The 224,208-nt window shown below is 64.1% G+C and carries 216 protein-coding genes, 1 tRNA gene, 1 pseudogene and 1 riboswitch (1 of these 219 only partly in view); of the genes and pseudogenes, 96 read left to right on the top strand and 122 right to left on the bottom strand.

The features are described 5' to 3' along the window. From ccoN to JQ572_RS08915, 3 genes are all read right to left on the bottom strand, one after another. On the bottom strand, positions 1–1,625 hold the 5' portion of the coding sequence (gene ccoN / locus JQ572_RS08925; RefSeq protein WP_211382638.1) for a cytochrome-c oxidase, cbb3-type subunit I. Its footprint begins 25 nt before the window's first position; 1,625 of the gene's 1,650 nt are visible here — the first part of the coding sequence; it begins with the start codon at positions 1,623–1,625; its stop codon lies off the left edge, out of view. 210 nt (positions 1,626–1,835) lie between these two features. After that, the gene (locus JQ572_RS08920; protein WP_211382637.1) at positions 1,836–2,261 is read right to left on the bottom strand and encodes a CBS domain-containing protein; all 426 of its coding nucleotides are present in this window, start codon (positions 2,259–2,261) and stop codon (positions 1,836–1,838) included. 34 nt (positions 2,262–2,295) lie between these two features. Then, positions 2,296–3,129 (bottom strand): universal stress protein, encoded by an 834-nt coding sequence (locus tag JQ572_RS08915; RefSeq protein WP_211382636.1) that lies wholly within the window; start codon positions 3,127–3,129, stop codon positions 2,296–2,298. Between the two features lie 208 nt (positions 3,130–3,337). Between JQ572_RS08915 and fixL the strand changes: the two genes are divergently transcribed. The 4 genes from fixL (at position 3,338) to JQ572_RS08895 (ending at position 6,738) form a co-directional block, all read left to right on the top strand. Next, complete coding sequence (fixL, locus tag JQ572_RS08910) at positions 3,338–4,855, top strand: sensor protein FixL (protein WP_211382635.1); 1,518 nt, start codon at positions 3,338–3,340, stop codon at positions 4,853–4,855. A gap of 3 nt (positions 4,856–4,858) precedes the next feature. After that, positions 4,859–5,476, top strand: a complete 618-nt coding sequence (gene fixJ / locus JQ572_RS08905; RefSeq protein WP_211382634.1) for a response regulator FixJ — start codon at positions 4,859–4,861, stop codon at positions 5,474–5,476. A gap of 43 nt (positions 5,477–5,519) precedes the next feature. Continuing rightward, positions 5,520–5,936 (top strand): response regulator transcription factor, encoded by a 417-nt coding sequence (locus JQ572_RS08900; RefSeq protein WP_211382633.1) that lies wholly within the window; start codon positions 5,520–5,522, stop codon positions 5,934–5,936. A 103-nt stretch (positions 5,937–6,039) separates the two neighbouring features. Continuing rightward, positions 6,040–6,738, top strand: coding sequence for a helix-turn-helix domain-containing protein (locus JQ572_RS08895; RefSeq protein ID WP_211382632.1), 699 nt, complete (start codon positions 6,040–6,042; stop codon positions 6,736–6,738). Between the two features lie 39 nt (positions 6,739–6,777). Here the strand turns inward: JQ572_RS08895 and JQ572_RS08890 are convergent, their stop codons facing one another. From JQ572_RS08890 to JQ572_RS08875, 4 genes are read right to left on the bottom strand one after another with little or no spacing between them, the layout of a single operon-like run. Then, the gene (locus tag JQ572_RS08890) at positions 6,778–8,094 is read right to left on the bottom strand and encodes an MFS transporter (protein ID WP_211382631.1); all 1,317 of its coding nucleotides are present in this window, start codon (positions 8,092–8,094) and stop codon (positions 6,778–6,780) included. A 23-nt stretch (positions 8,095–8,117) separates the two neighbouring features. After that, positions 8,118–8,630, bottom strand: coding sequence for a PRC-barrel domain-containing protein (locus JQ572_RS08885; protein WP_211382630.1), 513 nt, complete (start codon positions 8,628–8,630; stop codon positions 8,118–8,120). A 22-nt stretch (positions 8,631–8,652) separates the two neighbouring features. Beyond that, complete coding sequence (locus JQ572_RS08880) at positions 8,653–10,857, bottom strand: amylo-alpha-1,6-glucosidase (protein WP_211382629.1); 2,205 nt, start codon at positions 10,855–10,857, stop codon at positions 8,653–8,655. Positions 10,858–10,913: 56 nt separating this feature from the next. After that, a complete protein-coding gene (locus tag JQ572_RS08875) occupies positions 10,914–12,677 on the bottom strand; it encodes an ABC transporter ATP-binding protein (RefSeq protein WP_211382628.1) in 1,764 nt (587 codons plus the stop codon). Positions 12,678–12,947: 270 nt separating this feature from the next. Between JQ572_RS08875 and JQ572_RS08870 the strand changes: the two genes are divergently transcribed. Next, complete coding sequence (locus tag JQ572_RS08870; RefSeq protein ID WP_211382627.1) at positions 12,948–14,018, top strand: glycosyltransferase family 4 protein; 1,071 nt, start codon at positions 12,948–12,950, stop codon at positions 14,016–14,018. A 164-nt stretch (positions 14,019–14,182) separates the two neighbouring features. Here JQ572_RS08870 and JQ572_RS08865 read toward each other — a convergent pair whose 3' ends face one another. The 6 genes and pseudogenes from JQ572_RS08865 to JQ572_RS08845 all read right to left on the bottom strand — a co-directional run bounded on the left by JQ572_RS08865 (position 14,183) and on the right by JQ572_RS08845 (position 21,637). Continuing rightward, positions 14,183–16,117 carry an alkyl/aryl-sulfatase gene (locus JQ572_RS08865; protein WP_211382626.1) on the bottom strand — a complete coding sequence of 645 codons (1,935 nt, stop codon included), beginning with the start codon at positions 16,115–16,117 and terminating at the stop codon, positions 14,183–14,185. A gap of 70 nt (positions 16,118–16,187) precedes the next feature. Next, complete coding sequence (locus tag JQ572_RS08860) at positions 16,188–17,351, bottom strand: GGDEF domain-containing protein (RefSeq protein ID WP_211382625.1); 1,164 nt, start codon at positions 17,349–17,351, stop codon at positions 16,188–16,190. 180 nt (positions 17,352–17,531) lie between these two features. Further along, a complete protein-coding gene (locus tag JQ572_RS35420) occupies positions 17,532–18,812 on the bottom strand; it encodes a TRAP transporter large permease (RefSeq protein ID WP_249128988.1) in 1,281 nt (426 codons plus the stop codon). 216 nt (positions 18,813–19,028) lie between these two features. Beyond that, positions 19,029–19,388 (bottom strand): annotated as a pseudogene (locus tag JQ572_RS35415) (TRAP transporter small permease); the annotation flags it as partial. A gap of 275 nt (positions 19,389–19,663) precedes the next feature. Next, on the bottom strand, positions 19,664–20,665 hold the full coding sequence (locus JQ572_RS08850) for a DctP family TRAP transporter solute-binding subunit (protein ID WP_211382623.1): 1,002 nt from the start codon (positions 20,663–20,665) through the stop codon (positions 19,664–19,666). Positions 20,666–20,866: 201 nt separating this feature from the next. Beyond that, positions 20,867–21,637 (bottom strand): methyltransferase domain-containing protein, encoded by a 771-nt coding sequence (locus JQ572_RS08845; protein WP_211382622.1) that lies wholly within the window; start codon positions 21,635–21,637, stop codon positions 20,867–20,869. Positions 21,638–21,795: 158 nt separating this feature from the next. On the opposite strand from JQ572_RS08845, the gene JQ572_RS08840 reads away from it, so the two are divergent. Then, positions 21,796–22,539 (top strand): SDR family NAD(P)-dependent oxidoreductase, encoded by a 744-nt coding sequence (locus JQ572_RS08840; protein WP_211382621.1) that lies wholly within the window; start codon positions 21,796–21,798, stop codon positions 22,537–22,539. A 294-nt stretch (positions 22,540–22,833) separates the two neighbouring features. On the opposite strand, the gene JQ572_RS08835 is transcribed toward JQ572_RS08840, so the two are convergent. Then, on the bottom strand, positions 22,834–23,316 hold the full coding sequence (locus JQ572_RS08835; protein ID WP_211382620.1) for a DUF6647 family protein: 483 nt from the start codon (positions 23,314–23,316) through the stop codon (positions 22,834–22,836). Positions 23,317–23,446: 130 nt separating this feature from the next. Between JQ572_RS08835 and JQ572_RS08830 the strand changes: the two genes are divergently transcribed. Beyond that, the gene (locus JQ572_RS08830; RefSeq protein ID WP_211382619.1) at positions 23,447–26,983 is read left to right on the top strand and encodes an AAA family ATPase; all 3,537 of its coding nucleotides are present in this window, start codon (positions 23,447–23,449) and stop codon (positions 26,981–26,983) included. Between the two features lie 666 nt (positions 26,984–27,649). On the opposite strand, the gene plsY is transcribed toward JQ572_RS08830, so the two are convergent. Together plsY and JQ572_RS08820 are read right to left on the bottom strand one after the other, a co-directional pair. Next, on the bottom strand, positions 27,650–28,330 hold the full coding sequence (plsY, locus tag JQ572_RS08825; RefSeq protein ID WP_211383522.1) for a glycerol-3-phosphate 1-O-acyltransferase PlsY: 681 nt from the start codon (positions 28,328–28,330) through the stop codon (positions 27,650–27,652). Positions 28,331–28,693: 363 nt separating this feature from the next. Then, on the bottom strand, positions 28,694–29,755 hold the full coding sequence (locus JQ572_RS08820; protein WP_211382618.1) for an isocitrate/isopropylmalate dehydrogenase family protein: 1,062 nt from the start codon (positions 29,753–29,755) through the stop codon (positions 28,694–28,696). Positions 29,756–29,939: 184 nt separating this feature from the next. Between JQ572_RS08820 and JQ572_RS08815 the strand changes: the two genes are divergently transcribed. Continuing rightward, entirely contained in the window at positions 29,940–31,328 is a 1,389-nt protein-coding gene (locus JQ572_RS08815) for an MFS transporter (protein WP_211382617.1), read from the top strand. Between the two features lie 5 nt (positions 31,329–31,333). Here the strand turns inward: JQ572_RS08815 and JQ572_RS08810 are convergent, their stop codons facing one another. Beyond that, the gene (locus tag JQ572_RS08810; protein ID WP_211382616.1) at positions 31,334–32,953 is read right to left on the bottom strand and encodes a B12-binding domain-containing radical SAM protein; all 1,620 of its coding nucleotides are present in this window, start codon (positions 32,951–32,953) and stop codon (positions 31,334–31,336) included. 354 nt (positions 32,954–33,307) lie between these two features. On the opposite strand from JQ572_RS08810, the gene JQ572_RS08805 reads away from it, so the two are divergent. The 10 genes from JQ572_RS08805 (at position 33,308) to JQ572_RS08760 (ending at position 42,474) form a co-directional block, all read left to right on the top strand. Then, positions 33,308–33,757 carry a (2Fe-2S)-binding protein gene (locus JQ572_RS08805; protein WP_211382615.1) on the top strand — a complete coding sequence of 150 codons (450 nt, stop codon included), beginning with the start codon at positions 33,308–33,310 and terminating at the stop codon, positions 33,755–33,757. An 11-nt stretch (positions 33,758–33,768) separates the two neighbouring features. Next, positions 33,769–35,955, top strand: a complete 2,187-nt coding sequence (locus JQ572_RS08800) for a xanthine dehydrogenase family protein molybdopterin-binding subunit (protein WP_211382614.1) — start codon at positions 33,769–33,771, stop codon at positions 35,953–35,955. 52 nt (positions 35,956–36,007) lie between these two features. Further along, on the top strand, positions 36,008–37,279 hold the full coding sequence (locus JQ572_RS08795) for an NAD(P)/FAD-dependent oxidoreductase (RefSeq protein WP_211382613.1): 1,272 nt from the start codon (positions 36,008–36,010) through the stop codon (positions 37,277–37,279). Then, positions 37,272–37,718 (top strand): sulfur oxidation c-type cytochrome SoxX, encoded by a 447-nt coding sequence (soxX, locus tag JQ572_RS08790; protein WP_211382612.1) that lies wholly within the window; start codon positions 37,272–37,274, stop codon positions 37,716–37,718. The genes JQ572_RS08795 and soxX (JQ572_RS08790) overlap by 8 nt, the downstream gene beginning before the upstream one ends. Positions 37,719–37,722: 4 nt before the next feature. After that, on the top strand, positions 37,723–38,190 hold the full coding sequence (locus JQ572_RS08785; RefSeq protein ID WP_211382611.1) for a SoxY-related AACIE arm protein: 468 nt from the start codon (positions 37,723–37,725) through the stop codon (positions 38,188–38,190). Next, the gene (gene soxZ / locus JQ572_RS08780; RefSeq protein WP_211382610.1) at positions 38,190–38,507 is read left to right on the top strand and encodes a thiosulfate oxidation carrier complex protein SoxZ; all 318 of its coding nucleotides are present in this window, start codon (positions 38,190–38,192) and stop codon (positions 38,505–38,507) included. Before JQ572_RS08785 ends, soxZ (JQ572_RS08780) begins: the two co-directional genes overlap by 1 nt. Further along, positions 38,504–39,283, top strand: coding sequence for a sulfur oxidation c-type cytochrome SoxA (gene soxA, locus JQ572_RS08775; protein WP_211382609.1), 780 nt, complete (start codon positions 38,504–38,506; stop codon positions 39,281–39,283). The genes soxZ (JQ572_RS08780) and soxA (JQ572_RS08775) overlap by 4 nt, the downstream gene beginning before the upstream one ends. 79 nt (positions 39,284–39,362) lie before the next feature. Next, entirely contained in the window at positions 39,363–40,688 is a 1,326-nt protein-coding gene (locus JQ572_RS08770) for an ABC transporter substrate-binding protein (protein WP_211382608.1), read from the top strand. Further along, on the top strand, positions 40,685–41,623 hold the full coding sequence (locus JQ572_RS08765; RefSeq protein WP_211382607.1) for a carbohydrate ABC transporter permease: 939 nt from the start codon (positions 40,685–40,687) through the stop codon (positions 41,621–41,623). The genes JQ572_RS08770 and JQ572_RS08765 overlap by 4 nt, the downstream gene beginning before the upstream one ends. Continuing rightward, positions 41,620–42,474 carry a carbohydrate ABC transporter permease gene (locus JQ572_RS08760; protein WP_249128933.1) on the top strand — a complete coding sequence of 285 codons (855 nt, stop codon included), beginning with the start codon at positions 41,620–41,622 and terminating at the stop codon, positions 42,472–42,474. Before JQ572_RS08765 ends, JQ572_RS08760 begins: the two co-directional genes overlap by 4 nt. Before the next feature lie 51 nt (positions 42,475–42,525). Here JQ572_RS08760 and JQ572_RS08755 read toward each other — a convergent pair whose 3' ends face one another. The 3 genes from JQ572_RS08755 to JQ572_RS08745 form a co-directional block, all read right to left on the bottom strand. Further along, positions 42,526–44,196 (bottom strand): regulator, encoded by a 1,671-nt coding sequence (locus tag JQ572_RS08755; RefSeq protein ID WP_211382606.1) that lies wholly within the window; start codon positions 44,194–44,196, stop codon positions 42,526–42,528. 10 nt (positions 44,197–44,206) lie between these two features. Next, positions 44,207–44,911: a cysteine hydrolase family protein gene (locus JQ572_RS08750; protein ID WP_211382605.1), complete on the bottom strand. Its 705-nt coding sequence runs from the start codon at positions 44,909–44,911 to the stop codon at positions 44,207–44,209. Between the two features lie 204 nt (positions 44,912–45,115). After that, positions 45,116–46,084 carry a hypothetical protein gene (locus JQ572_RS08745; protein ID WP_211382604.1) on the bottom strand — a complete coding sequence of 323 codons (969 nt, stop codon included), beginning with the start codon at positions 46,082–46,084 and terminating at the stop codon, positions 45,116–45,118. Between the two features lie 162 nt (positions 46,085–46,246). Here JQ572_RS08745 and JQ572_RS08740 point away from each other — a divergent pair, with 162 nt between their 5' ends. Then, complete coding sequence (locus tag JQ572_RS08740) at positions 46,247–49,723, top strand: indolepyruvate ferredoxin oxidoreductase family protein (RefSeq protein ID WP_211382603.1); 3,477 nt, start codon at positions 46,247–46,249, stop codon at positions 49,721–49,723. Positions 49,724–49,849: 126 nt separating this feature from the next. On the opposite strand, the gene JQ572_RS08735 is transcribed toward JQ572_RS08740, so the two are convergent. From JQ572_RS08735 to JQ572_RS08720, 4 genes are all read right to left on the bottom strand, one after another. Then, entirely contained in the window at positions 49,850–51,580 is a 1,731-nt protein-coding gene (locus tag JQ572_RS08735; RefSeq protein WP_211382602.1) for an FAD-dependent oxidoreductase, read from the bottom strand. Between the two features lie 59 nt (positions 51,581–51,639). Beyond that, on the bottom strand, positions 51,640–52,659 hold the full coding sequence (locus JQ572_RS08730) for a S1C family serine protease (protein ID WP_211382601.1): 1,020 nt from the start codon (positions 52,657–52,659) through the stop codon (positions 51,640–51,642). Between the two features lie 86 nt (positions 52,660–52,745). Beyond that, entirely contained in the window at positions 52,746–53,195 is a 450-nt protein-coding gene (locus JQ572_RS08725) for a hypothetical protein (RefSeq protein ID WP_211382600.1), read from the bottom strand. A gap of 195 nt (positions 53,196–53,390) precedes the next feature. Beyond that, positions 53,391–54,989 carry a GMC family oxidoreductase gene (locus JQ572_RS08720; RefSeq protein ID WP_211382599.1) on the bottom strand — a complete coding sequence of 533 codons (1,599 nt, stop codon included), beginning with the start codon at positions 54,987–54,989 and terminating at the stop codon, positions 53,391–53,393. Positions 54,990–55,191: 202 nt separating this feature from the next. Between JQ572_RS08720 and JQ572_RS08715 the strand changes: the two genes are divergently transcribed. After that, entirely contained in the window at positions 55,192–55,980 is a 789-nt protein-coding gene (locus tag JQ572_RS08715; protein WP_211382598.1) for a thermonuclease family protein, read from the top strand. A 214-nt stretch (positions 55,981–56,194) separates the two neighbouring features. On the opposite strand, the gene cyoD is transcribed toward JQ572_RS08715, so the two are convergent. From cyoD to JQ572_RS08695, 4 genes are read right to left on the bottom strand one after another with little or no spacing between them, the layout of a single operon-like run. Further along, the gene (cyoD, locus tag JQ572_RS08710; RefSeq protein ID WP_211382597.1) at positions 56,195–56,584 is read right to left on the bottom strand and encodes a cytochrome o ubiquinol oxidase subunit IV; all 390 of its coding nucleotides are present in this window, start codon (positions 56,582–56,584) and stop codon (positions 56,195–56,197) included. Beyond that, positions 56,581–57,222 (bottom strand): cytochrome (ubi)quinol oxidase subunit III, encoded by a 642-nt coding sequence (locus JQ572_RS08705; protein ID WP_211382596.1) that lies wholly within the window; start codon positions 57,220–57,222, stop codon positions 56,581–56,583. The genes cyoD and JQ572_RS08705 overlap by 4 nt, the downstream gene beginning before the upstream one ends. Further along, complete coding sequence (cyoB, locus tag JQ572_RS08700) at positions 57,222–59,222, bottom strand: cytochrome o ubiquinol oxidase subunit I (RefSeq protein ID WP_211383520.1); 2,001 nt, start codon at positions 59,220–59,222, stop codon at positions 57,222–57,224. The genes JQ572_RS08705 and cyoB overlap by 1 nt, the downstream gene beginning before the upstream one ends. Further along, positions 59,212–60,045: a cytochrome ubiquinol oxidase subunit II family protein gene (locus JQ572_RS08695; protein WP_211382595.1), complete on the bottom strand. Its 834-nt coding sequence runs from the start codon at positions 60,043–60,045 to the stop codon at positions 59,212–59,214. Before JQ572_RS08695 ends, cyoB begins: the two co-directional genes overlap by 11 nt. A gap of 229 nt (positions 60,046–60,274) precedes the next feature. Here JQ572_RS08695 and JQ572_RS08690 point away from each other — a divergent pair, with 229 nt between their 5' ends. The 3 genes from JQ572_RS08690 to JQ572_RS08680 are packed head-to-tail and all read left to right on the top strand — an operon-like array spanning position 60,275 to position 62,461. After that, positions 60,275–61,087 (top strand): SDR family NAD(P)-dependent oxidoreductase, encoded by an 813-nt coding sequence (locus JQ572_RS08690; protein WP_211382594.1) that lies wholly within the window; start codon positions 60,275–60,277, stop codon positions 61,085–61,087. Between the two features lie 17 nt (positions 61,088–61,104). Beyond that, the gene (locus JQ572_RS08685) at positions 61,105–61,659 is read left to right on the top strand and encodes a carboxymuconolactone decarboxylase family protein (protein WP_211382593.1); all 555 of its coding nucleotides are present in this window, start codon (positions 61,105–61,107) and stop codon (positions 61,657–61,659) included. Position 61,660: 1 nt separating this feature from the next. Continuing rightward, a complete protein-coding gene (locus tag JQ572_RS08680) occupies positions 61,661–62,461 on the top strand; it encodes an SDR family NAD(P)-dependent oxidoreductase (RefSeq protein WP_211382592.1) in 801 nt (266 codons plus the stop codon). A 186-nt stretch (positions 62,462–62,647) separates the two neighbouring features. On the opposite strand, the gene JQ572_RS08675 is transcribed toward JQ572_RS08680, so the two are convergent. Further along, positions 62,648–63,979 carry a PQQ-dependent sugar dehydrogenase gene (locus tag JQ572_RS08675; RefSeq protein WP_211382591.1) on the bottom strand — a complete coding sequence of 444 codons (1,332 nt, stop codon included), beginning with the start codon at positions 63,977–63,979 and terminating at the stop codon, positions 62,648–62,650. Positions 63,980–64,212: 233 nt separating this feature from the next. On the opposite strand from JQ572_RS08675, the gene JQ572_RS08670 reads away from it, so the two are divergent. The 3 genes from JQ572_RS08670 (at position 64,213) to JQ572_RS08660 (ending at position 66,767) form a co-directional block, all read left to right on the top strand. Beyond that, complete coding sequence (locus tag JQ572_RS08670; RefSeq protein WP_211382590.1) at positions 64,213–65,403, top strand: urate hydroxylase PuuD; 1,191 nt, start codon at positions 64,213–64,215, stop codon at positions 65,401–65,403. A gap of 151 nt (positions 65,404–65,554) precedes the next feature. Next, positions 65,555–66,412: a VOC family protein gene (locus JQ572_RS08665; protein ID WP_211382589.1), complete on the top strand. Its 858-nt coding sequence runs from the start codon at positions 65,555–65,557 to the stop codon at positions 66,410–66,412. A gap of 79 nt (positions 66,413–66,491) precedes the next feature. Further along, positions 66,492–66,767 (top strand): hypothetical protein, encoded by a 276-nt coding sequence (locus tag JQ572_RS08660; RefSeq protein ID WP_211382588.1) that lies wholly within the window; start codon positions 66,492–66,494, stop codon positions 66,765–66,767. Between the two features lie 13 nt (positions 66,768–66,780). On the opposite strand, the gene JQ572_RS08655 is transcribed toward JQ572_RS08660, so the two are convergent. Further along, a complete protein-coding gene (locus tag JQ572_RS08655) occupies positions 66,781–67,815 on the bottom strand; it encodes a L,D-transpeptidase family protein (RefSeq protein ID WP_211382587.1) in 1,035 nt (344 codons plus the stop codon). Between the two features lie 181 nt (positions 67,816–67,996). Here JQ572_RS08655 and JQ572_RS08650 point away from each other — a divergent pair, with 181 nt between their 5' ends. Further along, positions 67,997–68,944, top strand: coding sequence for a lytic transglycosylase domain-containing protein (locus JQ572_RS08650; protein ID WP_211382586.1), 948 nt, complete (start codon positions 67,997–67,999; stop codon positions 68,942–68,944). 4 nt (positions 68,945–68,948) lie between these two features. Here JQ572_RS08650 and JQ572_RS08645 read toward each other — a convergent pair whose 3' ends face one another. From JQ572_RS08645 to JQ572_RS08635, 3 genes are read right to left on the bottom strand one after another with little or no spacing between them, the layout of a single operon-like run. Continuing rightward, positions 68,949–69,332, bottom strand: a complete 384-nt coding sequence (locus JQ572_RS08645) for a cupin domain-containing protein (RefSeq protein ID WP_211382585.1) — start codon at positions 69,330–69,332, stop codon at positions 68,949–68,951. Between the two features lie 23 nt (positions 69,333–69,355). Then, the gene (locus tag JQ572_RS08640; RefSeq protein ID WP_211382584.1) at positions 69,356–70,060 is read right to left on the bottom strand and encodes an SDR family oxidoreductase; all 705 of its coding nucleotides are present in this window, start codon (positions 70,058–70,060) and stop codon (positions 69,356–69,358) included. A gap of 46 nt (positions 70,061–70,106) precedes the next feature. Further along, positions 70,107–71,906 carry a thiamine pyrophosphate-binding protein gene (locus JQ572_RS08635; RefSeq protein ID WP_211382583.1) on the bottom strand — a complete coding sequence of 600 codons (1,800 nt, stop codon included), beginning with the start codon at positions 71,904–71,906 and terminating at the stop codon, positions 70,107–70,109. 220 nt (positions 71,907–72,126) lie between these two features. Here JQ572_RS08635 and JQ572_RS08630 point away from each other — a divergent pair, with 220 nt between their 5' ends. The 4 genes from JQ572_RS08630 to JQ572_RS08615 all read left to right on the top strand — a co-directional run bounded on the left by JQ572_RS08630 (position 72,127) and on the right by JQ572_RS08615 (position 77,862). Continuing rightward, entirely contained in the window at positions 72,127–73,044 is a 918-nt protein-coding gene (locus JQ572_RS08630) for an IclR family transcriptional regulator (RefSeq protein ID WP_211382582.1), read from the top strand. A 141-nt stretch (positions 73,045–73,185) separates the two neighbouring features. After that, the gene (locus JQ572_RS08625) at positions 73,186–74,430 is read left to right on the top strand and encodes an ABC transporter substrate-binding protein (protein WP_211382581.1); all 1,245 of its coding nucleotides are present in this window, start codon (positions 73,186–73,188) and stop codon (positions 74,428–74,430) included. A gap of 19 nt (positions 74,431–74,449) precedes the next feature. Then, on the top strand, positions 74,450–75,325 hold the full coding sequence (locus tag JQ572_RS08620) for a branched-chain amino acid ABC transporter permease (RefSeq protein ID WP_211382580.1): 876 nt from the start codon (positions 74,450–74,452) through the stop codon (positions 75,323–75,325). Next, positions 75,322–77,862: a branched-chain amino acid ABC transporter ATP-binding protein/permease gene (locus tag JQ572_RS08615; RefSeq protein ID WP_211382579.1), complete on the top strand. Its 2,541-nt coding sequence runs from the start codon at positions 75,322–75,324 to the stop codon at positions 77,860–77,862. Before JQ572_RS08620 ends, JQ572_RS08615 begins: the two co-directional genes overlap by 4 nt. A gap of 78 nt (positions 77,863–77,940) precedes the next feature. On the opposite strand, the gene JQ572_RS08610 is transcribed toward JQ572_RS08615, so the two are convergent. Further along, a complete protein-coding gene (locus JQ572_RS08610) occupies positions 77,941–78,915 on the bottom strand; it encodes a Bug family tripartite tricarboxylate transporter substrate binding protein (RefSeq protein WP_211382578.1) in 975 nt (324 codons plus the stop codon). A gap of 445 nt (positions 78,916–79,360) precedes the next feature. On the opposite strand from JQ572_RS08610, the gene JQ572_RS08605 reads away from it, so the two are divergent. The 3 genes from JQ572_RS08605 (at position 79,361) to JQ572_RS08600 (ending at position 80,704) form a co-directional block, all read left to right on the top strand. Further along, positions 79,361–79,966, top strand: a complete 606-nt coding sequence (locus tag JQ572_RS08605; protein WP_211382577.1) for a hypothetical protein — start codon at positions 79,361–79,363, stop codon at positions 79,964–79,966. Continuing rightward, the gene (locus JQ572_RS35320; RefSeq protein ID WP_315986379.1) at positions 79,963–80,232 is read left to right on the top strand and encodes an HGGxSTG domain-containing protein; all 270 of its coding nucleotides are present in this window, start codon (positions 79,963–79,965) and stop codon (positions 80,230–80,232) included. The genes JQ572_RS08605 and JQ572_RS35320 overlap by 4 nt, the downstream gene beginning before the upstream one ends. 295 nt (positions 80,233–80,527) lie before the next feature. Next, entirely contained in the window at positions 80,528–80,704 is a 177-nt protein-coding gene (locus tag JQ572_RS08600) for a hypothetical protein (RefSeq protein WP_211382576.1), read from the top strand. 34 nt (positions 80,705–80,738) lie between these two features. Here JQ572_RS08600 and JQ572_RS08595 read toward each other — a convergent pair whose 3' ends face one another. Beyond that, on the bottom strand, positions 80,739–82,046 hold the full coding sequence (locus tag JQ572_RS08595) for a GAF domain-containing sensor histidine kinase (protein WP_349643089.1): 1,308 nt from the start codon (positions 82,044–82,046) through the stop codon (positions 80,739–80,741). A 39-nt stretch (positions 82,047–82,085) separates the two neighbouring features. Between JQ572_RS08595 and JQ572_RS08590 the strand changes: the two genes are divergently transcribed. The 6 genes from JQ572_RS08590 to JQ572_RS08565 all read left to right on the top strand — a co-directional run bounded on the left by JQ572_RS08590 (position 82,086) and on the right by JQ572_RS08565 (position 87,571). Further along, a complete protein-coding gene (locus tag JQ572_RS08590) occupies positions 82,086–82,535 on the top strand; it encodes a hypothetical protein (protein ID WP_211383566.1) in 450 nt (149 codons plus the stop codon). Between the two features lie 103 nt (positions 82,536–82,638). Continuing rightward, on the top strand, positions 82,639–82,983 hold the full coding sequence (locus JQ572_RS35025) for a response regulator (protein WP_249128931.1): 345 nt from the start codon (positions 82,639–82,641) through the stop codon (positions 82,981–82,983). A 137-nt stretch (positions 82,984–83,120) separates the two neighbouring features. After that, entirely contained in the window at positions 83,121–84,365 is a 1,245-nt protein-coding gene (locus tag JQ572_RS08580) for an MFS transporter (protein WP_211382574.1), read from the top strand. 221 nt (positions 84,366–84,586) lie between these two features. Continuing rightward, the gene (locus JQ572_RS08575; protein WP_211382573.1) at positions 84,587–85,051 is read left to right on the top strand and encodes a hypothetical protein; all 465 of its coding nucleotides are present in this window, start codon (positions 84,587–84,589) and stop codon (positions 85,049–85,051) included. A gap of 132 nt (positions 85,052–85,183) precedes the next feature. Then, entirely contained in the window at positions 85,184–86,377 is a 1,194-nt protein-coding gene (locus tag JQ572_RS08570; protein WP_211382572.1) for a M20/M25/M40 family metallo-hydrolase, read from the top strand. Between the two features lie 186 nt (positions 86,378–86,563). Continuing rightward, on the top strand, positions 86,564–87,571 hold the full coding sequence (locus JQ572_RS08565) for an alpha/beta hydrolase (protein WP_256806585.1): 1,008 nt from the start codon (positions 86,564–86,566) through the stop codon (positions 87,569–87,571). A gap of 44 nt (positions 87,572–87,615) precedes the next feature. Here the strand turns inward: JQ572_RS08565 and JQ572_RS08560 are convergent, their stop codons facing one another. Next, positions 87,616–87,879, bottom strand: coding sequence for a hypothetical protein (locus JQ572_RS08560; protein WP_211382571.1), 264 nt, complete (start codon positions 87,877–87,879; stop codon positions 87,616–87,618). A gap of 191 nt (positions 87,880–88,070) precedes the next feature. On the opposite strand from JQ572_RS08560, the gene JQ572_RS08555 reads away from it, so the two are divergent. Together JQ572_RS08555 and JQ572_RS08550 are read left to right on the top strand one after the other, a co-directional pair. Further along, the gene (locus JQ572_RS08555) at positions 88,071–89,159 is read left to right on the top strand and encodes a mandelate racemase/muconate lactonizing enzyme family protein (RefSeq protein ID WP_211382570.1); all 1,089 of its coding nucleotides are present in this window, start codon (positions 88,071–88,073) and stop codon (positions 89,157–89,159) included. Positions 89,160–89,258: 99 nt separating this feature from the next. Continuing rightward, entirely contained in the window at positions 89,259–90,407 is a 1,149-nt protein-coding gene (locus tag JQ572_RS08550; RefSeq protein ID WP_211382569.1) for an amidohydrolase, read from the top strand. A 15-nt stretch (positions 90,408–90,422) separates the two neighbouring features. Here JQ572_RS08550 and JQ572_RS08545 read toward each other — a convergent pair whose 3' ends face one another. Both JQ572_RS08545 and JQ572_RS08540 read right to left on the bottom strand, forming a co-directional pair. Then, positions 90,423–90,566 (bottom strand): hypothetical protein, encoded by a 144-nt coding sequence (locus tag JQ572_RS08545; RefSeq protein ID WP_211382568.1) that lies wholly within the window; start codon positions 90,564–90,566, stop codon positions 90,423–90,425. Then, the gene (locus JQ572_RS08540; RefSeq protein ID WP_372703041.1) at positions 90,563–90,790 is read right to left on the bottom strand and encodes a hypothetical protein; all 228 of its coding nucleotides are present in this window, start codon (positions 90,788–90,790) and stop codon (positions 90,563–90,565) included. Before JQ572_RS08540 ends, JQ572_RS08545 begins: the two co-directional genes overlap by 4 nt. Positions 90,791–91,132: 342 nt before the next feature. Between JQ572_RS08540 and JQ572_RS08535 the strand changes: the two genes are divergently transcribed. After that, positions 91,133–91,588: an Hsp20 family protein gene (locus JQ572_RS08535; protein ID WP_211382567.1), complete on the top strand. Its 456-nt coding sequence runs from the start codon at positions 91,133–91,135 to the stop codon at positions 91,586–91,588. 113 nt (positions 91,589–91,701) lie between these two features. Next, complete coding sequence (locus JQ572_RS08530; RefSeq protein ID WP_211382566.1) at positions 91,702–92,028, top strand: hypothetical protein; 327 nt, start codon at positions 91,702–91,704, stop codon at positions 92,026–92,028. 26 nt (positions 92,029–92,054) lie between these two features. Here JQ572_RS08530 and JQ572_RS08525 read toward each other — a convergent pair whose 3' ends face one another. After that, entirely contained in the window at positions 92,055–93,242 is a 1,188-nt protein-coding gene (locus JQ572_RS08525) for a CaiB/BaiF CoA transferase family protein (protein WP_211382565.1), read from the bottom strand. Positions 93,243–93,419: 177 nt separating this feature from the next. Here JQ572_RS08525 and JQ572_RS08520 point away from each other — a divergent pair, with 177 nt between their 5' ends. Together JQ572_RS08520 and JQ572_RS08515 are read left to right on the top strand one after the other, a co-directional pair. After that, a complete protein-coding gene (locus JQ572_RS08520; RefSeq protein ID WP_211382564.1) occupies positions 93,420–94,307 on the top strand; it encodes a hypothetical protein in 888 nt (295 codons plus the stop codon). Between the two features lie 157 nt (positions 94,308–94,464). Then, on the top strand, positions 94,465–94,692 hold the full coding sequence (locus tag JQ572_RS08515) for a hypothetical protein (protein WP_211382563.1): 228 nt from the start codon (positions 94,465–94,467) through the stop codon (positions 94,690–94,692). Positions 94,693–94,808: 116 nt separating this feature from the next. Here JQ572_RS08515 and JQ572_RS08510 read toward each other — a convergent pair whose 3' ends face one another. The 3 genes from JQ572_RS08510 to JQ572_RS08500 form a co-directional block, all read right to left on the bottom strand. Next, positions 94,809–97,622 (bottom strand): NHLP bacteriocin export ABC transporter permease/ATPase subunit, encoded by a 2,814-nt coding sequence (locus JQ572_RS08510; RefSeq protein ID WP_249128983.1) that lies wholly within the window; start codon positions 97,620–97,622, stop codon positions 94,809–94,811. A gap of 65 nt (positions 97,623–97,687) precedes the next feature. Next, positions 97,688–99,853: an NHLP family bacteriocin export ABC transporter peptidase/permease/ATPase subunit gene (locus JQ572_RS08505; RefSeq protein WP_211382562.1), complete on the bottom strand. Its 2,166-nt coding sequence runs from the start codon at positions 99,851–99,853 to the stop codon at positions 97,688–97,690. Beyond that, the gene (locus JQ572_RS08500) at positions 99,846–101,111 is read right to left on the bottom strand and encodes an NHLP bacteriocin system secretion protein (RefSeq protein ID WP_211382561.1); all 1,266 of its coding nucleotides are present in this window, start codon (positions 101,109–101,111) and stop codon (positions 99,846–99,848) included. The genes JQ572_RS08505 and JQ572_RS08500 overlap by 8 nt, the downstream gene beginning before the upstream one ends. Before the next feature lie 249 nt (positions 101,112–101,360). Here JQ572_RS08500 and JQ572_RS08495 point away from each other — a divergent pair, with 249 nt between their 5' ends. Beyond that, on the top strand, positions 101,361–101,888 hold the full coding sequence (locus JQ572_RS08495) for a hypothetical protein (protein WP_211382560.1): 528 nt from the start codon (positions 101,361–101,363) through the stop codon (positions 101,886–101,888). A 204-nt stretch (positions 101,889–102,092) separates the two neighbouring features. On the opposite strand, the gene JQ572_RS08490 is transcribed toward JQ572_RS08495, so the two are convergent. The 4 genes from JQ572_RS08490 to JQ572_RS08475 all read right to left on the bottom strand — a co-directional run bounded on the left by JQ572_RS08490 (position 102,093) and on the right by JQ572_RS08475 (position 104,552). Continuing rightward, on the bottom strand, positions 102,093–102,281 hold the full coding sequence (locus JQ572_RS08490; protein ID WP_211382559.1) for a hypothetical protein: 189 nt from the start codon (positions 102,279–102,281) through the stop codon (positions 102,093–102,095). A 212-nt stretch (positions 102,282–102,493) separates the two neighbouring features. Further along, on the bottom strand, positions 102,494–102,724 hold the full coding sequence (locus JQ572_RS08485; RefSeq protein WP_211382558.1) for a hypothetical protein: 231 nt from the start codon (positions 102,722–102,724) through the stop codon (positions 102,494–102,496). Between the two features lie 217 nt (positions 102,725–102,941). Continuing rightward, positions 102,942–103,643 carry a VIT1/CCC1 transporter family protein gene (locus tag JQ572_RS08480; protein ID WP_211382557.1) on the bottom strand — a complete coding sequence of 234 codons (702 nt, stop codon included), beginning with the start codon at positions 103,641–103,643 and terminating at the stop codon, positions 102,942–102,944. Between the two features lie 69 nt (positions 103,644–103,712). Beyond that, the gene (locus JQ572_RS08475; RefSeq protein WP_211382556.1) at positions 103,713–104,552 is read right to left on the bottom strand and encodes a universal stress protein; all 840 of its coding nucleotides are present in this window, start codon (positions 104,550–104,552) and stop codon (positions 103,713–103,715) included. A 345-nt stretch (positions 104,553–104,897) separates the two neighbouring features. Here JQ572_RS08475 and JQ572_RS08470 point away from each other — a divergent pair, with 345 nt between their 5' ends. Next, positions 104,898–105,293 (top strand): Spy/CpxP family protein refolding chaperone, encoded by a 396-nt coding sequence (locus JQ572_RS08470; RefSeq protein WP_211382555.1) that lies wholly within the window; start codon positions 104,898–104,900, stop codon positions 105,291–105,293. A gap of 119 nt (positions 105,294–105,412) precedes the next feature. On the opposite strand, the gene JQ572_RS08465 is transcribed toward JQ572_RS08470, so the two are convergent. Further along, the gene (locus tag JQ572_RS08465) at positions 105,413–105,754 is read right to left on the bottom strand and encodes a rhodanese-like domain-containing protein (RefSeq protein WP_211382554.1); all 342 of its coding nucleotides are present in this window, start codon (positions 105,752–105,754) and stop codon (positions 105,413–105,415) included. Positions 105,755–105,937: 183 nt separating this feature from the next. On the opposite strand from JQ572_RS08465, the gene JQ572_RS08460 reads away from it, so the two are divergent. Continuing rightward, positions 105,938–106,255, top strand: a complete 318-nt coding sequence (locus tag JQ572_RS08460) for an ArsR/SmtB family transcription factor (RefSeq protein ID WP_211382553.1) — start codon at positions 105,938–105,940, stop codon at positions 106,253–106,255. 24 nt (positions 106,256–106,279) lie between these two features. Here the strand turns inward: JQ572_RS08460 and JQ572_RS08455 are convergent, their stop codons facing one another. The 14 genes from JQ572_RS08455 to JQ572_RS08390 form a co-directional block, all read right to left on the bottom strand. Beyond that, positions 106,280–106,816, bottom strand: a complete 537-nt coding sequence (locus JQ572_RS08455) for a YeeE/YedE thiosulfate transporter family protein (protein WP_211382552.1) — start codon at positions 106,814–106,816, stop codon at positions 106,280–106,282. Between the two features lie 10 nt (positions 106,817–106,826). Then, the gene (locus JQ572_RS08450; protein ID WP_211382551.1) at positions 106,827–107,378 is read right to left on the bottom strand and encodes a YeeE/YedE thiosulfate transporter family protein; all 552 of its coding nucleotides are present in this window, start codon (positions 107,376–107,378) and stop codon (positions 106,827–106,829) included. Between the two features lie 105 nt (positions 107,379–107,483). After that, a complete protein-coding gene (locus tag JQ572_RS08445; RefSeq protein WP_211382550.1) occupies positions 107,484–108,569 on the bottom strand; it encodes a YeeE/YedE family protein in 1,086 nt (361 codons plus the stop codon). A gap of 115 nt (positions 108,570–108,684) precedes the next feature. Continuing rightward, positions 108,685–109,128, bottom strand: coding sequence for a DsrE family protein (locus JQ572_RS08440; protein WP_211382549.1), 444 nt, complete (start codon positions 109,126–109,128; stop codon positions 108,685–108,687). Between the two features lie 8 nt (positions 109,129–109,136). Then, the gene (locus JQ572_RS08435) at positions 109,137–110,036 is read right to left on the bottom strand and encodes an alpha/beta hydrolase (protein WP_211382548.1); all 900 of its coding nucleotides are present in this window, start codon (positions 110,034–110,036) and stop codon (positions 109,137–109,139) included. A gap of 15 nt (positions 110,037–110,051) precedes the next feature. After that, positions 110,052–110,441 (bottom strand): DsrE family protein, encoded by a 390-nt coding sequence (locus tag JQ572_RS08430; protein WP_211382547.1) that lies wholly within the window; start codon positions 110,439–110,441, stop codon positions 110,052–110,054. A gap of 71 nt (positions 110,442–110,512) precedes the next feature. Continuing rightward, positions 110,513–111,220, bottom strand: coding sequence for a c-type cytochrome (locus JQ572_RS08425; RefSeq protein ID WP_211382546.1), 708 nt, complete (start codon positions 111,218–111,220; stop codon positions 110,513–110,515). Then, on the bottom strand, positions 111,189–112,454 hold the full coding sequence (soxC, locus tag JQ572_RS08420) for a sulfite dehydrogenase (RefSeq protein ID WP_211382545.1): 1,266 nt from the start codon (positions 112,452–112,454) through the stop codon (positions 111,189–111,191). Before soxC ends, JQ572_RS08425 begins: the two co-directional genes overlap by 32 nt. Positions 112,455–112,459: 5 nt before the next feature. Continuing rightward, positions 112,460–114,151, bottom strand: a complete 1,692-nt coding sequence (gene soxB / locus JQ572_RS08415) for a thiosulfohydrolase SoxB (protein ID WP_211382544.1) — start codon at positions 114,149–114,151, stop codon at positions 112,460–112,462. Between the two features lie 33 nt (positions 114,152–114,184). Further along, positions 114,185–115,009: a sulfur oxidation c-type cytochrome SoxA gene (gene soxA, locus JQ572_RS08410; RefSeq protein WP_211382543.1), complete on the bottom strand. Its 825-nt coding sequence runs from the start codon at positions 115,007–115,009 to the stop codon at positions 114,185–114,187. Between the two features lie 32 nt (positions 115,010–115,041). Beyond that, positions 115,042–115,368, bottom strand: coding sequence for a thiosulfate oxidation carrier complex protein SoxZ (soxZ, locus tag JQ572_RS08405; protein WP_211382542.1), 327 nt, complete (start codon positions 115,366–115,368; stop codon positions 115,042–115,044). A 16-nt stretch (positions 115,369–115,384) separates the two neighbouring features. Continuing rightward, a complete protein-coding gene (gene soxY / locus JQ572_RS08400) occupies positions 115,385–115,837 on the bottom strand; it encodes a thiosulfate oxidation carrier protein SoxY (RefSeq protein WP_211382541.1) in 453 nt (150 codons plus the stop codon). Between the two features lie 19 nt (positions 115,838–115,856). After that, entirely contained in the window at positions 115,857–116,300 is a 444-nt protein-coding gene (gene soxX, locus JQ572_RS08395) for a sulfur oxidation c-type cytochrome SoxX (RefSeq protein ID WP_211382540.1), read from the bottom strand. A gap of 133 nt (positions 116,301–116,433) precedes the next feature. Continuing rightward, positions 116,434–116,958, bottom strand: coding sequence for a thioredoxin family protein (locus tag JQ572_RS08390; RefSeq protein WP_249128980.1), 525 nt, complete (start codon positions 116,956–116,958; stop codon positions 116,434–116,436). Positions 116,959–117,102: 144 nt separating this feature from the next. Between JQ572_RS08390 and JQ572_RS08385 the strand changes: the two genes are divergently transcribed. Continuing rightward, on the top strand, positions 117,103–117,816 hold the full coding sequence (locus JQ572_RS08385) for a hypothetical protein (RefSeq protein ID WP_211382538.1): 714 nt from the start codon (positions 117,103–117,105) through the stop codon (positions 117,814–117,816). On the opposite strand, the gene JQ572_RS08380 is transcribed toward JQ572_RS08385, so the two are convergent. Then, positions 117,817–118,548, bottom strand: a complete 732-nt coding sequence (locus JQ572_RS08380) for a cytochrome c biogenesis CcdA family protein (protein ID WP_211382537.1) — start codon at positions 118,546–118,548, stop codon at positions 117,817–117,819. A 77-nt stretch (positions 118,549–118,625) separates the two neighbouring features. Here JQ572_RS08380 and JQ572_RS08375 point away from each other — a divergent pair, with 77 nt between their 5' ends. The 3 genes from JQ572_RS08375 (at position 118,626) to JQ572_RS08365 (ending at position 120,544) form a co-directional block, all read left to right on the top strand. Further along, on the top strand, positions 118,626–119,006 hold the full coding sequence (locus tag JQ572_RS08375; RefSeq protein ID WP_211382536.1) for a thioredoxin domain-containing protein: 381 nt from the start codon (positions 118,626–118,628) through the stop codon (positions 119,004–119,006). Positions 119,007–119,030: 24 nt separating this feature from the next. Further along, positions 119,031–119,381, top strand: a complete 351-nt coding sequence (locus tag JQ572_RS08370) for an ArsR/SmtB family transcription factor (protein WP_211382535.1) — start codon at positions 119,031–119,033, stop codon at positions 119,379–119,381. A gap of 77 nt (positions 119,382–119,458) precedes the next feature. After that, on the top strand, positions 119,459–120,544 hold the full coding sequence (locus JQ572_RS08365) for a YeeE/YedE family protein (protein WP_211382534.1): 1,086 nt from the start codon (positions 119,459–119,461) through the stop codon (positions 120,542–120,544). Between the two features lie 207 nt (positions 120,545–120,751). Here JQ572_RS08365 and JQ572_RS08360 read toward each other — a convergent pair whose 3' ends face one another. The 10 genes from JQ572_RS08360 to JQ572_RS08315 all read right to left on the bottom strand — a co-directional run bounded on the left by JQ572_RS08360 (position 120,752) and on the right by JQ572_RS08315 (position 133,759). After that, positions 120,752–121,276, bottom strand: a complete 525-nt coding sequence (locus tag JQ572_RS08360; protein ID WP_349643095.1) for a DUF6789 family protein — start codon at positions 121,274–121,276, stop codon at positions 120,752–120,754. A gap of 179 nt (positions 121,277–121,455) precedes the next feature. Continuing rightward, positions 121,456–123,210, bottom strand: coding sequence for an arsenical pump-driving ATPase (arsA, locus tag JQ572_RS08355; RefSeq protein ID WP_211383515.1), 1,755 nt, complete (start codon positions 123,208–123,210; stop codon positions 121,456–121,458). A gap of 166 nt (positions 123,211–123,376) precedes the next feature. Next, the gene (locus JQ572_RS08350) at positions 123,377–124,438 is read right to left on the bottom strand and encodes an AI-2E family transporter (RefSeq protein ID WP_211382532.1); all 1,062 of its coding nucleotides are present in this window, start codon (positions 124,436–124,438) and stop codon (positions 123,377–123,379) included. Positions 124,439–124,504: 66 nt separating this feature from the next. Further along, positions 124,505–124,822, bottom strand: a complete 318-nt coding sequence (locus JQ572_RS08345) for a DUF3240 family protein (RefSeq protein ID WP_211382531.1) — start codon at positions 124,820–124,822, stop codon at positions 124,505–124,507. Then, positions 124,819–127,896, bottom strand: a complete 3,078-nt coding sequence (locus JQ572_RS08340; RefSeq protein WP_211382530.1) for an efflux RND transporter permease subunit — start codon at positions 127,894–127,896, stop codon at positions 124,819–124,821. The genes JQ572_RS08345 and JQ572_RS08340 overlap by 4 nt, the downstream gene beginning before the upstream one ends. Beyond that, entirely contained in the window at positions 127,896–129,032 is a 1,137-nt protein-coding gene (locus JQ572_RS08335; RefSeq protein ID WP_211382529.1) for an efflux RND transporter periplasmic adaptor subunit, read from the bottom strand. Before JQ572_RS08335 ends, JQ572_RS08340 begins: the two co-directional genes overlap by 1 nt. Positions 129,033–129,404: 372 nt before the next feature. After that, entirely contained in the window at positions 129,405–130,568 is a 1,164-nt protein-coding gene (locus JQ572_RS08330; protein WP_306235319.1) for an OpgC domain-containing protein, read from the bottom strand. Positions 130,569–130,665: 97 nt separating this feature from the next. Further along, positions 130,666–131,445, bottom strand: a complete 780-nt coding sequence (locus JQ572_RS08325; protein WP_211382528.1) for a sulfite exporter TauE/SafE family protein — start codon at positions 131,443–131,445, stop codon at positions 130,666–130,668. A gap of 317 nt (positions 131,446–131,762) precedes the next feature. After that, the gene (locus tag JQ572_RS08320; RefSeq protein WP_211382527.1) at positions 131,763–133,100 is read right to left on the bottom strand and encodes an ATP-binding protein; all 1,338 of its coding nucleotides are present in this window, start codon (positions 133,098–133,100) and stop codon (positions 131,763–131,765) included. Continuing rightward, positions 133,097–133,759 carry a response regulator gene (locus tag JQ572_RS08315; RefSeq protein ID WP_211382526.1) on the bottom strand — a complete coding sequence of 221 codons (663 nt, stop codon included), beginning with the start codon at positions 133,757–133,759 and terminating at the stop codon, positions 133,097–133,099. Before JQ572_RS08315 ends, JQ572_RS08320 begins: the two co-directional genes overlap by 4 nt. Positions 133,760–133,863: 104 nt before the next feature. Between JQ572_RS08315 and dsbD the strand changes: the two genes are divergently transcribed. Next, positions 133,864–135,690 (top strand): protein-disulfide reductase DsbD, encoded by a 1,827-nt coding sequence (dsbD, locus tag JQ572_RS08310; RefSeq protein WP_211382525.1) that lies wholly within the window; start codon positions 133,864–133,866, stop codon positions 135,688–135,690. Between the two features lie 40 nt (positions 135,691–135,730). Further along, a complete protein-coding gene (locus JQ572_RS08305) occupies positions 135,731–136,366 on the top strand; it encodes a DsbA family protein (RefSeq protein ID WP_211383513.1) in 636 nt (211 codons plus the stop codon). A gap of 114 nt (positions 136,367–136,480) precedes the next feature. Here the strand turns inward: JQ572_RS08305 and JQ572_RS08300 are convergent. Both JQ572_RS08300 and JQ572_RS08295 read right to left on the bottom strand, forming a co-directional pair. Beyond that, positions 136,481–136,555: transfer RNA gene (locus JQ572_RS08300), tRNA-Gln, on the bottom strand. A 289-nt stretch (positions 136,556–136,844) separates the two neighbouring features. Next, positions 136,845–137,072 (bottom strand): hypothetical protein, encoded by a 228-nt coding sequence (locus JQ572_RS08295; RefSeq protein WP_211382524.1) that lies wholly within the window; start codon positions 137,070–137,072, stop codon positions 136,845–136,847. Positions 137,073–137,417: 345 nt separating this feature from the next. Here JQ572_RS08295 and JQ572_RS08290 point away from each other — a divergent pair, with 345 nt between their 5' ends. The 11 genes from JQ572_RS08290 (at position 137,418) to JQ572_RS08240 (ending at position 150,275) form a co-directional block, all read left to right on the top strand. Continuing rightward, positions 137,418–139,196: an acyl-CoA dehydrogenase family protein gene (locus tag JQ572_RS08290; protein WP_211382523.1), complete on the top strand. Its 1,779-nt coding sequence runs from the start codon at positions 137,418–137,420 to the stop codon at positions 139,194–139,196. Positions 139,197–139,367: 171 nt separating this feature from the next. Then, complete coding sequence (locus tag JQ572_RS08285; RefSeq protein ID WP_211382522.1) at positions 139,368–140,126, top strand: enoyl-CoA hydratase-related protein; 759 nt, start codon at positions 139,368–139,370, stop codon at positions 140,124–140,126. Positions 140,127–140,223: 97 nt separating this feature from the next. Beyond that, complete coding sequence (locus JQ572_RS08280) at positions 140,224–141,882, top strand: bifunctional metallophosphatase/5'-nucleotidase (protein WP_211382521.1); 1,659 nt, start codon at positions 140,224–140,226, stop codon at positions 141,880–141,882. Positions 141,883–142,015: 133 nt separating this feature from the next. Next, complete coding sequence (locus JQ572_RS08275; RefSeq protein ID WP_211382520.1) at positions 142,016–142,945, top strand: histone deacetylase family protein; 930 nt, start codon at positions 142,016–142,018, stop codon at positions 142,943–142,945. Positions 142,946–143,019: 74 nt separating this feature from the next. Then, entirely contained in the window at positions 143,020–143,271 is a 252-nt protein-coding gene (locus tag JQ572_RS08270; protein ID WP_008132970.1) for an exodeoxyribonuclease VII small subunit, read from the top strand. Between the two features lie 589 nt (positions 143,272–143,860). After that, the gene (gene dxs, locus JQ572_RS08265; protein WP_211382519.1) at positions 143,861–145,789 is read left to right on the top strand and encodes a 1-deoxy-D-xylulose-5-phosphate synthase; all 1,929 of its coding nucleotides are present in this window, start codon (positions 143,861–143,863) and stop codon (positions 145,787–145,789) included. A 195-nt stretch (positions 145,790–145,984) separates the two neighbouring features. Beyond that, positions 145,985–146,719, top strand: a complete 735-nt coding sequence (locus tag JQ572_RS08260; RefSeq protein ID WP_211382518.1) for a TlyA family RNA methyltransferase — start codon at positions 145,985–145,987, stop codon at positions 146,717–146,719. Further along, positions 146,712–147,959: a class I SAM-dependent RNA methyltransferase gene (locus tag JQ572_RS08255; protein ID WP_211382517.1), complete on the top strand. Its 1,248-nt coding sequence runs from the start codon at positions 146,712–146,714 to the stop codon at positions 147,957–147,959. Before JQ572_RS08260 ends, JQ572_RS08255 begins: the two co-directional genes overlap by 8 nt. A gap of 88 nt (positions 147,960–148,047) precedes the next feature. Then, positions 148,048–149,127 (top strand): Acg family FMN-binding oxidoreductase, encoded by a 1,080-nt coding sequence (locus JQ572_RS08250; RefSeq protein WP_211382516.1) that lies wholly within the window; start codon positions 148,048–148,050, stop codon positions 149,125–149,127. Then, positions 149,127–149,528 (top strand): hypothetical protein, encoded by a 402-nt coding sequence (locus JQ572_RS08245; RefSeq protein ID WP_211382515.1) that lies wholly within the window; start codon positions 149,127–149,129, stop codon positions 149,526–149,528. Before JQ572_RS08250 ends, JQ572_RS08245 begins: the two co-directional genes overlap by 1 nt. Before the next feature lie 3 nt (positions 149,529–149,531). Further along, positions 149,532–150,275 (top strand): DUF6064 family protein, encoded by a 744-nt coding sequence (locus JQ572_RS08240; RefSeq protein WP_211382514.1) that lies wholly within the window; start codon positions 149,532–149,534, stop codon positions 150,273–150,275. Here JQ572_RS08240 and JQ572_RS08235 read toward each other — a convergent pair. Continuing rightward, entirely contained in the window at positions 150,272–150,871 is a 600-nt protein-coding gene (locus JQ572_RS08235) for a hypothetical protein (protein WP_211382513.1), read from the bottom strand. The two genes, JQ572_RS08240 and JQ572_RS08235, sit on opposite strands and share 4 nt — an antisense overlap. Before the next feature lie 257 nt (positions 150,872–151,128). Here JQ572_RS08235 and JQ572_RS08230 point away from each other — a divergent pair, with 257 nt between their 5' ends. Beyond that, a complete protein-coding gene (locus JQ572_RS08230) occupies positions 151,129–152,187 on the top strand; it encodes a class I SAM-dependent methyltransferase (protein WP_211382512.1) in 1,059 nt (352 codons plus the stop codon). A 134-nt stretch (positions 152,188–152,321) separates the two neighbouring features. Here JQ572_RS08230 and JQ572_RS08225 read toward each other — a convergent pair whose 3' ends face one another. Further along, positions 152,322–152,957 (bottom strand): hypothetical protein, encoded by a 636-nt coding sequence (locus JQ572_RS08225; RefSeq protein ID WP_211382511.1) that lies wholly within the window; start codon positions 152,955–152,957, stop codon positions 152,322–152,324. A 174-nt stretch (positions 152,958–153,131) separates the two neighbouring features. Beyond that, positions 153,132–154,016 carry a DUF1194 domain-containing protein gene (locus JQ572_RS08220; protein WP_211382510.1) on the bottom strand — a complete coding sequence of 295 codons (885 nt, stop codon included), beginning with the start codon at positions 154,014–154,016 and terminating at the stop codon, positions 153,132–153,134. A 305-nt stretch (positions 154,017–154,321) separates the two neighbouring features. After that, positions 154,322–154,399: riboswitch (Fluoride riboswitch) on the top strand. Positions 154,400–154,436: 37 nt separating this feature from the next. On the opposite strand from JQ572_RS08220, the gene JQ572_RS08215 reads away from it, so the two are divergent. From JQ572_RS08215 to JQ572_RS08190, 6 genes are all read left to right on the top strand, one after another. Then, on the top strand, positions 154,437–155,735 hold the full coding sequence (locus tag JQ572_RS08215; RefSeq protein ID WP_315986378.1) for an MFS transporter: 1,299 nt from the start codon (positions 154,437–154,439) through the stop codon (positions 155,733–155,735). A gap of 16 nt (positions 155,736–155,751) precedes the next feature. Continuing rightward, positions 155,752–156,141 carry a fluoride efflux transporter CrcB gene (gene crcB / locus JQ572_RS08210; RefSeq protein WP_372703047.1) on the top strand — a complete coding sequence of 130 codons (390 nt, stop codon included), beginning with the start codon at positions 155,752–155,754 and terminating at the stop codon, positions 156,139–156,141. A gap of 6 nt (positions 156,142–156,147) precedes the next feature. Then, the gene (crcB, locus tag JQ572_RS08205) at positions 156,148–156,576 is read left to right on the top strand and encodes a fluoride efflux transporter CrcB (RefSeq protein ID WP_211382509.1); all 429 of its coding nucleotides are present in this window, start codon (positions 156,148–156,150) and stop codon (positions 156,574–156,576) included. Positions 156,577–156,578: 2 nt separating this feature from the next. Continuing rightward, the gene (locus tag JQ572_RS08200) at positions 156,579–156,920 is read left to right on the top strand and encodes a DUF190 domain-containing protein (protein ID WP_211382508.1); all 342 of its coding nucleotides are present in this window, start codon (positions 156,579–156,581) and stop codon (positions 156,918–156,920) included. A gap of 43 nt (positions 156,921–156,963) precedes the next feature. Then, positions 156,964–157,269 (top strand): ATP-dependent Clp protease adapter ClpS, encoded by a 306-nt coding sequence (gene clpS / locus JQ572_RS08195; protein WP_211382507.1) that lies wholly within the window; start codon positions 156,964–156,966, stop codon positions 157,267–157,269. An 818-nt stretch (positions 157,270–158,087) separates the two neighbouring features. Continuing rightward, a complete protein-coding gene (locus tag JQ572_RS08190; RefSeq protein ID WP_349643094.1) occupies positions 158,088–159,278 on the top strand; it encodes a sensor histidine kinase in 1,191 nt (396 codons plus the stop codon). Between the two features lie 45 nt (positions 159,279–159,323). Here the strand turns inward: JQ572_RS08190 and JQ572_RS08185 are convergent, their stop codons facing one another. The 4 genes from JQ572_RS08185 to fabI all read right to left on the bottom strand — a co-directional run bounded on the left by JQ572_RS08185 (position 159,324) and on the right by fabI (position 163,253). Further along, a complete protein-coding gene (locus JQ572_RS08185) occupies positions 159,324–160,514 on the bottom strand; it encodes an adenylate/guanylate cyclase domain-containing protein (RefSeq protein WP_211382506.1) in 1,191 nt (396 codons plus the stop codon). Positions 160,515–160,593: 79 nt separating this feature from the next. Next, entirely contained in the window at positions 160,594–161,682 is a 1,089-nt protein-coding gene (aroC, locus tag JQ572_RS08180) for a chorismate synthase (protein ID WP_211382505.1), read from the bottom strand. Between the two features lie 86 nt (positions 161,683–161,768). Further along, a complete protein-coding gene (locus JQ572_RS08175; RefSeq protein WP_211382504.1) occupies positions 161,769–162,368 on the bottom strand; it encodes a histidine phosphatase family protein in 600 nt (199 codons plus the stop codon). 75 nt (positions 162,369–162,443) lie between these two features. Next, positions 162,444–163,253 (bottom strand): enoyl-ACP reductase FabI, encoded by an 810-nt coding sequence (fabI, locus tag JQ572_RS08170; protein WP_211382503.1) that lies wholly within the window; start codon positions 163,251–163,253, stop codon positions 162,444–162,446. Positions 163,254–163,423: 170 nt separating this feature from the next. Between fabI and JQ572_RS08165 the strand changes: the two genes are divergently transcribed. Next, positions 163,424–163,912, top strand: a complete 489-nt coding sequence (locus JQ572_RS08165) for a sigma-70 family RNA polymerase sigma factor (RefSeq protein WP_211382502.1) — start codon at positions 163,424–163,426, stop codon at positions 163,910–163,912. Positions 163,913–164,021: 109 nt separating this feature from the next. Continuing rightward, positions 164,022–164,792 carry an anti-sigma factor family protein gene (locus tag JQ572_RS08160; RefSeq protein ID WP_211382501.1) on the top strand — a complete coding sequence of 257 codons (771 nt, stop codon included), beginning with the start codon at positions 164,022–164,024 and terminating at the stop codon, positions 164,790–164,792. A 401-nt stretch (positions 164,793–165,193) separates the two neighbouring features. Here JQ572_RS08160 and JQ572_RS08155 read toward each other — a convergent pair whose 3' ends face one another. Both JQ572_RS08155 and JQ572_RS08150 read right to left on the bottom strand, forming a co-directional pair. Next, positions 165,194–166,156 (bottom strand): DnaJ C-terminal domain-containing protein, encoded by a 963-nt coding sequence (locus tag JQ572_RS08155; protein WP_211382500.1) that lies wholly within the window; start codon positions 166,154–166,156, stop codon positions 165,194–165,196. Positions 166,157–166,343: 187 nt separating this feature from the next. Next, positions 166,344–166,751, bottom strand: a complete 408-nt coding sequence (locus tag JQ572_RS08150; protein ID WP_211382499.1) for an RT0821/Lpp0805 family surface protein — start codon at positions 166,749–166,751, stop codon at positions 166,344–166,346. 113 nt (positions 166,752–166,864) lie between these two features. On the opposite strand from JQ572_RS08150, the gene pdxH reads away from it, so the two are divergent. Continuing rightward, positions 166,865–167,506 carry a pyridoxamine 5'-phosphate oxidase gene (gene pdxH / locus JQ572_RS08145; RefSeq protein ID WP_211382498.1) on the top strand — a complete coding sequence of 214 codons (642 nt, stop codon included), beginning with the start codon at positions 166,865–166,867 and terminating at the stop codon, positions 167,504–167,506. Between the two features lie 26 nt (positions 167,507–167,532). After that, positions 167,533–168,285 (top strand): SDR family NAD(P)-dependent oxidoreductase, encoded by a 753-nt coding sequence (locus JQ572_RS08140; RefSeq protein ID WP_211383509.1) that lies wholly within the window; start codon positions 167,533–167,535, stop codon positions 168,283–168,285. 206 nt (positions 168,286–168,491) lie between these two features. On the opposite strand, the gene JQ572_RS08135 is transcribed toward JQ572_RS08140, so the two are convergent. Together JQ572_RS08135 and JQ572_RS08130 are read right to left on the bottom strand one after the other, a co-directional pair. Beyond that, positions 168,492–168,710 carry a hypothetical protein gene (locus JQ572_RS08135; protein WP_211382497.1) on the bottom strand — a complete coding sequence of 73 codons (219 nt, stop codon included), beginning with the start codon at positions 168,708–168,710 and terminating at the stop codon, positions 168,492–168,494. Between the two features lie 207 nt (positions 168,711–168,917). Then, on the bottom strand, positions 168,918–169,895 hold the full coding sequence (locus tag JQ572_RS08130; protein WP_211382496.1) for a magnesium transporter CorA family protein: 978 nt from the start codon (positions 169,893–169,895) through the stop codon (positions 168,918–168,920). A gap of 338 nt (positions 169,896–170,233) precedes the next feature. Here JQ572_RS08130 and JQ572_RS08125 point away from each other — a divergent pair, with 338 nt between their 5' ends. Beyond that, positions 170,234–170,917 carry a L,D-transpeptidase gene (locus tag JQ572_RS08125; RefSeq protein WP_211382495.1) on the top strand — a complete coding sequence of 228 codons (684 nt, stop codon included), beginning with the start codon at positions 170,234–170,236 and terminating at the stop codon, positions 170,915–170,917. Between the two features lie 37 nt (positions 170,918–170,954). Here JQ572_RS08125 and JQ572_RS08120 read toward each other — a convergent pair whose 3' ends face one another. Beyond that, a complete protein-coding gene (locus JQ572_RS08120) occupies positions 170,955–172,067 on the bottom strand; it encodes an extensin family protein (protein ID WP_211382494.1) in 1,113 nt (370 codons plus the stop codon). A 64-nt stretch (positions 172,068–172,131) separates the two neighbouring features. Between JQ572_RS08120 and JQ572_RS08115 the strand changes: the two genes are divergently transcribed. Next, the gene (locus JQ572_RS08115) at positions 172,132–173,760 is read left to right on the top strand and encodes a fatty-acid--CoA ligase (protein WP_211382493.1); all 1,629 of its coding nucleotides are present in this window, start codon (positions 172,132–172,134) and stop codon (positions 173,758–173,760) included. 208 nt (positions 173,761–173,968) lie between these two features. Continuing rightward, positions 173,969–174,823 (top strand): DUF1499 domain-containing protein, encoded by an 855-nt coding sequence (locus JQ572_RS08110; protein WP_211382492.1) that lies wholly within the window; start codon positions 173,969–173,971, stop codon positions 174,821–174,823. A 7-nt stretch (positions 174,824–174,830) separates the two neighbouring features. Here the strand turns inward: JQ572_RS08110 and JQ572_RS08105 are convergent, their stop codons facing one another. From JQ572_RS08105 to JQ572_RS08090, 4 genes are all read right to left on the bottom strand, one after another. Next, positions 174,831–175,754, bottom strand: coding sequence for an MBL fold metallo-hydrolase (locus JQ572_RS08105; RefSeq protein WP_211382491.1), 924 nt, complete (start codon positions 175,752–175,754; stop codon positions 174,831–174,833). Positions 175,755–175,919: 165 nt separating this feature from the next. Further along, on the bottom strand, positions 175,920–177,134 hold the full coding sequence (locus JQ572_RS08100; RefSeq protein ID WP_135177394.1) for an acyl-CoA dehydrogenase: 1,215 nt from the start codon (positions 177,132–177,134) through the stop codon (positions 175,920–175,922). Between the two features lie 135 nt (positions 177,135–177,269). Then, positions 177,270–178,346, bottom strand: a complete 1,077-nt coding sequence (gene ribB, locus JQ572_RS08095; protein ID WP_211382490.1) for a 3,4-dihydroxy-2-butanone-4-phosphate synthase — start codon at positions 178,344–178,346, stop codon at positions 177,270–177,272. A gap of 192 nt (positions 178,347–178,538) precedes the next feature. Then, a complete protein-coding gene (locus JQ572_RS08090) occupies positions 178,539–180,269 on the bottom strand; it encodes a cation:proton antiporter (RefSeq protein ID WP_211382489.1) in 1,731 nt (576 codons plus the stop codon). 67 nt (positions 180,270–180,336) lie between these two features. Between JQ572_RS08090 and JQ572_RS08085 the strand changes: the two genes are divergently transcribed. Together JQ572_RS08085 and JQ572_RS08080 are read left to right on the top strand one after the other, a co-directional pair. Further along, on the top strand, positions 180,337–180,864 hold the full coding sequence (locus JQ572_RS08085) for a DUF3124 domain-containing protein (protein ID WP_211383508.1): 528 nt from the start codon (positions 180,337–180,339) through the stop codon (positions 180,862–180,864). 79 nt (positions 180,865–180,943) lie between these two features. Next, positions 180,944–182,179: an aminotransferase-like domain-containing protein gene (locus JQ572_RS08080; RefSeq protein WP_211382488.1), complete on the top strand. Its 1,236-nt coding sequence runs from the start codon at positions 180,944–180,946 to the stop codon at positions 182,177–182,179. 10 nt (positions 182,180–182,189) lie between these two features. Here JQ572_RS08080 and hpaD read toward each other — a convergent pair whose 3' ends face one another. Continuing rightward, complete coding sequence (hpaD, locus tag JQ572_RS08075) at positions 182,190–183,044, bottom strand: 3,4-dihydroxyphenylacetate 2,3-dioxygenase (protein ID WP_211382487.1); 855 nt, start codon at positions 183,042–183,044, stop codon at positions 182,190–182,192. Positions 183,045–183,062: 18 nt separating this feature from the next. Beyond that, positions 183,063–183,335: a helix-turn-helix domain-containing protein gene (locus JQ572_RS08070; RefSeq protein ID WP_211382486.1), complete on the bottom strand. Its 273-nt coding sequence runs from the start codon at positions 183,333–183,335 to the stop codon at positions 183,063–183,065. A gap of 157 nt (positions 183,336–183,492) precedes the next feature. Here JQ572_RS08070 and JQ572_RS08065 point away from each other — a divergent pair, with 157 nt between their 5' ends. Together JQ572_RS08065 and JQ572_RS08060 are read left to right on the top strand one after the other, a co-directional pair. Beyond that, positions 183,493–183,945 (top strand): hypothetical protein, encoded by a 453-nt coding sequence (locus JQ572_RS08065; RefSeq protein WP_211382485.1) that lies wholly within the window; start codon positions 183,493–183,495, stop codon positions 183,943–183,945. Positions 183,946–184,040: 95 nt separating this feature from the next. Continuing rightward, a complete protein-coding gene (locus tag JQ572_RS08060; RefSeq protein WP_211382484.1) occupies positions 184,041–184,259 on the top strand; it encodes a hypothetical protein in 219 nt (72 codons plus the stop codon). A gap of 70 nt (positions 184,260–184,329) precedes the next feature. Here the strand turns inward: JQ572_RS08060 and JQ572_RS08055 are convergent, their stop codons facing one another. Beyond that, positions 184,330–185,148, bottom strand: coding sequence for an aldo/keto reductase (locus JQ572_RS08055; RefSeq protein WP_211382483.1), 819 nt, complete (start codon positions 185,146–185,148; stop codon positions 184,330–184,332). Positions 185,149–185,393: 245 nt separating this feature from the next. Between JQ572_RS08055 and JQ572_RS08050 the strand changes: the two genes are divergently transcribed. Then, on the top strand, positions 185,394–185,615 hold the full coding sequence (locus tag JQ572_RS08050; RefSeq protein WP_211382482.1) for a hypothetical protein: 222 nt from the start codon (positions 185,394–185,396) through the stop codon (positions 185,613–185,615). On the opposite strand, the gene JQ572_RS08045 is transcribed toward JQ572_RS08050, so the two are convergent. The 4 genes from JQ572_RS08045 to JQ572_RS08030 all read right to left on the bottom strand — a co-directional run bounded on the left by JQ572_RS08045 (position 185,612) and on the right by JQ572_RS08030 (position 189,700). Next, positions 185,612–187,186, bottom strand: a complete 1,575-nt coding sequence (locus JQ572_RS08045) for an alkaline phosphatase D family protein (RefSeq protein ID WP_211382481.1) — start codon at positions 187,184–187,186, stop codon at positions 185,612–185,614. The two genes, JQ572_RS08050 and JQ572_RS08045, sit on opposite strands and share 4 nt — an antisense overlap. 185 nt (positions 187,187–187,371) lie before the next feature. Further along, on the bottom strand, positions 187,372–187,791 hold the full coding sequence (locus tag JQ572_RS08040; protein WP_211382480.1) for a hypothetical protein: 420 nt from the start codon (positions 187,789–187,791) through the stop codon (positions 187,372–187,374). Positions 187,792–187,897: 106 nt separating this feature from the next. Beyond that, entirely contained in the window at positions 187,898–188,899 is a 1,002-nt protein-coding gene (locus JQ572_RS08035) for an NAD(P)H-dependent flavin oxidoreductase (RefSeq protein ID WP_211382479.1), read from the bottom strand. Between the two features lie 63 nt (positions 188,900–188,962). Continuing rightward, positions 188,963–189,700 carry an SDR family oxidoreductase gene (locus JQ572_RS08030; protein ID WP_211382478.1) on the bottom strand — a complete coding sequence of 246 codons (738 nt, stop codon included), beginning with the start codon at positions 189,698–189,700 and terminating at the stop codon, positions 188,963–188,965. Between the two features lie 163 nt (positions 189,701–189,863). Between JQ572_RS08030 and JQ572_RS08025 the strand changes: the two genes are divergently transcribed. Continuing rightward, positions 189,864–190,331 carry a winged helix-turn-helix transcriptional regulator gene (locus tag JQ572_RS08025; protein ID WP_211382477.1) on the top strand — a complete coding sequence of 156 codons (468 nt, stop codon included), beginning with the start codon at positions 189,864–189,866 and terminating at the stop codon, positions 190,329–190,331. A 592-nt stretch (positions 190,332–190,923) separates the two neighbouring features. Here JQ572_RS08025 and JQ572_RS08020 read toward each other — a convergent pair. From JQ572_RS08020 to JQ572_RS08010, 3 genes are all read right to left on the bottom strand, one after another. Beyond that, the gene (locus JQ572_RS08020; protein WP_211382476.1) at positions 190,924–191,154 is read right to left on the bottom strand and encodes a hypothetical protein; all 231 of its coding nucleotides are present in this window, start codon (positions 191,152–191,154) and stop codon (positions 190,924–190,926) included. A gap of 392 nt (positions 191,155–191,546) precedes the next feature. Then, on the bottom strand, positions 191,547–191,921 hold the full coding sequence (locus JQ572_RS08015; RefSeq protein WP_211382475.1) for a PRC-barrel domain-containing protein: 375 nt from the start codon (positions 191,919–191,921) through the stop codon (positions 191,547–191,549). 348 nt (positions 191,922–192,269) lie between these two features. Further along, positions 192,270–192,437, bottom strand: a complete 168-nt coding sequence (locus tag JQ572_RS08010) for a hypothetical protein (protein WP_211382474.1) — start codon at positions 192,435–192,437, stop codon at positions 192,270–192,272. 176 nt (positions 192,438–192,613) lie between these two features. Between JQ572_RS08010 and JQ572_RS08005 the strand changes: the two genes are divergently transcribed. Then, positions 192,614–192,862, top strand: a complete 249-nt coding sequence (locus JQ572_RS08005) for a hypothetical protein (protein WP_211382473.1) — start codon at positions 192,614–192,616, stop codon at positions 192,860–192,862. A gap of 167 nt (positions 192,863–193,029) precedes the next feature. Here JQ572_RS08005 and JQ572_RS08000 read toward each other — a convergent pair whose 3' ends face one another. Then, the gene (locus JQ572_RS08000) at positions 193,030–193,245 is read right to left on the bottom strand and encodes a hypothetical protein (protein WP_211382472.1); all 216 of its coding nucleotides are present in this window, start codon (positions 193,243–193,245) and stop codon (positions 193,030–193,032) included. Between the two features lie 320 nt (positions 193,246–193,565). Beyond that, the gene (locus JQ572_RS35015) at positions 193,566–193,760 is read right to left on the bottom strand and encodes a hypothetical protein (protein WP_249128924.1); all 195 of its coding nucleotides are present in this window, start codon (positions 193,758–193,760) and stop codon (positions 193,566–193,568) included. Between the two features lie 96 nt (positions 193,761–193,856). On the opposite strand from JQ572_RS35015, the gene JQ572_RS07995 reads away from it, so the two are divergent. The 3 genes from JQ572_RS07995 to JQ572_RS07985 all read left to right on the top strand — a co-directional run bounded on the left by JQ572_RS07995 (position 193,857) and on the right by JQ572_RS07985 (position 202,569). Beyond that, the gene (locus tag JQ572_RS07995) at positions 193,857–194,366 is read left to right on the top strand and encodes a DUF305 domain-containing protein (protein WP_211382471.1); all 510 of its coding nucleotides are present in this window, start codon (positions 193,857–193,859) and stop codon (positions 194,364–194,366) included. Positions 194,367–194,770: 404 nt separating this feature from the next. Beyond that, entirely contained in the window at positions 194,771–201,064 is a 6,294-nt protein-coding gene (locus tag JQ572_RS07990; protein WP_211382470.1) for a HAMP domain-containing protein, read from the top strand. Positions 201,065–201,078: 14 nt separating this feature from the next. Next, positions 201,079–202,569 (top strand): HWE histidine kinase domain-containing protein, encoded by a 1,491-nt coding sequence (locus JQ572_RS07985; protein WP_211382469.1) that lies wholly within the window; start codon positions 201,079–201,081, stop codon positions 202,567–202,569. Here the strand turns inward: JQ572_RS07985 and JQ572_RS07980 are convergent. Further along, positions 202,566–202,787 carry a hypothetical protein gene (locus JQ572_RS07980; RefSeq protein WP_211382468.1) on the bottom strand — a complete coding sequence of 74 codons (222 nt, stop codon included), beginning with the start codon at positions 202,785–202,787 and terminating at the stop codon, positions 202,566–202,568. The genes JQ572_RS07985 and JQ572_RS07980 overlap by 4 nt on opposite strands. 141 nt (positions 202,788–202,928) lie before the next feature. On the opposite strand from JQ572_RS07980, the gene JQ572_RS07975 reads away from it, so the two are divergent. Both JQ572_RS07975 and JQ572_RS07970 read left to right on the top strand, forming a co-directional pair. Beyond that, positions 202,929–203,186, top strand: a complete 258-nt coding sequence (locus tag JQ572_RS07975; protein WP_211382467.1) for a hypothetical protein — start codon at positions 202,929–202,931, stop codon at positions 203,184–203,186. A gap of 95 nt (positions 203,187–203,281) precedes the next feature. Then, positions 203,282–203,518, top strand: coding sequence for a hypothetical protein (locus JQ572_RS07970; RefSeq protein WP_211382466.1), 237 nt, complete (start codon positions 203,282–203,284; stop codon positions 203,516–203,518). Positions 203,519–203,652: 134 nt separating this feature from the next. On the opposite strand, the gene JQ572_RS07965 is transcribed toward JQ572_RS07970, so the two are convergent. Further along, positions 203,653–203,835, bottom strand: coding sequence for a hypothetical protein (locus JQ572_RS07965; RefSeq protein WP_211382465.1), 183 nt, complete (start codon positions 203,833–203,835; stop codon positions 203,653–203,655). A gap of 18 nt (positions 203,836–203,853) precedes the next feature. Next, complete coding sequence (locus JQ572_RS07960) at positions 203,854–204,075, bottom strand: hypothetical protein (RefSeq protein ID WP_211382464.1); 222 nt, start codon at positions 204,073–204,075, stop codon at positions 203,854–203,856. Between the two features lie 115 nt (positions 204,076–204,190). On the opposite strand from JQ572_RS07960, the gene JQ572_RS07955 reads away from it, so the two are divergent. Then, positions 204,191–204,385: a DUF3072 domain-containing protein gene (locus tag JQ572_RS07955; protein WP_211382463.1), complete on the top strand. Its 195-nt coding sequence runs from the start codon at positions 204,191–204,193 to the stop codon at positions 204,383–204,385. Positions 204,386–204,474: 89 nt separating this feature from the next. Next, a complete protein-coding gene (locus JQ572_RS07950; protein WP_211382462.1) occupies positions 204,475–204,774 on the top strand; it encodes a DUF6496 domain-containing protein in 300 nt (99 codons plus the stop codon). A gap of 5 nt (positions 204,775–204,779) precedes the next feature. Here JQ572_RS07950 and JQ572_RS07945 read toward each other — a convergent pair whose 3' ends face one another. Continuing rightward, a complete protein-coding gene (locus JQ572_RS07945) occupies positions 204,780–205,142 on the bottom strand; it encodes a hypothetical protein (protein WP_249128923.1) in 363 nt (120 codons plus the stop codon). A 269-nt stretch (positions 205,143–205,411) separates the two neighbouring features. Next, on the bottom strand, positions 205,412–206,959 hold the full coding sequence (locus JQ572_RS07940; RefSeq protein ID WP_211382460.1) for a Do family serine endopeptidase: 1,548 nt from the start codon (positions 206,957–206,959) through the stop codon (positions 205,412–205,414). Between the two features lie 209 nt (positions 206,960–207,168). Here JQ572_RS07940 and JQ572_RS07935 point away from each other — a divergent pair, with 209 nt between their 5' ends. After that, positions 207,169–208,005 carry a universal stress protein gene (locus JQ572_RS07935; protein WP_211382459.1) on the top strand — a complete coding sequence of 279 codons (837 nt, stop codon included), beginning with the start codon at positions 207,169–207,171 and terminating at the stop codon, positions 208,003–208,005. 19 nt (positions 208,006–208,024) lie between these two features. Here the strand turns inward: JQ572_RS07935 and JQ572_RS07930 are convergent, their stop codons facing one another. The 10 genes from JQ572_RS07930 to JQ572_RS07885 all read right to left on the bottom strand — a co-directional run bounded on the left by JQ572_RS07930 (position 208,025) and on the right by JQ572_RS07885 (position 219,291). Continuing rightward, positions 208,025–208,237: a hypothetical protein gene (locus JQ572_RS07930; protein WP_211382458.1), complete on the bottom strand. Its 213-nt coding sequence runs from the start codon at positions 208,235–208,237 to the stop codon at positions 208,025–208,027. A 188-nt stretch (positions 208,238–208,425) separates the two neighbouring features. After that, positions 208,426–210,282 (bottom strand): putative bifunctional diguanylate cyclase/phosphodiesterase, encoded by a 1,857-nt coding sequence (locus JQ572_RS07925; protein ID WP_211382457.1) that lies wholly within the window; start codon positions 210,280–210,282, stop codon positions 208,426–208,428. 264 nt (positions 210,283–210,546) lie between these two features. After that, positions 210,547–211,284, bottom strand: coding sequence for a ribulose-phosphate 3-epimerase (gene rpe / locus JQ572_RS07920; RefSeq protein WP_211382456.1), 738 nt, complete (start codon positions 211,282–211,284; stop codon positions 210,547–210,549). Next, positions 211,281–212,213, bottom strand: coding sequence for a CbbX protein (gene cbbX / locus JQ572_RS07915; RefSeq protein WP_211382455.1), 933 nt, complete (start codon positions 212,211–212,213; stop codon positions 211,281–211,283). The genes rpe and cbbX overlap by 4 nt, the downstream gene beginning before the upstream one ends. Positions 212,214–212,311: 98 nt before the next feature. Beyond that, a complete protein-coding gene (locus tag JQ572_RS07910; protein ID WP_211382454.1) occupies positions 212,312–212,719 on the bottom strand; it encodes a ribulose bisphosphate carboxylase small subunit in 408 nt (135 codons plus the stop codon). Positions 212,720–212,730: 11 nt separating this feature from the next. Next, positions 212,731–214,191, bottom strand: coding sequence for a form I ribulose bisphosphate carboxylase large subunit (locus JQ572_RS07905; RefSeq protein ID WP_211382453.1), 1,461 nt, complete (start codon positions 214,189–214,191; stop codon positions 212,731–212,733). 41 nt (positions 214,192–214,232) lie between these two features. Continuing rightward, positions 214,233–215,318: a class II fructose-bisphosphate aldolase gene (gene fba / locus JQ572_RS07900; protein ID WP_211382452.1), complete on the bottom strand. Its 1,086-nt coding sequence runs from the start codon at positions 215,316–215,318 to the stop codon at positions 214,233–214,235. A 12-nt stretch (positions 215,319–215,330) separates the two neighbouring features. Beyond that, positions 215,331–217,349, bottom strand: coding sequence for a transketolase (gene tkt, locus JQ572_RS07895; protein WP_211382451.1), 2,019 nt, complete (start codon positions 217,347–217,349; stop codon positions 215,331–215,333). Between the two features lie 16 nt (positions 217,350–217,365). Then, positions 217,366–218,241: a phosphoribulokinase gene (locus JQ572_RS07890; RefSeq protein WP_211382450.1), complete on the bottom strand. Its 876-nt coding sequence runs from the start codon at positions 218,239–218,241 to the stop codon at positions 217,366–217,368. A gap of 12 nt (positions 218,242–218,253) precedes the next feature. Continuing rightward, positions 218,254–219,291, bottom strand: a complete 1,038-nt coding sequence (locus JQ572_RS07885; RefSeq protein ID WP_211382449.1) for a class 1 fructose-bisphosphatase — start codon at positions 219,289–219,291, stop codon at positions 218,254–218,256. A 120-nt stretch (positions 219,292–219,411) separates the two neighbouring features. Between JQ572_RS07885 and JQ572_RS07880 the strand changes: the two genes are divergently transcribed. Next, positions 219,412–220,389 carry a LysR family transcriptional regulator gene (locus JQ572_RS07880; RefSeq protein WP_211382448.1) on the top strand — a complete coding sequence of 326 codons (978 nt, stop codon included), beginning with the start codon at positions 219,412–219,414 and terminating at the stop codon, positions 220,387–220,389. An 11-nt stretch (positions 220,390–220,400) separates the two neighbouring features. Here the strand turns inward: JQ572_RS07880 and JQ572_RS07875 are convergent, their stop codons facing one another. The 5 genes from JQ572_RS07875 to JQ572_RS07855 form a co-directional block, all read right to left on the bottom strand. Continuing rightward, entirely contained in the window at positions 220,401–220,667 is a 267-nt protein-coding gene (locus JQ572_RS07875) for a hypothetical protein (RefSeq protein WP_211382447.1), read from the bottom strand. Between the two features lie 57 nt (positions 220,668–220,724). Then, positions 220,725–220,934, bottom strand: coding sequence for a hypothetical protein (locus tag JQ572_RS07870; RefSeq protein WP_211382446.1), 210 nt, complete (start codon positions 220,932–220,934; stop codon positions 220,725–220,727). Between the two features lie 138 nt (positions 220,935–221,072). Next, positions 221,073–221,492: a DUF4118 domain-containing protein gene (locus JQ572_RS07865; RefSeq protein ID WP_211382445.1), complete on the bottom strand. Its 420-nt coding sequence runs from the start codon at positions 221,490–221,492 to the stop codon at positions 221,073–221,075. 128 nt (positions 221,493–221,620) lie between these two features. Next, complete coding sequence (locus JQ572_RS07860) at positions 221,621–222,814, bottom strand: MFS transporter (protein WP_211382444.1); 1,194 nt, start codon at positions 222,812–222,814, stop codon at positions 221,621–221,623. A gap of 49 nt (positions 222,815–222,863) precedes the next feature. Next, positions 222,864–223,484, bottom strand: coding sequence for a TetR/AcrR family transcriptional regulator (locus JQ572_RS07855; RefSeq protein ID WP_211382443.1), 621 nt, complete (start codon positions 223,482–223,484; stop codon positions 222,864–222,866). Between the last annotated feature and the right edge of the window lie 724 nt (positions 223,485–224,208).

The following is a 224,208-nucleotide window of genomic DNA, read 5'->3' as shown; positions in this document are numbered from 1 at the left end:
GGCATCTGGACTTCCGCCTCGCCGACGCGAACGGTCATCCAGAGATTGTAGGCCATGATCAGCGCGCCGATCAGGAACAGCCCGCCGCCGGCGGCGCGGATGATGTAGAAGGGATGCATCGCCTCGACGGTCTCGATGAAGGAATATTCGAGGAAGCCGAGCGAGGTGTAGGCGCGCCACATCAGGCCCTGGAGGATGCCGGACACCCACATCGCGGAGATGTAGAGAACGATGCCGAGCGTGGCGATCCAGAAGTGCCAGTTGACGAGCTTGAGGCTGTAGAGACCCTTGCGATTCCAGATCCAGGGCACGAGGCAGTAGAGCGCGCCGAAGGAGACGAAGCCGACCCAGCCGAGCGCGCCGGAATGCACGTGGCCGATGGTCCAGTCGGTGTAGTGGCTGAGCGAGTTGACCACCTTGATCGACATCATCGGGCCTTCGAAGGTCGACATGCCGTAGAACGCGACGGAGACCACGAGCATGCGCAGCACGGGATCGGTGCGCAGCTTGTCCCAGGCACCGGACAGCGTCATCAGGCCGTTGATCATGCCGCCCCAGGAGGGCATCCACAGCATGATCGAGAAGGTCATGCCGAGCGTCTGCGTCCAGTCCGGCAGCGCGGTGTAGTGCAGATGGTGCGGACCTGCCCAGATGTAGAGGAAGATCAGCGCCCAGAAATGGATGATCGACAGCCGGTAGGAATAGATCGGCCGCTCCGCGCGCTTCGGAATGAAGTAGTACATGATGGCGAGGAAGCCGGCGGTCAGGAAGAATCCGACCGCGTTGTGGCCGTACCACCACTGGAACATGGCGTCCTGAATTCCGCCCCAGGCGACGTAGGATTTCGAGCCGAACACCGAAACCGGGAGCGCCGGGTTGTTGCCGAGATGCAGGACCGCGATCGTCACGATGAAGGCGAGATAGAACCAGTTCGCGACGAAGATGTGCGGCTCCTTGCGCTTGATGATCGTGGCGAGGAAGACCAGCAGATAGGCGACCCAGACGATGGTCAGCCACAGGTCGGCATACCATTCCGGCTCGGCATATTCCTTGGATTGGGTGACGCCGAGCAGATAGCCGGTGCCCGCGATCAGGATGAAGAAGTTGTAGCCGACCACGACGAACCAGGGCGCGAGATCGCCGGCAAGGCGTACGCGGCAGGACTTCTGCACGACATAGAAGGACGTCGCGATCAGCACGTTGCCGCCGAAGGCGAAGATCACCGCGGAGGTGTGCAGCGGCCGCAGCCGGCCGAAGCTGGTCCATGGCAGGTCGAAGTTCAGTGCGGGCCAGGCCAGCTGCGAGGCGATGATGAGGCCGACGAGGAAGCCGGCGATGCCCCAGAACATCGCCATCACGGAGGAGAACTTGATCGGTCCCATGTTGTAGTTGGGCCGGCCGTTGATCTCCGCCGGCGGCAGCGCCGCGGGACGATCGAAGTAGCGGTTGACGATGACGAACACCGCGGCCAGGCTCGCGGCCGCGCCGATCGCGGCGTGGAAGGCGAAGGGCGCATCGAGCGCCTTGGCCGAGGCGATCACGCAGAGGAAGGCGGTGACCGCGAACAGCGCCGCCAGGCCGCTTTCACCTGACGTCATGGACTTGGAGATGGAGGGCTGGCTCATGTGGATTCTCTTTCGAAAGAACACGGGCCAGAAACCACATTCACCCTCGCGGGGAATTGATTGAAATCAAGCTAGATGGATTTCTGTTAATGTGAGGCGCTTGCGCATCAAAGAGCGATATCAATCGCTTATGCTCTGCGGCGCGCGCGACGACGGCTCGCTCCCGTGAAACCACGGGAGCCCCGAAACGCAGGAATCAAAGGCAGGGCGTCAGTCGCGTGCAGTTGCCTTGAGCGCCGCGATGACGTCCTCGCGGGCGATGATTCCGACCAGCTTCTGTGCGCCGTCGAGCACGATGATGCTCCTGATGCGGTGCTCGACCATGATCTGGAGCACGCGCGTCAGCCGTGTGTCGGGGCTGACATAGATGAACTCGGGCGTCATGACGTCGCCGATCTTGCGGCTCATCAGGTCGTGATAGCGCGGCAGCATCTGGCTCGGCGTGAAGGCGAAGCATTTCAGGATGTCGAATTTGGTGACGATGCCGACCACCTGCCCGTCGTCCGCGACCGGATAGGAGTTGAAATCGTCGGCCTCGAACATCTCGCTGAGCGCGAGCAGATCCTGATCGCGCTTCACCGTCTTGACGTTGCGCGTCATGTAGCCGTCGACGGTCTCTTCAAGAAACTTGTACACGACCGGTCCTCCTCGAATCGCCCTTATGGGGGCCTCAGTGCGACAGCAGCACGCTGCGGACGGATTGCGTGACCAGGTACTCGGTGACCCCGCCAAGGATCAGTTCGCGAAATCGCGAATGGCCATAAGCGCCTGCAACGATCAGGCCGGCGCCGACGTCGCTGGCGATTTTCTCCAGTTGTGCGGCGGCGGTTTCGCCTCCCACGGCATCCGGGGCGCGCGCGGTCGCGGTGACGCCGTGACGGGCGAGCCAGGCAGCGACATCGGTGACGCCGGCCATCACCGCCGAACGGTCATCGTCGCGCTCCGGAATCCCGGCGATAGTGACGTCTCTCGCCTTGCGCAGCATCGGCAGCGCGTCGACCACCGCCCGCCGCGCCTCCGGCGTGTCCTTCCACGCCACCAGCACGCTGCGCAGGTCGAGCCAGTTGGCCCGGTCGGGGACGACGAGAAGCGGGCGGCCGGCCTGCATCACCAGATCCTTGGGGCTTGCGAGGGCGAACGCGTCGGAGAAGGCCGGGCTCCGCCCGCCGCTGACGATGATGTCGGCGCAGCGGGCCTGCGCCAGGACGAATCGCGCCGGAAAATCCATGGCGCTGCGCCACTCTGCGTGCCCGCCGCGATTCTTTGTGGCGGCGCGGAATTGCGCCTCCAGACCGTCAAGCCGCCGCTTGACGGAGGCTTCGCCCTCGTCGATGAGCGCTTGCGCCTCGACGCCGTCGGCGAAATAGAGCGGCGGTGCGAACTGCGCCGCGGCGACGCCGATGATGGCTGCCTCGAATCGTTCGGCGAGTTCGCCGGCGGCCTGAAGGCGCGCCTCGTTGGACTGATCGAGCGCCAGGCTGACCATCACGGTCGCATATGTCATCGGGATTCTCCGGGGCGATGGGCTTTCGTGAGACTGTAGGCCTGTCGCCGCTCCGCAGAATGAGATAGATCAAACGTGCCGGGCACGGCACCGCGGGGGCATCCGCCGATGGAATAAGACGTCCGAACTTGCCTCCGGCCCGGCCTTGGGCGACATTGCATCGGCGGTAGCGGCATCCGGGCTACCGCACGAAGATGGGAGCAATCGCTTGTCGCCGACCCGTGTTACGCATCCGCAAGATGACGGTCGGGGCGAGCACTTCCGCGTTCGAATCGAAGGGTTCGGCGTCGGCACCTGGGATCTCGATCTCAAATCGATGGAATTGGAATGGTCCGAGACGTCCAGAGCCTTGCTGGGCGTCGAGCCGGGCCAGCCAGAGAGCTACCAGCTCTTGCTGTCACGGCTCGAGCCAAAGGATCGCGAGCGCGTCGAGGATGCGATCCGGCGCGTCTCCGAACGCGGCGGCGGCTTTGACGTCTCCTTCCGGATCGCCGGAGCGTCCGGCAAGGGACAATGGATCAGGGCGCGTGCCGGCTTGATCCGCGATGATGCCGGCGCCGCGCGTCATCTCAGCGGAATCTTTCTCGACATCGGCGAGGAGAAGCAGGTCGAGGAGACGCTGCGCACGCGCGAGAGCCACCTGCGCTCCATCCTCCACACCATTCCAGATGCCATGATCGTCATCGACGGCCACGGCGTCATGCAGCTGTTCAGCACGGCCGCGGAGCGCCTGTTCGGCTGGTCCGAGCACGAGGCGATCGGACAGAACGTCAGCATCCTGATGCCGGAGCCCGACCGCTCCCGGCATGACGGCTACATCGCCCGCTATCGCAGCACCAGCGATCCGCACATCATCGGCCTCGGCCGCATCGTGACCGGCAGGCGCCGCGACGGCACCACCTTTCCGATGCACCTGTCGATTGGCGAAATGCAGTCCGGCGGCGAGCCCTATTTCACCGGTTTCGTCCGCGACCTCACCGAGCACCAGCAGACCCAGGCGCGGCTCCAGGAGCTGCAATCCGAGCTGGTCCATGTCTCGCGGCTGACCGCGATGGGCGAAATGGCTTCCGCGCTCGCCCACGAGCTCAACCAGCCGCTGGCCGCGATCAGCAATTACATGAAGGGATCGCGGCGCCTCCTGGCCGGCAGCATCGACCCGAACACGCCGAAGATCGAGAGCGCGCTGGACCGCGCGGCGGAGCAGGCCTTGCGCGCCGGCCAGATCATCCGGCGCCTGCGCGACTTCGTCTCCCGCGGCGAATCCGAGAAGCGGGTCGAGAGCCTGTCCAAGCTGATCGAGGAAGCCGGCGCGCTCGGGCTCGCCGGCGCACGCGAGCAGAACGTGCAGCTCCGCTTCAGCCTCGATCCCGGCGCCGATCTCGTCCTCGCCGACCGGGTGCAGATCCAGCAGGTGCTGGTCAATCTGTTTCGCAACTCGCTGGAGGCGATGGCACAATCCGAGCGGCGCGAGCTCGTCGTCGCCAACTCGAGCGTCGCCGACGACATGATCGAGGTCGAGGTCTCCGACACCGGCTCCGGCTTCCACGGCGATGTCATTCCGAACCTGTTTCAGACCTTCTTCACCACCAAGGAAACCGGCATGGGCGTTGGACTGTCCATCAGCCGCTCGATCATCGAAGCTCACGGCGGCCGGATGTGGGCCGAGAGCAACGCGTCGGGCGGCGCAACATTCCGATTCACCTTGCCGGCAGCCGATGAGAGCTGATCAATGACGACCAAGGGACATGTCTACGTCATCGACGACGACGCGGCGATGCGGGATTCGCTGAACTTCCTGCTGGATTCCGCCGGCTTCGGCGTCACCCTGTTCGACGACGCCCAGGCCTTCCTCGATTCCCTGCCCGGCCTCGCCTTCGGCTGCATCGTCTCCGACGTGCGCATGCCGGGCCTCGATGGAATCGAGCTTCTGAAGCGCCTGAAGGCGCAATCGAGCCCGTTTCCCATCCTGATCATGACCGGTCATGGCGATGTGCCACTGGCGGTCGAGGCGATGAAGCTCGGTGCCGTCGACTTCCTGGAGAAGCCGTTCGAGGACGACCGTCTTCTCACCATGATCGAGGCCGCGATTCGCCAGGCCGAGCCTGCGGCCAAGAACGAGGCCGTCGCCCAGGATATCGCCGCCCGCGTCGCCTCCTTGAGTCCGCGGGAGCGCCAGGTCATGGAAGGTCTGATCGCGGGCCTCTCCAACAAGCTGATCGCCCGCGAATACGACATCAGTCCGCGCACCATCGAGGTCTACCGGGCCAACGTGATGACCAAGATGCAGGCCAACAGCCTCTCGGAACTGGTGCGGCTGGCCATGCGCGCCGGGATGCTGAACGATTGAGGCAAGTCAACTCGTTTCCCGCGCCCTGTGCTAGCCAAGCATCATGATTGAGATCAGCTCGCACCATGAGCGGTTGCCGTCCCCCACACAGCCCACGGTCTTTGTGGTCGATGACGACGCCGCCGTCTTGGGATCCCTGCGGTTCCTGCTGGAAACCGACGGCTTCGCCGTGCGGACCTTCAGGAGCGGCACCGCGCTGCTCAATGCCAGCGGCGCGCACGGAGCGGACTGCTACGTGATCGACTACAAGATGCCTGATATCAACGGGATCGAGCTCGCCGGCCGGCTGCGCCAGTCCGACGAAGGCACGCCCGTGATCCTGATCACCGGCTATCCCGACGGGAATATCTCGGTCCGGGCGGCAGCCGTGGGCGTCAAGGACGTGATTTTGAAGCCGCTTCTCGACGAAAACCTGGTCAAGCGCATCCGCCACGCCATCCAGGCCAGGCGCGGAAACTGACCTACGGGATTCTACGTAAGGCCCCCCCCTTAAGATATCTCGCGAAATTTTCGAAGCCCCCGATACCGCGTACCAAGGCGTCATCACAACGGAGATGGCGCAGATGCTGACCCAGACGCTCAACACCCAGGCGATCAACACCCAGATCGGTGGCAAGATTGCCCCCGCCCTTCCCGTCACCGACCAGTTCGGCGCAATCGCGGGCCATGTCGGCATCGTCGCCACCGAGTTCTCCTACCGCAAGGAAGAAGAGATCTACGGCGAGGACGAACCGGCCGAATATGTCTACCAGGTCGTGTCAGGCGCCGTGCGCAGCTACAAGCTCCTCTCCGACGGCCGCCGCCAGATCGGCGCCTTCCACCTTGCCGGCGACGTGTTCGGCCTCGAATCCGGCCCCACCCATCGCCTCGCTGCCGAGGCCATCATCGACACCAATGTGCGCCTCGTGAAGCGCGCGAGCCTGGAAAAGGCGGCCGGCACCGACGTTCAGGTCGCCCGCAAGCTATGGACCATGACCGCCGGCGAGCTTCGCCACGCCGAAGACCACATGCTGCTCCTGGGCCGCAAGACCGCAATGGAGCGCGTTGCCACCTTCCTGCTCGAAATGGACCGCCGCCTCGCGGTTGCCGGCATGATGGCGCTGCCGATGTGCCGCCGCGACATCGGCGACTATCTCGGCCTCACGCTGGAGACCGTGTCGCGCGCGCTGTCGCAGCTTCACGCCCAAGGGATTCTGGGTTTCTCCGGCGCCCGCCAGATCGTGCTTCGCAACCGCCAGCGCCTGCACCATCTCGACGCCTGACGTCTTCTTCCCCGTCCACTCATGGCCGGCTGACCTGGTTCAGCCGGCCATTTCCTTTTTTGCCGCGATCATGCCCATGCGCCGCGTCTCCGGCATCACGAGGAGGATCAGCAGAAGCCCGGCGCCAGCCACGCCGGCCAGCCCGATGAAGGCGGTGGCGTTGCCGAACTTGTCGCTGACATAGCCGCCCAGCGCCGTGCTCAGCGACGCGCCAATGCCCGTTGCCGTGCCGACGATACCCTGAGCGAGGTTGAAATGGCCGCTGCCGAAGGCGACGTCGGCCACGATCAGCGGGATCATCACCGCGAACACCGCTGCGGTGATGCCGTCGAACACCTGCACCAGCACCAGCAGATAGGGGTCGCGGACCGTCGCGAACAGCAGACCGCGAATCGCCAGCGCGGCGAATCCGATCAGCAGCAGCGGCCGGCGGCCCCAGGCTTGCGCCTTGCGCCCGACGGTCGGCGACAGCAGCGCCACGATGGCCTGCGGTACGACGATGCAAAAGGCGACGAGCACCGTCGCCCACTGGCTCGACCGCGCCGTCACGGCGCTCGCCATCAGCGGCATCATCGCGGCGTTCGCGAGCTGCAGCAGCAGAACGCTCAACGCAAAGACGATGAGCGGACGCTGCCGGATCAGGTGCCAGATATTGGTGTCGCCGGGAACCGGCGCTTCGCGCGGCAGTTCGCCGTGACAGCGCGCGATGTCGACTTCCTCTTCACGGATGCGCGACAGCGAGATCAGGGTCGGGATCGCAAGCAGGAAGGTGACCAGGAACACCGAGCGGCTCGACAGCAGATAGCCGGCCGTGCCCATCACCGCGGCGGCGACGCCGTTGCCGAGCGAGGCAAAGCGCGCATTGCGGCCGAGACGTTCGCCGATCGCGAACGGGCCGACCAGGCCGAGGCTGATCGCCGCGATTGCCGGTCCAAGCACGCAGCTTGCCGCCGCGTGCAGCGTTGCGGCCGCCACCACCACCGGAAAGATGGGCATCGCCGCATAGGCGAGCGCGCAGCAGCCGATGGTCGCGATGGCGAGGCCTGCGACCAGCCGCTCGGATTTCGCGGCATCGATGATCGCGCCGCCCGGCATCTGGCCGATCAGGGCGACGATGCCGCCGATCGACAGCACGAGGCCGATCTCGACCTGGGTCCATTTCTGGGTCGTCAGATAGACCGCGATGAAAGGCCCGAATCCGGTCTGGACGTCGGCGAGAAAGAAGATGAACCAGTCGAGGCCGCGCAGGCTCTGGCGCGACGGCGCCGGAATGCCCGCAGGCCGCGGTGCCGAAACGTTGTCCTGCTCAACGCGGCCCTCGCGATCTGCATGTTTGGGCTTCCCCGACAACAGCACCGGCCGCCATCCCTCCCCGTGCCTCACTGTATCGCTTGCAGCGGCTGCAGGCTGCCGGACGCGCCGAGCACCACCATCGGCGCGTCTTCCTTGTATTCCGGCGCGGCCGCGACCTGCGCCTTGGTCAATTCCAGCGTAATGCTGTCCTTCTTGTTGACGATCTTGCCGAACCGCATCGCGTTCCAGTCCACCACGATCTTGCGGCTGCCGACGCCGAGGAAGCCGCCGAAGTCGATCACGGCGGCGCGCACGTGCCCGCTCCGATCGACGATGACGTCGACGATGCGGCCCATGCCCTCATTCGCCGCGCTGAGCACGTCACGGCCAAGCACGCCGTGCGCGTCGCTCGCGCCGATGATCGTCACCGACGGCGGTGGCGCGGCATCCTTCGGCGTGACGGGCACCGATGAGGCCGGCGGCTGTGCCGTCGGCGGCGCTTTCGCTTCGGTCGCGGGTGGCTCCTCCGCGGCCCGCGATACGGCGACCGTCAATCCCGCGACGATCGCCACGCTCAGGATCCAACTGGCCATACGCATGCACCCTCCTCCCGGCGCGCCGCTAGCGCGCCAGCACGATCGAGACCTGGATCCGGCCGCGCGTGCGCAACACCTCCAGCGCCACATCGTCGCCGTGGCGGCTGACGCGCAGATCCACGCTGGACTCGCCCAGACGCAGGTCGCGCAGGATCACCTCGTGCAGGAACGCCGGCAGATGCGGATTACGCAGGCGAATCTCGCCGCGCGCCACATCGAACTCGATGCCCAGCGCCGCCTCCAGCAGCGTGAACGGCGTCGCGCTGGCCCAGGCCTGCGGCGCGCAGGCGACCGGATAGAGCGTCGGGCCACGCCGCTTTTCACGCCGGAAGCCGCAGAACAGTTCGGGCAACCGGCGCAGGTCCATGTAGGTCGCGGCATCGAACAGCCCCTTGAAGACATGCGCGACCGAATGCTTGAGCCCGTAGCGCGCAAGCCCGAGCGCGATCAGCGCGTTGTCGTGCGGCCAGATCGAGCCGTCATGATAGGACATCGGATTGTAGCGTACCTCGCCGACAGCGACGGTGCGGATGCCCCAGCCCGAGAAGAAATGCGGCCGCATCAAATCGGCGGCGACGAGGCGCGCACGGTCCTCGCTGACCATGCCGCTGAACAGGACCTGACCGGCATTCGAGGTCCGCACCTTGCAGGGCCGCTTCTTGCCATCGAGCGCGAGCGCGTAGGTGCCGAGCTCCTCGCACCAGAACGCGGCCTCGAACCGCTCCGCCAGCGCCTTTGCCTCCGCCTCGAGCTTGCCGGCGAGATCGGGCTTGCCGAGCCACAGGGCGCAGCGCGCGGCGAGCTGCTTGGCGGCGAAGACGTACCCCTGCACCTCGGCCAGCGCGAGATTGCCCTCCGCAAGCTGGCCGTCGGCATGGAAGATCGCATCGAAGGAATCCTTCCAGCCCTGGTTGGCAAGCCCCTTTTCCGTGGCGCGCTGGTATTCGACGAAGCCATCCTTGTCAGGGTCGCCGGGACCGTCGATCCAGGCCAGCCCGGCCTCGATCGCCGGCCACAGCTCGGTCAGCGTCTTCTCGTCGCCGGTGCGTTCGAAATAGCTGCCGGCGAGCAGGACGAACAACGCGGTGGAATCCACGCTGCCGTAATATTGCGCGAACGGCACCTCGCGCAGCGCCGCCATCTCGCCGCCACGCATCTCGTGCAGAATCTTTCCGGGCGCGGCATCCGCGAGCGGATCGACCGCCTTCGCCTGGAAATGCGCGAGCCGCCGCAGCACGCCCTTGGCGATCCGCGGGTCGACCCACAGCATCTGCAACGCAGTGATCAGCCCGTCGCGGCCGAACGTCGTCGAGTACCAGGGAATCCCCGCATAGGGATAGCGCCCCTGCGGCGTCTCCGTCATCAGCATGTTGAGGTCGGCCATGGCCTGGCACAGCACCTCGTTGAAGATGTTGTTGGAGGTCTCGATGCTGGCCGCCCCCATCGTCGATTGCCGCATCTCGCGGCGATGGGCGAGCAACCCCCTGAAAAAGCGCGCCGGCTTCTCCGCGATCGGCCGGTTGCAGGAGACGGCGACGAACAGTGATTTCGACTGATGCGGGTCGAGTTCGAGCTGCCAGGTCGCGGCGTTCACCGACAGCTTGGTCGGGCGCGGGTCGAAGTGCAGGCCGGTGGTCCGCTCGGCGTCATCGAGACCGCGATAATCGAACAGCACGTCGGTCGGACCCAACAGCCGGCTCGAGCCGATGCCGCGGCGCGGACGGCGCTCGCCGCGGACCTCGAACAGATCGGCAAAGTCGTTGCCGAACAGCAGCGTCAGCTCGAAGCTGGCGCACCGGTCGCCATGGTTCTGCACGCCGATGCGCTGATAGGCCGTGCCGCGCCACAGGAAGATCGTGCGCACGATGTGCAGCAGGTCCTTCTGCAGCACCAGGCTGCCACCGCGGTAGATGTCTGGGTTGGTGAGATCGACGGTCAGCGCCGAATTGTCGTCGCGCAGGTTCGAGCCGAGCAGCAGCGGCTGGAGATCGTCGAGCACGAGTTCGAGCCTCGCCAGGTAGCGCGTGTCCTGGTTGAAAAGGCCGTCCGGCCCGCCCGCGGACGCGCCGATGTCGCCGTGGCTGTCGAGCACGATGAACGTATCGTCATGCTTGAGCGAGCGCCGCGGTCGCGCCGATGGCCCCGTCATCGGAATATAGAAAGGCTGCTCGGCGACCTGTTCCGAGGTCCGGGTCACCGAGACGAGTTGTGTTACGGCTTCGGCCGCCATGGGCTGCTCCCCTGCGCTTGTTTCAAGACGCAAACGACTCGAACGCGACTGTCGATTTACGCGGCCGCTTGCGCGAGCCGGCTCATTTCCTGCGTGACCAGCTCACGATAGGGCCCGTGGCCCTGCATCAGACGCTCGGGCGAGCCGTCCTCGATGATCTTACCACCCTTCAGCACGACCACGCGGTCGAAATTCCGCAGCGTTGCCAGCCGATGCGCGATCGCGATCACGGTCCGCCCGCGCATCAGGCGCGACAGCGCCTCGCGAATGGCTTCCTCCGATTCGCTGTCGAGAGCGGCGGTCGCCTCGTCCAGCAGCAGGATCGGCGCGTCCTTGAGGAAGGCGCGTGCGATCGCGATACGCTGGCGCTGGCCGCCGGACACCTTGACTCCGCGGTCGCCGACCATGGTGTCGAGGCCTTCCGGCAGGCTGTCGATGAAGTCGCAGCGCGCCGCGATCGCCGCGCGCAGCACCTCGTCGTCGGTCGCATTGGACCTGCCGTAGCGGATGTTCTCGCGGATCGAACGATGGAACAAGGAGATGTCCTGCGGCACCACGGAGATGGCATCCCGCAGGCTGAGCTGGGTCACCATGGAAATGTCCTGGCCGTCGACGGTGACACTGCCCTCGTCGACGTCGTAGAAGCGCTGCAGCAGGGTGAACAGCGTAGACTTGCCGCCGCCGGACTGGCCGACCAGGCCGACACGCTGGCCGGGCTGCAGCCGCAGGCTGAACCGTTCGAAGATCTTCTCGCCGCCGGGATAGCCGAAGGTGACGTTGTTGAACGCGATCGCGGCGCCGTTCTTGACCAACGGCTCTGCCTCGGGATGATCGCGCAGCTCATGCGGCACGAGCAGCGTCGCGATCGCCTCGGTCAGGCGCGCGACATGCTGGGTGACATCGACCAGCGCCACGGCGAGGTCGCGCGTCGCACTGAGGATCGAAATCCCGAGCGTACAGACCAGCACGACGTCGCCTGTGGTCGCCTCGCCCTGTTGCCAGAGCGTGACCGCCCACGCCATCAAGGCGACGGTCAGCAGCACGGTCACGGCGGCATGCAGCAGGCGCAGCTTCTCCAGATAACGCAGACTGCGGCTTCGCGCCGTAAGTTCCCGGTTCACAGTGGCGTCAAACCGCTCGTGCTCATGGCGGATGCCGCAGAAGGCGCGGACCAGAGGCATGTTGCTGATGACGTCGATCATCTCGCCGTCGACGACAGCGGCCTTGTCGGCGAAGTCGTCGTGGAGCGGCTTGCCGGCCGCGGCGAGACGGAACATGGCGGCCACCATGCCGCCCGCGATCACGATCAGGCCAAGCGCCATGTAGGGACTGACGGTTCCAATCAAGCCGATCGCCGCAACTGTGGCAATGCACGGCGGCAACACATTCCAGACGAACATGTTCTCGACCGTGAACACGGCATTGGATGTGGCCGTAATGCGGCTGGTCAGCATGCCCGGCATCCGGTCCGAGAAATAGCTCGGCGCATGCCCGGTCAGATGACGAAATATGTCACGACGCAAATCGCCCGTGACCCGAACGAAGGTAAAGCTCGCTGTCCAGCTCGCGATCCGCCAGAGGAAGTTGTCCGCGGCGATCAGCGACATGAGCAGAATGAATGCCAGCCATACGCTGCCACCATGCGATGGTCCCGCCGACAGAGCATCGACCAGTGATTTGACGCCATATTGCGTGCCCACGGAGCAGGCGACGGCTGCAACGACAGCGGTCAGGATAACCAGGTGTGAGGCCAGACGTCGCCGCAGATAGCGCAAGACAAAGGCAAATGGCCTGCGCGCGTATCCAGAAAGATGATCCATGTGACTGCAACCCCGTCGCGATGATTCCAATTGTTCTTAACTGTCGACCGAACATCGACCGCTTCGCCTCGGTTCCCGGGCAAGACCATCACGACATGCGGATGCGGACGATGTGAGAAGAGCTGATGGCATCATCGCGACCACGCCGCAGTGTGTCGAAGAAGTAACGTTCGCCAAGAGGAACTTCGCACATGCGAGAACGTTCCACTCTTGGCATGCCGGTGCCGAGGCTGGGGTTTCAATGATCATGATCGCAGAGGAGATCGCGAAATGCGCATCGCGCAGGTAGCTCCGTTGACGGAGGCTGTTCCACCCAAGCTCTATGGCGGCACCGAACGGGTGGTGCACTGGTTGACGGAAGAGCTGGTGGCCCTTGGACACGACGTGACGCTGTTCGCCAGCGGCGATTCGCAGACATCGGCGAAGCTGGATGCAACCTGGCCGCGGGCGCTTCGCCTCGACGGTTCCGTGCGCGATCCCAATGCGCTGCATATGGTGATGCTGGAGCGGGTGCGGCAGAAATGTGACGACGAGGAGTTCGACTTCCTCCACTTCCACCTCGATTACTATCCGTGGTCAATGTTCTACCGGCAGCCGACGCCGTTCCTGACGACGCTGCACGGCCGGCTCGATCTGCCGGAGCACCAGCCGGTCTTCAAAACCTTCTCGAAGGTCCCCGTCATCTCGATTTCCAACGCGCAGCGGCGGCCGGTACCGCAGGCGAATTGGGTGAGGACGATCCATCACGGCCTGCCGGAGAATCTGCTGACGCCGAAGCCCGCCAAGCAGGAATACCTCGCCGTGCTCGGCCGTATCGCGCCGGAAAAGGGCGTCGACCGCGCCATCAAGATCGCGACCCATTGCGGCATTCCGCTGAAGATCGCGGCCAAGGTCGATCGTGCCGACCAGGATTATTATGACGAGCTGATCCGGCCGATGATCGAGAATAATCCGCTGGTGGATTTCATCGGCGAGATCGGCGATCACGAGAAGTCCGACTTCCTGAGCGGCGCGCTCGGACTTCTGCTGCCGATCGACTGGCCGGAACCGTTTGGCCTGGTGATGATCGAAGCCATGGCCTGCGGAACGCCGGTGGTCGCCTTCAACCGCGGCTCGGTGCCCGAGATCATCGACGAGGGGCTGACCGGCTTCGTCGTCGAGGACGTCCTCAGCGCGGCCGGCGTCGTCGGCCGCCTCGCGCAACTCGACCGCTCCGCCATTCGCAAGCAGTTCGAGACGCGCTTCACGGCACGGCGCATGGCGCTCGACTATCTCGCGGCCTATCGCAGCCTGGCCGAGCAACAGGCGCCGCGGATCAAGCTGGTGAGCAGCGCCGAGTAGCGACAACTCCTATGGTAGACGTCATGGCCGGGCTCGCCCCGGCCATTGACGTTTGCAGGTAGTGCCCCACTCTATCAGCCGCCATTGCGAGTACAGCGAAGAATCCAGACCGCCTCCGTGGAAAGACTCTGGCTGCGCTCGCAATGACGGGAGAAAGCGGTGGCCTACGTTACTGCCGCCCGCTTCGGCTCGACGATCTCGAACATCCGCGGGAATTCGTCCATCAAGCCCATCAGCTCGGCGAGGCGCATCGGGTTGCCGGCGAGCTCGACCTTGCCGGCGGCCACCGCCTCCGGAAAGCTGGTGAGCTTGGCGATCACCTCGTCGAGCGTGGCCCGCGCGAGCGTGAAGCTGGCATCGGCGCCTTCCGCCTGCACGCCCTCGGTGTAGGTGAGCGCAGAGTTCTCCAGATTCAGCACGAACGTCTCGCCGGTATCGGTAAAACGCCAGTTCAGCACGATGTGCTTGCCGTCCGCCTTCGGCCCGTTGAGGCGGATGCCGAGCACGTCCCAGATCTGGGAGGTGCGCAGCGCGGCCAGCGTCTCACGCGGCATCGGCGGGCGCGGCGGCACCTTCGGCATGCCCTGTCGCAACTCCTGCGCGCCGAACAGATAAGCGTTGCGCCAGGTCGCGCTTTCGGCGGCGTAGCCGAGCTGCTCCAGCGTGTCCGCCAGCAGGTCACGCGCCGCCTGATTGCCGGGCTCGGCGAAGACGAGATGACCGAGCACCTGCGCCACGAAGCGGAATTCGCCCTTGGCAAAGTCCGCAGCCGCGCGCGCGAGGATCGCGTCGGCGCCGCCCATATACTCGACATATTTCTTGCCGGATTCCACCGGCGGCAGCGGATCGAGATTGACCGGATTGGCATCGTACCAGCCCAGATATTTCTGGTAGATCGCCTTCACATTGTGCCGGATGTGGCCGTAATAGCCGCGGCCGTGCCAGGCGCCCTCCAGGCTCCTCGGCAACTGGATCGTCTCGGCGATCTCGGCCGCGGTCAGCCCGTGGTTCATCAGGCGGATGGTCTGGTCGTGCGCGAACTTGTAGAGGTCGCGCTGCTGCCGGATCATCGTGCCGATGCGCTCGCGCCCCCACACCGGCCAGTGGTGCTGGCCGCACATCGCCTCCGCCTTGCCGTCCCAGAGCAGCAGGGCCTCGTTCAGATATTTCGACCAGGCCAGCGCGTCGCGCACATCGGCGCCGCGGAACGGCAGCAGATTGTGAAAATTGTGCGTGCAGTTCTCGGCGAGGTTCAGAAGCTTGTAGCGCGGGACGAAGAAGTGCATCTCCGCCGGCGCTTCGCTGTTCGGCGCCATCTGGAATTCGAAATCGACGCCGTCGATCACGCGCGTGTCGCCGGTCGCCATGATCAAATCGGTCGGCCGCAGCAGCGCGACCGAGCCCGTCGCCATCGACTTGCCGAGGCCGCAATCGACCTGCCCGCGCGCGCCCTTGGCGAGGAGCGGCCCGAACTGGTACTGCGCCCGCCGCAGCATCGCCGGTCCCGCGATGATGTTCTCGGAGACGGCATGCTCCATGAACAGGTTCGGCGCGATGATCGGCACCCGGCCGCTGGCGAGCGCATCCTCCTCCAGCACGCCGCGCGCCCCGCCCCAATGGTCGGTGTGGGTGTGGGTGAAGATCACGGCGGCGACGGGCCGCGCGCCGCGATGCCTGAAATAGAGATCGAGCGCGGCACGCGCGCCCTCGATCGAGGTCAGCGTGTCCACCACGATGACACCGCTGTCGCCTTCGATCAGCGTCATGTTGGCGATGTCGAGCCCGCGGACCTGGTAGATTCCGGGCACGACCTCGAACAAGCCGTGCTGCATGTTGAGCCGCGACTGCCGCCACAGGCTCGGATTGACCGTCGGCGGCGCCGCCTCAGTGGAGAGAAAGCCGTAAGGCTTGAGGCTCCAGACCGTCCTTCCCTGCGGATTGGTGATCTCCGCGTTCTCGATCGTGCCGAGGAAGCCGCGCGCGGCATCGTCGAAATCCCGGGTGTCGGAAAACGGCAGCGCATTCAGCATCGCCGTTTGCCGCGCGATGACGGACGGCGAGGCGTCCTTGGGCATATCAGCTGTCTCGAAGCTGCTCATAAGGCTCTCCCCGGCTTATCTTTGTTGGGGAGGCATCTAACCGCATCTCGATTGTGGTTCCAACTGCTCCTTATGCAGCCAGCCCTTCGGCGACCCTCTGGGCCGATGCGGTCGCGTCAGGCATCCGCAAGGCGCGAGCGAGCACATAGCCGCCGCGGTCCTGCTTGGCCCGGTACATCGCCCTGTCCGAGCGCGACAGCAGCGCTTCCGCGGTGCGCCCGTCGCCCGGCGCAACGGCGACGCCGACGCTGACGCCGAGCTCGATCGCCTGTCCGTCCACATCATACGGCATGCTGATCGATTGCAGGATCCGCTGTGCCATCGCTTCCGCTTCCGCATCAGCCGCCGCGCGCTGCACCAGGACGAACTCGTCGCCACCCATCCGGACCACGAGGTCGTCGGCTGTGGCAAGGATCTTCAATCGCCCCGCAACTTGCTTCAACAGCGCGTCGCCGACGGGGTGGCCGAACCTGTCGTTCGCTTCCTTGAAGCGGTCGAGATCGAGCGTATGGACCGCAACCATCCCCGCCGCCAGCATCGGCGGCAAGTCCGTGGCCAGCACCGAGCGATTGGACACGCCGGTCATGGGGTCCGAGCGCGCGAGCTGCTCGAACTGCCGCTTCAGCGTGATCTGGCTGATCGAGGCGTTGAAGCTCAGCCGCACCATCTCGAAGCTCGCGACCACATACATCAGGATGAGGAGCCCAAGCCCGACATGGCGGAGATCGGGCTGCATGAACGTCACGATCGCGGCCGGCGCGGCGATCGCGACGAGATCGAGCAACGCCGCGACGGGACGCAGCGCCAGCCGCGCCACCACGCCGGCGCCGAACCCGAAGCCGATGCCGATCGCCATCACGCAACAGAGCGCATCACCCAGCACGATGCTGCGCGCGGCAAACACACCAAGCACGAAGGCCGTCGCGACTGTGCCGGCAATATAGCACCGCTCCCAGATCGCAGCCTCGGCCCGACCGAGCTGCTGCGACCGCGCGAGGCGGCGCCGGAACGCAAAAATTTCGAACAGGCGAACGATGGCCACCGCGACACCGGCGACCGTCAAGACCGCCGTCACCTTGTCGCCGGTCTCGTAGGTCGTAATGGCGCCGACCATCGCCTGGCAGGCGGCCGCGAGAATGGTAGGCATCGTCGTGCCGTGCAGGCCCGCGATCACTTCCATATAGACGGCGTCGGAAATCGACGCCCGCCCTGTTTCCATTCTGTTGAACAACATGCCAGCCCCATCTGCTGGCATCGTCCTACCGCACATCGGTAAAAAGGCGTTCACCGCACGGCAGTTGCATTTGAGCGCGCGGGTTTACCGTGCGTTAGCCATCTGCCGCCCTTCGGGCGAGGCCGATGGAGACGCTTCCCTCGGCGTCCCCGCTGGCGCCGCCAATCGCGGCTGGTTCCGCTACATCCCCAACAAACGAGGCAGCCACAACGACAGACCTGGCCAATAGGTGACGACCACGAGGAACGCCAGCATGGTCAGGAGCCATGGCCAGACCGCCACCGTGAGCTCGGTGATGCCCATCTTGGCGATGCCGGACGCGACATAGAGATTCAGGCCGACCGGCGGATGGCACAGCCCGACCTCCATGTTGACCGTCATCAGGATGCCGAAATGGATCGGATCGATGCCGAGCTTGATCGCGACCGGAAACAGGATCGGCGCCATGATCAAGATGATCGAGGACGGCTCCATCACGTTGCCCGCGATCAGCAGCAGGAGGTTGACGACGAGGAGGAAGCCGATCCAGCCGAGGCCCTGGTCGATCATCCATTGCGCGAGCGCCTGCGGTACATTCTCGTAGGTCATCAGGAACGAGAACAGGACGGCGTTGGTGATGATGTAGAGCAGCATCGCCGACAGATTCGCCGATGACAGCAGCACCCGCGGCACGTCTCGCAGCTTCAAATCCTTGTAGATGAACACCGCGACGATGAAGGCGTACACCGCGCTGACGGCGGCAGCTTCGGTCGGCGTGAACAGCCCGCTGTAGATGCCGCCGATCACGATCACGATCAGCAGGATTCCCCAGATCGAATTCCTGAACGCGTCGAGGCGCTGCATGAACGTCGCCTTCGGCATCCGCGGATAGTCATTCTGCCAGGCGCGATAGAACGTCGTGGCGCCGAGCAGCATGGCGAGCACCAACCCCGGTACGATGCCGGCGATGAAGAGCTTGCCCACCGAAGTGTTGGTGGAGACCGCATAGAGAACCATCGGAATCGACGGCGGGATGAGAATCCCGAGCGAGCCGGAAGTCGTGATCACGCCGGCGCCGAACCGTTTCGGGAATCCCTGCGCGACCATGGCGGGCAGGATCACCGATCCGATCGCCACCACGGTGGCCGGCGACGAGCCGGAAATTGCGGCGAACAGCGCGCAGGCGACCACGCCCGAGAGGGCAAGACCACCATACCAATGACCGACCAGCGCGGTCGCGAACGCGATCATCCGTCGCGCCACGCCGCCATGGGTGAGGAAGTTGCCGGCAAGGATGAAGAACGGGATCGCCATGATCTCGAAGCTCTCGATACCGGTGAACAGCTTCAGCGCCACCGATTCCGTTCGCACGTCGGTCAGCGTGAACATGAAGCTGAGCACGGTCAGTCCGAGCGCGATCGAGATCGGCATGCCCGTGAGCATCAATGACAGCAGGAGACCGAAAACGATGGCGACCCGCAGGCCTTGCGGCAACGTGATCAAATGGGCCGCATGGGCGAAGCACACTGCGACGATCAGGACCGGCAGCAGCATCAGGATCCAGCCGAGCGGACTGCGCTCGTCCCGGACCACCTGACTGCGCGTGACCGGTGCCGGATGAACCGGGTCTGCCTCGACGCCCTCGACGCCGGCCATGTCGTGATGCGGCAGCTCGCCGGTGCGATAGAACGACCAGGCGACTTGCAGGAAGCGGAAGCACATCAGGCCGGAGCCGAGCGGAATCGTGAGATACACCAGCCACATCGGCGCTTCGAGATCGTTCGACTGCTGGCCGGTCTGCCACATCTGGCCGACGAACGCGGCGCCGAAATAGCACACGATGGAAGTGAAAAGGGCGCCGCACAACAGACCGAAGGTGATCACGCGGCGGCGCGACCCGCCGGGAAGGACATTGACCAGCACGTCGACGCCGACATGGATTCCGGTTCGCACGCCATAGGCCGCGCCGAACTTGGCCATCCAGATGAACATGTAGATGCAGAGCTCTTGCGCCCAGGACAGGTCGAGCGCGGCGAGCCAGACGAACGCCGCTCGCATGGGCACGGCGAGGAAAGCCAAGTTGCGGGCTTCCGCCCATTTAGCAATGTCGATCGACAGCCCCGCCCCGTAGCGGTGCAGCACGGCGACGAAGATGAGCAACGTCGCGGCCGCAATCAGCGTCGCGATCAGCCATTCCTCGAGATGATTGAGAAAACGATTCAGCACGCGCAGCAACTTGGTCCCCCCAGGATAGGCTGGTCGTTCAAGAGCGAAACGGCCGGGAGTGCGATCACCCCCGACCGTTCATGGTTGTTCTTGAAGGAGCGCCGCCGTCAGTTCATCTTGACGTCGAGTTCCTTGGCGACGAGATCGAGCACTTCCTGCCCGACCCGGCCCTTTGCCCATTTATAAGTCGGCTGCATCGCTTCCTGCCACGCCTTGCGGTCGGCATCGGAGAGATAATGCAGCGTGGTCTTGCCCGTCTTCTTGATCTCGGCCAGCGCGTCTTCGTTCTCCTTGCGCGCGATCGAGTTGGTGTAGTCGGTCGCATCCGCCATCGCCTTGTCGAGCTGGGTACGGATATCAGGCGGCAGGCCATTCCAGAATTTCGAATTGACGATGACCGCGTATTGCAGATGCGCGTGATAGGACACGGTGATGTCCTTCTGCACCTCGTAGAACTTCTGCGTCAGATAGTTGGACGCGGTGTTCTCGCAGCCGTCGACCACGCCGGTCTGCAGCGCCTGGTAGACTTCGGAGAACGCCATGATCTGCGGGATCGAGCCCATCAGGCGGAAATACTGGTCGGCAATCTTCGATCCGGAGATACGGAACTTGAGTCCCTGGAAATCCGTCGGCTTCATCAGCGGGCGATTCGAAGAGACCATGTGGAAGCCGTTGTCCCAATAGGCGAGCCCCGAGATGCCCTTGGCCTCGAGCTTCTGGAACAGCCACTTGCCGACCGTGCCCTTCATCGCGTGGGCATAGGTCTCGTCGTCCTTGAACAGCCAGGGCAGATCGAGCGCCTCGAATTCCTTGACGCCGAGCGGCGCGAATTTCGCGGTCGAGGGCGCGAGCATCTGCACCGAGCCGAGCTGGAGCGCCTCGATCTCCTCCTTGTCCTTGTAGAGCGTGGAGTTCGGATAGACCTCGACCTTGACCTTGCCGTCGGTGTATTTCTCGGCGAGTTCCTTGAACTTGAGCGCGCCCTTGCCCTTCGGCGTGTCGTTGGCGACGACGTGACTGAACTTGATGACGATCGGGCTCTGGGCCTGGACGACGGCAGGAGCCACGAGAATAGCAGCGGCAGCGACCGCAAGAAGCAGCTTGCGCATGAAGTAACCTCCCAACAACTTCTAAAACCGGGTTCTTTTCTTGTTTTGCGGTTTCAGTAGTGGCAGCAATCCGACAGCCAAACAACTAGACCTAAGCCCAATTTGCCGCTGCCAAGCTATCTTGACGGCCGTTGCAGACGCAACCCGGCGCTTGCTCCCCTCCTGTGGAGCGATCGCTTATGTCGCACTGCAGCAGTGCAATCAGCCTTTTCGCTGGGCGACCATGAACAGGCGCCGGAACGGGAACAGCGTCTGCCCCGCGGCATTCTTCGGATAGGCCTTCGCGACCCGCGTCCCGTAGGCGGCCTCGAACGCGGCTTTCTCGTCGCCCTGCAAGACATCGAGGTAGCGCGTCAGCCAGGTCCCCTTGGTCCATTCCTTCACGGGGTTATCGCCTTCGAGCACCTGCAGATATTCGGTCTCCCAGATGTCGATGTTTTGGGACAGGGGCAGAAGAAGATCATGATAGAAGGCCGGCCCCTCGACCGGCGGCGGGGTCACGAGATGCTCGACCTTGGAGCGCCAGGGACCGTCCAGGGCGGTCTCGCCGATCAGTACATGCGAGGGAGCCAGAAAGTTGCGCGGCATCTGCACCGCGAACATGCCGCCGGGCACGACCTTCTCCATCACCGAGGGGAAGAGTGCCGCATGATTAGGCAGCCAGTGCAGTGCGGCATTGGAATAGATCAGGTCATATGACTTGGCCGGACGCCACTGGCCGAGATCCTCATGGGACCATTGCACCTCCGGCGCCGCCTTGCGGCCGGCGGCTACCATCTCGGCCGAGCCCTCGACGCCGGTCACGGTCGCATCCGGCCAGCGCTCCTTGATCAGCTTGGTGACGTTGCCGGCGCCGGCGCCGAGATCGGCGATCGTGCTCGGACCAAATTCCGGAATCCGCATCAAGAGGTCGACCGCGGGCCGGAGCCGGTGGCCGGAGAATTTCAGATATTGCTGCGGGTCCCAGACCATCGTTCAGCGCCTTTTCTTTTTTCGTGTTTCCTTCAACGCGGCTCTTGGTTACCACTGCTCGTCCCGGTCGGGCAAATCACCCTGACGGGGACAGGGCAGGAAACGAACAGCAAAACCAACGGCAACAGGCAAAAAAGCAAACAAGAAAGCGTGCGACCATGGACCTCGGGCTCAAATCGAAAACCGCTGTCGTCACCGGCGCGAGCATCGGCATCGGCCGCGCCATCGCCAAGGGCCTGGCTGCCGAAGGCGTGCGCGTCGTCGGCGTGGCCCGGCGCGCCGAGCTGCTCGCCCAGCTGGTGCAGGAGGTCGGCGGTGGGCTGATCACGCCGCTCGAGCAGGACGTGATGGCCAAGGACGCGGCGGAGAAGATCGCGGCGTTCGCGCTGAAGGAGCTCGGCCATGTCGACATCCTCGTCAACAATGCCGGCGGCAGCCGCCCCCTGCCCGTCGATGCGCCCGACAGCAAATGGGACGAGGCGATCGCGCTGAACTTCACCAGCTACCGCCGCATCACGCATGCGCTGCTGCCGCAGATGATCGAACGCAAATGGGGCCGCATCGTCAACATCACCGGCAAGTCCGAGCCGGAGGGTCTGAACGCCGCGTTCGCCGCCAAGGCCGCCGTGCACGCCTGGGCCAAGGGCCTGTCGCGCGAGATCGGCGAGCACGGCATCACCATCAACTGCATCCCGCCCGGGCGCATCATGAGCGAGCAAATCCGCCGCAACTACCCGCCGGATTATCGCGAGCGCTTCGCGGAGGAAGAAATCCCGGTCGGCTATTGGGGCGAGCCGGAGGACCTCGCGGCACTCGCGGTGTTCCTGGCATCACCCGTGGCCCGCTACATCACGGGAACGGTGATCCCGGTGGATGGCGGCTTGCGGCGGTATCAGTTCTGAGGGCGGGCTGCGGATTCGGTCGGTTGGTGAAAGCGTGCGACGTCCGCTCTGCTCGCCTGAGCGGACAGAATCGGCTCCGTGGTCCAATGGCGACATCACTGCTTGGCCGGGTCAGATGCGATTTGCGCGTAGGAAGTCTCTTCTGAGAACGGCAAGAACTCTTCATTGCTTCGCTCGCACCTTTGCTCGAGATGATTGGCGTCTTCTGCTCAATCGCCCGCTTCAGCTCCAGCGCGCAGGGCGGCGGATAGGCCTTAAGTCGCATCGAGGCGGGCGCCGGAGCTGCCCGCGAACTCAGTACAGCCCCATGGCCATGGCGCAAGAGGTCGAAACCAGAAGTGCAAGGCCGTTGATTCCAAACTCGGCCTCGAGATCGCGGCCGAACAGGTGCAGCCACTTATCCTGCGCCTCGTAGGCGAGCTTCTCCCGCTCGGCCGGACATTCGTAAGCTGCGCCGGCCTGGTTCTGAAGATGATGCACCATCTCATGCACGAGAACGGACAATTCGGCAGGCGTCGTGCCGGTCCATTTATCCGAAAGGTAGATTGTCCTGGTCCGGTCATCATAGAAAGCGACCACGTCCCGCCTCTTTTCGAAGGATGATTCCTGCTCGTGGAGCGCGGTGGTCTCGTGCTGGAGCGCCGACAGCAGGCCCTTGGTGCGAAGCCCCGCCATCTCGACTGAGGCTACCCGCTCGATGTGCGGGTGATTGAGACTGGCGGGCAGGGCGTAATTGGCGGAGATCCAGATCGCGATTGCGGTCAAAAACACGTCCATGGCTGCCTCCTGTGCTCTTCGGGCTTCCTATAAGCGCTAGAGCAAGAGGGCGTCTTTGGGATATGCTTGGATTTGCCTTGGGAATTTGCTGGTTTTGTTTTTCGAAACGGCAGGCGCTGGCGGGATTGTAATGATCTACGCATTCAAGGAGTATCTACTCGATACGGACCGCCGGGAATTGTGGCGTGCGACTGCGCTGGTCGCCGCCGAGCCTCAGACCTTTGATCTCCTCCTCTATCTCGTTCAAAATCGCGAGCGCGTGGTCAGCAAGGATGACCTGTTGGCTGCGATTTGGAGCGGCCGTATCGTTTCGGAATCGACCCTCAGCAGCCAGGTTAACGCGGTTCGCCATGCCATAGGTGACGATGGAGAGCGGCAGATCCTGATCCGCACGCTGCCTCGCAAGGGGTTTCGCTTTGTGGGCGAGGTCGAGGAACGATGCGAGCGGGAACCGCTTCCTGGGGGCGAAGCGGCGGCCCCCCCGCAGCCGACGGATCGACCCGACGCGGCGCGCAAGATGGAGCGGCCGGAACGCCGGCAACTCTCGGTGATGATCTGCGACCTCATCGGCGCCCGCACTCATTTATCGGGCCGGGACCCTGAAGACCTCCTGTTTCTCATGTCCGCTTGTCAGGACCGCATCAAGGCAGTGATCGCCGGGCACGACGGCTTCATCGGCAAATCCTTGGGCGACAAGGTTGTCGTTTATTTCGGATACCCGTGCGCGCGCGAAGATGATGCGGAGCGCGCAGTGCGCGCCGGCCTTGCGGTCATCCAGGAAGTCGCAGGGTTGCGGCTCCACGCCAAAATGCCGTTGCAAGCGCGCGTTGCTATTGCGACCGGCCTCGTCATTGTCGGCGATCTGAACGAGATCGGCATTGCTGCCGACCATGCAGCAATAGGTGATGTGCTGCCGTTGGCGGCCGGTCTCTTGGCGGTTACCGAGCCGGGTGCGCTGGTGATTTCCGCAACTACACATCGCCTCGTTGGCGCGCTGTTCACCTATCGCGATCTCGGATCGCTTGGGTTGAAATCGAGCGTCGATCCGGTCAGGGCCTGGCAACTGCTTTCGGAAAGCACGGCAACCAGCCGCTTCGAAGCGCTGCATGCTGAGCCCGTGAGGCTGATCGGCCGCGAGGAAGAGCTCGCGCTGTTGCAACGACGCTGGAGCCAGATCAAGACTGGCGAGGGCCGGCTGGTCCTGATCTATGGCGAGCCCGGGATCGGCAAGTCGCGCTTGGTTTTCGCCCTGCGGGAGGAGATCAAGGCGGATCCGCACCATTGCCTGCGCCTGCAGTGCTCGCCCCATCGCGTCCAGACTGCGTTTTATCCGGTCATTAATCAGCTCGAACATGCGGCCGGTCTTTCGGCCGGTGACAGCGATGCTACCAAGCTCGATAAACTCAAAGCGTTGCTGGCGCCGTCGTCGCAAAATTTGGCGAGGGACACAGCGCTTTTCGGTGAGCTGCTCTCGATTCCGTGCCAGACTGGTTCGTCCGTGCTGTCGATCAGTCCGCAGCGACGCAAGGAATTGCTATTGGAGCAGTTGGTCGGCCAGATCGCTGGTCTTGCCGCCGAGAAGCCGGTGCTGATCGTGCTCGAAGACGCGCATTGGGTTGACCCGACCACGCAGGAACTGTTCGATATCCTGACCGAACGCATCCGCACGCTTCCAGTTCTGCTCATTATCACCTACCGGCCAGAATTCGTCCCGCCGTGGCTTGGCCAGTCCCACGTGACGGTCATGACGCTGAACAGGCTTGGCCGGCACGACAACATCGAAGTGATCCGACAGGTCGCGAACGGCAAGGATTTCCCGCCCATCCTGCTCGAACAGATCGTGGCGCGAACCGATGGCGTGCCGCTATTCATCGAGGAGATGACGAAGTCGGTTCTGGAAATCGACATCATGCGCGAGGAAAACGGCAGCTACGTGCTTACGCAGTCGTTGCCGTCTCTCGCCGTGCCAACGACGCTACAGGCTTCATTGGTCGCCCGGCTGGACCGGCTCGCCTCGCTGCGCGCGGTGGTGCAGGCCGGAGCGGCGTTCGGACGTGAATTCGCTTACCCGCAGATACGGGCGGTCTGCAATCTCGGCGATGCCGAGCTCGCGCCGCTGCTCAGGCAGCTGGTCGCTTCCGGGCTGGTGCACCAGCGCGGCGTCGTTCCGCACGCCGTTTACACGTTCAAGCACGCGCTGGTGCAGGATGCCGCTTACGGCACCATGCTCAAAAGCCAGCGCGCCGCGATTCACACCCGCATCGTCGAGATCTTCGAGCGCCAATTTCCCGAAATGCTGGAACGTAACCCGGACGTGCTTGCCTATCACTGCACCGAGGCGGGAAGCTCCGGCAAGGCCATCGATTACTGGCTCAAGTCCACCCGTAAGTCGCTTGCTCGTTCGGCCGGCATCGAGGCGGAGGCCCAATTGGAAAAGGCCATGACGCTGCTGCCGAACATTACGGATCAGACGGCCCGTCAGCAATTCGAGGCCCGCATCCAGGTCGAGCTTGGCAACACCTTTATCATGACCAGAGGATTTGCCTCGCCCGATGTCGCCACCGCGCTGACAAAGGCGCGGGCCCTGCTCGATGAAGCCGCCTATCCTATCGAAGCGCTTCGGGCGCTCGGTGCCCTGTGCAACTATCACTTGATCCGGTCGGAATCGCCAAAGCTCCTGCAGCTTGCAGAGCCATTCCTTCGTCGCCGCGTTGACCCGCCCGGCGTGATGGTTAGTCATTACGAGGCCGGCACCGCCTATCTGCACATCGGCAGGTTCGAGGACGCGAGACTTCACCTCGAAAAGGGGCTCTCGCTTTACGAAGAAGAAACACCGGTCGCATTTATGGCCGGCAATAATATCCGAACGTTTTCGCTGGTCTGGCTCAGCCTTACTTACCTTTATCTCGGCAAGCTGAAACTGGCGACGGAAACGAGAGAGGCCGCCGTGAGCGACGCGCGAAGCCGCCTCCATCCCTTTACCCTGGTATCGGCGCTGCTGGCCTCGGCACGCTTCTTCCTCCACACACGCGACCTGCAGGCCGCGATCGCCGCGACCGAAGAGGGATTTGCCATCGCCACCGAGCAGCGCAGCCCCTACCACATTTCCCGCGCCAATATCCTGAAGGCTGTCAATCTCGTCGCGGGCGGTCGGGCCACGGAAGGAATTTCACTGATGGACGCTGCGCTCATGGAACATCGCGACACCGGGGCGAATTTTCAGAGTTCGTTTAACCTGTCCTGTCTCGCGGAGGCCTATGCCCGCGCCGGCAATCATGCACGCGCACTCGATTTCGCCGAGCAGGCGATCGGCGAGGTCGAGCGGTCCGGCGAACACTGGTGGGCTGCCGAGGCCCAACGCCTCAAGGGAACGATCCTGCTCACCGCAAATCCCACCGATCGCCGGCGAGCCGAGGACTGCTTTGTCTCAGCGCTGAAATCCGCGCAGACTCAGAAGGCAACGTTTTGGCAGCTGCGCGCTGCGCATAGCTTGGCCAGCCTGTGGAGCGGGGAAGGCCGCGATACTGAAGCCCGAAAGTTGCTGGCGCCGATCTATCGTAAATTCACCGAAGGCATTGATTTGCCTGATCTCGACGATGCGCGAAGGTTGCTGGACCGTCTCAGGAAGCCGGTCTCCAGTCAGCAGCGGCAAGCGACCTGGCGCTGAGGAAACGGACTAACGGCATCGCCAGCGGAGCAGCCACGAGACATCCCAGACGCGATCGCGAACCTAACGAACATCCGTGCATCGGTGCCACGATAGCATCGTGACGGTGTTTTGCCCGACCTGTCAACGCCGTCGCGACGCGCAGGGTCGCGACGGCGCCGCCTGAAGATACCTTGTCGATCAAGGGGCGTTGGGCTCAGCTCTTTGACGCGCTCTGAGCCCAACCTAGAGACGCAGGTGCTGTACATAGATATCAATTTTCCGCCGGCGGCTTCGATGAGGTTCTTGGCCGCTTCGTACCGGTTGGTTTTTGGATTTTCCATGATGCTGTTGAGAGATTTTGGGGTGTATTGCCCTGTCATACAGAAATGCATAGTGACTTCCTCCTGTCGGGGAATGTTCGGAAAATTGGGGCGCAAGATTTACTTCGGGCTCAACAAAAACAGGCGGCTAAAGCCGCGTTGAGCGAAAGACCATAGACCCCGCAAGATACCGCTGAGAATAGACGGGCGTTCGGCACTACCCGTCGGCGGCTGAGCGATCAGGCTACATCAATTATGCGGCGTACGGAAAACATTCTGAGTCCATCACTCGGACGCCGACGGTCCAGGATGGGGTAACCGCGGTCAGAAGCGGTCCCTATCGAAGGCCCGCTACACGCGTGCGCTAGGCTTGCGCTTCCGCATCCGCGCTGCTCTGACCGAGGCGCGGCTCCGTCCCCGCCAATAGCCGTTGAATGTTGGCGCGGTGGCGAACGATCACGTATATGCCGCCTCCGATCACCAGCAGCCGATAGGGCCACGGTTGCTCAAACCCGCAGACCAGAACGATTGCCGTCAACGCCGCGAGGATCGAGCTCACGGAAACCATCCGGGTGATGCTCAGCGCGACGCCGAAGACTGTTGCAGCCCCCAATCCCACGGGCCATGAAATCGCCAGCAACACACCCAGCCCGGTCGCAGCGGATTTGCCGCCCGTAAAGTTCAGCCAGATCGAGCGGCTATGCCCAAACAGCGCTGCAATCCCGGCCAGGCAAACTGCCCATGACACCCATATCTGCAAATCAGACGCTGTCGGCGGGGTCGCAGACAGCTCGGTATAGAGCCAGGGACAGAAGGAGCGGGCAACGATGATGGCCGCCACGCCTTTCAACACATCGGCGACAAGCACCGCCAACGCCGGCCACTTGCCCAGGGTCCGCAATACGTTCGTCGCCCCGGTGGATCTGGAGCCATGCGCTCGAATATCAATGCCCTTGAGGAGTTTTCCCGCGAGATAGCCCGTGGGCGTAGAACCCAAGAGATAGGCGATCACCAATCCAACCGCGCCCGCTATCCAAAAAGCCATGATCGAAAAAGCCAAGGGTTCTAGTTCCGGTTTTACGCAACCAGCGCTTTATCGCCGACCTGTTTTGACCGCGACGAGTCGGAGGCGAAATGCCGGAGCCGGCTGCACAGGTCTGCCCCATCTGGGAGCGGGCACATCGCGCATTCATGCACACGCGGTCTGGTCTTCGCCCGGGCCTCTGTCACGATAGCATTCTGCCAGTGTTTTGCCCGACGGGTCAACTTGATCGCGGCAGCGAATGTCACCGCGGCGCGACTCGAAAAACCCTTAACCTTCAAGGGACCTTCTACTGTGCATGGGGTTGTTTTTCGACGTTTTAGTTTTGGACCCTGAGAAAAAAGCGCAAAGGCCCGCACGAACAACTCACTCCGCCTGCAGGATCTCCGCAATCGCGGCGCCCGCCGCGATGGTGCCGAGCTTGCCGCCGACGTCGCGCGTCGCCCTGCCCTCGCCGATCGCTTTCGCCACCGCCGCCTCGATCGCACGCGCGGCTTCCTCGTAGCGGACGGCGCCGCTCGTCTCGCCGTGCCAGGCGAGCAGCAAGGCCGTCGACAGGATCAGCGAGACCGGATTGGCGACGTCCTGCCCCGCGATATCAGGCGCCGAACCGTGCGCCGCCTGCGCCATAGCATGGCGGTCGCCGACATTGAGCGAGCCGCCGAGGCCGAGACTTCCCGACAGCTCCGCCGTGAGATCGGACAGGATATCGCCGAACATGTTGGTGGCGACGATGACGTCGAACCGATCCGGGTTGCGCACCACATGCGCCATCATGGCGTCGACGAGGATGTCATCGACCGCGAGGCCGGCATAAGCTTTCGCCGCCTCGCGGCAGATGTCGAGAAACATCCCGTCGCCGATCTTGAGCACGTTGGCCTTGTGCACGATGGTGAGATGCTTGCGCCGCTTCATCGCCAGACGGCAGGCGGCGTGCGCGATGCGTTCGCAGCATAGGCGCGTGATCCGGCGCAGCGAGATCACCACATCAGGCGTGACCAGCATTTCGCCATTGCCCTGCTCCATGTTGCGGTCGGCATAGAAGCCTTCGGTGTTCTCGCGCACCACGACGAGATCGAAATCCCCACACCGGCCGGGCCGCCCCGCATAGGTGCGTGCGGGCCTGACATTGGCGTAGAGGTCGAGGCTCTTGCGGAAGTGACGCGACGGATTGATCTCGCCATGCGCCTCGTCCTTGAAGTCGAAGGTCGCGGTCGGGCCGAGGATCAGGCCGTCGGCGGCGCGGACGATGTCGAGCAGTTCGGGGCGCACCGTCGTGCCGAACTGCTGCAGGCTCGCATGCCCGACCGCGTGCTCCTCCAGCCGCAGATTGAGCTGGAAGCGCTCGGAGGCCGCGCGCAGCACGCCCGATGTCGCGGTCGTGATCTCCGGTCCGATGCCGTCACCGGGCAAAACGACGAGTTGCATGGCGGTCCCCTCAAATTGCAGCAGCAGAACGATCATACGCCGGAGCACGGCGGCTTCGCCCAGCCTTCGCGCATACACAGCATGCAAGCATATGCCTGTGGAAGCGGCCTTTGGCGTAGTACATGCCGAAAGTCCCGTTCAGCCACGCCGCCGAAACAACGCGCAAGTCCATGATAACAAGGCAATGACAATCACGTTACCTGCCGCCGCGCGCGAGCCCGACCACACCGTGTCCGACGGCCTGCCCGCTGCGCAGCGGCGCTGGGCCATTGCCGCGATCTTCACCGCGCTGGCGATGGCTTCGCTCGACACCGCGATCGCCAACATCGCTCTGCCCGCCATTGCCGCCGATCTGCATGTCACGCCGGAGCAGTCGGTCTGGGTCGTCAACGTCTACCAGATCGCGCTGGTGGCGACGCTGCTGCCGCTCGGTGCGCTCGGCGAGATCGTCGGGCACCAGCGCATCTATCTCGGCGGCCTGATCCTCTTCACCATCGCCTCGCTGTTCTGCGCGGTGGCGTGGTCGCTGGACAGCCTGCTGGTCGCCCGTACCCTGCAAGGGCTCGGCGCCAGCGGCATCATGAGCGTGAACACCGCGCTGGTGCGTTTCGTCTATCCCGGCCGGATGCTGGGCCGCGGCTTCGGCCACAACGCGCTGGTGGTCGCGACCGCCTTCACCTTCGGTCCCTCGATCGCCTCGGCCATCCTGGCGCTCGGGCCGTGGCCGTGGCTGTTCGCCGTCAACATCCCGTTCGGCCTCGTCGCGATCGGCATCGGCTTTGCGATGCTGCCGAAGACGCCGCGCGCCGATCACGGCTTTGATTTTCTCGGCGCGGTGCTGGCGTCGGCCTGCCTCGGGCTGTTCATCACGGGCATCGGCAGCGCCGCGCACAATCTGTCGCCGGTGGTCGTCGGCGTCGAGCTGGTCACGGCCCTCGCGCTCGGCTTCATCCTGACGCGCCGGCACGCCGACCATCCCGCACCGATGCTGCCGATCGACCTGTTCAGCCGCCCGATGTTCGCGCTGTCGGCGGCGACGGCGGTGTGCTCCTTCGCCGTGCAGGGCCTCGCCTTCGTCTCGCTGCCGTTCTATTTCGAGGACGTGCTGGGACGCTCGCAGGTCGAGACCGGATTCTTCATGACGCCATGGCCGCTGGTGGTCGGCATCATGGCGCCGATCGCGGGGCGCCTCTCCGATCGCCATGCCGTCGGATTGCTGGGCGGCATCGGCCTTGTGCTGCTCGGCCTCGGCATGGCGCTGCTCGCGATGCTTCCGGCCAATCCCGCCATCCCCGACATCATCTGGCGGATGGTGATCTGCGGCATGGGGTTCGGCTTCTTCCAGGCGCCGAACATGAAGGCGGTGATGTCGAGCGCACCGCCGCACCGCAGCGGCAGCGCCTCCGGAATCGTCGCGACCGCGCGCCTGACCGGACAGACGACGGGAGCCGCGCTCGCCGCGGCCTGTTTTGCTCTCGCCGGACACCAGGGCGCAACGGTGGCACTGGCGCTCGGCGCCGGCTTTGCCGCGCTCGGCAGCGTCATGAGCTTGTTGCGGCTCGCGGTGAAGTAAGACCCTCAGGCCAGATGCCGCGCGGCTGTCGCGTCGACCGTCGCCGCTGCCGCGATGACCGTCTCGTCGTCGAGCGCAGCCAGGCGCACGTCGATGGCATCGATGACCTTGCGCGAGAACGGTCCGAGATGCGCATAGGCCGCGATCATCTGTACCGCGATCCGCGCCGATGACGTGTCGCGCTTGGCGCAGTTCATGAAGGTTTGCCAAAGCGGGCGCCCGTCGGGGATGGAGGTGACCACGCGATGAACGGTCTCCATCGCCCCGACCCTGGCGCGGATGTCGCCTTCGGCAAGCTCGTGGCGCTGCCTGGACCGGTCGAGCAGCGTCATCAACTTGTCGACGCGGCCCGCATAGGCGGCCGGGCTGTAGACACGCTCGAGCACGGTCTTGTAGTCCATCAGGATATCGCGGAGCGGCCGCACCGGATCGAAGTTGATGCCGCCGGTGCACTGATCGCCGCCCGTCGTCGATGCCAGATCGTGGTCCGCGTGCAATCGGCCTTCCTTTGCAAGGCGCCGCGTGAGCTGCGTGTTCGGCAACGCGTAGAGCAGCCCGATCATGGCAACCGGGATGGCGGCCTCCTCGATGAAATCGACCATGGCCTCCGCCATCGAGACCTTCTCGTTGTCGAAGCCGACGATGAAGCCCGCGGTGACAAGCATGCCGGCGGCGTAGATCTTGTGGATGCTCTCGGCGATGTTGCGCCGCGTGTTCTGTTTCTTGCGCATCGCGACCAGGGTTGCGGGATCCGGACTTTCGATGCCGACGAAGACAGCGAAGAAATTGGCCGCCCCCATCAGGTCGAGCAATTCAGGATCGTCGGCGAGATTGACCGAGGCCTCGGTGGACAATTCGAAGGGATAGCCGTGCGCGCGCTGCCATTCGGCGAGCTGGGGCAGGAACAGCCGGAGCGACTTCTTGTTGCCGATGAAATTGTCGTCGACGAAGTCGAGATGGCCGCGATAGCCCATATTGTAGAGCCTATCGAGCTCGATGAGCATCTGCTCATTCGTCTTGGTGCGCGGCACGCGCCCATAGAGCTCGATGATGTCGCAGAACTCGCAGGTGAAAGGGCAGCCGCGCGAATACTGCACACCGAGGTAGAGATAGTCCTCGAATTTGAGCAGGTCGAAGCGCGGCACCGGCGTCGAGGTGACGTCGGCCTGGAATTTCGGCGCGGTGAAGACGCCGGCGCGTGCGCCGCTGTCCCAGGCCGCGATGAATTCGTCGATGACGCTTTCGGCCTCGCCGAGCACCCGGAAGTCGGCTCGCTCGTAGACATGGGGGCTGGAGGTGGGATCAGGGCCGCCGACCACCACCGGCTTGCCCGCCGCGCGGCATACGTCGATCAGGCGCAACGTGTCGGCCTGCTGCGGCAACATTCCGCCGGTGAAGACGACGTCGGCCCAGGCGAGATCGTCGTCGCAGAAAGGCTGCGTGTTGCAATCGATGAGGCGCACCGTCCAGTTGGCCGGCAGCATCGCGGCAACAGTGATCAGGCCGAGAGGAGCAGCGGGGCGTTTCACGCCCATCAGTTCGCAGGATTCGCCAAAACTCCAGAAGGACTCCGCCGTGAAGAGCGGATAGAGCATCAGCACGTTGCAAGGCTTCGGTACGTTCATGGAACCCCTTCTGGCTTCGCCCCAGTGTAGCAGAGCATCTTGGTCTTGCATCCCGGCAAAAGGGACAAACTGTTGCCGATTGTTCCATGGTGGCTGGCGCGCCAAAGCAGGAGACGTCGTCCGAGGCTGTGCGCAGGCGTACAAGGGACGCGGCGAATGGCCTCGGGTGCGGACCCCGGGGCGGAGGTTTTCGCGCAAAACAGGCGGACGCAACACCGCCCGCCCCTTAATCATCCTGCGAGCGCGAAAATCATCGACGACACCCCGCGGACTCTTGATTTGAACAGTTCCAATTTGCCCGACACATTGCGCCCCTGAGTTCAATCGGTGGATTGGGCCAATCAGGGGACTGCGATGGCAAACCTAATAATCAACGGAAAAACCTTCACACTCGATGTCGAGCCAGATACGCCGCTGCTCTGGGCGATCCGCGAGAATGCCGGCCTGACCGGCACCAAATATGGCTGCGGCATCGCACAATGCGGCGCCTGCACCGTTCACATGGACGGTGTCGCCACGCGTTCCTGCGGGATCTCGGTCGCTGAGGCCGAGGGCAAGAAGATCACCACGATCGAGGGACTGGCGTCCGGCAGCTCGCTGCACAAGGTGCAAGAAGCCTGGATCGCCCAGGACGTTCCGCAATGCGGCTATTGCCAGAGCGGCATGATCATGGCGGTGGCGGCGCTGCTGATCGAAAGACCGAAACCGACCGACGCCGATATCGACGAGGCCATCACCAATATCTGCCGCTGCGGCACCTTCCAACAGGTGCGCGAAGCGATCCACATGATCGCAAGCGCGTAAGTAGCCGCCCCATGAACAAGCACGTCTCTCCCAAGATGAACCGCCGCGCCTTCGTCATCGGCACCGCCGCGGTCGGCACCGGCCTTGCGATCGGCCTCGATCTCCCGTTCGGCGGCCCCGCCGTGGTGCGCGCGGCCGACGGCTCGCCCGAGATCGGCGCCTGGGTCGTGGTCAGGCCCGACGATGCCGTCGTGATCCGCATCGCCCGCTCCGAGATGGGCCAGGGCTCGCTCACCGGCCTCGCCCAGCTCGTCGCCGAGGAACTCGAATGCGACTGGTCGAAGGTCTCGACCGAATATCCGACACCGGGCCAGAGCGTTGCCCGCAAGCGCGTCTGGGGCGATTTCTCGACCGGCGGCAGCCGCGGCATCCGCTCTTCGCACGACTATGTCCGCAAGGGCGGCGCCACCGCGCGCCTGATGCTGATCCAGGCCGCCGCCGATGCGTGGAAAGTCCCGGCGTCCGAATGCACCGCCGCGAACAGCGTCATCACCCATGCGCCATCCGGCAAGACCACCACCTACGGCAAGGTGGCCGAGGCCGCAGCCAAGCTGACGCCACCGTCCGACGTCAAGCTGAAGGATCCGAAGGACTGGAAGCTGATCGGCAAAGGCGTGAGGCGGCTCGACACCGCCGACAAGACCACCGGCGCCATGATCTACGGCATCGACGTCAAGCTGCCGGGCATGCTGAACGCCGCGATCAAGGACTGCCCGGTGTTCGGCGGCAAGCTGAAGAGCTTTGACGAAGCCAAGATCGCCGGCATGAAAGGCGTCAAGCAGGTCGTCAAGGTCGGCGATACCGCGGTCGCGGTCGTTGCCGACACCTGGTGGCACGCCAAGACCGCGCTGGAAGCGCTGCCGATCGTCTGGGACGAGGGCGACAACGCCAAGGTCTCGAGCGAGTCCATTGCAAAATGGCTGGCCGAGGGCCTCGACAACGGCCAGCCGGCCTATGTCGGCAACAAGAACGGCGACGCCAAGGCCGCGATTGCCGGCGCAGCCAGGAAGATCGACGCCGTCTACAGCTACCCCTACCAGAACCATGCCACGATGGAGCCGATGAACGCCACCGTGCTCTACACGGCAGACAAGTGCGAGGCCTGGTGCGGCACGCAGAATGGCGAGGCCGCCTTCGCGGCGGTGCTGGAGGCGTCCGGCCTGCCGGCCGAGAAGTGCGACGTGCACAAGGTGATGCCCGGCGGCGGCTTCGGCCGGCGCGGCCAGACCGACTATGTCCGCCAGGCGGTCATAATCGCCAAGCAGATGCCGGGCACGCCGATCAAGCTGTTGTGGTCACGCGAAGAGGACATGGCGCACGGCAGGTATCATCCGATCACCCAGTGCAAGATGACCGGCGCGTTCGATGCCGACAATAATCTGGTCGCGCTGCACTACCGCCTGTCCGGACAGTCGATCCTGTTCTCGCTCCGCCCCGAAGCGCTGCAGAACGGCATGGATCCGGCTGCATTCCAGGGCGTCGCCCAATCCGGCGAGGCCGCGTTCGGCTATTCGGTGCCGAACCTCCTGATCGAGCATGCGATGCGCAATCCGCACGTTCCGCCCGGCTTCTGGCGCGGCGTCAACGTCAATCACAACGCGATCTACATGGAATGCTTCATGGACGAACTGGCCCAGGCCGCAGGGCAGGACCCGCTCGAATTCCGCCGCAAGCTGATGGGCAAACATCCCAAGCATCTGGCGGTGCTCAATGCCGTGGCCGAAAAGATCGGCTGGACCACGCCGGCGCCGCAGGGCGTCTATCGCGGCATCGCGCAGGTCATGGGCTATGGAAGCTATGTCGCCGGTGCCGCCGAAATCTCGGTGACCGACGGCAACAAGATCAAGGTGCATCGCATCGTCGCCTCCACCGATCCAGGCTACGTCGTCAATCCGGCGCAGGTGGAGCGGCAGATCGCCGGCTCCTTCGTCTACGGCCTCTCCGCACTGTTCTACGGCGGCTGCACCGTCAAGGACGGCAAAATCGAGCAAACCAACTTCGACACCTACAACTCGATGCGCATCAACGAGATGCCGAAGGTGGAAGCGGTGATGGTGCCGAGCGGCGGGTTCTGGGGCGGTGTCGGCGAGCCGACCATTGGCGTCGCGGCGCCGGCGGTGCTCAATGCGTACTTCGCCGCGACCGGCAAGCGCATCCGCTCTGTGCCGTTGCGCGACCAGAACATCACCTTCGCCTAAGAGACGCCGCGGCGGCCACGACGGCCGCCGCGGCATTTTCCGGATGAGGCCCATGAATGCGCCGGTTACACGGCGGAATGCCGTCCTCGGCATCACCGCCGCGGCCACATCGTTCGCCGTACCTTCGATCCTGCGTGCGCAGTCCGCAGGCCGCGTCGTCGTGGTCGGCGGCGGCTTTGGCGGCGCGGCCTGCGCTCGCGCGCTGAAGCGTGCGCAGGGAAACCTGCAGGTCATCCTGATTGAGCCCAATGCAGTCTTCACTTCCTGCCCCTTCAGCAACGAGGTGATTGCGGGCCTGCGCGACATCGACGCGCAGCAGTTTGGCTACGACAAGCTCGCGGCCCAGGGCGTCACCGTGATCGGCCAGGCCGTGACCACGATCGAGACGCAGCGGCGCAGCATCTTGACGGCCGATGGTGTTGCGCTGCCCTACGACCGTCTTGTGCTCTCCCCCGGCATCGACTTCCACTTCGAAGCCCTGCCCGGCTACGACGAGGCCGCGGCGGAAAAGATGCCGCACGCCTGGAAGGCCGGCGCTCAGACGCTTTTACTGCGCAAGCAGTTGGAGGCAATGCCGGACGGCGGCACGGTTGCCATTACGATCCCCGCCAATCCCTCGCGCTGTCCGCCTGCGCCTTACGAGCGCGCCAGCCTGATCGCGCATTACCTGAAGATCAACAAGCCGCGCTCGAAGGTGCTGGTCTTGGATGCCAAGGACACTTTCTCCCAGCAGCGGCTATTCGAGAGGGCGTGGAAGGAGCTCTACGGCGACATGATCGAGCGCATCGCGCTGTCGCAAGGCGGCCGCGTGACTTCGGTTGACGCTTCGACCAAGACCATCGTCACCGAGTTCGGCAACTACACCCCTGACGTCGCCAACGTCATCCCGCCGCAGCGCGCCGGCCTCATCGCCGGGATCGCCGGCGCTGCGGATGCGACCGGCTGGTGCCCGATCGACCCTGCGACTTTCGAGTCGAAGCTCGTCCCAAACATCCATGTCGTCGGCGATGCCTGTCTCGGCGGCGGCATTCCCAAATCGGCGTCAGCCGCAAGCGCGCAGGGCAAGGCCTGCGCCGCTGCCATCGTCAGTCTGCTCGCGGGTCGCACGCCAGAGGCGCCGCGGCTGACCGGCGTCTGCTACAACACCGTCGCGCCCGGTTACGGCTTTTCGCTGGCCGGCAATTACCAGCCCAAAGGCGATATCTTTGCCGAGGTCGAGGGCGGCGCGACCAGCCCGGTCGACGCCCCGCGAGAACTGCGCGCCCGCGAGGCAGCCGAGGCCGAGCGCTGGTTTCAAACCATCACGGCGGATACCTTTGGCTAGGACATCTCTCCATATCGCAACGCTGGTCGCCGCCACTCTTGCCTCTGGTGCAGAAGCACAAGACCTCGTGCCCTACAGGATCACCGGCGACGGAATTGGCCAATCGCTCACCGGCGCGCCCGGCGATACCGCGCGCGGCCGCGCGCTGGTGCTCGCGCGCACCACGACCTGCATCCTCTGCCATTCCGGCCCCTTCCCGGAAACGCGGTTCCAGGGTGACCTCGCGCCCGACCTTAGGGGGACCGGGAACCGCTGGTCGGCGAGCCAGTTGCGGCTTCGGCTGGTCGATGCGGCGCGCTTCAACCCACAGACCATCATGCCGTCCTATTATCGCAATGGCGGGCTCGTGCGGGTCGGGCGCAATTTTGTCGGCAAACCGATATTGTCGGCCGCCGAGATCGAGGACATCGTGGCCTTTCTTGCAACGCTTCGGGACTAGGTTCATGCCGACCACGCGACGACGATTCCTGGGCCTTGCCGGAGGCGTGACGGCCGCCGGGGCGATTCCGATCGTCACGCTGCAGCCGCTTCAAGCGACACCAGCGATGCTCACCGCCGCGGTACGCAACATCGTCGGCGAAGCCGCTGTACGAACCGGCAAGGTGAAGCTCGACATTCCACCGCTGGTCGAGAACGGCAACACGGTGCCGATGACCGTGAGCGTCGCCAGCCCGATGACCGCGGATGATTACGTCAAGAGCATCCACGTTTTCAACGAGAAGAACCCGCAGCCGAACATCGGCAATTTCCATCTCGGCCTTTCGGCCGGCCGCGCCCAGGTTTCGACGAGGATCCGGCTCGCCGACACCCAGAGGGTGATCGCGATCGCACGCCTCTCCGATGACACTTTCTGGCAGGTTGCCGCCGACGTCGTCGTGACGCTCGCCGCCTGCACCGAGGAGATGAACTGATGACCGCGCTCATCAACGTTCCGGCGAAGGCCAGACGCGGCGACATCATCGAGATCCGCACGCTGACCTCCCACATCATGGAAACCGGCTTCCGTCACACCGCGGACGGCGCGCTGGTACCACGCGACATCGTCACGAGCTTCACCTGCCGCTACAACGGCACCGAGATCTTCAGCGCCGACCTCTTCCCGGCAATCGCGGCGAATCCATATCTGTCGTTCTTCACGGTTGCGAAAGAAAGCGGCAAGTTCGAGTTCGAGTGGACCGGCGACAACGGCTATTCGTCCAGCGCATCGGCATCGATCACGGTCGAATGATTTTCTGGCGCGCGATAGCGGCGGCGGCGCTTCTCGCCACGAACTCCGCCCTGCTCGCCGGCGAGATTCCGCCGGACGAGCGCCGCTCCGGCTATTCCTTCATGGGTCCGGACAGCCGCGCGATGCAGGATGACGACACGTCCAATCCGGGCATGTTGTTCGTGCTCGACGGCGAGGCGCTCTGGACGAAGAAGACCGGCAGCGCGGAGAAAGCCTGTGCGGATTGCCATGGCGATGCCCGGAGCAGCATGAAAGGCGTCGCAGCGCGCTATCCCGCCCTCGACAAGACGCTAGCGCGTCCCGTCACGCTAGACCAGCGCATCAACCTCTGCCGGGGCAATCATCAGAAAGCGACACCGCTGTCCTACGAGAGCCGCGACCTACTGGCGCTGTCCGCCTTTGTCGCCCACCAGTCCCGCGGCGTTCCGATCACGGCCGGCGGCGATCCGGAGCTCAAGCCCTTCCTCGAACAGGGCCGCGACCTTTTCATGCAGCGCGAGGGTCAGCTAAACCTCGCCTGCGCCAATTGCCACGACCACAATTTCGACAAGCGCCTCGCGGGCGCGCCGATCACGCAAGCGCAGCCGACCGGCTATCCGCTTTACCGCCTGGAGTGGCAGACACTGGGGTCGATCGAGCGCCGGTTGCGCAGTTGCATGACCGGCGTTCGCGCCCAGGCCTATGATTACGGCTCGCCCGAGCTGGTCGCGCTCGAGCTTTACCTGATGTCGCGGGCGCGCGGCCTGCCAATGGAGACACCGGCCGTTCGCCCCTGATCGTAGATTAGGACTAGGCAGACGCGGCACGGTCGCTAGTATCCCTCCCAAAGAGAATGAATCAAAGGGAGGATTTGAAGTGACCAACCACAACATATCACGTCGTACGCTCTTGAAGGGCACCGCGGCGGCGGGCGCACTCAGCCTGACCGGAATGCCGGCGCACGCCGAGGTCAATTGGAAGAAATACGCCGGGACCAAGCTGGAGGTCATCCTCGCCAAGGGCCCGCGCGGCGACAATCTGCAAAAGTACATCAAGGAATTTACCGAGCTCACCGGCATCCAGGTGGAATCCGAGCAGATTCCCGAGCAGCAGCAGCGCCAGAAGGTGGTGATCGAGCTGACCTCCGGCCGGCCGAGCTTCGACGTCATCCATCTCAGCTATCACGTGCAGAAGCGGCAGTTTGAAAAGGGCGGCTGGCTCGCCGACTTAACGCCCTACATGAAAGACCCGACGCTGACCGCGCCCGATCTCGTCGAGAGCGATTTCTCGGCCGCGGGCCTGCAATACGCCAAGAACGACAAGGGCCAGATGCTGTCGCTGCCCTGGTCGGTCGACTATTTCATCCTCTACTACAACAAGGAGCTGTTTCAGAAGAAGGGCGTCGCAATCCCCAAGACGCTCGACGAGATGGTTGCGGCCGCCGAGAAGCTCACGGATACCAAGGAAGGCACCTACGGCTTCGTCGGACGCGGCCTGCGCAACGCCAACATGACGTTGTGGACCAACTTCTTCCTCGACTATGGCGGCGAATTCCTCGACGCCAAGGGCAACATCCTGACCGACGGTCCGGAAGCGATTGCGGCAACGAAGCTCTATCAGACGCTGCTGACGAAAGTCGCTCCGCCCGGCGTGGCCGGCTTCAACTGGATGGAGTCGATGGCCTCGTTCACGCAAGGACGCTCGGCGATGTGGATCGACGGCGTCGGCTGGGCGCCGCCGCTGGAGGATCCGGCCGCCTCGCGCGTCGTCGGCAAGGTCGGATATACCGTCGTCCCGGCCGGACCGAAGGGACAATATTCGGCCACTTATGGCGACGGCCTCGGCATTGCGGCGGCGAGCAAGAACAAGGAAGCCGCCTATCTGCTCTGCCAGTGGGCGGTCTCGAAGCAGCAGGGCGCGCGGCTGTTGCAAGCCGGCGGCGGCGTGCCGTTCCGCAACTCGATCCTTGGCGATCCCGCAGTCCAGCAGGGCGTGAAAATGCCCAAGGAATGGCTGCAATCGGTGATCGATTCTGCCAAGATCAGCAAGCTCGGCCTGCCTGTCGTGATTCCGGTCGCCGAATTCCGCGATCTCGTCGGTGCTGCCATCACCGCGACACTGGCCGGCGCCGATCCTGCGACCGAGCTGAAGAAGGCGCACGAGCAGTACCGGCCGATCCTGGAGCGTAGCGAAAAGGCGTGAGCGCATTGACACAATCGGCTCCGGCCGCGGCACAGTCTGATGCCGCGCCGGAGAAGGAGTTGCGGCCGCCGTCCTACTGGCCGTTCGTGGTACCGGCGCTGGTCGTCGTGCTCACCATCATTATATTCCCGTGGGTCTTCACGATCTGGATGAGCCTGAACGAGTGGAAGGTCGGCTCGCCCACCACCTTCGTTGGACTCTCCAACTATCTGCGGCTGACGAGCGATCCGCGCTTCCTCGAGGCGGTGGGCCACACCATGGTTTACACCGTCCTGTCGGTGTTGCTGCCCCTGATCCTCGGCACGCTTGCCGCCGTGGTGTTTCACCAGAAATTCGCCGGCCGCGGCTTCCTGCGCGGCATCTTCATTATGCCGATGATGGCAACGCCCGTCGCGATCGCGCTGGTCTGGACCATGATGTTCCATCCCCAGCTCGGCATCCTGAATTACCTGCTGTCGCTGGTCGGAATCCCCGCACAGCTCTGGGTCTTCCACCCTGCAACCGTGATTCCCTCACTCGTGCTGGTCGAGACCTGGCAATGGACGCCGCTAGTCATGCTGATCGTGCTCGGCGGCCTCGCCGCAATTCCGACCGAGCCTTATGAGAGCGCGCAGATCGACGGCGCAAGCTTCTGGCAGGTCTTTCGTTTCATCACGTTGCCGCTGATCATGCCGTTCCTGTTCATCGCCGCCATGATCCGCATGATCGACGCGGTGAAAAGCTTCGACATCATCTTCGCGATCACGCAAGGAGGGCCGGGCTCGGCCTCGGAGACGATCAACATCTACCTCTACAGCGTCGCTTTCACTTATTATGACCTCGGCTACGGCTCGGCGATCGCGGTCGTGTTCTTCCTGCTGATTGTCCTGCTTGCGGCGGTGATGCTCTACGCCCGTCAGCGCATGCTGTGGACCGAGATCTCGAGCGGCGCATGAACCCAAGCCAGACCAATCTACGACAGATCAACCTGCGCCAGGTCATGGGCAGGATCGGCCTCTGGCTCTCGGTGTTCGTCATCGTGTCGCCGGCGATCCTGTTCTTCCTCTGGATGGCGTCGCTCTCGCTCAAATTCGAGGTCGACAATGCCGCCTACCCGCCGGTGTTCTTCCCGGAGCGCATCGCCTGGAAGAACTATGCCGACGTGCTGGCGTCCAACCGTTTCCTGACCTATTTCGTCAACAGCCTGATCGTGACCGGCAGCGCGACCGCGCTGGCGCTGCTGGTCGGCGTCCCCGCCGGCTACGGCATCGCGCGCATGGCCGCGCACAAATCCGCGATCGTGATCCTCATCGCCCGCATTACGCCCGGCCTGTCCTACCTGATTCCGCTGTTCCTGCTGTTTCAATGGCTGGGATTGCTCGGCACGCTGGTGCCGCAGATCATCATCCACCTCGTCGTGACGGTCCCGATCGTGATCTGGATCATGATCGGCTATTTCGAGACGACGCCGATGGAACTGGAGGAAGCCGCCCTCATCGACGGTGCCACGCGCTGGCAGGTGTTTCGCCATGTCGCGCTGCCGATCGCAAAGCCCGGCATCGCGGTCGCCTTCATCCTGGCCGTGATCTTCTCCTGGAACAACTTCGTGTTCGGCATCGTGCTGGCCGGGCGCGAGACGCGCACCCTGCCCGTCGCGGTCTACAACATGATCTCGTTCGACCAGCTGAGCTGGGGGCCGCTGGCGGCTGCGGCGCTGATCGTCACCCTGCCGGTGCTGCTGCTGACGGTATTTGCCCAGCGCCAGATCGTTGCCGGGCTCACGGCTGGAGCTGTGAAGGGCGGCTGAAATGAAACGGCCGGGCGTTACATGTCGCTCGGCCGCGTCGTTTTTGCCTGCCTACTCCGCCGGTGCCGCGTGCATCTCCGGATGCGCAACGTAGGGCTCGCTGGCGCCGAGCCTGCTGGCCGCGAACAGACCGGCGGCCATCACCGCGTAGGCGAACGCCACGGCCGGCGTCACGCCAAAGCCGCCACCGATGCCGACGGCTTCGCCGTGCATGAAGCCAAAGTAGGTGAGAACCGCACCAACCAGCGCAAACGCCGAAGCCTTCTCGAAATCGCGCTCGATGATGAAGACGCCGATCGCACCCAGGATGAGGCCGCCGAGAATGGAGCCTCCGCCCATCACCTCTAACCCGTGATAGAATACGCCCTGCTGCGGCAGCGCGGCGATCGCAGCCAGCTTGACCGCGTCGGCCTTGTCGGCGGCCATGCCGCCGACGGTCGCCGCCGCATTCATGGTCGAGCCCAGCATCGTGTCGATCTGGAGCTTGGCCCAGGCGGCCAGATGCGGCGTCAGCGCCAGCACGATCGCGGGCGCATGCTTGACCGGCGTGGTCTGGAACGCCTGCGCGCCGATCAGCATGCCGATATAGAGCAGGATCGGCGAGATCGCGACCACCGGCACCAGCGCCAGCAGCACCGAGATGATGCCGAACCAGGCCAGCACGACCACCATGATGCCGGTCGCAGCCGAATAGCCGATGCGGCCGCCCATCGCCTTCCAGCCGGGATGGCCGATATAGACCGCGTTGATGAAGGGGTTGCCCATCAGGCAGCCGATCAGGCTGACGATTCCGTCGGCAGTGAGCACGCGCGTGGTCGGATATTCGTCGCCGGCGGCTTCCGCGCTCTCGACATTGTCCATGGCCTCGACGAGGTCGTAGATGCCGAACGGAATGGCCGTGACCAGGATGACGCCGAGGAATTCGAAGCCGGAGAACACGTGGCCCACCGCCGGGATCGGCACCGAGAAGCCGAAATTGGCAAAAGCTGCGCCGACGCCGGCGATGCTCAATCCGCCGAGACCGAGGCCGAACAGGTTCGAGCCCCAAGCGATGATCATGCCGACCGCGATGGCGACGAGGCCCGCCGGAATGCCGCGCCAATATTTCACGCCGCCGAACCAGCTCACCAGAATGATGGCGAAGCAGACCAGACCGATCTGCGGCGTCATGTACATCTCCAGCGCCGGGCGCATCGAGATGAAGGTGACGGAGACGCCGGCGAGCGTGCCGAGCAGCGCCGCGCGCGGCGTGATCTTTCGGATGAACGGCGCGATGAAGCCGCCGATCATCAGGATAAAGCTCTGGAAGAACACCCAGACGAGGCCGGCGGACCAGCCCTTCAGCGGATCGCCGGTCTTGAGCGTGATCGGCAGCATGATCACGAAGGTGACGATGAACATGTGCGGCACGCTGACGCCCGAGGGCAGCGCGCAGACGTCGTTGCGGCCGGTCTTCTGCGCGAGACGATAAGCGAGAAAGGCATAATAGAAGGTGGAGAGGCACATCATCAGCCCGAGCGCGGGCAGGATGCGGCCGAACACCAGACTGTCCGGCATCTTCAACACAAAGCGCAACAGGCCCGTGAGCACCAGCATGTTGACGAGGATGTTGGTACCGAAGCCGAAAAACGCGTTCCAGTCGCCCGGTGTCCAAAGTGCCGGCTTGAACTCGGACTTGCTCAGATCAGATTTGCCTGCCGTCCCCGTCATACCTGTGCTCATGGTGATGCCCCTAAGCTGAAATGTCCGAAGTCTTCATCGCCTCCAGTACCGCAGCTGAGCTCGCGACCCAGCCGAAGATGCCGCCCTGGGCCTTGATCATCTTCAGGCCCATTTCGTGAAACTCGGGAAAGTAGGATGCGCAGCCGTCCGAGATGACGACGCAGCGGTAGCCGCGGTCATTGGCCTCGCGCACGGTGGTGTTGACGCACACTTCCGTTGTGACGCCGCACACCAGCAAATTCTCGATACCGTATTTCTCCAGCACGTCCGTCAGCTCGGTGGCGTAGAACGCACCCTTGCCGGGCTTGTCGATCACGACCTCGCTGTCGAGCGGATAAAGCTCCGGGATGATGTCGTGGCCGGCCTCGCCGCGAATGAGGATGCGGCCCATCGGGCCGGGATCACCGATGCGCAGGGACGGCGCACCGCGCTCGACTTTCGCCGGCGGCGCGTCCGACAGATCGGGCAGATGGCCCTCGCGGGTGTGGATCACCAGCATGCCGGCGTCGCGCGCCGCCTTCAGCACGGCACCGATCGGCTTGACCGCGCGCGCGAGCTGGCTGACGTCGTTGCCGAGCGTCTCGCCGAAGCCGCCGGGCTCCATGAAGTCGCGCTGCATGTCGATGATGAGAAGCGCGGTGGCGGGCCAGTCGAGCTTGATCGGCTCGGGCTCGGCGCTGATGACGCCCAGTGTCGGCTTGGCTGAGTTCAACATGACGCAGGCCCCGCGAGAACTCTCTTTGCCAGGAGTTCTGCAAGCGCCATGCCATTGTGTACAATAGCTGCGGAGCGAAATCTCCGAAGAAATTCGCTGTGCTGTCAGGAAGTTAGAAGGAGAACTACCGGCTGCTTATTCCCTGTGCGACGGCTGAGCGACGTGTAATTGCTCAAAGGATGAGCGGCGGTGGCGCTCGCTTTCCTAGCGGGCAGTACTTCCGTACAGGCGCCGATGCTCGTCCTCATAGGGTGCATACGAATCCTTCAGCGTCGCCATGTTGAGCAGCATGGTCGCCACCACCGTGCCCGCCTTGTCGAACACGCGCGTCCTCATCCAGGCGCTCTCGGTGCGTCGACTGCCGGACAGCGCGACCACCTCGCGCTCGACCTCGTATTCTTCGTCGACGAAGAGCGGCCCCTTGATGAGCCTGATCTCCTGATCCGCAAACAGGCCGACCGCCGGACCCTTGGCCGGGAGCGGATCCTCCTTGGAGCGGTACTGGAACAGCACGCTCAGCATCTCCATCGGGATGATGGCCTTGCGCCAAGGATTCGAAGAAGAATCGTTGGCGCTCGAATAGTATGGCGAGGCCTCGGTGATGACGGCGAGCTTCTGCTGCAGCGAGAATGGATAGAGATCGCCCATGGTCTGGTCGAACGCCATCCGCACCGCCCGCCGCTTGCTCGTTTGCGCCACCTTCACGTCGCGAAGGATCACGGGATCGGCGAGCGGCTTGAGTTCGGCCAGACGCGTCTCGAGGGCGGTCGGCACTGACGGATCACCGAGCGAGGCGGTGCCGCGCAGCACTTCGGTGCCGTCACGCTTGACCATCTGGATTTGACACTGGCTCGTGCCGGGCAGCGGCTTCGACAGGATCGCCTGCACCTCCTCGCCTTCGTAGCAGACGCTGCGATAGTGCGCGGAGAGGCAACCGCTCTCGAACCAGGCGCGTCCCCACAGGCGCTCGCCGAGCGGCGCGAACTGGCTGAAATGCGTCGGCCCCTCGATGGTGCCGCCCTTGAAGCCGAGCTTTTGCGCAGTCGCATCGTCATGGATGGACGCGTGCGCGTCGTAAGTTTGCGCCTGCAGCATCTGACGCGGCTGGCGCCACGGTCCGATCAGCGCCTCGGCCGTCTCTGTGATTTCGGTGTCGAATGCGTTTGCAGCCATGGTGCTCTCCACTGGAAGCCATGACTAGCAGGAGCGCCACGGATGCGGCCAGCGATATTGACTTCGCTGGCCCATGCTCTTGACTGTCACAATTCGCGTCGCGCAGCCGCTCCCCCTCCCGCAGCGCAACCCCACGCCGAACAAGAGACGAGGACTTCCGAAATGACGCTGTTGCAAGTCGAGCTGGACGATAAATACCGGCTCGAATCGAAGCGGATCTTCCTGTCCGGCACTCAGGCCCTGGTCCGCCTGCCCATGTTGCAGCGCGAACGCGACCGGCTCCAGGGCCTCAACACCGGTGGCTTCATCTCCGGCTACCGCGGTTCCCCGCTCGGCATGTACGACCATGCGCTGTGGCGTGCGAAGGAACACCTCCAGCAGCACGACATCGCCTTTGTCCCCGGCCTCAACGAGGACCTCGCGGCCACCGCCGTCTGGGGCAGCCAGCAGGTCGGCCTGTTTCCCGGCGCCAAGGTCGATGGCGTGTTCGGCATCTGGTACGGCAAGGGTCCCGGCGTCGACCGCTCGGTTGATGCGCTCAAGCACGCCAACGCAGCCGGCACCTCGCTGAACGGCGGCGTGCTGGCGCTGGCCGGCGACGACCACGGCTGCCAGTCCTCGACGCTGGCGCATCAGAGCGAACAGGTGTTCGCGGCGGCGCTGATCCCGGTGATCAATCCCGCGACGCTGCAGGACTATCTCGATCTCGGCCTCTATGGCTTTGCGCTGTCGCGCTTCTCCGGCTGCTGGGTCGGCTTCAAGGCGATCAGCGAGACCGTCGAAAGCTCGGCCTCCATCTACAGCGATCCCGAGCGGATCCAGATCAAGCTCCCCGACGATTTCGAGATGCCGCCCGGCGGGCTCAATATCCGCTGGCCCGATCCGCCGCTGGATGCGGAGAAGCGCCTGTTCGGCCCGAAGATGGCCGCGGTGCAGGCCTTTGCCCGCGCCAACCAGCTCGACCGCATCGTACTCGATTCAAAGCCGGCGCGGCTCGGCATCGTCGCGACCGGCAAGGCCTATCTCGATCTGCGCCAGGCGCTCGCCGACCTCGGTATTACCGACAAGGATGCGCAGGATCTCGGCTTGCGCATCTACAAGGTCGCGATGACCTGGCCGCTGGAAGAAAGCGGCGCCAAGCGCTTCGCGGAAGGTCTTCAGGACGTGCTGGTTGTCGAGGAGAAGCGCGGCTTCATCGAAGACCAGCTGATGCGCATCCTCTACAATATCGATGCGTCCAGGCGCCCGACCGTCACGGGAAAACGCGACGAACGTGGCGCGCCGCTGCTGCCGAGCGAAGGCGAGCTGACGCCGACCATCGTCGCGTCCGCACTCCTGGCGCGGCTGCGAAAGCTCGGTCATCACAGCCCGTTGCTGGAGCAGCGGCTGGCGCGGCTCGAGGCGTTCGACAATCCTGTTCCGGCCGCTGCGCAAATCAAGCTGGCGCGCACGCCGTTCTTCTGCTCGGGCTGCCCGCACAACACATCGACGCGCGTACCAGAAGGCAGCCGCGCCATGGCTGGCATCGGCTGCCACGGCATGGCCCTGAGCATGCCGACCCGTCGCACTGATCTGATCTCACATATGGGCGCCGAGGGCGTGAACTGGATCGGCCAGTCACCCTTCACCACCGAGCAGCACATCTTCCAGAATCTCGGCGACGGTACCTACACCCACTCCGGCCTGCTGGCGCTGCGCGCCGCCTCCGCCGCAGGCATCAACATCACCTACAAGATTCTCTATAACGACGCCGTCGCTATGACCGGCGGCCAGCCCGCTGAAGGCGCCTTCAACGTCGCCCAGATCGCGCACCAAGTCTGGGCAGAGGGAGTGAAGCGTCTGGCGATCGTCTCCGACGATCCCAGCAAATACCCTGACGGCAACTACTTCCCGCAAGGCGCGACCATCCATCACCGCCGCGAGCTCGATGCCGTGCAGCGCGAGCTGCGCGACATCAAGGGCCTCACGGTCGTCGTCTACGACCAGACCTGCGCCGCGGAAAAGCGCCGCCGCCGCAAGCGCGGCCTCTATCCCGATCCCGCCAAGCGCGCCTTCATCAACGAGCTGGTCTGCGAAGGCTGCGGCGATTGCTCGCAGGCCTCCAACTGCGTCTCGGTGCAACCTCTGGAGACCGAGTTCGGCCGCAAGCGCCAGATCGACCAGTCGAACTGCAACAAGGACTTTTCCTGCGTCGAGGGATTTTGTCCGAGTTTTGTCACCGTGCATGGCGGCAGCCTGAAGCGCATGAAGACGTCGGCGGTCGATTCCGGACAGTTGTTCGCCGATTTGCCGCTGCCGCCTGCCCGCGAGCTGGAGGTGCCGTACAACATCCTCGTCACCGGCATCGGCGGCACCGGTGTCATCACCATCGGAGCTCTGCTCGGCATGGCCGCCCATGTCGATGGCCGCGGCTGCTCGGCGCTGGATTTCACCGGCCTGTCACAGAAGAACGGCGCGGTGATGAGCCATGTCCGCATCGCGCAGAAGCCGGAGGATATTTCCGCAGTCCGTATCACAACCGGCGGCGCCGACGTCATCCTCGGCTGCGACATGATCGTCTCGGCAGGTCCCTCCGCGCTCAGCCGCGCCGAGCGTGGCGTGACCAAGGCCTATATCAATGCCGACCTGCAGCCGACCGCGAGCTTCGTGCAAAATCCCGATCTCGATTTCGAGATGGGCACGATGCAGACCGTGCTGCGCGACGCGATCGGCGAGAAGAACCTCGACATCATCGACGCCACAGGCATTGCCTCCGCATTGATGGGCGACAGCATCGCGACCAACCCCTTCATGCTCGGCTTCGCCTTCCAGAAGGGGGCGATCCCGCTGTCGCTGGAGGCTCTGCTCCGCGCCATCGAGATCAACGGCGCCGCAATCGAGATGAACAAGCTCGCCTTCACCTGGGGGCGCCTCGCCGCCCACGACATGTCGCGGGTGCGCAGCGTGCTGCAGTTCAAGAGCCGGGCATCCGCGCCGACGAAGTCGCTCGACGACATCATCGCGACCCGCGCGGAGTTTTTGACCGGCTATCAGGACAAGGCGTACGCCGACCGCTACCTCGCGGCCGTTGCCCAGGTGCGGAAGGCGGAGAATGCGGCCTCGCCGGCATCCACGGAGCTGACCGAAGCCGTGGCGAAGAACCTCTTCAAGCTGATGTCCTACAAGGACGAGTACGAGGTCGCACGGCTCTACACGGACGGCAGCTTTGCCACGAAGGTGTCCGAAAGATTCGACGGCGATTTCACGCTGAAATACCATCTCGCCCCGCCGATCTTCGCGCAGCGCGACAAGACGACCGGTCATCTCCAGAAACAGGAGTTTGGTGGCTGGATGATCCACGCTTTCCGCGTGCTCGCCAAGCTGAAGTTTTTGCGCGGAGGAGCATTCGATCCGTTCGGCCGAACCGAGGAGCGGCGGACCGAGCGGAAGCTGGTCGAGGACTATCATGCGATGATCGATCAGCGGATCGCCGGGCTGAATGCCGCACAGATCCCGTTGCTGACGAGGCTCGCGCGCGTGCCGGAGACCATCCGTGGCTTCGGCCACGTCAAGGAAGCCAACATCAAGCTGGCCGCCGCCGAGAAGGCGCGGCTGGAGGCGGAGCTGGAGAACAGCCGCTTTGCAGCGGCGGCGGAGTAGCGGTGAGAGGGCGGGCTCTCTCCCCGCGTCATTGCGAGGAGCCCTTGCGACGAAGCAATCCAGAATCTTTCCGCTGAGACAGTCTGGATTGCTTCGCTACGCTCGCAATGACCGTGATCGTGGAGACTACAACTCGACAGATGCCCTCGCTGCACTCGACGCTGTGGTCGTCCCCTCCGCCAGATGCCGCCCCGCAATGTACCCGAACGTCAGCGCCGGCCCGAGCGTGATCCCCGGCCCCGGATAATTGCCGTTCATGATCGAGCCCATGTCGTTGCCGCAGGCATAGAGCCCCGCGACCCGCGTACCGTCCTCGCGCAGCACGCGTCCTTGCGCATCCACCTTCATGCCGATCGCGGTGCCGAGGTCCGCCGGATAGATGCGCATGGCAAAGAACGGCGCGCGGAGGATCGGCGCGACGCAAGGATTCGGCCTGTGTGCAGCATCGCCGAGATGGCGCTGGTAGATCGTGCTGCCACGGCCGAATTCGGGATCGCGGCCCTCCTTCGCACCGATGTTGTAACTTGCGACCGTCGCCGAGAGCGTGGACGGCTTGACGCCGATCTTCTCTGCGAGCTGCGCGATGTCGGGCGCCTCGATCAACTCACGGCTTGCCACATAGCGCCGGACACCACGCGTTAAAGGCTTGATACGGCCGAGGCCATATGCCCACAGGAATTGGCGATCGCAGATCAGGTAGAACGGCCGGTCCGGCTCGCCATTGCCGTCGCGGAGCATTGCGAGCACGAACTCGTGGTAAGACAGCGCCTCGTTGACGAAGCGGCGGCCCGCGGCATTGACCGCGATCACGCCGGGCTTGGCGCGGTCCGTCACGGTATGCGGGAAGATGCCACGGCTGCCATCGGGACGCCGGAACAGCGAGGCCGGCACCCAATAGGCCGGGCTGGTCGCATCGGTGTTGAGCGCGGCGCCGGCGGCCGCCGCGAGCCGAATCCCGTCGCCGGTTCCGGCCGTGTTCGTCGCCGAGACCAAGCCCGCCGCAGACGGAAAGAACCGCTTGCGCAGGACGGCATCATGAGAAAAGCCGCCGGTCGCGAGCACCACCCCGCGACGCGCGGCAATCAGGCGGTCACGCGAGCCATGTCGGATGACTACGCCGCTGACGCGATCGCCCTGCATCGATATGTCCGCGACATCCGCACTGAAGAGCACCTCGACCTGCCGCGCCAATAGCGAAGCATAGAGCCGCGCAGCGAGCGCGTTGCCGAGATGCAGCGTCGTGCCGCGCGGGCTTCGCAGCCGTTGCAACGCGTATTCGGAGACCAGCCGCGCCGCGCGCAGGGTCGAACGCAGCGACTTTCCGACCCGGCGCAAATGGGGGATGTCGAGACGATTGACCATCATCCCGCCGAACAGCGTGAACTCCGGCAGCGGTGCGCGCAGCCGCGCAAAACCTGCACCCAGCCGCGTGCCGTCGAAGGCGACCGGCTCCAGCACACGCCCGCCTGGCATCGCGCCCAGCCGCTCCGGATAATAGTCCGGATAGGCCTTCACAGGCTGGAGGCGGACGTCCGTGTTGGCTTCGAGATAGGCCACCGCCTCCGGCCCGCGCGCAAGGAAGGCGGCGCGCAAGCCGGCATTGGCGGGCTCGGGGACCGTGCTCGAAAGATACTGGACGGCGTCCGTGACGCTGTCGGAAAGCCCGACCTCTTTCATTTTGGGATTGGCGGGAATCCAGACCATGCCGCCGGACCACGCGGTGGTGCCGCCGACGAACGCGGTCTTCTCGATCACCAGCACACGCAAGCCTTCGGCGGCGGCGACCGCTGCGGCCGTCATGCCGCCCGCACCGGCGCCGACCACAATGACGTCATAAGTCTCTTGCGCCGGCATCATGCGGCCAGTTTCCAGGGGCGAGGCATGACACCGTCATACCTCGCCCGGTGGCACCAATACTAGCGCGCCGGCTTTCGCTCGATCGGGTCGATATCGACCGCCCGCAGGCGGCCGAGCCGCAGCACGTCCATGACCAGCCGCCGGCCGATCCGGTCGCGATCGAGCACGCGGATCAGGTCATCGACGCCGTTGATCTCGGCACCATCGAGCTTGATGACGACGTCACCGGGCAACAGGCCCGCCTTCGCCGCCGGCCCGCCCGGCTCGATCTGCGCGAGCAGCGCGCCCATCTTGTTCTCGACACCGGCCAGCACCGCGTGCCGCCGCGGGATCGGCGCGGTCTGCCCGGCGACGCCGATATGGGCGCGGCGTACGTAGCCGTGGCGGATGATCTCCGACAGCACGAATTGCGCCGTGTTGCTGGCGACCGCGAAACAGATGCCTTGCGCGCCATTGATGATGGCAGTGTTGATGCCGATCACCTCGGCATTCGACGACACCAGCGGACCGCCGGAATTGCCCGGGTTGAGTGCGGCATCGGTCTGGATCACGTCCTCGATGGTACGTCCGCTGACCGAGCGGATCGAGCGCCCGAGCGCCGAAACCACGCCGGCGGTCACGGTCGATTCGAAGCCGAGCGGATTGCCGATCGCGATCACGAGCTGGCCGCGCTTCAGGCTCTGGGAGTTGCCGAGCGCGGCATAGGGCAAGTCGCGCACGCCGCTGGCACGCAGCAGTGCAAGGTCCGTGTCAGGGTCGACGCCCAGCACCCGGGCGTCGCCGACATGACCCTCGACATCGCGCAGCCGGATCTCCTTGGAAGAGCCGACCACATGGCTGTTGGTGAGGACGAGCCCGTCCGGCGAGATCACGATGCCGGAGCCGAGCCCGCCGCGCTCGCGGCCGTTCGGGACCTTTGGCCCGGTCTCGACCCGCACGACCGCAGGGCCGACGCGGTCGGTCACGTCGATCACGGCATTGGAATAGGCGTCCAGCAGGGCCCGGTCGTCGATCGGGGCAGACGCTGTCGTTCGCGATGACGAGGCGTCATCGACGATATCCGAGGTGAAATCCAGCATGGCAAGAGTCCTTGAGGCTCACACAGATGGTGGCCTATCTCCTCTCGCGCAAGTGACCCGCCTGGGGCGCAAGCCTGGACTGTTGGTTAGGGCGCCCGTCGCAGGGTGCCGGCTTTGGCCTTGACCGGATCGAGCAGCGACCAGTCACCGTCCGGAAGCACATAGCCCTTGGGGAACGGCGCGCGCAGCTCCAGCCCAAGCGAGCGCAGCACCCGGTCGTCCCGGTAATAGCATTGCAGCACCACCCGCACGAGAGCTGCGGCAGCCGCACCGCCGTGCTTGCGAAACTCCTGCGCCACCGCATCGCGCCTCTCGGCATCGAGCTCAGCGAGCGGCTGGTCCGCGAGCCGCGCCAGATGGTCCAGCGCCGCAGTCACCAATCCGGTGTCGCGGCCGAGCGTCGCCAGCATGTCGGCCTGGATCGCCGGATCGTCGGCGCCGGGCACCTTGTACTCGTCGCTGGCGGGAACGATCATCGCGGCGATGGTGCGGAGGTCGTCGCGTTGCCGCGAAGAGAGGGAGAGTTGATCAGGCATTGTGTCCTCTTCCAAAATTCGCGCCGCATCGAAGGTGTACTCCCTCCCCCGCCTGCGGGGGAGGGTCGGGGAGATGGTGCCTTCGCAAGGAGATTCTCCCAGAGGAGAGAGCCCTCATCCGGCGCTTCACGCCGACCTCTCCCGCAAGCGGGAGAGGTGCAGCGAAGTCGCGGCTCGCTTCGATCCACATCACAATCAATCGAACAGGTTTGCGAGGCGCTGCTTCATCTGGTCGGCGATGTAGAGCGCGAGGGCCTGGATGGTGGAGGTCGGGTTGACGCCGCCCGAGGTGACGAAGATGCTGCCGTCGATGATGAAGAGATTTTTCACGTCATGCGTGCGGCCCCATTCGTTGACGACGGAGCGCTCCGGATCGGTGCCCATCCGCGCGGTGCCGAGCAGATGCCAGCCGCCCCAGGGGATCGGTGAATTGACGCAGATGTCGGTCGCCCCTGCCGTCTCGAGAATTTCCCGGCCGCGCGCCAGCGCATGGTCCATCATCTTCCGGCTGTTCTCGCTGATGGTGTAGTCGATCTTCGGCGCGGGAATGCCGTGGCTGTCCTTCAACACCGGATCGAGCGTGACCTGGTTGTGCTCCTCCGGCAGGTCCTCGCAGATCGCGGAAAACCCGAGCCGATGGCCATTGAGCTTGCGGAAGACGCGGTGATGATCGGCGCCCCAGGGCAGAATGCCCTTCTGCTCGCTGACGACGGCTTCGAACACCGGGCCGGCACCGCGCACGAACTGCACGCCGTAGCCGCGCACGAAGCCACGCGAGAGATCCGTGTCGTACCACTCCTTGCTCCACAGGCAGGTCGGCGGCGCGCGGTTACTGTCGGTCGGCTCCTTCACATAGCCGTAGATCTGCGCATAGGGATGGAACATCAGGTTCTTGCCGACCAGGCCGGACGAATTGGCAAGACCGTTCGGAAAGCGGCTGGATGCCGAGTTCAGCAGCAGCCGCGGCGTGCCGACGCCGTTGCAGGCGATGATGACGACATGCGCCGGCTGGAACTGCTCGACGCCGTCATTATCGTAGTAGACCACGCCCGAGGCCATGCCGTTCTCGTCGGTGGTGATCTCGCGCACCCGGCAATGGGTGCGCAGCTCGACGCCGGCGCGGACCGCGTGCGGCCAATAGGTGATGTCGGTGGAGGATTTGGCGCCTTGCGCGCAGGCCGGCGTGCAATGGCCGAGATTGATGCAGCGCGCCCGGCCATCATAGTCCATGGTCGCGACCGTCGTATCCGACGGCCACCAGTGCCAGCCGAGCTTGTTCATGGCCTTGCCGATGATCGCGCCGGACAATCCAAGCGGCTGTTGCGGCATCGGCGGATGCGTCAGCGGCGAGAGCGGGTCGCCCGACAGGCCTGACGTGCCCATCATGCGGTCGTTCTCCTCGAAGAACGGCGTCAGCGCGTCATAGTCGATCGGCCAGTCGTCGGCGACGCCGTCGAGCGTCTTGACCTTGAAATCGGAGGGATGCAGCCGCGGCCAATGCGCGGTGTACATCACCGTCGAGCCACCGACCGCGTTGTAGTTGACGACCTTGATCGGCGAATTGTCGTCGTTGATCGGGTAGTCCTCGGGCCGGCCGCGGACGTTGGGGCTCGACGACCACTCGCCATAGAACTTGGCCTCCCAGTCGCGGCCCGTGCTGGGATATTCCGCCGGGTTCATCCAACCGCCCTGCTCCAGGCAGAGAATGTGCATCTTGGTCTCGGCCAGCGACCACGCCATCGCGGCGCCTGAAGCGCCGGCGCCGATGATCAGGACGTCCACGGGGTCTTTCATCGCAAATTTTTCCTCCCGCCCTCGCCGCTTTCCGGGCGATTCGGCCTGCACGGTCCTGCAAGGCCGGCGAACGATAGGATCAGAGCTACGGCTGAGTAAAGCCGCGAGGCCGGAATGTCGCACTTCGCAGGGCGCAGACCATTGGTATCGCCACATCCGGATGCTAGGAACAAGGCGAAAGAGCAATCGATAGCGAGACCGTATGTCCAGCGAGAATTCATTTGCCGCCGCCCGCGCTTTCGCGCTCGTTTTCTGTCTCGCTCTGTCCGGATTTCTGGGCACCTCCGGCCCCGCCTCCGCGCTGACCGCCGCCGCGACAGTCCGCGACGGCAACGCCGTCCAGCTCGGCGACGTCACCTACCGCCTCGACGGCGTCGACGCGCCCGAGCTGGACCAGGTCTGCATCGACGATCATGCCGATTCCTGGACCTGCGGCATCGAGGCCCGCGACCAGCTCGCCAAGCTGATCGACAAGCGATCCGTGCGTTGCGATGATGTCGGGCCGGAAAAGAGCTTCGGCAAGCGGCACCGCGCGATCTGCACGGCCGAGGGCGACAAGACCAGCTTGAACGAGCAGCTGGTCAGGCTCGGCTTTGCCGTGGCGCGCGAGCCGATCAAGGCCAACGTCAAGCCGGCCGCGACCGACGCCAGATCGGCCTCCGCCGGGATCTGGAAGGGCTGCTTTGTTGCACCGCAAGAATTCCGCACCGGCAAAAAGGACGGCACGCTCCTGGGTGCTGCCTGCCGCGCCGACCGCGACAAGGAAATCCGCGCGGTGCTGTTCCCGGAGGACCTGACGATGCCGCCGAGCTGCAGCATCAAGGGCAAGCTCGCGGTGCGCGCACGCGTCACCGGCAATATCGGCATCTATCATCTGCGGGGCTGCCCGAGCTACCCCGCGACCACCAAGCCGGACCGCTGGTTCTGTTCCGAGGACGACGCCCAGGCCGCCGGCTTCCGCAAGGCGTATAATTGCCGCCGGCCAAAGTGAACAAGGCGATCACGCAGCCGTGAGTGGTAGCCGGAGACAGTATTGATCCGGAATTGAACTCCGTCGCGAGTTGCTGCACTTATCAACGTGCGCACGCGCTTTGCGCGAGTGCTTCCTTGGCAGACGATCCTCATCGGGTTGTCTTTGCTCGGGCGTTTCCTCCCTAGACTTGGGCCGCTTGTCACAACAAGCGGCTCTTCTTTTTCGTACGCCGCTATCGGCGCATTTGCATGATCTGGTCCATCGGCGGCATGTTCTGGTTGAGGTGCGCCATGATCCAGACGGTTCCACCGACCACCAGAAACACGACCATCAGCCCGAAGGCGAGCGCCAGCACGTTGTTGGTGTTGTCCGGACCCGTGGTGATGTGCAGGAAGAACACCAGATGCACGCCCATCTGCGCGATCGCCAGCACGATCAGCGCGACGGGGATCGAGGGCTGCCAGACCAGATCGGTGCCGGCGATGAAGAACGACGTCGCCGTGAGCAGCAGCGCAAGCGCAAGGCCGACGACGTAACCGAGGATCCTGGCCCCAACGCCGTGTTGCTCCTCATCGCCCGGTGCGAGGTCATGTTCGGCCTGCATATGCGTCTGATCGCTCATACGCCGCTCCCAAGCAAATAGACGACGGAGAAAACGCCGACCCAGATGATGTCGAGCGCGTGCCAGAACAGCGCAAAGCACATCATCCGCCGCAATATGTCGGCGCGAAAGCCTTTTGCGAACACCTGGGCCATCATGGTGAGCAGCCACAAGACGCCGGCCGAGACATGCAGGCCATGGCAGCCGACCAGCGAGAAGAACGCGGTCAGGAAGGCGCTGCGCGACGGACCATAGCCACGTGCGACGAGATCGGCGAATTCGCGGAACTCTATGACCAGGAAGATCAGGCCGAGCAAACACGTCACGGCCATGCCGAGGTAGAACCAGAAGCGGTTGCGGACGTCGGCCGCGATACCGGCCATGCCGCAGGTGAAGCTCGACAACAGCAGGCAGACCGTCTCGATCGCGACATTTCTCTGCTCGAAAATCTCCGAGCCCCTGGGGCCGCCAGCGGTCTGGTCGACCAGCACCGCATAGGCCGCGAAGAAGCAGGAGAACATCACGATGTCGGAGAGCAGGAATACCCAGAAGCCATAGGCGGTGACGATGCGCTTCGGCGCCGGCCCCGGATGCTCGATGACGACGCCGATGTGATGGGGATCGGCGTGCGCACGGCCGGCGGTCGCGGTCATCGACATCAGACCGCCCCCGCCATGCTGACGAGGTTGCGCCGCTCCTCGATATTGACGCGGTCTATCGCTGCGACCTCCCCGGCCGGAATGACGTATTCGTCATGGTCGCGCCAGGCGAACACCACGAAGGTCGCGACCGCGCCGATACCGCCCAGGATCACCATCCACCAGATGTGCCAGATCAGGGCAAAGCCCATGATGGTGGCAAAGAAGGCGCAAACGAAACCGGTCGGCGAGTTCCTGGGCATCTCGATATCATGATACTCGGGCAGATCATGCTCGAGCGATTGCTGCTGGGCATGGGCCTTCATGTCCCAATAGGCGTCCTCACCACGGACGTCGGGATCGAAGGCGAAGTTGAACACCGGCGGCGGCGACGAGGTCGCCCATTCCAGCGAGCGACCGTCCCAAGGATCGCCGGTGCGGTCGCGCAGCGCCTCGCGATTGCGGATGCTGACGACGAGCTGCATGATCTGGCAGATCACCCCGATCGTCAACACGGCCATGCCGGCGGCCGCCACCAGCATCCAGGGCCGCCAGGCCGCGACATCGTAATGCTGCATGCGCCGCGTCATGCCGAGCATGCCGGCGACATAGAGCGGAACGAAGGTGACGTAGAAGCCGAGGAAGGTGAACCAGAAAGCCAGCTTGCCCCAGCGCTCGTCGAGGCGGAAGCCGAATGCCTTCGGAAACCAGTACTCGAAGCCGGCGAACGCGCCGAACAGCACGCCGCCGATGATGACGTTGTGGAAATGCGCCACCAGGAACATGCTGTTGTGGAGCATGAAGTCTGCCGGCGGCACCGCGACCAGAACGCCGGTCAATCCGCCGATGATGAAGGTGACCATGAAGCCGACCGCCCACAGCATCGGCGTCGCGAAGCGGATGCGACCGCCATACATCGTGAACAGCCAATTGTAGATCTTCACCCCCGTCGGCACCGCGATGATCATGCTGGCGATACCGAAGATGGCGTTGACGTCGGGCCCGGCCCCCATCGTGAAGAAATGATGCAGCCAGACCATGAAGGAGATGACGCAGATCGCCATGGTGGCGAGCACCATGGAGCGATAGCCGAACAGCGCCTTGCCGGAGAAGGTCGAGACTACCTCGGAGAAGATGCCGAAGGCCGGCAGCACTAGGATGTAGACCTCGGGATGCCCCCAGGCCCAGATCAGGTTCATGAACATCATGACGTTGCCGCCGGCCTCGTTGGTGAAGAAGTGGAAGCCGAGATAACGGTCGAGCAACAGCATCGCGAGCGTGGCGGTAAGGATCGGGAAGGCCGCGACGATCAGCAGATTCGAGGCCAGCGTGGTCCAGCAGAACATCGGCATGCGCAGATAGTTCATGCCCTTGGTGCGCAGCTTCAGCACCGTCGTGACCAGATTGATGCCGGCGACCAGCGTCCCGACGCCGGAGATCTGGAGCGACCAGGCGTAATAGTCGACGCCGACGCCCGGCGAGTAGGACAGTTCCGACAGCGGCGGAAACGCGAGCCAGCCGGTGCGCGCGAACTCGCCGATCACGAGCGAGAGATTGACCAGCAGTGCGCCGGTCGCGGTCAGCCAGAACCCGACGGAATTCAGCGTCGGGAATGCGACGTCGCGCACGCCCAATTGCAGCGGCACGATCAGGTTCATCAGCCCGATCACGAACGGCATCGCCACGAAGAAGATCATGATGGTGCCGTGGGCCGAAAAGATCTGGTTGTAGTGCTCGGGCGGCAGATAGCCCTGCGACTGGTAGGCGACCGCCTGCTGGATCCGCATCATGATGGCGTCGCTGCCGCCGCGCAACAGCATCACCGAAGCCAGCAGGATATACATCACGCCGATGCGCTTGTGATCGACGCTGGTGATCCACTCGTGCCAGAGGTAGGGCAGATGTCCCTTCACCACGACCCAGCCCAGCACGCCGAGGATGGCGACCAACACCACCGCGCCCGCGATCAGCGGGATCGGCTGATCGAGCGGAATGGCCGACCAATCGAGCTTACCGAGCATCATGGGCTCCACTGTGCGATCGGCCCGCTTCGGATGCGAGCTCCGGCCCCGGCCCAGGCGGAATGTGCTGGGTCGCGATCAGGTCGAACAGGCGGGGATCGTCGAGGCGATAGGTCGGCCTGCCCTTTTCGATGCCCTGCTGCATCAGCTTCTTGTAGCTGTCCTCGTTCAGCACGGCATCGGTCTTCGCCGTGGTCGCGACCCAGTCGGGAAAGGACAGCGGCGAGATCACGTTGACGTCGAACATCATGTCCGGGAAGCCATCGCCGGAGAAATGCGCCGACAGGCCTTGCAGCTTGCCCTCATTGTCGGCGCGCAGGTTGAGCTTCGTCACCATGCCGTTCATGGTGTAGATCATGCTGCCGAGCTGCGGGATGAAGAGCGTGTTCATCACGCTCGACGATGTTAGCTGGAAATTCAGCTCCGCGCCGGCCGGCACCGTCAGCGTGTTGACCGTGGCGATACGCTGGTCCGGATAGATGAACAGCCATTTCCAGTCGAGCGAGACAGCCTGTATCCTCACCGGGCTGCCGGTGCCCGGCACGGGCGCCGCGGGATCGAGCCGATGCGAGCCGATCCAGGCAACACCGCCGAGCAGGATGACGGTGAGCGCGGGGATCGCCCACACCACCATCTCGACGCGCCCGGAATAGACGAAGTCGGGCTGGAATTTTGCTTTCGGATTCGAGGCGCGAAACCAGAATGCAAAGGCCAGGATCGCGAAAATGGTCGGCACCACGATCGCGAGCATGATGAAGACGGAATCGACCAGGATGGTGCTGTTGGCGGCAGCCACCGGCCCTTGTGGGTCGAGCAAATTCATCGGCGAGCCACTGGCGATTGGGAAACCCCGAGAGGAGCCTAACGCGGAAAAGCCCGCGCAACAAACGCGGTTGTGTGAAGAGGGTTCCGGACCATCGCGGCTCAACCGCCGGTCATCTCGCGGGGCGGCATGCAATTCCGTGCGATGTCAATGACATCTGCGCGGGACAGTTGGCCTTCTCACCTCGGCACTCCATTGCTAGTTTGCACGAAAAAAGGGATGGAACGAGATGCAGGGCCCTGAGGACGATGCCGGCCTCGCCGGCAAGGTGGCGCTGATCAGCGGCGGTGGCGCCGCGGGCGACGGCATCGGCAACGGCCGCGCTGCAGCAATGTTGCTGGCCCGCGCCGGCGCCAAGGTGCTGGTCGGCGACCGCGACCCCAAGCTCGCCCAAAGCACCGTCGAGATGATCACGGCGGAGGGCGGCACTGCTTCTGCCCATGGCGGCGACGTCACCAGTGAGGGCAATTGCAAGCAGCTGGTCGAAGCCGCGCTCGACCGCTGGGGCCGGCTCGATTTCCTCGACAACAATGTCGGCATCGGCAGCCGTGGCAGCGTGGTCGACGAGGCGCCCGAGCAATATCGCCGCGTCATGCAGGTCAATGTGGAGACCATGTTCCTGCTCTCGAAACACGCGATCCCCGCCATGATCAAGACCGCGCAGGGCGGCGCGATCGTCAACATCTCCTCGATCTCGGCGCTGCGGCCGCGCGGGCTCACGACCTACACGACGTCGAAGGCCGCGATCATCGGTCTCACCCGCGCGATGGCGGTCGATCACGGCCGCGACAACATTCGCGTCAATTGCATCTGCCCCGGACCAATGTACACACCGATGGTCTATGCCCGCGGCATGAGCGAGCAGGCCCGCGCCCAGCGGGCAAAGGCCTCCGTTCTGCAAACCGAAGGCACCGGCTGGGATGTCGGCCACGCCGTCAAGTTCCTGCTCAGCAATTTCGCGCGCTACATCACCGGCCAGGTGCTGGTTGTCGACGGCGGCGTGACGCTGCAAGCGCCAGAACGCGAGTCACAGGAACACTAGTAGAAGGAAACAAAGGGATGGCCCGCCTGCCCTATCTCGAGGCCGACCAGGTCGCGCCCGAATATCGCGACATGCTCAAGCGCAACACCAATCTGCACAAGCTGCTGGTCAACTCGCCGGAGATGGCGCGCGCCTTCAACGGCATCGGCAGCTATATACGCTTCAAGAGCAAGCTCGACCCGCGGCTGCGGGAGCTTGCGATCCTCCAGGTCGGCTGGATCGAGAAGTCGGAATACGAGTTCACCCACCATGTGAAGATCGGCAAGGAATTCGGCGTCACCGACGAGGACATCGCCGGCCTGATTGCGGAGACCGAGGGCAAGCCCTCGAAGCTCGAGCCGCTTGCCAGGTCGATCCTGAAAGGCGCCCGCGAGATGGTCCGCGCGCTCGCGATGTCGGAAGCGACCTTCGCCGAGATCAAGCAGCATCTCTCCGACGAGCACATGGTCGATCTCGTCCTGACTATCGCATTCTATTGCGGCGTGGTGCGCGTGCTCGCCACCATGGAGATCGACAACGAGCCATATTACAAAGAGGTACTTCAGCAGTACCCGATCCCGGGAGTGAACTGACATGCGCCTGAACGACAAGATCGCCATCGTGGTCGGAGCCGGGCAAAGCCCCGGCGAAGGCATGGGCAACGGCCGCGCCACCGCAATCACCTTTGCGCGCGAGGGCGCCAAGGTGCTTTGCGTCGATCATCATCTGGAATCGGCGCAGGAAACTGCCGCCATGATCGCCGCCAAGCACGGCACCGCGGCGGCCTTCAAGGCCGACGTCACGAAATCCGCCGACATCAAGGCGATGGTGGCGGACGCGCAGACGCGCTGGGGCCGGATCGACGTGCTGCACAACAATGTCGGCGTCAGCCTGTCCGGCGGCGATTCCGAGCTGTTGCAACTCACCGAGGAAGCTTTCGACCGCGTCGTCGCCATCAACCTCAAGAGCTGCATTTTCGCGGCGAAAGAGGTGATCCCGATCATGCGCGCGCAGAACAGCGGCGCGATCATCAACATCTCCTCGATGGCGGCGATCACGACGTATCCTTATGTCGCCTACAAGGCGACGAAATCGGCGATGATCGCCTTCACCGAGCAGCTCGCCTACCAGAACGCCGAATATGGCATCCGCGCCAACGTCATCCTGCCCGGCTTGATGAATACCCCGATGGCAGTCGATACCCGCGCCCGCGAATGGCACAAGACCCGCGCCGAGGTCGAAGCCGAACGCGACAGCAAGGTGCCGCTGCGCAGGAAGATGGGCACCGGCTGGGACGTCGCGAACGCCGCGCTGTTCCTGGCGTCTGACGAGGCGAACTTCATCACCGGTGTGACGCTTCCGGTGGATGGCGGGGCGAGTGTGAGACGGGGGTAGAAGTGAGCACAGTGCCGCTTCCCTTCGCCTCTTGTGGGAGAAGGTGGCGCCAAGCGCCGGATGAGTGGTTCGCTCCGCAAATTCAACAAGCGAAGGGACCGCGGATAGAACCCCTCACCCGGATTCGCTTTGCGAAGGCACCTTCTCCCACAAGGGGCGAGGGTGCACCTATCGCGCGGCACGACTCTAATGCGTCACCCGCCAGATCGTGCCGTTGCCATCTTCCGACACCAGCAGCGATCCATCCTTCGCTACCGCAACGCCCACCGGCCTCCCCCACACCTCGGTGTCACTCACCACGAACCCCGTGACGAAATCCTCGTACTCGCCCGTCGGCTTGCCGTCCTTCATCCGGATGCGGATGACCTTGTAGCCGGTGCGCTTCGAACGGTTCCAGGAGCCGTGCTCGGCGGCGAAGGCGTCGCCCTGGTACTCGGACGGAAACTGCGTGCCCTGATAGAAGGTCATGCCGAGCGAGGCCGAATGCGGCTGCACCAGCACATCTGGCACTGTCACCTTGTCCTTGATATCCGGCCGCGCACCGGCGTGGCGCGGGTCTTCGTTGCCGCCGATATAGAACCACGGCCAGCCGTAGAACGCGCCTTCCTTCACGCTCGTCACATAGTCGGGCACGAGATCGTCGCCGAGGCCGTCGCGCTCGTTGGTCGAGCACCAGGGCAGACCGGTCTGCGGCTGCACCGCAAGTCCGACGCAATTGCGGATGCCAGTGGCATAGATCTTCCGCTCCTTGCCGTCGGGATTGAAGGCGAGCACCGTGGCGCGCTCGGTCTCGCTGGCCCAGCCCGCGCCGAGCGGCTGCGCTTTCGACCATGCTTCCAATCCGCCCGGCGGCGTGCCAATGCCTTCCGCGACATTGCTGAGCGAGCCGACCGAGACCAGCATGCGCTTGTTGTCAGGCGTGAAGACGATGTCGCGGGTGGAATGGCCGCCGTCATGCGGTAGGCTCGCCACGATCGTTTCGGCCTTGCCGCGCGCCTTGAGGTCACCGGCCTGATACGGAATGCGGACGACGCTGTCGGTGTTGGCGACATAGACCCATTGCGGATTGTCGCCGTTCGGGAAGAAAGCAATGCCGAACGGCTGCCTCAAGCCACTGGCGAACAATTCGTTGCTGGCGACCTTGCCGCCCTCGCCGGCGCGAAGCACGCGGATGGTCCCGCCCCGCGTCTCCGCGACGAAGACATCGCCGTTCGGCGCCACGCGTATAGTGCGCGGCGCGCGCAGGCCTTCGGCGAACAGCTCGATCTTGAAGCCGGCCGGCACCTCAAGCGCAGCCTCGGACGGACGCGGCACCACGCGCGAGAAGCTCGCGACCGACCGCGTGGCACCGGGCCTGACCAGATCTTGCGGCCGGATCAACCTGACCGTGCCGGGCTTGTCGGCCTGCCAATCGCCGTAGGCATCCTTGCCCTGCAGCACCGGCTCGGCGCGCACACCGGTCATAGCGGCGACCAGCAATCCCGCGGACAGCGCCGCGGCCGAAATCCTGCTCTTCACGTCTTCCTCCCGGCCTTCACCTGTCGCGCGTCTACGCCGATCGACCCGCAATCGTTCTGCGACAGGTCAAACGCCTGCCGAATCGCACGTCAGCTCATGCCCGCACGATGTGCATCAGCCGCAGCCCATCGTACTGGAAAATGCGGCTGATCGGTGCGACACATTGTAAGGGCGGGGCCGCGGATTGCGGTCATCAAAGCTGCGGCATTGGTGTCGCACCTGTCGGGGTGATCATGTGGGGATCCATCGTATCGGAATGGGCGAGCCTGCTGCTCCGCTGGCTGCATGTGGTGGCGGCGATCGCCTGGATCGGCAGTTCCTTCTACTTCATCGCCCTCGACCTCAGCCTCAAGCCTGACAGCGAGCTGCCGGACGGCGTGCAGGGCGAAGCCTGGCAGGTCCATGGTGGCGGCTTCTACCGGATCATGAAATATCTGGTCGCGCCCGCCCGGATGCCGGACGAGCTGACCTGGTTCAAATGGGAAGCCTACACCACCTGGCTGTCCGGCTTCGCGCTGATGGTGGTGGTGTACTATCTCGAGGCCGGCCTGTTCCTGGTCGACAAGTCGATCCTCGACCTCACGCCGTTCCAGGCCGGCCTGTTCAGCTTCTGCAGCCTTGCTCTGGCGTGGCTGCTCTATGAAGGCGCCTGCCGCACCGGGCTGGCGCAGCGCGAACTGCCCTTTGCCATCGGCGGCTATCTGTTCCTGGTCGCGCTGACCTACGCCTTCACTCATGTGCTAAGCGGCCGCGGCGCCTTCAACCAGATCGGCGCGATCATCGGCACCATCATGGTCGCCAACGTCTTCACGCTGATCATCCCGAACCAGAAGAAGATCGTGGCCGCCCTGATCGCAGGGCAAGCGCCCGATCCGAAGCTCGGCAAGACCAGCAAGGAGCGTTCGGTTCACAACAACTACCTGACGCTCCCCGTGGTCGTTCTGATGATCAGCAACCACTATCCCCTGCTCTACGCCACCCGCTTCAACTGGATCATCGTTGCGATCATCCTGGCGCTCGGTCCCGTGATCCGCCACTTCTTCAACGAGGGTCATGCGGGGCGCAAATCGCCTTGGTGGGTGTGGGGAGTCGCCGCTGCCGGCGTGATCGCGATCCTGTTCCTGTCCGCCGCCGGACCGCGCGAGGTCAAGACCGGCGCGCTGTCGGCGCCCGTCACGGTCGCCAATGTCGAGGAGATCGTGATGTCCCGCTGCAGCATGTGCCACGCCGCCGAGCCGGTCTGGGAGGGCATCGTGACGGCGCCGAAGGGCATCCTGCTCGACGCGCCCGAGCACATCCATCGCAACATCCGCCTGATCGGCCGCGTCGCCGCCTGGTCCAATGCGATGCCGCCGGGCAATATCACCGAGATGACGAGCGAGGAGCGCGCCATCCTCGCGGCCTATATCGAGCAGGCGCGCTGATGCCATTACGCATCCATGCCGCATTTTGCGGAATGAAATTCTGCATGTCCCGCCGATTTGAAAATGACTTGACCGCCCATCCGGCGTAGACAGGATCAGCTGGCGCGGTCCAGATTCAGCTCAAGTCCAGTTTGCATTCGGGGAAAGAACAGTGACCCTCAAGAACGTCATCGGTATCGACCACGCCGTGGTCATGGTTCAGGACCTCGACAAGGCCGCCGAGAATTATCGGCAGCTCGGCTTCACACTCTCGCCGCGCGGCACCCACAGCGCCCATATGGGCACCGGCAACTACACCATCATGTTCGATCCTGATTACATGGAACTGCTCGGCGTGCTGGCGGCGACCGAGCACAACGCGCCCGCACGCGCCTTTCTCGACAAGCGCGGCGAAGGCATCGAGCGTATCGCCTTCACCGCGGTCGATGCCGCCGCCGGCGCGGAGGAGATTCACGCACGCGGCCTGGAGCCAATCGGTCCCACCGATTTCGAACGACCTGTCACGCTGCCTGATGGCACGGTGTCGGCGGCAAAATTCCGCACCTTCATGTGGCCGACCGCGGAAGCGCCCGGCGGCGTGCGTATCTTCGCCTGCCAGCACAAGACGCGCGAGACCGTGTGGATTCCCGAGTTGATGAAGCACGCCAATGCGGCGAGGCACATCAAGCAGACGCTGATCGCAACGCCGGAGCCCGCGAAGGAAGCCGCGCACCTCGCGCACCTGATCGACCGCGCGCCGAAGACGGAGGCGGACGGCGCGGTGGCCGTGCCCTCCGGCGGCGATCGTGCCGACTTCGTCTATCTGACCCTGGAGCAGCTCGGCAACCGCTATCCCGGCGTGCCGCTCGCAGGTCTCTCCGAGCGCGGCGGCGCGGCGCTGGTGCTCGTCAGCAGCGATCTGGCGGCAACCCAGAAGGCGCTTGGCTCGGCAGCTGTGCGCAGCGGGGCTGCGATCTGCGTGCCGCCCGCCAAGGCCAACGGCACCCTGCTCGCCTTCGTTGCCGGCTGATTTGAACTAATTCTTTAACAAGCGTTAGCCGGGCAACCCTAGGATTTTTGGGCTATCCACGCCTTCAGGGGCCAAGCGCATGTTCAAAGAGGAATCGCCGATCGCCTATGACGCGCCGGCCGAGCTGAAGAAGTGGCCGTCGCTGAAGGGCGAGAGGCAGAAGAACCGCGGCCCGCCCTATCTCGTCTATAACGGCACGCTCGCCGACTGCGTCCGCGAACTCATGGGCAAGCCCATCAAGGGCATCTCGCTCTACGACATCATGGCGAGGCCGCAAGCAGCGTTCGACCAGACGGTGCTGTCGCCCGGCGATGCCGCCGAGATCGCGATGCGCAAGGACTTTCCCAAGGACTAGTTCAAGGACTAGACTAGCGCGAGGCGCGCTTGCCGCGGGACTTCCCCTGCTGCCTGGAGGAGGAGTCCGTCGGCGCATCCAGGAAAACGACCGGCGTGCCGCGCTTGACGTTGTCGCCAAGCCGGCGCACGTCCCAATTGGTCAGCCTGATGCAGCCGTGCGAAGCGGACTTGCTGACCTTGTCGGGCTCCGCCGTTCCGTGAATGCCGTAACCCTGCGCGGAGAGACCGATCCAGTACGCTCCGACGGGATTGTTCGGCCCCGGCTTGACGTCGAACGGCTTCTTCGACTTGACGCTGTGGAACTTGTACTCGGGATTGTAGTGATAGGTCGGCTTCTCGTCGGTAGCGGTCACCTTGAGCGCGCCGCTCGGCGTGGGGCGGTCCGGACTGCCGATTGACGCCGGGTAGAACGCGACGAGGCGGTCGCTCCCGTCGAAGGCCTTCAAGGTCTCGCCCGTCTTGTCGACCTCGAGCCGCGCGATACGCGGCAGCTCGCGCTGTGCCGAGACATTCGCGACGACGACGGTCTCGCCCGCCTTGTCGAACGACTTGCCGGGATTGAGCGTCCGCAGCAAATCCTCGCTCATATGGAATTTCTCGGCGAGCCCTTCGCGCGGGCTGGTGTAGCTCAGCGCCTGCAGTGACTTCATGTCCTCCAGCTTGCTGGGCAGCTCTTTCAGGAACGGCCCCTTCACGTCGGAGTCGGTGATCTTGTAGTCGACGATCATGGCACCTTCGCTTGCCGCGCTCAGCCTGTCCCACAGCTCCGGCGCGATAGTCTTGTCGGATGCGAACCCGTTCTGCTCGGCAAATGCCTTCAGCGCCTTCTGCGCGTTCTCACCGAACTTGCCGTCGATTTCGCCGGGTGAGAACTGCGCCCGATCGAGCAGGACCTGGAGCTTCACGACCGATGCGGTGACCTTGTCGGTCGCAGGCTGCTTCGCAGGACGCGCAGCGTCGTTCACCGCGGCAGCATCGAGATTGTTCGCGAGCGCCGGACAGGTCACCCACAGCGAGATCACCGCGCCAATTACCCATCGCATCATGTCGCTCGTCCCAATTCGCCAATGCCCCGTAAGAACCGCGGAAAGTTTCTCTGCGGGAACACCGTAGTAACACCGACGGAACCGACGAGACCGCAGCTTTGCCGCAATCGGACGGTTAAGAACTTCTTATCGCCGGCGCAGCGCTGGCCCGTTCATCCCACAGTTCGAGGGTGTCCACGCAATGCGATTTGTCATCGCGGCTTGCGCCGCGTTTCTGATTCTGATGTGCGACCTCGATCCGTCGGCGTCCCGGCAAACATCGGCCTTCGATCGCGCCGTTCTTCAAAACACCCAAGCCTCGCCACTTGTTCCGGTGGTCGAGCTGTTCCTCGCAAGCGTGCACGCGATCGAGCTCGCCAATGCACGCGCGGCCTATGAGGAGACACCCGAGCCGCTGCCTGCGGCCGAACCGGTCGCACAAGCGCCGGTGTCGCCGACTGAACGCTTTTGCCACGCGCTTCGTGAAGCCGCCGAGGCCAGCGGCATTCCGGTGCCGTTCTTCGCGCGCCTGATCTGGCAGGAGAGCCGCTTCAAGTCCAACGAGGTCAGCCAGGCCGGCGCGCAGGGCGTTGCACAGTTCATGCCGGAAACGGCAGCCGAGGTCGGGCTGGATGATCCCTTCGATGCGATGAAGGCGCTGCCGGCATCGGCCAAGTTCCTGCGCAAGCTCCGCGACGATTTCGGCAATCTCGGCCTCGCCGCGGCCGCATATAATGCGGGCCCCGGCCGGATCCAGAAATGGCTTGCCAAAGAGAGCGAGTTGCCGCGCGAGACGCGCGACTATGTCCGCATCATCACCGGCACCAAGGCCGAGGACTGGACCGAACGCACCGAAGCGCTCGCGATCCGGATCGATCTGCCGCGCGAAGCGCCGTGCGAAGGCATCGGCAGCCTGTCCAAGACGAAGGACGTCGCCTGGGTTCCGGTCAACCTGACGCCCTCGGTCACAACCATCATTCGCAAGGCAGAGCAGCTGGCGGCGCGATTGGCGACCGACCGGCTGCGCAAGCGGCTTGCATCCGTGATCCGTAAGGGCACCCATGGCAAGGCGCGCAGCATGATTGCGGCACGTGCGGCCGGAAAGAGCGCGAAGGCCCGCGCTATCCGCCTCGCATCGAGCGAGCGCTGACCAGTCACACCGGCTTCTCGTCGTCGGTCACCGGCGACGTCACCACCAGGAAAACGAGGTCGGTCAGGCCCGAATTCGAGATCGCGTGCTCGACGCCGGGCGGCAGGAAGATCACGTCGTGCTTGCGCACGATGTGGTTCTTGCCGGCGATCTCCATCAGCCCCTCGCCGTCGAGGACGTGATAAACCTGTTCCTGCACCTTGTGGCGGTGCCGCGCGACATAAGCCATCGGCTGGTACATCGAGATGCGGTAGTCGATCCGGCGCGAGCCCGCGGTCTCCGGCATCACCAGCGGCTTTGACAGCGCGCCGCCGAAGTGATTGGGGAATTCGCGCCAGGGCACCTCGGCAATGTTGCGGATGAAGGCGCCGTTGCTCTCCTCGGCCATGATCATGCTCCCTTTCGCGCGTCTCAATTCACCAGCGCTCCGCCATCGACATAGACGATCGATCCGGTCGCAAAACCGTTCGCCATGAAGCTCGCGATCTGCCGGGCGATGTCCTCGGCCATGCCGACACGGCCGACCGGCAGCGCGGCCGCCGTCCTGGCCAGCATCTCCTGGCGCGCCGCTTCCGGCATCGCAGCCCGGATCGGCGTGTCGATCACGCCGGGCGAGACCGCATTGACGCGCACCGGTGCCAGCTCCAGCGCGAGCGCGCGGGCCAGCGATTCCAGCGCGCCGTTTGCGGCGCTGATGATCGCCGAGTTCGGCCGCGGCCGAACGCTGAGGAAGCCGGTCACGAACGTAAGCGAGCCGCCAGGCCTGATCTCGGCTTCGCGCGCGACGCGCCAGGCGCCCCAGAACTTGCCTTCCATGGTGGCGCGGACATCGTCCATCGCCACAGTCTTGAACGGGCCGGTGCGAAGCTGGGCGGCCGTCAGCACGACGTGATCGACCGGGCCGGTGCGGCGGAACAGCTCGGCGACGCTCTGGTCGCTGGTGACGTCGGCGGGGATCGCAGTCACCTTCAACCGCTCCGCGACCGGATCGAGCTTTGCGGCGCTGCGCGAGGCGATGATGACCTGCGCGCCCTCTCTCGTCGCAAGCTCCGCCGTGGCAAGTCCGATGCCTGAGGAGCCGCCGACCACGACGACCTTTTTGCCTGCGAACGTCATTCCGATCTCCCCGACATGTTCTTGATGGGCGATTTGCGACCCTCGGTCAGCCCGGCTGGAACCGGGTGCCGATGCCGGCCTTGCTCTGGCCGAGGCCCGGCAGCTCCCAGACGCCGGCGCCCGACGGATTGACGTCGGCGGCGATGTCGACGTCGATCAGATACGGCTTGTTGGCGGCGATGCCCTTGCGGATCGCCTCGCCAAGATCGCCGGCGCGATCGACCCGCACGCCCTCGACGCCGCAGGAGCGCGCCATCGCCGCGAAATCCGGATTGTAGCGTTGGCCTGTGTCCGGATGCTTGAAGTCGGTCGCAAGCTCGCGCCCGCCGAGATAGCCGCGCTGAAGTCCGCGGATCGAGGCATAAGCGTAATTGTTCCAGACCACCCAGACCACGGGCAGATTGTACTCGACCGCGGTGCCGAGCACGTGGGCATGCATGAAGAAGGCGCCGTCGCCGCAGACGGACACGCAGGGACGATCGGGCGCCGCGAATTTCGCGCCCATCACGCCGGCGACGCCAAAGCCCATCGGACCGAATCCCATCGAGCCAATCAGCGAGTCCGGCCGCTTCGGCTTGCAGAAGCCGAGCAGCCAGTTGTGGTGCACGCCAATGTCGGAGACGAGGATGGCGTCTTCCGGCAGCGCCTTGTCGATCTCGGCGGCCGCGCGCTGCGGGTTGATCGGCGTGGTGTCGTCGGAGAAGCCGGGCGCGACGAATTTGTCCCACTCCTTTCGGTAGGTGTCGATCTGCGCCAGCCATTTCTTGCGGGCGTCTGACTTCTTGAATAGGTTGTCGCGGCGGTCGAGCTCCGCATGCACCTGGCGCAGGAAGGTGCGAACATCGGCCATCAGTCCCAGCGCGACGGGATAGTTGCGGCCGATCTCCTCGGGATCGATGTCGACGTGGATCAGCCGCGTCGGCGGAATCGTGAAGGAATAGCCTGGAATCCACGAACTCGAGGTGCGATCGTCGAAGCGGACGCCAAGTGCGAGCAGCACGTCGGCCTGCCGCGTCGCGTGATTGGCCTGATAGTGCCCGGCGCGCGCGACGAGGCCGAGCGCAAGCGGATGATTGACGTCGAGCGCGCCGAGACCGCTCGCGGACGCGGCGACCGGAATCTGAAGCCGTTCGGCCAGCTTGCGCAGCTCGTCCGCCGCACCGCCATAGCGCACGCCCTGCCCGACCAGCATGACCGGCCGCTCGGCCGCGAGCAGCATGTCGACCGCCTTCTCCACGCCCTCAGGATCGGCACCGCAGCGGCTGGAAATGTTGGCGTTCCACTCGATCGCCTTCGGCGCCTCTTCCGCGGCTGATTCCATGAAGACGTCGAAGGGGACGTCGACCACTACCGGCCCCGGCCGGCCCGTGATCATCGTCTTCCAGGCCTGCCGTATCGCAAGCGGAACCATCTCGCCGCGCGTCGGCTGAAACACCTTCTTGCACATCGTGCGCACGGTCGAGGGGAAGTCGGCCTGATAGTGCCGGTACATCTCCTGGAACGCGCCGCGGTTGAACTGGCTGGTCGGCACGTTGCCGGTGATCGCCATGAACGGCACGGAATCGAGGAAGGCGTTGGCGAGCGAGATCGGAAGATTGGCCGAGCCGGGCCCGCACGAGGTGAAGGTCGCGGTTGGCCTGCCGGAGACGCGATAATAGACGTCCGCCATGAAGCCGGCGACGCTCTCGTGATGCACGGAGATCGTCTTGATCTCGGAAGAACGTTCGTACAGAGCATCGATGAACTGGATGTTGCCGTGGCCGCAGAGCCCGAACACCTGCGGCACCTTCTCCTGGATCAGATAGTCGACAATGACCTGGGCGCCATTGAGCATGTTTCTCGACATCAACCCGTCTCCCTCTCGGCCCACGACTTCTTGTGGACCGGGGCGGAAAACACGGCGCGGTCGTCGTTAGGCCGCGGGCACCCTATTTCTCATAATGCTGTACGTCAATTTATATTGTGGTAGGCTCGTGCCGGCGGAAAATGCGAAGCTCGAGTCCGACGCCGGCACGAATTGGCGTGCTACTGTCGCAGCATCGAGTCACGACGGATTTGCCGGAGGGGTGTCCTTGAGATCGCGTACCAAGCCCAGCACAAGCGAGAAGCCCGCCAGCCCGCGCAAGGCCGCGATTGCCAAACTGGTCTCCGCCCCCAAGGCTGAGGGCGACGATGATGCCGAAGACAAGCAGCGCGGCGGCGGGGTTCAGTCGCTCGGGCGCGCCTTCTCGATCCTCGAAGAAGTGGCGCGCCACCGCGAGGGAATCGGGCTTGCGGAACTGAGCAAGCTGGTCGGCCTGCACAACTCGACGACCTTTCATCTCGCCAAGACCATGGTCTCGCTCGGCTACCTCCGCCAGGAGAAGGACAACAAGCGCTACCGCATCGGGCGCCCCTTGTTCGCGCTCGCGGCAAGCGCGCTGGACGAGATCGAGATGGTCAATGTCGCAACGCCCGTACTGGAGGAGCTGTCGCGCCAGACCGGCGAAAGCGGCCATTTTGCCGTGCGTATGGGCGATGCAGTGATCGTCGTCGCCCGCACCAGCGGTCCCGGCGCGTTTCAGCTGACCGACCGTGTCGGTGTGGTGCGGCCCGCCCATTGCACCGCGCTCGGCAAGATCATCCTGGCCTCGCTCCGCCCGGAACAGTTCAAGCGTTTCATCGATCGCGTGGAGCTCAAGCCCTCGACGCCCAAATCCATCAGCAATCCCGGCGCGCTGATGCGCGAGATCGCCGAGGTGCAGCGCACCGGGGTTGCCTTCGACGACGGCGAGTTCAATCCGGAAGTGCGCTGCGTCGCCGTGCCCGTGACCGACTTCACCGGACAGGTGATCGGCGCGCTCGGCATTTCCGGGCCGATCTGGCGGCTCTCCAACCAGGCGCTGCATGACGGCGCGCAGATCGTGCAGGCCGCCGCCGACCGCCTGTCGGCCGAATTCGGCGCCAAGGATCGGGCGCACAAGGCGTTCACGCCGAAAGTCTAGGACGCGCATCAACGGCGATTTTGCCGGTTGACACCGGCGACGGCGTTCGGGATTATCCTCCAGCATTAGAAGAACGTCTCTCACATTGTCGGATGGCCGATTTTGAAGGGAGGCACGCGGTGCACCCGGGAGGAGACAGACATGATCCGCTACCCGCGACGGACGTTGTTACGCGCGGGCGCAGCCTTCGTCGGCGCGTCCGCATTTGGGTTTCCGGCGATCGTGAAGGCCCAGGCCGAGCGGATCCGGATCGGACACCTGACACCGCTGACCGGCTTCCTCGGAGTGATCGGCAGCTACGCCCAACTGGGCGTCAAGCTCGCCGCCGAGGAGATCAACGCGTCCGGCGGCATCCTCGGCAAGCGGATCGACCTGTTATCGGAAGACTCGATCAACCCCGCCACCGCCGCAACCAAGGCGCAGCGCATGCTGGAGCAGGACGGCGCAGTGGTGCTGCTTGGCGAGATCTCGTCGGCCTCATCGCTCACCATCATGCAGGTCGCCGAGCGCAACAAGAAGGTGTTCTTCTCGACCGGCGCGCGCTCGGACGCGCTACGCGGCAAGAACTGCAACAAATACGCCTTCCACTGCGACATCCCCAACACCGTGATGGTCAACGCGGTCGGTACCGCGCTGTCGCAGCAGGGCATGGTGAAGGGCAAGAAGTTCTTCACGCTCACGGCCGACTACATCTTCGGCCACGACCTGCTGAAGGCCGCCAAGGCGTTCTTCGGCACGCACGAGGCGAACCTGATTGGCGACGAGCTGATCGCAACCGACGCCACCGATTTCAGCCCGTATCTGCTGAAAGTGCGCCAGGCCAAGCCCGACGTGGTCTGCTGCAATCTCGCCGGCAACCAGGTGACCAACCTCGTCAAGCAATATGCCGAGTTCGGCCTGCCCTACCCGCTGGTCGGCTTCAATCTCAACACCGGCGATGCATGGGCCGCGGGCGCGGGCAATCTCGGCGGTACCTGGCCGACGGTCTGGTATCACACGCTGAACAATCCGACGTCGCAGGCCTTCGTCGCGGCCTTCAGCAAGAAGTACGGCAAGCCGCCGGAGAACCACGCCTGGATCGATTACGTCACGCTGAAGCTGCTGGCGGAAGCGATCAACACGACGAAGTCGACCGAGAGCAACGAACTGATCGCCTATTTCGAGAAGCAGGCCCAGTTCGACATCGGCAAGGCGCGAAAGGCCTATTTCCGCTCCTGGGACCATCAGCTCGTGCAGGAGGCCTATCCCTTCACCGTGAAGCCGAAGGACCAGATGAAGGACCAGTGGGACATGCTGGTGCTGGGCGATGCGGTTCCGGGGGCGGGCGATCCGCTGGAGACGATCTATCCGACCAAGGAACAGAACCCTTGCGAGATGAAGGCCTGAGGCGCGGCTTGGACGCAACATGCAGTTCGAGTTCTTGCTGGAACAGGTGGTGAATGGCCTCGTGCTCGGAGGCTATTACCTTCTCATTGCGCTCGGGCTGTCGCTGATCTTCTCGGTCGGCGGCATCGTCAATCTGGCGCATGGCGCCTTCTATGCGCTCGGCGCCTATGTCAGCGTCGAGCTGACCAGGCGTCTCGGCTTCGGCGCTTCGGTGGCGATCTCGCCTTTCGCGGTCGCGCTGCTCGGAATCCTCTTCGAGCGCTTCATCCTGCGGCGCTTCTACTCCGCCGATCCGATCCTCAGCCTGCTCGTGACCTTCGGGCTTGCGATGGTCGCAGAGCAGGCGATCCGCATGATCTGGGGCGCGGCGCCGGTCTCGACCGAGATCCCGCAAAGCTTTCGCGGCTCGGTCATCGTCGGCGATTTCCTGTTCTCGCGCTATCGCCTGCTGATCCTCGCTGTCGTCGCCGCCATACTGCTCGGGATCTGGCTGCTGCTGCAAAAGACCTCGTTCGGCCGCGTGGTGCGCGCCGGCATCCAGCGGCCCGACATGGTCGCGGCGCTCGGCATCCGGCTGCAGCCCTACATGACGGGGATCGTAATGCTCGGCGTCGGCATGGCCGCGCTCGGCGGCGCCTTCTTCGCGCCGATCACCACCGTGCATCCGGCGATGGGCGCCGAGATCATGACCATTGCCTTCGTCGTCGTCGTGATCGGCGGCCTCGGCAGCTTCTGGGGCGTCGTCATCTCCGCCCTGCTCGTCGGCGTGGTGCGCGGCATCGCCATTCATTTCGAGCCGGCCGCCGGTGAAGCCTCGATCTACATCCTGATGTTCCTGGTGCTGCTGGTGCGCCCACGCGGCCTGCTCGGCGAACGCATCGAGAAGTTCGAATGAGGAGCGCCTCGCCCATCCACAGGCTGAAGCCGCTGCTGATTGCGACCGTGGCCATCGTCGCGCTGCCCTTCCTGCTGAAGGCGTTCGGCTTGTCCTTGAACACCGGCACCTGGATCGTCGGGCTCGCGATCGCGACCAAGGGGCTCAACCTCTGCATCGGCTATACCGGCCTCGTCTCGTTCGGCCACAGCGCCTGGTTCGGCATCGGCGCCTATGCCGCGGGCCTGATCCAGCTGCGTTTCTTCCCCGGCGAGATCTGGCTGCCGCTACTGGGATCGATGATCGTCGTCGCGATCGCATCGGGCGTCATCGGCATGCTGATCCTGCGCCGGCGCGGAGTCTACTTCTCACTGCTGACACTGGCGCTGGCCGCGCTGGTCTACACCACCGCCTTCCGCTGGACGAGTCTCACCGGCGGCGAGGACGGGCTCGGCGGACTGAAGCGCGGCAGCATCGGCTCCATGAGCTTCGACAATGCGCTCAACTATTACATCGTGGTCTCTGTCGTCGGGCTCGCCGTCCTCTACATGCTGATGCGCCTCGTGCGCTCGCCGTTCGGCCATGTCCTGGTGGCGATCCGCGAGAACCAGCTGCGCGCGAGCTTCCAGGGCTATCCGGTCGAGCGCTACAAGCTCGCGGTGTTCGTGATCTCCGCCGTGGTCACCGGGCTTGCCGGCGCGCTGATCGCATTCCTGAACTATCTGGTCTCGGCGGAGGCCGTCTCGGTGCCGTTCGCCGGCGAGCTTCTGGCCATGGTCGTCATCGGCGGCATGCGCAGTCTGCTCGGCCCCGCACTCGGCGCGCTGTTCTTCATCCTGTTCAGAGAGCTGTTCTCGATCTGGACGTCGGACTGGCTGTTCTGGTTCGGACTCATCTTCGTGGCCTTCGTGATGTATTCGCCCGGCGGCCTCGTCGGCATCGGCGCGCTGGTCATGCGGCGCCTTCGTCCACCCGCGGAAGAAACAGCCGCGATGAGCCGGCGCAAGATCTATGACGGCCTGCCGCTGCCTGATTTCCTCCAACCGGAATCGCTCCAGGGCACTGTGCTCGAGGTGACCGGCGTCTCCAAAAAATTCGGCGGCATCCGCGCGGTCGAGAATGCGAGCATCAGCGTCGCCGCCGGCGATATCCACGCCCTGATCGGGCCGAACGGGGCCGGCAAGACCACGTTGTTCAATCTGGTCTCCGGCCTCTACGCGCCGGATCAAGGCACCATCCGCCTGCGGGGCCGCGACATCGCCGGCGTGCCCGCGAATGCCATCTGCCACCAGGGGCTGGCGCGCTCGTTCCAGATCACCAATTTGTTCCGCGGACTGAGCATCTACGAGAATTTGCGCCTGTCGCTGCAGGCGCGGCGGCCGATGCGCTTCAACATCTGGAACGACATCGACGCGTACGAGGACATCCACGCCGAGACCGCCGCGCTGACAAAATTCCTCGGGCTCGAAGGCATCGAGCAGATCGAGGGCGGCGAACTTTCCTATGGCGGGCAGCGGCTGGTCGATCTCGGCATCGCGCTCGGCTCAAGGCCGCAGGTGCTGCTGCTCGACGAGCCGCTCGCCGGCCTTGCGGCGGCCGAGCGCGAGCGCGTGTCCAACCTCGTCCAGAACATCGCGACCAACATTCCCGTGCTGATCGTCGAGCACGACATCGACCGCGTGCTCGGCTTCTCGCAAGTGGTGACCGTGATGAACCAGGGCGAGGTCCTGATGTCGGACTGCCCCAAGGCGGTGCGCGCCGATCTGCGGGTGCAGGAGATCTACACCGGCAAGGGCATTCCCGCGGTCGCGCACCGGCGCAGCATTGAGGATGCAAGCGAGCGCGCCGCCGTCCTGCTCCTCGATGGCGTCAACACCTTTTACGGCAAGAGCCACATCCTGAGCGACGCCGCGCTCGACGTTCGCGAGGGCGAGATCGTCGCGCTGCTGGGCCGCAACGGCGCCGGCAAATCGACGCTGCTGAAGACGATCGCCGGCCTCGTGCCGGCGGCGTCGGGCAGCATCACATACCGTGGCGCCGACATCGCCCGCCTCCCGGCCCCCGACATCGCGCGCCGCGGCGTCGGTTATGTGCCGCAGGGCCGCGGGCTGTTCGCGGGCATGACCGTGCGCGAAAACCTCGCGCTCGGCCGCCTCGCCCGCAAGACCGACGGCAGCGACGGCGTGGTCTGGAACGAGGAGCAGATCCTGCAGTATTTTCCGCGCCTGAAGGAGCGCATGAACGTTGCCGCCGACTATCTCTCCGGCGGCGAGCAGCAGATGGTCGCGGTGGCCCGCGCGATGTCGGGCAATGTGAGCCTGTTGCTGCTCGACGAGCCGTTCGAGGGTCTCGCACCGGCGGTGACGCTCGAACTGTTCGGGGTGTTCGACCAGCTCCGCCGGCACATGTCGATCGTGATCGTCGAGCACAACCTCGACCTCGTGCTCGCGCTCGCCGATCGCGTCTTCGCGCTGGAGCGCGGCGCCGTGTTCCACCAGGGACCGGCCGCGCCGCTGCTCAACGATCTCAGCTATCGCAAGCAGATCCTGTGGCTGTGATGGAAACCGATGCGCTCCCTCTCCCGCAAGCGGGAGAGGTACAGCGGAGCGCACGACCACGCACAAGCGCAGCAGCCCCTACTCCGCCTTGATGTTCGCGGCCACGACGACCTCGGAAAGCTCCTTGGTCTCCTTCGCGATCGTGGCGGCGTAGTCGGCGGGGCTGAGCACGCTCACGACGCCTTGCGAGCCGAGCCGCTCCACGACCGCCGGATCCTCAGCAGCGGCGACGATCTCACGATGCAGCGTTTCCAGGATCGGCGCGGGCGTCGCCTTCGGCATGAAGAAGCCGACCCAGAACGAGATGTCGAAGCCGGGATAGCCGGCTTCGGCGACGGTCGGCACGTCCGGCAGCGACGGCAACCGCTCGGCCGACGACACCGCGAGCGCGCGCAGCTTTCCGGCCTTGACCAGCGGCACGGCCGACAAGGGATCGAACACCGCCAGCACCTCCTGCGCGAGAATACCGACCTCGGACGCAGCGCCGCCGCGATAGGGCACGTGGATCAGCTTGATGCCGGCCTTCCGGCTGAGCAACTCCATGGCGAGATGGGCAAGGTTGCCGTTGCCGCCAGAGCCGTAGGCGAGCGCGCCCGGTGCAGCCTTTGCCGCGGCGACGAGATCGGCAACGGTGCTGACGTTGGCCGTCTTGGGATTCTCGGGATTGACCACGAGGACGAGCGGCGCCGACACGACGCTGGTCAGCGGCGCGAAGTCTCTTTGCGGGTCGTAGCGGATGTCCTTGAACAGCGTCTTGTTGAGCGTGATGGTGGACGAGTTGCAGGCGAGGATCGTGTAGCCGTCGCCTTCCGCATGCGCGACGCCCTCGGCGGCGATCATGCCGTTGGCGCCGGCGCGATTCTCGACGACGAAGGGCTGGCCGAGCTTGTTGCTCAAGCGATCGCCAATGATCCGCGCGACGACATCGACCGGACCGCCCGCGCTGAATCCGACCATGATCCTGACCGGCCGCACCGGATATTTCTGCGCGAGAGCCTCGCTCGTCACGCACAACCCGGCGACGATCGCCAGCAGGCGAAGCGTTCGTTGCATTCGTTCTCTCCCCGGACGCTAGCTGCCGCTTTGCATGTATTGATGCGGCGCATTCGAGGGACATGATGAGCGGCCGCGCCGGATTTCGCAATCGCGTTTCCGCGCACGCATTCCGCCGCGCGGCACGTCAGAGCGGCATCCAAACAAAAATTGAGAAAACAACCCCATGCACAGTAGCCGGTCCCGGTCGGCCCAAGGACTTTGCATGCTCCGCAAGGACTTGCATGCCCCGCAAGGGCTTGGTGCCCCGCAATGTCGTTTGACACGTCGGGCAAAACACCTTCATGATGCCATCATCGCAACAATCGCCAGCGTCCACGCCGCCCGACCACGGGCCGCCTCGACGCGATTGTGCGTAAGCCCTTCATCGATATCTCAAAATTCGTAATCGCGCGCAGCGAGCGAACGGTCGCTCGCGCGTCTGCGCCAGCACAGGACACAGCACATGACGACAGTACCGAACCGCCCCATCACCTCGCCGGTTGCGGCAAACGATCGCGGCGGCCCCGCCGCGAGCCCCCGGATCAGACTCTACAAGCGCCGCATTGCGATCAGTCATCCCGACCCGCAAGCCGGTGAGCAATTGCTGGCCGAGGCGCTCGGCGCGGCGGACCGCGACGCGCTGCATGGCATCGTCAAGCAATTGGTCAAGGCGAGCGCGATCGGTCAGAAGCCCGACGAGGCCAATCTGGCCTTCATGGTCTCGATGATCAGGAGCATTGCACCGAAGGATTCCATCGAAGCCATGCTGGTGTCTCAGATGGTGTCCGTTCACATGGCGACGATGCGCTGCGCCTGTCGTCTCGCCATCACCGACAATCTTCCACAGCAGGAGAGCGTCACACGCGCATTGACCCGGCTGACCCGCACCTTCGCCGCTCAGGTCGAGGCCCTGAGCCGCCATCGCAACAGCGACGCGCGCACGATCACGGTTCGGAATCTGTCGGTGCAGGACGGAGGACGAGCGATCGTGGGGAATGTCACGCAGCATGCGAACGTGATCGTGGCGGAGGCGGGCCCGAGCGACGCAAGGCAAGGCGCCAACCCATGACCGACGGTCACCCCCGCAATACCGTCCCGATGCGGGCCAGTCCCCGCTGCGGCGCCAGGACCCGCGATGGCGGCACCTGCCGCGCACCTGCCGCGCACGGCAAGGCGCGCTGCCGCATGCACGGCGGGGCGCGGGGAACCGGGGCGCCGAGAGGGAACGGGAATGCGCGGACGCATGGCCTGTTCACTGGAGAAGCCATTGCAGAGTTGAGGGCGGCTCGGGTGCTGCTGGATGAGGCCCGCAAAATGCTCGGTGAACTGACGTGATCGTCCTGGGGACTTCGGCCCAGCGCGAGTGCAGCCAGTCGTCAGCCCCTCAGGAAATTTCCCATACCACCGCCAGGAGGACGATGGACAAGGCAAGACTGGCGGCGAGCAGCACGAGCACGGTGGGTCCCCGCTCGCCCCGGCGCGCTTCCGTAGGTGTCTCGACGGCCGTCTTCAAGCCGCGCCATCACATTTCCCTTCACAATGGGATTCAAGCAGGCACAGGACCAATCGTTCCCGGTTCTGGAACAGGGCTGTCACCCCCCGCGTTGGCTGAACAACGAAGGAGCGTGAGATGACCGAAAAGTACGATCCGGCCCGTGCCGACAAGCATGCCGAACCAGCCGGAAAAGCCCGCCGCCCGGACAAGGCCGACCGCGAACTCGAGAAGAGCTTGAAGGACAGCTTTCCGGCATCCGATCCGCCGAGCAGCACGCAGCCTGCGAAGGCGACACCAGATGGCAAGCGCTGAGCGGCGCGGAGGATGGATGCGCGAGACCGGCGGTCTACGAGATCACCGGCCCGGCCGCCAGCCGAGCCCTCTCGTCGAGGACGACCAGCGGCATTTGAAAGGTGAAGCGTGTCACATCGTCGGTCGAGGTCACATCGATGGTGCCACCGTGGGCCGATGCAATCTGTGACACGATAAACAGGCCAAGGCCCAGGCCTTGTTGGTTGCCCGTGTCCTGTCCGCGAACGAAGGGCACGAACAACTTGCCCAGAGTGGCCGGCGGAATGGCCGGGCCGTGATTGGTGACCGAAAGCGAAAAACTTCCATAGGTCTGGGCGCGCACGAAGACGAGGCTCTCAGCCGGGCTGTAGCTGAGCGCGTTGCCGAGGAGATTGGAAAGCAGCCGGGCTATCCGCTGGCGGTCGGCGAAGACCGGCTTCGTGACGGCAAACTCGGCTTCGATTCGGCGCTGGGGATGCGTGGCGCGCATTTCATCGACCACCTGCCTGAGCAAAGGCTCAAGCGGCTCCATCGATGGCGCCAGCGATATTTTGCCCCCGAGACGGCTGCGCGCAAGATCGATGACGTCTTCGATCAGCGAAGACATGCGGACGGTGCTCGTCGCCATCATGGCGACCAGAGAGATCGCCCTTTCATCGAGCGGCGTGCTTGCAAGAAGGCGCGTGCCGGCCGCGATCGCAGCCAGCGGATTGCGCAGATCATGCCCGAGCACCGCCATGAACTGCTCCTGCAATTCGGCCGCGGCCTTGGCATCGAGCAGCTTCGCCTCCGCGGTCGCGAGGCGCCTTGCCGCATCGAGATGGATGCCGATCAGGTCGGCGAACAGCCGAAACATGCCAGTGATGCCCGGATCCTTCAGCTTTGCCGGCTTCGGATCGAGCGCGCAGAGCGTTCCGAAGAAGCTCCCGTCGGCAAGAAAGATCGGCATCGAGATGTAGGACTGAAAGCCGTACATCGCCGGCGTATGATGTTTCGCGTAGCGCTCGTCCCGGGCGACGTGATCGATGACGACGGCCTCGCGCGCCTGGTGCACTTCGTGACAGATGGTCGTTTCGACCTTCAACTCCCCACCCGCCCCGAGGCCGAGCCCGACCTGGTCGTTGGCCGCGAGGCAGATCCAGCGATCACCGGTGACGCGCGCGATGGCCGAAAATCCCAGTCCTGTAACCTGGGACACGACTGCGAGAATGGTCGGGACCGCCGCAATCGCCTCGATGGCATCGATGTCGGCTTTAAAGTCGTGTTCCATAGAACTCCGTTCGCACCAGCCGGCGCGGTCATAAGCCTTATTCGCGCAGGTATATTCGAAGTCAAAGGAAATTGGTGACTGGCCGGCGTCCAACTACCGCGTCAGTTAAGGAACAGAAGCCGAGCCCAAGCCTTGGTCTGCATCAAATCCATGGATGGAACCAGGAAGATGATCTTCCTGGCTGCGGCACACGCCGCAATGGCAAGCGGTGCAGCACTGAAAGGTTTCAATGCTGTCGGCTTCGACCGCATTTCCCGACTGCGACCGATGTTCGCTTTGGCACATATCGGCATCGCTGCGATCGCGGTGGCGAACGGGAACATGGGCCGTTGGCGCGGGTTGGTGCGTCATGAACGAAGTGGCCTCTTACCCCTCATCCACAGCTCCCTTGCCATCGCTTGTGACTGTCTCGTGCGAACGGACCGGCTCGGAAATCCCGGACTGGCGAGCCGGTTGATCGTCCAGAGCATCCATGCGCGGGTTCGAATGGGCGAACGCCGGCCCACCATGCTGGCAAACCGAGCCATCGAAAATCACCAGCGAAATTGTCCCGAGCCGGACGGCCTGGGCAGCCTCAGGTGATGCCGCACTTCCGCGCTTCCGTCCCACGCGCGCACAGCAACGAAGATCCGAGCAACCAGCCTGGTCTTCATCACTTGAGCCGCGAGCAGATAGGAGACCCGGATTGAAGATACTTCTTGTAGAGGACGAGCCGTTGATCCTTCTGGACGTCGAAGATGGATTGCAGCAGGCGGATCATACCGTGATTTCGGTTTGCAACGCGGACAGGGCGATCGATGTTCTGCGCACGCAAGCCGTGGATCTCATTCTGACCGACATCGACATGCCCGGTTCCATGGATGGCCTGAAGCTGGCCGCTGCGGTGCGCGACCGCTGGCCGCCGGTCAAGATCGTCATCATGTCGGGGAAGAGGCGTCCCACCGACGAGGAACTGCCAACCCACGCTCGCTTCATCCCCAAGCCCTTCAGTCAGGCGCAGCTGCTGAGCGCCGTCGGCGTCTGGTCGTAGAGCGTCCCGGTCGATCTCGCCGGCGCGCACGAACGGGATCGGTGCAGTCTGGCAAGGCTGTTGCGCGGCGCGCCCCCATTGGCACCGTCGCCTCAATCATGTACCCCACCCCAAAACCTTCTCGGGACGGGGCACTCATGGAGACCGCAGCCACTGACGACGCGGGAGGCGCCACCCGCGCGCTGATCCTTGCGCTGCTTGCGCTGGCCTGTGGGCACATGCTCTCGACCCTGCTGCGCACCATTCCGGCTGTCAGCCTCGACCTGATGGCGGCGGATTTCCACATGGAGCCGCAGGCGCTGGCGAGCCTCACCTCGGTCTATCCCTTTGCTTTTGCCGCGGCGCAGATCCCGGTCGGTGCCGCGATGGACCGTTTCGGCGTGCGGCCGGTATCGCTGAGCCTGCTCGCGGGAACCGTGGTCGGCGCCATCGCGTCGGGGTTCGCGACCGGGCCCGAAAGCTTCGCGGTCGGGCAGGTGCTGCTGGGCATCGCGACCTCGGGCATGCTGATGTGTCCGATGACGCTGGCGGCCAAGCAATTGTCTGCGGCCCGGTTCGGCCTGTGGTCGGGCGCGATCCTCTCGATCGGCAATATCGGCATGCTGCTGTCGTCGAGCCCGCTCGCCTTCGTGGTCGATCATTACGGCTGGCGTGCCGGGTTCTGGATCTCGGCGCTCGGCGGCGTCTTCGTCGCGCTTGCGGTGTTCCTGCTGGTGCCGAGACAGCCAGCCGAGCACAAGGACGATTCCTCGCCGCTGTCGCAGATGATCGAGGTGCTGCGGCTGGGCTTCTCACGACCGCTGCGCGGCCTGATCGCGCTGGCGCTGGTGTCGCTGGCGACCTCGCTGGTGCTGCGCGGCCTGTGGGGCGGGCCGTGGCTGATGGACATCAAGGGATTGTCGCGGGTCGAGGCCGGCAACCAGCTCGGCGCGTTCACGCTGGCGATGATCGCGGGGCCCCTGTGCATCGGCATGATCGATCGCAGGCTCGGTCGTCGCCGCGAGCTGGTGGCGGGCACGCATCTGATCGGGGCGCTGCTGCTGGCGTTGATGGCGCTGGGCGCGCCGCATTATGCGGTCTCTGCGCTGTTCGGCGTGCCCGTGATGCCGCCGCAATATGACCTGGTGCTGTTCGTGCTGATCGGCCTTGCCACCTCCGCCCAGCCGCTGCTGTTCGGCATGTCGCGGCAGCTGGTCGACGCGCAGATGGCGGGCAAGGCGCTCGCGGCGATCAACCTCGCCTTCTTCCTCGGCGCGGCGCTGATGCAATCGGTCACCGGCGCGGTAGCCGCGTTGGCCGGGCTGCCGGCGGTGTTGCTGTTCATGGCGGGGGCGCTCCTTCTGGGCGCGCTGGTCTTCATGGCATACACGCGGAGCGTCTGACCTCGCAGGATGGGTAGAGCCATCATCAGCGCGCGTGCGGCATGCGAACGAAATGGCGGCGCGTCCGGAAGGGATTGTGAGCCATTTCACAAGACCTCCATTATGCACGCGCTAGTTTCTTTTCTCGCAAAGTGCATCTTCATCGCCCGTACCCAGCGTCGACTGGCTCGGCTTTCGACGGTCCCCCGCTGGTGCGGCAAACCTTTCGCGAGGATGGTCCCATGGCCCCGAACACGGACTCGAGCCTGCTCAATCTCAACACGCTGATATCGGTCACTCTTGCGGCGCAATTTGCCTTGTTCCAGCTGCGCATCAAACGCGAGATCGACGTGGGAGACAACAACAACCAAACGTGGTTTCCCGTTCCGGATATCATCAATATCCTGATGATGCTGATCGTGGTCGTATTCTGCGTCGTATTGCCTCTAGCCCACCATCAAAAATACGACAACACCTCGATTCTCGTGTTCACGGTCGCTGCCGTTCTGCTTGCTTTCCATCCCATCTGCATGATCGGGCACTATCGATTGTTCAGCAAGAAGGAACGCGAGCAGGGTCGACGGACTCCTATAATGGGCAAATCGGGCGTCCATACGCGTTACTGCACCGGGCAGGAAGCATTTCTGATTGGGCTCGCCCTTGTGTGCGCCCTGGCAGCCGGCGGATACGTGATGCGGTCGATGTGACGCCAGCACGCAGGATGGCTTTCGCTTCGCGCTCTACCCATCCTGCAAGCTCGCCGCACCGTTTCAGGCCCTTGCACAACGGCGCGCCTCAGGGGATGCTGATGCGCACATTGCATCAAGGGAATGAACTCCATGCCTGTCGACACCAAAGCCGCCACCGACCGCCTCATGCGCTTCCTCGCGATCGAGGGCGTCACCGGACAGGAGGCGGCGATCGGGCGTGAGCTCACCACCGCGCTGAAGGAGAGCGGCGTGCCGGCCAAGGCGATCCGGCTCGACGACGCCAATACCCGCATTCCGGTGCCGACCGAGACCGGCAACCTGATCGTCGACCTGCCCGGCCGCGGCGCGCTGCACAACCAGCCGCGCATCATGTTCATGACCCACATGGACACCGTGCCGCTGTGCGCCGGCGCCAAGCCGAAGAAATCCGGCCGCAAGATCGTCAACGAGGCCAGGACCGCACTCGGCGGCGACAATCGCTGCGGCTGCGGCGTGCTGGTGACGCTGGCCGCCGAGCTCGCCAAGCAGAAGCTCGATCATCCGCCGATCACGCTGCTGTTCTGCGTGCGCGAGGAGAGCGGGCTCTACGGCGCGCGCCACGTCAAGCTGGACGAGCTCGGCTCGCCGGTGATGGCGTTCAACTATGACGGCGGCTCGGCCTCCAACGTCGTGATCGGCGCCGTCGGCGCGGACCGCTGGAACGTCGAGATATTCGGCCGCGCTTCGCATGCCGGCGTCGCACCAGAGCGCGGCATCTCCTCCACCATGATCATGGCGCTCGCGCTCGCCGAGGTGAAGGCCGGCGGCTGGTTCGGCAAGGTGGTGAAGGGCAAGCAGCAAGGCACCAGCAATGTCGGTCCCGTCACCGGCGGCGAGGGCCGGCCCGCGGGCGACGCCACCAATGTCGTCACCGACTACGTGCATGTGCGCGGCGAGAGCCGCAGTCATGACGGAAAGTTCTTCAAGGAAATCACCAAAGCCTACAAGGCCGCGTTCGAGAAGGCGGCCAAGAAAGTCACCAACGCGCAAGGCAAATCCGGCAAGGTCAAGTTCAAGGCCGAGACCGACTATTATCCGTTTCGGATGAAGGAGACCCTCCCCGTCGTGAAACGCGCGATCGAGGCGGTCTCTGCCGTTGGCGGAACCCCGAACGTGCGCGCCGCCAATGGCGGCCTCGATGCCAACTGGATGGTGCGCCACGGCGTCCCGACCGTCACCTTCGGCGCGGGCCAGAACGAGGCGCACACCATCGACGAATGGATCAATCTCGACGAATACGACCGGGCGTGTGCGCTGGCCGTGCAGCTTGCGACGATGCGGTGAGCTGCCCAGCCAAAACACCACCGGCCTGCTACGCTTGATCTAAATCAAGCGTCGAGGCACGGAACCGTTGCCATGCTTCGCCGCAGCATGAGTTCCCAGGCCACCTTCCGCAATTGCCGGCGTGTGACAGCCGCCTTGATCCTGTCTCTGGCTTGCGCCTCCTGTGCGGGACGGCCCTTGCAGGGCGTGCTCGTTCCGGTCGAGGCCGCGGAGAGCACCTCGCGTGTCCCGGTCCTTGTCGCGACGACTCGCGAGCGCGCAGCCACCGACACCGGCGACATGTTCAGCCGCGAGCGCGCGGCCGCGATGTCCTACGCGATGGTCTCGGTCTCGATTCCGCCTGACGAGGCCCGTGTGGTCGGAGCGATCCAGTGGCCGGTGGTGCCGCCCGGCGATCCGCGCCGCGAGTTCGTCACGGTGTCGGCCGACTACCTCGACAAGGTCGCCTTCAACACCACCGTCAACAGCGTCGCCAGGACGACCCGCCGCAGCAAGGCGATGATCTTCATCCACGGCTTCAACAACCGCTTCGACGATGCGGTCTATCGCTTCGCACAGATCGTCCAGGACTCGAAGGCCCCAGTGATTCCGATCCTGTTCTCGTGGCCCTCGCAAGGTCTGGTCGGACTGCGCGCCTACGAGCGCGACGGCGAGGTCGCCCGCGACTCCGCCGGATCGCTCGACGGGCTGATCGACCAGGTCGCACTCAATCCCGCAATCCGCGAGATCACCGTGCTCTGCCATTCCATGGGCTGCCTGATCACGCTGGATGCGCTCCAGGCCAGGGCACGACGGACCGGGAAGATCGGCGGCAAGATCAAGAACGTGGCGATGGTGGCCCCCGACGTCGCGTTCGCGGCGTTTCGCGAACAGATGCAGGGCATGGGGACGTCGCGGCCGCGCTTCGCGCTGTTCCTGTCGCAGGATGACGGCGCGCTGAAACTGTCGAAGTCGATCGCGGGCGGCCTCGCCCGGCTCGGCGATGTCAATCCCGAAGAAGAGCCTTACAAGGGCGAGCTGGCGCGGGCCAATATTCTGGTGTTCGACATCACCCGCCTGCAGGGACAGGCGCATTCGCGCGCATTCGAAGACGCGAGCACCGTCATGGGCTTGATCGAGCGCAGGCTCGCCCAGGGTCAGCAGCTGGCCGAGGACGCTTCGCGGCGGCCGGCGGCGGGGGCGGCGTCACAGTAGCCCGGCTCAGGCTTGCATCTGCAAGCGGTCAGTCGACACGCGACTCATTTCGGGACGCATTCCACATTGAAAGCGATGATAATCTGCGCCGGGTCGGCCTTGCCCAGAGCCTTCAAATCCTCCAGGCCGCTTCTCAACCTCGCGCCGGCATCCTTCAAGCTGTCCTCGAGTTTCGATTTGGCCGTCTTGCATCGCTTTTCGTTGGAGAACTCCTGGAATACGACATTCGGAAGCAGTCTCCATTCGGCCCTGTCATTCGTGGCGGCCGGACTGACGGAGTAGGAGAATACATACATCAGGATCCACATCGGGTGCTCCTTCTGATCGAAAGCCGTACGGCATGTCTCCACCCCGGCGATGGTCCTCCTTGATCTACATCAACCCGCTAGCCTCGACCGACGCCGGGGGCCCTCGCAAGGTGCGCCAGGATTTTCACCACGACTGCATTGCCTGGCGGTGCCTGCCGGCCTAGCCTGCAAAGAAAACGCAGGGAGGCCCAATGCCGCGCATTTCAACCATCGAGTCCGGATTCTACCGGATCCCCCTCCCCGTCACGCTCTCCGACTCGACCCATGGCGAGATCACGGCGTTCGAGCTGATCACCTGCCGGGTGCGCGATTCAGATGGCGCCGAAGGGGTCGGCTACACCTATACGGTCGGACGCAATGGTGGCGCCGTCGCCGACATCCTCAAGCGCGAGATCCCGCCGCTCGTCGAGGGCCGCGAGGCCGACGACACCGAAGCGATCTGGCATCAGGTCTGGTGGGCGCTGCATTATGGCGGGCGCGGCGGGCCGGCGGTGCTGGCGCTCTCCGCGCTCGACATCGCGCTGTGGGATTTGAAGGCGCGGCGCGCGAAGCTGCCGCTGTTCCGGCTGCTCGGCGGCTTCGATGCGCGTGTGCCGTGCTATGCCGGCGGCATCGACCTCGATCTCTCCGTCGAGGCGCTGCTCAAGCAGACCGACGGCAATCTGGCCAAGGGCTTTCGCGCCATCAAGATGAAGGTCGGCCGGCCCGACCTCAAATCCGACGTCGCGCGGGTCGCGGCGATGCGCAGGCATCTCGGCGACGGTTTTCCGCTGATGGCGGATGCCAACATGAAATGGACGGTCGAGGAAGCGATCCGCGCCGCCCGCGCCTTCGTCCCCCATGACCTCACCTGGCTCGAGGAGCCGATCATTCCCGACGATGTCGCGGGCCACGCGCGTATCATGCAAGCCGGCGGCGTGCCGATCGCGGCGGGCGAGAATTTGCGCTCGCTGTGGGAGTTCAAGAACTACATCGTCGCCGGGGCGGTGTCCTATCCCGAGCCCGACGTGACCAATTGCGGCGGCGTGAGTGCCTTCGTGAAGATCGCGCGATTGGCCGAGGCATTCAACCTGCCCGTCACCAGCCACGGCGCGCACGACATCACCGTCCACCTGCTCGCGGCCTGCCCGAACCGGTCATACCTCGAAGCTCACGGGTTCGGGCTGGACAAATATATCGAGCACCCGCTGGTGCTTCAGGACGGCATGGCGCTCGCGCCGGACCGGCCGGGCCACGGCATCAGTTTCGACTGGAGCGGGCTGGCGAAGCTCGCGCCATAGTACGCGTGTTGCTGCACGCGAGCTATTCCCCCGCGCTGGATGCGGCGGGCGAATAATCGGTTATGGTGGCGGCAGCCGTCATCATCCGAAAGACCCACCTTGACACCCGAGCTGCACCAGAAACTGACCGCGTGGCGCCGGCATTTGCATGCGCATCCCGAGCTGTCCCTGCAGGAAGAGGCCACTTCCGCCTTCGTGCGGGAAAAACTCGCCGAGCTCGGCATTCCCTTCGAGGCCGGAATCGGCGGCCACGGCATCGTTGCGACCTTGACGCGCGGCCATGCGCAGAGCCGCGTCGGCCTGCGCGCCGACATGGACGCGCTGCCGATCACCGAGGACACGGGCCTGCCCTACGCCTCGACAACTGCCGGCGTGATGCATGCCTGCGGGCATGACGGGCACACCGCCTCGCTGCTCGGCGCCGCCGCGCTACTCGCCTCCGACACCAGCTGGAGCGGGACGGTCGACTTCATCTTCCAGCCGGCCGAGGAAGGCTTTGGCGGCTCGCGCGCGATGGTCGCCGCCGGGCTGTTCGAGCGCTTTCCGATGCAGCGGGTGTTCGGCTTTCACAACTGGCCGGGCCTTGCCGCCGGCACCATCGCGGTGCATGACGGCGTCGTCATGGCCTCCGGCGGGCGCATCACCATCACCATCGAGGGCCATGCCGGGCACGCCGGCATGCCGCATCTGACGCGCGATCCGGTGATGGCGGCGGGCCATTTGATCGTGGCGCTGCAATCGATCGTGTCGCGCAGTGTCGATCCGCTCGACACCGCCGTGCTCTCGCTGTGCACGCTCGAGGGCGGCACGGCGCGCAACCAGATCGCCGGACGCGTCGCGATCGGCGGCACGCTGCGGTATCATCGCGATGCGGTGAAGGACACCATCCTGGCGCGGATCGATCAGATCTGCGCCGGCATTGCCACGAGCTTCGGCGTCAAGGTGACGCCGGAGATCGTCATGGGCGTCGGCGTCGTGATCAACGCGCCGACCGAGGCGGGTCTCGCGCGCCTCGCCGCGGACAAGGTCCAGGCCGAGCTGCGGCGCGACCTCGCGCCCAGCATGGCCGGCGAGGATTTCGCCCACTATCTTCAGCAGCGGCCGGGCGCCTTCGTCTGGATCGGCAATGGCGAATTGCGCGAGGGCGCCGAGCTGCACGGCCCGCGCTACGATTTCAACGACGCAATCCTTCCCGTCGCCTCCGGCTGGATGGCGGAAGTCGCCAAGAAAGCGCTGGCATCGAACTAGCGCAGCCGAAACCGGTCACGGGATTTCGCGCGGCAGCTTCCAGTCAGGCCGCGGCTCGAGTTTGCGTTCGCTCTCGGTCCTGGCGCCGGCCAGCAGCAGGCGATAGTGCCAGATCACCTTCCCGCTGCCCCGGATGAGGAGATCGCGGACGTTGCTCATCGTTCCGCTCCCGTGGCAGCGGCGCCCGATGGCGTGTTCGGAAGGATGAATGTGAGTGGGAAGGTACCGGCGGCGAGAGCGTCCAGCGCGGCCTGCTCCTCGGCGAGACGTCGTTCGATGAACTGGCGTTCGATGTCCGACAGCTTGGTCTTCAGCAAGCGCCGGTAGCGGGAGAGATTGTTTCGGTGCGCGCGAATGCGGGCCAGATCTTGATCGAGCATCATCGTCACTCCAGACGGTCTTTCAAAGTCCTTTTCGAATAGCGTGTTGGAAGAGGAATCTTCCGGCGTAAAAAATATTCGGACTGCCGTCCTTGTCAAGACGTCCCCTCGCCGCTCCCCGGCCCGTTGGAGGGCGTCGCCCACCGGCGCCGGCGCTGGCTGAAAATTTTTTGGAGTTCCCCTCTTGCAACGTCCTTGCGCCATTCTAAGTCGTCTTTCGCCGCGAGAGCGGTGTGCCGGATGCCCGATCGGGTCCGGCGCGGGCGCCGGCCGGGGTCTTCGGACCTGCTCCGATTCCCTGTCTTGCGCTCCTTCGTATCCATCTTGCTCTTTGGAGGACTTGGTATGAGGACCAATTTTGACTTCGCGCCCCTGTGGCGCTCCACCATCGGCTTCGACCACCTGGCCGACCTCGTCGACAGCACGCTGCGCCAGGCGAGCGAGGACAACTATCCCCCCTACAACATCGAACGCTCCGGCGAAGACCACTACCGGATCACGCTGGCGGTGGCGGGCTTCGGCGCCAGCGACATCATCGTGACCGCCGAACAGAACGCGCTCACCGTCGAGGGCAGGAAGCCCGACGGCGCCGCGCGCGAATATCTCTACCAGGGCATCGCGGCACGCCCGTTCCGCCGCGTGTTCAATCTCGCCGACTACGTCCAGGTCAAGCAGGCCGCCTTTCAGGACGGTCTCTTGATCATCGATCTCGTGCGCGAGATTCCGGACGCGATGAAGCCGCGCCGGATCCCGATCGCGGGCGCCTCGTCACCGCAGATCGAGCAGAAGAAGGCGGCTTAGCCTCGCCAAAACGAGTTCGGCACTGCCCGCAACCAGCATGGCGGATGGCGACCTTGGTCGCCGTCCGCCGAGCAGGAACCATCCCTTTGAAAGGAGTGTAGAGGGAGACAACCATGACCAAGGCCAATGCTACCACCGGCGGTCTCGACCCGCTGTTTTATCCCGCCGCACATTACGAATCGCCGACCGCCGTCCTGAACGACCGCGCCCTCTCGACAGCGGAGAAGCGGATCATCCTGTCTTCGTGGGCTTCGGACATGTACGCGGTCGAATCCCATCCTGCATTGCGCGAGATTCCCGGCCTGGACCACGTCGTCCGGCTCGCGGACATCCTCGCCGCGCTGCGCAGGCTGGATGACGACGACGATCCGCCGCCCCGCGGCGGCGCTTCGATGCGGCTGCGGCGGTCTCCGACCGCCGCCACGCAGCCTCATTCGTAATCGGGCAAATTCGTGATGCGCATTGACTAGACGATGCCGCCTTGCCGAAGCGCCGCGATCGCGGCCTTGTCGTAGCCGAGCTCGGTCAGGACAAGATCGGTATGCTCGCCGAGCGTCGGCGGCCGGCTCACGATTTCGCCCGGCGTCTCCGACAGGCGGACGGCGGCGCGCGTCACCGGCGCGGGCTTCGGCAAGCCGGGATAGTCGATGTCCTGCATGAAGCCGGCGGCCCGGATGTGGGGATGATCCAGCGCCTGTTGCGGGCTCAGCACCGGCCCGGTCGGGATCATCGCCTTTCCGAGCGTGTCGACGGCCTCCTGCGTGGTGCGCTCGGCGCACCAGCGCGCCATCCGCTCGCTGATGACGGGGCCTTTGTTGCCGCGGCTGATGTCGTCGGCAAAGCGCGGATCGTTCAGCCACTGCTCTTCCTCGCCCATCAGCCTGGCCCAGCGCTTGAACAGCGGATGCCCCGTGACCTGGCACAGCACCCAGCCGTCCTGGGTGCGATAGATGTCCGCCGGCGCCGCGGTCTGGCCGAGATTGCCTGTCGGCACGCGATTGACGTTGATCACGGCCTGCTCGATCAGCGTCGCATTGGTGAAGGACAGCGCGGTTGCCAGCAATGCGCCCTCGACGACCTGCCCGCGCCCGGATTTGCCGCGCTCGATCAGCGCGGCGAGCGTGCCGAACGCGCAATGCAGCGCCGTTCCGAAATCGACCCAGTTGACCGCCGCCCGGTAAGGCGGATCGCCGGCGCCGGTCATGTACACCGCACCCGACATGACCTGGCCGACGCCGTCGAAACCGACGCGGTCGGACCAGGGCCCCGGCCCGCCGAACGCGGTTGCCGTCGTCAGGATGATGTCGGGCTTGATCGCCTTGAGTGAGTCATAATCGAGCTTCATGGCGCGGAGGGTCTGCGGCGGCAGATTGGCGACGACCACGTCGGCGGTCGCGATCAGTCGGCGCATCACCTCCTGCCCTTCCGGCTTCATCGGATCGAGCGTGATGCACTTCTTGTTGCGGTTGACCTGGAGAAACAGCGCGCCTTCGCCGCCCTCGCCGACCGGCGCGACGAAACGGTCCTCGCTGCCGTCGCGCTTTTCCACGCGGATGACCTCGGCGCCGAATTCGGCCAGCAAGGTCGCGCAATAGGGCCCCGCGATATAGCGCCCGAAATCGAGGACGCGCACGCCCTCCAGAACTCCTCCCATCGACCTCTTTCCTTATGTGTCTTTCGTCAGCTTACAGGGATTGGCTTTTGCGGCAAGGTGGCAACGGACGCCATGCCGTTCCCTGCCCCGCCTTCAAGATGCGACCGGCAAATCATTTCGACTGGCGGAAATTGTGCTCTATTATGCTTCCATCCGTCCCCCACCAGAGCCCCGTCCATGCCGCAACAATTCGATCGATCCAAAGAAGATCTCGGCAACGCGATCCATTTCGAGCACGTCAACATCCAGGTCCCGGACCAGCGCCTCGCCACTCTGTTCTACGTCACCGGGCTCGGGCTGACCCGCGATCCCTATCTGATGGTGTCCGACACCAACATGTGGATCAACGCCGGACGGAGCCAGTTTCATTTGCCGAGCGGCAGGCCGCAGGTGCTGCGTGGCCATACCGGGCTGGTCATCGAAGGCCGCGAGGCGCTGCTGACGCGATTGGCGTCGGTGGCGAAGAAGCTCGAGGGCACGGCGTTCGCGTTCGCCGAGCGCAACGACCATGTCGAAGCGACCTGTCCGTGGGGCAACCGCCTGCGCTGCTACGAGCCCGACGCCGCGCGCTTCGGGCGCATTGCGCTCGGCATTCCCTATGTCGAGTTCGACGTGCCGGTGGGATCCGCGGCCCGCATCTGCGCCTTCTACCCTGAAATCATGGGCATGCCATCCGAGCTGTGGAACGGCGACGGCACGGTCGCCGCCGTGAAGACGGGCCGCGACCAGCATCTGTTGTTTCGCGAGACTGACCGGCCGCAAGGCGATTATGACGGCCACCATGTGCAGATGTACATCACCGATTTCTCCGGCCCTTACCGCAAGCTGCTGGCCCGCGACCTGGTCTCGCGCGAGGACAATCAGTACCAGTACCGCTTCTGCGACATCGTCGATCTCGACAGCGGCAAGCATCTTTTCACTGTCGAGCACGAAGTGCGCAGCGCGACCCATCCAATGTTCATGCGGCCGATGGTCAATCGCAATCCGGCAATCAATAATCGCAACTACGCGAACGGACATGATCAAGCGTCATGGGCGATGGGCCCGGATCAATACGAGGGATAAGCGCTGCCTGGACAATCCTGCCAAGACTGGCACGCCAGCGACAAAATCATCGCTCGCCGCAATAGCGTGACTCCGGTCACGGCGATCGTCGGACGCATGCGGCATCCTGTCCACAGTTGCGGGGATGATCCCGCAGCATCCAGACAGGAGAGACAACATGGCCCATCTGATCAAGCAAGACAGCGCGAACTTCGAACTCTCGATCGACCAGCTCGATGAAGTCGCCGGCGGCGGCTGGTTCAGCAGCGTGACCCACTTCATCCACGACGCGGGTCAAGCCATCGGCAAGTTCCTCTCGAGCACGCCGGTTGCCGTCCTTGCCGGCATTTTCGTCGGTGGTGGCGCGATCGTCGTCGGTGGTCAGGCTGCGATGAAGCAGAACTGAGCCTCAAGCGCGAAGCAAGACGCTCCAAGTCAACTCACAGCGAAGCTCCCGGACCCTGTCCGGGAGCTTCTGCTTTCAACCGCCGGCCGACGCGCGAACGATGTCGCCGGCATATCTCAAAGCATCTGCCGCTGCGCAAATGCCGCGAACGTTCCCGAAGCGGCGCTGAGTTCCTCGAACGTCCCGGTTTCGACGATCTTGCCGTCGACAAGCACGATGATCCGGTCGGCGCGCTGGACGGTGCTCAGCCGGTGCGCGATCACGATCCGGGTGACGTTCAGGTTTTCCAGTGCGTCGCTGACGACGGCCTGGGACCGGTTGTCGAGCGAGCTCGTCGCCTCGTCGAACAGCAGGACGCGGGGACGCCGCGCGATGGCCCGCGCAATCATGATGCGCTGCCGCTGCCCACCGGAAAGCGTGCTGACGCCCTCGGACACCTGGGTCAGCATGCCCATCGGCATCGCCTTGATGTCGTCTTCCATTCCTGCGAGCCGCGCGGCTTCCCAGACCTGATCTAGCGGCAGCCGGAGCCCGCCGCAGATATTCTCGTAGATGCTTCCGTTCGCGAGCTTCGCGTTCTGCAGGACGACGCCGAGCTGGCGACGCAACGCGCTGACATCCAGCGTCTCGATCGATTTGCCGTCGTAGAACACCGCACCCGATTCCGATCGCTCGAAACCCAGCAGCAGCCGGAACAAGGACGATTTTCCGCTCCCGGACGGCCCAACGATCGCGACATATTCTCCCGGCGCGATCTTCAGCGTGACGTCGTCGAGCACCAGGGGGCCGCTCGCAAGATACCGGAACGACACGCGCGCAAGCTCGATCGCTCCCGTCAATTCACCCGGCGACTTCCGCTCGTCGGAGATCTCCGTCGGACTGACGATGAGAGGCCGCAGCCGGAACAGCGGCGGAATGGCGATGAGCGCCTCGCTCACGCCGCCGGCCCAGGCCCCGACGGCTCCCATCGATTGACCAAAGGCCGAAAAGAAGGCGAAGAACGTGCCGATGTCCTTCAGCAGATTGCTGTCCGAATAGGACGCGTAGGCGAAGATGATCAGCGTTGCGATCAAGGGAAATGCGGTCTCGAACGCGCCGAGGCCGTTGCTCGCGACTTGCGACGAGACGAAATACTGCTTCTGTGTCGCAAACTGCTTCGACCAGATTCCGAGCGCACGTTGCGTTGCCCCCGACACGCGCAGTTTTCCGACGCCGGTCAGCAATTGGAGCACGAATCCGCTGACCTTGCCCTGCTGATTGAAGTGCTTGTTCTCGAAATGCAGCCGCAGCAGATTGGTGGAGATGATGGCGGCGCCCCTCACGAAGGTCAGCGCAATCGCGATCAACGCCAGCCTGGGACTGTAGTAGAGCATCAAGCCGAGGCTGAACACGCAGAACAGGCCGGCGATCATTCCCCGCAACGCGTGGCCTGTCAAAGCACGCCGCGCGGCATCAATGCCCATGGCGCGGTCCACCAGCTCGCCGGCCGTGAACTCCCGGAAGATGGCGGTCGGCAGCCTGAGCAGGCGATCGATCATCGCCGCCTGCAACCGCCAATCGATCGTTGCCTCCATGCGAAGCATGACGAGCCCCTGCATGACCTGCACGCCGGCCACCGCCAACGCCGTCAGGCCAAGCGCCAACGCACAGAAGACGAGCTGGTCGAGCTCCGATCTCGGGATGATCGAGCTGATGAGCAGATTGGTGACGAAGGGCGTCACCAAGGACAGCAGGCCGATCACCACCACCGCCGCTGCAATACGCAGGCCGCTGCCGCGCGCATAACGCAGTGCAAACTGAAGAAGGTCGGAGAACTTGAGCGATCGTGACGGCAGCGGGGGATAGAACATCGCCGCTTCCGGCGCGAATTGGGTTGCAAGGGAGCGATCGACCAACCGGCGCGCTTTCGTGAGCGGGTCGATCATGACATATCCGCGGCCCGGCTCATAAACCAGGGCGACCGGCTTGCGTTGCTCGCCAACCCAGCCGACAAGGGGGCCGGCATCGGTTCTCCACCAATCCGACCGAAGCAGCACCTGGCGCAGCCGCAAGCGGGCATCCTGCGCGATTTGAGCGAGGCTCGGGAAGTCCTGCGGGCTGCCGTCGATCCGGCCGGAGATCGCAATCGGCGTACGCATCGCGTTGCCGACGATCTGGCAGGCACCGGCCAGCCTGTCCGAATAGGATGCATCGACCGCGTCGTGATCGAAACGTCGCACGATGATGCCGGACAGGCGATCGAAGGCTTCCATCGATTGCGAAGCCGCGAGTGCGTTCCGGTTCGCCAGACGCTCGCTCTCGCCCTGCGTCTCACGGGCCAGCATGCCCTGGACACATGCAACGAAGGCTTTATGAAACTGATCAATCGCGGGCCAGATCGCGCCGTCACCCGGCCCCCGGCTGTCGGCGCTCGCAACGCAGCCGTCGTCGCCCGCTTCCACCCACAGGCCTGCCGTCAACGGCAGCAGGCGGCTTCCGCTTGCATAGGCCGCTCCGACGCCCATTAATTTCACAGCGCCCCGCTCCACCGTCAGCCAGAGCAGACCGCGCATCGGACCCCGGCGGCTTTCGCCGGCGGCCAGCGCACTCGCCCCCTCCGGCAGTTCAGCCATCTGCCATAACGGTGCCGGGCCCGCGACAAAGCGAGCGAGCCGCTCGATCCAACGCGTTGCGCAGGCCGCTGACGGCAGGTCGGTTCTGAGACGCGCAGACGCGCGTGTGCCTTCGGTGCCGACCGCGATGAAGCTCAAGCCGCCGGCTGATGGCAGATCGGGGATGATGTCTCCGGCCTCGATCCGGAACAGATGATGTCTGCCGCCGCATTTGCCGTCGTCGACATCGACAGCGAATATGTCGACGTGACCGGCCACGATCTCGAACACATGGCCATGATGATCGAGCAGGATGGGCCTGCGACCATCGAGCGCCATATTGATCGGCAATTTCGCCGATGCGACGAGGCCTGTGCCGGACGCGATGCTTTCGATCGGATGCGTCATTCCTGGGACACCAGCCGTGCATACTCGCCATCGAGCGCCAGCAGAGTCTCGTGCGTCCCGCGCTCGGCGACCTTTCCCTGGCGCAACACGACGATCTCGTCGCAATCCCTGATCGTGCTGAGACGATGCGCTATGATGATGCAGGTGCAGCCGGAGCGGCGCAGATTGTCGTCGATCGCCTTCTCCGTGACCGGATCGAGCGCGGCGGTCGCCTCGTCGAGAACGATGAGGGACGGGCGACCGACCAGCGCGCGCGCGATCTCGATGCGCTGACGTTGCCCGCCACTGAAATTCGTCCCACCCTCGTTCACGTATGAGTCGTAGTTGCCGGCCCGGACCGCGATCTCGTCCTGGATCTCGCCGTCCTTCAACGCCCTCATGAGATCGATGTCCGGCGTCGTCCGGTCCCACAGCGTGAGATTGTCGCGAACCGTGCCCTCGAACAGGAAAATGTCCTGATCAACATAGGCAATGGAGTTCGCGAGGATTTCGGGCGGAACATCCTCAAGCCGCGCCCCATCGATCAAGACCTCTCCGGCCCAGGGCTTGTTGAGCCCGCAAATCAGACGGCCCAGCGTCGATTTTCCGCTGCCTGACGCACCGACGAGGGCGACGCGCGATCCCGGAGCGACGGCAATCGAAAGGTCGGCGATCAGGGGAGGCTCGAGCAGGGAATAGCCGAACTGCACGTTCCTGAGCTCGATGCGCCCAGCAAGCCTGGCGGGAAAGCGCTTGTTCGATGCATCGCCGTTCGGCTTGTTGCCGAGCGGATAGTTGTAGACGTCTTCGAGGCGGTCGAGCGCGCCACGGATCAACTGGAATCCGCTGGCCTGATTGACGAGCGTCGCGACCGGCTCGGAGAAACTGGCCATCAGCGACTGGAAAGCGACGAGGCTGCCGAGCGTCAGGGACCCCTCGATGACCCGCATGCCGCCGAGAATCAGGATCGCCGTCATGGTCATTCCGGAGATCAAGGTCGGGATCATATCGAGCATGATCGACGACGATGCCAGCTGGCGCTCCGCATTCAGAAGCTTGGCCTGGATGCCGGACCATTGCCCGAACGCCTCGTCTTCAAGGCCGCTTGCCTTGATCGTCTCGATGGTTCTGACAATGCTGACCACTGCTCCCAACGACTTTCCGCGCTCCTGTGAGAGGCCGCGGCTGAGGTCCTCCCGGCGCCGGTGCGAGAGCCGCAAGGACAGAACGTTGAGCAGCGACAGGCCGATACAGATCGCGGCAAGCCACGCATCGTAGATCAGCATCGCGAGCGCAAAGAACACCACCGAGGTAAGATTGAGCACGTTCGCGGCAATTCCACCCGCGAGCAGCCGCGCAATCTGCTCGTTGGCCGCAACGCGCGTCGCGATGTCGCCGGCATGGCGCTGGGTGAAGAACTCCATGGGCAATGCCATCACCCGCCAGAGAAACCGGCTGATCATCACCACCGAGAGCTTTGTCTGAAGCCTGAGCAACAGGGACTGCTGCAGCAGCGTCAAGACCGTACGAATCAGCGCCGTGACGGCCATGCCAACCAGCAACGGGCGCAACCACCCGTTCAAATGCTGGATCAGCACGTCGTCGATGAAAATCTTGGAAAAGCTCGCGGCGACGAGCCCCGGAATGACCATGACGAAGCTGAGCAGGACAAGCAGACCGACCGCAGCTTTCGAGCCGCGCAGCTCGCGGACCAGCAAGCGCAATCCGCCGGGCTTGCTTCCTTGCGCCACAAAATCGGCCGTCGGCTCCATGGTGAGCACGACGCCGGTAAAGCTCCGGTCGAGCTCGTCGATGCCGATGCGCCGCCGCCCGAAGGCGGGGTCGTTGATGTAGGCGTATTTTTCCTCGATCCCGTCGAGAACGACGAAATGATTGAAGTTCCAGTGGATAATACAGGGGGTCGGCGCCGAACGGAGCGTCGCGAGCTCCTGCCGAAATCCCTTGGCAGACAGGCCGAAGCGCCGTGCCGCCCTGACGACGTTGCTCGCCTTGCTGCCGTCGCGCGACACCCCGCATTCGACGCGAAGTTGCTCCAGCGGCACCCACCGCCCGTAATGCGCCAGCACCATGGCAAGACACGCCGCGCCGCATTCCGCCGCTTCCATCTGCAGGACGGTGGGCGTCTTCTTGACTCCTGACGTCGGCGAAGCTGGACTACCCATCGATCCCGGTAAGCTTCCTGATGAGAGGAACGACGAGGTCCAGCGGACGCCGGTTGCGGGTGGTGATCTCGGCCTGGGCCAAGGTGCCGCTGGTCAGATGAACCTGCGGACCCTTTCCGACCGCCCATCGATAGCCGCTTGCCGTCGATGCATCCTGGTCGAGGGACACGGCGACAGCATAGGGCGCACCGTCATGGGAAAACACTTTTACCAGCTGATCGTTGTGGAGCACGGCCGTCATGCCCTGGGGAGTCACGGGAAATTCGGAAACGCTCGAGACAACTCCGATCATCGTGCCGAATTCCTCGCGCTTGACCGTGCTGGGCGCCACGCGCACCTGAAAGCCCGGCTTGACGCTCTTGCCCTGGTCTGCGGGGACATAAACGATGGCCTCGAGCCTTGCGCCCTCGTCCTCGATCAGGACGACCGGCGTGCCGACGGCGAGGACCGAGCCTGTCGACGTCTTGATCTCCAGCACGCGCCCCGCAATCGGGCTCAAGACCTGTGAATTCCGTCCCAAAGTTCCGGCGAGTGCCTGCATCTCACGGCGCGCATTGTTGGCCGCGAACTCGGCCTGTTGCAATTCGCGCGATCGCTGCGTTTCGAGATCGGTCTTTTGCGCGTGGAGCTTGAGGATCTCGTTCTGCGAGTCCGTCCGCCGCTGCTGGGCCTCGGTCAATTCGAGACGGCGATCCTCCAGCGTCTTGCGCGTCGTCAGGCCCTTCACCATCAGTTGCTCGAGATTCTTCACGTCGATATCGAGGGACTGAACGCGTTGGCCCGTCGCTTCGATGACCTTGTTGAAGGCGGTCTCCAGCTTCTCGAAGTTGGAGGCTTTTACTGCGAGCTCCGCCTCGACCTTCGCGGCCATGTCGTCGTGCTCACGCTGCCGCTCCTTGTAGGTTTCCACGGCGTTGCCGTATTTCTGCTCGATCTCGGTCTGCGAGATCTGGGCGATCACCTGCCCGCGCTCGACATGGTCGCCGACCGCAACGCCGAGCGATGCGAGCCTGCCATCCGCGCCGGACACCGCATCGACGACGCGGCCGCTGCCGACCAGAATGCCCTGCCCCGACACGCGCGACGGAATTCGGCCGTAGATGCCCCAGACGAGCGCGGCGACCAGCGCAATCGTCACGACTGCGGCGAGAATCCAATCGGCCGGTTTGGTGATCGCAACGAGATGATCGAGTTCGTCGGGCGATGCCGCACGCTGCAACGCACTGGCGCGGAAAATACGTTCGGGGCCCTCAGTCACGCCTCAATCTCCCCGCAAGAAAGTTCGGCGCAACTGCTTGTCGCTTGTCAAAACCAGCAGGGAACGCCTGAAGTATTCTCCAATGATACACAGGAGCCATTTTTTGCACAACGGGCCGCGACACCCCCGAACGGCCAGTCCTGCGCGCGGCGCTGGCGGAAAATACAATTGAGCGCTCTGCCGTACGGCGCTAAGCTTGCGCTGATATTTCAATGACACTGTCGGGGCTGAGGATATCGGACGCATCAAATGAAACGACGAGCGGACAGCGTCACACTTACCGCAGCGGCCCGCGTGGTCGTCGCTCAGCTGACCAGACAATGCATTGGATTGCTGGTCGCCACGAACGTGTGCATGGCGGGCGTTCTCAGCCAGGCGGACCTGAAGAAGGTCGAGGATCTCAGGCCGATGTTCGCGGGCCTGATGGGCGATCTGGTCCAGACCTCGAAGAGGCCCGACATCTCCGCTGTCGATGCAGATTGCGTCAAGTCCACGATTCAGAATCTCGTCGAGATTTCGCAAGAGCTGTCCAGTTTCGAATATCTGATCACGATCGAGAAGGAGCTGATCAGCGTCAGTGAGAATGACCCAACCCGCGACGTGGTGAAATTCGCCGTCGAGCAGTCGACCAATATTCTGACCAGCCAGCGCAAGAAGATTGCCCAGCTTCCCGATCAGTGCGCGAGGTCGGCTCTGGCCTTGGCCAAGGCTCAGCAGGCTTTGCAAGTCGTCGACGCGACAACCGGGATTTTGAGTTCTATTCGTTCTCGACTTTGAAATGAACCGACGTCGGTCGTGATACCCGCGCGACGAGATCCGGATGAAGCGGCGGACTCACCAACCTGTCGTCGTCGAACCCTAACGAATGGCGGAACGAAAGAGGTCATCCGATCGGATGACCTCTTCACTCCGGATTGACGACGGAGACATTCCACCGACAAACGATCGACCCGCAAATGGTCCGTTTCATGTCCGGCGGGACTAATGCGGGATGTACTGTCCCAGCACCGGCCTGGCGAAGACGTCTCGCATCGTCCAGCCGCCGACCGCGCGCGAATCCAGAATGCTCTGGAGCATGCTTTCGGTAGAACCGCCCACCACCGTCTCCAGCGCCGCATCATCGAGCAGAATTGCAGAGTGTTCGTTCTTCGAGGTCTCAGATTTTGTCATTGCCATCTCCTGTTTGCCTTAGGAGGGACCGCCCCTCTCAATCAGTGGTCACAGGTATAGGACCCGAGGTTCGTCCAGACTGTGAGGCCCCTCACACAGGAGCATGGAGGGGAGCCCGCACCGGATTTTGGCCTCTCTTTCGTTCGCTCAGACGAAATTCCCGGGCCGATGGCCCGGGAATCCCAAGCTTGACCGGCTGGTCCCGTCCAGGGTCAGGACATTCTGAGCGGGGGCACGGTTGGACCCGGGCCGGGGCCAGTCGGGGGATGCGCGATCACCTTGATGATGGCTTCCGCGACTTTCAGGCCATCGTGCTTGAGCCAATCCCAGGCCGAGGACGCTTCGTGCTTGATCCAGCCCCACAGACCGCCGCCAGCGACGGAATCGAGCTCCTCAAGGGACAGCTCACAATTTGCAAAGTCGTTGTTCGTCGGAACGCTCATCGTCGTTTTCTCCCGTTGACGCTGCGAGGCCATCCCGCAACCACGGGCAATGTGTCGGCACGCACGAGGGGTTGATGTGACTGCAGTCACCTTGTCGCTATTGGAAATGATTTGTCGCCAGGAGCCGAGGGACGTTGCTGAACCCTTTGGGCGCGCTGCCTGCCAAAATGCACTTCGGGCCGCTGCCATTATTTGGTGGACCAATTGGGTCCGGACCCTAGACCACAGTCCCGAACAACTTCCCGATGCCGGCGGTCAGCGCCAGGGCAAAGGCGCCCCAGAATGTCACGCGGACAGTCGCACGCAGCATATTCGCGCCTCCCGCCTTTGCGCCGACCGCTCCCAGCACGGCAAGAAAGGCCAGCGATGCAGCGGACACAATCGGGACCAGGGCGCTGGCAGGCGACACGAAAACCATCAGCAAGGGCATGGCGGCCCCCACCGAGAACATTGCAGCCGAGGCAAACGCGGCCTGGACCGGACGTGCTGCGGTAATCTCCGAGATTCCCAATTCGTCGCGCGCGTGAGCCGTCAGCGCGTCCTTCGCCATCAATTGCGCCGCTACCTGCCGCGCCAACGACGTGTCGACACCCCGCTTGACGTAGATCTCGGCAAGTTCGTCGAGCTCGAATCCAGGGTTCTCGCTCAACTCCTTGCGCTCCCGAGCAAGATCGGCCTGCTCGGTATCCGACTGCGAGCTGACGGAGACATATTCGCCCGCGGCCATCGACATCGCGCCGGCGACCAATCCGGCAATACCAGCAATAAGGACGTCGCTTCGGGTTGCCGCCGCTGCCGCAACGCCGACGACCAGGCTCGCGGTCGAGATGATACCGTCATTGGCTCCCAAGACTGCAGCTCTGAGCCATCCGATCCGATCAACGAGATGGTTCTCGGTGTGCACATGAAGGCGGCTCATATCGTTCTCCTGACAATGCCCTGAAGCCGCGGGCCGACGTCACGCGCCCCGGGGGCAGAACCCTATCGATCAGTGCGAGAACAAAATCGGGATGGGAGGGTTCGACAACATGCTTTGGGTCGCACCTCCAAGTATGAACTCCCGGAGCCGAGAGTGCCCGTATGCTCCCATCACGAGGAGGTTTGCGTTGCAGGAGGCGACATGCGCTTCAAGGGCCTTCCCAATTGGCCGCCCCGCCGCATCGACGTTGTCGAGGATCACATCGATTCCGTGCCGCGAAAGGTTCTTGGCAAGTTCATCGCCTGAATGCTTCGTATCGAGGGTCTTCTCATTCGCGACCGTTATGACCCGCACTTGCCTTGCATGCTCCAGGATCGGAATCGCATCGGCAACCGCGCGAGCGGCAGCCCGGCTGAAATCCCATGCAACCACCGCGGTCTTGAGTTCGAATGGCTTGGTTCGCTGTGCTTCGGGCAGGACCAAGGTTGGCTTTCCCGTGCCAAATATAATGGCCTCCGCAAACCGTTGATCGTAGGCCTCGGGGACGGGCACCAGGATCAGATCGCGCAGCCGCCCATATTCCACGAGTACGTCCGGCAGCTCGTTGGTCAAGCATTTATCCAGGATCCTCTCGCGCGATAAGCCGGCTTTGTCCGCGATGGAATCAAACGCGGCGAGCAGCGCCTGTGCGCTCTCCCGGCTCTTCTTGGCCTCGCTGGCAGCCATTCCCGCGACATTCACGAGAGAATTCGAAAGAAACGTGCCGGGAACTTGAACATGAACCTCGCATGCGAGCGCGGCGATGTGACAACCCAAGGACGACGCAACCGCAACCGCCTTTTCCACGACCGAAACCGGGGTCGGTTCGGGGTAGCTGGTCAACGTTAGAAGAACGTCCCTGATGGCCATCGGGCCCTCCCACTGAACTTCCGATCAGTCTAGGTGCTCAATTCGAGGGTAAATTGATCTATCGCAGACATCGCCCCGGCCCATCCGTGTCGTCCAGCTGCTGGATGCAGGACGTCTCGCGGGCTGTGCGACACTTTTGATCCATCTCAACGGCATACCGAGCATCGCCTCGTAAGGTCGAGCCTCGGGCCTCGACCGAGAGATTGATTAGCAATGGAGGACCATGCCGTGCTCAAATTCAATCAACTCGTCACAATAGCTTCCGTATCAATCGCCATCGCAATGTCTTCCCCAGCCGCCAACGCCCAGCCTTACGGACCTGGGGCGCATGGATGGGGACGGGACATGATGGGCTCCGGCATGATGATGGGGCCGGGGTTTATGGGTCGCGGTGGATTCGGGGGCATGTGCAGCCCCGCTGCCGCCGGCTTTTCCGGATGGCGCATTGACCGGCTCGAACAGGTCATCAAGCCAACAGATGCGCAACGTGCCAAGTTCGATGAATTGAAGGCGGCATCCGACAAAGCCTCGGAGGCCCTCCGCCTCGCCTGTTCGACCGACGTGCCAACCACCGCGGTCGGTCGAATGGAGTTCATGGAGAAGCGCATGGAAGGGATGCTGCAGTCGGTCAAGACCATGCGTCCCGCTTTCGAGGCATTCTACGCCACTCTCACCGACGAGCAGAAGGGCCGACTGGATTCGCCTTCGGACCGCGGCCGCTTTTGGCGGCACCTCTGGTAGAGCATTAGCCGGCCAATTCCCGATGGAACGCCTCTGGACTGACGCCGATCTGGTTGGCGACAGGCTTTCGTTGTCCCTTCGTACCGTTGATCGCGCAGAGCTTGACGACCTGCAGACGGCTAGTCGACGTGGCCACCACGCGAACGCCAGCCGCTCATGCCGCCCGGATAATGGCGCACGTTCTGCTGGCCGGCGGCGAGTGCGCGGCGCAGCGCGGTCGCCGAGCGACCTCCCGCCTGACAAATCAGAACGATCGGCTTGCCCTGCGCCAATCTCGCCGGATCGAACTGCGACAGCGGATGATTGAGAGCACCGGGAATGTGACCATTACGGAATTCGTGCGGCTCCCGGACATCGACGATCGTGCAGCTCTTCTCGCGATGCGCCTGCACCAGCTCATCATGATCGATCGCAGCAACGCTGGTCGCCCCCGCAAACTTCTTCAGCAATCCTGACAACATGGCAGATTCCTTCTTTGCTTCGCTAAACCGACCCAGCCGCCGCACCGCAATTCATATTCTAATTATCGAATATATTCAACCTTTTGGATCCAAACGATCGCGGCATCACGCTCGATCTTCGCGAAGGAAGCGGTGCCGGCGCGGCCCTTGACGATGGAATGCCGAATGCTATTGAAGGACCAGATGCGCAAGCCGGATACTCAGATCCTGGAGAAAAAAGCGAGCGAGCTCGCCGCGCTGATGCGCATGTTTGCCAATGAGCATCGCCTGCTGATCCTGTGCCAGCTGGTCGAGCTCGGCGAAGCGAGCGCCGGCACCCTCGCGGACTCCGTCGGGATTTCACCCTCGGCGCTCTCGCAGCATCTTGCGAAAATGCGCGGCGAACGGCTGGTCGCCTCCCGGCGCGACAGCCAGACGATCTGGTACCGCATTTCCGATCCGCGGGTGGAAGAGCTGTTTGCCACCCTGCACCGGCTGTATTGCGGCAGGAAGGCTCACTGAGCCGCCCTGCCGGCGCCCGGTGTTTCAGGCCCGCTTCGGCTGACTCGTCTCGACCCACCAGAAGAACAATCCGGCCCCGATCGCGAGCGCGATGAACCACGCCGCGTCGGGCACACCTGTCAGATCCGGCAACCGGACCTTGCCAAGCGCCCAGACATTCAAGACATGCCCCTTGAGCCAGTCGAAACTCAGCGCATAGAGAATCGCGCCGGCCACCATGCCGAGGGCACCCACCAACGCATGAACGCTGCCGGTCGCGATCGCACCGAGAGCCGTTCCGGGGCAGTAGCCGTAGACCACCATTCCGACGCCGAACAGCGCCGCGCCCAGCGCGACCGCGAGCATGTTGGCATCCTTGACGTAATATTTGGAGTTGCCGGTATCGACCAGCAGCAGGACGCCGATCCCGCCGACCACGATCGCGGTGCCCATGACCTTGAGGACCGTGAAGTCGCGCAGGCGGAACTGGTTCTCGATCACGTTGCAGCTTGTCACTTTGCCACGCTGCAGCAGGAAACCGAAGGCCGCCCCCATCACCAAGGCACCAAAGATAGCAAGCATGATCGTCTCCTCAGGACTTGCGGAACATGACGGCCGACACGACGAGACCGGTTGCGAACATCACCCCCAGGAACAGCCAGCTCGACAGCGCAAGCTGAAGGCCGCCGGAGATACCGTGGCCGCTGGTGCAGCCGCCGGCGAGGCGCGCGCCGTACATGATGACGACCCCGCCGGCAAAAGCGGCGATGAAGCGCTTCGTCACCGATGGGCCGAAACGCTCCTTCCAGACTTCGGGCACGAGTTCGAGGCGCCAGGTCCCCGACAGCACGGCCGATACGAAGGCGCCGAAGGGAATGCCGACCAGGAACCAAACGCCGTAGTCCCACTTCAGCGGCATGCTCTTCCAATAGCTGTTTTGCGCAACCGCATCGGCACCGATGAACGGCGTGGCAAACAGCGATGCGATGCGTGAATACGCGGTGGTGACGCCGAGCGGATCGCCAAACAGGCCGAACGCGATCCAGCTCAGGATGCCGATGCCGGCGCCGACCAGATAAGGGGACCAGTCGATCCGGGCACTTCGCGGCACGTCTCGTGCGATATCATGGGTGATCGTCGTCATGGTGCGTCTTCCCCGAAAGCGACTTTCGCGGCCGCCGCTATGGCCATCGAGACTATTTATATTCAATAAATTGAATTTAGCAATATCTAAAATAATACCGGCACGTCACGCGCGCTCGGCGCTGGCGGCGTGGCGCAGCTGTGGTGACCAGCCGCGGTCGACGAGCAGATCGGTGAGTGCCGCCCCGACCCACATGCCGATAAGCACGAGCCATGCCGTCAATGCGAACACCGAGGCGCCCGTGATTCCGGCGCCGACGGCGCAGCCGCCGGCCAGCATGGCGCCGAACCCCATCAGGACGGCGCCGATCAGGTAGCGGCGCATGCCGAGCCCGTCGGAAAAGCCCTCCAGCCGGAACTCGTGCCCACAGGCGGCGGCGGCGAAAGAACCGAGAAAAACGCCCGGGATGATACCCAGATCGAAATCAAGACGAATGTAGGGACTGTTCAGCACGACGGTCAGGACCTCGGCGGATGGTCCGCTGAAAGTGAGACTCTTCAGCGCCACGGGTGAAAAAGAGGACTGGGACAGTTGGTAAGTGAAAACCCAGCCTGCAACGACGGCCGCGCCGGTCAGAAGTGCGGACCAGAGCAACCGTGGAGCAAGACGGCTGCGAAACGCGAAACCGAAGCCGGCCAGCAGCCAGATCGCGCTGAAGGCAAGCTTTTCCGGCGTCCCGCCGCCCACCAGGCTCATGATGTCCCGCGACGGGCCGCCGTTGATCAGCCAAAGATTGGTCAGCCACTCCCGAGCCGGCGACAGCAGGCCGCGATAGGCTGCTTGTGCCGCAACAGCGAACACCAGACCCGATAGAAGGGCGCGCAGGTTGCCGTTGGCCGAAAGCACCAGCAGGCGGCTCGCGCAGCCTCGCGCCAACACCATGCCGCAACCGAACATCAAGCCGCCGATCAGCGCGCCGGAGATACTGCCCTGCTGGGCAAGCTGACGCGCCTCGGAGACGTCAAGCCATCCGAGTGCAACCAGCAACTGCGTTCCCATCAGAGCGCCGGCAAAGGTCAACAACCAGACCGCCAGTCGCTGCCCTGCTTGCCCGCGCGAAAACTCGATCGCCGCGGCGCGGAGGCAAAAACGGCTGCGTTGCGCGAAGAAGCCGAAAAGGCCGCCGACCAGAAGCCCGCCGATCCACGACAGCAGATCCTCACCTATGAGATCGGCGATGGACGTCAGCACGTTCGCTTCGACTCCCTCGAGATCTGCCCAGTCTATCGATCCTGCATTTTCCCCAAATGAGCCAGATCAAAACCGACCAGATGTCGAACAGGGCGATAACGCATTTTCGAAGCGCTCAGGGGCGCAGATAGGCATAGCCCTGCTGTTGCAGCTCGGCCAGCCGGACGACACCGCCCTTCTCGGCCACGACGAACCCCGGGGTGAGATCGTCGAGCTTCACGCCCTGGGCCTTCATCGTGTTGGCGCAAGCGTCGAAGCCGACTTGCTCTTTGGTGAGCCGCTCCATCGTGGAGACGACGTGGCTATCCGCCGACAGCGCGTGAAAGGCGCGCAGCGCCGGACCGTGAACGACGAGCCGAATGTCGGCCTGACCAGGCCCGCCAACGCCGTCGACATGGTTCTGGATATTGCCGAGCACGAACACGACGCGATCGATATCTGCAAGATGGTAGACCACGCGCTGCCGCGGGCCGGGCCCAGCTGCGGCAACGGCCTGTCCGGCCCCGAAAGCCCCCAGCAGCAACGTGACACCGGCACTCAGCAACGATCGACGTTCCATGATTCCTCCTAAGGCGTCTGCTTGACGAACTCCGCAATGCGGTCCGCAGCGTCTTCCGCCGCCAGGTCCCGAAAGAAATGATCCGCATCGTCGATGGTCGCGATGCGAATGTTGCTGCCTTGCCTGGCCGCCAATGGGCCGAATGATGGCAGGACATCGGAAACCGTGGTGTCCTTGGCCCCGGCGAGCACCAGGACGGGGAGCTTCAGCGTGGCGGCGAAAGCCGCCGTGTCCTGCAGCGGATCATCCCGGTAGAACGACTGAAAGGCGCGCGGCGTGACGACCGCATCGCGACAATAGATAAATCCGGGAACATTGATCCACTCGCCGCCGCGGCCCGCATCGACCGCCCGCCAAGCCTGATCCAGCAACGGCGAGAGCAGCGCGCCATAGGTCTTGGCATAGGCCGCGCGCAGGTCGATCTCGGTCGCGCGGGTCGCCGGAGCAAGCAGCACCGCCCCACGCACGGCGTCAGATCCGGCCGTCAGGTAGCGCACAACCTGGTTGGCTCCCCGGGAATGGCCAAAGGCATAAATCCGCCGCGACGACTTCCCGGCTTCGGCAATCCACGCGCCGATCTCCGCGACGGCGTCGCCCGTCAGATAGTCGTGCTTCTGTGCGCAATCGAACATGCCCTTGCGACGATCGAGGCCGAGCGTCAGATTGTGCGCCAGCGTCGCGATGCCGCGCTCCTGCAGCAGCCTGGCGAGCCCCTGGATGGTCTCCATGTCCTTGTGGGCCAGCGTGCCGTGGGTCATCACCACCAGCGGCGTCTCCGCCGTCATCGGCTCCGGCGTGCGCAAAGTCGCCAGCGCCACGCGACCGCCGACGGTCAGCTCGCGTTCCTGCTCGGTGGCCAACAGCGGCTGAGAAAATACCAGGACGAAAAGCACGGCCAGAAGGCGCATTCAGGACGACCCCAATTACGGACGAATGATCGTCCAGTTCTTCTCCGCCAGGTCGAGCAGCTCGGCAACACCGGCCTCGACGACCCTGACGCCCGGCATCAGCCGGGGCCGCTTGCCGTCCCTCGCGGTCAGCGTGTCGAGCGTATTGCCGCAAGCGACAAAACTCACGTTGGGCATGGATTTCGCGAAATTTCCCATCCGCTCGTGGACGGGCGAGCGATCGTCCAGCAGCATGTCCAGTCCCCCATTGAAGGCGACCACGGTGATCTCGACCTCCTCGCCGTGGCCGGAATAGTAGCGAGATACGTTGGCCGCGATATCAAGTACCGCCCGCATCTTTGCGGGTTCGTCATCACTGATCTGGAGCGCTAGCCTGTGCGGCTCGGCGGCGCGGGTCGCATTCATTGCCGCATCGACGAAAACCGCTGCGGAGAGGGCCGTGAAGCAAAGGACACGGCGGCTCACCACGGAATTTGTCACTCGACGCCTCGCGGCTTGCCTTCCTTCGAATCTTCGGGCGTCACATCGATGGCGGCGGCCCGTCCCGTGATCTTGACCGGTCCGAGACAGTCCTTCATGCAGGGATCCTTCTGCCAGAAAGCCTTTTCCGACGTCGTGCGGTCGTCCATGTAGAAGCCCTGCTCATTGGGCATTTTGATCGACGCCAGGTTCTTGTTGCTGAGCTCGAAATTCTGATCCGTGATCACGTCGTTCAGGAACAGAACATAGGCCACCAGCGCATAATACTCATCGACCGAGAGCGACTCCGCGTTTCCATAGGGCATGGCGTGGCGGACATAGTCGAATACCGTCGAGGCATAAGGCCAGTACGAGCCGACCGTCTTTACCGGATTGTCGCTGGTCAGTGATCCCTTGCCGCCGGCGAGCACAGGCCAGCGGCCATTGCCCTCGCCGAACTCGCCATGGCAGGAGGAGCAATTGTCCATGAAGAGCTTTTCGCCCTGGGCGACCGTACCCTTGCCTTCGGGTAGTCCCTGCCCGTCCGGCCGAACGTCGATGTCCCAGCCGCGGATTTCCTCCGCAGTCGGAGCGCGTCCGATGTTGTATTTCGGTCCGCCTTTCGCGTCGGGCTTCTCTCCGGCCAACAGCGGAGTGTTAATCAGGCAGGCCAGGGCCGCCGCGGCAAACAATCTAGGCAACTTCAACATTCTCGACCTCACCATTGGCCAGTACGTGCCAGGTCTGGATACCGTTGTTGTGATAGATCGAATTGACGCCGCGGATTTTGCGGAGGTCGACCTTGGTCGGCTGCACGTAGCCGGTCTCGTCCTGCACGCGCGATTGCAGCAGAAGCGGCTCGCCGTTCCAGTCGAACTCGTAGTAGAAGCGCGTCAGCGCCTTGTCGAGCACGGGGCCGTCGAGCCGCGCCTGACGCCAGTTGCGACCGCCGTCGAGCGAAACATCGACGCGCTTGACCTTGCCGTTGCCGCTCCAAGCCAGGCCCGAGATGATTGTGAAGCCCTTGCCGTGCTTGATCGGGGCTTGCGGGCTTGGACTCGTGATCACCGACTTGGCGTCCATCACCCAGGTGAAGCGACGCGCCTTTCCGTTCGGCAACAGATCGGTGTATTTCGACGTCTCCTCCCGGGTGTGCCAGGGCTGATCGCCGACCTTTATCCGGCGAAGCCACTTCACCCACAGGTTTCCCTGCCAGCCCGGGACCACGAGCCGCATCGGATAGCCCTGCTCCGGATAGAGGGCCTCGCCATTCATCTTGTAGGCGATGATGCAGTCATCCAGCGCCTTCTCGATCGGCAGGCTGCGGTCCATCGCGGCCGCATCGGCGCCCTCCACGAGGAGCCATTTTCCGTTGCTTTTGACGCCCGCTTCTTCCAGAAGGGTGCGCAGGGAGACGCCCGTATACTGCACGCAATGAACCATGCCGTGCGTGAACTGGCAGCCGTTGAGCTGCGCGCCGCGCCACTCCATGCCTGAATTGGCCGCGCATTCCATGAAATGAATGCGATTGACGCGCGGGTAGCGCTTCAATTCCTCGAGCGAGAGGATCAACGGGCGTTCGACGAGGCCATGGATCACCAGGCGATGATCCGCAGGGTCTATCTCCGCGATGCCACCGTGATGGCGCTCGAAGCAGAGCCCGTTGGGCGTGATGATGCCTTCGAGCTCGTGGAGCGGCGTGAAGCTGACCGACGATTCCCGTGACGCCGTCAGCCATTCGACATCGCGACGGATGACGTCCTTCTCGAATTTCGACGGCTTGCCATAGGGGCGCACCGCCACGCCTTCACCGAGGGACTTGCTCCAGTCGGGTACGTTCGGAGGCTGGTTTGCAGGATTGCCGGCGGCAGTTGCGGGCTTCGCCAGGACGGTCGCGGCAACGCCGGCACCGGCAGCGAGAAAGCTCCGTCGGGATTGCTTCGGACTCTCTGTCGTCATCGATCTCAAGCTCCGGTGACCTTGACGGCACGATTGGGCTCGAGCCGCACGGTTTTCTGTCGGGTCAGGTAGTTCGCAACCACATCCCAGATCGCAGGGCCTTCCGTTCCCTCGTTCACGCTGGCCCAGCCTGCCACCTGGTATTCCCGGCCTGCCTCGATCGGAGCTCCGGTCTTGACGAGCTGCATGGCGGTAATGCGCTGGCCCTGCGGCTTGGCGACGTCGATGGCGTAGGCGAGACCTCCGATCCGCACCATGTCGCCGCCCTGCTGATAGTAGGGATCGACGTTGAAGAGGTTGTCGGCGACGTCCTCGATGATCTCCTTCAGCCGCGCGCCGGTCATGCCCATGCGATAGACTGCGGGGTAGGTGATCGCGGTTGCGTTGGTCACGTCCTCGAAAGTGATGTCCTGTCCGGGCAGCACGCTGGTACCCCAGCGGAAGCCGGGCGACAGCGCGATCTCCGCATCGCGCTCCTGCAACAGCGCCTGGCAGATGAGATCGTCGAAAGTCCCGTTGAAATTGCCACGCCGGTAGAGCAGAGACTCCGTCTTGCCGAGAATCTTGCCGAGCTCTCCGGCGAACGGCTTGCGCACCTCGGCGATCTTGGCCGCCATCTCCTCGTCCGGCGCGATGGCGTCGGAAAAGAGCGGAATCAGCTTGTAGCGGAACGCCTTCACCTCGCCGTCGCGCACGTCGAGATCGAGACGCGAGACGAACTTGCCGGACGAACCGGACGCGATCAGCAGGGTCTTGCCAACCTTCACCGCCTCCGGCAGCGCATCATGCGTGTGCCCGGTGAGGATAACGTCGAGCCCCTTGACGCGGCTGGCTAGCTTGCGATCGACATCGAATCCGTTATGCGACAGCAGCACCACGAGCTGCGCGCCGCCCTTGCGAGCCTTGTCGACCTGCGCCTGGACGTCCTCCTCGCGCACGCCGAAAGACCAGTTCGGAATCATCCAACGCGGGTTGGCGACCGGCGTATACGGAAACGCCTGGCCCAGCACAGCGATCTTGACCCCGCCGCGCTCGAGCATGGTGGAGGCCTCGAACGCCGCCTCGTTCCACTCGGTGTCGCGGATGTTCAGCCCAAGAAACGGGAAACCCAGACCTTCGATCGCCTGCTTGACCCGCTCGGCGCCATAGGTGAACTCCCAATGGCCGGTCATCGCGTCCGGCTTCAGCAGGGCCATGCAGTCGATCATGTCCTGGCCGCGCGTTTTCAGAGACGACCACGAGCCTTGCCAGGTGTCGCCGCCGTCAAGCAGCACGACCTTATCGCCGCGCTCGGCGCGGATCGACTTGATCACGGTAGCGGCGCGATCCAGTCCGCCGATCTTGCCATAGTTCTTCGCCAGCGCCTCGAAATCCTCGGACGTCAACGCATAGGCAGCCGACGAGCCGGGCGCGATGCCGAACCGTGACAGGAACTCAGCGCCAGTAACGTGCGGCGGCAGTCCCTTCGCTTCCCCAACGCCGAGATTGGTCGAGGGTTCGCGAAAGTAGAGCGGCATCAGCTGGCCATGGATGTCGGTGACATGCACGAGCGTTACGTTGCCGAGCGGCTCGAATGCCAGCAGGTCCTTCTGCGTCAGCCGTTGCTGGGCGGCAGCCCGGCCAAGGCCCAGACCTGTTCCACCAGCAAGCGCGGCCGTTGCTGCGGCAACCTGAATGAATTCACGGCGCGAGATCATCCGTTCCGTTCCCTTGCATGCCTTCCAGATGGCTCAGTTGCGGACCGAAGGGGTCTCCACCGGCAGTCCAATGCCGCGCCAACCGACATAAAGCTCGAGCGCGAGAAACTCGTCGGAAAGCGGCTTGAAGGGCTCGGCGCGGACGTCGAACATGCAGCCTTCGAAGCGTTCGTGCAGCGGGACCAGGCGCTGATCCCGCAATCGGTAAGTGGGAAAGCCGTTGGTCTGCCCCTGGCTCAGGAAGTCGGCGCGCATGAACTTGCCGTTGTTGCGCTCGTGGCAGGACGCGCAGGCGAGATCGAGCTGTCCATAGCGGGTATAGTAGATCTGCTTGCCGCGCTCGAACCAGGGTGACATCGGGCCGTCGGTCTTCACCGCCACCGGCATTCCGTGCGACTGGTACCGCACGAAAGTGGTCATATCGGTGAGCGCCTGTGACTTGAATGCCCAAGGCTCCGCCTTCATGTGTTCGCTGCGGCACATGTTGATGCGCTGCTCGAGATTGACCGGCTTCTTCAGCTTGTCGTCCCACTTCGGCATGGCGGCGCCGACACCCTTCATGGACTTCTCTGCCTCGCCATGGCAGCTCATGCACGACTTGCCTTCGCTGCCTTCGACTTTCTTCCAGACATCGGCGGCGCGCTCGACGGCGAGAAAGCCCGGGTTCTCGAGGTCGTCGTCCTGCACCGCCCGGGTCTCCTTGGTGCGGAATTCGTAACCCGAGATGATGGTCTTGAAGACGTGTCCGGGAGGCGCAGGTATGCCCTTTCGCCCGGCATCCTGAGCGGCAGCGGGTACGCCAGCCAGCGCGGTTATGGCAACGACGGCGGCCAGCAGGCCGACATGACGATACGGCATTCGCGCTCTCCGTTCTGATTTGATCGTGGGGATCAAGCTTTGATCGCGATCTTTTCCTCGGCCGTGATCACCGTGCCGTCATCGTCGGTCCATGCGAACTTGAACGTGCCGTCCTCGTCGACCCGCGCGGTGAACTGGATGTACGGGTTGGCCGAGATCGCGGGCTCGAGCGCGCAAGCGAAGACAGGCTTGCCGTTGAACTCGCAGCTGAACTTGTTGATGATCTTTCTCGGAATCGGCTTTCCCTGCGCGTCCTTGCGCTGACCGGATTCCATCACGTGCGAAACCAGGGTCTTGATCTGGATGATCTCGCCCTTGGTGGCTTCCTTGGGAAGCTTGATGCGCGGTTTGTCTGCCATGATCGTTTCCCCTCTGTCAGCCGCCGCAGCCGCCGATGGTCACCTTCACCGTCTTCTGCTCGGTGAACAGCGAACCGTCGCTCATTTTCGCGAGTGCGATCACGTTCTGGGTCGCGGCCAGCCGGATACGGACCGCAGCCTCCGCCTTGCCGGAGAGCGGCGAGAACATCAGCGTAGCAACACCGGCATTCGGATTGCCGTCCGCAATCAGCATCACTTCCTTGACGTAAGACTCCGCGGTCATCGGGCTCTGGACGGTCAACGACAGAGGGACCGTGTTGCCGTTCTCTGCAATCTCCGGCAAGTCGAGTGAAATCTTGCCCTTCGCCGCTTCCTTTCCGCCGGTGAACTTCGCGATCCATTGCGCGGCATCGTTCGACACTTGCGCATCGGCAGCCATTGGCACCAGGGTCAGCGCGACGAAGCCGCCCCCGAGCGCGAATGCCTGCCTTCGACTGATGGGCTTCATCTCAATTTCTCCTGGGGCATCATTTTAGTGTTTCGAGAAATGCGACCACATCCTCGACCTGCGCGGCCGAAAGAATGGTCTTGCCGGCAAATTCGGGGCGCACGCGGCTCAGGCCTTCGTTCTTGTAGAACGCCGGCATCACGGTGTCGGTGAAGATGAGCTTGGGATCGGCCACGATGAGCCTGAGTTGCGCCTCGGTGTAGCGGCCGGCCACACCGTCGAGCGACGGGCCGAACTCGCCGTGGAATTCCTCGGACTTGAGGCTCGTCACTTGATGACAGGCGAGACAGTTGCCGAGCGTGCGCGCCAGGAAAACCTTCTTGCCTGCATCGGCATGGCCCGGCGCGCCGCTCAAGGATTTCGGGAGCGAGTCGTTGACGACATCGAGCTTGACGGGTTGCTGCGCCGTCGCGGCGGCTGCAGAAACGGCAAGCAGGAAGGCAGCCGGCAGGAGGCGGCGCATGTTTCCATCCCTTTGCGAGACTCTCGCTTGTTGTGATGACGGACTTACGATCCCATCAAATTCACTTATTACGATATTTGTATATGATGGACGATGTCAAGGACATTTCTGCGACTGTCCGCAGCCGCCCCGCCTACCCCTTCGGGTGCTCCAGAAAGTCGCGGAAACTGCCCCGCCTGTAGCCTTCCTCGCGCACGAAGTGAAACATGGCAAGGAAGTGCTGCGGCTTCAGATAGCCGGGCGCCCGGGCGACTTCGCGCGCAGCGGGCTCCTTGCGGCCGATGCCGTCAGCCGTCGCCGGAAAGAACTGAAACGTGGGAGTGAACCGGATGCCGTATTTCTGCGCCAGGTCCCTTTCGGCAAGTTCGGTCCCGTCGAAGTCGACGACCTTGCGCGAGCCGATCAGGTTGAGCTGCAAGACTTCAAAATTGTCTCGAATATAGCCCGCGATCGCCGGGTCGGCGAAGTTCACAAGGTGCGTTTCGCGGCAATATGGACAGCCGCGCAGCTCCCACATGACGGCAAGCCGCTTGCGGTTTGAAGCAGCCGTCTCGAGATCCTCGCGAAGGTCGAGAAAGCTCTGCAAGAACCATGGCTGGTGATAGAGCCCATCGTCGCCCAGCATCGCCTCCGCGCGCGCAACGGATGATTGCATCATCACGAGCACCACGGGAGCGAACGCGAGAAATCCGCGTCTGGTGAGGCCGTTTGGTGTTGCGATGGAAAGGTGCATCCTGCCTGCTTGCACATTATAGAATTGCGTTCATGATATTCGAATATTAGAATATGACAAGGATTTCCGATGTTGCGGCGCGTCACGACGATATTGCTGTGGCTCACTTTGAATGTCGCTGCCGCGGGCGCGGAAGCTCCCCCGGAATTCGCCAACGGGATCGTTCCTGTGATGGCAAATCTGCGCACGGCCATGAGCTATGCGAGGACGGGTAACATCGCACTCGCGCAGATCGAGATCAGCGATGCCCTGGTCGGCTGGAAGCAGTTGCAGCACTTCAACGGCACGGCAATACCTCCGTATCCACCGGTCGCATTGGATGCTTTTCTCACAACAGGGCAGGAACAGCTCATTGCCGCCGACCGTGCACTCGACCGCGGCGATGCCGACAGCGCGATCAGGGAAGTGCAAGGCCTGCGACGCGCGCTTCGCGAGCTGCGACGTCACTCCGGCCTTTACGATCTCAGCGACTGTGTCTTCGAACTCGGGCCTGCAATGACCACGCTTCGCGACGAAGCGACGCGATTCGGCGAACAACTTCCTCATCGGGCCGAAGGGACGGTTGCGGCCGCCAGCGTGTTCGGCGACCGGTTGCAGCGCTGTAACGACTGGGCGAGCGTCGAAATCTCGAAGCAGTCTGAGTTTCGCCGGCTGATCGACGGCGCTATCGCAAGCTCCGGCGAGATATCCCGCGCCGCGCTCTCCGGCGACGCTCCGCTTGTCCATCGTTACCTGATCGAGCTGCAATCCTTCGCCCAACTCCTCGACTTTCGCTTCGGCTAGTCAACCGACGTTGGTCAGCCCGGGGAAGCGCTCGAGCAGCCATTGAGAAATCCAGGGCATGAAGCCCGAGAGAAACACGAGGCCCGTCGCTACGAGAAACACGCCCATCGCCCTTTCGATGGTCCCCAGGTGCCTGCGCGCGCGTCCAAGCCACGCGATGAAATGGCCGGTAAAGGCGGCGGCGATCATGAAGGGAACGCCAGTCCCCGCGGAATAGGACAGCAGCAGCAGCGCACCGCGACCGGTCGTATCTTCGGAGCCCGCCATCAGCAGCACCGCTGCAAGGATCGGCCCGGCACAAGGCGTCCACCCGAACGCAAAGGCAAGTCCCATCACGAATGCTCCGGCAAGACCCGCCGGCTTATTCTCGATCTGGACGGTCGCGCTACGGTAAAGAAGTGGAATTCTGATCAACCCCAGAAAGTGCACGCCCATGACAATGATCAGAATCCCCGCAATCGTGCCTAGCGCCGAAAGATGTGCCGAGATGAAGCGCCCCAGCAGCGTTGCGCTCGATCCAAGGGCGACGAAGACGAGGGAAAATCCAGCCACGAAACAAAGGGCGGAAAGCAGAACGCGCCCTCTTGTCCGGGCCCCCTCGGCGGGCAGGTCCGTCACCGAGACGCCGGCCATGTAGCAGAGGAAAGGCGGTACCAGCGGCAGGATGCAGGGTGAGAGAAATGAGAGAAGACCGGCAAGAAAGGCGGCGCCGAGCGAGACGTCCAGACCCATACTGCTCCGCTCCCCTCTATACGTATACGAATTTAATGATATAATACCGTCGAGAAGTCCAGAAGATACGTCCAGCGATGTCCCCTGCCCGTTTCCTATTCTTGGCAGCAATAGCCATTGCCCTGTTGCCGCTTCAGATGGGGAGCGCGCTTGCCGCCGAGCTCGTGATGTTCGAGCGCGCAGGTTGCGTGTGGTGCGCGCGGTTCAATGCCGAGATCGCACCAATCTACCCCAATACGGACGAGAGCCGATCCGCACCGCTTCGTCGCATTGACGTGGATCGACCTCTGCCGACGGACCTTGTTGGGATTGACGCCGGTCCTTTCACACCGACATTCGTGATAGTAGATAAAGGGCGTGAAGTTGGACGCATCAGGGGCTACCCGGGGGATGCGTTCTTTTTCGGGCTGCTGGACCGGATCCTTCTCAATGCGGGATTGCGGGCAGGTCAGTCCTGACGGTGCGAAAGGAATGAGCAAGACATGCCGCTGCCGAAGTTGAAGGATATCGAGGGCTCGGCCGAGCTCGAGCAGATGATCGAGAGGGCACGCGAGGCGAGCGACATGCTGAAGGCGCTCTCGCATGAATCACGGCTGTTGCTGCTCTGCATTCTCGCCGAGGGGGAGAAATCGGTCACGGAGCTCGAGCAATTTCTCGGTGAACGCCAGTCGACAGTGTCCCAGCAGCTCGCGCGCCTCCGACTCGATCGCCTGGTGACGACCCGTCGCGACGGCAAGGCCATCTACTACAGCCTGGCGAATGACGACGTGCGCAAGATTCTGACCGCGATCTACGACGTGTTCTGCGAGCCGGTACGCCGCCGACGACGCTGACGCCGGGATTGCTCTGGATTCCTGGTCCTTCCTGGCGCAGACTGCCCGAAGCGAACGACAAGGAAAATCCGGAGGATATGCTCACCCTCTCTCAGGTCAGCCTGGTGTGCGGGCTGCTCGCCGGCGCTGCGCTTGGTGTCGCCGGTCGCGCGGGTCGCTTCTGCACGCTTGCGATGCTGGAGGATGCCTTCTATGCGTCCGATACGCGCCGGCTGAAGTCGTTTGCGTTCGCTGCCGGGATTGCATTGCTCCTGACCCAGTCGATGGCGGCGCTTGGTCTCATCGACCTTTCCACGTCGATCTACTTGTCTTCCTCAATCGGACTGGGCGGAGCAATCATAGGCGGGCTGGCCTTCGGCATCGGGATGGCTCTGGTGGGCACGTGCGGTTTTGGGACACTGGTGCGAATCGGCGGCGGAGATCTCAGGGCAATCGTCGCTTATCTCGTGATAGGCATTTCCGCCCTCGCAGCAATGCGTGGATTGACCGGCTTCATGCGGCTCGCCCTGATCGAGCCCCTCTCCGTCCGGCTTCCCGAAGGCACGACACAAAGTCTCGACTCCCTGCTCGCGCCGGTTTTCGGGACTCACGCACGGGCCATCGTGGCGAGTTGCGTGTCGCTTTCGCTGGTCGGCTGGGCCTTGGCTGACGGCCACCTCCTTCGCTCGCGGCGCTTGCTGTTTGCCGGCGGCACCGCGGGGCTGGCGGTCGCCTTTGGCTGGTTCGCGACCGGCTGGCTCGGCCACGACGAGTTCGACCCCGATCGTCTGGCCTCTCTCACCTTCGTCGCCCCGCTTGGAAACAGTATTCTGTACGTTGCGACGTTCTCTGGCAGTCGCGCCGACTTCGGCATCGGGTCGGTTGCGGGTGTCGTCCTCGGATCATTTCTCGCCGCGCTGTTTTCGCGCGGCTTCCGCTGGGAGGCCTGCGACGACGCTCGTGAGCTGAAGCGTCACATGATCGGCGCCCTGCTGATGGGAACGGGCGGCATCCTGTCTATGGGCTGCACCATCGGACAAGGCCTTTCCGCATTCTCCACACTCGCTCTCTCCGCGCCCATCACGATGCTGGCCATCGCCTGCGGAGCGCGGCTTGGCCTCGAATATACGATGACCGGAGAATGGTGGCCGGCGATCCGGCGGATGTTTGGTGCGTCAGCATAGAGAGAGACGAAACAGGCTCGCCGGGCTCAGCCGGGTTTGCCCGGCATGCAGCGTATGGATCAACCAGCCTTAGGTATCGACGATACGCTCGAGCGATTCTCGAGTTATGCTGGACTATCGATTGAAGAAACGAGGAATTTCAATTCGGATCTTGCGCCACGGCGATCAGGTCGATTGGGCTTCCGTTGGTTGATGATCCCATGCACGCTATCGTCTCGCTCCTTCAGATCGCTCCAGTACGCCGTAAACTGATCCCATCGCCAGACTATACGTTGTGAGCATGGCCAACGAAAACATCGCAGGCCAAAAGCCCAGTCCGGTTGAGGTTGCAAACGAGCCGAGACCGATCATCGGAAACGCCAGGAGATTCATCACCAGCCAACCGCAGATGCCGAAGACCAGTCCCTTGGACGTGCCGCTGCCCCCGGGCAGATATCGATAGAGATACCCAAAGACGAGGCCGATCACGGTCGATCCGTTGAAAAACGAAACCAGCCAAAGGATTCCTGGGTGAATGTCGTGCCCGAACAAGTGGCCTGCAGCCATCTGGAAGTTCTCGTAGGGCTGGAATGACGGCAGGATTCCGGCCTTGGCCTTGAAGTACATGAGCGCCGTCGAAGCGGCGCTACCGCAAAATCCAGATATGGCGGACTTCCAGATCCACTCCCACGCCGTGTGAATTCGGCGAGGAGGTGTCGTTAGCCCCGTTTTTTGCAGCTCCGTTGTTTGCATGGCTAAACAGTTTGCAAGGTGCATTTCCAATCACGTTGATCTGCGTCAAACAGCTGGAGTGCGGTCCGGCATTTGCGCGAAGCAGGCCCCCCACAGATGTCCGCTCTTCATTTGCCAACGGTGCCAACTCGACGTATCGGGAGCTCGTTGGTCGTCGGATGAACTTGGATTCTGGACGTTCATGACAGAGTCCGGAGTTCGCCCACTCCGATCGGCGGCTTGTTTCGCCATCCAATAATGAAGGCCCGCTTTGTAAGCCTGTTTCGAACGCGAGCGATCTGCGTTCGCTCATGATCGAGCCGAAGCCGCAGCAGAGGATCGCGAGTCCCCGAGACGGCGAGGCTCTTGTTGATGACCCAGCCGAACGGATCGATACCGGCACGCCGCAGGTCATCCTGAAGGGAAGCGGCCTCGGAAACGGGCGTCGTCTCCGGCAGCGTAACCAGGATCACCTTTGTGTATGCGGGGTCCTGCAGCCTCATCAGCGGGGTAACGATACGCCCCGATCCGCCCGGTGCAAGTTGGCTGGTCATCTGGCGATGATAGGCGCCGGTCGCATCCAGCAGGAGCAGTGTGTGGCCAGTTGGCGCAGTATCGAGCACCACGAACGCGCTCCGGGCCTCCGCAACAACGTGCGAGAAGGCATGGAACACGGCGACCTCCTCGGTACATGGCGAAGCAAGGTCCTCGACGAGCAGGGCCTTGCCTTGCTCGTCGAGGTCACGGCCCCGGCTCGCCAATATCTTCGCGACATACCGCTCTGTCTCGACCCGCGGGTCGATCCGGTCGACCGTCAGGCCGGGCATAACGCCATCAACGACGAAGGCAACGTGAGCTGCAGGATCGGTCGTGCTGAGGTGGACCGCATGGCCTCGCTTGGCCAATCCCACGGCGACAGCGGCAGCGATCGTCGTCTTTCCGACGCCACCCTTCCCCATGACCATGACGAGGCCGTGCTTGCCCAGCGCAATTTCATCGACCAACCGCTCAAGACTCGGCGGGTCAATTGTCTCTGGGTCTGACTTGATAATTGCACCTGACGGTTGACTGGAGGGCGACAGGAGCCCCCTCAGTGCCGTCAGGCCGACGATGTCGAAAGCGACCAATGGAATTTCGTCTCGCGGCAGTTTTTTGAGAGAGGCAGGCATTGCCGCCAACGCCTCGTCCTGATCCCGCTCGAGGGCAACTGCGACGGCATCCGTCGGGTCCGAGGCGTGGAAACGCCCATTCACCACGAGGAGCTGGTTCGACAGATTGAGCCCGTCGAGTTCGCCGGCCGTCCTGGCCGCTTCACGGATCGCACCCCGGTCGGCGCGAGTGACCAGGACGATGGTGGTCCGCGCGGAATCACCCAGCGCCTCGAGCGCCTTGCGAAAGCGATTCTCCTGCATCTTCAGACCCGAGTGTGGCCCGAGGCAGGACGCTCCCCGATCATTATCCTTGAGAAAGCCGGTCCATGCCTTTGGGAGGCTGAGGAGGCGTAGCGTGTGGCCGGTCGGGGCGGTGTCGAATATGATGTGATCGAAGCCCGCAATATCGCCGTCGAGCAGCCCTACAAATTCGTCGAAGGCGGCAATTTCAGTGGTGCATGCGCCGGACAGTTGCTCGCGCACGGTCGACCGCTCGGGAGCGGTAACTTGCGGTCCGAGCTGTTCAAGGACCCGTGCACGATAACTCTCCGCAGCAGCCTCGGGATCGATATTCATCGCCGAAAGTCCGGTCACGTTTGGCACCGGCGTTGGGCGATCGGTCAGACCGACCTCGAGCATCTCGTCGAGGTTCGAGGCAGGATCGGTGCTGACGAGAAGAACGCGAAGTCCGCGGTCCGCAAGGGCAACGGCGGTGGCGCACGCAAGAGACGTCTTACCAACACCGCCCTTTCCTGTAAAAAACAGATACGGCGTCGGAGCATTCAACGCGCGAAAGTGAGACATCATAAGCTATTCCACTCAAGCCCCCCGCGTGGTTGGCCTCGGTCGGGACCCGGGGATTAGATAGCAGCGCTCCAAATCCTTGTTGCGATGGATCAACGGACGTCCGCTGAATAATCCGCTTTTCGGGCCCATGCCCTGTCATGGCCGCTTGAGCTCTTGAAAAGACTCAAGCCGCGGCGTCGTCGCTCCTCTGTCGCGAGTCCGAGAATATATCCCACAGCGCGATAAACATGGCAGCGATCACGGGGCCGATGACAAAGCCGTTGAGACCGAAGGCTTCGATCCCGCCAAGCGTCGAAAAAAACACCACATAGTCGGGCATCTTGGTGTCTTTACCCACGAGCATCGGCCGCAGGAAATTGTCCACCAGGCCAATGACGAAGGCACCGTAGGCAATCAGGACGATGCCCTGCCAGATAGCGCCGGTTGCAAGTAGATAGATCGCCACCGGCATCCAGACCAAGCCAGACCCTATCGCGGGCAGCAGCGAGAGGAAGGCCATCAAGACTGCCCACAGCAGCGATGCGTTTATACCCAGGAACCAGAATATCACTCCGCCAAGAGCACCTTGCAGCAGCGCGACGAGCAAGTCTCCCTTGACGGTCGCCCGGATAACGATGGTGAATTTGAGCAGAAGAGCGTTCAATTGTTCCGGGCGCAGCGGTATTGCGCCTTTCACGCGCCTCGACAGCGTCGTCTCGTCGCGAAACAGGAAGAACAGCAAGTACAGCATGGCGAAGAGGTTCACAAAGAACCCGAAAGTGCTTTGACCGATCTCAAGCGCCTGTGCAGCAATGAACTGGCTGCCCTTCAAGAGGGCACCAGACACTTTGTCCTGAACCCCACCAAGGCTCGCGAGGCCGAAGCGATCGAGCAGACTGGTTAGCCAGGCGGGAAGTGCATCCACAATCTGCTGGAACGACCGGACGAGATCCAGTTCGCCTGACTGGACACGCCCGTACACGGAAGATGCTTCCCGAGCCAGCGCTCCACCGACCAACGCCAACGGCAAAATGACCATCATCACGATAATCATGACCGTCAAGATAGCAGCCAGGCTGTGCCTATGATCGAGAATCTCCAACAGTCGCCGGTACAGCGGAGCAAACACCACGACCGCCACAACGCCCCAGAGAATCGCGCCGTAGAATGGCCAGAGAATCCATCCGAACGCGAGTGAGACTGCGACGACCAGGGAAAGGAACACTTTGTCTTCGAAGGTGCTCATGTAGGCTTCCTGTTGAACCGAGTGCGACCTTACACAATGCAACTCCGCTCAATCTTCAGGTTTCTCCTATTGATCGTCAATCGTGCCGAATTCCACGACTGGCGTGATCCAATAAACCAGCCTCGTTCCTGCGAACGCCGTCTTTAACCGGCCCAGCAATCGTGCAGCATCCCGCCTCTCCAGAATTGTCCGCACCAAGACCTCATCGGCGTGCCCCTTCACCTGCTCGGCCGTCGTGTGCAGCCGCACGGTCGGACCGTGGCCGGCGCTCTCTGAGGCCGTAAAACCGGATAGCAGATCGCGCTGCTCGCTGAGATAATCAAACAGTTCCTCGCGAAGCCTGCGAGCAACGACGAGCGTCAGGCAGACAGATTCAACCGTCATTTGGACCCCTTAGCCGCGCGGCCGAACCGACGATAGAGAATTGGCAGAAGTACAAGCGTCAAAAGCGTCGATGACAGCAGCCCGCCAATCACCACGATGGCCAGCGGCTTCTGAATTTCGGAGCCAGGGCCGGAGGCGAACAGCAACGGGACCAGTCCGAGCGCGGTAATGCTGGCGGTCATCAGCACCGGCCGGAGCCGGCGCTTGGCGCCCTCCATGACAATGCTCTCCTCCGGGACGCCGTGCGCGCGCAACTGATTAAAGTAGGAGACCAGCACAACGCCATTCAGAACGGCGATGCCGAGCAGCGCGATAAACCCGACTGAAGCCGGAACGGACAGGTACTCGCCCGTCAAAACGAGAGCAAAGACGCCGCCGATGAGAGCGAAGGGGATGTTTATCAGGACCATCAGCGCCTGGCGCATCGAGCCGAAGGTGGTAAAAAGCAGTACGAAAATCAGTCCAATGGCGACCGGGACGACGACCGACAGACGTGCAGCGGCGCGTTGCTGGTTTTCGTACTGGCCGCCCCAGGTCAGCCGATAGCCCTGCGGCAGCGCCAACTCTGTTGCAACCCTCTGCTGCGCAGCCTGGACGAAGCCCACCATGTCGCGACCTCGAACATTGGATCGAACCACGCTCATCCGGGTCCCGTCCTCGCGGTCTATCTTCACGGGACCGTCGACCCGATGAATACGCGCAACCTGTGAGAGGGCCACGTGCTGACCGGACGCAAGCGTCAGGGGCAAATTGGCCAGCATGGTGGGTGCTTCGCGGGTCTTCTCGCTGCCGCGCACCAGTATCGGCGTGCGGCGCCCCTCTTCAAGCGCCGTGCCGATGGTGCGCCCCTCAATCTGCGTGCGCAGCGAGGCGGCAATCGCATCCACCGCCAAGCCGAGACGACCCGCCTCCAGTCGATTGACCACAATCGTATAGTACTGCGCGCCTTCGTTGAGCGTCGTGTAAACATCCTCGGCACCATCGATGCTGGACAGGATCGCGGAGAGGCTGCTTGCAATTTCGTTGAGCTTCGCGATGTCAGGACCGAAGATCTTCACCGCGACGTCGCCACGCACGCCGCTTATCATCTCCTGGACACGCATGTCGATCGGCTGCGTAAAGCTGAGAGACAGCCCCGGAAAGTCGGCGAGCACATGCCGAAGCTGCTGAAGCAGGACGGACTTATCCGTCGTCTTCCGCTCGTTCGGCGGCTTTAAGACCAGAAACGTGTCGGTCTGATTGGGCCCCATCGGGTCGAGACCCAGCTCATCCGATCCCGTTCGGGCGATGGCACCCGCAACGTCGGATACCTGCGTCAAAATCGCGGCTTGAAGCCTGGTATTGATCGCAATTGACTGATCGAGATTGATCGACGGAATTGCCTCGACGCTGACGATAATGTCGCCTTCGTCCATGGTCGGCATGAATGTCTTGCCGAGCTGGGTGTAGGCGAAGCCCGCAGCAACGAGAGATGCCACTGCCGCCACCATCACCTTGCGTTCATTGGCCAATGCCCAGCGTAGCGCCGGCGCGTAGCCTCGTGAAGCAAGTCGAATCAGCCATGGTTCCCGATGCGGGGCCGCCTTGAGAAGAAACGAGGTAGCGACAGGAAGGACGGTGAGCGCCAGCAAAAGCGATGCGGCCAATGCAAAGATGATCGCGAGCGCCACGGGGATGAAGAGCTTTCCCTCGAGACCTTGCAACGCAAGCAGCGGCACGAAAACAATGATGATGATCATTACGCCCGTTGCAACCGGTTCGAGCACCTCGCAGACTGAACGAAACACAATGTGAATGAGCGGTGCTGTCTGTCCTTCCTGATCCTTGCTGAGGTTTCCCACGATATTTTCGACGACGACCACCAAAGCGTCGATCAACATGCCGATCGCGATCGCAAGGCCGCCCAAGCTCATCAGATTGGCCGACATCCCGACCACGCGCATGACCATCAGAGCGATCATGATCGCGAGCGGCAGGCTTAGGGCAATCACCAGCGACGCACGCCAGTTACCGAGAAACAACAGTAGCAAGACGATGACGAGGATGGTGGCTTCCCCCAGCGCCCGGACAACCGTCCCGACGGCGCGGCCAACCAGCCGGCTTCGATCGTAAAACACGTTGACGGTAACGCTCTTCGGAAGCGACGGTTGCAGCTCCTCTAGGCGCCGGCGCACATCGCTGACGAGCTGGCCGGCATTGGCACCGCGCAATCCAAGCACGAGTCCTTCGACCGTTTCGCCCCGACCGTCGATCGTGACAGCTCCATAGCGCGTCAGCGAACCGACCTGAACACGGGCGACATCGTTCACTCGGATCGGGACCCCGTCCCGGGTGTCAATGACAATCGCCTTGATGTCATCGATTGAGCGGATGCTGCCCTCGATGCGGACGAGTGCGCTGTCTTCACCCTGGTTGACGCGGCCCGCGCCATCGTTGCGGCTATTTGTCTCGATCGCCCGCCGGAACAGTTCAGACGAAATGCCGCGTGCTGCGAGTGCATCATTCAGAGGCACGATCTCGAATGCCCGGACATGACCGCCGAGCGAATTGACGTCAGCAACCCCCGGAACAGTCCGCAACGCCGGCCGGATCACCCAATCGAGCAACGTTCGACGCTCCGCCAGCGAGAGATCGGGGCTGTCGATCGTGAACATGAACATTTCGCCGAGGGGGCTAGTGATCGGAGCCAAACCACCGGTCACCCCCTCAGGCAGATCGCGCGCGATGTTCGATAAGCGCTCGGAGACCTGATTGCGCGCCCAGTAGATGTCGGTGCCATCTTCAAAGTCGAGCGTGATATCGGCGAGTGCATATTTTGTCGTCGAGCGAAGGATCTTCTTGTTGGGCAATCCGAGCAATTCAAGCTCGATCGGAACCGTGATCCGCTGTTCAACCTCTTCCGGGGTCAGGCCCGGCGCCTTCATGATGATCTTCACCTGTACGGGCGAAACGTCGGGAAATGCGTCGATCGGCAGGGTAGGCAAAACAACGACGCCTGCGCCGATGAGCAGAAGCACGCTCAAAGCGACGAACATGCGCTGCGAAAGCGCGAACGCGACCAGACGCTCAAGCATTACTCGCTGGCTCCGAGCCGCAGCAGAATTCCCCGGAGGGCCGAGATGCCGCTGACGGCCACCTCATCCTTGTCCGTAATCCCGCCCGCGACCACGACATGATCCTGATCCTCGGCGAGCAGCGTCGTGGGCACCAGGCGAAATCCGCTCTCGGTTGCAACAAAGACCGACGCATTATCACCGCGACGCACGAGCGCCGCGTACGGAATCTCCCAGGCACTTTCACCCGACGAAAGAAAGCTGATCCGCACCGCGGCAGTTTGTCCGGGGCGTAGTTCACCCGTGTTCGGCACTTCCGCGCGCACCAGGATGGTTTGGCTCGCCGCATCGGTCGTTTCCGAGACCAACACGACATGGCCCGGAGTCGCATAACCGTCGATTTCCACTTTCGCGCCGGGCCGGATAGCACGGATGCTCGATGCCGGAATCGCAATCTCGGCCCAAAGGGCCGACAATCGAGCGAGCTTGACGAGCGGCGCAGCTTGCTCCACCCGTTGGCCGGGGGAAACCACAATTTCGACCACCGTTGCCTGCTGTGGCGCTGCGACCGAAACGGTTGCCGTAATCGCCGTCTCGCTGGTCAGGCGCGCAATTGCGTCGTCTGAAAATCCGCTGAGCCGAAGCATTTGCCGCCGCTCGGCCAAGGCGATGCTTGCCTGCCGCGCTTCGGCCTGGCTGGTCTCCAGAACACGTTGCGGCACCGCCTTTCCCTCAAACAGATCCGTATTCCGTTTCAGCTGCTGGGCGGCAAGCACGTCTTGGGCGAAGGCGTGCAAATAGTCACGTTGAAGCGAGACAAAGCTAGGGCTCTCAAGCGTTACCAGCGGCCGGCCGGAGTCCACCCGGTCGCCTCGCGCGACCGATAGACTGGCGACCATACCGGCTACCGGAGCGCTCACGACCCACAATTGGGGAGTCGGGATCACGATCTGAGCGGGGTACGGCAGGGTCTGATCAGTTCGGCTCGAGACGGGATGTACGACGCGAACGCCCAGGGTTTGCGCTTGTGCGGGACTAAGCTTCACTTCCTCGTCAGCCATCGACGCGGCTGGGAGGCCGACGAACGCGAGCGCAAGCACTGCTCGCGCCAAGCTCTGCCAGGAGCGCAGGCTCAAGTTCACCGGACGGAGACGCATGATCAATGTTCCATTGTCTGCCGACGATCGAGCGACACCGGGCATCTGTGAAAGCGAGCCGCGAGTCTTGGCCGACACGACAAGAATACACCGAGGGACTACAGCACACAGTTGATCCATGTCAGCGTCATGTCGGACGCGATCTGCTATCCTGAATAGCGACGAAATCGGTCTAACGTCCGCTTTTTGCGCCCTTACAGCCATTCCTGCTGTCTGCCCGGCGCGACACTCCGCCGAGAAAGCGGAAACGAAATGCCGCCATCGGGTGCCTTCATTTGCCCGCGCTGGGTGCCGTTGCGGGCCTCACCTCAAGCGTTCTGCTTCTTGTTATCGATCTGATCGCCCAATGATGATGCTCATTGCGCTATGCCCTCAAAACAGCTTTGGCCCAGGCCGATCCTGCTTGGCAGTCCAGGTCATGAGAGTAGCCGTTCCAACCAGGAGGGCGATACCGGCAATGCCAACGGCGACTTGCATCGCGATGGTGCTGGAAGCTGTGACCAGAATGACATAGCCGAAGAATGACAGCAAAATGCTCAGGCAATACATCGCCAGCGAGTTTTCGCCGCAGCGGATCATCGCCACCGTCCATGGGTTCATCAGGCCGCGCCAGTCCCGAGGCATCAGGCGGGAGACAACGATCGCCAATGCCAGAAAGTGCAGCACCCGCAACGGTGAAAGGTGGCTTTTATCAATAGGATAAATCATTGATGAAAGCCAATCAGGCGTCATCTGTTCAAGCGCCTCAATTTGCCAACTCAACGCGATGGCAAGACTGAATGCAAGATAGAGCATCGACAGCACCAGTGCGGCGCGCGACCGGACCATTGCCCTCAACCGACCCGTCGCCTCGCACGAATACCAGGCACCAAGCACGAACAGCAATTGCCACGCCAACGGATTGAAATACAACTCGCCGCTGGGCCACGCTGGCACGTGCCAGCTGAACAGCTGCACCATCAGATAAATAAGAAGCGATGCTACCAGTGTTACCGCAGCGTTGCGGGTAAAAAGCCAAAGAAGGCCGGGAAAGGCCAGATGCAGAAGCACGAAGGTTGGCAGTATGTCGGTATTGAGGGGCGCATACTGCATCGCCGCGGCGTGGAGAATGGCCGCACCGGGATTTTCGAAGAATATCCTCGTGTTGGTCTCATCAAGATAGCGGTGACCGTCGCCGAGCAGCCAGACCAGAGCGAAATAGGCGATCAGCAATAGAAGGAACGAGGCGTAGATTTCCCCGCCTCGCCGCAGCGCGCGAACCACCGTCGTTGGCCACCCCTGTTCGCGCAACCCGCCGCCATAGGCGTGCATGCAGGTGTACCCCGATACGAACACGAACACTTCCGAGGCATCGCTAAAGCCATATTTGCGTAGGGTGAGCCAATCGAGCGAACTGTCGGGAATATGATCGATGAGGATGAACCATAGCGCCAGCCCGCGGCATGCATCCAGCCGCAGGTCACGGCCATCTCCGTCCCCGCGAAGAGACGTTTGTGCCTGGAGAGCGGATACCCAGGTTTGCGGCTTCATCGGCATGAAGGAACCCCAATTGGTGTACCAGGATGTGAGCGGAGGACGGACCGATCGGGCCGTCGCACGCGATCGGGCTGCTGTCCCGCTTGGCTTCGCGTCGTCACAACAAACCCAGGCTGCGGATTAGCACGTAGATTGCCACCGCGAATATCATTGCAGCGAACACGGTGTTCAACGCCCCCTTGCGGTCGGCAAGCGAATTGGCCGAACGGGCGCCGAGGAGCCCGCCGAGAACGCCGCCGGCGATGAACAACGTGGCCAGAGACCAATCCACAAAGCCCGACACGGCATAGTTTGCCGCCGTTGTCAGCCCGAATGCCGTCACCGCAAGGAGAGACGATCCGACAGCATAGAGGATCGGCATGCCAGTGGCCGCGATCAGCGCCGGGACGATCAGGAATCCGCCGCCGATGCCGAAGAATCCGGACAAAGCTCCCGTGAGGAGCCCCGAAGCGAGGAGCTTCGGCAGATTTTCCCGGTTGAGCCGCACCGACGGCTCGCCTGCGCCGGAGCGCCCCTTCAACATGAGGGCGCCTACGACGAGCATGACGACGGCGAACAGTGCGAGCAGCTTCTGACCATCGAGGATCTTGCCGAGCGTCGAACCGAGAAGGGCACCGGCGATGCCCGCGAGCGCGAACACAGAGGCGCAGCGCCATTTCACGTTGCCGGCGCGGACGTGGTTCGCAAGGCTAGCGGCAGCGTTCGCCGCGACGGCGATCGCACTGGTCCCGATCGCGACATGCGGGTCCGATACCCCGACCAGATAGATCAGGAGCGGCACGGCCAGAATCGAGCCGCCCCCTCCGACCAGCCCCAGCGAAAAGCCGACCAGCGAGCCAGAGGCGACGCCGAGTGCGCCTTGCGTCAGCGAAAGCATCGTGAAAACTCCTCAATTCGCAACGTCATGCGACTTGCACCGGCAGATGCTGCGGTCCCAGGCGCCCGCATGAGGATGCGAGCCATACCGCAAAAACCCTGTGACGCCGGCCATAACGAACCCGGCACGACGAAGGCCGGCCGGGGAAGAACCAGAGGAACACAGGAAGTCCGACCAGCGTATCCACGAAGGCGAGACTTCTTGCGCCGATCGGCGCCTGGTGTTGAAGCTCGAGCAGTCAATGCTGGCCAGTCGCGACCGGCAGAAGCTGAAGGGGGACGCCCGGACCTGCGTGTAGGCAAGAGGCCTGTCGCGCGTCATGCCGCGGCACCGGTCGTTGCTCGAACGCCGAACGTCAGCTCCGATCTGGTGCCGCTGCGACCCTCGCGGTTCGATATGGTGAGTTCCGCTCCCACCTTCGCAAGCGCGAGCTTGACAATCGCAAGGCCCAGCCCGCTTCCGACCGGACTCCGCAGTCTTCCGCGAAAAAAGCGCTTGCCGATTTGATCGAGTTCGTCGGCTGGAATCCCCGGCCCCTCGTCCTCGATCGCGATGGCGTTCCTTCCGGCGGTCCAGACGACACACCCCTCGCGGGTGTGCTGTATGGCGTTTTCATGCAGGTTCCGAAGCGCGAGTTGGAGGCATTCTGCGTTGGTGTTGAGCACCATCGCCCGGACGCTGGCATCGATCGTCACGGTCGTGCGATCGTTCCTTGGAGTAGCAGCGACGATTTCCTCCAAAATCGGTCCGACCGCGACGGGCGCCAGCGGCGCATCGACGGTGTCGGAGTCCAGCCTTGCGATCGTCAGCAGTTGGCGCACCAGGCGTGCGCTCCTGTCGACGGCGGTTACGATCTGCTCGAGTGCACCGCGCACGACCTGTGGATCCTCGGCGGCCAGAGCCACCTGCGCCTGCGTCTTCAGGCCCGCCAGCGGCGTGCGCAGTTCGTGAGCGGCGAAAGCAGTTACCTCTCGTTCGTGCCGGCGGGCGGCCTCCACCCTGCTGAGAAGGCCGTTGAGCGCGACCGCCAGCGGCCTGACTTCGGCTGGAGCCCGGTCGGTTGCCACGTGCCGCATGTCGTCCGGCTCCCGCGCGCAGAGATCCTGGGCCATTCGCCGCAGCGGGCGCAGGCCCTGCCCGACGCTCGCCCAGATCGCCGCACCAAGTAGCGGCGCGATCAGCAGCGCGGGCAGCATCAGCCCCTTGATAAGATCGGTCACCAATCGCTCCCGCAGCCCGACGCGGTCCCCGACCATCACGCGCAGATTGTGATCGGCGTCTTCGACGGAGAACACGCGCCAGGGTTCGCCGTCGATGATCCGGTCGGAGAAGCCGGATGCGGCGGGCGAGAGCTGCTGGTCGGGCGCGCCGCTCGACTTCGCGACCATGCGACCGTCGAGAGACCAGATCTGGCACGACAATTGGCGCTCGTAGCTGCCGAGCGGCTGCACGGCGGCAGGCGCTGAGCTTCCGGGAAGGCCGTCGAATCCGGACGCGAGCGAGGCCACCATGCGCGCGGCCTCCTGCAGGCGCGTGTCGAGAACGTGCTCCAGCTCACCGCGGCTGCCGACGTAGATCCAGATCACCGCGGCCAACCAGATGATACCCGTCGCCGAGACGAGCATTGCGAACAGCCTCAGCTTCAGCGATCTCATTGGGTCCGTCCCATCCGATATCCGACGCCGCGCAGCGTCTGGATCGCGTCCTTTCCGATCTTGTTTCGCAGATTGTGGATATGGACCTCGACCGCGTTGCTTTCGACGTCCTCCTGCCATCCGTAGAGGCGCTCCTCCAGTTCGGCACGCGAACGGACCTGCTCCGGACGCTCCATCAGCGCTGCCAGGATCGCGAACTCGCGGCGCGATAGGTTGATGGGCTCGCCGGCGACAGTCGCCGAAAGATCAGCTGGCGAAAGCACGATCGCACCGTGGGTCATGGCTGGAGCGGCACGTCCCCCTTCCCGGCGGACGATGGCGCGCAGGCGCGCTGCCAGTTCATCGAGATCGAACGGTTTGGCCAGGTAGTCGTCGGCTCCGGAATCCAGTCCCGAGACCTTGTCGCCGACGCTGTCGCGCGCCGTCAGGAGAAGGACGGGCGTCGCGTCCCGGCGTCCCCGGAGCTTGCGGAGCAGTTCCAGGCCGCTTCCATCCGGCAGCATGATGTCGAGCACGACCGCCGAGTAGCGCGACGTCGCGAGCGCGGCGTCGGCGTCCTCGCACGTCTCGACCGCGTCGACGGTCGCGCCTGTCAACGACAAGCCCGCCCGCAGACCGTCGGACAGGATCGGATCGTCTTCGACGACAAGTATGCGCATCAGTACCTCCGAGGGTTCCTCTCGGTCGCCCGCCTTAAGGCTGGCTTAAGGTAGCCTATCCAAGACGCGGCATCCGCTCACAAAACGCAAGGCCGCCACCGAACATGCCAGGCTTTAAGCGACTTTCGATCGTATTGCTTGTTCTGCTGTCCTCGTTCGCGACGGCGCAGGCGGTAACGCCGCCGTCTGCAGACCAGGCGTTCCAATTGAAGGTTTCGCGCGACGACGCGGGGTTGTCGCTCGTCTGGACGATCGGGCCGGGCAGCTACCTCTACCGCGCAATGATCGCCGCCAAGAACGTGGTCCCCCCCGGGACGCCCGTCACGGTCCAAACGCCCCAGGGAGAACTCAAGGATGATCCGGATTTCGGACCGCAGGAAATCTACCGGAACTCCGCAAAGGCCAAGATCGCGTCGACCGATCTGCGAGGGCTGCACGAAATCGTAGTTGCCTATCAGGGCTGTGCGGAACAGTACCAAATCTGCTACCCGCCGGTCGCCAAGACGATCGATCTGCAGACGCTGGCGATCAAGGACCGCGACGACGCGCGCGCTGCCCGGTCTGGACTCTCATCACCGTTCGCGGACGCTCCAGACGCAGCCGGCGGACCCAGCGACGGCGGTTCGACGAAAGCCGCGCCCACGTCTGCCGATGGCATTTCCTACTGGGTGACGCTTGGAGGCATGCTGGCGTCATTCTTCGGCTTCGGCGCTCTGTTGTCGTTCTCACCATGCACTTTCCCGCTGGTGCCGATCTTCTTCGGCCTGATGGCCCGCTCGCAGGAGCGCCTTTCGTTTGGTCGCGGTCTTGCGCTCGCGGCAACGTTCGTCGGCACGTCGGCGTCGGCCTACTCCATGCTGGGCGCATTCGCGGCCTGGTCCGGATCCGGAGAGAACCTGCAGATCCTGTTGCAGACACCCGTCGCGCTGGGCGTGATGAGCGCGGTCCTCGTCATCCTCTCTCTCTCGATGTTTGGACTCTTCGAAATCCAGCTCCCGGCTGCCTTTGTCGACCGGATATCAGGCGCGGCGTCCGGAGGCAGTCGCGGACCGTTGGCCGCCGCCGCCGTTCTCGGATTCGGATCGGCGCTGATCGCCGGCCCCTGCGTGACGCCTCCACTTGCCACCGCCCTGCTCTATGTCGCGCGCACCGGCGACGTCCTGCGCGGCATGGCCGCCCTCTTCCTGTTCGGCATCGGCATGGGCGTGCCGCTCCTGGTCTTCGGAGCGCTAGGGCCCAGATTCCTGCCCAAGCCAGGCCCTTGGCTCGTCCGCGTCAGGCATGCCTTCGGGATCATCCTCCTCGCCGTCGCGATCTCCATCTTCTCCCGGGTTCTATCGGAGCAGACCACGCTGCGGCTCTGGGGCGCCCTTGCGACGGGTGTCTCGGTCTATTTCGGAACGCAGTTCCTGATGGCGAACAGTCGATGGCGCTTCGTGTCGATGGGCATGGCGAGCTTCGCGCTCCTGGTCGGCTCTGTCCTGATGATCGGCTCGGCGGGCGACGACGATCTCAACGCGACCCGCATCCTCGACCAATTCGTGACGCGCGAACCCGGACCTGAAGCCCCCGTCCAAACGATCCGATCGGTCGCCGCGCTGGAGCACGAACTCGCTGCGGCGCGTACCGACGGGAAGCCAGTCATGCTCGACTTCTCCGCCGACTGGTGCGTCGAATGCAGGGTCATGGACGCCGTCCTGCGCAAACCTGAAGTACGAGAGCGGCTGCAGGATTTCAGGATGGTACGGGCCGACGTGACCGCCGTCGATGACGCGAGCCGCGCCTTGATGAAGCGCTTCGAAATCGTCGGGCCGCCGACGATCCTGCTGTTCGGCTCGCACGGAAGCGCCAATCCCTCGATCAAAATCGTTGGCGCGGTCGATGCCGACGCCCTGCTCGGAAAACTGTCGACCGTCGCTTCGGCCGACTGACCCCACCTCACGGAAAAGGAGTGCAAACATGCTTCAGCACATTTCTCGACGCACGCTCGCCCAGATGATCGGGGTCGCAGGCGTCCGCTACCTCGTCGGTCCCGCGCGCGCCGACGACGGCCCCACCGAAGCGGACGTATCGCGCGAAGCCATCCTCTACGATCCCGCGACACCGACCGCGGGAAACCCGAAGGGCGATCTGACGATCGTAGTCTTCTTCGATTATAATTGCCCCTTCTGCAAACAGGCGGAGCCCGAGCTCGAGCGGTTGGTGAAGTCCGATGGCAAGATCCGCCTCGTCTACAAGGACTGGCCCATCCTCACGCCGGACTCGATCAAGGGCGCACAGTGGGCTCTGGCCGCCAAGTATCAGAATCGCTACGACGACGCGCATTTCGCGATGATGGGAATGCCGGGGCCGAAGATTCCCGCCGAGCGGATGCGGGAAGCGATCGCGAAGTCCGGCGTCGACATGGATCGTCTCGATGCCGATCTCCAGGCCCACGGGGACGACATCACCAAGCTCCTGCGACGCAACCTCGCCCAGGCGGATTCGCTCGGTTTGATGGGCACGCCTGCCTACATCGTCGGTCAGTACCGTGTGACCCAGGCCCTGAACTACGAGGGCTTCAAGCGAGTTGCCGCCGATGCCCGCGCACGGGCGACAATAAAGTGAGAGCGCTGTACATGCCCAGCGCGGAGCTTGAGCGGAATATATGTGTCGCAGAGCTGTGCAGCAGCTCCCCAGCCAGGCCGGTTTCGTGAGTGATTGCGGGCTGGGCGGGCGAGCTGGCTGGGGCGGGAGGGATCGAACCTCCGAATGGCGGAATCAAAATCCGCTGCCTTACCGCTTGGCTACGCCCCATCAGGCGACCGGAGATGGCGGAAGAATTGGCGCCCGCGGATTCTCTCCGGTCGCTGCCGGTCTATAGGGAGAGAAGCGGTATTTCAACCGGTTGAAGGGCAAAATACCACCGCCGTCGGCGCGTGCGCGACTTGAGCCATCCAAAAAATGTGGGCGGAGTCCGCCTCAATAATGGCGGACGAAATGGCATTTCCAAAGGGATTAGGAACTCGGATAGCTTCAGGCGCAAATGAAAGAGGCCGCCAACCGGGCGGCCTCCAATTTAGCGGGGAAGTCTGGAAGGATGATATCAGAGGGGCGGCTGGCCCGGTCCCGAGCCGGGACCGAACGGGCCGCGCAGGTTGCCCGGGCCCTGGAATGCGCCAAAGATCGCGCCGCCGACCCACTCAACGGCGTCCTTGATCGCGCCGCCGATGGCGCGGAAGGCGTCGCCCAGCCAGTTACCGCCGACAATCGTTTCGAGATCCGAATCCGTCAGCTCGATGATTTCCGAACTCTTATGCTCTATGTTCTGCATCGTCTGCTCCTGTTGAGATCGGGCGGACCATTCCGCCCCCTGATGAGGAGAACCATTCCCCTCGGCACCTGTGACCGCAGGAGTACGCCAGGCGGTTCTCTCTGGCTGTGACGAGCATCACGCAGATCGAATTGGGCCCCCAGAATCAAACTCAGAGCCCCCGGGGGGCAAATACGGGCGGCAATCGCCGGCTTTAAATCGCGCCACACTCTATTATTGGGCCCTTGCAACGCTCCGTTCCGGACCGCCGCTGTCCCGGCCTCCCGCCCATTGAGACCTCTGCCGTTTCATGGGAATACGGCGCCAAGATCTGTCCCGCCAAGACCTGTCCACGGGGAGTGAGCCATGACCTACCGCGCGCCGATCTCTGACATGCTGCTGTCGCTCAACCATGGCGCCGGCCTGAAGGCCGCCCTGGAAGCCGGCCATTACGGCGAATTCGACGCCGACATCGTGAGCGCCGTGCTGGAGGAAGCCGGCAAGTTCGCTTCGGACGTGCTGGCGCCGCTCAACCGTGTCGGCGACGAGCACGGCATCAAGCTTGACGACGGCAAGGTCACGACCGCGCCGGGCTGGCCGGATGCCTACAAGCGCTGGACCGAGGGCGGCTGGAACGCGGTGTCGGGCCCTGAGGATTTCGGCGGCCAGGGCCTGCCGATCGCGATCAATGCCGCCTGCACCGAGATCTGGAGCGCCGCGAACGTTGCCTTCGGCCTCTGTCCGCTGCTGACGGCCTCGGCGATCGAGGCGCTGGATGCGCATGGCAGCGATGAGTTGAAGAAGATCTATCTCGAAAAGCTCGTCTCCGGCGAATGGACCGGCACGATGCAGCTCACCGAGTCGCAGGCCGGCTCCGACGTCGGCGCACTGCGCACCCGCGCCGAAAAGCAGGCCGACGGCACCTATCGCATCAAGGGGACGAAGATCTTCATCACCTATGGCGAGCACGACATGACCGACAACATCGTGCATTTCGTGCTGGCACGCCTGCCCGACGCGCCCGCCGGGACCAAGGGGATTTCGCTGTTCCTCGTGCCGAAGTTCATGGTCAACACCGACGGCTCGCTGGGGCAGCGCAACGACATTTTCGCAAGCGGCGTCGAGCACAAGCTCGGAATGCATGCCTCGCCGACCTGCACCATGACCATGGGTGACCATGGCGGCGCGATCGGCTTTTTGATCGGCGAAGAGAACCAGGGCATGCGCTGCATGTTCACGATGATGAACCAGGCCCGGCTCGGCGTCGGCCTCGAGGGCGTCGGCGTCGCCGACCGGGCCTTTCAGCAGGCCCTGTCGTATGCACAGGAACGCAAGCAGGGCCGCGCCGTCGGCAAGAAGGGCGACGGGTCGGATGCGATCTTCGTCCATCCCGACGTCAAGCGCATGCTGATGCGGATGCGGGCGCAGACCGCGGCGGCGCGCACCATTTGCTATGCGACGGCGGTTGCGCTCGACGTCTCGACGCGTGCCAAGGATCCGAAGGTCCGCGCCGACGCTGCCGCGCGCGCAGCGCTGCTGACGCCGATGGCCAAGGGCTATTCCACCGATATCGGCAACGAGGTCGCCTATCTCGGCGTGCAGGTGCATGGCGGCATGGGCTTCATCGAAGAGACCGGCGCCGCGCAGCACTACCGCGACGCCCGCATCACCGCGATCTACGAGGGCACCAACGGCATCCAGGCCATCGACCTCGTCACGCGCAAGCTCGCGGCCAATGGCGGCGCTGCGGTGTGGGCGCTGCTCGACGAGCTCTCCGCAACCGTCAAGCAGGTCGAGGCCTCCAACGATCCCGCCTTCGGCACCACGGGTACAAAGCTGCGCGAGGCACTCGATGCGTTGACGCGCACCAGCAAATGGCTGCTGGAGCGCGTTGCGTCCGCGCCCAACGAGGCCCTCGCCGGCGCGACCCCGTATCTGCAGCAGTTCGGCGCCACGCTCGGCGGCTGCATGCTGGCATCCGAAGCGCTCGCCGCGAAAGCCGACGGCAACACGGACGCCGCGCGCTACGTCTCGCTGGCTCGTTTCTTCGCCGAGAACATCACCGTGCAGGCCGGTGCGCTCGAGCGCACCGTGACGGAGAGCGCGGATTCGGTTGCTGCGGCGGATGCGGTGCTGCTGGGGTAAGGCCGGATGACGACCACCGGCAGCACCAGCACCACCATGACGATCGTGGCCGCCAGCAATTCGGCTCGGAAAAGATCCAGCGAGCGCATTGGCACGCCTGCAGGATGATGTAGGCTGACGCCTCGCGAGACTCGCGAGCGTCAAGCGTCGCGGCGACTGCAGGGGTCTTTCATGCCGAATGGCAATATCGTCGTCACCGAAGAGCGGGAAACGCGGGTGATCACCCTGCGCCGCCCGAGCAAGAAGAACGCGATCACGCAGGACATGTACCGGGAGATGAGCCGCGCGATCGACACTGCGCAGAACAATCCCGACATCCGCTGCATGATCATCACCGGCGGCTCCGGCGTGTTCACCGCCGGCGACGACATCGACGATTTCATGCACGCCGACACCTCCCGCCCCGAGACGTTGTCGGACGGCGCCAGATTTCTCTATTCGCTCGCCCTCAACGTCAAGCCGATCATCGCGGCCGTGGACGGCGCGTCGATCGGCATGGGCACCGTGATGCTGTTCCACTGCGACTACGTGCTGGCTTCGAACGCTGCGACCTTCTCGGCGCCCTACATCCGCCTCGGGCTCGTGCCGGTCGGCGCGGCCAGCCTCCTGATGCCGAACACGATGGGCTATCAGCGTGCCTTCGCCATGCTGGTGATGGGGCGGAGTTTCACTGCCGCAGAGGCGCATGCCGCCGGCTTCGTCAACACCGTGGTCTCGCCGGGACATACCGAGGTCGAGGCGCGCAAGGTGGCGCGCGAGATCTGCAAGCTGCCCGCCGAAGCCGTCGCGATCTCGCGCAAATTGCTGCGCGTGCAGCCGGAAGAGCTCACCCGCCGCATCGACCAGGAAGCCCATCTGTTCGGCGAGCGGCTGAAATCGGAAGAAGCCATTGCCGCGTTCAACGCGTTCGCGAACAGAAAGAAGCGGTGAAGCACGCGACTCTCCCCTGGGGGGAGGCGCGCGGCACGCGCGGTGTTTCGGCAAAAGGCTTCGTGAAATCTTCGCGCGGAACGATTAATCTGGTTCCATGCGACATCTCTTCCGCCTGACCGCCTTCACATTGGCACTCGCCGCCCTCCCCGCCTCGGCCCAGACCGCAGCGCCGGTCGAGCTGCGCATCCTCGCGATCAACGATTTCCACGGCAATCTGCGCCCGCCGCCGGGCGGCAGCCGGATCGGCGATCCCGAGGATCGAACCAAGAAAGTGACGGTGACCGCCGGCGGGGCCGAATACATGGCGACGCTGGTGAAGCAGTTGCGCGAGGGGCACAAGAACACGATTTTCGTCGCTGCCGGCGACCTGATCGGCGCCAGCCCGTTTTTGTCGGCGATGTTCCACGACGAGCCTTCGATCGAGTCGCTCTCGATGATGGGGCTCGCGATCACCTCGGTCGGCAATCACGAATTCGACGAAGGCACGGCTGAGCTCCTGCGGATGCAGAATGGTGGCTGCCATCCCGTCGACGGCTGCCAGGGGCCGCATGCCTTCACGGGCGCCAAATTCCACTATCTCGCCGCGTCCACCTTCGAGACGTCGACCGGCAAGAGCGTGCTGCCGCCTTATGAGATCAGGGAATTCGAGGGCATCCCCGTCGCCTTCATCGGACTGACCTTGAAGGAGACGGCGGGCATCGTCTCGCCGGCCGGAATCACTGGCCTCGAATTCCGCGACGAAGCCGAAACGGTGAACGCGCTGGTGCCGCAACTGAAGGCGCGCGGGGTCGAGGCGATCGTGGTGCTGATCCATCAGGGCGGCGAGCCCGCCGGCGACTACAATGAATGCCCGGCGATCACGGGCCCGATCGTCGATATCGTGAAGAAGTTCGATCGCGCCGTCGATGTCGTCGTCAGCGGCCACACTCACCGCGCCTATGTCTGCGACATCGACGGGCGGCTCGTCACCAGCGGCGACAAATACGGCACGCTGGTCACTGCCATCGACCTCAAGCTCGATCCTGTAACCCGCGACGTCGTCGGCGCCAGGGGCGAGAACGTCATCGTCGCCAATGCCTCGCTGGCCAGGGATCCCGAGCAGACCGCATTGATCGATGCCTACGACAAGCTGTCGGCGCCGATCGCCAATCGTCCGGCCGGATCGGTGACGCAGACGCTGTCGCGCATTCCGAACGAGGCCGGCGAAAGCGCGCTCGGCGATATCATCGCGGACGCGCAGCTTGCCGCGACCAGGGACGCCAAGGAGGGCAGCGCCGTCATCGCGCTCACCAATCCCGGCGGTATCCGCACCGACATCGTTCCAAGGGAGAACGGCGCGATATCCTTCGGCGACGTCTTCGCGAGCCAGCCGTTCCGCAACCGCCTCGTCACCATGACTCTGACGGGCAGCCAGCTCAAGGACATGCTCGAGCAGCAATGGCTCGATCCGAAGCGGCCGCGGATCCTCCAGGTGTCGAACGGGTTCAGTTATGCCTGGGACGCGGCGAAGCCCTTCGGCGAGCGCGTGATCGCCGAGAAGATCACGCTCAACGGCAGGACGGTCGAAGCTGGAAGCGGCTACCGTGTCACCCTCAACGATTACCTCGCCGTCGGCGGCGACGGTTTTACCGTCGCCAAGCAGGGCACGGCGCCGCAATATGGCGGCTACGACGCGGACGCGCTGTTCGCGTTCTTCAGGGCGCACGGACCGATCGGGCCACTGCCGCTGAGCCGCATCCTGCGCGTGAATTGATTCGGATCAAATGGACCGGTCCGGGACAACCCTTTGCCATTCCCGATGGAACGCATAGATTGTGTTTTGCATTGCGTTTTGGCGCCGGATGCGCCAAGCGACGTCGAGAGCCCGTAGCTGTGAGGCCGACCTGATGAGCACGCTTCTCCTCTCCCACAAGGCCTGCCTCGACCACGTCACGCCGCCGGGACATCCTGAAAGGCCCGACCGCCTGCGCGCGGTGGAGGAAGCGCTGTCGAATGAGCGCTTCCAGTTCCTGGCGCGCGACCAGGCTCCGGAGGGCGACCTCGATCTGGTCACGCTGTGCCACAACGAGGATTACGTCACCGAGCTGCGCCACATCGCGCCGACCAGCGGCCAGGTCTATATCGACGGCGACACCTCGATGTCGCCGGGCACGTGGGAAGCGGTGATGCGCGGCGTCGGCGGCGCGGTCGCGGCGACCGAAGCAGTGATGAACGGCGAGCATCGCAATGCCTTCGTCGCGGTGCGCCCGCCGGGCCATCACGCCGAGATCGGCAAGCCGATGGGCTTCTGCTTCTTCGACAACGTCGCCATCGCCGCGCGCCATGCGCAGCGCAAATACGGCATCAAGCGTGCGGCCATCGTCGATTTCGACGTGCATCACGGCAACGGCACGCAGGACATCTTCTGGTCCGACCCGACCGTGATGTACTGCTCGACGCACCAGATGCCGCTGTTTCCAGGCACCGGCGCCAAGGGCGAGCGCGGCGACCACGACACCATCGTCAATGCGCCGCTCGCTTCCGAGGACGGCGGCCCCGAATTCCGCTCCGCATTCGAGAATTTGATCCTGCCGCAGCTCGAAAAATTCAGCCCCGAGTTGCTCGTGATCTCGGCAGGCTTCGACGCGCACTACCGCGATCCGCTGGCCTCGCTGAATTTGCGCGCGGAGGACTATGCCTGGGTGACGCGCAAGCTGATGGACCTCGCCGACAAGAGCGCCGGGGGGCGCGTTGTTTCTGTGCTCGAAGGCGGCTACGACCTGCAAGGATTGAAAGAATCTGTTACGGCGCATGTCGGCGCCCTGATGGGCGCCTGACGCCCCCGCCACATTAAGCCCGCAAAACTCTGCTTCTTCTGGATCTGAAGCGAATCGGGCAATCGGAAACCTATATGGCCGAAAACACCCAAGTCGACGTCTCCAGGCTGACCTTCGAGCGCGCGATCGAGGAGCTCGAGACGATCGTGAAGCGGCTCGAAGACGGCAAGGTGCCGCTCGAGGAATCCGTGACGATCTACGAGCGCGGCGAGGCCCTGAAGCGCCGTTGCGAGGAACTGCTGCGCCAGGCCGAGGCGCGCGTCGACAAGATCACCACCGATGCCAGCGGCCAGGCTACCGGAACCGCGCCGCTCGACGTCCAGTAAGGCCCACCGTTCGAAGCCGCCCGCCGCGAGCAACGGCCGCCCGCAATTTTTCATGATCGCACGTTGCCATTTGCGTGTTTGGGCCCGGGTGGCGAAGCACGACGATCGGGGAACTCCCCCACGAGGGCCTTTGCCCCTCTGAATCCCGTCCAAAAGACCTTGCTCTCGGCCAAAATCCTGCCGAGGAACCGGGCAAGGCAGGAACCCTTCCGCTGGTGCCCGGGTTAACCACTCTGGCCCACGGGTTGCACCTGCATACCCGTAATCGGCCCAGCGGGTTGGCTTTGGCCCAAGCTTTGGTGTAAAGCTGCGCGGAGTGTGGCTTTTTGTTAGCCTTGCGTGGGCACTGATTACCGACGACAAGCGCTTCAAACTGCTAATGAAATTGGTTGGGACGGACGAAGCCGATCTAAGTGACAGGGATCACAGAGACTGAACCGGAGCGCACTTAAGCTCACCTAAGCTTGAAGACGGGGCATTGCCCCATGCAGGTGGCTCCGACGGTTTAAGGACTCGCGCTGCGCCGATATTGTGCAAACCCATCGCGCACCGGAACGATCTTTCCGGCGCTGACAAATTGGAAATCGCCGTGAACGCATACAGTAAAACGCCGCTTCTCGACACCATCCGGACGCCGGACGACCTGCGCAAGCTCAAGGTCGAGCAGGTTCGCCAGGTCGCCGACGAGCTGCGGCAGGAGACCATCGATGCCGTCTCGGTGACCGGCGGTCACTTCGGCGCGGGCCTCGGCGTGGTCGAGCTCACCACCGCGATCCATTACGTCTTCGACACGCCGCGCGACCGGCTGATCTGGGACGTCGGCCATCAGGCCTATCCGCACAAGATCCTCACCGGCCGGCGCGACCGCATCCGTACCCTGCGCACCGGCGGCGGCCTGTCCGGCTTCACCAAGCGCAGCGAGAGCGATTACGATCCGTTCGGCGCCGCGCATTCCTCGACCTCGATCTCCGCCGGCCTCGGCATGGCGGTCGCGCGCGACCTCGCAGGCGGCAAGAACAACGTTATCGCAGTCATCGGTGACGGCGCGATGTCGGCGGGCATGGCCTATGAGGCCATGAACAATGCCGGTGCGATGAACTCGCGCCTGATCGTCATCCTCAACGACAACGACATGTCGATCGCGCCGCCGGTCGGCGCCATGAGCGCCTATCTGTCGCGGCTCTATTCCGGCAAGACCTATCGCACGCTGCGCGATGTGGCCAAGCAGATCAACCAGCGCCTGCCCAAGATCCTCGCCAACCGCGCCAACCGCGTCGAGGAATACTCCCGCGGCTTCATGATGGACGGCGGCACGCTGTTCGAGGAGCTCGGCTTCTATTACGTCGGCCCGATCGACGGCCACAACCTCGACCATCTCCTGCCCGTGCTGAAGAACGTTCGCGACATGGAGACCGGCCCGATCCTGGTCCACGTCGTGACCCAGAAGGGCAAGGGCTATGGCCCGGCGGAAGCCTCCGCCGACAAGTACCACGCCGTCGTCAAGTTCGACGTCGCGACCGGCACCCAGGCCAAGTCCAAGCCGAATGCGCCGGCCTACCAGAACGTGTTCGGCCAGAGCCTCGTCAAGGAAGCGGAGAAGGACGACAAGATCGTCGCCATCACCGCGGCGATGCCGTCCGGCACCGGCGTCGACATCTTCAACAAGGCCTTCCCGGACCGCACCTTCGACGTCGGTATCGCCGAACAGCACGCGGTGACGTTTGCCGCCGGTCTCGCGACCGAAGGGTACAAGCCGTTCTGTGCGATCTACTCGACTTTCCTCCAGCGCGGCTACGACCAGATCGTGCATGACGTCGCGATCCAGAACCTGCCCGTGCGCTTCGCCATCGACCGCGCCGGCCTGGTCGGCGCCGACGGCGCGACGCATGCCGGCTCGTTCGACAACGCCTATCTCGGCTGTCTGCCGAACATGGTGATCATGGCCGCGGCCGACGAAGCCGAGCTCGTGCACATGGTGGCGACCCAGGTCGCGATCAACGACCGTCCGAGCTCGCTGCGCTATCCGCGCGGTGAAGGCCGCGGCATCGAGATGCCCGAGGTCGGCATTCCGCTCGAGATCGGCAAGGGCCGCGTGATCCGCCAGGGCAACAAGATCGCCCTGCTCTCCTTCGGCACACGCCTGGCCGAATGCGAGAAGGCGGCCGACGAGCTCGCCGCCCATGGCCTCTCGACGACGATCGCGGATGCGCGCTTCATGAAGCCGCTGGACACCGAGCTGGTGCTCAAGCTCGCCCGTGACCACGAGATCCTGATCACGATCGAGGAAGGCTCGGTCGGCGGTTTCGGCTCGCACGTCGCGCAATTCCTGACCGATCAGGGTGCGCTCGACAGCGGCATGGTGCGCTTCCGCTCCATGGTGCTGCCCGACGTGTTCCAGGACCACGACACGCCGGCCGCGATGTACGGCCGCGCCGGTCTCGACGCCAAGGGCATCGTCGCCAAGGTGTTCGAGGCGCTCGGCAAGGACGTCAAGACCGAGACGGTCAAGCTCGCCTGATCTGATCGTCGATCGGACGCCCCTCGCCTCTCCCTCCGGGAGAGGCGTTGTACTGTGCCGCGGTGCCTGGTCGGCGGATCGCTCTCCCGACAATCCGGCTGGCGGGCGCCAATGTGTTCCGGCCGGGTGCGACCGAGATCGGCCGACGTCCGACACGATCTCGCCGCGTGCGCGACTTGATCCTCCGGAGAACCGATGTCCCCTGCCCGCAAGCGCGCCGATGTTCTGCTGGTCGAGCGCGGCCTGTTCGAGAGCCGGGCGCGGGCGCGCGCGGCGATCGAGGCCGGGCTCGTCACGGCCGATGACAAGCAGGTCGCAAAACCGTCGGAGACCATCGCCGAGGACGCCGTGATCCAGGCCGAGCCTGCGCACCCCTATGTCTCCCGCGGCGGCGTCAAGCTCGCCGGCGCACTGGAGCGCTATCCGATCGAAATCGAGGACCATGTCTGCCTCGACGTCGGCGCCTCCACCGGCGGCTTCACCGAGGTGCTGCTCGCGAACGGCGCGAGCCTGGTATTCGCCATCGATGTCGGCACCAGCCAGTTGCATCCGTCGTTGCGCGACCATCCCAAGATCGTGTCGATGGAAGAAACCGACATCCGGGCCTATGACGGCAAGCGCCTCCAGGCGCGACCCGACGTCGTCGTCATCGACGTCAGCTTCATCTCGCTCAAGGCGGTGCTGCCCGTGGCACTGTCGCTGGCGGCCGCGCCGATGAGCCTGCTGGCGCTGATCAAGCCGCAATTCGAGGCGGACCGAAAGCACAACAAGAAGGGCATCATTCGCGACGCCGCCGTGCACCAGCAGATCTGCGACGACATCGCCGCCTTTGCAACCTCGCTCGGCTGCACCGATATCGAGGTGTTCCCGTCGCTGATCACCGGCGGCGACGGCAATATCGAATTCTTCCTGGGCGCGCGCCGTGGTTGAGCGTGTCAGGATCGACCACGTCGGCCATCGCGGCGACGGCGTCTCGCTCAGGGCGGGCGATGCGGTCTACGTGCCCTACACGCTCGGCGGCGAGACCGTCGAGGTCGACCACGTCCCGGGCAACCATCCCGACCGCCGCAAGCTGCTCGCGGTAGACGTCGCCAGCCCCGAACGCATCGCACCGTTCTGTCCGCATTTTGGCGTTTGTGGCGGCTGCGCGATCCAGCACTGGGCAACCGAACCGTACCAGGCCTGGAAGCGCGGCATCGTGGTCGAGACGCTGGCCCAGGCCGGCATCGACTGCGAGGTGGCGCCGCTGGTGGACGCCCATGGTACGGGGCGCAGGCGCGTCACGCTGCACGGCCGCTTCGGCTCGCACGACGTGCTCAAGGTCGGTTTCTCGGCGGCGAGTTCGCACGACGTCATCCCGATTCATCGCTGCCCGATCCTCGATCCCGGGCTCGACGGCGTGCTCGATGCCGCCTGGGCGCTCGCCGAGCTGCTGTCGTCCAAAATGTCGGTGACCAAGCCGCTGGACATCCAGGTCACCGCCACCATCAACGGCCTCGACATCGACGTACGCGGCTCCGGTCCGCTGCCGACGCCGCTGGTCACGGCACTGTCGCGCGTCGCCGAGCAGCATCGCCTGGCGCGGCTGACGCGGCATGGCGAGCTGGTGCTGCAACGCCTGCCGCCGACGGTCAGGATGGGCCGGGCGGAGGTGACGCTGCCGCCGGGCTCGTTCCTGCAGGCGACCGTTGCCGGCGAAGAGACGCTTGCCACGCTCGTCGCCGAACGCATCGGCAAGGCCAAGAAGGTGCTGGACCTCTTCTGCGGCGCCGGCCCGTTTGCGCTCCGGCTCGCCGAGAAAGCCCGCGTCACCGCCTATGACAACGACGCCGCCGCCATCGCAGCGCTGGCGAAGGCCGCGCGCACGCCCGGCCTCAAGCCGATCAAATGCGAGCCGCGCGATCTGTTCCGCCGCCCCCTGGTGCCGCCGGAGCTGCGCGACTTCGACGCCGTGGTGTTCGATCCGCCGCGCCAGGGCGCCCAGGCGCAGGCGCTGAAACTCGCCGCGAGCAAGGTTCCTGTGGTGATCGCGGTCTCCTGCAACGTCGCAACCTTCGCCCGCGATGCGCGGCTCTTGATCGATGGCGGCTACAGGATCGACACCGTCGTGCCGGTCGACCAGTTCCGGCACACGCCGCATGTCGAGCTGGTGGCGCGGTTTACGCGCTAGCCGAGGCACTCCGGACCTTGACGTCGGTCAACCCTCCGGGTCTGCGGCGGCGCTAGAAGCGTCGTGCGGAATTGCCGCGGAGCGGATGATGACGATTGACCGGCGACAACTCATGGCGGCCGCGCTCGGGCTTTCGACAGCGGCACTCACCGGCCGGCCCGCGGCAGCGACGACAATGAGCTACAAGGAGGCCGTGCAAGCGTCGCGGGCGCCGCTGCGCGCGACGCCGAGAGATCGCGAGCTCGTACGCTTTGCGACACTCGCCGCCAACAGCCACAACACCCAGCCCTGGATCTTCTCTGCAGGCGGCAATGACATCGTGATTGCGCCCGACTTCGCGCGCCGCTGTCCGGCGGTCGATCCGGACGATCACCACCTTTTCGTCAGCCTCGGCTGCGCCGTGGAGAACCTCGTCCTCGCGGCATCGACGCTGGGCTGGCGCGCAAACCCGATCGTCGACGGCGACCGGATCGTGATCGCACTCGAACAGGCCCCGCCTGCCGCATCGGCGCTCGCGGACGCGATTCCGCTCAGGCAATGCACCCGCGCAACCTTCGACGGCCGCGCGGCCGGGCCCGACGCGTTGCGCCAGCTCGAGAATGCCTGTCGCGAGCCGAATGTCTCGGCGATCCTGCTGACCGAACGCGCCGCGATCGCGAACGTCGCCGACTATGTGCTCGCAGGCAACTCCGCGCAAATGCGCGACGAGGCCTTCATGCGCGAGCTCGTGAGCTGGATGCGCTTCAACGAGACGGATGCGGTCGCAACCATGGACGGGTTGTTCTCGCGGGCCTCGGGAAATCCGTCCCTGCCGGCATGGATCGCGCGCCCGCTGCTGAGGTTCTTCTTCACCGAAAGCGGCGAGAACGGGAAATACCGCGCCGAGCTCGACAGCTCGGCGGGCGTCGTCGTGCTTGCCGCCGATCGCGGCGACCCGCCGCACTGGATTGCGGTCGGCCGTGCCTGTCAGCGGTTCGGCCTGCAGGCGACCGCGCTCGGGCTCAAATATTCCTTCCTCAACCAGCCGGTCGAGGTGGCGGCGCTCAGGCCGCAATTCGCGACCTCGCTCGGCCTCGGCGATCGGCGTCCCGATGTCATCATGCGCTTCGGAGCCGGGCCGGATCTGCCGAAATCGCTCCGGCGCGCCCCGGAGCAGGTGATGCGCTGATGACGTTGCGGATCATGGCGGCTGCCGGCCTTTATTTTCTGATCGTCTTCGGCGCGGGATTTCTGCTGGGGCCAATCCGCGTGTTCTTGCTGGAGCCGCGCATCGGCTCACTCGGAGCCGTGCTATGCGAGACACCGTTCCTGCTGGCCGCCATCCTCGTCGCCGCACGGATGGCGCCGCGTGCGGTGCGGCTCGAGCCCCGGACACGCGCCCTGCTCGGCGTCGGAGCGACCGCGCTTGCCATGCAGCAGATCGCGGACGTCGTCGTCGGTGTGGCGCTTCGCGGAATCGGCCTGCGCGAACAGATCGCTCGCTTCGTGACGGCCGAAGACGCGATCTATGCGTCGCTGCTGCTCCTGTTCGCGATCATGCCGGAGCTGGCGCACCGGAATCCCGGCTAGCCCATGTTGCCGTTCACCGAATACCAATTCCTCGCAATTTTCGCTAGCTACAACCAGGCGATCTGGCCGGCACAGGTGCTGGCCTATCTGCTTGGCGGCACGGCGCTGGTCCTGCTCGTTGCGCCCAACCGCTGGTCGGATCGTGTCATCGCAGCGATCCTTGCCGTCATGTGGGCTTGGACCGGCGTGGCTTATCACCTGGTGTTCTTCGCAACGATCAACAAGGCGGCCATTTTGTTTGGCGCGCTCTTTGTGCTTCAGGCGGCTGCGCTGATCCATGCAGGACTGGTGCAGCACCGTGTCATGTTCCGCTTTCGCTGCCATCTGGCTGGCTGGATCGGACTATTCTTCGTGACCTATTCTGCGCTGCTGTATCCACTGATCGGCCTGATCACAGGACATTCCTGGCCCGAACTGCCCATGTTCGGAGTGACGCCGTGCCCGGTCACGATCTTCACATTCGGCATGCTGCTGCTCACGCGCGGGACCCTTCCTGCCGGCCTGCTTATAATCCCCGTGATCTGGTCGCTGATCGGCGGCAGCGCGGCAATACTTCTGCGCGTGCCGCAGGATTGGCTGCTCCTTGCCAGCGGCGTAATGACAGTGGCTCTGATTTTGATCGATCGCGCGACGGGACGGTCCGCCCAGGCGACACACTTTCCGGGGGCATGCTCCAGACGCCATCCGACCGCCGCGCGACATAACCGCCCCTTGAGGAACTGGTGGCGCGGTTCAGCCGATAGCTAGCGGCGAAGTCCGCCCAACGCCGGCGACTCGCCGGGCAGCATCGACGAGTTGATGTCGCTGTCCATGCGTCCCGACTGCTGCTGGGCGAACCCGGCCCCGAACGACAGGCTGAGGTTGGAGGTCGGCTTGAATTCGACACCGGCAAACCCGCCATAGCCCGGTGCGGTGCCGGAGGTGAGCGGCGCAAGCGAACTGCCAATCCCGTTGCCGTATTTCAGCGTGTCGAAACCGGCAAAGAAGGTGACGGGCATGCCGCCCGCGGTCTTGGTGTTGTAACCGAACTGCGTGCTGTCATAGGAGAGCGCGCTGAAATTGCCGGCGGGCGCGCTCTGGCTGAGGCCGCTCAAACCAAGGGTGCCGCGCTGGCTTCCGACAAAGAAGCCCGGGCGAAAATCGTAGCCGCCAGCCTCGCCGGCATTGAAGCTTGGAAAGTTGCCATAGCCGTCGGCGCTCTGGACAACACTGCCGCCAAAGCCGAATGGTCCGCCCGGGATCCAATATTGCAGAGGCGCCACTTGTGCTCGTACCGGAGCTGCGCTGAGGCAAAGCACCGCCAAGAGAGCGACAAGAGTGCAGGAACGTGCAAGGCCGGGCATTCGGGTAACCGTCTGGAAAGCCCGCAAATTATACGCGCCGGATCGCGCAAATGCCAGCGATGCGACGCCGCCGATCGCGCCATGGGGTTCCAGGATTCACCTCTTCCTGACGCATTGAACCTCCCTCGTTCCGGATTGACCCATTTACAGGACGCGCAAGCCCAGACCGTCGCTTTGACCGCGACGGCTTGAAGACGTCCTGCAACGCGCAGTTGCGCAAGACCTTTGAAAATGCCCGACATTGCACGGAGGCTGTCATGGAGGTCAATTCCGACAGGTTGAATGCCTTTATGGGCAAGATGATCACCGAGGTCGGGGCGGCGATGAACGCATCGCTGCTCCTGCTGGGCGACAAGCTCGGCCTCTACCGCGCCCTCGCCGGCAAGGGACCTATGAATTCCGCCGAGCTGGCGAGCGCCACCGGAACGAACGAACGCTACGTCCGCGAATGGCTGGCGAGCCAGGCGGCTTCCGGTTACGTGGAGTACGACTCCGCTTCCGGCAAGTTCTCGATGCTCCCGGAGCAGGCGATGGCGCTTGCCGACGAGAACAGCCCGGTGTTTCTCGGCGCGGTCGGCAATGTCATTGCCGCGGCGTTTCTCGACGAGCCGAAGATTACGGACGCATTCAAGAGCGGCAAGGGCGTCGGCTGGAATCGCCGCAGCGAGTGCCTGTTCTGCGGCACCGCCCGCTTCTTCCGCACCGGCTACATGCATAACCTGGTACAGGCCTGGCTGCCCGCGCTCGACGGCGTCGTGGACAAGCTGAAGCGCGGCGCCAAGGTCGCCGACGTCGGCTGCGGGCACGGCGTCTCGACTCGGCTGATGGCGGAAGCCTTCCCGAACTCCCGCTTCTACGGCTTCGACTATCACGAGGGCTCGATCGAGGCCGCGCGAAAGGCGGCCACTGAAGCAAAGCTGGGCGACCGGGTCAGCTTCGCTGTTCACTCGGCCAAGACCTATCCGGCCGAAGGCTACGATCTCGTCTGCTTCTTCGATTGCCTGCACGACATGGGCGATCCGGTCGGCGCCATCAGCCACGTGCGCGAAGCCATGGCCAAGGACGGCACCTGCATGCTGGTCGAGCCGTTCGCGGGCGACCGCCTCGAAGACAATCTCAGTCCGGTCGGCCGCGTCTACTATGCGGCGTCGACCATGATCTGCACGCCGGCCTCGCTCGACCAGGAGGTCGGCCTCGCGCTGGGCGCACAAGCCGGCGAAGCAAGGCTGCGCAAGGTCGCGCGCGAGGGCGGCCTGACGCGTTTCCGCCGCGCCGCCGAAACGCCTTTCAACCTGATCCTGGAGGCACGGATCTGATCTTCCTCATGCCGGCGCGAGCCTGCGGTAGACGGCCATGCCAATGCCGGAAAGATTCTGGAATGCTTCGCTGCGCTCGCAACGACGGTGTGCGGCGGCGCTGACCTCATACCGCAGCGACGGCCGTGAGGCCCCTACGCCGTCTTGTCCACCGAAGACGACGAATCCGCCGGCGGATATTTCGTCACCGGCACCATGAAGGACTTGCTGCCGACCTGGTAGATGATCTTGCCGTTCTGTCCGTCGTCGGTCGCGATCTGCGTCTGGCCGAACATGATGACGTTCTTGTAGACGTATCCGGTGCCCTGACGGGTGATGCCGTCGGTGGTGACGCTGACCTGCGCTTCTTTGCCATCGACGGAGAGCACCTTGAAGCTCGCGCTCTTGCCGTTGTCGCTGGAATAGCCGCCCCAGCTTCCCATCAGGCGGCTGTCGGAGGCCGGCGGCGCCTGCTTCTCGAGATTGGCGGTCTGCTTGCCGGCGCCCCCGAAGGAGAACAGGAGCACCATGTTCTTGCCGTCCTTGGTGCCGACCGTGACCCCGCCAAAGGTGATGAGCGTGCCGCTGACCTGGGCAAAGCCGCGCTCGGTGTGTCCGTTGTGGGTATACTCGACCTGCGCCCGGTTACCGCGGATGTTCACGACCTTGAAGCCGACGGGCTGATTATTGCCAACCCAATTGCCCTTCCAGTCACCGAGCAGGGAGCTCTGGTGATACAGCCGCTCGTTGGCGGGAGCGATCTGGCTGGTGCTCGAGGTGACGATGGCCATCGGGTTGCTCGGCGGATTGGTCTGACGGGCCCGCTTCGTTCGCGCGCCGACAGCGACGTCAGAACATTATCCGGAAACAATTGGAAACAACCGATTAGGGCCACGCGACAGTTAACGCGCAGTTAAGATCTTACGGGGCGGGATCGGGCAAAAGGTCTCATTGGAGGTGGGCGTTCAGCGCCCCCAGCGGTCCGACCAGATCTTCTCGCCGATCATGCAGCTCACGCGCGGCTCCTTTTCCTTCTCCGCAACGTGCATCACGGGGCGCTCCGGCGTGCGGCCGGCGACCTCCATCAGCAGCTTGGTGCGGATTGCTTCCTTGAACTTGTCGCGATCTTTGATCGTGATCACGAAGGAACCGGGGCCGCCGGTGACGCAATCCTCGTAGTAGTAGTCGAGATTGTCGATATCCATGGTCGAATAGGACGGCTCCTTGACCATGATCGGCAGGCCGTTGATGACGATGCCCTTCTCGATCGCGGCGTCGCGCGCCACCGTGACCGGGCCGCCATTGTTGTTGGGACCATCGCCGGAAATATCGATCACGCGGCGCAGGCCGCGATAGGGGTCCTCATCGAACAGCGGCATCGCGAAATTGATCGCGCCGGAGATCGAGGTGCGCGAGGCGCGCCGGATCGGCGTCTTCATGATTTCGGCGGCGACGGCGTCCGCCGTCTCGGGCCCGTCGATCAGCCGCCAGGGAATGATGATCTTCTGGTCGGTCGAAGCGGCCCACTCGAAATAGGTCACGGCGATCCGGCCGTTCGGACCCAGCTTCAGCGCCTGCAGGAATTCCTTCGACTGGATCGCCTGCGCATAGCCTTCGCGCTGGATCGCGAGCTCATCCATGTCCATCGAGTAGGACACGTCGACCGCGAGGATCAGTTCGACATCGACCGTCTGCGCGTCCCGGTCGGCCGCCAGCCGTCGCGGATGAATCTTGGGCGGCTCGGATCCAGGCGAACCAAACCTGGGTCCTGGTGCCGCGATGCCCGCAACATCCCCTCCGGCGAACATGCCGGTCAACAGCACAGCCCCGATCGAGAACAGCAAGCGCATCGCAGCCTCCCGTCGTATGACGCGATGGTGACATGCAATCTCCTTGCCGCAAAGTGCGAAGATCGCTTGCGCTTCACATTCCAGTTAAGCTTTGCGGGCTGAGAATCTTGCGAGACAGGATTTGCGAGTCGGGACTGGCGCGCTTTACGCAAAGCTGCCGTCATGTTGCCGCGCTTGCGCCGCTGGAACACACGCGCCCGTCCGGCCCCGCCGTGCCGCGGCTCGAGTGGCGCTCCCGGAATGACGAGCCATTGGGACAGAGCGTCCCGCCCACTTGTCCGGCGCGATTTCCATGCTAGGCTGGCCGCACAGATGGGGATGGAGTCCCCCGACAACCGCCCGGCGGCCTCCGGCTGTAATGGGCTGATGACTCCTGCTTGAGGAGAGGCAATCTTTTGGGCCTCTGCCTTCGGCGGGAGCATGGACGAACCCGCCAATGGCGGGTTTTTTGTTGCCTGGAAGAAGGCCAGGAGAGGGTCAGGACGTGAAGGTCAAGGAGAAGTCCAAGGCGTGACGACGACACCGAATGCTGCGCGTGCGGGGCTGCCCAGAGGGATCTGGGTGCTCGGCTTCGTCTCGATGCTGATGGATATCTCCTCCGAGATGATCCATGCGCTGCTGCCGGTCTATCTGGTCACCGTGCTCGGCGCCTCCACGCTCACCGTCGGCTTCATCGAGGGCATTGCCGAGGCGACCGCCTCGATCACGAAGATCTTCTCCGGCGCGCTGTCGGACTGGCTCGGCCGGCGCAAGCTGCTCGCCGCGCTCGGCTACGGGCTGGCCGCGCTGACAAAACCGTTGTTTCCGCTTGCTCCAAGCGTCGGATGGCTGATTGCCGCCCGCTTCATCGACCGCGTCGGCAAGGGCATTCGCGGCGCCCCGCGCGATGCGCTGATCGCCGATATCGCACCCATCGGCCTGCGCGGCGCGAGCTTCGGGCTGCGACAGTCGCTCGACACCATCGGCGCGTTCGTCGGTCCGCTCGTGGCGATCGGCCTGATGTGGTGGACGGCGGACAATTTTACGATCGTGTTCTGGGTGGCAGTGCTGCCAGCGTTCCTGTCGTTCGGACTGGTCACATTTGCGGTGAGCGAGCCGGATCCGGACCCGCGCCGGGAGCCGTCGAGCAATCCGCTGAACGCCGTCGCGATGCGGCAACTCGGATCGGTGTACTGGCGTGTCGTCGCGGTTGGAATCGTCTTCACGCTGGCGCGCTTCAGCGAGGCCTTTCTGATCCTGCGCGCGCAGAACATCGGGCTCAACGCGATGTGGGTGCCGGCCGTGTTGGTGCTGATGAACGTCGTCTACGCGCTGTCGGCCTATCCGGCCGGCGTGCTCTCGGACCGGATCAACCGCACCGGCCTGCTCGCGCTCGGCCTTGTCCTCCTCGCCGGCGCCGATCTTGCGCTTGCGCTGCTGCCCAATCTCGCGGGCCTCGCGCTCGGCGTCGTATTGTGGGGGCTGCATATGGGATTGACGCAAGGCCTGCTCTCGGCCCTCGTCGCCGACGCAGCACCGCCGAGCTTGCGCGGCACCGCGTTCGGCTATTTCAACCTGTTCACCGGCCTTGCCTTGCTGGCCGCAAGCGTGATCGCCGGCGCGCTGTGGGATGCCTATGGTCCGGCCGCAACGTTCCTGGCCGGGCTCGGCTTCGCACTGGTCGCGCTCGTGGGACTCTTCGCCGTCGGCAACGGGCTCGCAGCGGAGCAAATGAGATGACGGAGGACTGTTCGTCGTGCTGAGCGGAGTGATTGCGATCGCGATCGGCAGCGTCCTTGGCGGCTGTGCGCGCTATTTCGTCTCCGGCGCGATCGCGCGGCGGATGGGCGAGACCTTTCCTTGGGGAACCATGACCATCAACGTCACCGGCGCCTTCCTGATCGGCATTTTTGGCGCGCTGGCGACCCACCCCGGGTCGGTGTTCGCCGCGCCCGATCCCTGGCTGTTCGCGGTCACCGGCTTCCTCGGCTGCTACACCACGGTGTCCTCATTCAGCCTGCAGACGCTCACCCTGGCGCGCAACGGCGAGCCGATGCATGCGCTCGGCAATATCGTGTTCTCGGTCGGACTGTGTCTTGCCGCTGTGAGCTGCGGTTTCCTCCTTGCTGACAGCCTTGGAGGATAGACGCAGATGAACGCTCCCTCCTCCGCCGAGCGCTGGCACAGCGCGACGCTCTATGCCTGGGTTGCAGCCGGCAGCATCGCCGGCGGGCTGACGCGCTATCTGGTCGGGCTCGCGCTCGATACCGGTCCGGGCTTTCCCTTCGCGACGCTCTTCATCAACGCCACTGGATCGCTGATCATCGGCTTCTATGCGGCGCTGACCGGTCCCGACGGCCGTGTGCTGGCAAGTCCCGGGCACCGGCAGTTCGTGATGACCGGCTTCTGCGGCGGCTACACCACCTTCTCGACCTTCAGCCTGGAGACCTTCCGCCTGCTCCATGGCGGCCTGAAATACACGGCGCTGGCCTATATCGCGGCGTCGGTCGTCTGCTGGCTGGTATCGGTGTGGGCAGGCCATATGATGGCAAGCCGCTACAACCGCTTGAAAAGGAGCTGACCATGCAAATCCCCAATCAGGCTGTCTCGCTCCGGATCTTCATCGGCGAGAGCGACCATTTCGACGGCAAGCCGCTCTATGAAGCCATCGTGATGACGGCACGCGAGCGGCATCTGGCAGGCGCCACCGTGCTGCGCGGACCGATGGGGTTTGGCAAGTCGAGCCGGCTGCACACATCGAAGATCCTGCGGCTGTCAGAAGACCTGCCGCTGCTGATCGAGATCGTCGACAGTGAGGACAACATCAACGCATTCCTGCCCATCCTGGACGGCATGATGTCGAGCGGGCTGATCACCTTGGAGAAGGTGCAGGTCCTGCAATATGGTGAGAAGGCCGGAGGCTGAGCGCTCCGGCCGAACCCCCAGCCCGCCGTGTCCAGGAGGCGGAATGAACGACACCGTCACCAAGCCGAAAACCAAGACCAAGACCAAGGTCGAGCGGCCGAAGCTGCACAAGGTCATCCTGATCAACGACGATTTCACGCCGCGTGAATTCGTCACCATGATCCTGAAGGCCGAATTCCGCATGACCGAGGATCAGGCCTACAAGGTCATGATCACCGCGCACAAGCTGGGCGCCTGCGTGGTCGCCGTGTTCACCAGGGACGTCGCCGAGACCAAGGCGACCCGCGCCACCGACGCCGGCCGGGCCAAGGGCTATCCGCTGTTGTTCACGACGGAGCCGGAGGAATGAGGCGCGCCGTCTTTCGTTTCCAGCCCGATTTGCCCGCCGAATAAGGTATCTATTGGCCGCCAGGAAGCGCATGGTGAGCCATCACCGGCTCATCCCGGCCTCCAACGGTGACTGAGAGATTCTCGCGCTCCCGCCCACATGCGGAGCTCCCGTGCGAAACACCACCAAGACAAGCATCCCGCTCAGCGATCGTCTTGCCCAATTGGCAGACGAAGCCCGCCGCCGCGCAGAGATCGCGCCACCCGGAGCCCAGCGCGAAGCGCTTCTCAAGGCAGCGCAGTTGAGCGAAACCGCCTCGCACATTCATAACTGGATCAGCCCGCCTCGCCCGAAAGTGCCAAGGTAGCGGCAAAGCCAACCCTGGACGGCGGTCTCTTCATGTCGAGCGACCACCGGCCACGGTCGGCATCCGCCGACAGATGCGACCTCGAATATAAGTTGCATATAATGAACGATATTTCGGTTTGGCCGTTGTAGCAGCACTCCCCAAACGAAGCGGGGGCAGACAACAGCCAAAGCGGCCCCCGAATGATGAAATCTCTTATCGCGTTCGCGATGTTCTTCCTCCTCGGAGCGTCCGTGATTGTGTTGCCCGGCTTTGCTCCCGAAGTGAAGGCGCGCGAGACAGTCGCTCTGGCAAAAGCGGATCGGCTCGCAATCCATCCTGTTGTCCGGAATTGCTCCGGCCAAGTCTGGCCGGACTTCAAAGCATCGTGCCTGCGCAGAAGTGGGTCGGATGTCAGAGTTCATGACGCTCGTTTGGTGACTGCGCGCCGCTAGACCAACAATTGCAAGGCGCCGACCGGGCTTGTCGGCCGATGCAGGAAAGTGGTGCACAGATGTCAACGATTCCAACGTCCTCGCCGAACGTTCTCGTCGTCGAAGACGAGATGATACTGCGCATGCGCGCGGTCGATATCGTGGAGGATGCAGGATTCCACCCCGTGGAGGCCGTCAACGCCGACGAAGCAATCGCGATCCTCGAGTCGCGATCGGACATCTCGCTTCTGTTCAGCGACATCCAAATGCCCGGCAGCATGGACGGCCTGAAGCTGGCCCACGCGGTGCACGATCGCTGGCCTGCCATCAAGATCGTGCTGGTGTCCGGCCAGGTAAAGCCGTCTGAAGCCGAAGCGCCGGCAGACAGCCGCTTCTTTCGCAAGCCGCTCGCTGTCGAAGAAATGATCTCTCAGTTGCAGGGAATGATCGGGGCGGGCGCGTTGAAGATCGTCCCGAGCGCAACCACGGCCTCCGGGGAAGACCTCGAGGTGGTTCGATCGCCGCAGGAATCGATTCTGGTCGCGGAAAACGACAATCTCCGCCTCTTGCTGGAACAGGCCGACACCGACGCCAAGCTGCTGCTCGCTCAAGCGGGCATCGAAGCCCAGGAGCGCGAGGCTGCCGACAAGCTGCAAAAGCTCATTCTCGGAGAACTGCATCATCGCATCAAGAATACGCTTGCGACGGTGAGCGCAATCGCAGCCCAGAGCTTCCGGGCCGCAATCAATCTGGAGCAGGGGCAAAAGGCCATGGACGGCCGCTTGCTGGCGTTGGGGCGTGCCCACGACCTGTTGATCCAGGTCAGCTGGGCAAATGCGAGCCTCACCCATACCCTGAGCGGCGCCACCGATCCCTTTGACGTTCAGGGGGGCAGACGATTCCATTTCAATGGACCGGACCTCAGGATCACATCCGGTGCCGTGATAGCGCTCGCGATGACATTCAACGAGCTCTGCACCAACACGACGAAATTCGGCGCACTGTCCAATTCCTCCGGCCATGTCGAGATCGCATGGACCGTAGACGAGATCGAGCAGAGGCTGCGGCTGAAGTGGAGCGAAAGCGGCGGACCCGCAGTGACGCCGCCGACCCGGCGGAGCTACGGCACCCGGATGATCGAGTCACTCGGCCAGCAACTGAACGGGCAGGTGCGCCTCGCCTATGAAGCGTCCGGATTTGTCTATCAGTTGGATGTACCGCTGAGGTCGGTGATGGCGAGTGGCACCTGAAATTCTGCCGACCGGTTTGGCGGCGGCCGACTTCCGGGGACTACCTCAGGCCATCACCACCGGCGTTTCCTCCGCCAGTCCGTAGACGCGCTGCGCCTTGGAAAAGCCCGCGATCGGGAATTCGCCGAGCTCGCGCCAGCCGCCGTTGCAGACGCTGGCAAAGCCCTCGGACGCCACGACGGTCCGTCCCGTCCGGCCTGCGATCTTCTCCAGCCTTGCCGCGAGATTGACCGCAGGACCGATGCAGGTGAAATCGAGGCGATTGCCGCCGCCGATATTGCCGTAGAGGATGTTGCCGACGTGGAGCGCGACGCCGAAGCGGAAGCGCTCGACGACGTCGCCGACGGGATAGGCGAGCGCCTCGACGCTGGCGCGGGACTCCCGCGCCGCCTCCAGCACGCGCGAGCAGACATGGGCGGCGTCGCCGACATACTCGTCGATCGGGAACACCGCGAGCAGGCCGTCGCCCATGAATTTCAGCACCTCGCCGCCATGGCCCCGGATCGCGGTGACCTGGCAGTCGAAATAATGGTTGAGGATCTCGACCACGGTCTCGGCCGGCAGCCGGTCCGACAACGCGGTGAAGCCGCGCAGGTCGGAGAGCCAGATCGCCGCCTGCATGGTGTCGTTGTGGCCGCGGCGGATCTGGCCGCCGAGGATGCGCGCGCCGGCGCGGTTGCCGACATAGGTGTCGAGCAGCATCTCGGCGGTGCGGCGCAGGCTGATGATCTCGCTGACGCGCGCGAGCGGCGCCACGAGGGTCCGGATCGCCGCGATGTCGTCTTCGCTGAAACCGCCGGGACGCCGCGTGACCCAGCTCGTCGCGTGGATCGAGCCGTCGAGATAGGGCATCGGCACCGCGAAATAGTCGGTCACGCCTTCGGCGCGCATGTCGTCGAGGAACGGAAACCGCTTGCTGTCCGGATCGTCCATCCGCCCCCGGACCTCCAGTCCCTCCTCGAACACGATCCGCAGCGGGCTGCGTGCGAATTCAGGCGTCTCGAGGATCTCGAAATCGACGGTGCCGATCTCGACCTTCTGCCCCTCCCGCCAGACGAAATTGCGGCCGAAGATTTCCGGATGCAGCGTGCGGATGAAGATGCCGAACCGCCACAGCGGGAGGCCGGCCGCGACCAGATGCTCGCAGACCTCGGCGATCATCTCGGAGGGTGTCCCCGACGACCTCGCGCCGTCGATCAGCCAGTTGGTGATGCGCTGGATCTCGGAGTTTTGCATGTCCGCATTTGCGGACGAAGTTGTGGGATCGTCAAGCTGCGCGGTGGGCTAGTACCGCGACACGACCGCTCGCCCTGCCCTACCGCCCAACCTGCCCGCGGTCGCGCAGGAAGTGATCGGCCAGCACGCAGGCCATCATGGCTTCGCCGACGGGAACGGCGCGGATGCCGACGCAGGGGTCGTGGCGGCCTTTGGTGAATATCTCGGTGTCGGCGCCCTTGCGATCCACCGTCAGACGCGGCTGCAGGATCGACGAGGTCGGCTTCACCGCGAAGCGCACCACCACCGGCTGCCCGGTGGAGATGCCGCCCAGCACGCCGCCGGCATGGTTGGACAGAAAGCGCGTGCCGTCATTGCCGGTACGCATCTCGTCGGCGTTCTCCTCGCCGGTGAGCTCGGCCGCGCCGAAGCCGGCACCGATCTCGACGCCCTTCACCGCATTGATGCTCATCATTGCGGATGCAAGCTCGGCGTCGAGCTTGGCGTAGATCGGCGCGCCCAGTCCTGCCGGCACGCCGTCGGCGACGATCTCGAGCACCGCGCCGATCGAGGAGCCGCTCTTGCGGATACCGTCGAGATAGGTCTCGAAGAAGGCGGCCTTGTCCTTGTCCGGACAGAAGAACGGATTTTTCGCAATCTCGTCCCAGTCCCATTTGTCGCGATCGATCTTGTGCGGGCCCATCTGCACCAGCGCACCGCGTACCTTTACATCGGGCAGCACCTTTCGCGCGATCGCACCGGCGGCGACGCGCGTCGCGGTCTCGCGCGCGGAGGAGCGGCCGCCGCCGCGATAATCGCGCAGGCCGTATTTGGCCTCATAGGTGAAGTCGGCATGACCCGGGCGAAACTTGTCCTTGATCTCGGAATAGTCCTTCGAGCGCTGGTCGGTGTTCTCGATCAGGAGCCCGATCGGCGTGCCTGTCGTCACCTGCACGCCTGTCTCCGGATGCGCCATCACGCCGGACAGGATTTTGACCTGGTCCGGCTCCTGGCGCTGGGTGGTGAAGCGCGACTGGCCGGGCCGGCGGCGATCGAGATCGCCCTGGATGTCGGCTTCAGTCAGCGGGATCATCGGCGGACAGCCGTCGACCACGCAGCCGATCGCCACCCCGTGGCTCTCGCCGAAGGTGGTGACGCGGAACATGTGACCGAAGGTGTTGAAGGACATCGCTGCTCGCTGGCTCGGTTCCGGCGTGTGGTAACGCGCGGGGGGCCGGGGGTCAAACCCGCCGCTCCGGACGGCGGCGGCCCGCCTTAACTATACTTCTCCAGCCGTCCGTCGCGAAACACGTAGACGGCGCCCTGCTCGATATAGAGCTCGGCGGCGCTCGCCGGCGTCTCCAGGCCGAGCGAGACCATCAGGGCCCGGCAGGTGCCGCCATGGGCGACGGCGACGGTGTCGGTCCGGAGCTGGTCGTACCAGGCGCGGACGCGGACCTGCACATCAGCGTAGGTCTCCCCGCCCGCGGGACCCACTGTCCATTTGTCGGCGAGGCGCCGGGCGTAGACATCGGGATCGGAGGCCTCGCTCTCGGCCAGAGTGAGCCCTTCCCAGGTGCCGTAGCCGATCTCGCGCAGGCGATCATCGAGCGCGTAGCCGGCCACCGGCAGCTCGAGCTTGCCGCGGGCGAGCTCCATGGTCATGCGCGCACGGCCGAGTGGGCTCGACACGTAGGGAAGCCCCGCCTTGTCGCGGCCGTTGCGCTTGAACAGATCGGCGAGAATGCCGCCAGCCTGCACGGCCTGGCCGCGGCCGCGCGCGTTCAGCGGAATGTCCTTGGTGCCCTGAAGCCTCCCGAGCGCATTCCACTCGGTCTCGCCGTGGCGAAGATAATAGATCGTGGGCACGGCCATTCCAGATAAAGGCTAGCTCTGTTGTTTGAGCATGATCTGATCGGAAATCCGGTTCCCACTTTTCCGGATCATGCTCTATCCACCAAGCGGGATATCCGGCGCGTCCGGGCGCTTCATGCCCAGCACGTGGTAGCCGGAATCGACGTGATGCACCTCGCCGGTGACGCCGCGCGATAGATCGGAGAGGAGGTACAGCGCACTGCCGCCGACGTCCTCCGTCGACACGTTGCGCCGCAGCGGCGCGTTGGCCTCGTTCCACTTCAGGATATAGCGGAAATCGCCAATGCCGGACGCCGCGAGCGTCTTGATCGGCCCGGCCGAGATGGCGTTGACGCGAATGTCCTTCTCGCCGAGATCGGCGGCGAGATAGCGCACGCTGGCCTCCAGCGCCGCCTTGGCGACGCCCATCACGTTGTAATGCGGCATCCACTTCTCGGCGCCGTAATAGCTGAGCGTGATCAGTGAGCCACCGTCGGTCATCAGCTTCTCGGCGCGCTGCGCCACCGCCGTGAACGAGTAGCAGGAGATCAGCATCGATTTGGAAAAATTCTCCTGCGTGGTGTCGACGTAGCGGCCGTCGAGCTGCTCGCCATAGGCGATCGCGTGCACCAGGAAATCGATCTTGCCCCACTTCTCCTGCAGCACCGCGAAGGCGGCATCGATGCTGGCAGCATCGGTCACATCGCAATGGCCGAGCACGAGGCCGCCGATCTCGGCGGCGAGCGGCTCGACGCGCTTCTTCAGCGCGTCGCCCTGATAGGTGAAGGCGAGCTCGGCGCCGGCCGCGTGGCATGCCTTGGCGATGCCCCAGGCGATCGAGCGGTTGTTGGCAACGCCGAGGATCACCCCCCGCTTGCCTTGCATCAGTCCCGAATTCTGCGCCATTTCCTAACGTCCCGTCGAGCTGGGTCAAGGTCTGGAGGTACACCAGCCCTCCCTTGCGGTATAGTCCTAATACGCGGCGTTAACGCTGTTTCGAGCGCCGGAATAGCTGTTCCGCTCGGGTGTTATGATCGTTGTGGCGCTCGCGCCGAACATCAGGACGTCAAGACGGCATGAGTGCGTTTCGCCAAAGTGTGGAAGCCATGATCCCGGCGTTGCGCCGCTACGCCCGCGCGCTCACGCGCGAGGCGGATGCGGCCGACGATCTGGTGCAGGATACGTTGGTGCGGGCGCTGCGTTCGGAGCGCCTGTTCCTCGGGGGTGACGTCAGGAGCTGGCTGTACACGATCCTGACCAACCTCAACAAGAACCGGCGGCGCTCGCTGGCAAGGCGTCCGCAATTCATGCAGCTGACGGAGAACAACCCGGATGCCAGCGGGACCGAAGCCGAAGGACGTGACATCGAGAAGGCGCTGGCGACGCTGGTCGAGGAGCAGCGCTCGGTGCTGCTCCTGGTGATGCTGGAGGGCATGAGCTACCGCGAGGTCGCCGACATCCAGGGCGTGCCGATCGGCACCGTGATGTCGCGCCTGGCCCGCGCCCGTGCCCACGTTAAAGCCTCGCTGGAGGGCGAGCGCCCGGCGCTCAGGCGGGTGAAATGATGATGGCAGGGTTGATGCATTGCGCATGGCGCTTCCCACGCATGGAGTGGGACGCGGCGCAGTTGAATCACGAAAGACATTTTGGGCCGCAGAGCCAGAGACGACCGATATGAACGACCGCAAGATCCCAGTGACCGAAGACGAGCTGCACGCCTATGTCGACGGCGAGTTGCCGGCCGAGCGCCGCGCCGACGTCGAGGCCTGGCTTGCCGCCCAGCCTGACGATGCCGAACGCGTGCAGTCGTGGCGCGCCATGGCCGAGATGCTGCACGCCCGCTATGATTCCGTCGCCCAGGAGCCGGTGCCGGCGCGGCTTGAGCTCGAGCGGCTGGAACGCCGCCCGCGGCACTGGCTCTATGGCGCCGCCGCGGCCGTGCTGGTTGCCTTCGTCACCGGCGGCACTGCCGGCTGGCTGGCGCATGGCGCCGCCAACGCACCATCGACCTTCCAGAGCTTCACGACGGACGCGCTCGACGCCCACCGCCTCTATGTCGTCGAGGTTCGCCACCCCGTCGAAGTCGGCGGCAACGAGCGCGACCACCTCCAGGCGTGGCTCACCAGGCGCTGCGGCTGGACCGTGTTCGCGCCGAACCTGGAGGCGAGCGGGCTGAAGCTGGTCGGCGGCCGGCTCCTGCCGGGGCCGAACGGTCCGGCGTCGTTCCTGATGTATGAGGGCGCCTCGGGCGAGCGATACACGATCTACACCGCCAAAACCGAGAACGGCGCGACGCAGATGCGGTACGCCAGGACGGACAAGGACGGCGCGCTGTTCTGGGCCGAGCGCGGCGTCGGCTACGTCGTCAGCGGCGGCGGCGATCGCGACCGGCTGACCAAGGTGGCGCAGGCCGTGTACGACCAGGCCGAGAAAAACGGTACCTAGACAACCACACAAACGCGGTGCCTCGATTCCGACATTGAAAATTTGGAATCAAGACATCGGCGCGTCTCATTATCGCACCGGATGATCACGCGAAAATGAGCAGCGTTCGATCCGCCGATCGACGCGGGCGGCCTCGATTGGGGTTTTTGGTACCGCGCTGGTCCCCCTCTCGAGGCCGCACCTTTTTATCGGCTGCCCCGCCGGACAACCGACACGTCGAGCGTCGAAGCGCTACCACGCTTCACCTGTATGATGAGCATCATCTGCAGGGAGGATGCTCTAGACCTTAGGAGAACCCCTTCAGTTCAGATCTCGCCCTAAAGCGCGATAGCCCGCGCCTTAGCTCTTTGTTTGCGCATGATCTTTTCACAAAACCGCTACGCGCTTTTGCGGATCATGCATCAGCCAAGCCCGCTACGTGGATTGTAGGGGTGTTGGTCCCGCCACTTCTCCATCAATGCTTCAAGCTCGGCGTCGTTCCCGTCCGGTAGCATAATCCTGATGGTGACGAAGAGATCCCCGGTTCCGCCGGCTTTTGGCAATCCCTTGCCCTTGAGGCGGAAGGTCCGGCCGCTGGAGGTGTTCTTCGGGACCGATAATTCCACGGCATTGCCGAGAGTGGGCACGCGGACCTTGCCGCCGAGCACCGCCTCATAGAGCGTGACCGGCAGGTCGATCCTGAGGTCGGCGCCTTCGACCTTGAAGAAGGGGTGCGGCGCAATGCTGATGGTGATCAGAAGATCGCCCGGCGGATGGCCCTGAGCGCTTTCGCCCTGCCCCCGGAGCCGAATCTGCTGGCCCTCGGTAACACCGGCCGGAATCTTGACGTTGAGCTCCTTGCCCGTCGGCAGCCGGACGCGCTTCTCTCCGCCCTGCACCGACTCTTCCAGCGAGACGGTCATGGCGACATTCAGGTCGAGATCAACCCCGATCCCGCCAGTGTCGAATTCGAACTGCCCGGCACCACCGGCCCCGGGCCGCGCGCCGCGCGCACCGCCGAACATGCTGTTGAGGATATCCTCGAACGCGCCGGCGCCCTGACCGGGGCCCGCGCCGCCACCGCGGAACGTGTAGCTTTCGAACCCGCCGGGACCCGCGCGACCGCGTGGCCCGCCGCCGCCCGGAAAGCCCTGAAAGCGCGGCTTGCCGTCGGCGTCGATCTCGCCGCGGTCGAACTGCTTGCGCTTGTCCTCGTCGCCGATGATCTCGTTTGCCGAATTGATCTCGGAGAAGCGCTCTGCGGCCTTCGGGTCATCCTTGTTGCTGTCGGGATGATGCTTCTTGGCAAGCTTGCGATAGGCGCTCTTGATCGCGGCAGCGTTGGCGCTCCGCGGCACCCCCAAGATCTCATAGGGGTCGCGCATCCGTCACGTCTCCTCTCGGGAAATCGATATGTTCAAAGGGCTCCCCGCCCCATCTGAGCCTCATGTGGGGGCGAGTGGCATTTTTGCAACTAGTCTTCGGGGCTGATTCTCTACCTCTGGAGCACGATCTTATCGAAAAACCGGTTCCCGCTTTTCGCGAACGCGGCCCTTCGGGTCCGGATCATGCTCAGCTCCGCCATGGCTTTAGCGTATGAATCTCCCAACGGCCACGGGTGCTTTGGCAGCCGGCGCCCTGGAGCCAGCTTTCGGTGCGGCCGTTGACGTAGCTCGCCAGGAAATCGCGGCACTTGCGGCCGTCCTCGGCGGCATAGGATTGCGCGATCGGCGTAACCGAACCGCGCGCCCCGGTCTCCGGATTCTCCCAATGCTGGCTGGAATCCTTGTCGCCCTTGCTGAGGACGTCGGAGGCGGCGTTTCGGGCGAAGGCGAGATCGGTCTCGGTGGGGGCCGCCTCCTTCGCCGGCATCGCGATCGAGCCGGTGAGGTCGCTGTCGTCGGCCTTGGCGTAGGCACTCGTGTCATTGCGCGAAAAGCTGCAGCCGCTGGTGCCGAGCCCGATCAGAACGACGGTCATGACGAAGCCGGACGGCCGGATCGACGATAGGCCAACGCGTCCCCATGCCCTATATAGGGCGGAAGCGGACAACAACGCGTTTTGGGCCGCAGGACGCAACTCGGACTCCAGACATGACCGACACGACTTCGATGAAACACCAGACACCCTTAACATCCGGTGATTTCACCGCCGCCGACGAGCCGTTTGCGCTGTTCGAGGCCTGGCTGAAGGAGGCCATCAAGAGCGAGCCGAACGATCCGAACGCGATGGCGCTCGCAACCGTCGACCCGGAAGGGCTTCCGGACGTGCGAATGGTGCTGATGAAGGGCTTCGATACCGATGGTTTCGTCTTCTACAGCCACATCGCGAGCCAGAAGGGCCGCGAACTCGCCGCAAATCCTAAGGCGGCGTTACTTTTTCACTGGAAGTCGCTGCGCCGTCAGGTCCGCATCCGCGGCAACGTGACGCCGGTGACCGACGCCGAGGCCGACGCCTATTTTGCGACCCGCCCCAAGCAGGCGCAGATCGGCGCCTGGGCGAGCAAGCAGTCGCAGGAGCTGGAAAGCCGCTTCGCCTTCGAGCAGGCCATCGCCAAGGTCGCGGCCAAGCACGTCATCGGCGAGGTGCCGCGTCCGCCGGGCTGGAGCGGCTGGCGCATCACGCCGGCGCGCATCGAGTTCTGGCACGACCGCCCATTTCGCCTGCACGACCGCATCGAATTTCGCCGTGACGCGGCCGGCGAGCCGTGGTCCAAGACGCGGATGTATCCCTAGAGCTTTGGCCGATCTGAAAGATGTCCATGCCGCATTCGTCCAATGCGCCGCGCCGCACGCTGCTCCTGACCGGAGCGAGCCGCGGCATCGGCCACGCCACCGTGATCCGCTTCTCGTCGGCGGGCTGGCGCGTCATCACCTGCTCGCGGCATCCGTTCCCGGAGGATTGCCCGTGGGACGCAGGCCCCGAAGATCACATCCAGGTCGACCTTGCCACCCCCGCCGATACCACGCGTGCGATCTCCGACATCCGCGACCGCCTCGAAGGCGGCATGCTCCATGCGCTCGTCAACAACGCCGCGATCTCGCCAAAGGGCCCTGGAGGCTCAAGGCTCGGCTCGGTCGACACCGATCTCGATACCTGGACGCACGTGTTCAACGTCAACTTCTTCGCGCCGATCATGATGGCGCGGGGACTGATCGAGGAATTGAAGGCGGCCAAGGGCTCGGTCGTGAACGTCACCTCGATCGCGGGCTCGCGGGTGCATCCCTTCGCAGGCGCGGCCTATGCGACCTCCAAAGCCGCGCTGGCATCCCTGACGCGCGAGATGGCCTCGGATTTCGGCCGGGTCGGCGTGCGCGTCAACGCGATCGCGCCGGGCGAGATCGACACCTCGATCCTGTCGCCGGGCACTGAGAAGATCGTCGAGCAGCAGATCCCGATGCACCGCCTCGGTACGCCCGACGAGGTCGCCAAGATCATCTACGTGCTGTGCACGGACACCAGTTCGTACGTCAACGGCGCCGAGATCCACATCAACGGCGGCCAGCACGTGTAGGTGCGCGTCATTGCGAGCGAAAGCGAAGCAATCCAGACTGCCTCCACGGAGACGGTCTGGATCGCTTCGTCGCTGCCGCCTTCGCTCCTCGAGTTACGGCAGACAAGTCGCTCCTCGCAATGAGAGAATTGGAAGTGCTCAGGGAAGCAAGGCGATCCAGACAACGCCGCCGCAAGACCTGGATCGCCCGCCCTTCTTTCCGTTGCTCAGTCGATTCGAATCCGACGCGACCGATCGCGCAGCCGGGGAGCTGCGGCATTAAATGCAGTCGAGCAGTCGTCGTCATTCTCACCGTCGAGCAGCGGAGCACCACAGTGCCGGCACATGCGTGCCGACATCGACGCCGCCTTGCCGCTCGCCAGGACCTGACGATAGTTCGCCAGATCAATGACGTTGCGGAGCGACGTTATGTGTTTTTCAACCATGGCTGTTCCTCGCGGCTAACCCACTGCTTATCGCAGACAAGTTTCGCGCAAACGTTCAGCCCACCGCTCAAATTTTACCGGAGGAATTGGGGCACTGCGCACACATCACCGCACGGCCTCAATCCCGCTCTATTCTGCGACATCAAGCACCGTGTCTCTACGACCGGCGTAAGGTCTCGGTAGCTATCTCCCGAGAGGGCTACGAGATCAGAGCCACTTCTTCCACTTGAAGATCCAGTACGGGACGATCGCCGCGATCAGCATCAGCACCAGCGCAAACGGATAGCCGTGCGCCCACTCGAGTTCCGGCATCGCCTTGAAGTTCATGCCGTAGATCGAGGCAATCAGCGTCGGCGGCATCAGGACGACGGCCATGACCGAAAACAGCTTGATGATGTTGTTCTGCTCGAGATTGACGACGCCGAGCATGGCGTCGAGCACAAAGGTGATCTTGCTGGAGAGATAGGAGGCGTGGTCGGTCAGCGAGGCGACGTCGCGCTGCATGGTCTTGAGCTGCTCGCGCATGTCCTTCGACCATTTCACGCCCTCCACCACCGCGGACAGGAACGTGACGACGCGGCCGATCGACACCAGGCTCTCGCGGACCTTCGAGGTGAGATCGCCCTTGCGGCCGATCGAGATCAGGATCTGGGAATATTGCTTGGCGTGGCCGTGGCGCTCGCTCTCGGGCTCGAAGATGTCGTGGCTGACCTGGTCGATGTCGGCGCCGCATTTCTCCAGAATGTCGGCGCAGCGGTCGATCACGGCGTCCAGCAGTTCCACCAGCACCATCTCGCCGGTGATCGTGGGCACGCACGAACGGGCAAGCTTGGCCTCGACCAGGGCGAAGGGCTTCGGCAGATCGTAGCGCACCGTCACCAGCCGATGGTCGCCCAGAATGAAGGTTACCGGCGTGGTCCGGGGCATGTCGGTATCGGAGTGGCACATCAGCGTCGCAGTCATGTAGCGCGCGCTGTTCTCGATATAGAGGCGGCTGGAGATCTCGATCTCCTGCATGTCTTCCCGGGTCGGGATCGCGATACCCGCGAGCCGCTCAACGGCCTTGTCCTCGGCCGCGGTCGGATTGACCAGGTCGATCCAGACCGCCGCCTCCGGTAGTGCCGCGAGATCGTCGACGACCGCCTTCTTGAGGGAGCCCTCGGAGGGAAGAAACACAGAAAACATGCACAACTCCAGCAGGGCCTGCGACAGAATGACAGCCCTTAGCGCGATTCTGACAAGTTCATGATGACAAGCACATTAACGGAGCGTTTGCATTTGTGGCGGCGCCGTGGCCCGACCGTGGCATGGAATCGACAGTTCGGCATCCTTTGTCCAAAAGCGAGCTCTGGGGTGCAAAACTTGCGGCAAAAAAGCCACAGCTAGGGGCTCGCAGTGCGGGAGAAGGTCCGAAACGCTGGAATTGTGGCAGATTTCAACGATAATGGGGGTCAACGGAATCGTGGAATTTGGGCTTGGCTCAAGCCCCGCGAAAGCTTGTTGTTTTCGATTGGAATCAAATCATGTCGTCGCTGAAAGTTATGCTGGGTATTTTGGCCGCTGGCCTGATGCTGTCGGGCTGCATGCAGGCCACGCATTTTGAGGCGACCGACACCAAGGCCTTCAAGCCGAAGGACAAGGAACTCCTTGCCAAGGTTCGGTACGAGAACACCCCGGTCGCTGAGCCGTTCCGCCGCGCTATCGTCGATTACCATCGCAAGGAAGCGCCGGGCTCGATCGTGGTCGATTCCGACAATCACTATCTCTACTACGTGATGGATGGCGGCAAGGCGATCCGTTACGGCATTACCGTCGGCGAAGAGGCAATGGCCTGGTCCGGCATTGCCAAGGTCGGCAGCATGACCGAGTGGCCGGCCTGGCACCCGACCCCCGGCGAGATTTCGCGCCTCGGCGTGCCCACCTTCGTCGCGCCCGGTCCGGACAATCCGATGGGCTCGCGCGCCATGTATCTCTACTCGGGCGGCAAGGACACGCTGTTCCGCATTCACGGCACCAACCAGCCGGAATATATCGGCGCCTCGATCTCGTCGGGCTGCATCCGCCTGACCAACGAGGACGCAATCGACCTCTATAGCCGCGTCAAGGTCGGCACGATCGTGGTCGTGCTCGAGCCGAAGCACGGTGACTCCCCGTACAACTCGCGGCTAGCGCTGCAGGGCGGCGCCAGCCAAACGAGCCAATACTGATCGTCTCCCGATCTCCTGAATTGCAAAAGCGCCGGTTCTACCGGCGCTTTTTTGTTGCGGGCTTCTTGGATGCCGGGTTCGGTGCGGGAGGCGCGGGCTTCTCGGGCTCTTCGGCCTCATCCGCCTGGTCTTTGGCAGCCTCGGATTTACCGTCCGCCTTGGCCGCGACCTCGCGCGGCGGGGCCTCTTCCGGCCGTTCCGCCGGCAGCAGCGGGGCGACCTGCGGCAGGGGGTCCCAGACGTTCCACTGGCAGATCCGGTAGTCGTTGCGCCGCTGGGCCAGATCGAGATGGATGTGATCCTCGTGGTACCAGTCCGAGCCGGGGCCGAGCACGGTCGTAAAACGCGAGCAGACCGAATGCAGCACGCGCTCGCGCACGTCGCGCGACAAGGTGCGGTCGGTCAGACCGATCGACTGCCCGTTGACGAGCTTGATGGCGCGGACGTCGATGGCGTTGGCCTTGCCGTGCTCGGACAGTATCGCACCGGCGACGCGGTTGCGGCCGCGGCACTCGAAGCTGTCGAAATTGTCGAGATCGCTGATGGTCGAGCCGAGGCTCGCGGCCAGCGGCACCATGTCCTTGCGCACCCAATCGGCGATCGCTGACGCCATGGTGCAGCGGAGAATCGCCGCCGGCTTGACCGCCACCTTGCGCTTGTCCGGCAGCACGATGGCCTCCAGCCGCACCAGATCCTCGCCGCCGCAGGCGCCTGGACCGCGGATATCCGGGATCGAGGGCGCGACTGCGATGTCCTCGGTCAGCGCAAGGCGGCAGGCCGAGACCTGCTTCTCGGGCGGCGCCGCGGCCTCGGCGGGCTTGCTGGCGTTGGGCCTGTCGGGAGAAGGCTTGTCCGGGGAAGGCCTGTCCGGGGAAGGCTTGCCTTCGGCCTCCGGCGCGGCCTCGTCCGATGCTTTGGGGGCTTCCTCAGGGCGCGGTTTCGGTAGCGGGATCTTGGCGGAATGATGCGTCGCGCGCGGCCGTGGTGTACCAAGACCGAAGATATCCAGCGGACCAGCATATTTTCGCGCCTCCGCCCTCTCGGCGAGCACGAGCGACAGCCCCAGCGCGACGGTAACCATTGCCGCGCCGGCGGACATATAGCCGCGACAAGACCATTTGCGGCGAAAGTCCGGCAGGCTAAAACTCATGACAATTCTTTGGCCCAGCGCTGAGAGCGACAACCGCCCAGCGAATTCTCGGAGGAACGACGGAATGCTTGGTTTGATGCAAGATTGGCCCCTGCTCTGCCACCGTATCATCGAACACGCCGCCAGGATTCATGGCAAGCAGGAGGTCGTCACGCGATCGGTCGAGGGGCCGATCCATCGCACCACCTATGGCGACATCCACAAGCGCGCGCTCAAGGTCTCGCAGATGCTGGAGCGCGACGGCATCAAGCTCGGCGACCGTGTCGCAACGATCGCCTGGAACACCTGGCGCCATCTCGAGGCGTGGTACGGCATCATGGGGATCGGCGCCATCTGCCATACCGTCAATCCCCGCCTTTTCCCCGAGCAGATCGCCTGGATCATCAACCATGCGCAGGACCGCATCGTGATGACCGACATCACCTTCGTTCCGGTCCTTGAGAAGATCGCCGACAAGCTGGGAAGCGTGGAACGCTACGTCGTGCTCACCGACAAGGCGCACATGCCGCAGACGACGCTGAAGAATGTGGTCGCCTACGAGGACTGGATTGCGGAGGCCGACGGCCAATTCAAATGGAAGGATTTTGACGAGAACACGGCAGCCGCGATGTGCTACACGTCCGGCACCACGGGCGATCCGAAGGGCGTGCTGTATTCGCATCGCTCCAACGTGCTGCACGCGCTGATGGCGAACAATGTCGACGCGCTCGGCACCAGCGCCTCCGAGACCATGCTGCCGGTGGTGCCGCTGTTCCACGCCAACAGCTGGGGCATCGCCTTCTCCGCGCCGTCGCAGGGCACCAAGCTGGTGATGCCCGGCGCCAAGCTCGACGGCGCCTCGGTCTATGAGCTGCTCTCGACCGAGAAGGTGACGCACACCGCCGGCGTTCCGACGGTGTGGCTGATGCTGCTCCAGCACATGACCGCCAACAATCTGAAGCTGCCGGACCTGAAGATGGTGATCTGCGGCGGCTCGGCGATGCCGCGCTCGATGATCAAGGCCTTCCTCGACATGGGCGCGAACGTGCGCCACGCCTGGGGCATGACCGAGATGAGCCCAATCGGCAGCGTGGCGGCGCTGAAGCCGCCGTTCCAGAATGCCACCGGCGAGGCGCGGCTGGACGTGCTGCAGATGCAGGGCTACGCGCCGTTCGCGGTGGAGATGAAAATCACCGACGATGCCGGCAAGGAGCTGCCGTGGGACGGCAAGACCTTTGGCCGTCTCAAGGTCTCCGGCCCGGCCGTCGCCAAGGCCTATTACCGCGTTGACACCAACATTCTCGACGAGGACGGCTTCTTCGACACCGGCGACGTCTCGACCATCGACGAGGCCGGCTACATGCGGATCACCGACCGCTCCAAGGACGTCATCAAGTCCGGCGGCGAGTGGATTTCCTCGATCGACCTCGAAAACCTCGCAGTCGGCCACCCCGCCGTGGCGGAGGCCGCCGTGATCGGCGTGTTCCATCCCAAATGGGACGAGCGGCCGCTCCTGATCGTGCAGCTCAAGCAGGGCCAGCAGGCCAGCCGCGAGGACATCCTGAAGTTCATGGACGGCAAGATCGCCAAATGGTGGATGCCGGACGACGTCGCCTTCGTCGACGGCATCCCGCACACCGCCACCGGCAAGATCCTGAAGACGGCGCTGCGCGACCAGTTCAAGGATTATCGCTTTCCCAACGCGGCGGCATAGGTAGGCCGTCACAGGCGCCATGCCCGGGCTCGTCCCGGGCATCCGCGTCTCGGCTGCAGAAAGGCGTGGAAGGCCGGGCCAAGCCCGGCCATGACGGTCCGGACGCCTGCGGAACGCTTGAATTTACGGCCGGGGCGTGGTCTCAACGGCCCATCGTCGCGCCAGATCGGCCGGCACCGCGCCCCAAGACTTCGGCAGAGCTCACCCGATGGCCCGCAGGTTTTCCGCTCCCTATCAGTCGGAGCCCGTGTCCAGCCTCGCAAGTTGGGCGCGCAATCTGGCCGTGTTCGCAGTCGTGGCGGTGGTGGTCTCGATCCTCATCCTCCGCTTCGGCTTCCTGGAGATGAAGCCGGCGCTCGCGACCTTCTTCGGCGGGCTTGGGATCGCCGCGCTCTCGATCCTGTTCGGGCTCGCCGGTTTTGCCGCAATCTGGCAGAACGGCTCGCGCGGCATGGCGCGCATCCTGCTTGCCTTCCTTATCGACGCAGCGATCCTCGGCTATCCCGCTTATCTCGGCCTGCAATACCGCAAGCTGCCGGCGATCCACGACATCACCACGGACCCGATCGACCCGCCGCGGTTCGATGCGCTGGCGCGTCTGCGTACCGGCGACGGCACCAACACGGCCGTCTATGCCGGCCTCTATTCGGCCGAGCAGCAGCGCCAGTTCTATCCTGATATCGAGCCGATTGAGCTCGAGATTTCCGTCGACCGCGCCTATGCGATCGCACTTCAGCTCGTCAACAAGCGCAAATGGCTTGTCATCGACGAGCGCGCGCCGCAGCCGCCGCGCCGCATCGGCCGCATCGAGGCGGTGGCGCGCTCGCCGATCATGGGATTCCGCGAGGACATCGCGATCCGCGTCGTGCCCGACGGCGACGATTCCCGCGTCGATATCCGCTCCGCCTCGCGCTATTTCGAGAGCGACCTCGGCAGCAACGCCGCGCGCGTGAAAAAATTCATCGACGATCTCAACACCGCAGCCGATGCCGACGCGCTCAAGCCGGTGAAGAAGACGCCGGTGATCCCGCCGAAGGCGCCGGCGAAGACGGTCAAGAAGTGACCGTGAGCTAGGCGTTCGCCATCCGGTACGTCCCGCCAATCACGGGATCGCCATCCGTCGCCACCACGCCGCGGGCGACGAGATCCTCCAGATGCGCCAGCACGGAATAGCCGGCGGCGGTCGTCAGCCTGGGATCGATGCCGATATAGATCGCGCGGACCATGGTCGGGATGTCGGTCTCACCCTTGGCAAGGCGATGCAGGATCGAGGATTCGCGCGCCTTGCGGTGACGGATCAGGAAGCGCACGAAACGCGGCCCGTCCGGGATCTCGGGGCCGTGGCCGGAGAAATACAGATCCTCCTCGCGTGCGGCCAGGCGGTCGAGCGAGGCCATGTAGTCGATCATCGAGCCGTCGGGAGGCGCCACGATCGAAGTCGACCAGCCCATCACGTGATCGCCGACGAAGTTGAACTTTCGCTCGGGCCAGGCGAATGCAAGATGGTTGGCGGTGTGGCCGGGCGTTGCCACGGCCTCCAGACGCCAGCCGTCGCCTTCAACGACGTCGCCATCGGCGATCCTGATATCGGGCGCGAAGTCGCGGTCGACGCCGGATTCCGGATTGTGCTTCTCGCTCTCGAAGCGCGGGCGCGAGGCGCGGTGCGGGCCTTCGGCATAAACCGGCGCGCCGGTCGCCTGCTTGATCCGCGCGGTGTTCGGCGAATGGTCGCGGTGGGTGTGGGTGACGAAGATATGGCTCACCGTCTCGCCGCGCACGGCATCGAGCAGCGCCGCGGCATGCGCCTCGTCGTTCGGACCGGGATCGATGATCGCGACGTTGCCCTGGCCTACGATGTAGCTGACCGTGCCGGTGAAGGTGAACGGGCTCGGATTGTTACAGAGCACGCGCCGCACGCCGGGTCGGACTTCCTCGACGCTTCCGGCTTTGAGTGGAAAGTTGCGGTTGAACGGGACGTCGTCGTTGTCGGACATGGGACTTCCTGTGCACTACGGTCCCACCCCTCGCCGTCATACCCCCCGCGAAGGCGGGGTATCCATTACGCCGCGGCGCCGGTGGCGAAGGCGAGGTCTCTGGGATGCTGGATCGCCCGCTCCGGTGCGCAACTGCGCACAAGGCGGGCGATGACAGCTGAGCAATCAGAAAAACGCCTGAATACCCGTTATCGCGCGGCCCAGGATCAGGGCGTGGACGTCGTGGGTGCCCTCATAGGTGTTGACCGTCTCGAGGTTATGGACGTGGCGCATCACGTGGTATTCGATCGAGATGCCGTTGCCGCCGTGCATGTCGCGCGCGACGCGGGCGATGTCGAGCGCCTTGCCGCAATTGTTGCGCTTCATGATCGAGATCATCTCGGGGGCGAACTTGCCCTCGTCCATCAGGCGGCCGACGCGAAGCGAGCCCTGGAGCCCCAGCGCGATCTCGGTCTCCATGTCGGCGAGCTTCTTCTGCACGAGCTGGGTCGCGGCGAGCGGCTTGCCGAACTGCTTGCGATCGAGCGTGTACTGGCGGGCGCGGTGCATGCAGTCCTCGGCCGCGCCGAGCGCGCCCCAGGAGATGCCGTAGCGGGCGCGGTTGAGGCAGCCGAACGGACCCTTGAGGCCGGAGACGTTGGGCAGCAGCGCGTCCTCGGGGACCACGACGCCGTCCATCACGACTTCGCCGGTGATGGAGGCGCGCAAGCTGAGCTTGCCGCCGATCTTCGGCGCGGACAGGCCCTTCATGCCCTTCTCCAGCACGAAGCCGCGGATCTGGTTGTCGTGGGCGGCCGATTTGGCCCAGACCACGAACACGTCGGCGATCGGCGCATTCGAGATCCACATCTTGCTGCCGGTCAGGCGATAGCCGTCGGAAACCTTCTCGGCGCGGGTTTTCATGCCGGCCGGATCGGAGCCGGCGTCAGGCTCGGTCAGGCCGAAGCAGCCGACCCATTCGCCGCTGGCGAGCTTGGGCAGGTACTTCTTGCGCTGGTTCTCGTCGCCATAGGCGTAGATCGGGTACATCACCAGCGAGGACTGCACCGAGTTCATCGAACGATAGCCGGAATCGACCCGCTCGATCTCGCGCGCGACGAGGCCATAGGCGACGTAGCTCGCATTGGCGCAGCCATACTCCTCAGGCAGGGTGATGCCGATCAGGCCGAGCTCACCCATCTCGTTGAAGATCTCGCGATCGGTCGTCTCTTCGAGATAGGCCTTGGCGACGCGCGGCATCAGCTTGTCCTGGGCATAGGCGCGAGCGGTGTCGCGCACCATGCGCTCGTCTTCGGTGAGCTGCTCGTCGAGCAGGAACGGATCGTCCCATTGAAAAGAAGCCGCAGCCGGCTTGTCCTTGGCCTGAGGGCGCACGCTCATGAAACGTCCTTTCGTCTGGTTCCGTCGAAATTTGCCCGACAAAGTAAAGCGCCGCGGCAACAAGTGCAATTGCGTTGCAGATGGATGGGTCTGCGTGAATCCCGGGGACGCAGGTCGCGCCGGAGCATGACAGCGCTAGCTTTCGAGCTGCTCGTTGGCGACGATCTCGATGCCGAAGCCCGACAGGCCCTTGTAGTCGTGCACCGATGAGGTGAGATGCCGGATCGAGGTGACGCCGAGATCGCGCAGGATCTGCGCGCCCACACCGACCTCGCGCCACTGGCGGTTGCGGTCGGCCTCGGTCGCGCTCTCATCGGGCAGCGGCGCCACGGGGACGCCGGCTGCGCCGTCGCGCAGGTAAACCAGCACGCCACGGCCGGATTTCTTGAATTGCTCGAGCACCGCCGCCATGCGCTTGTGGCCGGTAAACGTGTCCTTGACGATGTTGGGCTTGTGGAAGCGCGTCAGCACGTTCTTGCCGTCTCCGACGCCGTTATAGACGAAGGCGACGTGGGCGATGGAATCGAACGGCGAACGGTAGGCATAGCCCTGCAGCGGGCCGATCGGGCTCTCGGTGACGAAGGTCGCCACCCGCTCGATCAGCTTCTCGCGCGCCTGGCGGTAGGCGATCATGTCGGCGATGGTGACGTGCTTGAGCTTGTGCTGGGCGGCGAAGCGGGCGACCTGCTCGCCCTTCATCACGCTGCCGTCGTCGTTCATCAGCTCGCTGATGACGCCGACCGGCGGCAGGCCGGAGAGCTTGCACAGGTCGACCGCGGCCTCGGTATGGCCGGAGCGCAGGAGCACGCCACCGTCCTTGGCGATCAACGGGAAGATGTGGCCGGGACGGGCGAAGTCGTTGGCGCCGGCATTGGGATTGGACAGCGCGCGGCAGCACGAGGCGCGCTCCTCGGCGGAGATACCGGTGCCGCCGTCGGGCTTGTAGTCGATCGAGACCGTGAACGCGGTGGTGTGCGCGGAATCGTTGTGGGCGACCATCGGATCGAGCCGCAGCCGGCGCGCGTCCTCGGTGGTCACAGGGGCGCAGACGATGCCGGAGGTGTGGCGGATGATGAACGCCATCTTCTCGGCGGTGCAGAGCGACGCGGCGACGATCAGATCGCCCTCGCCCTCGCGGTCCTCGTCGTCAGTGACGACCACGAGCTCACCCCGGGCAAAGGCCTGCAAGACTTCCTGAACGCTATCGGGCATTTCCCAATCTCTATCGGTTATGGCCCGGAGGCTTAGCCGGACTTGGGCCGGGGCGCTAGTGTCCTGGACGCAACCGCATATGCCCGATGGCGGCCCGGTCAGAAGGTTTCAGGCGTGCACCGCTGAAGGCTTGCACCGAAGATACCAGGGATTTGGGAGCAAATAGCCCGGGAGGAAGGCCGCCGGACACCGTCAGGGCAGCACTTCGCGCCGCTCGCCGAGCCGCTGATCGAGCTCGGCGCGCTTGTCGGCCAGCAGGCCGGCCTGGGCCGCCTCGATCACCGTGAACAACTCATGGGCGTCGCTGAGCCGGGTCACGGTGACATAGCTGGCGCCGGCCGCGTAGAGTTCGTCCACATCCGACAAGAGATCGGCGGTGGCAACGATCATGGCGGTCGGGTTGAGGGTGCGGACGTGGCGGACCAGCTTCTCGTTGCTGGCGCCCTTCAGAAGCGCATCCGGCACGCTGAGGATGATCATCTCGGACTTGCCGACGCCGGCATGGAGCAGCGTGTCGGCGCTGCTGATGTCGCCATAGATCACGTGCAGGCCGCGCGAAAGCAGCGTCTGGAACACATTGGGATTGAAGTCGATCACGGTGATCTGCTCGAGCAGCACCGGTGCTTGCCGTTCGATCTCGGCCAGCAGCGCGCTCGCCGCACGGAAAAAGCCGAGGATGACGATCCGGCGGGCCTCGCCGTGGCCGCCCTCGTGGCCGTCCTCACCGTGCGCGTGGCCGTCGTCGAGGTCCTTCAGACCGATGCGCTTCAAGGGGCCGATCGCCCAGCGGGTGATCTCGTCACTGCGGGTCATCACGAAGGTCGAGAGCACGGCCAGCACCACGAAGGCGAAGGAGGCCGCATTCGCCGTCTCGGCTGCGATGTGGTTGTCGGCAACGCCGGTCTGGATCACCACCAGCGAGAACTCGGATATCTGCGCGAGGTTCAGGGCCGGCAACAGGCTGGCGCGCAGGCCCTGCTTCATCAGATAGAGCGGGGCGAAGGTGGTGACGAGGCGGCTCAGCACCGTGAACGCCGCGATCATCAAGGCAAGTCCGATCACGGAGAGGCCTGGCACGGGAATGGTCATGCCGAGCGCGACGAAGAACAGCGTGATGAAGAAGTCGCGCAGCGTCGTGACCTTGGCGGTGACGTCGAGCGCATAGGGAAAGGTCGAGAGCGAGACGCCGGCGATCAGGGCGCCCATCTCGCGCGACAGCGACAGCCGCTCGGCCGTCTCGGCGACCAGGAAGCACCAGGCGAGCGCGCCGAGCAGGATCAGTTCGGGGCGGCGGGCGATCTGGTGAAACAGGCGCGGCAGCACGTAGCGGCTGACCAACAGCGCGGCGGCCACCAGCACCGCGACCCGGGCGATCGAGAGCAGGATGACGCTGATCTCGAGATTGGCAAGGCTCGGCTGCACCGCCAGGAAGAGAATGGCGAAGATGTCCTGGAGCACCAGTACGCCGAGCGTGATACGGCCGGGCAGCGTATCGAGCTCGCGCTTCTCGTACAGCACCTTGACGATGATGACCGTGCTCGACAGCGCGCAGGCGACGCAGAGATAGACCGCGTCGAACTGCCCCCCGCCGAGCGACAGACCGATGCCGGCGAAGAACAGCACCCCGAGCAGGCAGCCGCCGAGGAGCTGGCCGCCCGCCGCGAACAGGATCACCTTTCCGGCCCGCACGATCTTCTTCAGGTCGATCTCCAGGCCGATCATGAACAGCATGAAGATCAGGCCGAGCTCGGAGATGACGCTGATCGATTCCTGCGACTTGACCCAGCCGGCGCCGAATGGACCAATGCAGAAGCCGGCGATAAGATAGGCCAGGATCAGCGGCTGCCGGGAGAAATGGGCGAGCAAGCCCAGCATCCAGGCAAACAGAATACAGAGAGTGATGTCGCGAATGAGCTCGTGCATGCCAGATCGGTCCGTTTTGCCGCACCCTAGTGATCGAGTGCGGCGCGGCAAGCGAGCAATTCGTCACATGCGTTTGGCGTTCGCTGCCGCCGTGTTGATAGGCACGCTCGCATCCGTCTTGCCTGCGGCCGCGCAGTCCAAGGTCAATATCGAACAAAACTTTGCCGATTCGCTCACCGCACTGCCGAAGGAGGAACTCACGGTCTCCGGCGGGTTCTACGTGCCGGCCTATTCCAGCGTCGCGATGAGCCAGGGCAAGCTGCGTGTCGACTTCTCGGTGACCTTGAGCGTGCACAACGCCTCCGAGACCCAGCCGCTGGTGGTCAAACGCATCGCCTATTTCGACACGGCAGGCAAGCAGGTGGAGACCTACCTGAAGGGTCAGGTGGCGCTGAAGCCTCTGGCCACCGTCTCGATCTTCATTCCGACCGACGACGTTCGCGGCGGGACCGGAGCCAATTTCCTCGTCGACTGGGCCGCCGCGGGCGAGATCGCCGAGCCTGTTGTCGAGGCCTTGATGGTTGGCGGCGTCGCCAATGCACATTACGCTTTCATCAGCCAAGGCCGTCCGACCCGGACGGCCGGCAAGAAGTGAGGCGGCCGGCACGACAGAAGCAAGGCTGACCGGCGCAACGCCGGCCGCTCAACAAGAAACAGAAAAGAGGAACGCCCCCATGACGTCCAGCTTCGATTTCGCGCCCCTGTTTCCCGCAGGGCTACCGGCCCCTTCCGCGCGCTGGACGGGCCTTGCCAAATACAGTTTTGTCGGCGGCAACAACGATTCCGGGCAGCTGCCACTGGATGAGCTGATCGAGGCCGCCAGCACGGCCTTGCAACGTGAGGGCCGATCGCTTGCCACTTACGGGTTGGCACATGGTCCGCAAGGTTACCTGCCATTGCGCGAATTCCTGGTGACAAAACTCAAGCGCGATGCCGGCATCAACTGCACCGTGGACGATCTGCTGATCGTCTCCGGCTCGCTGCAGGCGCTTGACCTCGTCAACTCGACGCTGCTGAGCCGCGGCGACACCGTGATCTTCGAGCAGGAGAGCTATCAGGGCTCCTTGACCCGCCTGGCACGGCTCGGGGTCAACGTGGTGGGCATCCCGCTCGACGAGGACGGCATGCGCATGGACGCGCTGGCCTCGACGCTGGCCGACCTGAAGAGCCGCGGCATCCGGCCGAAATACATCTACACCATTCCGACCGTGCAGAACCCGACCGGCAGCATCATGCCGGAGAGCCGCCGCGCCGAACTGGTGCGGCTGGCCGCCGAATATGGCGTGCCTGTTTTCGAGGACGATTGCTATGCCGACCTCGTCTGGTCCGGCCAGCGGCCGCCGGCAATTTACGCGATGAGCCCGAACGGCGGCGTGATCCATATCGGCTCGTTCTCGAAATCGATCGCGCCGGCGCTGCGTGTCGGCTTCATCGTCGCGCCCTGGGATGTGATGTCGCGGATGCTGGCACTGAAGACGGACGCCGGCTCCGGCGCGCTGGAGCAGATGGTGCTCGCCGCCTATTGCAAGCCGCACTTCGCAAGCCACGTGCCGGCGCTGACCAAGGCGCTGCGCACCAAGCTCGATACGCTGATGGAAGCCCTCAACGAGCAATTCGGCACCGCGGCCGAGTTCGAGGAGCCCAAGGGCGGCATCTTCCTGTGGGTGAAGCTGCCCGATCAGGTCGACACGCTGAAGCTGTACCAGGCTGCACTCGCGGCCGGCGTCTCGATCAACCCGGGGCCGGAATGGTCGACCGACAAGAGCCATTCCAGCTCGCGCCTCAGGCTGTGCTTTGCAAGCCCCTCGCATCAGCAGATCCGCGACGGCGTCGCCGTGCTGGCCGAGGTCTGCCGCCGGGAGTTCGGCGTGCCAGCCCGCAGCGCCAATGTCGAGAAGGCGCGAGCGTGAAGGCTATGCCTCACGCCTCGACGTGAAACTCCACGTTCACCTGGCCGCTGCCGGATGACGGAAAGTACTCGCAGAGCTGCTCGGCTCTGCCATGGTACTCGTACCAGCCAAGCGCGGCGAATAGCATGATGGTGTCAGCCATGCCGCCTTCGCCATTGCACTTGGTGGCATAGTCCGGGAGCATGTCGAGGAATTCGCGGTAGCGGCGGCTTTGCCAAAGCTCGAGCACGCGGAGATCGACCTGGCGGTTGAACTCGCTGGCAACACTCGTCCACGCCTCAGGGCCCAGCTTCTTGTTGGGCCAGAGCCGATGCGAGAGCGAGCCGCTGGCAACGATCGCGACCTGTTCGCCGGATTTCTCGATCGCACGGCGCGTCGCTTCGCCGAGGGTACGGCTTTCCTCGAAGGACGTGAACAGCGGCGAGGCGACCGAGATCACCTTCGCGAAGCCATCCGGGTTCATGTAGTGCATCGGCACGATGGTGCCGTACTCGAGCCCGAGGCTCGCCACCTGGTGCGCGATGACATTGAGGCCTGCATCGCCGGCCCCGCTGGCGATTGCCTCGGCGAGCCGCGTGTCGCCCGGCAGGTCGTAGCGCAGATCCTGAATCATCTGCGGCGCCTCGTGGCTGGTGAACGAGCCGCGATGCCGGGCATTGGCGTTGATGTGATAGCCGAAATTGGAGAGCCAATGGGTGTCAAACACCACGAAGCTGGTGACGCCACGCTGTTTCGCCCGCCGTCCAAGCTCGCGCAGGGATTGGACGGCCGCTTCGCGCGCGGCGCGCAAGGAGCTTCCTGGCTGCTCCGACAACATCAAGGATGGAACATGGGTGACCTTCGCTGCCAGTACGAGCTGCCCCATCGCGGTCACCTCAAAGCGTCAGGCCGCCTGGGGCTGGCTGCCGTGGATCGCGGAGGCCAGCCGCAGCAGCAGCACGATCGAGACGTTGCCCTTACCGGCCTCGATCTGGGCGATGTAGCGCTCGGAAATCCCGGAGCGGCGGGCGAGTTCGCGGCGCGACAGGTCGCAGCGCATGCGCGAGGACCTCAGGCGGTCGCCCAGCTCGGCCAGAAACGCGGTCTCGGAGTAAGGCGGCGCGGCACGGCTCCCCGGCAGCACTTCGCCCGCAAAATCCACGACTTGATTCAGCATCGATCTATCCAATTCGCCTACCGGAAGCACCATCCTACAGGGCAATCAGGCCGCCTCATTGACGCGGATCAAATTCGCGCGCGATCGGCTGCTGCCATGGACGGCTGCGAGCAGGCTGCTACACTTTGGAATTCTTCGAGGCGGGGATCTTCAGGACATGACGCGTGGTTTGAGCCGCTTGATCGCGGCAGCGGTGCTGTGGGTCGCGTTCACCGCCGCAGCCGGCGCCGGGTCGCTTGCGGCAACGGTCGAGCAATGGGGCCTGCTCGGCTCATGGGCGGTCGACTGCGCAGCTCGGCCCGACCGCGACAAGGGCGCCCTCTTGACCTACGAGATCCGGAAGGACGGCCGGGTGATGTACCGGCGTGATTTCGGCGAGGCCAGGGACGAGAACGAAGTGGTGTCCGCAACGGTCAACGCCGAGGGCCTGCTCAATCTGATGGTGTACTTCCCCTCGCTCCAGCAGACGCGAGAGTTCGGCCTGCTGGTGTCAAAGCAAGGAAGGCTGCGTGCGATCTACAATCGCAGCGAGCGCGGCCAGTACACGATCAGGGACGGCAAATACGTCGCCACCGGCGCGCCGACACCCGCGCAGCAACGCTGCGATTAACTACCTGAACAAGTGTTCAGAATTCTCTTCCCGTTCCTCCGGAACGTTCGCGCGCATGCGCAGTTCTCATTGGCATTGAATTGGAGGAGGACATCATGAAGAAGCTTGGTTTTGTGGTTGCGGCTCTCGGCGCGCTCGCGATCGTTGCACCGACGATGGCGAATGCCGAAACGGTGGTGATCAAGAGCGGCCATCACGGCTACGGCGCCCGCGCCGAAATGCGCGAGCATCGCGACCATGGCTGGCATCGCGGCTGGCACCATCGCGACCGGGTCGTGGTGGTCAAGCGTGGTCACCGTCACCACTGGGATTAATGCCTAACGCATCATGGAAATGGCCCCTCGCGGGGCCATTTCTTTGCGTCTCAAAACTGTGCTGGCAAAGCTAATCCCACGCCGGCGCAAAGCCGGGATTGACGCAGCGACTGTCCTTGGGCAACGCAGCGATCTTCTTGCGGTCGGCATCGTCGAGCGTGATCTTCATTGCGTCGAGATTGGCCTGCTGGCTCTCGCGGCGCGCGGCCTTCGGGATCGCCGCGACGCCGTCCTGATCGAGCAGCCATTTCAGCGCAACCTGCGCAGCCGTCGCATTGTGCCTGGTGCCGATCTCCGCCAGCACCGGATCCGAGGCGATGCGTCCCTGTGCCAGCGGGCAATAGGCGACCAGCGGAATCGACCTGGCCTGGAGATAGGCCAGCACCTTCGATTGATCGAGCATGGCGTGATATTCGATCTGGTTGCAGGCGATCGGCGCCTTGATGTCCTCGACCGCGATCTTGAGCAGCGCCGTGGTGAAATTGGCAACGCCGATCGCCCGCGTGCGCCCCTCCTCCTTCAGCTTCATCAAGGTGTCGAAAACCGCGCCCCAGTTCGCGGCTTTCGACGGCCAATGCACGAGATAGAGATCGACATGGTCGAGTCGCAGCTTGTTCAGGCTGGCGTCGAAGGCCCGTCGGATCGCGTCCGGCGCCAGATTCTCGTGCCAGACCTTCGTCGTGACATGCAGCTCGCTGCGCGGCAGCCGCGCCGCGGCGAGAGCCGCGCCGATCGGTTCCTCGTTGCCGTACATCTCGGCCGTGTCGATGTGGCGATACCCGATCGACAGCGCGCTCTCGACCGCGTCGCGGCAGGCATCGCCCTGCATGCGGAATGTGCCGAGGCCGAGCTTGGGCATGCTGATGCCCTGTGTCTTCAGATTGCCCATGAGTTAACTCCTGACGTATTTCAGCGCGCGGTGGGTCCGCGGGAACGGACTCTTCGGTGATGGAAAAGAGGCGGCGGGAGCGGGCACTTTAGCGCGGATGGCACCCCTGGACCAATCAAGATCGGGTTAGCAAAATAGCCGGCGGGCATCGCCGCGACAGCCAAACGGCATTTCAGCTTATGCCCCTCTCCTGTCAGCATCAGACCATGGCGGTCATTCCGGCCGCACGCGACACGGAGACGATCATGCAGACGATTCTGACGATGGCCATCCTGGCGGCCGCCCTTGCCGGTGCCACGCCGACCTATGCCGACGGCTTCGCCTATATGGGCTCACCCAAGCAGGGCGAGTTTTTCGTCCGGCAATCCACGGCCCCGCAGCTGCCGGCCTGGATGAATGCGCGCGCAGAAGCCCCGCAGCCCGTGACCCGGCCCGTGCGCGGCGGCATCGGCCTGCGCATGCCTTAGGAATGCTGCGCCACCACGGCCGGGCGTGCCTGCGGCTGCGGCTCGATGTCGACCGACCAGAGGTCGCGGTCGTCGACGTCTTTCAGCGTCACGGTCATCACGCCGTTGCGGCCGTCGATATCGACGCGGCCGAAGAACTGCAAGCCGAAGCAGGGCGCCAGATTCTCGCCCTGCGCTTCGCTGCATCCGTTCTGGTACATCGCGACCGGACCAAACGTGTCGTCCAGTTCGCCCGGCCCCCAGGTGCCGGCATGCAGGGGACCGGAGACGAATTCCCAGAACGGCTCGAAATCCCTGAACTGCGCCTTGTTTGGATCGTAATAATGCGCAGCGGTGTAGTGCATGTCGGCGGTGAGCCAGACGATGTTGCGAACACCGGTGCGCTTGATCGAGGCCAGCAGATCGGCGATTTCGTGCTCGCGCCGGTCGGGCGGCCCGTCGCCGAGCGCAACCGCATCCGGGCTGACGAGGCCGATCGGCAGGTCGGCGGCGATCACCTTCCAGGTAGCGCGCGAGGCGGCGAGCTCGCGCTTCAGCCAGGCGAGCTGCTCGGCGCCCAGGATCCAGCCGCGATGGTCATCGCCCTTGTTCCAGCTGTCGTCGCGATAGCTGCGCATGTCGATCATGAAGACATCGAGCCGCGGACCATAGGCGATCTTGCGATAGACCCGCCCCTTCCGCGCGCCGATGTCGCGGATCGGCATGAAGTCGAAGAAGGCGCGGCGGGCGCGCGCGACCAAACGCGGCGTGCCGTCGTCCTCGTGGCCGGCGTCGTCATAGCTGCCGGTCGGCGACCAGTCGTTGGTGACCTCGTGGTCGTCCCACTGCGCGAACATCGGCACCTCGGCGTGGAAAGCGCGGAAATGCTCGTCGAGGTGGTTGTATTTGTAGTTGCCGCGGAACTGCGCCAGCGTGTGCGCGACCTCGGATTTCTCCTCGGTCACCAGATTGCGCCAGGTCTCTCCGTTCGGCAGCTTCTGCTGGGAGGGAATCGTGCAGTCGGCGTAGATGTGGTCGCCGGAGTGGATGAAGAAGTCCGGGCGGTTGTCGAGCATCGTGCGATAGCTGCGATAGCCGCCGCGCGAGATGTCGATGCCCCAGCCCTGCCCCGCGACATCACCCGACCACAGGAACGAGATCGACCGGCCGGCAGACGGCGCGGTGCGGAAATGGCCGACGCGGGTTTCGCCGGCAACGCCGGTCGCGATGTCGTCGAAGCGGACTCGATAGAAGATGTCTTGCCCCGGTGGCAGATCGTTCAGAAGGACTTTTGACGTGAAGTCGGCGTCCGGCAACGCATCGCGCGAAGCTGACGCGATGACGGTCTTGAAGCTCTCGACGGTCGAGCACTCCACCTGCATGCGCGCAGGCCGGTCAGCGCGCGCCCAGATCACAGCCGAGCCGTCCGAGATATCGCCGGACTGGATGCCGCCTGCGATCTGCGGACGATCCGCGGCGCGGCCGAGGTGCGGCTTGGCGAGTGTGCCGAGCGAGGCGACGGCGAGGCTTGAGGTGGAGCGGACCAGGAACTGCCGCCGGGTCCAGGCGCGCGCGGCGCGGAGCGTTGCCATTCAGGGAACCTTCGTCGAATCGCGACGGAAGGTGCCTGCGCCGTTTGACTCCCGGCTTACGGTTTCTTGACTCCATGCCTACCGTTTTGCGACGGACAGATGACGGATCGGGCTACACCTGCGCGACGGTGCACTCGTTCGCCCCGTTCTTACGGGGAGAGCGTTGGGTCCGGCTGTCTCGCCAGCTAATGCTTCCAGTTGCAGATGCCGCCGCTGCGGCACGGCCAGGTCTGGATTCGGGTGTCCATCGCCTGCGCATCCAGAGGATTGCCGTGACGATGCGCGAGTCTGGTGCGAGCGGCGCCGCGCGGCTGCGCGGGCCTGGCGTGCGCGACCTTCGGCTCGGACACATGCACACGTTCAGCCGCGACCTTCTTCGGCACATCTACCGGTTCGGCCCGCGCCTGCGCTTCGTTGCCGCCGCGCGCCTCCAGCGCAACAGGAGCGAATTGCGTCTCGGGCCCGAGCCGCTTCGGCGACAGGACTGCCTTGGACAGGTCAAGGCCGAGATATTCACCGGGCTTGTAATCATCAGCGCGCGCGAGGCCGCCCCATGCGAGCACGACGCCGAGGGCAACGACAAAAGATACGCTCTTCAGGACCACGGACGCCTCCTGAAATTGATTGTTAAGGGGTAATTTACTTCTATCTAGGAGGCGTCGCGCGCAATTCCAGCGGCCAAATGCCGCCGTGGTTAAGAAGTTTGCGGTGTCAGGCGACCTTTCGCGCTGCACCCGTCCCGTCCAGGAACCCCATCAGGCGGCTCCGGATGATGGTTTCCGCTTCGCCCATGATGCGATCCACCAGTTCCTTGCATGAGGGGATGTCGTGGATGAGGCCGGCCACCATTCCGCAGCTCCAGGCGCCCGCATCCATCTGGCCCTCCAGCATGATCCTGGGATAGACGCCCGCGACCTGGTCGTGGATGTCGTCGATCTTGAGCTTGTCGCCCTTCTCGCGCTCGATCTCGAGCAGGCGATCGACGTTGGCGTTCTTGAGCACGCGCTCGGTGTTGCGCAAGCTCCGCATGATCAGGCGGGTGTCGAGCTCGGTGGCCGCGACCAGCGCGTTCTTCACGTTCTGATGCACCGGCGCTTCCTTGGTGGCGATGAAGCGCGTGCCCATGTTCATGCCGGCCGCGCCCAGCGAGAGCGCCGCAACGAGGCTGCGGCCGTCCGCCATGCCGCCGGAGGCGACGAACGGAATCTTCAGCTCCTCCGCCGCACGGGGCAGCAGGATCATGTTGGGGATGTCGTCCTCACCGGGATGACCGCCGCACTCGAAGCCATCGACGCTGACGGCGTCGCAGCCGATGCGTTCGGCTTTCAGTGAATGCCGGACCGACGTGCATTTGTGGATGACCTTGATGCCAGCGGCCTTCAGCGCCGGCATGTAGGCTTCCGGGCTGCGACCCGCGGTCTCCACCGCCTTGATGCCGCCCTCGACGATGGCCGCGATGTATTCCGGATAGGGCGGCGCCGCGAAGGTCGGCAGGAAGGTGAGGTTCACGCCGAACGGCTTGTCGGTCATGCCGCGGCAGCGCGCGATCTCCTTGGCGAGCAATTCCGGCGTCTTCTGCGTGAGACCGGTGATGATGCCGAGCCCGCCGGCATTGGAGACGGCGGCAGCCAGTTCGGCAAAACCGACGAAATGCATGCCGCCCTGGATGATGGGGTGCTCGATGCCGAACAGTTCGGTGATCGCGGTCTTCACGTTTGGGCCTCCCGAAGTTTCGATTTGTGTTTGGATCAGTCTAGCCGGACTTTTGCGCGGCGGTCACCATTTCTCTCCGAACGGCCTGATCTCCATCTCGAAGGTCCAGGCACTCTTGGGCTGCTGATAGAGCTGCCAATAGGAATCGGCCACAGCCGATGGCGGCATCAGGAGGTCGGGATTGTCGAGCGCATTGGGCCCGAGGGCTTCGAGCCGGCGCTGCCGCACCCATTCGGTGTCGACGCCGGAATCGATGATGAGATGGGCGACGTGGATGTTCTTCGGCCCAAGCTCGCGCGCCATCGCCTGCGCCACCGCGCGCAGGCCGAACTTGGCACTGGCGAAGGCGGCAAAGCCGCTGCCGCCGCGCAGGGACGCGGTCGCACCGGTGAAGAAGATCTTGCCGCCGCCGCGCGCCAGCATCAGCCGCGCCGCTTCGCGCCCCGCGAGGAAGCCGGAATAGCAGGCCATCTCCCAGACCTTGCGGAACACGCGCTCGCTGGTGTCGAGGATCGGAAAATTGACGTTGGCGCCGACGTTGAAGATGCAGACGTCCAGCGGCGCGTGCTTGTCGGCGTCGTTGAGGAAGGAGATGACCTCCTCCTCTTTCCGCGCATCGAGCGAACGCGCATGGATCTCGCCGCCCGCGGCCTCGATGTCCCGCACCAGCGGCGCGAGCTTGTCGCCGTTGCGGCGGCCGGCGAAGACCGCGAAACCTTCGGCGGCAAACTTCTTGGCAATCTCCGAGCCGATGAAATCGCCGGCCCCGATCACGGCAGCTGTCGCGTTTCGCTTGGGCAAAGTCGCCTCCTCCGGTGAGAGCGTGTAATTGGGCCGAAGGCTATAGTTCTAAAATAGAACTGTCAAACTTCGCGACGGACTGTTAGGTTTCTTTGCAAATAGCGCTGATCATTCAAGTCAGTTCCTTTTTCTGACTTACTAGGCTCGGCCGGGAGACGGCATCATGAAATGGGACACGCTGGACGAAGAGCCCTGCTCGCTCTCCCGCACCGTCGCGGTGGTCGGTGACCGCTGGACGCTGCTGATCCTGCGCGAATGCTTTTTGCGGGTGCGGCGCTTCGAGGGTTTTCAATCCTCGCTTCAGATCACGCGGCACCTGCTCTCGGAGCGGCTGAAGAAGCTGGTCCGCTTCGGCATCCTGCGCCGCGTCCCCTATTCAGAGGCGCCCAAACGCTATGAATATATCCTCACCCAGAAGGGCCTCGACCTCTACCCGATCATCATGGCGATGGTGCATTGGGGCGACGCCCACATGGGCGACGAACGCGGCCGCCCGCTGCTGCACGAGCACAAGACCTGCGGCAAGCAGTTCGACCCGGTGATGGTGTGCTCGGAATGCGGCGAGGTGCTGCATGCGAAGCAGGTGCATGTGCATCCGGGACCGGGGCGTAAGGAGGCGGTGGCGGGGTGAACGGACGCGAGGTCGCTACGGCGATCGCCGCTCAGCCCGCGCTGGCGAACTCGACAGCCACGTCATTGTGCACGCTATCGTGCCCACGACTGCGCGAAGATGCACGATACGGCTCGCGACCAGCTCGATTTTCTGCGGCGCATTGGAGTTGGGTTCCATTGATATTGGTCAAGGGTGAGCCCGAACGCCATGACACGTTCCCTCTGATGATCGCATCTCAGGGAGAGAACACATGACAAGAACCGCCAAGCTTCTTGGACTGATCGTGATGGCTGGGCTCTTGACCGCAGTTCCGCTGTCGCCGGATTACTCGCCGGCGAACGGGCCATCCGTATCGCTTGATCGCGCCGAGGCGAGAGTTGGGCGACCGCTTACACCGATGAGCGTGGCAGGCGTCAACCGCAGAGTGCACCGGCGCGCCTATTACGGTGCGGCCGCGGTGGGAGGCGCCGCGGCCTATGGCGCTTATCGCTACCGCAGGGCCTGTGGTTACTATCCGTATCCACCCTGTTATTAAGGTCCGCGTGAGGCTCGCCGCTCCCTGCACTGACAACAGCGGCGAGCTCTCATTGTCCGTCACTTTCGTCCGGCATCAGTGCCACTGACGGCAGACATGGCCCGCGCCCCACACCGCACATCTGCGGATTTGCCGTTTGGCGACTCTGGAGATGCAGACGCCGCCGACCAACGTCCGACCCGGCCCGCAAAGGAAGGCGACCCGTGTGGCCATGCCGTCCGGCTGATGAAGCGGCGCGGGCGACATCGCCTGCGCCGACGTTGCAATGGCTACGGCAAACGCAGCGGCGGCAAACAACCTGATCATGCGTGCTCTCCATGGTTTAGCCCCACGACCAGACATGCCTGTCTCGGTCGGCGCACGTTGACCTGGATCAACGGCGCGGCCGATCAGAACGGCATCCGGGCCCTGATCGTCGTGGCGCTGGAACGCTCGCGCTAGTGGCTACGCTCTCCCAGTTCGAGCTTTACGAGCCTTGCCAGAAGCGTCGCCGAGTGGAACTGTCCAATGACAGCTTCAACATTGCAGGGGCTGCGCGCCAGCGGGGGTATCGGAACGAGACGCACCGGTGTGTCAGTGCGTCTTCGTCACGTGCCATTTCTCGAGGTCGGGCTTCACCTCGTCCGATCCCTGCTCCTTCTCCGGAGATCCCTTCCAGGGCTTGTCCGTCTGTCCGTGCGAACCCCAGTCGGTCTGACCTACGCGAATGGGACGCCGTAGTAGGAGTTGATGCCGCGGACCGCGGCGTCATCGCTCCAGTTCCAATCATTCCGTTCGCGGTATTTCGGCGCGCCTTCCAGTTCCTTGGTGGTGATGCCGGTAACATAACCGCCAAGCTCCGTATCGTACTTCAGCGACTGCCAGGGCAGCGGATAGTGGTCGTTGCCGAGGCCCAAAAAGCCGCCGAAGCCGAGCACGGCGTAGGACACCCTGCCGCTGACCTTGTCGATCATCACGCGTTCGATCGAGCCGATCTTGTTGCGATCGGCGCCATAGACCGATGTTCCCTCGACCTTGTCGCTGCCGATCAACTTGCCCATCTCGCTTTGGTCCAGTTCGACTTGATTCAGCATTTCAATTCTCCACTCAGCCAGTGTGGAGGCAACCCGGATAGACGAGCGATCGTTCCGGTGTGCTCCGCGTCACGTGCTGATGAGGCTTCGTCTCGGCGCGCTCCGCCACGATCCTCGCCTTCGGCGCCTGGCTTGTGGTCGCCTTCGGTCTGCGCGCCGGTTTCGGAGGTGTGTTTCATGTCGCTGTCGGGGCCAGCGTCGCACTCGCCTTCATCGCGGCATCGACGGTTTGGGCCGTCATTTCCGTATCGGCCTGGTTGCTCAGGCGCAGGCTTCGCATCGCCTCCTACGGACCGCGCACCGATCGGCCTGTTCGCCCTCGTTAAAGGGCTCTCCCTTCTTGAAACCTTAGACCGCTTTCGCGCTGGGCGAAGGCTGCGACTTCGGCGGTTGAAGGCCCGGACTGTTGGCCCAGCGCTCCGCCTGGTCGATGACCTTTTGGTGGCTCGGGCGCACCGGTTTGGCTGCTTCGGTCTCTTCGGAAAGCTTGCGGGGCAATCTGACTTCTTCCGTCATGACGTCTCTCCCTTTTGGCCAAGGATACGCCTTTCCGGGACCCGATAAAACAACTTAACTTATTGATTTCATTTTATTTTTTTACTCATTTGACGCCTGTGGCTCAGCTTGCGGAACTCTTGCCAAATTGGATTGTTGAGTAAACTACTCAAACAGCTCATTTGGAGTGATTTCCAATGAATGACCTCCGCGCCGAGCGGCTTCAGGTGATGCTCTCGCCGGAAGAACTGTCTGCTCTCGACGATTTCCGGTTCAAGCATCGCATGCCGACGCGGGCGGCAGCCGTTCGCGAGCTGCTCAGGCTCGGCCTAGCCGCTGTGGGAGACGATGCGGGCAGCGGCGTCAAGTCGAGCAATTACGGCGTCTTCGCGCGCGGCCCGGACGGGCACGCGCCGATCGGTGGCGACCGCGACGCAGAGGATTGACCTGTCTTACGAGACATCCACAAGCAAACGACCCGCACAAGCAAACGACCCGCCCCGGCACCGAGGGTTCCAGGGCCGTCCTTGGAGATTGCTTCCGGCGCACCGGGGGCATGACTACCGGAAACAATCCGTCGATTTTTTGCGAGCGGATCCGTTCCTCGTGGGAACTAGCCCGTCGCGTCGTTTGAACCGTCCGGCATCGCCCCTGAGCCCGGCGTCTTGCTCTCGTCATTCAGCTTCGGATCGCGCGTCGCCTCTCGCGAGGGCGAGCCTTTGCGGCTTGCTTGCGGATCCGTCTTGTGGACGGTCTGTGCCCGCTGCTTGTCACGCGGCTGCTCCTCGCCGCGCTGGTCCTTGACGATGCCTTGATGCGAATTCGCCATGATGTTCGTTCGCCTCTCTTGATCCATCGAAGCGCTTGCGCCCGGCCGCGTCGAATGTTCCGGAAAGACGCTAGATATGCGCCGCGTGGAAGGCAGGCGATGCATTTTCATGATGCACCTGCCGCACGGTCGTCACCGTCGCGAACGCGACTGAGACGCCAAAGGCGAGAATGAGTGAGAGAAGAGCCAGACGTGGAGCCATTGCAAAAACCTCCTTCTGGAATCGAAAATCAGCGCGATCGACTGTTCCCGAATGATCCCAAATTGGTCGCTTGCACTCCGTGAGCAGTCTCACACGCAGATTCACGAAAACGAGAGCGTCACGCGTCCCGCTGTCGAGGGATGCGGACCACGACGGGCGGGACCTCGCCGTCGAGCCATTCCTGCTCGTGCGCGAGTGCCGTCCACGCGTCCGCCATCCGTGAAAAGCGTTTGTGCGCCGGTTGTCCTTCGGCCCGCTCTGCGAGCTGAAGGCAGTTGTCGGCGTTGTCCCTGAAGATATCAGACTGTTTCATGAACTCAAATTGGGGACGGAACCTTCGCGTCGCAAGCGCCCTTACGGGATCGTAACACGGGCGGAACTTCGCCCCACCGTCCGCCGTTGAATGCCCATGAAGATTCTTGTCGCGATAGTCCTGACGTTCGTCAGCACTGCGGCGCTCGCCGACAGCACCGGGGAGCGGCGCCTTGGCGATCCCCCGCCGACCGCGACCGAGGTCGTCAGCGGCCTCTACGCGTTCAGCCGCTTCCAGCAGGGCCTGCTGGAAAGCACCGACCTCAAGGGCAATGCGGAGGTCAACAACCTTGCCGCCCTGCGCGCCGAAGAAGCAGACTGGCGCGACAAGGTACTGAAACAGATTCAGGAAGCGATCGGCACCGAACCGCGCGTCGCCAAGACAGCCCGCGCAAGCGCCCTGGTCCAGCCCGAAACCTCGGACGGACCAAGTTACGTAAGAAGCTTCTATGCCGCGCAGATTCCCGAATACGAATCGGTCATCGACCTGCTCGAACGTTACCTCAAGGCCCCCGACAACGCCGCCCTTGCAGCGTTCGCGCGCGAGCAGCTCCCGCTGTTGCGCTCACAGGTCAAGGACGCCGAACGCACCATGGCGGACAAGTAACCTTTATCATTTGTTACCCGGATGATGTTGCTGGCTCTCCGGCCAAACGGTGCGATCGCTTTCCGGCATCCTGTCCCGGCCTGCATCCCCGACGACAATTAATCCTGCTCTCATGGACGCTCTCCCTGTGTTGGCGGCCTAACGGCAGGGCCGACTCTCCGTTCCGGAAAGCCGATGGCCCCGAGCCCCAAACAGGCACAGGGGACAAGCACCTCCGGCCCGAAAATCCTGGAGGCCGCGATGGAACCATTCCGTCCCATGGGGATTATCTCCGTTGGGCTGAGCAAAGCAGGTTCCAATTCCCGGCGCCGCCACGTTGGTGCTTGATTTCGAATTTGGCTGACGCTCTATTTTGATAATCGCGTCTTGCCTTGGATTCGGCCGACGCCTGCGGGGGAATCAGTATGAGCGACCTCGATCCCGGAACTGGATCACGCTCCGGTCGTCGCGTCCCAAAGCCAAAAACCAACAGCATGTCGGAGCCGGATTCCCGGGCGGAATTGCTGCTCGCCCTGCAGGCCATGCGCAGCGGCGATTTTTCCGTGCGCATGAGCGGCGACTATCTCGGCATCGACGGCAAGCTCGCCGACACTTTCAACGAAATCATCGCCGCCAACCAGCGCATGGCTCAGCAACTCGAGCTTGTCGGCCAGGTGGTGGGCCGCGAAGGCAAGACGCGCCAGCGTGTGAAGTTCGGCCTCGCCAGCGGCTCCTGGGCCGACATGGAAGGCTCCGTCAACACGCTGATCGACGATTTGTTGTGGCCGACGCGCGAGGTGACGCGCGCGGTCGCAGCCGTGGCGCAGGGCGACCTGCTCGAGACCGTAAAGCTCGACGTCGACGGCCGCCCGCTACGCGGCGAGTTTTTGCAGTCGGCGAACATCGTCAACACCATGATCAAGCAGCTCGGCGTGTTCACCTCCGAGGTGACGCGCGTCGCGCGCGAGGTCGGCACCGAAGGCAAGCTCGGCGGCCAGGCCCAGGTGCCGGAAGTGACCGGCGTCTGGAAGGATCTGACCGAGAGCGTCAACTCGATGGCGAACAACCTGACCAACCAGGTTCGCAACATCGCCGAGGTGACGATCGCGGTCGCCAATGGCGACCTCTCCAAGAAGATCACGGTCGACGTCCGCGGCGAGATCCTTCAGCTCAAGGAAGCCATCAACACGATGGTGGACCAGCTCCGCTCCTTCGCCTCGGAAGTGACGCGCGTGGCGCGCGAGGTCGGCACCGACGGAAAGCTCGGCGGCCAGGCGATCGTGCCCGGCGTCGCCGGCACCTGGAAGGACCTGACCGACTCCGTCAACGCGATGTGCGGCAACCTCACCGCGCAGGTCCGCAACATCGCCAACGTCACCACCGCCGTGGCGCGCGGCGACCTCTCGCGCAAAATCACCGTGGACGTGCGCGGCGAGATTCTGGAGCTGAAGGACACCATCAACACGATGGTGGACCAGCTCAACTCCTTCGCCTCGGAAGTGACGCGCGTCGCGCGCGAGGTCGGCACCGAAGGCAAGCTCGGCGGCCAGGCCCAGGTGCCGGGCGTCGCCGGTACCTGGAAGGACCTCACCGACAACGTCAACTTCATGGCGTCGAATCTGACGGCACAGGTCCGCAACATCGCCGATGTCGCCACCGCCATCGCCGGCGGCGACCTCTCCAAGAAGATCACGGTGAACGTGTCCGGCGAAATCCTTCAGCTGAAGGAAACGCTGAATACGATGGTGGACCAGCTCAACGCCTTCGCCGGCGAAGTCACGCGCGTCGCACGCGAGGTCGGCACCGAGGGACGGCTCGGTGGCCAGGCCAACGTGCTCGGCGTCGCCGGCACCTGGAAGGACCTCACCGAGAGCGTCAACTCGATGGCCTCGAACCTGACGGCACAGGTCCGTAACATCGCCGAGGTGACGACCGCGGTCGCGGGCGGCGACCTCTCCAAGAAAATCACCGTGGACGTTCGCGGCGAAATCCTGGAGCTGAAGGACACCATCAACACGATGGTGGACCAGCTCAACGCCTTCGCGGGCGAAGTCACGCGCGTCGCGCGCGAGGTCGGCACCGAAGGCAAGCTCGGCGGCCAGGCCCAGGTGCGCGGCGTCGCCGGCACCTGGAAGGACCTCACCGACAGCGTCAACTCGATGGCCTCGAACCTAACTGGCCAGGTCCGCAACATCGCCGAAGTGGCGACCGCGGTGGCCAAGGGCGATTTGTCGAAGAAGATCACCGTGAACGTGTCGGGCGAAATCCTTCAGTTGAAGGAAACGCTCAACACCATGGTGGACCAGCTCAACGCCTTCGCCGGCGAAGTCACGCGCGTCGCACGCGAGGTCGGCACCGAGGGCAAGCTTGGCGGTCAGGCGCAGGTGACCGGCGTCGCCGGCACCTGGAAAGACCTCACCGACAACGTCAACTCGATGGCGGGCAACCTCACCGCCCAGGTCCGCAACATCGCCGAGGTCGCTACCGCCATCGCCGGCGGCGACCTGTCGCGCAAGATCACGGTGGACGTCCGCGGCGAGATCCTTCAGCTCAAGGACACGCTGAACACGATGGTCGACCAGCTCAATCGCTTCGCCGGCGAGGTGACGCGCGTCGCGCGCGAGGTCGGCACCGAAGGCCGCCTCGGCGGTCAGGCCAACGTGCCCGGCGTCGCAGGCACCTGGAAAGACCTCACCGACAGCGTCAACTCGATGGCGGGCAACCTGACCGCCCAGGTCCGCAACATCGCCGAAGTGACCACCGCCGTGGCACGCGGGGACTTGTCGCGCAAGATCACCGTGGACGTGAAGGGCGAGATCCTCGAGCTGAAGAACACCATCAACACCATGGTGGACCAGCTCAACGGCTTTGCCGGCGAAGTGACGCGCGTCGCGCGCGAGGTCGGCACCGAGGGCAAGCTCGGCGGTCAGGCCGAGGTGCCCGGCGTTGCCGGCACCTGGAAGGACCTGACCGACAACGTCAACTTCATGGCCTCGAACCTGACGGCACAGGTCCGCAACATCGCCGAGGTCGCGACCGCGATCGCCGGCGGCGACCTGTCGAAGAAGATCACCGTGGACGTGCGCGGCGAAATCCTTCTGTTGAAGGACACGCTTAACACGATGGTCGAGCAGCTCCGCTCCTTCGCCGCCGAAGTGACGCGTGTGGCGCGCGAGGTCGGCACCGAGGGACGGCTCGGCGGTCAGGCGGTCGTGCCCGGCGTCGGCGGCACCTGGAAGGACCTCACCGACAACGTCAACCTGCTCGCGGCGAACCTCACCACGCAGGTCCGCAACATCGCCGAAGTGACCACCGCTGTGGCGCGCGGTGACTTGTCCCGCAAGATCACCGTCGACGTGAAGGGTGAAATCCTCGAGCTGAAGAATACCATCAACACCATGGTGGACCAGCTCAACGCCTTCGCCGGCGAAGTCACGCGCGTCGCGCGCGAGGTCGGCACCGAGGGCAAGCTCGGCGGTCAGGCCGCGGTGCCGGGCGTCGCCGGTACCTGGAAGGACCTCACCGACACCGTGAATTTCATGGCGGCGAACCTGACCGAGCAGGTCCGCGGCATCGTCAAGGTCGTGACCGCGGTCGCCAACGGCGACCTCAAGCAGAACCTCACCGTGAAATCGAAGGGCGAGGTTGCGGCGCTCGCCGACACCATCAACAACATGACAGAGACGCTGGCGATCTTCGCCGACCAGGTGACGTCGGTGGCGCGCGAGGTCGGCGTCGAGGGTCGGCTCGGCGGCCAGGCCAACGTGCCCGGCGCAGCCGGCACCTGGAAGGACCTCACCGGCAACGTCAACCTGCTGGCGGCCAACCTCACCTCGCAGGTGCGCGCGATCGCGGAAGTCGCGACCGCCGTGACCAAGGGCGACCTGACACGGTCGATCCAGGTCGATGCCCGCGGCGAAGTCGCGGAGTTGAAGGACAACATCAACACGATGATCACGAACCTCCGTCTGACGACGGACGTGAACACCGAGCAGGACTGGCTGAAGACCAACCTCGCCAAATTCACCAACATGCTCCAGGGCCAGCGCGACCTCGCCACCGTCGGCCGGCTGCTGCTCACCGAGCTGTCGCCGCTGGTGAACGCGCATACCGGCGTGATCTACCAGGTCGAGAGCGAGGACAGTCCGCAGCTTCTGCTGCTCGCCTCCTACGCCGGCGACGGCGTCTATCCGTATCAGCGCGTGCTGCCGCTCGGCGACGGCTTGATCGGCCAATGCGCCCTCGACCGACGGCCGCGCGTCATCGCCGACATTCCGGCCGACGTGGTGCCGATCAATTCGGCACTGTTCCGCGTCGCACCGAAGAACCTGGTCGTACTGCCGGTGCTGTTCGAGGGCCAGGTCAAGGCGGTGATCGAGCTCGCCTCGCTGACCTCGTTCACGACCTCGCAGATGACATTCCTGGAGCAGCTCACGGACTCGATCGGCATCGTGCTCAACTCGATCGAGGCGACGATGCAGACCGAAGGCCTGCTCAAGCAGTCGCAGCAGCTCGCCGGCGAGCTCCAGACCCAGCAGCGCGAATTGCAGCAGACCAACGACCAGCTCGAACAAAAGGCGCAGCAGCTCGCCGAGCGCAACGTCGAGGTCGAGCGCAAGAACCAGGAGATCGAGCAGGCCCGCCGCGCGCTGGAGGAAAAGGCGACCGAGCTTGCGCTTACCTCGAAGTACAAGTCCGAATTCCTCGCCAATATGAGCCACGAGCTGCGCACGCCGCTGAACTCGATCCTGATCCTGGGACAGCAGCTCACCGACAATCCGGACGGCAACCTCACTGGCAAGCAGGTCGAATTCGCCCGCACCATCCACGGCGCCGGCACCGACCTGCTCAATCTCATCAGCGACATTCTCGATCTCTCCAAGATCGAGTCCGGCACGGTGACGGTCGACGCCGAGGAAATCCTGACCGCGAACCTGCTCGAGACCGTCGGGCGACCGTTCCGTCACGAGGCGGAAAACCGCAATTTGTCGTTCAAGATCGACGTCGATCCGAATCTCGCGCGCAGCATCGTCACCGACTCCAAGCGCCTGCAGCAGGTTTTGAAGAACCTGCTCTCCAACGCCTTCAAGTTCACCGCCGAAGGCGAAGTGCGCCTGACGGTCGCCGGCGCGGTCGGCGGCTGGGGGACGGATCACCCGGTGCTGAACTCGGCACCGGCCGTGATCGCGTTCGAAGTGTCCGACACCGGCATCGGCATTCCCCTTGAGAAGCAGAAGCTGATCTTCGAGGCGTTCCAGCAAGCGGATGCCGGCACCAGCCGCAAATATGGCGGCACCGGCCTCGGCCTTGCGATCAGCCGCGAGCTCGCAAGCCTGCTCGGCGGCGAAATCCACCTGCGCAGCTCGCCGGGCAAGGGGTCGTGCTTCACGCTCTATCTGCCGCTGAAATACTCCGGCCCGACGCTCGCGCCGCGCGCCGCACCTTCGTCTCAATACAGCCAGCCGCCGGCGCTGCAGCCCACCATGCCCGAACAGCAACGCGTCATCGAGCAGCTTTCCGACGACCGGCTCAACCTCGAACCCGGCGACAGCATCCTCCTGATCGTCGAGGACGACCCGCATTACGCGCGCGTTCTGGTCGACCTCGCGCGCGACAAGGGCTTCAAGGTCCTGGTCGCCGCCCGCGGCGCGGAGGCGCTGGAGCTTGCGAAGCAGTATCAGCCGAGAGCGGTCTCGCTCGACGTGTTCCTGCCCGACATGCTCGGCTGGACCGTGCTGAGCCAGCTCAAGCACAATCCGCTGACCCGCCACATCCCCGTGCAGATCATCACGCTCGACGAGGACCGCCAGCATGCGCTGGCGCGCGGGGCCTTCTCCTTCGTCAACAAGCCGACGACGACCGAGGGCGTCTCGGCCGCGCTGACGCAGATCAAGGAATATGCGCGACCGCGGCGCAAGCGGCTGCTTATCGTCGAGGACAACGAGGCCGAGCAGCTCTCGATCCGCGAACTGCTGCATCACGACGACATCGAGATCGTGACGACCGGCACCGGCGCCGACGCACTCTCGATGCTGCGCGAGTCGCCTTGTGATTGCGTCGTGCTCGACCTGCGGCTGCCCGACATGAGCGGCTTCGATGTACTGGACCAGATTCGCAACGACGACGCGCTGTCGAACGTTCCGGTCGTGGTCTTCACCGGCCGCGAGCTGTCGGCCGAGGAAGATGCGGAACTCCACACCATGGCGCGCAGCATCGTGGTCAAGGGTGTGGAATCTCCGGAGCGCCTGCTCGACGAGACCGCGTTGTTCCTGCACCGCGTGATCACGGAACTTCCCGTCGAGAAGCAGCGCATGCTGGAGAAGCTGAACAGTTCCGACGAAGACCTGATCGGCAGGACCGCGCTGCTCGTCGACGACGATGCCCGCAACATCTTCGCGCTGTCGAGCGTGCTGGAACGGCGTGGCATGAAGGTGCTGACGGCCACGACCGGCAGCGAGGCGGTGACCCTGGTCGAATCCAATCCGGAAATCGCCATCGTGCTGATGGACATCATGATGCCGCAGATGGATGGCTACCAGACCATCGGCGTCATCCGTGAAAATCCGGCCTTCGCCCGCCTTCCGATCATCGCGCTGACCGCCAAGGCGATGAAGGGCGACCGCGAGAAATGCCTGGAGGCCGGCGCGTCCGACTACCTCGCCAAACCCGTCAACACCGATCAATTGCTGCTTGCGATCCGCATGTGGCTGCACCGTTGAGTTTGGATCTGCGAATGGACCACGAAAAGGTCAACATCCTCCTCGTCGACGACCAGCCGGCCAAGCTGCTCGCCTACGAGGTGATCCTGAAGGAGCTCGGCGAGAACCTCGTGGTCGCCTCGTCGGGCCGCGAGGCGCTGGAGTTACTGCTCAAGACCGAGATCGCGGTGATTCTTGTCGACGTCTGCATGCCCGAGCTCGACGGCTTCGAGCTCGCCGCGATGATCCGCGAGCATCCGCGCTTCCAGAAGACGGCGATGATCTTCATCTCGGCGATTCAGGTCAGCGACATCGACCGGTTGCGCGGCTATGAAATGGGCGCGGTCGATTACGTGCCGGTGCCTGTCGTGCCGGAGGTGCTGCGCGCCAAGGTCAAGGTGTTTGCCGAGCTCTATCGCAAGACGCGCGAACTCGAGCGGCTGAACCAGGATCTCGAGGACCGCGTGCGTGCGCGCACCGCCGAGCTGGAGAATTCCACCGCGAAGCTGCGCGAGAGCGAAGAGCGGCGCAGCATGGCGATCGCCGCAGGCAAGATGGGGTCCTGGGACTGGGACTGGATCACCGGCGACTGGATGTGGGACGAGGGGCAATATCGTATCTTTGGTGTCGGCCCCGACAGCTTCGAGGTCAACCCGGCCAACGTTCAGGCACTGCTGCATCCCGACGACGTCGATCAGCTGCGCAAGGCGATCGCCGAATTCAACAAGGGCACGCGCGCCTACGAAACGGAGTTCCGCATTGTGCGGCCGGATGGCGACGTGCGCTGGTGTGTCGGCACGGCGGCCGCCACGGTCGACGACAGCGGTAGGGTCGTGCGCGTCAGCGGCGTGACGGTCGACATCACCGAACGCAAGCGCGCCGAGGAGCGGCAGAACCTGCTGGCACGCGAAGTCGATCATCGGGCCAAGAATGCGCTGGCGCTCGCGCAATCGATCGTGCGCCTCACCCGCGCCGACGAGGTCAAGGCCTATGTCAGCGCCGTCGAGGGACGCATCAATGCGCTGGCGCGCGTGCATACGATCCTGTCGCTGTCGAGCTGGCAGGGCGCCGAACTCTCGAAGCTGATCGACGAGGAGCTTGCGCCCTATTCCCTCGGCGGACAGATCAAATTGGCAGGTCCCGAAGTTCAGTTGCTGCCGGCGACCGCGCAGACGCTGGCGCTGGCGCTGCATGAGCTTTTCACCAATTCGGCGAAGTATGGCGCGCTCTCGACGCGGTCGGGACGCCTCGGGATCGGCTGGCAGGTCGAGGACGAGCTGCTCACGCTGACCTGGGAGGAATCCGGCGGCCCGCTGGTCGGGATTCCGAAATCCCGCGGCTTCGGTACGCGGAGCCTGCTTGCGAGCGTCGAGTCCCAGCTCGGCGGGCAGGCGCAATTCGATTGGCGCGCCGAAGGCCTGTTGTGCCGCCTGGAGGTGCCGTTGACACGCAAGACTGCTGCGACAACCGCACCCGGCAAATTCGAAGCCGCAGGCTCCGCCGAATTGCAGCGCGCATCCGGTTAGCCGGACGCCGCACTCGTCATGCGCTGCGCCGTCCGCCGGTCGCGCGCGACGCGCCCTTCGAGCCAGGCTTCTGTCCGGGCGAGATCGCGCAGCGCATGTGCATAGCGGCGAGCCGCGCTGCGCTCGGCTCCGCGCGGCAGCTTGCGTGCCTTGCGAAGGATGTCCGCAGCGGCGTTTCGATAGGCCAGCGAGCGGTAAAGAAAGACTACCTTGCCCATATCGGATGTTCCCTTGTTGTGGCGTTCATCCTCGCAGGCCCGGCATGAACGTCGGATGAAGCGGGCAATGACAATTCCTCCATCCGGATGGAACCAGCGGATATCGTCTGCGTTCGTATGCCAGATCGGGATGCAGTTCCCATGCGCGCGAAAAAGTCGTCGGACCTGATCTCTCCCACCGGGCTCATCAAGCTGATGACACATGCGCTGATGGGGGCAGCGCTCGGCCTTGTTTTCGGCCTCGCGCTCATTCTCTCCAATCCGGCCGTCGCCAACCTGCTGAGTAATGGCGGAACCCAGGCCGTCGTAGTGTTCGCCCTCACCCTGGTGACGACGTTCGCGATCGGCGCGACGCTCACCGGCGCCGTATTCATCCTCGTAGAGAACAAGCAATCTTGAAGCACGCGTGAGGGGCGAAATTCTCTTTGTCCGGAACTCCCGCGCCGAATGGCGGTTGGCTGCCTGCGTCAATTTAACTCAGGGAGTTCCCGCGCATGAAGTCGACCAAGCTCGCCCTCGCAATGATGTTGGCAACCGGCCTCGCCGCGGCGCCGTTCGCAGTGCAGGCCAAATCGCACAAGGCGAAACATGGATCCTCGATGTCATCGTCGTCGCAGACTACGGGCGCCAACACGAAATCCAGCGGTGCTGCCAATCCCTCGAGCCAAGGCAATGTCGGCCCGGGCACCAATCAGGCCGGCAGTGTGAACACGCCGAGCAGCTCGAAATAAGTGGATTCGCAACCGAGAAGGCCCCGCCACGGCGGGGCTTTCTTGTCACCGTGAAGCACGGCGTTCCTGTCGGCATCCGACATCGATGATCGCCACGCGAATCGAGCGTGCGCACGCTTTTGCTGCGTCGGATGTCAGGGAGCGTCCGAAGAACATGCCTTGACGAGGTGTTCGAGCCTGGCCCGCTTGCGCGCGATCAACAATTGGGCCGCAGCATCGTCGAGCGCCTCGCGCCGCAACTGCCGGATCGCGGAGCCCAGTTCGAGAATTTCGGCGCGTAATTTCAGAATCCGGTAGGCGTCCGGGTCTTCCTCCACCGCGCGCTCCCAAAATTCTCAGCGGCGCGCGATTACGCGCAGAGGGTTGCCTGATGTCTTCGCGGAACGAACGCGTACCCTGTCGCGGACATTCGGCAGGACATCGCCGCCACCTGCAGCCTTCCATTCGCCAATCAGCAGGTTGATTTTCCGGCGCAGATCCATCTGCGCCGAGGCCTTCTCTGCGCAGTCGCGATCGCGGTCGACCAGCTCGCGCACGGACGCCTCGACATCGGCCATCTCTAGCCTCAAGGCGCTGATTTTGCGTCGAATTTCATTAATTCTGTTGTCCATGGCTTGTTAGAACAAAATAAGAACATATAGTCAAGCCACGATTTCAGGACGGAGACGCGACATGCAGGTTCAGGGTAAATACGACGCCAGGGCTTTCCTCGCCGAGCAGATGACCAGGGCGCAAGGCCTCAGGCTGAAACGGCTGAGCGAGGAGGCGTATCAACCCGCGCAATATGCGCGGGGTCTGTCCTTCGGCGAGGCGGCACGGCGCATCCAGGTGCTGGAAGCCGAGATCGAATTGGCGAATTCCTTCTAGGCTGCATCGCGCATCCGGAACGCTGCCTGCCCGGTTTCGGAACCATGCCATTCCCGGATGGTTCTCCTCGGCCAAAGGGAGAACAATGCATGGCGCGCAAGGCAAAGAAACGCCGCTACTCACGTAGCTCCGGCAGCGATGTCGAAAGCGAGATGCGACGCTACAAGAAGGGCACCGCAAAGAGCGGGCCCGGCGGTCGTGGCGGACGCGTGAAGAACCGCAAGCAGGCGATCGCGATCGGACTGTCGAAGGCGCGCAAGAAAGGCAAGAAGGTCCCGAAGAAGGCCTCGAAGCAGAAGACTGCCAGGAAAACTGCCAAGAAGACATCCAATAAGACTTCGAAGAATACTTCGAAGCCGAAGCGCAAATCCTCCAAACGGTCGCGCTGACTCTGTCAGATCATGCTGCCAGGCATGAAGCAGCGGATCGCAATGCCGAACGCGGTTTTCACCGGCCACACCATTGTGCGGCCGGCCCGGTTCGGCTCAGTGATCACGGCTTCGTCCGGTACCTCCACCCACTCGCCGTCGAGCCGCACGCGATAGTGCCCGTTGTGCGATTCCCAGTCGGGATCGGCGACGGCAAATCCATCCGCGTCCGAGCAGCACGGACCGAGATGGCTGCGCAGGCTGTCGAACCACGGCTTGAGGGGTGAGTCCGCGTAGCGGCCGTCGTCACGCCCGAGCGCGTTTCCGCCCCACAGCACGAACGGCGCCACGAGCAGCGCACTCCTCAGCGAGACCTTCAATCGATCCATGTCGGCACCGATCAAATGCGAACCACCGGCCGGCTCCACGAGGCGGCGGGAGGTTCCACGCTTTGCAACCGCTCGGCGGCTTCGTTGCCGCCGAGTCCTTGCACCATCTCGAAACTGTGGTGTGCGAACACGGCTTTTTCGGACGAACCGGGTCATCATCGCTGCCGTTAACGAGAATGTTATCTGCGGGCGCCCGGTCATCCTGAAGGCGAACGAGAGAAAGGCGGCCCGAGGGCCGCCTTTTTGATTTGCGCCGATCGAAATTCGACTTACGCGAGCGGCACCGCGACGAACCGGGTCGCCTCCGCGCTCCTCACCTGCAGCAGCACGCTGCGCTTGCCGGATGATTTCGCCTGCGCCAGCTCCGAGCGGACATCACCGATATTGGCGACGGCCTTGCCGCCGACATTGAGGATGACGTCGCCGGTCTGGATGCCGCGCTGCGCGGCCGGCCCTTCCGGATCGACTTCGGTGACGACCACGCCTTTCGGACCGGCGCCCTGCACGTCGCCGGCCGGAGCCAGACTGAGCCCGAGGCGCGGCGTGCCGGCGCCTGGCTGCGTCTTGCCGTCATCGGCCTTGCCGCTTCCCTGGGCCTGCCGATCGTTCGGCAACTCGCCGAGCGCGAGCGTCACCGTCTTGCTTCCGCCGTTGTGGAGGACATCGAGCTTCACGGACGTGCCCGGCACCAGGCCGGCGATGGTGCGGGCGAGATCGCGGGAGTCCTTGATCGCGGTGCCGTTCACCGCGGTGATGACATCGCCGGCCTCGATGCCCGCCTTCGCCGCCGGGCTGCCGTCCTGCGGGTTGTCGACGATCGCGCCGCGCGCCTCCTTGAGGCCGAGGCTGTCGGCGATATCCGACGTCACCGGTTGCACCTGCACCCCGAGCCAGCCGCGGGTAACCGCGCCCTTGTCCTTCAGCTGTGCGATCACGAGCTTTGCGGTCGAGGCCGGAATGTCGAAGCCGATGCCGACCGAGCCGCCGGAGGGCGAGAAGATCGCGGTGTTCACGCCGATCACATTACCGTTCATGTCAAAGGCCGGGCCGCCGGAATTGCCCTTGTTGATCGGCGCATCGATCTGGATGAAATCGTCATAAGGCCCGTTGCCGATATCGCGGCCGCTGGCCGAAACGATGCCGGCCGTCACGGTGCCGCCGAGGCCGAAGGGATTGCCGACCGCCACCACCCAGTCACCGATGCGCGGCTTCTGGTCGGAGAATTTGACGAACGGAAAATCCTTATTGCCATCGACCTTGATCAGAGCGAGATCGGTCTTCGGATCGGTACCGACCACCTTCGCGGTGTAGATCGTGCCGTCGTCCATGGTCACCTGTACGGACTCGGCGTGATCGACGACGTGGTTGTTGGTCACGGCATAGCCGTCGGCCGAGATGAAGAAGCCGGAGCCTTCGCCCGTGATCACCTGGTGGCGCTGGCGCGGCATGCCGTTCATGCCGCCCGGACCGCGGAAGCCGAATTGCCGCGAGAACTGGTCGAACGGCGAGTCCTCGTCCGAATCCATCCGGTTCTGTTGCAGCATCGCGCTCTTGTCGTTGTCCTGGTCGATTCTGACCCGCACCGAGATGACGGCCGGTTTGACCTTGCTGACGAGATCGCCGAAGCCCGGAGGTGTCGCGGCGGCCTCCGCGGCCTGAGCGGGTGCGATGAAGGAGCTCACGCTGAACGGCGAAGAGCCGGGAGCGGTCGCCAGCACGGCCACGCCAAGCGCGGCGACGGTGCCGAGCAGCACAAGCCGGCGCGGCCTCAGGATCTTGCGAAACGTGGGGGTTTCGGAATTGACGCGATCGTTCATGTCGAAATGTCCATGTTGGGTGAGTCGCCTTGTACCCAACATGGCGGTGACCACCTTACAGCGTCCCGTCCACGCGATTAAATCTTGGCAAAGTTGATGCGGCCAGCGCCGCGGCCCAAATCGCGGTTGCACGTTTGATGCAGCTCAACACGGCCCCCCTGCGCAGTGAAAGACTGGGGCCAACGGATGATGTCCATAGGAGGCGCGCCATGTACAAAGACATTCTCGTTCACGTCCCGACCGAACGTCCTATGCGCCCCGTGATCGACGGATCGATTTCGCTGGCCGCGCACCTCAACGCCCACATCGACGCGGTCGCCGTCGGCTATGTCGCAACCAGCGCGGCCTACGTGATGGAAGGCGGCGCCGCAGTGGCAGCCGTGTTCGAGATGGAACGTGAACGCGCGGTGGAGCGGGCCGAGGCGGCGCTGACAGTGTTCAAAAGCGAAGCGGCGAACGCCGGTCTTTCCTTTACATGCCACCCGCTCGGCGCGATCCCGGCGGATGCAGCCGGCTCGCTCGGCGGGATGGCGCGGCTACACGATCTCAGCATCGTGCTGCAGCCCGATCCAGCGCAAGGCTCGTTCGACAACGACATACCGAGCGAGATCCTGTTCCAGGCGGGCGGCCCTGTGCTCTTCCTGCCGTATAACTTCCGTGGAGCATTCAGGGCGAACCGGATCGGCATCTGCTGGGACGGCAGCCGCCTCGCCGCCCGCGCGATGCGCGATGCCGCCCCGTTCCTGGCCCGCGCCGAGGAGATCGTGATCATCACGATCAACGAGGCAGACGCCGTTTCCGACGACGTCTCGGCGCGCAATCTGACAAGACATCTCGGCCGGCGCGGATTGTCGACCCGCACGGTCGGCCTGTCGGCGACCCGCTCCGAGATTCAGCCGACCATCCTGTCGCTGGCGGCCGACGAGAGCCTCGATCTCCTGGTGATGGGCGGCTACGGCCATTCACGATTGCACGAGCGCGTTCTCGGCGGCGTCACCCGCGCCATGCTGGAAGCCATGACGGTGCCGACGCTGATGTCGCATTAGCGAAGCCGCCCGGATGCTCTCACGCCGCGACGGGCTCCTCCCACGCGGCGGCGGCGACGGCGTCATCCTCGCCTTTCGCATTGCACGCGTCGAAATGCGCCTTGAGCTCGACTTCGGCGAGATGCTCGAAATGCTCGGCTTGGCCCAGCAACTCCCAAGTCTGGAGCGGCCGGTAGGCCGCCTGCTGGCGGCAGAGTGACGCTAGCGCCCGGTAGCGACGTACGTTCTCCATGAGACCCTCCCTCGCATTCACAGGGCTTATTGCCCTTATTTGCGTCAGGGCGATGGCGGTTGTGCAAAACATTTGCTGCGTGCACAGCGCGACTGATCGCAGTTAACTTTTGAGAAATGCGCGCACATATTTTAGTTCCAAACGCGCAAGTTTGCACGTGGAACCCGCCGGTTTGGAAAACTTGGGGTCTAGGCGTAAAGGCGCTGCTCCACGGCCACGCCAATCAGATCGAGATACCGCTCGATCAGGTCGGGCCGGCCGACGAGATAGCCTTGCATCTCCTCGCAGGCCTCGCGCGCCAGGAAGGCGCGCTGCGCCTCGGTTTCCACCCCCTCGGCGACGACCGGGATATTCAAGGCGTGCGCGAGGCTCAGGACCGCGCGGACGATCTCGGCTGATTGCGGCGTCGTCTCGAGATTGGAGATGAAGCTGCGATCGATCTTGATCTTGTCGAACGGAAACGACTGCAGATAGGACAGCGAGGAATAGCCGGTGCCGAAATCGTCCATCGCAATGCGGATGCCGAGCGCCTTCAGCCGCCGCAGCAGATTGAGCGCGCGGGTGAAGTCGCCGATCAGCACGCCCTCGGTGATCTCGACCTCGAGTCGGGTCGGCGCAAGTCCCGTCTCCAGCAGGATCCGGTGGATCGCGCGTTCGAGGTCGCCGGCCAGGAACTGGACCGGCGACAGATTGACCGCCACCTGCAACGGCCGCGGCCAGGACGCCGCCTCGCGGCACGCTTCGCCAAGGACCCACTCGCCGATCTGGATAATCAGCCCGTTCTCCTCGGCGAGCGGAATGAACTCGTCGGGCGGCACGAAGCCCCGCGTCGGATGGTTCCAGCGCAGCAGCGCCTCGAAGCCGATGACTTCGCCATCAATCCGCGCCTGCGGCTGGAAGTAGACCAGGAATTGGTTCAGCTCCAGCGCCTGCCTCAGATCGTGTTGCAGCAGCCTGCGGTCGCGCAGTTCCTGGTCCATCTCGGGTTCGAAGAAGCGGACCGTGCCCCTGCCCTCGCGCTTGGCACGATAAAGCGCGGAATCGGCATTGGCGAGCAATGTGGCGGCATCCACGCCGTCATCTGGATAGAACGCGATGCCGACGCTAAGGCCCACATGGGAGAGATAGTCGTCGACCTCTAGCTCCTTGCCTATCGTTTCGACCAGGCGTTCGGCGAGCGCCAGAACGTTCTCCCGGCGGACGTCGTCGGGCATCAGGATCATGAATTCGTCGCCGCCGATGCGGGCGATAAAGGCGCCGTCAGCCTCCGCGGCAAGGCGATCGGCCGCGGCCCGCATCAGCATGTCGCCGACGGGATGACCGAACACGTCGTTGACTTCCTTGAAGCGGTCGAGATCGAGGCTGAGCACTGCAAAACTGGTCGCCGCTTCCAGCGCCCGCTCCAGCCGTTCGTCCAACACTGCGTTGAAGGCGCTGCGGTTCGGCAGGTCGGTCAGCACGTCATGATGGGCGAGATGTCTTATGCGTTCCTGGGTCGCGACGCGCTCGGTGACGTCCTCGATCACACCGACCAGATATTGCGGATCGCCGGCATCATCGGTGATCAGCATCTTGCGCGAATTGACGACCCGGTCGTGGCCTTTCACGCCAACTTCAAGCAGGTGCTCCTCGAGAAACATCGGCATGCCGCTGGCGACGACGCGACGATCCTGCTCGTTGACCACGCGGGCGACGTCGGCCGGGAAGATCTCCTCGGGCGTCCTGCCCAGCATCTGCTCGCGCGGCAGGCCATAATAGTCCTCGCCGGCGCGATTGAGCAAAATGTAGCGGGAATCCTTCGCGCATTTGGCGAACACGGCAATCGGTATGTTCTCGACGATGGTGTCGAGGAACTCCTGGGTTCGCAGCAGGTCTTGCTCGACCTCATCGTGCGTGTGCGCGCGCATATCCGTCATACGCTGGCGGTCGCGGTCGCCTGCCTCGTAGGCCGCACTGACGAGCTCGCCCAGCTTGACGAGATCGACCTGTCCGGCCGCGTCGGTGGCGCAGCGAATCTGTTCGGCGAACAAGCGATGCATGCTCATGCCGTCGCTCCGCGCCGTGTGCAGGCCTCATGCCTGCAGATGTCCTCGATCCGCATTCCCGCGCTCTCTCAGCGTTCCTTAATCGCAGATTGAGACACATAGCATTGCGCGGTCGTTAATCGAACTTTCGTCTGACGCGCGTGGTTACCCCGCCCTGAAACGGCTCATCGTTTTGTGCGGCATCCTCCATGGAACCCCGGAGAAAACTGGCCCGCCGTGGGACAACCGCCACCACAGCGCAGCGGCTCGCGTCCCACCCGTAGTCTACCGGATGAGCGCACTCTCTGCGGTCCGCATCGCCCGTGCGGAATTATCCTGGAACTTCACAACCCGGCCTGACTCGGCAGCGACGCGAATCGCTGCGATATTGGCGGCATAGTCGGCAGCGCTCTTGCCGCGAAAGACGGCCGAACCCGCCACGAGCGTATCGGCACCCGCCGCGGCCACGGCAGCGGCATTGTCGCGCGTAATGCCGCCATCGACCTCGAGCCTGATCGGCCTGTCGCCGATCATGCTGCGAATGCGCCTGATCTTCTCGACCTGGGAGTCGAGGAAGGACTGACCACCGAAGCCGGGGTTGACCGTCATCACCAGCACCAGATCGAGACGATCAAGCACGTATTCGATCGCGGCTTCCGGCGTTGCCGGGCACAGGCTGACACCGGCCTTCTTGCCAAGCGCGCGGATCGCCTGGAGCGAGCGGTCGAGATGCGGCCCAGCTTCGGCATGGACGGTGATGACATCGGCGCCCGCCTTTGCGAACGCCTCCAGATGGGGATCGGTCGGCGCGATCATGAGATGCACGTCGAAGACCCGCTTCGTCAGCGGTCGGATCGCCTTGATAACGTCGGCACCATAACTGATGTTCGGCACGAAATGGCCGTCCATCACGTCGCAATGGATCCAGTCGGCGCCGGCCGCGTCGATCGCCGCGACCTCCTCACCAAGGCGCGCGAAGTCTGCCGCCAGGATCGAGGGAGCGATGATGATCTCTGCGGTCATGGCTTTGCACTCCTCACATCGGCTCCGCCGCTGAAGACGCGGCTCGCCAGGACGTCCATGGGATCGATCGTTTCGAGGTCGGCGACATCGAGCATGCGGTCGAGATCCGACACCAGCCGATCGGCCTGCCGCAGGCGAATGCGGTCGACGGCGTTGCGGATCGAGCGCGCGTTGGAGAAGAACGGCTGGGTCCGGCGTAGCGCGATATACTTCTCGAAGGCCTCGCGCGCCGCCGCCGAGAAGCGATAGCCCCGTTCCTTCAGCATCAGCTCGGCGATGACGAGAAGTTCGGCTTCCGCATAATCCGGAAAGTCGATGTGGTGGGCGATGCGCGAGCGGAAGCCGGGATTGGAGGCGAAGAAGCTGGTCATGCGCTCGCCATAGCCGGCGAGGATCACAACGAGGTCCTCCCGCTGGTTCTCCATCACCTGGAGCAGGATTTCGATCGCCTCCTGGCCGTAGTCGCGCTCGTTGTCGGGCCGGTGCAGATAGTAGGCCTCGTCGATGAACAGCACGCCGCCCATTGCCTTCTTCAATATCTCTTTCGTTTTCGGCGCCGTGTGGCCGATATATTGCCCGACGAGATCGTCGCGCGTCACCGAGATGACCTGCCCGCGCCGCACGAAGCCGAGGCCGTGCAGGATCTTCGCCATGCGCAGCGCGACGGTCGTCTTGCCGGTGCCGGGGTTGCCGGTGAACGACATGTGCAGTGTGGGCGGCGCCGAGGCGAGACCCGCACGCTGCCTGATGCGCTCGATCAGCAGGAGCGATGCGATCTGGCGCACGCGGTCTTTGACCGGCCGAAGGCCGATCAACTCCCGCTCGAGCTGTTGCAACGTCTCGGTGATCCCCGCCGCTTCGGCTTCCTTGCGGAGATCGAACGTAGTCTCACCGCCTTCAGCGGGCGTGGCACGGGCAATGTCGAGCATGGGCACCTCGAACAAAAAAGCCCCGCCGCGGGGCGGCGGCGGAGCAGTTGTCCGCCAAGGATCTGGAGCAGGGAGTGCTCCACGCGGAGAGCAATGGCTTATGGCGACGCTGCCGCGGCTGGCTTGCGCACCGTGGAGTAGCGAATCGCGCGCCCGCCGACTTCCTGCCGCACGAGGTCGAACTCGGCTTCCTGCGGCGGCCGGTTGACGAGGAACGAGATCCGCACCGATTCCCAGCCATGGCTCGAATCGAAGCCGCTGATGCGGATGTAGCGGTCGCCATACACCCTGCGGCATTCGGCGAGTTCCATCATCACGCCGGCGGCGTCTTGGAGATCGAACATCGGCAGGCCCCACATCTCCCAATAGGTGTTGCGGGGATGCGGATCGTCGGTGAACTCGATGTTCACCGCCCAGCCATTGGTCAGGCAATATTGCACCTGCTTGGTGATCTGATCGTCTGTCAGATCGGGCAGGAACGAAAAGCAGCCTTGGGTCAGCTTCATGTCAAATCTCCTCAAACGGTTTCCAGCGCGGTCGGAACGAAGTCCGGCGTGTCGGTGGATTGATAGTTGAAGGTGACGTCCTTCCAGACTTCGAGCGCCGCCTTCAGCGGCGTGCAGGTCTCGGCCGCTCTGGCCAGGATCTCCGGACCCTCGTGGACGTAGTCGCGGCCCTCGTTACGGGCGAGGATCATCGCTTCCAGCGCCACGCGATTGGCGATCGCGCCGGCCGCAATCCCCATGGGATGTCCAATGGTGCCGCCGCCGAACTGCAACACGACATCCTCACCGAGCAGGTCGAGCAGCTGGTGCATCTGGCCGGCATGGATGCCGCCCGATGCGACCGGCATCATCTTGTTGAGACTGGCCCATGGCTGGTCGAAGAACAGGCCGTGCTCGAGCCTCGTCGGATTGAAGTCCTCACGGCAGACGTCGTAATAGCCGCGCGTGGTGTTGGGATCGCCCTCGAGCTTGCCGACCACCGTTCCGGCATGGATGTGGTCGACGCCGGCGAGCCGCATCCATTTGGCGATGACGCGGAACGACACGCCATGACTCTTCTGCCGCGTATAGGTCGAGTGGCCGGCGCGATGCAGATGCAGGATCATGTCGTTGCGCCGTGCCCATTTCGCCATCGACTGGATCGCGGTGTAGCCGATGACGAGGTCGATCATGACGATGACCGAACCGAGTTCCTTGGCGAACTCCGCTCGCTCGTACATGTCCTCCATCGTGCCCGCGGTGACGTTCAGGTAGGTACCCTTCACCTCACCCGAGGCGGCCTGTGCCCGGTTCACGGCCTCCATGCAGTAGAGGAAGCGGTCGCGCCAGTGCATGAAGGGCTGCGAGTTGATGTTCTCGTCGTCCTTGGTGAAATCGAGCCCGCCCTTCAGCGCCTCGTAGACCACGCGGCCGTAGTTGCGGCCCGACAGCCCAAGCTTCGGCTTCACCGTCGCGCCCAGCAGCGGCCGGCCGAACTTGTCAAGCCGCTCGCGCTCGACCACGATGCCGGTCGCGGGTCCCTGGAAGGTCTTAACGTAGGCAACCGGAAAGCGCATGTCTTCCAGACGCAGCGCTTTCAGCGGCTTGAAGCCGAACACGTTGCCGATGATCGAGGCCGAAAGGTTGGCGATCGAGCCCGGCTCGAACAGGTCGAGGTCATAGGCGATGTAGGCAAAGTACGAGCCCGGCGTGCCCGGCACCGGATCGACGCGGTAGCATTTCGCGCGATATTTTTCCGCAGCCGTCAACCGATCGGTCCATACCACCGTCCAGGTCGCGGTCGAGGATTCGCCGGCGACCGCGGCCGACGCCTCGATCGGGTCGACGCCTTCCTGCGGCGTGACGCGGAACAGTGCGATCACGTCGGTGTCCTTCGGGACATAGTCGGGCTCCCAATAGCCCATGCGGGCGTATTCCATGACGCCCGAGCGATAGCGCTCCTTGCCGCGGACGGTTCCTGTATGTGCGTTCATGGCTTTCTCCCTCGTTTCTCTCTTCTAATCTCTGAATCTGCTCAGGCTGCGACGGGCTCACGGGCATCGACGCGCGGATCGAGCTCGCCGGCGCGGTACCGCCGCGCCATCTCGCTCATCGGGACGACCTTGATCTCGCTGGCATGGCCGGCGGTGCCGAACTGCTCGAAACGCTCGCGGCAGAGCTCGCGCATCGCATCCATCGCGGGCTTGAGGAACTTGCGCGGGTCGAACTCACTGCGACTTTGCGCGGCGACCTTGCGGAATACCGCCGTCATTGCGAGGCGGCAATCGGTGTCGATATTGACCTTGCGCACACCACTCTTGATGCCGCGAACGATCTCTTCGACCGGCACGCCCCAGGTCTGAGGCATCTCGCCGCCATACTGGTTGAACATGTCCTGGAGAGGCTGCGGCACCGACGAGGAGCCGTGCATCACCAGATGCGTGTTCGGCAGCCGGCGGTGGATCTCCTCGACCACCCGCATCGCCAGGATGTTGCCATCCGGCTTGCGGCTGAACTTGTAGGCGCCGTGCGAGGTACCCATGGCGATGGCGAGCGCATCGACCTTGGTGGCACGGACGAAGTCGACCGCCTGGTCGGGATCAGTCAAAAGCTGGTCGTGGCTGACCGTGCCTTCGACGCCATGTCCGTCCTCCTGCTCCCCGCCGCCGTGTTCGAGCGAGCCGAGTACGCCAAGCTCGCCTTCGACGGAAGCGCCGACCCAATGAGCGAGATCGACGACGCGGCGGGTGATCGCGACATTGTAGTCGTAATCGGCTGCCGTCTTGGCATCGGCCTTGAGCGAGCCGTCCATCATGACGGACGTGAAGCCGTGGGCGATGGCGGAGGCGCAGGTCGCCTCGTCGTTGCCGTGGTCCTGATGCATGCAGAGCGGAATGTCCGGATAGGTCCGCTCCAGCGCATCGATCATGTGCGAGAGCATGAGATCGCCGGCATAGCTGCGCGCGCCGCGCGAGGCCTGGATGATCACGGGCGCATCGACCTCGGCCGCCGCCTGCATGATCGCGATGCCCTGCTCCATGTTGTTGATGTTGAACGCCGGCACCGCGTAGCCATGGCCGGCTGCGTGGTCGAGCAGTTGCCTGAGGGTGATACGTGCCACGAGTGGTTCTCCTTATTGTCGCTTGCGGGCGATTGCCCGGCGGGCGGCTTCTGCGATGCTTTGCGGTGTGATGCCGAATTCGCGGTACAGCACGGGTGCCGGCGCCGAAGCGCCGAAGCCGCGCATGCCGACGAACTCACCGTCAGCGCCGATCCAGCGCGACCAATCGCCCTGTACGGCCGCCTCGACACCGACGCGCGGCGCGGTGCCGAGCACGGTGGCGCGGTATTCGTCTGGCTGTTCCTCGAACAGGGCGAAGCAAGGCGCGGACACCACGGCAGCGCGGATGTGCTCGGTCGCGAGCAGGCGGGCGGCTTCCATCGCGATCGACACCTCCGAGCCGGTTGCGATCAGCGTCACGTCGCGGCCGCCGTCCGGCGAGACGACGAGATAGGCGCCGCGGGAGACACGGTTTTTGCCGCGCGCATCGCTGCGGAAGGTCGGCAACGCCTGACGCGAGAAGCACAGCACGGAGGGGCGGTCTTCGGAATTGAGCGCGCAGTCCCAAGCTTCCAGCGTCTCCACCGCGTCGGCGGGGCGGAACACCAGGAGGTTCGGGATCACCCGCAGCGCCGCCAGATGCTCGACCGGCTGGTGCGTCGGACCATCCTCGCCGAGGCCGATGGAATCGTGCGTCATCACATGGATGACGCGCAGCCTCATCAAGGCCGCGAGACGGATCGCCGGCCGACTGTAGTCGGAGAACGCGAGGAACGTGCCGCCATAGGGAATGAAGCCGCCATGGAGTGCCAGGCCGTTCATCGCGGCCGCCATGCCGTGCTCGCGGATGCCGTAATGGATGTAATTGCCGGCGAACGCGTCGCGACTCACAGGAGTCTGCGTCTTGGCATGGGTCAGGTTCGAATGCGTCAGATCGGCCGACCCGCCAACGAGGCCAGAAATGGTCCCGGCGATGCCGTCGAGCACCTGTTGCGAAGCTTGCCGCGTCGCGAGCTTCGGACGCTCGGACGCAAAGCGTTCGCGCAATTTCGCCGCGGCCAGCGCATAGGCAGCCGGCAGGGCAACGGCCTTGCCTTCGACGAACAGGTCGCGCTGCTCGGGCGTCGCGCATTCGTAGCGGTCGAGCCAGGCGAGGCGCTCGACTTGCCCGCGTTGTCCGATCATCCGCCACGCCTTCATGATCGGGACAGGAACCACGAAGGGCTGATAGTCCCAGCCGAGCGTCCGGCGCGCGGCTGCCGTCTGCTCGGTACCAAGCGGGGCGCCGTGCGCCTTCTCGGTGCCTTGCCGGTCCGGCGCGCCATAGCCGATGATGGTGCGGCAGGCGATCAGCGACGGCTTTGCGGTCTCGCGCTCCTCTGCGATCGCCTTTGCGATGGCTTCGGGATCGTGTCCGTCGATGCTGCGCACCGACCAGCCGGAAGCGGCGAAACGCGCGAGCTGGTCGTCGGAGGTTGCCAGCGAGGTCGGCCCGTCGATCGAGATGCCATTGTCGTCGAACAGCACGATCAGACGGCCGAGTTGAAGATGACCGGCAAGCGAGATCGCCTCCTGGCTGATGCCCTCCATCAGGCAGCCGTCGCCGGCGATCACGTAGGTGAAATGATCGACGAGACCGTCGCCATGACGCGCATTGCCCATCCGCTCGGCCATCGCCATGCCGACCGCCGTCGCGATGCCCTGCCCCAGCGGACCGGTCGTGGTCTCGACGCCCGGCGTGTGGCCGTATTCGGGGTGGCCCGGCGTCTTCGATCCCCATTGCCGGAACGCCTTGATGTCGCCGAGGCTGACGTCGCCGCCGGTCAGATGCAGCAGCGCGTAAAGCAGCATCGAGCCGTGCCCCGCCGACAGCACGAAGCGATCGCGGTCGGGCCAATTGGGATGCGCCGAGTCGAATTTCAGGAAGCGCGAGAACAGCACCGTCGCGACGTCGGCCATGCCCATGGGCAGGCCGGGATGACCGGACTGCGAGGTCTCGATGGCGTCGACCGCGAGGAAGCGGACGGCGTTGGCGAGATCGCTATGCGCGACCGCCGTGAGGTCGGCGTCGGCGTGAACCGAGATGTTCATCGGATTCTTCCCTTGTTCACTTCAGGTTTCGCTTGCGCTCGATCAGCTGCATGATCAGCGGCGTCAGGATCAGCTGCATCGCAAGATCGAGCTTCGCGCCCGGACACACGATCGAGTTCGCGCGGGACATCCAGCTTTGCGGCAGCATCGAGAGCAGATAGGGGAAGTCGATGCCGCGCGGATTCTTGAAGCGGATCACGACCATCGATTCGTCCGGCGTCGGAATCCAGCGCGCGATGAACGGATTGGAGGTGTCCACCGTCGGGACCCGCTGGAAGTTGATGTCGGTCTCGGAGAATTGAGGGCAGATGTAGTGGATGTAATCCGGCATCCGCCGCAGGACGGTGTCGGTGACGGCCTCGGTCGAATAGCCCCGCGCGCTGCGGTCGCGATGCAGCTTCTGGATCCATTCGAGATTGATGACGGGCACCACGCCGATCTTGAGGTCGGCATAGCGCGCGACGTTCACCTTGTCGGTGACGACGGCGCCGTGCAGCCCCTCGTAGAACAGAAGGTCCGAGTTCTCCGGCAACCGTTCCCATTCGGTGAAGGTGCCTGGCGCCGCGCCGTGCAGCGCGGATTCCTCGGCGTCGTGGACGTAGTGCCGGGTCGTCGCGGTGCCGGTTTCGCCATAGTCGCGGAACGCCCGCTCCAGCTCCTCGAACAGATTGGTCTCGGGACTGAAATGGCTGAAATGCCTGTTGCCGCGCTCGGCTTCCCTGGCCATCTGCGTGCGCATCTCGGTGCGGTCATAGCGGTGGAACGCGTCGCCTTCGATGTAGGCGGCGTTGACCTTCTCGCGGAAAAATATCTGTTCGAAGGTCTTCTTGACCGACGTGGTTCCGGCGCCCGAGGAGCCGGTGATCGAAATGATGGGATACTTCCTGGACATGCGTCGCCTCGCTCAGATGCGGAAGAATCCGCGCCGCGCGAACAGCGGCGATGAGCCGCTGGCCACCAGCAGCGGGTCGCAATGCAGCTCTTCGAGCCGCCGCACCTCCTTGCTCGATCCCATGATCAGGGGCACGCGCTGGTGCAGGTTTTGCGCTGCGAGGTCGAGGATTCGCTCGCGCCCCGTCGTTGCGGAGCCGCCGGCCTGCTCGATGATCATCGCCATCGGATGCGCCTCGTAAGTAAGCCGCAGGCGGCCGTCGCCATAGCCGGGGCGCGCGTCCGAGGGATAGAGGAAGATCCCGCCGCGGGTGAGGATGCGATAGGCCTCGGCGACTAGCGAGCCGACCCAGCGCATGTTGAAATCGTGGTTTGCAGGCCCTTCGACGCCCGCGAGGCACTCGTCGACGAAGGCGCGCACCGGCGGCTCCCAGTGCCGGCGGTTCGACGCGTTGATCGCGAACTCCGCGCAGGCCTCGGCAATCTGCACGCCGCTGCGTGCGAGGCGGAAGCAGCCGGCCTTGCGATCGAGCGTGAAGATGTCGACGCCGTCGCCGAGAGTCAGCACCAGCGAGGTCTGCGGACCGTAGGTGACGAACCCTGCCGCGAGCTGCGCCGAGCCACGCTGATGGAAGGCGAGCGCGAGATCATCGGGCGCCGGCAGGATCGAGAAGATCGTGCCGACGGTCATGTTGATATCGATGTTGGAGGAACCGTCGAGCGGATCGATCGCGACGCAGATTTTCGCTTCGCGGTCGCCGATCTGCGGCTCACGCATTTCCTCCGACGCCAGTGCTGCGATCGGCAGCCTGCCGAGGCAACGGCGCAGGATCGCATCGGCCTGCACGTCGAGATCGCGCTGGACGTCGCCGTCGCTGTTGCGACCCGTCGTCAGGCCCGAGGCGTCCGCGAGATCTCCGGTGCCGATAAGGTCGGCGATCTCGATGGCCGCCGCCGCGATGGCGTCGACCGCAGCTGCCACCGCCAGCGCGTGGGGCGCGGTCTCCGAGTACCGTTGGAGGTGATCGTCCAGCCTGGGTTGCCCGGTCATCTGCGTCCATCCCTTTGCTGGCGCCGCATCCAGTTCCCTCCCCGGCGGAGGTCGGTGCGGTTGGTCCCAACACAATGAAGATTGACAGCGCCGACTTAATAAGGAAAATTTCTATTCATAATGGGCGCCAAAGAAATTTCTTATAATGGTCATGGCCATGCAGCGGCCCAGCTCCGGCATCTGACGATCCGGCAGCTTCGCTCGCTCGCAGCGCTTTCGGCCAAGGGCAGCGTGACGGCGGCCTCGAGCCAGCTCGGCCTGACCCAGCCGGCCGTCACCCAGCAGCTCCGTCAGCTTCAGGACCTCGCCGGCCTGCCGCTGGTACAGCGGACCGGCGACGGCATGCTGCTGACTGAGGCCGGCAAGGAGGTTCTTGCGCTCGCCGGGCGCGTCGAAGCTGCGATCATGGACTGCCAGGGCGCGCTCGACCTGCTTGCGGGAAGGACCGGCGGCACCGTGCAGCTCGGCGCAGTCTCGACCGCGAAGTATTTCGTGCCGCACGCGATCGCGGCGTTCTCGAAGCGGCATCCGAAGATCGAGATCAAGCTCACCATCGGCAATCGCGAGGAGATCCGCGAGGCCATGCACGGCTACGACCTCGATTTCGCGGTGATGGGTCGGCCACCGGCCGACGTCAGCGTCGACGTCCGTCAACTCGGGCGCAATCCGCACATCATCGTCGCGCGCAAGGGGCACTGGCTGGCGAAGGATTCCGGCCTCAGCCTGACCGACCTCGTGCACGAGACCTTCCTCACCCGCGAGCCGGGGTCGGGCACGCGCACGCTCATGGAAGGCATGTTTCAGAAGTCGGACCTCGAGCCGGTCATCGGCATGGAGATGAGCAGCAACGAGACCATCAAGCAGGCGGTCATCGCGGGGCTCGGCATCGCCTTCATCTCGGCCCACACCGTGGCGCACGAGCTTGCCGAGGGCCGCCTGATCGTGCTCAACGTCGCGGGCCTGCCGATCGTTCGGCAATGGTACGTGATTCGCCGCAGCGACAAGGTGCTGCTGCCGCCGGCGCAGGCGATGTTCGATTTCCTGGGATCGGAGGGCTCGAATTATCTGCCCGATGTACCCGAGTTCGGCGAGCGATAGCCCGCCGACGTTCAGCCCATCAGCTTCATTGCAATCGTCGCCGCGAGAATGACGATGATCTGAAGCAAGCGCTCGGTCGTGAAGATGCGGTTGAAGGTGGTCATCGCTCGCCCCCGGCCGACGTGAAGCAGGCCCGGGCGACTTGCTATCATACGCAGGCGCCGGGGCAACTCCGTAGTCGCCACGGGTTCTGGTCCCGACCGGAGCCAGTTCACGCCGATGTGGGAGGCCGCGCCCGGCATCATCTGTTTCGGCGATTCGTTCGCGTCGTCGGACATCCCTCGCAGCTCGTTCGCGCGGCTTGTCGCCGATCTCCTTGCCGCGACGGTTAACGATCAGGCCGCCAGCACAGCGGCCTGGTCCACGCGGCTCGCGAAATAGATTTCGAGCTCCGTCAGCGCCCGCGCTTCCCAATCCCTCGCCTGCTCCAGCAGCGACCAGCTCTGGCCCGGGCGGAACGCAGCGGTCTGGCGATAGAGCGATGCGATACCGCGATAGCGGCGCACGTTCTCCAAGATGGCGTGACCGGTTATTTGGCCGTTCATGTCCGAAAACTCCCTCGTCATTCCCGCGGGAGAAATTGCGGCCAAATCTTTTTCGAAAAGTTAGCGGCGCGCGGCAAGCGCGCGCATGGTTGCCGGACTGTTGCGCGCGCGCAACGCGCGTGGCCGCGCGATGCCGATTTATTGCGAATTCGTTGCCGCGCTCTCGCCCGTACGCTTCAGCCCGCCGCGGCTGATGATCGCCATTGTCTCGCGGCAGAGATCGGCAAGGCCGATCAGGAGCACGGCGAGCAGGCAGAACAGGTTGATGGAATCCGCATTCGCGCTGGATAGCGGGGTAAACTCGAAGAAGGGCGGAATGAACGCCCACCACACCAGCGGAATGGTCAGCACCGCGGCGAATGCCGCAGCCGGCACACCCGCGACAAGTCCGAGCACGAACAGGCTGGGCAGGAAGGCCGCGAAATAGAGTTTTGCGCCGAGCGCTACGCAGATGCCCTGAAGCACCGCCGACATTGCAACAACGACGAATCCCAGCAGAAACGCCTGCCACGACCATGGCCGTACCCGCGGCACGCCAAACAGCCCCGCACGCTTCATCAGCCTCCCCCTGCCGCCCGTTAACCAGGCCCGCTTGCGACCAAAGTACTACAGTGGCGCCCAAACCGCGAGGTGGAAAACGCATGCCTGAGCGTTTGGCAAACGGGCTGCATCGCACAATTTTACCGCTACTCGCTGGCCGCATAGAGCAGGCCCGCGACGGGCAAGGCGAGGCCAATGGCCGATGCCAGTGTCCAGCCGCCTTCCGCGAAGGCCCAGGCGCCGACCGCGGAGCCGGCGGCGCCGGCCGCGAAGAACGTCGCCATATAGAGGCCGTTGAGGCGGCTGCGGTGTTCGTGCCCGAGCGCGAAGATGGCGCGGAAGCCGAGCACGACGTTGCCCTGGACCCCGATATCGATGGCAATCGCAGCCACGACCAGGCAGGCGAGGTTCAGCATCGAGCCGGCGGCCCCGATATAGGTCACGAGGAAGCCCGCGGCTGCGAGCAGCATCGCAACCAGGGTTGCCACGCGGCTATGGCCGCGGTCGGCGAGCCGTCCCGCGATCGGCGCCGCGAACACGCCTGCGACGCCGGCGAGGGCGAACAGCGCTATGCCGCTCTGGGAGAAGCCGAACGCGCTGGCGAGCTGGAGTGGCGCCACGGTCCAGAACAGGGTGAAAGCGCCGAACAGGCTCGCCTGGTAGAGTGCGCGGCGCCGCAGCAGCGGCGTGGCCCGCACCAGATGCGGCATCGACAACAGCAGCGTGCCATAATGCATGCGCGCGACCGGCCTGCGCTCCGGCAACGTCATCCAGAGCACGGCTGCGAGCACGATCATCAGCGCCGCCGAGCAGAAGAACACCGCATGCCACGACAGGGCCGCGGTGATGAAACTCGACACCGGGCGCGCCAGCATGATGCCGAGCATCAGGCCGGTCGAGACGTTGCCGACGACACGGCCGCGGATGGCTTCCGGCGCCAGATGCGCCGCATAAGGAATGATGATCTGCACCGCGACCGAGCCGAGCCCGATGAACAGCGCCGCGATCAGGAACGGCAGCGCATGGGTGGCGAAGGCGGCGGCGAGCAACGCCGCGGCGCCGAGCGTAATGACGGAGCAGATCAGGATGCGGTTCTCGACGAGATCGCCGAGCGGCACTATCAGGAGGAGCCCGGTGCCGTAGCCGATCTGGGTCATGGTGACGATCAGCCCGGCTGCTGCATGCGACAGGCCGAGCGCGGCGCTGATCGGGGCGATCAGCGGCTGGGCATAATAGATGTTGGCGGCGATCATGCCACAAGCCGCAGCAAGCACGAAAGTCAGGCGCTGCGACACCACATCCGGCCCGGGCGCGGTCTCGATGGTGGCATTCATCGTCATTTACGGACTCCAGATATCGGGAACGAACGTTCCCTAATTTGACAAGGATTCAGGCGAGTAGTTTCATGGCGACGCCGGCCAGCCGCTCGCCATCGAGCGGCAGGCGCGCCTTGCCGACGACGCGCAGGCCCTGTGTCATGCAGATCATCAGCCGCGCGGTGTCATCGGCCTCGACATGGGCCGGAATCGAGCCGTCAGCCTGACCCTCGCGAATGAGGCCGGCGATGAACTTTTCGTTGGTCATGAGTTGCGCGGTAACGCGCGCGCGGATCACGGGATCGACCGCTGAGAGCTCGACCGCGCTGCCAACCACGATGCAGCCACGCCGGCCCTCGAGACCCTGGGAATGCTCGACATAGGACAGCAAGACGTTGCGCAGCCGCTCACGACCGTTTTCGCCGCGTGCCGCGGCGGCGCGGGTCTGCTCCCCGCGCAGAGCGGCGTAGCGCTCGAATGCGGCGAGAAACACCGCATGCTTATCGCGAAACGCCTTGTAGACGCTGCCGGTGGCCAGCCGCATCGCAGCGGTCAAGTCGCCGATCGACGTGGCATGATAGCCGCGCTCGCAAAACACCCGCACCGCTCCGTCCAGAGCCGTGTCCATGTCGAATTCCCGGGGACGGCCGGGTGAATGGGCGACAGGCTGGGATGGTCGTGCGGCTTTCTGCATTGCGGCATAATAGGGAATGATTGTTTCCTAATCAAGAGACCTGGTCGTGATGGTAGACATTAAGAGTACCGGCGCCGTGTCCCGGCTCTGCAGCGCACCGCTGAAGGGCGCGGCGCTGCGTCCGGGGCACGCGAGGCGCGCCAGCGCACGTTCTCTCCACGTCGTCATTGCGAGCGCAGCGAAACAATCCAGACTGTCACCGCTGAGGGATTCTGGATTGCTTCGCTACGCTCGCAATGACGGAGCAAGGGGCGACATCGCGGTCCTCCGATGCACATTTCGACTTGCAGGCAGCCTTCGCAATCTCGCGGCGCATTTCGCCCGAGCTTTGCTTCGTCACTCCACCCTCTCCAAGCCAAGAGGGCGCAGGGAAGGCCGGGTGCCGGCTGGCACCCGCGGTCCGCTGCGCGAAGATGTAGCGCAAAAGAACCGCACAGCAGCATGCAGGTGTAGCCAATCACTCGGCCTTCCCTGCGCAGTGGTTGGACGGCTTATGCCGTGCTCTCCCGGGAGCCGAGTTCGTTCTGGCCTCCCTCACTCCAGCGAAAGTCGCCGACACCGCGCCGGTTGACGCGAATGCCGCATCCGCAAGAGCTTGACCGTAGCAACGACGGTCAGGACCACACGGTTTTGCCGTACGCACGGCCCGCCATTTCGCCGCAGTTTTTCCAGATCTGTCGACGGAGCCGGAAACTTACAGACGAGACGAACCTGAAAGCGCCGC

The organism is Bradyrhizobium sp. SZCCT0153 (assembly GCF_018129995.1).
In the GTDB taxonomy this organism is placed as follows: domain Bacteria; phylum Pseudomonadota; class Alphaproteobacteria; order Rhizobiales; family Xanthobacteraceae; genus Bradyrhizobium; species Bradyrhizobium japonicum_G.
The sequence above is the reverse complement of the archived record's forward strand: the minus strand, read 5'-3'. Positions and strand labels throughout refer to the sequence as shown.

Excerpts from the sequence above, each read along its gene's own strand:
- JQ572_RS08745 (WP_211382604.1), bottom strand. The coding sequence starts at position 46,084 with ATGGCTGCAAACGCATTCGACACCGAAATCACAGAGACGGCCGAGGCG.
- JQ572_RS08605 (WP_211382577.1), top strand. The coding sequence starts at position 79,361 with ATGACGACAGTACCGAACCGCCCCATCACCTCGCCGGTTGCGGCAAAC.
- JQ572_RS08325 (WP_211382528.1), bottom strand. The coding sequence starts at position 131,445 with ATGCTTTCGCTGACGCAAGGCGCACTCGGCGTCGCCTCTGGCTCGCTG.
- JQ572_RS08350 (WP_211382532.1), bottom strand. The coding sequence starts at position 124,438 with ATGAGCACCTTCGAAGACAAAGTGTTCCTTTCCCTGGTCGTCGCAGTC.
- JQ572_RS08385 (WP_211382538.1), top strand. The coding sequence starts at position 117,103 with ATGTTGCGGCGCGTCACGACGATATTGCTGTGGCTCACTTTGAATGTC.
- JQ572_RS08000 (WP_211382472.1), bottom strand. The coding sequence starts at position 193,245 with ATGGCGAATTCGCATCAAGGCATCGTCAAGGACCAGCGCGGCGAGGAG.
- JQ572_RS08025 (WP_211382477.1), top strand. The coding sequence starts at position 189,864 with ATGAAATGGGACACGCTGGACGAAGAGCCCTGCTCGCTCTCCCGCACC.
- JQ572_RS07990 (WP_211382470.1), top strand. The coding sequence starts at position 194,771 with ATGAGCGACCTCGATCCCGGAACTGGATCACGCTCCGGTCGTCGCGTC.
- JQ572_RS08245 (WP_211382515.1), top strand. The coding sequence starts at position 149,127 with ATGACGTTGCGGATCATGGCGGCTGCCGGCCTTTATTTTCTGATCGTC.
- JQ572_RS07950 (WP_211382462.1), top strand. The coding sequence starts at position 204,475 with ATGGCGCGCAAGGCAAAGAAACGCCGCTACTCACGTAGCTCCGGCAGC.
- JQ572_RS08165 (WP_211382502.1), top strand. The coding sequence starts at position 163,424 with ATGAGTGCGTTTCGCCAAAGTGTGGAAGCCATGATCCCGGCGTTGCGC.
- JQ572_RS08815 (WP_211382617.1), top strand. The coding sequence starts at position 29,940 with ATGACAATCACGTTACCTGCCGCCGCGCGCGAGCCCGACCACACCGTG.
- JQ572_RS08845 (WP_211382622.1), bottom strand. The coding sequence starts at position 21,637 with ATGGTCTGGGACCCGCAGCAATATCTGAAATTCTCCGGCCACCGGCTC.
- dsbD (WP_211382525.1), top strand. The coding sequence starts at position 133,864 with ATGCCAGGCTTTAAGCGACTTTCGATCGTATTGCTTGTTCTGCTGTCC.
- JQ572_RS08185 (WP_211382506.1), bottom strand. The coding sequence starts at position 160,514 with ATGCAAAACTCCGAGATCCAGCGCATCACCAACTGGCTGATCGACGGC.
- JQ572_RS07935 (WP_211382459.1), top strand. The coding sequence starts at position 207,169 with ATGTACAAAGACATTCTCGTTCACGTCCCGACCGAACGTCCTATGCGC.
- JQ572_RS08755 (WP_211382606.1), bottom strand. The coding sequence starts at position 44,196 with ATGAGCACAGGTATGACGGGGACGGCAGGCAAATCTGATCTGAGCAAG.
- JQ572_RS08850 (WP_211382623.1), bottom strand. The coding sequence starts at position 20,665 with ATGCGCAAGCTGCTTCTTGCGGTCGCTGCCGCTGCTATTCTCGTGGCT.
- JQ572_RS08740 (WP_211382603.1), top strand. The coding sequence starts at position 46,247 with ATGACGCTGTTGCAAGTCGAGCTGGACGATAAATACCGGCTCGAATCG.
- JQ572_RS08160 (WP_211382501.1), top strand. The coding sequence starts at position 164,022 with ATGAACGACCGCAAGATCCCAGTGACCGAAGACGAGCTGCACGCCTAT.
- JQ572_RS08515 (WP_211382563.1), top strand. The coding sequence starts at position 94,465 with ATGGCCCATCTGATCAAGCAAGACAGCGCGAACTTCGAACTCTCGATC.
- JQ572_RS08615 (WP_211382579.1), top strand. The coding sequence starts at position 75,322 with ATGAGGAGCGCCTCGCCCATCCACAGGCTGAAGCCGCTGCTGATTGCG.
- JQ572_RS08275 (WP_211382520.1), top strand. The coding sequence starts at position 142,016 with ATGAGCACGCTTCTCCTCTCCCACAAGGCCTGCCTCGACCACGTCACG.
- JQ572_RS08690 (WP_211382594.1), top strand. The coding sequence starts at position 60,275 with ATGCAGGGCCCTGAGGACGATGCCGGCCTCGCCGGCAAGGTGGCGCTG.
- cyoD (WP_211382597.1), bottom strand. The coding sequence starts at position 56,584 with ATGAGCGATCAGACGCATATGCAGGCCGAACATGACCTCGCACCGGGC.
- JQ572_RS08580 (WP_211382574.1), top strand. The coding sequence starts at position 83,121 with ATGGAGACCGCAGCCACTGACGACGCGGGAGGCGCCACCCGCGCGCTG.
- soxA (WP_211382609.1), top strand. The coding sequence starts at position 38,504 with ATGATTTTCTGGCGCGCGATAGCGGCGGCGGCGCTTCTCGCCACGAAC.
- JQ572_RS08080 (WP_211382488.1), top strand. The coding sequence starts at position 180,944 with ATGACGTCCAGCTTCGATTTCGCGCCCCTGTTTCCCGCAGGGCTACCG.
- JQ572_RS08085 (WP_211383508.1), top strand. The coding sequence starts at position 180,337 with ATGCGTTTGGCGTTCGCTGCCGCCGTGTTGATAGGCACGCTCGCATCC.
- JQ572_RS08865 (WP_211382626.1), bottom strand. The coding sequence starts at position 16,117 with ATGAGCAGCTTCGAGACAGCTGATATGCCCAAGGACGCCTCGCCGTCC.
- JQ572_RS08090 (WP_211382489.1), bottom strand. The coding sequence starts at position 180,269 with ATGCACGAGCTCATTCGCGACATCACTCTCTGTATTCTGTTTGCCTGG.
- crcB (WP_211382509.1), top strand. The coding sequence starts at position 156,148 with ATGAACGCTCCCTCCTCCGCCGAGCGCTGGCACAGCGCGACGCTCTAT.
- JQ572_RS08125 (WP_211382495.1), top strand. The coding sequence starts at position 170,234 with ATGTCGTCGCTGAAAGTTATGCTGGGTATTTTGGCCGCTGGCCTGATG.
- JQ572_RS08655 (WP_211382587.1), bottom strand. The coding sequence starts at position 67,815 with ATGATGCGATGGGTAATTGGCGCGGTGATCTCGCTGTGGGTGACCTGT.
- JQ572_RS07955 (WP_211382463.1), top strand. The coding sequence starts at position 204,191 with ATGCAGGTTCAGGGTAAATACGACGCCAGGGCTTTCCTCGCCGAGCAG.
- JQ572_RS08270 (WP_008132970.1), top strand. The coding sequence starts at position 143,020 with ATGGCCGAAAACACCCAAGTCGACGTCTCCAGGCTGACCTTCGAGCGC.
- JQ572_RS08320 (WP_211382527.1), bottom strand. The coding sequence starts at position 133,100 with ATGAGATCGCTGAAGCTGAGGCTGTTCGCAATGCTCGTCTCGGCGACG.
- JQ572_RS08800 (WP_211382614.1), top strand. The coding sequence starts at position 33,769 with ATGAACAAGCACGTCTCTCCCAAGATGAACCGCCGCGCCTTCGTCATC.
- JQ572_RS08490 (WP_211382559.1), bottom strand. The coding sequence starts at position 102,281 with ATGACAAAATCTGAGACCTCGAAGAACGAACACTCTGCAATTCTGCTC.
- JQ572_RS08805 (WP_211382615.1), top strand. The coding sequence starts at position 33,308 with ATGGCAAACCTAATAATCAACGGAAAAACCTTCACACTCGATGTCGAG.
- JQ572_RS08810 (WP_211382616.1), bottom strand. The coding sequence starts at position 32,953 with ATGAACGTACCGAAGCCTTGCAACGTGCTGATGCTCTATCCGCTCTTC.
- JQ572_RS08050 (WP_211382482.1), top strand. The coding sequence starts at position 185,394 with ATGCAGACGATTCTGACGATGGCCATCCTGGCGGCCGCCCTTGCCGGT.
- JQ572_RS08480 (WP_211382557.1), bottom strand. The coding sequence starts at position 103,643 with ATGAGCCGCCTTCATGTGCACACCGAGAACCATCTCGTTGATCGGATC.
- JQ572_RS08660 (WP_211382588.1), top strand. The coding sequence starts at position 66,492 with ATGTTCAAAGAGGAATCGCCGATCGCCTATGACGCGCCGGCCGAGCTG.
- JQ572_RS08560 (WP_211382571.1), bottom strand. The coding sequence starts at position 87,879 with ATGTGGATCCTGATGTATGTATTCTCCTACTCCGTCAGTCCGGCCGCC.
- JQ572_RS08435 (WP_211382548.1), bottom strand. The coding sequence starts at position 110,036 with ATGCGCCTTCTGGCCGTGCTTTTCGTCCTGGTATTTTCTCAGCCGCTG.
- JQ572_RS08715 (WP_211382598.1), top strand. The coding sequence starts at position 55,192 with ATGTCCAGCGAGAATTCATTTGCCGCCGCCCGCGCTTTCGCGCTCGTT.
- JQ572_RS08055 (WP_211382483.1), bottom strand. The coding sequence starts at position 185,148 with ATGGGCAATCTGAAGACACAGGGCATCAGCATGCCCAAGCTCGGCCTC.
- JQ572_RS08105 (WP_211382491.1), bottom strand. The coding sequence starts at position 175,754 with ATGTCCGACAACGACGACGTCCCGTTCAACCGCAACTTTCCACTCAAA.
- JQ572_RS07890 (WP_211382450.1), bottom strand. The coding sequence starts at position 218,241 with ATGTCCAGGAAGTATCCCATCATTTCGATCACCGGCTCCTCGGGCGCC.
- JQ572_RS08650 (WP_211382586.1), top strand. The coding sequence starts at position 67,997 with ATGCGATTTGTCATCGCGGCTTGCGCCGCGTTTCTGATTCTGATGTGC.
- hpaD (WP_211382487.1), bottom strand. The coding sequence starts at position 183,044 with ATGGGGCAGCTCGTACTGGCAGCGAAGGTCACCCATGTTCCATCCTTG.
- JQ572_RS08150 (WP_211382499.1), bottom strand. The coding sequence starts at position 166,751 with ATGACCGTCGTTCTGATCGGGCTCGGCACCAGCGGCTGCAGCTTTTCG.
- JQ572_RS08645 (WP_211382585.1), bottom strand. The coding sequence starts at position 69,332 with ATGGCCGAGGAGAGCAACGGCGCCTTCATCCGCAACATTGCCGAGGTG.
- JQ572_RS08795 (WP_211382613.1), top strand. The coding sequence starts at position 36,008 with ATGAATGCGCCGGTTACACGGCGGAATGCCGTCCTCGGCATCACCGCC.
- JQ572_RS08060 (WP_211382484.1), top strand. The coding sequence starts at position 184,041 with ATGAAGAAGCTTGGTTTTGTGGTTGCGGCTCTCGGCGCGCTCGCGATC.
- JQ572_RS08390 (WP_249128980.1), bottom strand. The coding sequence starts at position 116,958 with ATGATGCAATCATCCGTTGCGCGCGCGGAGGCGATGCTGGGCGACGAT.
- JQ572_RS08315 (WP_211382526.1), bottom strand. The coding sequence starts at position 133,759 with ATGCGCATACTTGTCGTCGAAGACGATCCGATCCTGTCCGACGGTCTG.
- soxY (WP_211382541.1), bottom strand. The coding sequence starts at position 115,837 with ATGAAGCCCATCAGTCGAAGGCAGGCATTCGCGCTCGGGGGCGGCTTC.
- JQ572_RS08010 (WP_211382474.1), bottom strand. The coding sequence starts at position 192,437 with ATGACGGAAGAAGTCAGATTGCCCCGCAAGCTTTCCGAAGAGACCGAA.
- JQ572_RS08895 (WP_211382632.1), top strand. The coding sequence starts at position 6,040 with ATGCTGACCCAGACGCTCAACACCCAGGCGATCAACACCCAGATCGGT.
- soxC (WP_211382545.1), bottom strand. The coding sequence starts at position 112,454 with ATGACGACAGAGAGTCCGAAGCAATCCCGACGGAGCTTTCTCGCTGCC.
- JQ572_RS35015 (WP_249128924.1), bottom strand. The coding sequence starts at position 193,760 with ATGAAACAGTCTGATATCTTCAGGGACAACGCCGACAACTGCCTTCAG.
- soxZ (WP_211382542.1), bottom strand. The coding sequence starts at position 115,368 with ATGGCAGACAAACCGCGCATCAAGCTTCCCAAGGAAGCCACCAAGGGC.
- JQ572_RS08470 (WP_211382555.1), top strand. The coding sequence starts at position 104,898 with ATGATGGGCTCCGGCATGATGATGGGGCCGGGGTTTATGGGTCGCGGT.
- JQ572_RS07945 (WP_249128923.1), bottom strand. The coding sequence starts at position 205,142 with ATGGATCGATTGAAGGTCTCGCTGAGGAGTGCGCTGCTCGTGGCGCCG.
- JQ572_RS07930 (WP_211382458.1), bottom strand. The coding sequence starts at position 208,237 with ATGGAGAACGTACGTCGCTACCGGGCGCTAGCGTCACTCTGCCGCCAG.
- cbbX (WP_211382455.1), bottom strand. The coding sequence starts at position 212,213 with ATGCTCGACATTGCCCGTGCCACGCCCGCTGAAGGCGGTGAGACTACG.
- JQ572_RS08635 (WP_211382583.1), bottom strand. The coding sequence starts at position 71,906 with ATGTCGAGAAACATGCTCAATGGCGCCCAGGTCATTGTCGACTATCTG.
- tkt (WP_211382451.1), bottom strand. The coding sequence starts at position 217,349 with ATGAACATCTCGGTTCACGCCGACGCCGACCTCACGGCGGTCGCGCAT.
- JQ572_RS08695 (WP_211382595.1), bottom strand. The coding sequence starts at position 60,045 with ATGAATTTGCTCGACCCACAAGGGCCGGTGGCTGCCGCCAACAGCACC.
- fabI (WP_211382503.1), bottom strand. The coding sequence starts at position 163,253 with ATGGCGCAGAATTCGGGACTGATGCAAGGCAAGCGGGGGGTGATCCTC.
- rpe (WP_211382456.1), bottom strand. The coding sequence starts at position 211,284 with ATGACCGCAGAGATCATCATCGCTCCCTCGATCCTGGCGGCAGACTTC.
- JQ572_RS07910 (WP_211382454.1), bottom strand. The coding sequence starts at position 212,719 with ATGAAGCTGACCCAAGGCTGCTTTTCGTTCCTGCCCGATCTGACAGAC.
- plsY (WP_211383522.1), bottom strand. The coding sequence starts at position 28,330 with ATGGCTTTTTGGATAGCGGGCGCGGTTGGATTGGTGATCGCCTATCTC.
- JQ572_RS08135 (WP_211382497.1), bottom strand. The coding sequence starts at position 168,710 with ATGGTTGAAAAACACATAACGTCGCTCCGCAACGTCATTGATCTGGCG.
- pdxH (WP_211382498.1), top strand. The coding sequence starts at position 166,865 with ATGACCGACACGACTTCGATGAAACACCAGACACCCTTAACATCCGGT.
- JQ572_RS08115 (WP_211382493.1), top strand. The coding sequence starts at position 172,132 with ATGCTTGGTTTGATGCAAGATTGGCCCCTGCTCTGCCACCGTATCATC.
- JQ572_RS07870 (WP_211382446.1), bottom strand. The coding sequence starts at position 220,934 with ATGAACGGCCAAATAACCGGTCACGCCATCTTGGAGAACGTGCGCCGC.
- JQ572_RS08280 (WP_211382521.1), top strand. The coding sequence starts at position 140,224 with ATGCGACATCTCTTCCGCCTGACCGCCTTCACATTGGCACTCGCCGCC.
- JQ572_RS08285 (WP_211382522.1), top strand. The coding sequence starts at position 139,368 with ATGCCGAATGGCAATATCGTCGTCACCGAAGAGCGGGAAACGCGGGTG.
- JQ572_RS08520 (WP_211382564.1), top strand. The coding sequence starts at position 93,420 with ATGCCGCAACAATTCGATCGATCCAAAGAAGATCTCGGCAACGCGATC.
- arsA (WP_211383515.1), bottom strand. The coding sequence starts at position 123,210 with ATGTCTCACTTTCGCGCGTTGAATGCTCCGACGCCGTATCTGTTTTTT.
- JQ572_RS08225 (WP_211382511.1), bottom strand. The coding sequence starts at position 152,957 with ATGGCCATCGTCACCTCGAGCACCAGCCAGATCGCTCCCGCCAACGAG.
- JQ572_RS07865 (WP_211382445.1), bottom strand. The coding sequence starts at position 221,492 with ATGAAGCGTGCGGGGCTGTTTGGCGTGCCGCGGGTACGGCCATGGTCG.
- soxA (WP_211382543.1), bottom strand. The coding sequence starts at position 115,009 with ATGCCGTATCGTCATGTCGGCCTGCTGGCCGCCGTCGTTGCCATAACC.
- JQ572_RS08110 (WP_211382492.1), top strand. The coding sequence starts at position 173,969 with ATGGCCCGCAGGTTTTCCGCTCCCTATCAGTCGGAGCCCGTGTCCAGC.
- JQ572_RS08600 (WP_211382576.1), top strand. The coding sequence starts at position 80,528 with ATGACCGAAAAGTACGATCCGGCCCGTGCCGACAAGCATGCCGAACCA.
- JQ572_RS08575 (WP_211382573.1), top strand. The coding sequence starts at position 84,587 with ATGGCCCCGAACACGGACTCGAGCCTGCTCAATCTCAACACGCTGATA.
- JQ572_RS08915 (WP_211382636.1), bottom strand. The coding sequence starts at position 3,129 with ATGACATATGCGACCGTGATGGTCAGCCTGGCGCTCGATCAGTCCAAC.
- JQ572_RS07860 (WP_211382444.1), bottom strand. The coding sequence starts at position 222,814 with ATGACGATGAATGCCACCATCGAGACCGCGCCCGGGCCGGATGTGGTG.
- fixJ (WP_211382634.1), top strand. The coding sequence starts at position 4,859 with ATGACGACCAAGGGACATGTCTACGTCATCGACGACGACGCGGCGATG.
- JQ572_RS08510 (WP_249128983.1), bottom strand. The coding sequence starts at position 97,622 with ATGGCGCTCGATGGTCGCAGGCCCATCCTGCTCGATCATCATGGCCAT.
- JQ572_RS08545 (WP_211382568.1), bottom strand. The coding sequence starts at position 90,566 with ATGAGCAACGTCCGCGATCTCCTCATCCGGGGCAGCGGGAAGGTGATC.
- JQ572_RS08535 (WP_211382567.1), top strand. The coding sequence starts at position 91,133 with ATGAGGACCAATTTTGACTTCGCGCCCCTGTGGCGCTCCACCATCGGC.
- JQ572_RS08505 (WP_211382562.1), bottom strand. The coding sequence starts at position 99,853 with ATGGGTAGTCCAGCTTCGCCGACGTCAGGAGTCAAGAAGACGCCCACC.
- JQ572_RS08340 (WP_211382530.1), bottom strand. The coding sequence starts at position 127,896 with ATGCTTGAGCGTCTGGTCGCGTTCGCGCTTTCGCAGCGCATGTTCGTC.
- JQ572_RS08295 (WP_211382524.1), bottom strand. The coding sequence starts at position 137,072 with ATGCAGAACATAGAGCATAAGAGTTCGGAAATCATCGAGCTGACGGAT.
- JQ572_RS08200 (WP_211382508.1), top strand. The coding sequence starts at position 156,579 with ATGCAAATCCCCAATCAGGCTGTCTCGCTCCGGATCTTCATCGGCGAG.
- JQ572_RS07985 (WP_211382469.1), top strand. The coding sequence starts at position 201,079 with ATGGACCACGAAAAGGTCAACATCCTCCTCGTCGACGACCAGCCGGCC.
- JQ572_RS08860 (WP_211382625.1), bottom strand. The coding sequence starts at position 17,351 with ATGTTGTTCAACAGAATGGAAACAGGGCGGGCGTCGATTTCCGACGCC.
- JQ572_RS08430 (WP_211382547.1), bottom strand. The coding sequence starts at position 110,441 with ATGAATGCGACCCGCGCCGCCGAGCCGCACAGGCTAGCGCTCCAGATC.
- JQ572_RS07880 (WP_211382448.1), top strand. The coding sequence starts at position 219,412 with ATGGGCGCCAAAGAAATTTCTTATAATGGTCATGGCCATGCAGCGGCC.
- JQ572_RS08365 (WP_211382534.1), top strand. The coding sequence starts at position 119,459 with ATGCTCACCCTCTCTCAGGTCAGCCTGGTGTGCGGGCTGCTCGCCGGC.
- JQ572_RS08900 (WP_211382633.1), top strand. The coding sequence starts at position 5,520 with ATGATTGAGATCAGCTCGCACCATGAGCGGTTGCCGTCCCCCACACAG.
- JQ572_RS08885 (WP_211382630.1), bottom strand. The coding sequence starts at position 8,630 with ATGCGTATGGCCAGTTGGATCCTGAGCGTGGCGATCGTCGCGGGATTG.
- JQ572_RS08750 (WP_211382605.1), bottom strand. The coding sequence starts at position 44,911 with ATGTTGAACTCAGCCAAGCCGACACTGGGCGTCATCAGCGCCGAGCCC.
- JQ572_RS08465 (WP_211382554.1), bottom strand. The coding sequence starts at position 105,754 with ATGTTGTCAGGATTGCTGAAGAAGTTTGCGGGGGCGACCAGCGTTGCT.
- JQ572_RS08070 (WP_211382486.1), bottom strand. The coding sequence starts at position 183,335 with ATGCTGAATCAAGTCGTGGATTTTGCGGGCGAAGTGCTGCCGGGGAGC.
- JQ572_RS08155 (WP_211382500.1), bottom strand. The coding sequence starts at position 166,156 with ATGCGCGACCCCTATGAGATCTTGGGGGTGCCGCGGAGCGCCAACGCT.
- JQ572_RS08670 (WP_211382590.1), top strand. The coding sequence starts at position 64,213 with ATGTGGGGATCCATCGTATCGGAATGGGCGAGCCTGCTGCTCCGCTGG.
- JQ572_RS08130 (WP_211382496.1), bottom strand. The coding sequence starts at position 169,895 with ATGTTTTCTGTGTTTCTTCCCTCCGAGGGCTCCCTCAAGAAGGCGGTC.
- JQ572_RS08720 (WP_211382599.1), bottom strand. The coding sequence starts at position 54,989 with ATGAAAGACCCCGTGGACGTCCTGATCATCGGCGCCGGCGCTTCAGGC.
- JQ572_RS08005 (WP_211382473.1), top strand. The coding sequence starts at position 192,614 with ATGAATGACCTCCGCGCCGAGCGGCTTCAGGTGATGCTCTCGCCGGAA.
- JQ572_RS08725 (WP_211382600.1), bottom strand. The coding sequence starts at position 53,195 with ATGCCTGATCAACTCTCCCTCTCTTCGCGGCAACGCGACGACCTCCGC.
- JQ572_RS08380 (WP_211382537.1), bottom strand. The coding sequence starts at position 118,548 with ATGGGTCTGGACGTCTCGCTCGGCGCCGCCTTTCTTGCCGGTCTTCTC.
- JQ572_RS08680 (WP_211382592.1), top strand. The coding sequence starts at position 61,661 with ATGCGCCTGAACGACAAGATCGCCATCGTGGTCGGAGCCGGGCAAAGC.
- JQ572_RS07905 (WP_211382453.1), bottom strand. The coding sequence starts at position 214,191 with ATGAACGCACATACAGGAACCGTCCGCGGCAAGGAGCGCTATCGCTCG.
- JQ572_RS08455 (WP_211382552.1), bottom strand. The coding sequence starts at position 106,816 with ATGCTTGCTATCTTTGGTGCCTTGGTGATGGGGGCGGCCTTCGGTTTC.
- JQ572_RS08370 (WP_211382535.1), top strand. The coding sequence starts at position 119,031 with ATGCCGCTGCCGAAGTTGAAGGATATCGAGGGCTCGGCCGAGCTCGAG.
- JQ572_RS07980 (WP_211382468.1), bottom strand. The coding sequence starts at position 202,787 with ATGGGCAAGGTAGTCTTTCTTTACCGCTCGCTGGCCTATCGAAACGCC.
- JQ572_RS08760 (WP_249128933.1), top strand. The coding sequence starts at position 41,620 with ATGAACCCAAGCCAGACCAATCTACGACAGATCAACCTGCGCCAGGTC.
- JQ572_RS07875 (WP_211382447.1), bottom strand. The coding sequence starts at position 220,667 with ATGTCCGACGACGCGAACGAATCGCCGAAACAGATGATGCCGGGCGCG.
- JQ572_RS07970 (WP_211382466.1), top strand. The coding sequence starts at position 203,282 with ATGAAGTCGACCAAGCTCGCCCTCGCAATGATGTTGGCAACCGGCCTC.
- aroC (WP_211382505.1), bottom strand. The coding sequence starts at position 161,682 with ATGTCCTTCAACACCTTCGGTCACATGTTCCGCGTCACCACCTTCGGC.
- JQ572_RS08015 (WP_211382475.1), bottom strand. The coding sequence starts at position 191,921 with ATGCTGAATCAAGTCGAACTGGACCAAAGCGAGATGGGCAAGTTGATC.
- JQ572_RS08065 (WP_211382485.1), top strand. The coding sequence starts at position 183,493 with ATGACGCGTGGTTTGAGCCGCTTGATCGCGGCAGCGGTGCTGTGGGTC.
- JQ572_RS08475 (WP_211382556.1), bottom strand. The coding sequence starts at position 104,552 with ATGGCCATCAGGGACGTTCTTCTAACGTTGACCAGCTACCCCGAACCG.
- JQ572_RS08485 (WP_211382558.1), bottom strand. The coding sequence starts at position 102,724 with ATGAGCGTTCCGACGAACAACGACTTTGCAAATTGTGAGCTGTCCCTT.
- JQ572_RS08495 (WP_211382560.1), top strand. The coding sequence starts at position 101,361 with ATGAAACGACGAGCGGACAGCGTCACACTTACCGCAGCGGCCCGCGTG.
- JQ572_RS07995 (WP_211382471.1), top strand. The coding sequence starts at position 193,857 with ATGAAGATTCTTGTCGCGATAGTCCTGACGTTCGTCAGCACTGCGGCG.
- JQ572_RS08100 (WP_135177394.1), bottom strand. The coding sequence starts at position 177,134 with ATGAGCGTGCGCCCTCAGGCCAAGGACAAGCCGGCTGCGGCTTCTTTT.
- JQ572_RS08555 (WP_211382570.1), top strand. The coding sequence starts at position 88,071 with ATGCCGCGCATTTCAACCATCGAGTCCGGATTCTACCGGATCCCCCTC.
- JQ572_RS08375 (WP_211382536.1), top strand. The coding sequence starts at position 118,626 with ATGTCCCCTGCCCGTTTCCTATTCTTGGCAGCAATAGCCATTGCCCTG.
- JQ572_RS08840 (WP_211382621.1), top strand. The coding sequence starts at position 21,796 with ATGGACCTCGGGCTCAAATCGAAAACCGCTGTCGTCACCGGCGCGAGC.
- JQ572_RS08830 (WP_211382619.1), top strand. The coding sequence starts at position 23,447 with ATGATCTACGCATTCAAGGAGTATCTACTCGATACGGACCGCCGGGAA.
- JQ572_RS08190 (WP_349643094.1), top strand. The coding sequence starts at position 158,088 with ATGCAGGAAAGTGGTGCACAGATGTCAACGATTCCAACGTCCTCGCCG.
- JQ572_RS08020 (WP_211382476.1), bottom strand. The coding sequence starts at position 191,154 with ATGATCAGGTTGTTTGCCGCCGCTGCGTTTGCCGTAGCCATTGCAACG.
- JQ572_RS08625 (WP_211382581.1), top strand. The coding sequence starts at position 73,186 with ATGATCCGCTACCCGCGACGGACGTTGTTACGCGCGGGCGCAGCCTTC.
- JQ572_RS08335 (WP_211382529.1), bottom strand. The coding sequence starts at position 129,032 with ATGCGTCTCCGTCCGGTGAACTTGAGCCTGCGCTCCTGGCAGAGCTTG.
- JQ572_RS08530 (WP_211382566.1), top strand. The coding sequence starts at position 91,702 with ATGACCAAGGCCAATGCTACCACCGGCGGTCTCGACCCGCTGTTTTAT.
- JQ572_RS07975 (WP_211382467.1), top strand. The coding sequence starts at position 202,929 with ATGCGCGCGAAAAAGTCGTCGGACCTGATCTCTCCCACCGGGCTCATC.
- JQ572_RS08705 (WP_211382596.1), bottom strand. The coding sequence starts at position 57,222 with ATGTCGATGACCGCGACCGCCGGCCGTGCGCACGCCGATCCCCATCAC.
- JQ572_RS07925 (WP_211382457.1), bottom strand. The coding sequence starts at position 210,282 with ATGAGCATGCATCGCTTGTTCGCCGAACAGATTCGCTGCGCCACCGAC.
- JQ572_RS08215 (WP_315986378.1), top strand. The coding sequence starts at position 154,437 with ATGGACGAACCCGCCAATGGCGGGTTTTTTGTTGCCTGGAAGAAGGCC.
- JQ572_RS08235 (WP_211382513.1), bottom strand. The coding sequence starts at position 150,871 with ATGCCCGGCCTTGCACGTTCCTGCACTCTTGTCGCTCTCTTGGCGGTG.
- JQ572_RS08175 (WP_211382504.1), bottom strand. The coding sequence starts at position 162,368 with ATGGCCGTGCCCACGATCTATTATCTTCGCCACGGCGAGACCGAGTGG.
- JQ572_RS08260 (WP_211382518.1), top strand. The coding sequence starts at position 145,985 with ATGTCCCCTGCCCGCAAGCGCGCCGATGTTCTGCTGGTCGAGCGCGGC.
- JQ572_RS08620 (WP_211382580.1), top strand. The coding sequence starts at position 74,450 with ATGCAGTTCGAGTTCTTGCTGGAACAGGTGGTGAATGGCCTCGTGCTC.
- JQ572_RS08730 (WP_211382601.1), bottom strand. The coding sequence starts at position 52,659 with ATGCTGGATTTCACCTCGGATATCGTCGATGACGCCTCGTCATCGCGA.
- JQ572_RS07940 (WP_211382460.1), bottom strand. The coding sequence starts at position 206,959 with ATGAACGATCGCGTCAATTCCGAAACCCCCACGTTTCGCAAGATCCTG.
- JQ572_RS08220 (WP_211382510.1), bottom strand. The coding sequence starts at position 154,016 with ATGCGCTTGCTGTTCTCGATCGGGGCTGTGCTGTTGACCGGCATGTTC.
- JQ572_RS08450 (WP_211382551.1), bottom strand. The coding sequence starts at position 107,378 with ATGACGACGATCACCCATGATATCGCACGAGACGTGCCGCGAAGTGCC.
- JQ572_RS08440 (WP_211382549.1), bottom strand. The coding sequence starts at position 109,128 with ATGGAACGTCGATCGTTGCTGAGTGCCGGTGTCACGTTGCTGCTGGGG.
- soxB (WP_211382544.1), bottom strand. The coding sequence starts at position 114,151 with ATGATCTCGCGCCGTGAATTCATTCAGGTTGCCGCAGCAACGGCCGCG.
- soxZ (WP_211382610.1), top strand. The coding sequence starts at position 38,190 with ATGACCGCGCTCATCAACGTTCCGGCGAAGGCCAGACGCGGCGACATC.
- JQ572_RS08240 (WP_211382514.1), top strand. The coding sequence starts at position 149,532 with ATGTTGCCGTTCACCGAATACCAATTCCTCGCAATTTTCGCTAGCTAC.
- JQ572_RS08425 (WP_211382546.1), bottom strand. The coding sequence starts at position 111,220 with ATGGTGAGGTCGAGAATGTTGAAGTTGCCTAGATTGTTTGCCGCGGCG.
- JQ572_RS08610 (WP_211382578.1), bottom strand. The coding sequence starts at position 78,915 with ATGCAACGAACGCTTCGCCTGCTGGCGATCGTCGCCGGGTTGTGCGTG.
- JQ572_RS08880 (WP_211382629.1), bottom strand. The coding sequence starts at position 10,857 with ATGGCGGCCGAAGCCGTAACACAACTCGTCTCGGTGACCCGGACCTCG.
- JQ572_RS08570 (WP_211382572.1), top strand. The coding sequence starts at position 85,184 with ATGCCTGTCGACACCAAAGCCGCCACCGACCGCCTCATGCGCTTCCTC.
- JQ572_RS08345 (WP_211382531.1), bottom strand. The coding sequence starts at position 124,822 with ATGACGGTTGAATCTGTCTGCCTGACGCTCGTCGTTGCTCGCAGGCTT.
- JQ572_RS08360 (WP_349643095.1), bottom strand. The coding sequence starts at position 121,276 with ATGCAAACAACGGAGCTGCAAAAAACGGGGCTAACGACACCTCCTCGC.
- JQ572_RS08045 (WP_211382481.1), bottom strand. The coding sequence starts at position 187,186 with ATGGCAACGCTCCGCGCCGCGCGCGCCTGGACCCGGCGGCAGTTCCTG.
- JQ572_RS08835 (WP_211382620.1), bottom strand. The coding sequence starts at position 23,316 with ATGGACGTGTTTTTGACCGCAATCGCGATCTGGATCTCCGCCAATTAC.
- cyoB (WP_211383520.1), bottom strand. The coding sequence starts at position 59,222 with ATGCTCGGTAAGCTCGATTGGTCGGCCATTCCGCTCGATCAGCCGATC.
- JQ572_RS08330 (WP_306235319.1), bottom strand. The coding sequence starts at position 130,568 with ATGCCGATGAAGCCGCAAACCTGGGTATCCGCTCTCCAGGCACAAACG.
- JQ572_RS08230 (WP_211382512.1), top strand. The coding sequence starts at position 151,129 with ATGGAGGTCAATTCCGACAGGTTGAATGCCTTTATGGGCAAGATGATC.
- JQ572_RS08120 (WP_211382494.1), bottom strand. The coding sequence starts at position 172,067 with ATGAGTTTTAGCCTGCCGGACTTTCGCCGCAAATGGTCTTGTCGCGGC.
- JQ572_RS07885 (WP_211382449.1), bottom strand. The coding sequence starts at position 219,291 with ATGACCGGGCAACCCAGGCTGGACGATCACCTCCAACGGTACTCGGAG.
- soxX (WP_211382540.1), bottom strand. The coding sequence starts at position 116,300 with ATGCGCCGCCTCCTGCCGGCTGCCTTCCTGCTTGCCGTTTCTGCAGCC.
- JQ572_RS08870 (WP_211382627.1), top strand. The coding sequence starts at position 12,948 with ATGCGCATCGCGCAGGTAGCTCCGTTGACGGAGGCTGTTCCACCCAAG.
- JQ572_RS08540 (WP_372703041.1), bottom strand. The coding sequence starts at position 90,790 with ATGATGCTCGATCAAGATCTGGCCCGCATTCGCGCGCACCGAAACAAT.
- JQ572_RS07960 (WP_211382464.1), bottom strand. The coding sequence starts at position 204,075 with ATGGCCGATGTCGAGGCGTCCGTGCGCGAGCTGGTCGACCGCGATCGC.
- JQ572_RS08785 (WP_211382611.1), top strand. The coding sequence starts at position 37,723 with ATGCCGACCACGCGACGACGATTCCTGGGCCTTGCCGGAGGCGTGACG.
- JQ572_RS35320 (WP_315986379.1), top strand. The coding sequence starts at position 79,963 with ATGACCGACGGTCACCCCCGCAATACCGTCCCGATGCGGGCCAGTCCC.
- JQ572_RS08820 (WP_211382618.1), bottom strand. The coding sequence starts at position 29,755 with ATGCAACTCGTCGTTTTGCCCGGTGACGGCATCGGACCGGAGATCACG.
- JQ572_RS08290 (WP_211382523.1), top strand. The coding sequence starts at position 137,418 with ATGACCTACCGCGCGCCGATCTCTGACATGCTGCTGTCGCTCAACCAT.
- JQ572_RS08735 (WP_211382602.1), bottom strand. The coding sequence starts at position 51,580 with ATGATGCCGGCGCAAGAGACTTATGACGTCATTGTGGTCGGCGCCGGT.
- JQ572_RS08140 (WP_211383509.1), top strand. The coding sequence starts at position 167,533 with ATGCCGCATTCGTCCAATGCGCCGCGCCGCACGCTGCTCCTGACCGGA.
- ribB (WP_211382490.1), bottom strand. The coding sequence starts at position 178,346 with ATGCCCGATAGCGTTCAGGAAGTCTTGCAGGCCTTTGCCCGGGGTGAG.
- JQ572_RS07855 (WP_211382443.1), bottom strand. The coding sequence starts at position 223,484 with ATGCAGAAAGCCGCACGACCATCCCAGCCTGTCGCCCATTCACCCGGC.
- JQ572_RS08875 (WP_211382628.1), bottom strand. The coding sequence starts at position 12,677 with ATGGATCATCTTTCTGGATACGCGCGCAGGCCATTTGCCTTTGTCTTG.
- JQ572_RS08460 (WP_211382553.1), top strand. The coding sequence starts at position 105,938 with ATGCGCAAGCCGGATACTCAGATCCTGGAGAAAAAAGCGAGCGAGCTC.
- clpS (WP_211382507.1), top strand. The coding sequence starts at position 156,964 with ATGAACGACACCGTCACCAAGCCGAAAACCAAGACCAAGACCAAGGTC.
- JQ572_RS08685 (WP_211382593.1), top strand. The coding sequence starts at position 61,105 with ATGGCCCGCCTGCCCTATCTCGAGGCCGACCAGGTCGCGCCCGAATAT.
- JQ572_RS08250 (WP_211382516.1), top strand. The coding sequence starts at position 148,048 with ATGACGATTGACCGGCGACAACTCATGGCGGCCGCGCTCGGGCTTTCG.
- JQ572_RS08525 (WP_211382565.1), bottom strand. The coding sequence starts at position 93,242 with ATGGGAGGAGTTCTGGAGGGCGTGCGCGTCCTCGATTTCGGGCGCTAT.
- JQ572_RS08640 (WP_211382584.1), bottom strand. The coding sequence starts at position 70,060 with ATGACGTTCGCAGGCAAAAAGGTCGTCGTGGTCGGCGGCTCCTCAGGC.